Annotated in this window: 225 protein-coding genes, 1 tRNA gene and 3 pseudogenes (2 of these 229 only partly in view); 120 read left to right on the top strand and 109 right to left on the bottom strand. The window is 61.9% G+C overall.

Annotation, left to right across the window (positions count from 1 at the left end; genetic code table 11):
- On the top strand, positions 1–161 hold the 3' portion of the coding sequence (locus BSY16_RS11940) for a sugar-binding transcriptional regulator (protein ID WP_069059868.1). 796 nt of this gene lie to the left of the window's left edge; only the last 161 of its 957 coding nucleotides appear in the window; its start codon lies beyond the left edge, outside the window; it ends in the stop codon at positions 159–161.
- Positions 162–169: 8 nt separating this feature from the next.
- On the opposite strand, the gene dhaL is transcribed toward BSY16_RS11940, so the two are convergent.
- The 4 genes from dhaL to BSY16_RS11920 all read right to left on the bottom strand — a co-directional run bounded on the left by dhaL (position 170) and on the right by BSY16_RS11920 (position 5,465).
- Complete coding sequence (dhaL, locus tag BSY16_RS11935; RefSeq protein WP_069059867.1) at positions 170–1,936, bottom strand: dihydroxyacetone kinase subunit DhaL; 1,767 nt, start codon at positions 1,934–1,936, stop codon at positions 170–172.
- 37 nt (positions 1,937–1,973) lie between these two features.
- Positions 1,974–2,951 (bottom strand): ABC transporter permease, encoded by a 978-nt coding sequence (locus BSY16_RS11930; RefSeq protein ID WP_069059866.1) that lies wholly within the window; start codon positions 2,949–2,951, stop codon positions 1,974–1,976.
- Complete coding sequence (locus tag BSY16_RS11925; RefSeq protein WP_069059865.1) at positions 2,941–4,440, bottom strand: sugar ABC transporter ATP-binding protein; 1,500 nt, start codon at positions 4,438–4,440, stop codon at positions 2,941–2,943. Before BSY16_RS11925 ends, BSY16_RS11930 begins: the two co-directional genes overlap by 11 nt.
- Before the next feature lie 77 nt (positions 4,441–4,517).
- A complete protein-coding gene (locus BSY16_RS11920; RefSeq protein WP_069059864.1) occupies positions 4,518–5,465 on the bottom strand; it encodes a substrate-binding domain-containing protein in 948 nt (315 codons plus the stop codon).
- A 264-nt stretch (positions 5,466–5,729) separates the two neighbouring features.
- On the opposite strand from BSY16_RS11920, the gene BSY16_RS11915 reads away from it, so the two are divergent.
- Positions 5,730–6,350 (top strand): hypothetical protein, encoded by a 621-nt coding sequence (locus BSY16_RS11915; protein WP_069061510.1) that lies wholly within the window; start codon positions 5,730–5,732, stop codon positions 6,348–6,350.
- Between the two features lie 3 nt (positions 6,351–6,353).
- On the opposite strand, the gene argE is transcribed toward BSY16_RS11915, so the two are convergent.
- The 12 genes and pseudogenes from argE to BSY16_RS11860 form a co-directional block, all read right to left on the bottom strand.
- Positions 6,354–7,520: an acetylornithine deacetylase gene (gene argE / locus BSY16_RS11910; RefSeq protein ID WP_069059863.1), complete on the bottom strand. Its 1,167-nt coding sequence runs from the start codon at positions 7,518–7,520 to the stop codon at positions 6,354–6,356.
- A gap of 46 nt (positions 7,521–7,566) precedes the next feature.
- Positions 7,567–7,696, bottom strand: a pseudogene (locus BSY16_RS33250) (endonuclease domain-containing protein); the annotation flags it as partial.
- 30 nt (positions 7,697–7,726) lie between these two features.
- Positions 7,727–8,404, bottom strand: a complete 678-nt coding sequence (locus BSY16_RS11905) for a DUF1028 domain-containing protein (RefSeq protein WP_069059862.1) — start codon at positions 8,402–8,404, stop codon at positions 7,727–7,729.
- Between the two features lie 10 nt (positions 8,405–8,414).
- Positions 8,415–8,837, bottom strand: a complete 423-nt coding sequence (locus tag BSY16_RS11900; protein WP_069059861.1) for a RidA family protein — start codon at positions 8,835–8,837, stop codon at positions 8,415–8,417.
- Between the two features lie 68 nt (positions 8,838–8,905).
- Entirely contained in the window at positions 8,906–9,922 is a 1,017-nt protein-coding gene (locus tag BSY16_RS11895; RefSeq protein WP_069059860.1) for an extracellular solute-binding protein, read from the bottom strand.
- 26 nt (positions 9,923–9,948) lie between these two features.
- On the bottom strand, positions 9,949–10,752 hold the full coding sequence (locus BSY16_RS11890) for an ABC transporter permease (protein WP_069059859.1): 804 nt from the start codon (positions 10,750–10,752) through the stop codon (positions 9,949–9,951).
- Positions 10,749–11,678: an ABC transporter permease gene (locus tag BSY16_RS11885; protein ID WP_083242896.1), complete on the bottom strand. Its 930-nt coding sequence runs from the start codon at positions 11,676–11,678 to the stop codon at positions 10,749–10,751. Before BSY16_RS11885 ends, BSY16_RS11890 begins: the two co-directional genes overlap by 4 nt.
- Positions 11,675–12,742 carry an ABC transporter ATP-binding protein gene (locus tag BSY16_RS11880; RefSeq protein WP_069059858.1) on the bottom strand — a complete coding sequence of 356 codons (1,068 nt, stop codon included), beginning with the start codon at positions 12,740–12,742 and terminating at the stop codon, positions 11,675–11,677. The genes BSY16_RS11885 and BSY16_RS11880 overlap by 4 nt, the downstream gene beginning before the upstream one ends.
- A gap of 10 nt (positions 12,743–12,752) precedes the next feature.
- Entirely contained in the window at positions 12,753–14,834 is a 2,082-nt protein-coding gene (locus BSY16_RS11875) for an oxidoreductase (RefSeq protein WP_069059857.1), read from the bottom strand.
- Positions 14,835–15,132: 298 nt separating this feature from the next.
- Entirely contained in the window at positions 15,133–16,614 is a 1,482-nt protein-coding gene (locus tag BSY16_RS11870; protein WP_069059856.1) for an aldehyde dehydrogenase, read from the bottom strand.
- Complete coding sequence (locus tag BSY16_RS11865) at positions 16,611–17,570, bottom strand: LysR family transcriptional regulator (RefSeq protein WP_069059855.1); 960 nt, start codon at positions 17,568–17,570, stop codon at positions 16,611–16,613. Before BSY16_RS11865 ends, BSY16_RS11870 begins: the two co-directional genes overlap by 4 nt.
- Positions 17,571–17,725: 155 nt before the next feature.
- Positions 17,726–18,979, bottom strand: coding sequence for a flavin-containing monooxygenase (locus BSY16_RS11860; protein ID WP_069061508.1), 1,254 nt, complete (start codon positions 18,977–18,979; stop codon positions 17,726–17,728).
- A gap of 228 nt (positions 18,980–19,207) precedes the next feature.
- Here BSY16_RS11860 and BSY16_RS11855 point away from each other — a divergent pair, with 228 nt between their 5' ends.
- Positions 19,208–20,692 carry a glucosamine inositolphosphorylceramide transferase family protein gene (locus BSY16_RS11855; RefSeq protein ID WP_069059854.1) on the top strand — a complete coding sequence of 495 codons (1,485 nt, stop codon included), beginning with the start codon at positions 19,208–19,210 and terminating at the stop codon, positions 20,690–20,692.
- Here BSY16_RS11855 and BSY16_RS11850 read toward each other — a convergent pair.
- Both BSY16_RS11850 and BSY16_RS11845 read right to left on the bottom strand, forming a co-directional pair.
- The gene (locus BSY16_RS11850) at positions 20,605–21,762 is read right to left on the bottom strand and encodes a glycosyltransferase family 4 protein (RefSeq protein WP_069059853.1); all 1,158 of its coding nucleotides are present in this window, start codon (positions 21,760–21,762) and stop codon (positions 20,605–20,607) included. The genes BSY16_RS11855 and BSY16_RS11850 overlap by 88 nt on opposite strands.
- Complete coding sequence (locus tag BSY16_RS11845) at positions 21,759–23,147, bottom strand: lipopolysaccharide biosynthesis protein (protein WP_069059852.1); 1,389 nt, start codon at positions 23,145–23,147, stop codon at positions 21,759–21,761. The genes BSY16_RS11850 and BSY16_RS11845 overlap by 4 nt, the downstream gene beginning before the upstream one ends.
- A gap of 181 nt (positions 23,148–23,328) precedes the next feature.
- On the opposite strand from BSY16_RS11845, the gene BSY16_RS11840 reads away from it, so the two are divergent.
- From BSY16_RS11840 to BSY16_RS11825, 4 genes are read left to right on the top strand one after another with little or no spacing between them, the layout of a single operon-like run.
- Entirely contained in the window at positions 23,329–25,449 is a 2,121-nt protein-coding gene (locus BSY16_RS11840) for a GumC family protein (RefSeq protein WP_069059851.1), read from the top strand.
- Positions 25,446–26,555 (top strand): glycoside hydrolase family 5 protein, encoded by a 1,110-nt coding sequence (locus tag BSY16_RS11835; RefSeq protein WP_286157130.1) that lies wholly within the window; start codon positions 25,446–25,448, stop codon positions 26,553–26,555. Before BSY16_RS11840 ends, BSY16_RS11835 begins: the two co-directional genes overlap by 4 nt.
- A gap of 27 nt (positions 26,556–26,582) precedes the next feature.
- Positions 26,583–28,118, top strand: a complete 1,536-nt coding sequence (locus BSY16_RS11830) for a hypothetical protein (protein ID WP_069059849.1) — start codon at positions 26,583–26,585, stop codon at positions 28,116–28,118.
- 36 nt (positions 28,119–28,154) lie between these two features.
- Complete coding sequence (locus BSY16_RS11825) at positions 28,155–29,036, top strand: hypothetical protein (RefSeq protein ID WP_286157129.1); 882 nt, start codon at positions 28,155–28,157, stop codon at positions 29,034–29,036.
- A gap of 6 nt (positions 29,037–29,042) precedes the next feature.
- On the opposite strand, the gene BSY16_RS11820 is transcribed toward BSY16_RS11825, so the two are convergent.
- The 10 genes from BSY16_RS11820 to BSY16_RS11775 all read right to left on the bottom strand — a co-directional run bounded on the left by BSY16_RS11820 (position 29,043) and on the right by BSY16_RS11775 (position 39,423).
- Entirely contained in the window at positions 29,043–30,281 is a 1,239-nt protein-coding gene (locus BSY16_RS11820; RefSeq protein WP_069059847.1) for an FAD-dependent oxidoreductase, read from the bottom strand.
- Complete coding sequence (locus BSY16_RS11815; RefSeq protein ID WP_286157128.1) at positions 30,278–31,024, bottom strand: WecB/TagA/CpsF family glycosyltransferase; 747 nt, start codon at positions 31,022–31,024, stop codon at positions 30,278–30,280. The genes BSY16_RS11820 and BSY16_RS11815 overlap by 4 nt, the downstream gene beginning before the upstream one ends.
- A 750-nt stretch (positions 31,025–31,774) precedes the next feature.
- On the bottom strand, positions 31,775–33,169 hold the full coding sequence (locus BSY16_RS11810; RefSeq protein WP_069061506.1) for an amidohydrolase family protein: 1,395 nt from the start codon (positions 33,167–33,169) through the stop codon (positions 31,775–31,777).
- 106 nt (positions 33,170–33,275) lie between these two features.
- A complete protein-coding gene (locus BSY16_RS11805; protein ID WP_069059846.1) occupies positions 33,276–34,133 on the bottom strand; it encodes a LysR family transcriptional regulator in 858 nt (285 codons plus the stop codon).
- A 26-nt stretch (positions 34,134–34,159) separates the two neighbouring features.
- Positions 34,160–34,684 carry a MarR family winged helix-turn-helix transcriptional regulator gene (locus BSY16_RS11800; protein ID WP_069059845.1) on the bottom strand — a complete coding sequence of 175 codons (525 nt, stop codon included), beginning with the start codon at positions 34,682–34,684 and terminating at the stop codon, positions 34,160–34,162.
- Between the two features lie 109 nt (positions 34,685–34,793).
- Entirely contained in the window at positions 34,794–35,471 is a 678-nt protein-coding gene (locus tag BSY16_RS11795; RefSeq protein ID WP_069059844.1) for an ABC transporter ATP-binding protein, read from the bottom strand.
- On the bottom strand, positions 35,471–36,214 hold the full coding sequence (locus tag BSY16_RS11790) for an ABC transporter ATP-binding protein (protein WP_069059843.1): 744 nt from the start codon (positions 36,212–36,214) through the stop codon (positions 35,471–35,473). The genes BSY16_RS11795 and BSY16_RS11790 overlap by 1 nt, the downstream gene beginning before the upstream one ends.
- The gene (locus tag BSY16_RS11785; protein WP_069059842.1) at positions 36,211–37,143 is read right to left on the bottom strand and encodes a branched-chain amino acid ABC transporter permease; all 933 of its coding nucleotides are present in this window, start codon (positions 37,141–37,143) and stop codon (positions 36,211–36,213) included. Before BSY16_RS11785 ends, BSY16_RS11790 begins: the two co-directional genes overlap by 4 nt.
- Positions 37,144–37,145: 2 nt before the next feature.
- The gene (locus BSY16_RS11780) at positions 37,146–38,045 is read right to left on the bottom strand and encodes a branched-chain amino acid ABC transporter permease (RefSeq protein ID WP_069059841.1); all 900 of its coding nucleotides are present in this window, start codon (positions 38,043–38,045) and stop codon (positions 37,146–37,148) included.
- An 82-nt stretch (positions 38,046–38,127) separates the two neighbouring features.
- On the bottom strand, positions 38,128–39,423 hold the full coding sequence (locus BSY16_RS11775; RefSeq protein WP_069059840.1) for an ABC transporter substrate-binding protein: 1,296 nt from the start codon (positions 39,421–39,423) through the stop codon (positions 38,128–38,130).
- Between the two features lie 251 nt (positions 39,424–39,674).
- On the opposite strand from BSY16_RS11775, the gene BSY16_RS11770 reads away from it, so the two are divergent.
- Both BSY16_RS11770 and BSY16_RS11765 read left to right on the top strand, forming a co-directional pair.
- Positions 39,675–40,361, top strand: a complete 687-nt coding sequence (locus BSY16_RS11770) for a DUF2848 domain-containing protein (protein ID WP_069059839.1) — start codon at positions 39,675–39,677, stop codon at positions 40,359–40,361.
- Positions 40,362–40,556: 195 nt separating this feature from the next.
- The gene (locus BSY16_RS11765; protein WP_069059838.1) at positions 40,557–41,258 is read left to right on the top strand and encodes a GntR family transcriptional regulator; all 702 of its coding nucleotides are present in this window, start codon (positions 40,557–40,559) and stop codon (positions 41,256–41,258) included.
- 22 nt (positions 41,259–41,280) lie between these two features.
- Here BSY16_RS11765 and BSY16_RS32735 read toward each other — a convergent pair whose 3' ends face one another.
- The 9 genes and pseudogenes from BSY16_RS32735 to BSY16_RS11725 all read right to left on the bottom strand — a co-directional run bounded on the left by BSY16_RS32735 (position 41,281) and on the right by BSY16_RS11725 (position 49,255).
- Positions 41,281–41,844, bottom strand: a complete 564-nt coding sequence (locus tag BSY16_RS32735; RefSeq protein ID WP_286157127.1) for a hypothetical protein — start codon at positions 41,842–41,844, stop codon at positions 41,281–41,283.
- 204 nt (positions 41,845–42,048) lie between these two features.
- A pseudogene (locus BSY16_RS33085) lies at positions 42,049–42,210 on the bottom strand (MerR family transcriptional regulator); the annotation flags it as partial.
- A 113-nt stretch (positions 42,211–42,323) separates the two neighbouring features.
- Complete coding sequence (locus tag BSY16_RS11755) at positions 42,324–43,673, bottom strand: amidase (protein ID WP_069059836.1); 1,350 nt, start codon at positions 43,671–43,673, stop codon at positions 42,324–42,326.
- Positions 43,674–43,698: 25 nt separating this feature from the next.
- Positions 43,699–44,079, bottom strand: a complete 381-nt coding sequence (locus tag BSY16_RS11750) for a cupin domain-containing protein (protein ID WP_069059835.1) — start codon at positions 44,077–44,079, stop codon at positions 43,699–43,701.
- Between the two features lie 66 nt (positions 44,080–44,145).
- Positions 44,146–45,633, bottom strand: coding sequence for a 4-hydroxyphenylacetate 3-hydroxylase family protein (locus BSY16_RS11745; RefSeq protein WP_069059834.1), 1,488 nt, complete (start codon positions 45,631–45,633; stop codon positions 44,146–44,148).
- 22 nt (positions 45,634–45,655) lie between these two features.
- Complete coding sequence (locus tag BSY16_RS11740; protein WP_069059833.1) at positions 45,656–46,174, bottom strand: flavin reductase family protein; 519 nt, start codon at positions 46,172–46,174, stop codon at positions 45,656–45,658.
- A gap of 259 nt (positions 46,175–46,433) precedes the next feature.
- Positions 46,434–47,672 carry a saccharopine dehydrogenase family protein gene (locus BSY16_RS11735; RefSeq protein ID WP_069059832.1) on the bottom strand — a complete coding sequence of 413 codons (1,239 nt, stop codon included), beginning with the start codon at positions 47,670–47,672 and terminating at the stop codon, positions 46,434–46,436.
- A gap of 32 nt (positions 47,673–47,704) precedes the next feature.
- Positions 47,705–48,805 (bottom strand): carboxynorspermidine decarboxylase, encoded by a 1,101-nt coding sequence (locus BSY16_RS11730; protein WP_069059831.1) that lies wholly within the window; start codon positions 48,803–48,805, stop codon positions 47,705–47,707.
- 117 nt (positions 48,806–48,922) lie between these two features.
- Positions 48,923–49,255 (bottom strand): hypothetical protein, encoded by a 333-nt coding sequence (locus tag BSY16_RS11725; RefSeq protein WP_069059830.1) that lies wholly within the window; start codon positions 49,253–49,255, stop codon positions 48,923–48,925.
- A gap of 63 nt (positions 49,256–49,318) precedes the next feature.
- On the opposite strand from BSY16_RS11725, the gene BSY16_RS11720 reads away from it, so the two are divergent.
- Together BSY16_RS11720 and BSY16_RS11715 are read left to right on the top strand one after the other, a co-directional pair.
- On the top strand, positions 49,319–51,580 hold the full coding sequence (locus BSY16_RS11720; protein WP_069061505.1) for a heavy metal translocating P-type ATPase: 2,262 nt from the start codon (positions 49,319–49,321) through the stop codon (positions 51,578–51,580).
- A complete protein-coding gene (locus BSY16_RS11715; protein WP_069059829.1) occupies positions 51,577–52,146 on the top strand; it encodes an SCO family protein in 570 nt (189 codons plus the stop codon). The genes BSY16_RS11720 and BSY16_RS11715 overlap by 4 nt, the downstream gene beginning before the upstream one ends.
- On the opposite strand, the gene BSY16_RS11710 is transcribed toward BSY16_RS11715, so the two are convergent.
- Positions 52,143–52,559, bottom strand: a complete 417-nt coding sequence (locus BSY16_RS11710; protein ID WP_069059828.1) for a MerR family transcriptional regulator — start codon at positions 52,557–52,559, stop codon at positions 52,143–52,145. The two genes, BSY16_RS11715 and BSY16_RS11710, sit on opposite strands and share 4 nt — an antisense overlap.
- Before the next feature lie 106 nt (positions 52,560–52,665).
- On the opposite strand from BSY16_RS11710, the gene BSY16_RS11705 reads away from it, so the two are divergent.
- The 4 genes from BSY16_RS11705 to BSY16_RS11690 all read left to right on the top strand — a co-directional run bounded on the left by BSY16_RS11705 (position 52,666) and on the right by BSY16_RS11690 (position 56,497).
- Positions 52,666–53,175 carry a hypothetical protein gene (locus BSY16_RS11705; protein WP_069059827.1) on the top strand — a complete coding sequence of 170 codons (510 nt, stop codon included), beginning with the start codon at positions 52,666–52,668 and terminating at the stop codon, positions 53,173–53,175.
- Between the two features lie 267 nt (positions 53,176–53,442).
- Positions 53,443–54,486: a L,D-transpeptidase family protein gene (locus BSY16_RS11700; protein ID WP_150129948.1), complete on the top strand. Its 1,044-nt coding sequence runs from the start codon at positions 53,443–53,445 to the stop codon at positions 54,484–54,486.
- A gap of 3 nt (positions 54,487–54,489) precedes the next feature.
- Entirely contained in the window at positions 54,490–55,206 is a 717-nt protein-coding gene (locus BSY16_RS11695; RefSeq protein WP_493101147.1) for a L,D-transpeptidase family protein, read from the top strand.
- 91 nt (positions 55,207–55,297) lie between these two features.
- Positions 55,298–56,497 (top strand): amidohydrolase family protein, encoded by a 1,200-nt coding sequence (locus tag BSY16_RS11690; RefSeq protein ID WP_069059826.1) that lies wholly within the window; start codon positions 55,298–55,300, stop codon positions 56,495–56,497.
- Between the two features lie 57 nt (positions 56,498–56,554).
- Here the strand turns inward: BSY16_RS11690 and BSY16_RS11685 are convergent, their stop codons facing one another.
- The 3 genes from BSY16_RS11685 to BSY16_RS11675 all read right to left on the bottom strand — a co-directional run bounded on the left by BSY16_RS11685 (position 56,555) and on the right by BSY16_RS11675 (position 60,988).
- Entirely contained in the window at positions 56,555–59,116 is a 2,562-nt protein-coding gene (locus BSY16_RS11685) for a GcvT family protein (protein WP_069059825.1), read from the bottom strand.
- 172 nt (positions 59,117–59,288) lie between these two features.
- Positions 59,289–59,891, bottom strand: coding sequence for a glutathione S-transferase C-terminal domain-containing protein (locus BSY16_RS11680; protein ID WP_069059824.1), 603 nt, complete (start codon positions 59,889–59,891; stop codon positions 59,289–59,291).
- A gap of 89 nt (positions 59,892–59,980) precedes the next feature.
- Entirely contained in the window at positions 59,981–60,988 is a 1,008-nt protein-coding gene (locus tag BSY16_RS11675; RefSeq protein ID WP_286157125.1) for a GlxA family transcriptional regulator, read from the bottom strand.
- Between the two features lie 107 nt (positions 60,989–61,095).
- Between BSY16_RS11675 and BSY16_RS11670 the strand changes: the two genes are divergently transcribed.
- Positions 61,096–61,566, top strand: a complete 471-nt coding sequence (locus BSY16_RS11670) for an SRPBCC domain-containing protein (RefSeq protein WP_069059822.1) — start codon at positions 61,096–61,098, stop codon at positions 61,564–61,566.
- Here BSY16_RS11670 and BSY16_RS11665 read toward each other — a convergent pair.
- From BSY16_RS11665 to BSY16_RS11655, 3 genes are read right to left on the bottom strand one after another with little or no spacing between them, the layout of a single operon-like run.
- Positions 61,563–61,988, bottom strand: coding sequence for a GFA family protein (locus BSY16_RS11665; protein WP_069059821.1), 426 nt, complete (start codon positions 61,986–61,988; stop codon positions 61,563–61,565). The genes BSY16_RS11670 and BSY16_RS11665 overlap by 4 nt on opposite strands.
- Positions 61,918–62,457, bottom strand: coding sequence for an SRPBCC family protein (locus tag BSY16_RS11660; protein ID WP_069059820.1), 540 nt, complete (start codon positions 62,455–62,457; stop codon positions 61,918–61,920). Before BSY16_RS11660 ends, BSY16_RS11665 begins: the two co-directional genes overlap by 71 nt.
- 11 nt (positions 62,458–62,468) lie before the next feature.
- Complete coding sequence (locus BSY16_RS11655; RefSeq protein ID WP_069059819.1) at positions 62,469–62,810, bottom strand: ArsR/SmtB family transcription factor; 342 nt, start codon at positions 62,808–62,810, stop codon at positions 62,469–62,471.
- Positions 62,811–62,940: 130 nt separating this feature from the next.
- Here BSY16_RS11655 and chrA point away from each other — a divergent pair, with 130 nt between their 5' ends.
- Positions 62,941–64,341, top strand: coding sequence for a chromate efflux transporter (gene chrA, locus BSY16_RS11650; RefSeq protein ID WP_069059818.1), 1,401 nt, complete (start codon positions 62,941–62,943; stop codon positions 64,339–64,341).
- 4 nt (positions 64,342–64,345) lie between these two features.
- Here chrA and BSY16_RS11645 read toward each other — a convergent pair whose 3' ends face one another.
- A complete protein-coding gene (locus tag BSY16_RS11645) occupies positions 64,346–64,903 on the bottom strand; it encodes a helix-turn-helix domain-containing protein (protein WP_286157124.1) in 558 nt (185 codons plus the stop codon).
- A gap of 76 nt (positions 64,904–64,979) precedes the next feature.
- Here BSY16_RS11645 and BSY16_RS11640 point away from each other — a divergent pair, with 76 nt between their 5' ends.
- Positions 64,980–66,116 carry an aminotransferase gene (locus tag BSY16_RS11640; RefSeq protein WP_069059816.1) on the top strand — a complete coding sequence of 379 codons (1,137 nt, stop codon included), beginning with the start codon at positions 64,980–64,982 and terminating at the stop codon, positions 66,114–66,116.
- A gap of 178 nt (positions 66,117–66,294) precedes the next feature.
- Positions 66,295–66,441 (top strand): DUF1127 domain-containing protein, encoded by a 147-nt coding sequence (locus tag BSY16_RS11635; protein WP_069059815.1) that lies wholly within the window; start codon positions 66,295–66,297, stop codon positions 66,439–66,441.
- A gap of 425 nt (positions 66,442–66,866) precedes the next feature.
- Here BSY16_RS11635 and BSY16_RS11625 read toward each other — a convergent pair whose 3' ends face one another.
- From BSY16_RS11625 to BSY16_RS11580, 10 genes are all read right to left on the bottom strand, one after another.
- Entirely contained in the window at positions 66,867–67,574 is a 708-nt protein-coding gene (locus BSY16_RS11625; protein ID WP_069061502.1) for an AAA family ATPase, read from the bottom strand.
- A 156-nt stretch (positions 67,575–67,730) separates the two neighbouring features.
- On the bottom strand, positions 67,731–68,819 hold the full coding sequence (locus BSY16_RS11620) for a protein-glutamate methylesterase/protein-glutamine glutaminase (RefSeq protein ID WP_069059813.1): 1,089 nt from the start codon (positions 68,817–68,819) through the stop codon (positions 67,731–67,733).
- Positions 68,819–69,670, bottom strand: coding sequence for a CheR family methyltransferase (locus BSY16_RS11615; RefSeq protein ID WP_069059812.1), 852 nt, complete (start codon positions 69,668–69,670; stop codon positions 68,819–68,821). Before BSY16_RS11615 ends, BSY16_RS11620 begins: the two co-directional genes overlap by 1 nt.
- Positions 69,671–69,686: 16 nt before the next feature.
- Entirely contained in the window at positions 69,687–70,181 is a 495-nt protein-coding gene (locus BSY16_RS11610; protein ID WP_069059811.1) for a chemotaxis protein CheW, read from the bottom strand.
- Between the two features lie 2 nt (positions 70,182–70,183).
- On the bottom strand, positions 70,184–71,992 hold the full coding sequence (locus tag BSY16_RS11605) for a methyl-accepting chemotaxis protein (protein ID WP_069059810.1): 1,809 nt from the start codon (positions 71,990–71,992) through the stop codon (positions 70,184–70,186).
- Between the two features lie 194 nt (positions 71,993–72,186).
- Positions 72,187–73,890, bottom strand: coding sequence for a methyl-accepting chemotaxis protein (locus tag BSY16_RS11600; protein WP_069059809.1), 1,704 nt, complete (start codon positions 73,888–73,890; stop codon positions 72,187–72,189).
- Between the two features lie 47 nt (positions 73,891–73,937).
- Positions 73,938–74,429, bottom strand: coding sequence for a chemotaxis protein CheW (locus BSY16_RS11595; RefSeq protein ID WP_069059808.1), 492 nt, complete (start codon positions 74,427–74,429; stop codon positions 73,938–73,940).
- Entirely contained in the window at positions 74,426–76,420 is a 1,995-nt protein-coding gene (locus tag BSY16_RS11590; RefSeq protein ID WP_069059807.1) for a chemotaxis protein CheA, read from the bottom strand. Before BSY16_RS11590 ends, BSY16_RS11595 begins: the two co-directional genes overlap by 4 nt.
- Positions 76,417–76,785 (bottom strand): response regulator, encoded by a 369-nt coding sequence (locus tag BSY16_RS11585; protein ID WP_069059806.1) that lies wholly within the window; start codon positions 76,783–76,785, stop codon positions 76,417–76,419. Before BSY16_RS11585 ends, BSY16_RS11590 begins: the two co-directional genes overlap by 4 nt.
- A complete protein-coding gene (locus BSY16_RS11580) occupies positions 76,785–77,111 on the bottom strand; it encodes a hypothetical protein (RefSeq protein ID WP_069059805.1) in 327 nt (108 codons plus the stop codon). Before BSY16_RS11580 ends, BSY16_RS11585 begins: the two co-directional genes overlap by 1 nt.
- Positions 77,112–77,474: 363 nt before the next feature.
- Between BSY16_RS11580 and BSY16_RS11575 the strand changes: the two genes are divergently transcribed.
- The 5 genes from BSY16_RS11575 to BSY16_RS11555 all read left to right on the top strand — a co-directional run bounded on the left by BSY16_RS11575 (position 77,475) and on the right by BSY16_RS11555 (position 82,675).
- Positions 77,475–79,199 carry a chemotaxis protein gene (locus BSY16_RS11575; protein WP_150129946.1) on the top strand — a complete coding sequence of 575 codons (1,725 nt, stop codon included), beginning with the start codon at positions 77,475–77,477 and terminating at the stop codon, positions 79,197–79,199.
- 168 nt (positions 79,200–79,367) lie between these two features.
- A complete protein-coding gene (gene modA / locus BSY16_RS11570; RefSeq protein WP_069059803.1) occupies positions 79,368–80,141 on the top strand; it encodes a molybdate ABC transporter substrate-binding protein in 774 nt (257 codons plus the stop codon).
- Between the two features lie 226 nt (positions 80,142–80,367).
- Positions 80,368–81,069 carry a molybdate ABC transporter permease subunit gene (gene modB, locus BSY16_RS11565; RefSeq protein WP_069059802.1) on the top strand — a complete coding sequence of 234 codons (702 nt, stop codon included), beginning with the start codon at positions 80,368–80,370 and terminating at the stop codon, positions 81,067–81,069.
- Positions 81,066–82,139, top strand: coding sequence for a molybdenum ABC transporter ATP-binding protein (gene modC / locus BSY16_RS11560; RefSeq protein ID WP_069059801.1), 1,074 nt, complete (start codon positions 81,066–81,068; stop codon positions 82,137–82,139). Before modB ends, modC begins: the two co-directional genes overlap by 4 nt.
- A 134-nt stretch (positions 82,140–82,273) precedes the next feature.
- Positions 82,274–82,675: a VOC family protein gene (locus BSY16_RS11555; protein WP_069059800.1), complete on the top strand. Its 402-nt coding sequence runs from the start codon at positions 82,274–82,276 to the stop codon at positions 82,673–82,675.
- Positions 82,676–82,750: 75 nt separating this feature from the next.
- On the opposite strand, the gene BSY16_RS11550 is transcribed toward BSY16_RS11555, so the two are convergent.
- Positions 82,751–83,110 carry a winged helix-turn-helix domain-containing protein gene (locus BSY16_RS11550; protein ID WP_069059799.1) on the bottom strand — a complete coding sequence of 120 codons (360 nt, stop codon included), beginning with the start codon at positions 83,108–83,110 and terminating at the stop codon, positions 82,751–82,753.
- Between the two features lie 58 nt (positions 83,111–83,168).
- Entirely contained in the window at positions 83,169–84,506 is a 1,338-nt protein-coding gene (gene aptA, locus BSY16_RS11545) for an omega-aminotransferase AptA (RefSeq protein ID WP_069059798.1), read from the bottom strand.
- Positions 84,507–84,651: 145 nt separating this feature from the next.
- Here aptA and BSY16_RS11540 point away from each other — a divergent pair, with 145 nt between their 5' ends.
- The gene (locus BSY16_RS11540; protein WP_069059797.1) at positions 84,652–85,200 is read left to right on the top strand and encodes a cupin domain-containing protein; all 549 of its coding nucleotides are present in this window, start codon (positions 84,652–84,654) and stop codon (positions 85,198–85,200) included.
- A 53-nt stretch (positions 85,201–85,253) separates the two neighbouring features.
- On the opposite strand, the gene BSY16_RS11535 is transcribed toward BSY16_RS11540, so the two are convergent.
- Positions 85,254–85,442, bottom strand: a complete 189-nt coding sequence (locus tag BSY16_RS11535) for a YegP family protein (protein ID WP_069059796.1) — start codon at positions 85,440–85,442, stop codon at positions 85,254–85,256.
- A gap of 348 nt (positions 85,443–85,790) precedes the next feature.
- Entirely contained in the window at positions 85,791–86,960 is a 1,170-nt protein-coding gene (locus BSY16_RS11530; protein WP_069059795.1) for a hypothetical protein, read from the bottom strand.
- 268 nt (positions 86,961–87,228) lie between these two features.
- On the opposite strand from BSY16_RS11530, the gene BSY16_RS32725 reads away from it, so the two are divergent.
- The 4 genes from BSY16_RS32725 to BSY16_RS11520 are packed head-to-tail and all read left to right on the top strand — an operon-like array spanning position 87,229 to position 88,435.
- A complete protein-coding gene (locus BSY16_RS32725; RefSeq protein WP_286157123.1) occupies positions 87,229–87,438 on the top strand; it encodes a peptidoglycan-binding domain-containing protein in 210 nt (69 codons plus the stop codon).
- 12 nt (positions 87,439–87,450) lie between these two features.
- Positions 87,451–87,882 (top strand): TIGR02594 family protein, encoded by a 432-nt coding sequence (locus BSY16_RS11525; RefSeq protein ID WP_286157216.1) that lies wholly within the window; start codon positions 87,451–87,453, stop codon positions 87,880–87,882.
- Between the two features lie 27 nt (positions 87,883–87,909).
- Positions 87,910–88,086, top strand: coding sequence for a hypothetical protein (locus BSY16_RS32420; RefSeq protein ID WP_171902410.1), 177 nt, complete (start codon positions 87,910–87,912; stop codon positions 88,084–88,086).
- Positions 88,087–88,108: 22 nt separating this feature from the next.
- Positions 88,109–88,435 (top strand): hypothetical protein, encoded by a 327-nt coding sequence (locus BSY16_RS11520; RefSeq protein ID WP_069059794.1) that lies wholly within the window; start codon positions 88,109–88,111, stop codon positions 88,433–88,435.
- Between the two features lie 20 nt (positions 88,436–88,455).
- On the opposite strand, the gene BSY16_RS11515 is transcribed toward BSY16_RS11520, so the two are convergent.
- Positions 88,456–89,652 carry a calcium-binding protein gene (locus BSY16_RS11515; RefSeq protein ID WP_069059793.1) on the bottom strand — a complete coding sequence of 399 codons (1,197 nt, stop codon included), beginning with the start codon at positions 89,650–89,652 and terminating at the stop codon, positions 88,456–88,458.
- 276 nt (positions 89,653–89,928) lie between these two features.
- On the opposite strand from BSY16_RS11515, the gene BSY16_RS11510 reads away from it, so the two are divergent.
- A complete protein-coding gene (locus BSY16_RS11510) occupies positions 89,929–90,135 on the top strand; it encodes a DUF1515 family protein (RefSeq protein ID WP_069059792.1) in 207 nt (68 codons plus the stop codon).
- 26 nt (positions 90,136–90,161) lie between these two features.
- Here BSY16_RS11510 and BSY16_RS11505 read toward each other — a convergent pair whose 3' ends face one another.
- Positions 90,162–90,509: a hypothetical protein gene (locus BSY16_RS11505; RefSeq protein WP_069059791.1), complete on the bottom strand. Its 348-nt coding sequence runs from the start codon at positions 90,507–90,509 to the stop codon at positions 90,162–90,164.
- Positions 90,510–91,175: 666 nt separating this feature from the next.
- On the opposite strand from BSY16_RS11505, the gene BSY16_RS11500 reads away from it, so the two are divergent.
- On the top strand, positions 91,176–91,424 hold the full coding sequence (locus BSY16_RS11500; RefSeq protein ID WP_286157122.1) for a hypothetical protein: 249 nt from the start codon (positions 91,176–91,178) through the stop codon (positions 91,422–91,424).
- A gap of 264 nt (positions 91,425–91,688) precedes the next feature.
- On the opposite strand, the gene BSY16_RS11495 is transcribed toward BSY16_RS11500, so the two are convergent.
- On the bottom strand, positions 91,689–91,931 hold the full coding sequence (locus BSY16_RS11495; RefSeq protein WP_069059789.1) for a hypothetical protein: 243 nt from the start codon (positions 91,929–91,931) through the stop codon (positions 91,689–91,691).
- 314 nt (positions 91,932–92,245) lie between these two features.
- Here BSY16_RS11495 and BSY16_RS11490 point away from each other — a divergent pair, with 314 nt between their 5' ends.
- The 9 genes and pseudogenes from BSY16_RS11490 to BSY16_RS31940 all read left to right on the top strand — a co-directional run bounded on the left by BSY16_RS11490 (position 92,246) and on the right by BSY16_RS31940 (position 98,689).
- Positions 92,246–94,267, top strand: coding sequence for a beta strand repeat-containing protein (locus tag BSY16_RS11490; RefSeq protein WP_069059788.1), 2,022 nt, complete (start codon positions 92,246–92,248; stop codon positions 94,265–94,267).
- 9 nt (positions 94,268–94,276) lie between these two features.
- Positions 94,277–94,690 (top strand): annotated as a pseudogene (locus BSY16_RS11485) (phage major capsid protein); the annotation flags it as partial.
- 3 nt (positions 94,691–94,693) lie between these two features.
- Positions 94,694–95,074 (top strand): hypothetical protein, encoded by a 381-nt coding sequence (locus BSY16_RS11480; protein ID WP_286157121.1) that lies wholly within the window; start codon positions 94,694–94,696, stop codon positions 95,072–95,074.
- Positions 95,075–95,248: 174 nt separating this feature from the next.
- Entirely contained in the window at positions 95,249–96,067 is an 819-nt protein-coding gene (locus BSY16_RS33245; RefSeq protein ID WP_502695980.1) for a hypothetical protein, read from the top strand.
- 279 nt (positions 96,068–96,346) lie between these two features.
- Positions 96,347–96,541 (top strand): hypothetical protein, encoded by a 195-nt coding sequence (locus BSY16_RS11470; protein WP_069059786.1) that lies wholly within the window; start codon positions 96,347–96,349, stop codon positions 96,539–96,541.
- A gap of 290 nt (positions 96,542–96,831) precedes the next feature.
- Positions 96,832–97,068 carry a hypothetical protein gene (locus BSY16_RS11465; protein WP_069059785.1) on the top strand — a complete coding sequence of 79 codons (237 nt, stop codon included), beginning with the start codon at positions 96,832–96,834 and terminating at the stop codon, positions 97,066–97,068.
- 280 nt (positions 97,069–97,348) lie between these two features.
- Positions 97,349–97,666, top strand: a complete 318-nt coding sequence (locus BSY16_RS11460) for a hypothetical protein (protein WP_069059784.1) — start codon at positions 97,349–97,351, stop codon at positions 97,664–97,666.
- A gap of 315 nt (positions 97,667–97,981) precedes the next feature.
- Positions 97,982–98,326, top strand: a complete 345-nt coding sequence (locus BSY16_RS32610) for a DUF2971 domain-containing protein (RefSeq protein ID WP_069059783.1) — start codon at positions 97,982–97,984, stop codon at positions 98,324–98,326.
- 51 nt (positions 98,327–98,377) lie between these two features.
- Positions 98,378–98,689, top strand: coding sequence for a hypothetical protein (locus tag BSY16_RS31940; protein ID WP_150129943.1), 312 nt, complete (start codon positions 98,378–98,380; stop codon positions 98,687–98,689).
- 681 nt (positions 98,690–99,370) lie between these two features.
- Here BSY16_RS31940 and BSY16_RS11450 read toward each other — a convergent pair.
- The 3 genes from BSY16_RS11450 to BSY16_RS11440 form a co-directional block, all read right to left on the bottom strand.
- The gene (locus tag BSY16_RS11450) at positions 99,371–99,802 is read right to left on the bottom strand and encodes a hypothetical protein (protein WP_069059782.1); all 432 of its coding nucleotides are present in this window, start codon (positions 99,800–99,802) and stop codon (positions 99,371–99,373) included.
- 254 nt (positions 99,803–100,056) lie between these two features.
- A complete protein-coding gene (locus BSY16_RS11445) occupies positions 100,057–101,262 on the bottom strand; it encodes a tyrosine-type recombinase/integrase (protein WP_069059781.1) in 1,206 nt (401 codons plus the stop codon).
- Positions 101,262–101,816 carry an Arc family DNA-binding protein gene (locus BSY16_RS11440; protein ID WP_069059780.1) on the bottom strand — a complete coding sequence of 185 codons (555 nt, stop codon included), beginning with the start codon at positions 101,814–101,816 and terminating at the stop codon, positions 101,262–101,264. Before BSY16_RS11440 ends, BSY16_RS11445 begins: the two co-directional genes overlap by 1 nt.
- Before the next feature lie 109 nt (positions 101,817–101,925).
- Between BSY16_RS11440 and BSY16_RS11435 the strand changes: the two genes are divergently transcribed.
- From BSY16_RS11435 to BSY16_RS11415, 6 genes are all read left to right on the top strand, one after another.
- Positions 101,926–102,123, top strand: a complete 198-nt coding sequence (locus BSY16_RS11435; protein WP_069059779.1) for a hypothetical protein — start codon at positions 101,926–101,928, stop codon at positions 102,121–102,123.
- A gap of 119 nt (positions 102,124–102,242) precedes the next feature.
- Positions 102,243–102,518 (top strand): hypothetical protein, encoded by a 276-nt coding sequence (locus BSY16_RS11430; RefSeq protein WP_150129942.1) that lies wholly within the window; start codon positions 102,243–102,245, stop codon positions 102,516–102,518.
- Entirely contained in the window at positions 102,515–103,327 is an 813-nt protein-coding gene (locus BSY16_RS11425) for a hypothetical protein (protein ID WP_069059777.1), read from the top strand. Before BSY16_RS11430 ends, BSY16_RS11425 begins: the two co-directional genes overlap by 4 nt.
- Positions 103,328–103,448: 121 nt before the next feature.
- Complete coding sequence (locus tag BSY16_RS32415) at positions 103,449–103,625, top strand: hypothetical protein (RefSeq protein WP_171902409.1); 177 nt, start codon at positions 103,449–103,451, stop codon at positions 103,623–103,625.
- Positions 103,622–105,058 (top strand): replicative DNA helicase, encoded by a 1,437-nt coding sequence (locus BSY16_RS11420; protein ID WP_069059776.1) that lies wholly within the window; start codon positions 103,622–103,624, stop codon positions 105,056–105,058. The genes BSY16_RS32415 and BSY16_RS11420 overlap by 4 nt, the downstream gene beginning before the upstream one ends.
- Positions 105,058–105,885, top strand: coding sequence for an LvrA C-terminal domain-related protein (locus BSY16_RS11415; protein ID WP_069059775.1), 828 nt, complete (start codon positions 105,058–105,060; stop codon positions 105,883–105,885). Before BSY16_RS11420 ends, BSY16_RS11415 begins: the two co-directional genes overlap by 1 nt.
- Before the next feature lie 89 nt (positions 105,886–105,974).
- Here the strand turns inward: BSY16_RS11415 and BSY16_RS11410 are convergent, their stop codons facing one another.
- Entirely contained in the window at positions 105,975–106,277 is a 303-nt protein-coding gene (locus tag BSY16_RS11410) for a DUF982 domain-containing protein (protein WP_069059774.1), read from the bottom strand.
- 137 nt (positions 106,278–106,414) lie between these two features.
- On the opposite strand from BSY16_RS11410, the gene BSY16_RS11405 reads away from it, so the two are divergent.
- The 3 genes from BSY16_RS11405 to BSY16_RS11395 are packed head-to-tail and all read left to right on the top strand — an operon-like array spanning position 106,415 to position 107,905.
- Positions 106,415–106,729 (top strand): hypothetical protein, encoded by a 315-nt coding sequence (locus BSY16_RS11405; RefSeq protein ID WP_069059773.1) that lies wholly within the window; start codon positions 106,415–106,417, stop codon positions 106,727–106,729.
- Between the two features lie 47 nt (positions 106,730–106,776).
- A complete protein-coding gene (locus BSY16_RS11400) occupies positions 106,777–106,989 on the top strand; it encodes a hypothetical protein (protein WP_150129941.1) in 213 nt (70 codons plus the stop codon).
- Between the two features lie 13 nt (positions 106,990–107,002).
- On the top strand, positions 107,003–107,905 hold the full coding sequence (locus BSY16_RS11395; protein WP_069059771.1) for a transcription termination/antitermination NusG family protein: 903 nt from the start codon (positions 107,003–107,005) through the stop codon (positions 107,903–107,905).
- A 161-nt stretch (positions 107,906–108,066) separates the two neighbouring features.
- Here BSY16_RS11395 and BSY16_RS11390 read toward each other — a convergent pair whose 3' ends face one another.
- The 4 genes from BSY16_RS11390 to BSY16_RS11375 form a co-directional block, all read right to left on the bottom strand.
- Positions 108,067–108,342: a hypothetical protein gene (locus BSY16_RS11390; RefSeq protein WP_069059770.1), complete on the bottom strand. Its 276-nt coding sequence runs from the start codon at positions 108,340–108,342 to the stop codon at positions 108,067–108,069.
- A 44-nt stretch (positions 108,343–108,386) separates the two neighbouring features.
- Positions 108,387–108,638, bottom strand: coding sequence for a DUF6894 family protein (locus BSY16_RS11385; protein ID WP_069059769.1), 252 nt, complete (start codon positions 108,636–108,638; stop codon positions 108,387–108,389).
- A 748-nt stretch (positions 108,639–109,386) separates the two neighbouring features.
- Positions 109,387–109,632: a hypothetical protein gene (locus BSY16_RS11380; protein ID WP_150129940.1), complete on the bottom strand. Its 246-nt coding sequence runs from the start codon at positions 109,630–109,632 to the stop codon at positions 109,387–109,389.
- 170 nt (positions 109,633–109,802) lie between these two features.
- Positions 109,803–110,033: a hypothetical protein gene (locus BSY16_RS11375; RefSeq protein ID WP_069059767.1), complete on the bottom strand. Its 231-nt coding sequence runs from the start codon at positions 110,031–110,033 to the stop codon at positions 109,803–109,805.
- A gap of 136 nt (positions 110,034–110,169) precedes the next feature.
- On the opposite strand from BSY16_RS11375, the gene BSY16_RS32410 reads away from it, so the two are divergent.
- From BSY16_RS32410 to BSY16_RS11340, 8 genes are all read left to right on the top strand, one after another.
- Positions 110,170–110,307, top strand: coding sequence for a hypothetical protein (locus BSY16_RS32410; RefSeq protein ID WP_171902408.1), 138 nt, complete (start codon positions 110,170–110,172; stop codon positions 110,305–110,307).
- A gap of 35 nt (positions 110,308–110,342) precedes the next feature.
- Complete coding sequence (locus BSY16_RS11370; protein ID WP_069059766.1) at positions 110,343–110,768, top strand: hypothetical protein; 426 nt, start codon at positions 110,343–110,345, stop codon at positions 110,766–110,768.
- Positions 110,765–111,112 (top strand): HNH endonuclease, encoded by a 348-nt coding sequence (locus BSY16_RS11365; protein WP_069059765.1) that lies wholly within the window; start codon positions 110,765–110,767, stop codon positions 111,110–111,112. Before BSY16_RS11370 ends, BSY16_RS11365 begins: the two co-directional genes overlap by 4 nt.
- Positions 111,109–111,336 carry a hypothetical protein gene (locus BSY16_RS11360; protein ID WP_069059764.1) on the top strand — a complete coding sequence of 76 codons (228 nt, stop codon included), beginning with the start codon at positions 111,109–111,111 and terminating at the stop codon, positions 111,334–111,336. Before BSY16_RS11365 ends, BSY16_RS11360 begins: the two co-directional genes overlap by 4 nt.
- A gap of 7 nt (positions 111,337–111,343) precedes the next feature.
- Positions 111,344–111,634, top strand: a complete 291-nt coding sequence (locus BSY16_RS11355) for a hypothetical protein (protein WP_069059763.1) — start codon at positions 111,344–111,346, stop codon at positions 111,632–111,634.
- Positions 111,635–111,743: 109 nt separating this feature from the next.
- The gene (locus BSY16_RS11350) at positions 111,744–112,148 is read left to right on the top strand and encodes a hypothetical protein (protein ID WP_069059762.1); all 405 of its coding nucleotides are present in this window, start codon (positions 111,744–111,746) and stop codon (positions 112,146–112,148) included.
- Positions 112,120–113,853: a terminase large subunit domain-containing protein gene (locus tag BSY16_RS31395; RefSeq protein WP_210187393.1), complete on the top strand. Its 1,734-nt coding sequence runs from the start codon at positions 112,120–112,122 to the stop codon at positions 113,851–113,853. The genes BSY16_RS11350 and BSY16_RS31395 overlap by 29 nt, the downstream gene beginning before the upstream one ends.
- Before the next feature lie 74 nt (positions 113,854–113,927).
- On the top strand, positions 113,928–114,146 hold the full coding sequence (locus BSY16_RS11340; RefSeq protein ID WP_069059761.1) for a DUF7660 family protein: 219 nt from the start codon (positions 113,928–113,930) through the stop codon (positions 114,144–114,146).
- Between the two features lie 137 nt (positions 114,147–114,283).
- Here the strand turns inward: BSY16_RS11340 and BSY16_RS11335 are convergent, their stop codons facing one another.
- From BSY16_RS11335 to BSY16_RS11305, 7 genes are all read right to left on the bottom strand, one after another.
- Positions 114,284–114,688, bottom strand: coding sequence for a hypothetical protein (locus BSY16_RS11335; RefSeq protein WP_069059760.1), 405 nt, complete (start codon positions 114,686–114,688; stop codon positions 114,284–114,286).
- A 74-nt stretch (positions 114,689–114,762) separates the two neighbouring features.
- Complete coding sequence (locus tag BSY16_RS11330) at positions 114,763–115,191, bottom strand: GNAT family N-acetyltransferase (protein ID WP_069059759.1); 429 nt, start codon at positions 115,189–115,191, stop codon at positions 114,763–114,765.
- 405 nt (positions 115,192–115,596) lie between these two features.
- Entirely contained in the window at positions 115,597–116,970 is a 1,374-nt protein-coding gene (locus BSY16_RS11325) for a calcium-binding protein (protein ID WP_069059758.1), read from the bottom strand.
- Between the two features lie 221 nt (positions 116,971–117,191).
- Positions 117,192–117,434 (bottom strand): hypothetical protein, encoded by a 243-nt coding sequence (locus tag BSY16_RS11320; protein WP_069059757.1) that lies wholly within the window; start codon positions 117,432–117,434, stop codon positions 117,192–117,194.
- Positions 117,418–117,750, bottom strand: a complete 333-nt coding sequence (locus BSY16_RS11315; protein WP_069059756.1) for a hypothetical protein — start codon at positions 117,748–117,750, stop codon at positions 117,418–117,420. Before BSY16_RS11315 ends, BSY16_RS11320 begins: the two co-directional genes overlap by 17 nt.
- Complete coding sequence (locus tag BSY16_RS11310) at positions 117,747–118,010, bottom strand: hypothetical protein (RefSeq protein ID WP_150129939.1); 264 nt, start codon at positions 118,008–118,010, stop codon at positions 117,747–117,749. Before BSY16_RS11310 ends, BSY16_RS11315 begins: the two co-directional genes overlap by 4 nt.
- Positions 118,011–118,015: 5 nt before the next feature.
- Complete coding sequence (locus BSY16_RS11305; RefSeq protein WP_069059754.1) at positions 118,016–118,213, bottom strand: dehydrogenase; 198 nt, start codon at positions 118,211–118,213, stop codon at positions 118,016–118,018.
- Positions 118,214–118,496: 283 nt separating this feature from the next.
- On the opposite strand from BSY16_RS11305, the gene BSY16_RS11300 reads away from it, so the two are divergent.
- The gene (locus BSY16_RS11300) at positions 118,497–119,192 is read left to right on the top strand and encodes an SANT/Myb-like DNA-binding domain-containing protein (RefSeq protein WP_150129938.1); all 696 of its coding nucleotides are present in this window, start codon (positions 118,497–118,499) and stop codon (positions 119,190–119,192) included.
- Between the two features lie 250 nt (positions 119,193–119,442).
- Here the strand turns inward: BSY16_RS11300 and BSY16_RS11295 are convergent, their stop codons facing one another.
- The gene (locus BSY16_RS11295; protein WP_069059752.1) at positions 119,443–119,754 is read right to left on the bottom strand and encodes a hypothetical protein; all 312 of its coding nucleotides are present in this window, start codon (positions 119,752–119,754) and stop codon (positions 119,443–119,445) included.
- Between the two features lie 510 nt (positions 119,755–120,264).
- Between BSY16_RS11295 and BSY16_RS11290 the strand changes: the two genes are divergently transcribed.
- The 7 genes from BSY16_RS11290 to BSY16_RS11260 all read left to right on the top strand — a co-directional run bounded on the left by BSY16_RS11290 (position 120,265) and on the right by BSY16_RS11260 (position 127,466).
- Positions 120,265–121,617, top strand: a complete 1,353-nt coding sequence (locus BSY16_RS11290) for a DUF4062 domain-containing protein (RefSeq protein ID WP_069059751.1) — start codon at positions 120,265–120,267, stop codon at positions 121,615–121,617.
- A gap of 241 nt (positions 121,618–121,858) precedes the next feature.
- Positions 121,859–123,028 carry an SIR2 family NAD-dependent protein deacylase gene (locus BSY16_RS11285; RefSeq protein ID WP_069059750.1) on the top strand — a complete coding sequence of 390 codons (1,170 nt, stop codon included), beginning with the start codon at positions 121,859–121,861 and terminating at the stop codon, positions 123,026–123,028.
- Positions 123,028–124,833 (top strand): ATP-binding protein, encoded by a 1,806-nt coding sequence (locus BSY16_RS11280; protein ID WP_069059749.1) that lies wholly within the window; start codon positions 123,028–123,030, stop codon positions 124,831–124,833. The genes BSY16_RS11285 and BSY16_RS11280 overlap by 1 nt, the downstream gene beginning before the upstream one ends.
- Positions 124,833–125,042: a KTSC domain-containing protein gene (locus BSY16_RS11275; protein ID WP_069059748.1), complete on the top strand. Its 210-nt coding sequence runs from the start codon at positions 124,833–124,835 to the stop codon at positions 125,040–125,042. Before BSY16_RS11280 ends, BSY16_RS11275 begins: the two co-directional genes overlap by 1 nt.
- Positions 125,043–125,336: 294 nt before the next feature.
- Entirely contained in the window at positions 125,337–125,870 is a 534-nt protein-coding gene (locus BSY16_RS11270) for a hypothetical protein (protein WP_069059747.1), read from the top strand.
- Complete coding sequence (locus BSY16_RS11265) at positions 125,870–126,658, top strand: hypothetical protein (protein WP_150129937.1); 789 nt, start codon at positions 125,870–125,872, stop codon at positions 126,656–126,658. The genes BSY16_RS11270 and BSY16_RS11265 overlap by 1 nt, the downstream gene beginning before the upstream one ends.
- Complete coding sequence (locus BSY16_RS11260; protein ID WP_069059745.1) at positions 126,651–127,466, top strand: hypothetical protein; 816 nt, start codon at positions 126,651–126,653, stop codon at positions 127,464–127,466. Before BSY16_RS11265 ends, BSY16_RS11260 begins: the two co-directional genes overlap by 8 nt.
- A gap of 686 nt (positions 127,467–128,152) precedes the next feature.
- Here the strand turns inward: BSY16_RS11260 and BSY16_RS11255 are convergent.
- Entirely contained in the window at positions 128,153–129,085 is a 933-nt protein-coding gene (locus BSY16_RS11255) for a DUF2971 domain-containing protein (protein ID WP_069059744.1), read from the bottom strand.
- Positions 129,086–129,189: 104 nt separating this feature from the next.
- Positions 129,190–129,666, bottom strand: a complete 477-nt coding sequence (locus BSY16_RS11250; protein WP_069059743.1) for a TIR domain-containing protein — start codon at positions 129,664–129,666, stop codon at positions 129,190–129,192.
- A gap of 156 nt (positions 129,667–129,822) precedes the next feature.
- Here BSY16_RS11250 and BSY16_RS11245 point away from each other — a divergent pair, with 156 nt between their 5' ends.
- From BSY16_RS11245 to BSY16_RS11215, 7 genes are all read left to right on the top strand, one after another.
- Entirely contained in the window at positions 129,823–132,306 is a 2,484-nt protein-coding gene (locus tag BSY16_RS11245; RefSeq protein ID WP_069061501.1) for a DUF8426 domain-containing protein, read from the top strand.
- The gene (locus tag BSY16_RS11240; RefSeq protein WP_069059742.1) at positions 132,303–133,583 is read left to right on the top strand and encodes an McrC family protein; all 1,281 of its coding nucleotides are present in this window, start codon (positions 132,303–132,305) and stop codon (positions 133,581–133,583) included. The genes BSY16_RS11245 and BSY16_RS11240 overlap by 4 nt, the downstream gene beginning before the upstream one ends.
- A 376-nt stretch (positions 133,584–133,959) precedes the next feature.
- Positions 133,960–135,033 carry a DUF4917 family protein gene (locus BSY16_RS11235; protein WP_069061500.1) on the top strand — a complete coding sequence of 358 codons (1,074 nt, stop codon included), beginning with the start codon at positions 133,960–133,962 and terminating at the stop codon, positions 135,031–135,033.
- Positions 135,034–135,198: 165 nt separating this feature from the next.
- Entirely contained in the window at positions 135,199–136,758 is a 1,560-nt protein-coding gene (locus BSY16_RS11230; RefSeq protein ID WP_069059741.1) for a type I restriction-modification system subunit M, read from the top strand.
- A complete protein-coding gene (locus BSY16_RS11225; RefSeq protein WP_083242890.1) occupies positions 136,745–138,106 on the top strand; it encodes a restriction endonuclease subunit S in 1,362 nt (453 codons plus the stop codon). Before BSY16_RS11230 ends, BSY16_RS11225 begins: the two co-directional genes overlap by 14 nt.
- Entirely contained in the window at positions 138,103–139,710 is a 1,608-nt protein-coding gene (locus tag BSY16_RS11220; RefSeq protein ID WP_069059739.1) for an FRG domain-containing protein, read from the top strand. The genes BSY16_RS11225 and BSY16_RS11220 overlap by 4 nt, the downstream gene beginning before the upstream one ends.
- 1 nt (position 139,711) lies before the next feature.
- Positions 139,712–142,906, top strand: coding sequence for a type I restriction endonuclease subunit R (locus BSY16_RS11215; protein WP_069059738.1), 3,195 nt, complete (start codon positions 139,712–139,714; stop codon positions 142,904–142,906).
- 27 nt (positions 142,907–142,933) lie between these two features.
- Here BSY16_RS11215 and BSY16_RS11210 read toward each other — a convergent pair whose 3' ends face one another.
- Positions 142,934–143,869 (bottom strand): HNH endonuclease, encoded by a 936-nt coding sequence (locus tag BSY16_RS11210; protein ID WP_069059737.1) that lies wholly within the window; start codon positions 143,867–143,869, stop codon positions 142,934–142,936.
- Positions 143,870–144,287: 418 nt separating this feature from the next.
- Here BSY16_RS11210 and BSY16_RS11205 point away from each other — a divergent pair, with 418 nt between their 5' ends.
- The 6 genes from BSY16_RS11205 (at position 144,288) to BSY16_RS11175 (ending at position 151,192) form a co-directional block, all read left to right on the top strand.
- Positions 144,288–145,391: a hypothetical protein gene (locus BSY16_RS11205; protein WP_150129936.1), complete on the top strand. Its 1,104-nt coding sequence runs from the start codon at positions 144,288–144,290 to the stop codon at positions 145,389–145,391.
- A 321-nt stretch (positions 145,392–145,712) separates the two neighbouring features.
- On the top strand, positions 145,713–146,849 hold the full coding sequence (locus tag BSY16_RS11200) for a hypothetical protein (RefSeq protein WP_069059735.1): 1,137 nt from the start codon (positions 145,713–145,715) through the stop codon (positions 146,847–146,849).
- 147 nt (positions 146,850–146,996) lie between these two features.
- Positions 146,997–147,500: a hypothetical protein gene (locus tag BSY16_RS11195; RefSeq protein WP_069059734.1), complete on the top strand. Its 504-nt coding sequence runs from the start codon at positions 146,997–146,999 to the stop codon at positions 147,498–147,500.
- Complete coding sequence (locus tag BSY16_RS11185; RefSeq protein WP_083242889.1) at positions 147,493–149,454, top strand: AAA family ATPase; 1,962 nt, start codon at positions 147,493–147,495, stop codon at positions 149,452–149,454. Before BSY16_RS11195 ends, BSY16_RS11185 begins: the two co-directional genes overlap by 8 nt.
- Positions 149,451–150,218: an ATP-dependent metallopeptidase FtsH/Yme1/Tma family protein gene (locus BSY16_RS11180; protein WP_069059731.1), complete on the top strand. Its 768-nt coding sequence runs from the start codon at positions 149,451–149,453 to the stop codon at positions 150,216–150,218. Before BSY16_RS11185 ends, BSY16_RS11180 begins: the two co-directional genes overlap by 4 nt.
- A 35-nt stretch (positions 150,219–150,253) precedes the next feature.
- Positions 150,254–151,192, top strand: coding sequence for a DUF429 domain-containing protein (locus BSY16_RS11175; RefSeq protein WP_069059730.1), 939 nt, complete (start codon positions 150,254–150,256; stop codon positions 151,190–151,192).
- Positions 151,193–151,334: 142 nt separating this feature from the next.
- On the opposite strand, the gene BSY16_RS32405 is transcribed toward BSY16_RS11175, so the two are convergent.
- A complete protein-coding gene (locus BSY16_RS32405; protein ID WP_171902407.1) occupies positions 151,335–151,838 on the bottom strand; it encodes a hypothetical protein in 504 nt (167 codons plus the stop codon).
- A 226-nt stretch (positions 151,839–152,064) separates the two neighbouring features.
- On the opposite strand from BSY16_RS32405, the gene BSY16_RS11165 reads away from it, so the two are divergent.
- A complete protein-coding gene (locus tag BSY16_RS11165; protein WP_069059728.1) occupies positions 152,065–154,395 on the top strand; it encodes a hypothetical protein in 2,331 nt (776 codons plus the stop codon).
- A gap of 43 nt (positions 154,396–154,438) precedes the next feature.
- Here the strand turns inward: BSY16_RS11165 and BSY16_RS11160 are convergent, their stop codons facing one another.
- Entirely contained in the window at positions 154,439–156,523 is a 2,085-nt protein-coding gene (locus tag BSY16_RS11160) for a site-specific integrase (RefSeq protein ID WP_069061499.1), read from the bottom strand.
- Positions 156,524–156,681: 158 nt separating this feature from the next.
- Positions 156,682–156,755 (bottom strand) — tRNA-Gln (locus BSY16_RS11155).
- Between the two features lie 237 nt (positions 156,756–156,992).
- Between BSY16_RS11155 and BSY16_RS11150 the strand changes: the two genes are divergently transcribed.
- Genes BSY16_RS11150 through BSY16_RS11140 form a run of 3 tightly spaced genes read left to right on the top strand, consistent with a single transcriptional unit; the run spans position 156,993 to position 159,630 of the window.
- A complete protein-coding gene (locus tag BSY16_RS11150; protein WP_069059727.1) occupies positions 156,993–158,519 on the top strand; it encodes a Ppx/GppA phosphatase family protein in 1,527 nt (508 codons plus the stop codon).
- A complete protein-coding gene (locus tag BSY16_RS11145; protein ID WP_069059726.1) occupies positions 158,516–159,247 on the top strand; it encodes an RlmE family RNA methyltransferase in 732 nt (243 codons plus the stop codon). The genes BSY16_RS11150 and BSY16_RS11145 overlap by 4 nt, the downstream gene beginning before the upstream one ends.
- Positions 159,247–159,630: a VOC family protein gene (locus BSY16_RS11140; RefSeq protein WP_069059725.1), complete on the top strand. Its 384-nt coding sequence runs from the start codon at positions 159,247–159,249 to the stop codon at positions 159,628–159,630. Before BSY16_RS11145 ends, BSY16_RS11140 begins: the two co-directional genes overlap by 1 nt.
- A gap of 6 nt (positions 159,631–159,636) precedes the next feature.
- Here the strand turns inward: BSY16_RS11140 and BSY16_RS11135 are convergent, their stop codons facing one another.
- Positions 159,637–161,046 (bottom strand): DHA2 family efflux MFS transporter permease subunit, encoded by a 1,410-nt coding sequence (locus BSY16_RS11135; protein ID WP_069059724.1) that lies wholly within the window; start codon positions 161,044–161,046, stop codon positions 159,637–159,639.
- A gap of 275 nt (positions 161,047–161,321) precedes the next feature.
- Between BSY16_RS11135 and BSY16_RS11130 the strand changes: the two genes are divergently transcribed.
- The 6 genes from BSY16_RS11130 to BSY16_RS11105 all read left to right on the top strand — a co-directional run bounded on the left by BSY16_RS11130 (position 161,322) and on the right by BSY16_RS11105 (position 166,508).
- Positions 161,322–162,317, top strand: coding sequence for an MBL fold metallo-hydrolase (locus BSY16_RS11130; protein ID WP_069059723.1), 996 nt, complete (start codon positions 161,322–161,324; stop codon positions 162,315–162,317).
- Between the two features lie 181 nt (positions 162,318–162,498).
- Positions 162,499–163,995, top strand: coding sequence for an IMP dehydrogenase (gene guaB, locus BSY16_RS11125; RefSeq protein ID WP_069059722.1), 1,497 nt, complete (start codon positions 162,499–162,501; stop codon positions 163,993–163,995).
- 147 nt (positions 163,996–164,142) lie between these two features.
- Positions 164,143–164,502, top strand: a complete 360-nt coding sequence (locus BSY16_RS11120; RefSeq protein WP_150129935.1) for a hypothetical protein — start codon at positions 164,143–164,145, stop codon at positions 164,500–164,502.
- A gap of 95 nt (positions 164,503–164,597) precedes the next feature.
- Positions 164,598–165,017 (top strand): MAPEG family protein, encoded by a 420-nt coding sequence (locus BSY16_RS11115; RefSeq protein ID WP_069059720.1) that lies wholly within the window; start codon positions 164,598–164,600, stop codon positions 165,015–165,017.
- A gap of 82 nt (positions 165,018–165,099) precedes the next feature.
- Entirely contained in the window at positions 165,100–165,975 is an 876-nt protein-coding gene (locus BSY16_RS11110; RefSeq protein WP_069059719.1) for a dienelactone hydrolase family protein, read from the top strand.
- A 176-nt stretch (positions 165,976–166,151) separates the two neighbouring features.
- Positions 166,152–166,508, top strand: coding sequence for a hypothetical protein (locus tag BSY16_RS11105; RefSeq protein ID WP_069059718.1), 357 nt, complete (start codon positions 166,152–166,154; stop codon positions 166,506–166,508).
- A 60-nt stretch (positions 166,509–166,568) separates the two neighbouring features.
- Here the strand turns inward: BSY16_RS11105 and BSY16_RS11100 are convergent, their stop codons facing one another.
- Positions 166,569–167,141 carry a GNAT family N-acetyltransferase gene (locus BSY16_RS11100; RefSeq protein ID WP_083242888.1) on the bottom strand — a complete coding sequence of 191 codons (573 nt, stop codon included), beginning with the start codon at positions 167,139–167,141 and terminating at the stop codon, positions 166,569–166,571.
- Complete coding sequence (locus BSY16_RS11095; protein ID WP_069061497.1) at positions 167,135–168,088, bottom strand: LysR substrate-binding domain-containing protein; 954 nt, start codon at positions 168,086–168,088, stop codon at positions 167,135–167,137. The genes BSY16_RS11100 and BSY16_RS11095 overlap by 7 nt, the downstream gene beginning before the upstream one ends.
- Positions 168,089–168,362: 274 nt before the next feature.
- Here BSY16_RS11095 and BSY16_RS11090 point away from each other — a divergent pair, with 274 nt between their 5' ends.
- Both BSY16_RS11090 and BSY16_RS11085 read left to right on the top strand, forming a co-directional pair.
- Entirely contained in the window at positions 168,363–168,659 is a 297-nt protein-coding gene (locus tag BSY16_RS11090) for a YjiS-like domain-containing protein (RefSeq protein ID WP_069059717.1), read from the top strand.
- 320 nt (positions 168,660–168,979) lie between these two features.
- Positions 168,980–171,229: a methyl-accepting chemotaxis protein gene (locus tag BSY16_RS11085; protein ID WP_069059716.1), complete on the top strand. Its 2,250-nt coding sequence runs from the start codon at positions 168,980–168,982 to the stop codon at positions 171,227–171,229.
- A gap of 3 nt (positions 171,230–171,232) precedes the next feature.
- On the opposite strand, the gene BSY16_RS11080 is transcribed toward BSY16_RS11085, so the two are convergent.
- The 7 genes from BSY16_RS11080 to BSY16_RS11050 all read right to left on the bottom strand — a co-directional run bounded on the left by BSY16_RS11080 (position 171,233) and on the right by BSY16_RS11050 (position 178,248).
- Positions 171,233–171,892 (bottom strand): hypothetical protein, encoded by a 660-nt coding sequence (locus BSY16_RS11080; protein ID WP_069059715.1) that lies wholly within the window; start codon positions 171,890–171,892, stop codon positions 171,233–171,235.
- A gap of 46 nt (positions 171,893–171,938) precedes the next feature.
- Entirely contained in the window at positions 171,939–172,781 is an 843-nt protein-coding gene (locus BSY16_RS11075; RefSeq protein ID WP_069059714.1) for a DUF937 domain-containing protein, read from the bottom strand.
- A gap of 87 nt (positions 172,782–172,868) precedes the next feature.
- Positions 172,869–174,242 carry a glutamate--cysteine ligase gene (locus BSY16_RS11070; RefSeq protein WP_069059713.1) on the bottom strand — a complete coding sequence of 458 codons (1,374 nt, stop codon included), beginning with the start codon at positions 174,240–174,242 and terminating at the stop codon, positions 172,869–172,871.
- Positions 174,243–174,429: 187 nt separating this feature from the next.
- Positions 174,430–175,167 carry a 16S rRNA (uracil(1498)-N(3))-methyltransferase gene (locus tag BSY16_RS11065; RefSeq protein ID WP_069059712.1) on the bottom strand — a complete coding sequence of 246 codons (738 nt, stop codon included), beginning with the start codon at positions 175,165–175,167 and terminating at the stop codon, positions 174,430–174,432.
- Between the two features lie 10 nt (positions 175,168–175,177).
- On the bottom strand, positions 175,178–176,683 hold the full coding sequence (locus tag BSY16_RS11060) for an inorganic phosphate transporter (protein WP_069059711.1): 1,506 nt from the start codon (positions 176,681–176,683) through the stop codon (positions 175,178–175,180).
- Between the two features lie 176 nt (positions 176,684–176,859).
- Positions 176,860–177,372, bottom strand: coding sequence for an NUDIX hydrolase (locus BSY16_RS11055; protein ID WP_069061496.1), 513 nt, complete (start codon positions 177,370–177,372; stop codon positions 176,860–176,862).
- Positions 177,373–177,453: 81 nt separating this feature from the next.
- Complete coding sequence (locus tag BSY16_RS11050) at positions 177,454–178,248, bottom strand: FadR/GntR family transcriptional regulator (RefSeq protein WP_069059710.1); 795 nt, start codon at positions 178,246–178,248, stop codon at positions 177,454–177,456.
- A gap of 142 nt (positions 178,249–178,390) precedes the next feature.
- Here BSY16_RS11050 and BSY16_RS11045 point away from each other — a divergent pair, with 142 nt between their 5' ends.
- Entirely contained in the window at positions 178,391–179,668 is a 1,278-nt protein-coding gene (locus tag BSY16_RS11045; RefSeq protein ID WP_069059709.1) for a DUF3422 family protein, read from the top strand.
- Between the two features lie 35 nt (positions 179,669–179,703).
- On the opposite strand, the gene BSY16_RS11040 is transcribed toward BSY16_RS11045, so the two are convergent.
- Both BSY16_RS11040 and BSY16_RS11035 read right to left on the bottom strand, forming a co-directional pair.
- On the bottom strand, positions 179,704–180,216 hold the full coding sequence (locus BSY16_RS11040) for a hypothetical protein (protein ID WP_069059708.1): 513 nt from the start codon (positions 180,214–180,216) through the stop codon (positions 179,704–179,706).
- A gap of 60 nt (positions 180,217–180,276) precedes the next feature.
- Positions 180,277–181,173: a LysR family transcriptional regulator gene (locus tag BSY16_RS11035; RefSeq protein ID WP_069059707.1), complete on the bottom strand. Its 897-nt coding sequence runs from the start codon at positions 181,171–181,173 to the stop codon at positions 180,277–180,279.
- Between the two features lie 148 nt (positions 181,174–181,321).
- Between BSY16_RS11035 and BSY16_RS11030 the strand changes: the two genes are divergently transcribed.
- The 4 genes from BSY16_RS11030 (at position 181,322) to BSY16_RS11015 (ending at position 185,785) form a co-directional block, all read left to right on the top strand.
- Complete coding sequence (locus BSY16_RS11030; RefSeq protein WP_069059706.1) at positions 181,322–182,758, top strand: FAD-linked oxidase C-terminal domain-containing protein; 1,437 nt, start codon at positions 181,322–181,324, stop codon at positions 182,756–182,758.
- Positions 182,755–183,954, top strand: coding sequence for an FAD-binding protein (locus BSY16_RS11025; RefSeq protein ID WP_069059705.1), 1,200 nt, complete (start codon positions 182,755–182,757; stop codon positions 183,952–183,954). The genes BSY16_RS11030 and BSY16_RS11025 overlap by 4 nt, the downstream gene beginning before the upstream one ends.
- Before the next feature lie 15 nt (positions 183,955–183,969).
- Positions 183,970–185,268: a glycolate oxidase subunit GlcF gene (glcF, locus tag BSY16_RS11020; protein WP_069059704.1), complete on the top strand. Its 1,299-nt coding sequence runs from the start codon at positions 183,970–183,972 to the stop codon at positions 185,266–185,268.
- 76 nt (positions 185,269–185,344) lie between these two features.
- Positions 185,345–185,785 (top strand): hypothetical protein, encoded by a 441-nt coding sequence (locus tag BSY16_RS11015; protein ID WP_069059703.1) that lies wholly within the window; start codon positions 185,345–185,347, stop codon positions 185,783–185,785.
- A 54-nt stretch (positions 185,786–185,839) separates the two neighbouring features.
- Here BSY16_RS11015 and BSY16_RS11010 read toward each other — a convergent pair whose 3' ends face one another.
- Positions 185,840–186,550, bottom strand: a complete 711-nt coding sequence (locus tag BSY16_RS11010; protein WP_069059702.1) for a L,D-transpeptidase — start codon at positions 186,548–186,550, stop codon at positions 185,840–185,842.
- 200 nt (positions 186,551–186,750) lie between these two features.
- On the bottom strand, positions 186,751–187,491 hold the full coding sequence (locus tag BSY16_RS11005) for a L,D-transpeptidase (protein WP_069059701.1): 741 nt from the start codon (positions 187,489–187,491) through the stop codon (positions 186,751–186,753).
- Between the two features lie 217 nt (positions 187,492–187,708).
- Between BSY16_RS11005 and BSY16_RS11000 the strand changes: the two genes are divergently transcribed.
- Both BSY16_RS11000 and BSY16_RS10995 read left to right on the top strand, forming a co-directional pair.
- A complete protein-coding gene (locus BSY16_RS11000; protein WP_069059700.1) occupies positions 187,709–188,335 on the top strand; it encodes a DNA-3-methyladenine glycosylase I in 627 nt (208 codons plus the stop codon).
- A 157-nt stretch (positions 188,336–188,492) separates the two neighbouring features.
- Positions 188,493–188,708 (top strand): hypothetical protein, encoded by a 216-nt coding sequence (locus tag BSY16_RS10995; protein WP_150129934.1) that lies wholly within the window; start codon positions 188,493–188,495, stop codon positions 188,706–188,708.
- A 105-nt stretch (positions 188,709–188,813) separates the two neighbouring features.
- Here BSY16_RS10995 and copM read toward each other — a convergent pair whose 3' ends face one another.
- The 3 genes from copM to BSY16_RS10980 all read right to left on the bottom strand — a co-directional run bounded on the left by copM (position 188,814) and on the right by BSY16_RS10980 (position 190,048).
- Positions 188,814–189,194 carry a CopM family metallochaperone gene (gene copM, locus BSY16_RS10990; protein ID WP_069059698.1) on the bottom strand — a complete coding sequence of 127 codons (381 nt, stop codon included), beginning with the start codon at positions 189,192–189,194 and terminating at the stop codon, positions 188,814–188,816.
- Between the two features lie 68 nt (positions 189,195–189,262).
- Positions 189,263–189,586, bottom strand: coding sequence for a hypothetical protein (locus BSY16_RS10985; RefSeq protein WP_069059697.1), 324 nt, complete (start codon positions 189,584–189,586; stop codon positions 189,263–189,265).
- A 39-nt stretch (positions 189,587–189,625) separates the two neighbouring features.
- Positions 189,626–190,048 carry a hypothetical protein gene (locus BSY16_RS10980; RefSeq protein WP_150129933.1) on the bottom strand — a complete coding sequence of 141 codons (423 nt, stop codon included), beginning with the start codon at positions 190,046–190,048 and terminating at the stop codon, positions 189,626–189,628.
- Between the two features lie 275 nt (positions 190,049–190,323).
- Here BSY16_RS10980 and BSY16_RS10975 point away from each other — a divergent pair, with 275 nt between their 5' ends.
- The 7 genes from BSY16_RS10975 (at position 190,324) to BSY16_RS10945 (ending at position 199,477) form a co-directional block, all read left to right on the top strand.
- Positions 190,324–190,959, top strand: coding sequence for a helix-turn-helix domain-containing protein (locus BSY16_RS10975; protein ID WP_069059695.1), 636 nt, complete (start codon positions 190,324–190,326; stop codon positions 190,957–190,959).
- An 82-nt stretch (positions 190,960–191,041) separates the two neighbouring features.
- Entirely contained in the window at positions 191,042–192,556 is a 1,515-nt protein-coding gene (gene hisS, locus BSY16_RS10970) for a histidine--tRNA ligase (RefSeq protein WP_069059694.1), read from the top strand.
- 1 nt (position 192,557) lies between these two features.
- Complete coding sequence (locus tag BSY16_RS10965) at positions 192,558–193,685, top strand: ATP phosphoribosyltransferase regulatory subunit (RefSeq protein WP_069061495.1); 1,128 nt, start codon at positions 192,558–192,560, stop codon at positions 193,683–193,685.
- A complete protein-coding gene (hisG, locus tag BSY16_RS10960) occupies positions 193,682–194,377 on the top strand; it encodes an ATP phosphoribosyltransferase (RefSeq protein WP_069059693.1) in 696 nt (231 codons plus the stop codon). Before BSY16_RS10965 ends, hisG begins: the two co-directional genes overlap by 4 nt.
- 95 nt (positions 194,378–194,472) lie before the next feature.
- Entirely contained in the window at positions 194,473–195,180 is a 708-nt protein-coding gene (locus tag BSY16_RS10955) for a glutathione S-transferase C-terminal domain-containing protein (RefSeq protein WP_069059692.1), read from the top strand.
- Positions 195,181–195,274: 94 nt separating this feature from the next.
- Positions 195,275–196,492: an NAD(P)/FAD-dependent oxidoreductase gene (locus tag BSY16_RS10950; RefSeq protein WP_069059691.1), complete on the top strand. Its 1,218-nt coding sequence runs from the start codon at positions 195,275–195,277 to the stop codon at positions 196,490–196,492.
- 186 nt (positions 196,493–196,678) lie between these two features.
- Entirely contained in the window at positions 196,679–199,477 is a 2,799-nt protein-coding gene (locus BSY16_RS10945; RefSeq protein WP_069059690.1) for a bifunctional diguanylate cyclase/phosphodiesterase, read from the top strand.
- A 6-nt stretch (positions 199,478–199,483) separates the two neighbouring features.
- Here BSY16_RS10945 and BSY16_RS10940 read toward each other — a convergent pair whose 3' ends face one another.
- From BSY16_RS10940 to groES, 3 genes are all read right to left on the bottom strand, one after another.
- Positions 199,484–199,930 carry a hypothetical protein gene (locus BSY16_RS10940; protein ID WP_069059689.1) on the bottom strand — a complete coding sequence of 149 codons (447 nt, stop codon included), beginning with the start codon at positions 199,928–199,930 and terminating at the stop codon, positions 199,484–199,486.
- 484 nt (positions 199,931–200,414) lie between these two features.
- Positions 200,415–202,055, bottom strand: a complete 1,641-nt coding sequence (groL, locus tag BSY16_RS10935) for a chaperonin GroEL (protein WP_069059688.1) — start codon at positions 202,053–202,055, stop codon at positions 200,415–200,417.
- Positions 202,056–202,112: 57 nt separating this feature from the next.
- A complete protein-coding gene (gene groES, locus BSY16_RS10930; protein ID WP_069059687.1) occupies positions 202,113–202,409 on the bottom strand; it encodes a co-chaperone GroES in 297 nt (98 codons plus the stop codon).
- 319 nt (positions 202,410–202,728) lie between these two features.
- Here groES and BSY16_RS10925 point away from each other — a divergent pair, with 319 nt between their 5' ends.
- Together BSY16_RS10925 and BSY16_RS10920 are read left to right on the top strand one after the other, a co-directional pair.
- A complete protein-coding gene (locus BSY16_RS10925; protein ID WP_069059686.1) occupies positions 202,729–203,577 on the top strand; it encodes a TIGR01459 family HAD-type hydrolase in 849 nt (282 codons plus the stop codon).
- A gap of 19 nt (positions 203,578–203,596) precedes the next feature.
- Complete coding sequence (locus BSY16_RS10920; RefSeq protein ID WP_069059685.1) at positions 203,597–204,577, top strand: bifunctional riboflavin kinase/FAD synthetase; 981 nt, start codon at positions 203,597–203,599, stop codon at positions 204,575–204,577.
- 34 nt (positions 204,578–204,611) lie between these two features.
- On the opposite strand, the gene BSY16_RS31935 is transcribed toward BSY16_RS10920, so the two are convergent.
- Positions 204,612–204,875, bottom strand: a complete 264-nt coding sequence (locus BSY16_RS31935) for a hypothetical protein (RefSeq protein WP_150129932.1) — start codon at positions 204,873–204,875, stop codon at positions 204,612–204,614.
- Between BSY16_RS31935 and ileS the strand changes: the two genes are divergently transcribed.
- The 3 genes from ileS to BSY16_RS10905 all read left to right on the top strand — a co-directional run bounded on the left by ileS (position 204,874) and on the right by BSY16_RS10905 (position 209,094).
- On the top strand, positions 204,874–207,816 hold the full coding sequence (gene ileS / locus BSY16_RS10915) for an isoleucine--tRNA ligase (RefSeq protein WP_069061494.1): 2,943 nt from the start codon (positions 204,874–204,876) through the stop codon (positions 207,814–207,816). The genes BSY16_RS31935 and ileS overlap by 2 nt on opposite strands.
- Positions 207,817–207,989: 173 nt before the next feature.
- Positions 207,990–208,604, top strand: coding sequence for a hypothetical protein (locus BSY16_RS10910; protein WP_069059684.1), 615 nt, complete (start codon positions 207,990–207,992; stop codon positions 208,602–208,604).
- A 4-nt stretch (positions 208,605–208,608) separates the two neighbouring features.
- On the top strand, positions 208,609–209,094 hold the full coding sequence (locus BSY16_RS10905) for a GNAT family N-acetyltransferase (protein WP_069059683.1): 486 nt from the start codon (positions 208,609–208,611) through the stop codon (positions 209,092–209,094).
- A 15-nt stretch (positions 209,095–209,109) separates the two neighbouring features.
- On the opposite strand, the gene BSY16_RS10900 is transcribed toward BSY16_RS10905, so the two are convergent.
- Entirely contained in the window at positions 209,110–209,553 is a 444-nt protein-coding gene (locus BSY16_RS10900) for a nucleoside deaminase (protein WP_069059682.1), read from the bottom strand.
- Between the two features lie 69 nt (positions 209,554–209,622).
- Between BSY16_RS10900 and BSY16_RS10895 the strand changes: the two genes are divergently transcribed.
- The 3 genes from BSY16_RS10895 to BSY16_RS10885 are packed head-to-tail and all read left to right on the top strand — an operon-like array spanning position 209,623 to position 213,084.
- The gene (locus BSY16_RS10895) at positions 209,623–211,617 is read left to right on the top strand and encodes a pseudouridine synthase (RefSeq protein WP_069059681.1); all 1,995 of its coding nucleotides are present in this window, start codon (positions 209,623–209,625) and stop codon (positions 211,615–211,617) included.
- Positions 211,618–211,623: 6 nt separating this feature from the next.
- Positions 211,624–212,184, top strand: coding sequence for a 16S rRNA (guanine(966)-N(2))-methyltransferase RsmD (gene rsmD / locus BSY16_RS10890; RefSeq protein WP_069059680.1), 561 nt, complete (start codon positions 211,624–211,626; stop codon positions 212,182–212,184).
- Positions 212,185–212,214: 30 nt separating this feature from the next.
- Complete coding sequence (locus BSY16_RS10885) at positions 212,215–213,084, top strand: patatin-like phospholipase family protein (protein ID WP_069059679.1); 870 nt, start codon at positions 212,215–212,217, stop codon at positions 213,082–213,084.
- Here the strand turns inward: BSY16_RS10885 and BSY16_RS10880 are convergent.
- A complete protein-coding gene (locus BSY16_RS10880) occupies positions 213,081–214,874 on the bottom strand; it encodes a monovalent cation:proton antiporter-2 (CPA2) family protein (protein ID WP_069059678.1) in 1,794 nt (597 codons plus the stop codon). The genes BSY16_RS10885 and BSY16_RS10880 overlap by 4 nt on opposite strands.
- Positions 214,875–214,982: 108 nt before the next feature.
- Here BSY16_RS10880 and BSY16_RS10875 point away from each other — a divergent pair, with 108 nt between their 5' ends.
- The 6 genes from BSY16_RS10875 (at position 214,983) to lpxK (ending at position 220,760) form a co-directional block, all read left to right on the top strand.
- Complete coding sequence (locus BSY16_RS10875; protein WP_069059677.1) at positions 214,983–216,329, top strand: TldD/PmbA family protein; 1,347 nt, start codon at positions 214,983–214,985, stop codon at positions 216,327–216,329.
- Positions 216,330–216,333: 4 nt separating this feature from the next.
- Positions 216,334–217,140, top strand: coding sequence for a 3'(2'),5'-bisphosphate nucleotidase CysQ (locus BSY16_RS10870; protein ID WP_069059676.1), 807 nt, complete (start codon positions 216,334–216,336; stop codon positions 217,138–217,140).
- 60 nt (positions 217,141–217,200) lie between these two features.
- A complete protein-coding gene (locus BSY16_RS10865; protein WP_069059675.1) occupies positions 217,201–217,437 on the top strand; it encodes a DUF4170 domain-containing protein in 237 nt (78 codons plus the stop codon).
- Between the two features lie 106 nt (positions 217,438–217,543).
- Positions 217,544–218,860 (top strand): lipid IV(A) 3-deoxy-D-manno-octulosonic acid transferase, encoded by a 1,317-nt coding sequence (gene waaA, locus BSY16_RS10860; RefSeq protein WP_069059674.1) that lies wholly within the window; start codon positions 217,544–217,546, stop codon positions 218,858–218,860.
- A gap of 11 nt (positions 218,861–218,871) precedes the next feature.
- Positions 218,872–219,606 carry an HAD family hydrolase gene (locus tag BSY16_RS10855; protein WP_069059673.1) on the top strand — a complete coding sequence of 245 codons (735 nt, stop codon included), beginning with the start codon at positions 218,872–218,874 and terminating at the stop codon, positions 219,604–219,606.
- A gap of 107 nt (positions 219,607–219,713) precedes the next feature.
- Positions 219,714–220,760 carry a tetraacyldisaccharide 4'-kinase gene (gene lpxK, locus BSY16_RS10850; protein ID WP_069059672.1) on the top strand — a complete coding sequence of 349 codons (1,047 nt, stop codon included), beginning with the start codon at positions 219,714–219,716 and terminating at the stop codon, positions 220,758–220,760.
- Here lpxK and BSY16_RS10845 read toward each other — a convergent pair.
- Complete coding sequence (locus tag BSY16_RS10845) at positions 220,757–220,987, bottom strand: DUF2093 domain-containing protein (RefSeq protein WP_069059671.1); 231 nt, start codon at positions 220,985–220,987, stop codon at positions 220,757–220,759. The two genes, lpxK and BSY16_RS10845, sit on opposite strands and share 4 nt — an antisense overlap.
- A gap of 82 nt (positions 220,988–221,069) precedes the next feature.
- Positions 221,070–222,869, bottom strand: a complete 1,800-nt coding sequence (gene mutL / locus BSY16_RS10840) for a DNA mismatch repair endonuclease MutL (protein ID WP_069059670.1) — start codon at positions 222,867–222,869, stop codon at positions 221,070–221,072.
- A 263-nt stretch (positions 222,870–223,132) separates the two neighbouring features.
- Between mutL and BSY16_RS10835 the strand changes: the two genes are divergently transcribed.
- Complete coding sequence (locus tag BSY16_RS10835; protein WP_069059669.1) at positions 223,133–224,872, top strand: response regulator; 1,740 nt, start codon at positions 223,133–223,135, stop codon at positions 224,870–224,872.
- A gap of 140 nt (positions 224,873–225,012) precedes the next feature.
- Positions 225,013–225,293: the 5' portion of a putative bifunctional diguanylate cyclase/phosphodiesterase gene (locus BSY16_RS10830; protein WP_069059668.1), read on the top strand. 1,078 nt of this gene lie beyond the right edge of the window; the window shows 281 of its 1,359 coding nt (coding positions 1–281); the start codon lies at positions 225,013–225,015; its stop codon lies beyond the right edge, outside the window.

The raw sequence follows: 225,293 nt of genomic DNA, 5'->3' as shown, positions 1-225,293 counted from the left end.
CGCTGCCGCCGGACAAGCTGAAGCTGAAACCGATTTCCGTGCTGGTTTCCGGCGGTATTCGCAAAATCCCAATCATCCGAGCGATCCTGCGCGCCGGCTACGTCAACCGGCTCGTCACCAATGAAGGTGTCGCGCGGGCCCTGCTGCAAGGCCCGCGCTGAACATTCAATCAGGCCAGCGCCTTCTGAAGTGCGGCCGCCATGGCGCGCAGCGTCACGAAGGTCGAGGCCGCGCCCGGGTCGATATGGCCGACGGAGCGTTCGCCAAGTTTGGCGGAACGGCCACGGCGTGATTCCAGCGCTGCCGTCGCCTTCATGCCCGCCTCGCCGCCATCGCGCGCGGCAACCAGCACGTCGAGCGCCGAGCCACCGTCCTTCGCCACCTTTTGACCGGCTTCGACCGCCGGCACCCAGGCGTCGATCATCGTCTTGTCGCCGGGGTCGGCGCGGCCGCGATCGCGAATGCCCTGGCAGGCGGCACTCAGCCATTCGGCCATGCCGGCACCATCGAGGTTGAGGCGGTGGCTGACGGCCGTGCCGGCGCGCAGGAACGCGGTGGCATAGAGCGGACCGGAGGAGGCGCCGACCGCATCGAGGAAGGCCTTCGCCATGCGCTTGCAGATGCCCTCGATCGTCTCGTCGTCCTGGCTGTCTTCCAGCGCGCTCTGCACGGCCTTCCAGCCGATCTCCATCGTCACGCCATGGTCGCCGTCGCCGATCACGCCGTCGAGTTCGGACAGCCAGTTCTTTTCCGCGATAATCTCGTTGCCCACGGCATGCATCATCGTCTTGAAGATCGCCGGCGTGACGTCGCCTTCGGTCAGCAGTTCGCGCGGCTTTTCCTGCGCTGTTGCCGTGCTCTCGGCAACCTTGACGGCCTTGCGGCTGCGCGCCGCAAGGCCGTCGGTCTTCTCGAAGGCGCCGACGACGAGGGCTGGCGTGCGGCAGGGGTGATCGAGAAGCGCCTGCAACGTGTCGTCGAGCTTCATCAGCGTGACGGAGGCGCCGGCCATTTCCAGCGAGGTGGCATATTCACCGACCCAGGAGGCATGGATTTCGATATCCAGTGCATCGAGCCGCTGCTTGACGCGGCGGAAGATGAGGTAGAGCTCGATCTGCGACGTGGCGCCGAGACCGTTGACGAGAACGGCAACACGCTCGCCCGCCTTCAGGCCAAGCTCCCTGATGACTGCATCGACCAGTTCGTCGGTCACTTCGTCCACCGGTGCAAGCTTCTGGCGACGGATGCCGGGCTCGCCATGGATGCCCATGCCGATTTCCATTTCGTCGTCCCCGATGGTGAAATTCGGCTTGCCGGTCTGCGGCAGCGAGCAGGGGCTGAGGGCCACGCCCATTGAGCGGGTCGCCTCGTTCGCTGCCTGCGCCAAGGCTTCGACACGCGCCAGCGGTTCGCCGAGATCGGCGGCGGCACCGGCGACCTTGAAGACGAAAAAGTCGCCGGCAATGCCGCGACGTTCGGATTTACGCTCGATCGGCGCGGAGGCGACGTCGTCGGCAACCGCGACGTGACGCACGGCGATGCCGGCCTGTTCCAGCTCTTCCGCGGCCATGGTGAAGTTCAAGACGTCGCCGGTATAGTTGCCGTAGAGCATGACGACGCCGACGCCGCCATCGACGGCACGGGCCGCCTCGACGATATGCGACGGCGAGGGGGAGGCGAAGACATTGCCGACGGCTGCCGCGTCGGCCAGGCCGCGCCCCACATAGCCGGCAAAGGCCGGCTCATGGCCGGAGCCGCCACCGACGACGATGCCCACCTTGCCGTCACGCGGGCCATCGACGGCGACGACGGCCCGTCCGGTAGACCCTTCCACGCGCAGCATGTCCGGATGCGCGCCGACCATGCCTTCGATCAACTCCGCGATGATATTTTCCGGCGCGTTGATCAGCTTCTTGGTTTTGACTTCCTGGTTCATTCTCTTGTCTTTCGTCAGATCGATGCGGCGGCTTGTATCAAGCGTCACGGCGCAGATAACGGCGGGAAATGGCGTCGAAGGAAATGGCGAGCACGACAATCGCACCCGAGACGATGCCCTGCCAATAGGGCGAGACGCCGAAGAGCACGATGATGTTCTCGATGATGGCGATGATGCCGGCACCGAAGATCGCCCCGATCGGGCTGCCGATGCCGCCCGTCGTGGCAACGCCGCCGATGACGGAGGCGGCGATCGGCGCCAGAACCCAGGTTTCGCCGATGGACGGCTGGGCGGTGCCGAGGCGCGCAACCATCAGCACGCCGGCCAAGCCAGCAATCGCGCCTGCCACGCCGAACACGAGAAGGCGAATCTTGTCGACCTTGATGCCGAGCATGCGCGCACCGGCCTGGTTGTTGCCGATCGCGTACATGTAGCGGCCGAACGGCGTCTTCAGCATGACGAAGGTGGCGAAAGCCAGCGCCACGAGCATGATGAGGAAGGGAACAGGCACGCCAAGCAGGTCGCCGCGGCCGAGATAGTGCACATCGCGCGGGATGCCCGTGATCGCGACGCCGCGCGTCAACACCAGGTTTGCGCCGCCGAAAATGCCGGCGGTGCCGATGGTGAGCACCAGCGAATGCAGCCGGAGTACGGTTACCAGCAGGCCGTTGAGTAGGCCGAGGCAGCCACCGAGCAGGATCGCCAGCAACATGGCCGAATAGGGCTCGAAGCCGAGCCGCACCATCAGGATGCCGGAGATGACACCACACAGGCCGCCGATCACGCCGAGCGACAGGTCGAGTTCGCCGAGCACCATCAGCATGGACTGCGCAATGGTGATCAGGCCGACGAAGGCCAACCCGCGAGCGATGACCGACAGGTTGTAGGGCGTGAGGAAGTAGGGAGAGATCAGCGCGGACAGCGTGAAGATGACCGCAAGAGCGACGAAGACGCCGGCAAGCGGGCTGCGCGCCAGGTGCGCGATGGCGCTGGTTTGCGTGGAACTAGTTTGCATGGGCTTTCGCCTCCGTGCCGAAGATGGCGCCTACGAGGGTTTCATTGCTGGTGTTCGTGGTGTCGAACTCGCCGGTGATGCGGCCATGGTGCATGGTCACGATGCGGCTTGCGCATTTCTTGAGTTCATCGAGTTCGGAGGAGACGAGGATGACGCCGACGCCTTCTTCCGCCAGACCCTTCATGATCTTGTAGATCTCGGTCTTGGTGCGGATGTCGATGCCCTTGGTGGGTTCGTCGAAGATCAGCACGCGCGGCCGGGTCGCCATCGCCCGGCCGATGATGGCCTTCTGCTGGTTGCCGCCGGAGAGCTGCGAGATGCGCTTGCCCATGCCGGAGGTGCGGATGCCGTAGTCGTCGATGATCTTCTGCACCGCCTCCCGCTCGCGGCCGCCGCTGATGCCGAACGAGCCCCTGGTGAGCGAGAGGATGGAAATGCCGATGTTTTCGCGTAGCGACAGCAGCGGGAAGATGCCGTGGTGCTTGCGCTCCTCCGAGAGGTAGAGCATGCCGCCGTCGACCGAGGCGGATGTGTCGTTCAACGTCCAGGGCTTGCCATCGACCGTCACGGCACCGGCCTTGGCTTTCAGGAAGCCGAAGACCGTCTGCATGACCTCCGAGCGCCCGGCGCCGACGAGCCCGGCAAAACCGAGGATCTCGCCACGGCGCAGGGTAAAGCTGACATCGTGGAAACGGGCACCGGAAAGCCCGCGCACATCCATGATCGTGTCGGTAACAGGCCCTTGCGGGCGGAAATGTTCGTCGAAGGCGAGATCCCGGCCGGACATGGCGCGGATCAGGTCCGCTTCGCCGATGTCGGCAATCCGGCCGCTTTCGACTTTCTCGCCGTTGCGCAGCACCGTGTAGTCGTCGCCGATCGCAAAGACCTCGTCCATTTTGTGGCTGATGAAGACGATGGCGTGGTCGCGGTCGAGCAGGCCGCGGATGACCTTGAAGACCCGGTCGACTTCGACGCGCGTCAGCGATGACGTCGGTTCATCGAGGATGAGGACCTTCATATCGGCATTGGTGCAGGCGCGGGCGATCTGCAGCAACTGCTGGTCGGAAACCGAGATGTTGGCGACCAGCGCGCGCGGATCGGCCTCGATGCCGAAGCGTTCGAGATAGGTGCGGGCCTCCTCGACGAGCGCACCGCGATTGACGAGAAGCCCGCCATGCCCCGTCCGTTCGAACGGCATGAAGAGGTTTTCCGCAACGCTCATCTGCGGGAAGAGGTTGAGCTCCTGCGGCACATAGGCGACGTTCTTGTAGAGGCTCGCATCGTCGGCCGGGTCATGCCCGTCGATCAGCACCTGGCCGCGCGACGGACGGTCGGTGCCGGTGAGGATCTTGACGAGGGTGGATTTGCCGGCACCGTTTTCGCCGGCGAAAATGTGCGTGCGGCCGAGTTCGATCGACAGATCGACCCCGTCGAGGGCGGTCACGCCGGGAAAGTCCCGGCCAAGGCCGCGGGTTTCGAGATAAGCCATGGGATACCTGCGCGCAGGATGAAGACAGAAGAGGCGCGGGAAAACCCGCGCCTCGCGGCAATCCGGTTTCTGCCGGATCAGCCGCCGACATTTTCCTTGGTGAGGAAGGCGTTGCCGGTGTCGAGGTAACCCGGCACCTTGGCGCCCGTTGCCTGCGCCCAGAGCAGCATGACCGACCAGTAGCCCTGCAGTTCCGGCTGCGAGGCCGACGAGCTGTCGGCGACGCCATCGCGGATCATGTCGAGCATTTCCGGCAGGTTGTCGAGACCGACGAGGGTGACCTTGCCCTGCTTGCCGGCTTCAACGATCGCCTGGCCGATGCCGATCGGGCCTGCCGCGTCGGACGCGACCCAGCCCTTGAGGTTCGGGTTCGCCTGCATGATGGCGGCCGCCTGCTGCTGCGCCGTCTCGATGCTGTCATTGTCGATACCTTCGGCAACGACCTTGATGCCCTTGTGTTCGGCAAAGACCTGGCGGTGGCATTCGGCGCGGATCGAGTGGTTCGGCGCGGTCGGAACACCCTGCATGATGGCGACTTCGCCTTCACCGCCGAGAACCTCGACGAGGCGGCGGGCCGCGATCTTCGCCTGCTCGCAGAAGTCGGAGCCGATATAGGGGATCGCCATGCCTTCCGGCGGGATCGAATCGAAGATCACCAGTGGGATGTTCTGGGCCTGTGCTTCTTCGAGCGAGGCACGGTTGCCCGAGGGGTCGAGCAGGTCGAGCGCGAGGCCGTCGGGCTGGGTCGCGAGCGCGCTGTCGATGATCTGGTTCTGCTGGACGACGTCGGCGGACTGCGGTGCCGAATAGATGACTTCGACGCTCGAGCCGGTCTGCGCCTTGATCGCGGCGGCTGCCGCCTGTGCGCCTTCGTTCACCTTGTCGAACCACGGATGCACGACCTTCGGCACGACGACGAAGCGATAGCTGTCCTTCTTGGTGGTTCCGGCGGCGTCCTGCGCCGAGGCGACGACGGGCAGGGCGAATGCGGCGGCGCACGCCAGCAGCATGGCAAGTTTCTTCATGATGACCTCCCTTGGAGCAGGCGAAATTTCCTCCCGCCTGAATGATGGAACGAGGGCTCTGCATGGGGGCTTGCTCCCAAAACCCAAAGCCCGCATGCGGATTGATACAGATGTATTTTCATTTTTACAACAGTAAAATCTGGCTGACTATTCCCCGACGGCGCGTCATGCACGATGATGGCCTTGCATCGCGTTGCCGGTTGTCGGGCTCTTATGAGCGGGAAGCGTCGTCGGTGCTGGAAACCGCTGTCACGGGGAATGCCCATGCCGCTTCAGAACCGCGTCACGCCTTTCGGTGAGATCGTCGCAATTGCACAACGCGGCCTGTTCACCGGCAATCGCGGCATCCTCCACGATCCGGCAACGAAAACCCTCCTCACGAAGCGCTGGTCGAGCAAGGCCTGGCTGGTCTGCACCTGTGACTACAAGGGCCGCCGCCGGGATGTCATGGCCGGGCGAAGCTGGACGGAACTGTTCTTTCTCGACGAGGCGGTGGCCTTTGCGGCCGGCCATCGGCCCTGCTTCTTCTGCCGGCGCGAGACGGCAGAGCAGTTTCGCGCATGCTGGGTTTCTGCGAACGGCGGGGAAAAGCCCTCGGCGCCGGACATCGATAAGGTCCTGCACTGGGAGCGGCTGGATCGGCGCAGAAAGCGCATCCATGCGCTGCCGGGGACACTATCCTCCCTTCCGGATGGTGCGGTGGTGGTCGCTGCCGGCGCGGCGTTCACGCTTCACGCCGGCCGCGCCTTCCGCTGGACCAATGAGGGCTATGCCCCGCCGCGATCGCTCCAAGACGCCGACGGGCTGCTGACGCCACCCTCGACGCTGGCGGTGCTCAGGGCGGGGTATCGTCCGGTGTTCCACCCGTCGATCCTGTCCGGCTGACGATCAGGCCACGCCAGCCTCCAGCAGGTCGACCAGCCGCGCCAGCATAGCGTCACATCGGCCGAGTTGATCGGCGCTGACGAATTCGTCCGGCTTGTGGCCCTGCTCCATGAAGCCGGGGCCGCAGACGGCGGTGGAAATGCCGAGGATCTCGTTGAACAGCCCGCCCTCGGTGCCGAAGGCGACTTTCAGCGTCGGATCGTCGTGATCGAGAATGCGCCGCAGCAGGCGCACCACGGGCGCGTCCGGTTCGGCATTCAGGCCCGGATAGCCGGAGACCTGCTCGATCTCGATACAGGCCATGGGAAAGCGGTTGCGGAAGGGCGCGGCGATCGCCTCGGCATCGGCCGCAATGCCGGTGAGGATGTCCTGCGGGTCGTCTTCGGCAATGTTGCGGATCTCGAAGTCGATCTCGCAGCGGTTCGGCACGATGTTGAGTGCGGTGCCGCCGCGCATCATGCCGGCATGGATGGTGGAATAGGGGATGTCGTAGTCGGCATCGCGCGCGCCCTTGACCGACAGGTCCTCCTGCCGCGCCTGAAGCGCGGTGATGAAGCTGGCGCCGAGATGCAGCGCGTTCAGCGCATTGGGCGCGAGCGCCGAGTGCCCTTCCTGTCCATAACAGCAGGCGCGTAGCGCCAGCTTGCCCTTGTGGCCCGTGGCAATCCGCATGCCTGTCGGCTCGCCGACGATGCACAGCGCCGGCCGTTCAATCCGCATGGCCAGCGCATCGATCAGGCCGCGCACGCCGATGCAGCCGATCTCCTCGTCATAGGACAATGCGAGATGCAGCGGCGTTTTGAGCGGCCGGGAGGAGGCGATAAGCATTGCCCGCACCGCCGCCGCGACGAAGCCCTTCATGTCGGCCGCGCCACGCCCGTAAAACCGGCCATCGCGCTCGACGAGGGTAAACGGATCGGCGCTCCAGTCCTGTCCTTCGACCGGCACCACATCCGTATGCCCCGAAAGCACCACGCCGCCCGGTCCATCCGGCCCGATGGTCGCCCACAGATTGGCGCGGCTGCCATCCGGATGGGAGAACCGCTCGATCTTTGCGCCGACGGGACGGAGCAGGCCCTCGACATAATCCAACAGCGCGAGGTTCGACGTCCGCGAGACCGTTGGCTCGGCGACAAGACGGGCGAGGATTTCCGGGGTCGAAGGGATCATGCGTGTGCTCTCACGGAGATACGATAGTAATCGGACGGCGTGCCGCAGCCCCCTCATCCGCCTGCCGGCACCTTCTCCCCGCTGGGGAGAAGGGAAACGAGACGCCGCGGTTGATCCCCTTCTCCCCAGCGGGGAGAAGGTGGCCCGAATGGGTCGGATGAGGGGGCAGGCGGCAGTCGATGTAGGCAAAAGGCGGAGCCCGCCGCTCAAAGATCGCCGGGCACGCCGTAGCTCGGTGCCGCTGTCGGATTGAGCGCGCGGGTGACATAGGCGTCCATTTCCGTGCGCCAGCGCTCCCAGAGTGCGGCACATTCCTCGATCGGGTCGCCGTCCGTCCAGTCGATGCGCAGGTCCGCGACGTTCCATGAAACCTTGTCGACCATGACGAGGCCCATCGAGTGCACCGGCCCCTCTTCGCCGCCCGCCGCGAGCGCTGCCCGCATTGCGCCGATCAGCCGGTCGCCGAGGTGTTTTCCCTGTGATGCCTCGAAGGCTTCGACCATCTTTTGCGGAATGTCCGTCGTCGTCAGCATGTTGCCCGCCGCAACGACATTGTCGCCGCGCGCCGTGGCGTGGGTGCCGAGCGTTTTTGCGCCCGAATAGGCGGCTGCCCGTCCCGCGGCATCGACGAGCGCGAGCTGGCGGTATTCAATATGGGGCGCTTCCGCGATCAGCCGTTCGAGCGCTGCTTCCGCCGAAAGACCGGTCGCCATCAGGTCGAGACCCTTGGGGCCGAGCCGGGGATCGGTGATGTTCTGCGTTGAGACCGCGCCGACGCCGGCGCGTACATGGGCGCAGCGCGCCGCAACACTCGGCGAGGAGGAGGAGACGGCGATACCGAACATGCCGGTCTCGGCGCAGCGGCCGGAGACGGAAAAGGTCATGGCAACATCCTCACGCTTCGTCGGGAATGACGGCGGTCGCTTCGATCTCGACCAGCCATTCCGGCCGGGCAAGTGCGGAAACGACGAGGCCCGTCGAGACGGGGAACACGCCCTGCAGATATTTACCCATCTCCATATAGACCGCCTCGCGGTAGCGGATGTCGATCAGGTAGACGACGACGCGGCAGATATGGCTGAGGTCGGAGCCCGCCTCTTCCAGCAGCATCTTGATGTTTTCCATGGCCTTGCGGGCTTGCGCGCCGGCATCGCCGATATACAGGCTTTCGCGCGTGTCGAGGTCCTGCGAGATCTGCCCGCGCACGAAAACCGTCGCCCCCCGCGCCACCACCGCCTGGCAGAGGTCGTTGTTGAGCTTCTGCTCCGGATAGGTTTCCTTGGTGTTGAACGGACGGATGCGGTTGTGCACGGGCATGGATGTCTCCTTGATGGCTGAACTGTCGATACGCCGCGGGCGCTTGATACCCGCGGCGCGAAAGCGGGTTATTGCAGGAGCTGTGTCCAGACGCGGGTCACCAGATCCTGTGCGGCGGCCGAGCAGGTGCGCGAGAAGGTGATCGGCACTTCCGGATAGAGTTCCGGTGCTGTTTCCTTGGTGTTGACGACCTTCTCCTGGATGACCTTCATCGGCGAGGAGTGGGAATAGAAGTTCATCTGTTCCGTGGCGTTCTCCAGCGTCGACATGAAGTCGACGAACTTCACCGCATTGTCGCGGTTCGGCGCACCCTTCGGAACGACGTAGCTATCCATCCAGCCGACGAGGCCTTCCTTGGTCATGGCGAGGCTGACGGGTGAGCCGGCCTTGCGGGCCCTGAGCGAATCGCCATCCCACCAGAAATGCGCCGAGACTTCGCCGGAGGCGAGGCGGCTTGCGATATTGTCGGAGGAATAGGCGGCAACCGACGGCTTCTGCGCCATCAGAAGATCCAGCACCTTCTTCATCTCCGCCTGGTCTTCCGAGCAGAAGGGCACGCCGAGATAGAGCTGGGCGGCACCGATCACCTCGTCGGGATAGGACAAAAGGGCGATCTTGCCCTTCAGTTCACCGTCCGGCTCGAAGAAGTACTTGAAGCTATCGGTCGGGCCCTTGTACTGCTCGGTGTTCACCACAAAGCCTGCGGTGCCATAGGCGAGCGGGATCGAATAGTCCTGCGTCTCGTCCCACCACTGATTGCGCCATTTCTCCTCGATGTTCTCGAAGGCCTTCAACTTGCTGGCCCCGAAATTCTCGATGATGCCCTGATCGATCATCACGCGCAGAAAGTGCTGCGAAGGCGTGGCGATGTCATAGCCGGATGAGCCGGCCTGCAGCTTGGTCAGCAGGTCCTCGTTCGAGGTGAAGCTGTCGACGTTGACCTTGACGTCGTTCTCCTTGGAGAATTTTTCGATCAACGCCGGGGAGATGGATTCGGCCCAGGCGTAGATGTTCAATTGCCCCTCCGCCTGCGCGGCGGTGGCAAAGCAGAGTGCAAGGGCTGTGGCTGCAAAGTACGTCTTCATTTTATGTTCCTCTCTTTGATTATGGTTCAGGCATTGTCACGGACGCCGCGCGCAGCGACGAGAAGCGCTGCAGTGGCCAGGATGAGCGAGGCAAGGATCAGCAGCGTCGCGATGGCGTTCAGTTCGGGCGAGGTGCCGGCGCGGATCAGCGAGAAGATGTAGACGGGCAACGTCGTCGAGCCGCCGGTCGACAGCAGGTTCGAGGTGATGAAGTCGTCCATCGAGATCAGGAAGGCGAGCATGGCGCCGGAAAAGACGCCCGGAAAGATCAAGGGCAGCGTCACACGGCGAAACGTCGTCCAGCGGTCGGCATAGAGGTCGGCGCTCGCCTCTTCGAGATCGAGCGACATGCCTTGCAGGCGGGCGCGGATCGGCAGGAAGGCGAAGGGCGTGCAGAAGGCGGAGTGCGCGATGGTCAGCCGCAGCATGCCGTTCTGCACGTCGATCAGCGAGAACAGGATGAGGGTGGCGACGGCCAGCACGATTTCCGGCAACAGCAGCGGCAGGTTAACCACCGTCTCCGAAAGCTTGCGGAATCGCACGTTCTTGCCGCGGATGATGGCGAGTGCGGCGGAGAGCGCGATCAGCGTGGAGACGACGGTCGCAATCGCCGCCACGATCAGCGAGGTCTCCAGCGCGCTCATCAGCGCGGCATTGTGGAGCGCCGAGCCGTACCATTGCAGGGAAAAGCCCGTCCACACACCGGCAACCCGGTTGGCGTTGAACGAGTAGACCACAATCACCGCGAGCGGCGCGTAGAGATAGACGAAGAAGAGGGCCGTGAACGGTCCGAGGCCGGGATAATGCTTGACGTCGTGGCGGGTGCTCATGGCAGGGCCTCCCGGCGGGCGGCGCGCAGCGCGGTGAAGATCAGGAAGACCATGACGAGCGCCATCAAGGCCATGGCGATGGCCGCGCCGAAGGGCCAGTTACGGCCGCCGCCGAATTGCAGCTGGATCAGCGAGCCCATCATCATCTGCTTGCCGCCGCCCATCAGCGTCGGCTCCAGCACCGCGCCAAGCGCCGGCACGAAGACGAGGATGGCACCGGCGACGATACCGGGTGCCGTCAGCGGCAGGATGACCCGGCGCAGCGTCACCCAGCGGTTGCCGTAGAGATCGTGCGAGGCCTCGATCAGCGTGCCGTCGAGCTTTTCGATGGAGGCGAAGACCGGCAGCACCATCAGCGGCATGGCGGTGTAGACCATCGCCGTCAGCGTCGCGCCGTCGTTGAACATGAAACTCATGCCGGCGGGAAAACCGAGCGTTTCCAGCAGGCGGGGCAACGTGCCGTCCTTGCCGAGAATGATCATCCAGGCATAGACGCGCAGGATCATCGAGACCCAGAAGGGCAGCGTCACCAGATAGACGAGGATCGCCTTGCGGCCCGGCGGCTGGCGCGAGATGAAATAGGCGACCGGCACGGCAAAGAACAGGCAGATCAGCGTGGTCGCGCCGGCGAGCGCGAAGGTGCGGGCGATGATCAGCAGATATTGCGGGGTGAATTCCAGCTCGCCCGTCCAGCCCTCGTTGAACAGGATCTGGCGATAGCCTGCGAGGTTGAAATCCCAGGCGAAGCCGCCATGGGCGCCGCGGGTGGCGAGCGAGACGGCGGCGATGATGAAGATGGGCAGGATGAGCGCAAACCCCATCAGCAGCCACGACGGCAGCAGCCCCCAGAAGGAAAGGTCATGCCAGAAACGGGCGCGCGGGGCGCGGTCCGTTCCGGCGGGGGCGTGGAGGGCGGTGTCGCTCATGCCGCAAGCACTCGCGCGGAGCCCGCGACGAAGCCCACCGGAACGGTTGCGCCGAGCGCGATCGTATCCCCCTCGCGGGACGCATTGCGGCGGGAGGCGCGCAGCTCCGTTCCGGCAACGTCCAGCGTGTAGTGGGTATAGCCGCCCATATAGTTCTTGTTGGTGATCCGGCCCTCGAAGATGATGCCTTGCGCCTGATCGCCGAGATTGATCTTTTCCGGGCGCACAGAAAGTGTCGCGCGCCCCTTGGCGGCATGGCCGGTGGCGGGCACGGTGAGCGCCACGCCGAAGGGCGTGCGGATGGTCGCCTGTCCACCAGTGGCTTCCAGCACCTCGACGTTGAGAAAATTCGTCTCGCCGACGAAATCCGCGACGAAGCGGTTGACCGGCTCCTCGTAGATTTCCGTCGGCGTGCCGATCTGCTGCACGTCGCCACCGCCGAGCACGGCGATGCGGTCCGACATGTCGAGCGCCTCTTCCTGATCGTGCGTGACGAAGACGAAGGTGATGCCGGTATCGCGCTGGAGCGTGCGCAACTCGTCGCGCATCGCCTGCCGGAGCTTCAGGTCGAGCGCCGAGAGCGGCTCGTCGAGCAGCAGAACCTCCGGTTCCGGCGCAAGCGCGCGGGCAAGCGCGATGCGCTGGCGCTGGCCGCCCGAAAGCTGGGCGGGTTTTCGCTTGGCCATCGCGCTCATATGCACGCGCTCCAGCATCTCGCCGACGCGGTTTTTGATGCGAACCGTCTCCCAGCCTAGGTTTTCCAGCCCGTAGGCGACGTTCTGCTCCAGCGTCATGTGCGGGAACAGCGCATAACTCTGGAACACCGTGTTGACGCGCCGCTTGTGCGGCGGAATGGCGACGACCTCTTCACCGTTGAGCAGGATCGAGCCCGAGTCCGGGCTTTCGAAGCCGGCGAGCATGCGCAGCAGCGTGGTCTTGCCGCAGCCCGACGGGCCGAGCATCGTGAAGAACTCGTTGTTGCCGATGCCGAAGCTGACGGATTTCAGCGCCTGATAGGCCCCGAAGCTCTTCGAGACCGATTTCACTTCGATGGCCTTGTTCATCCGTCTCTCCTCACGCCGGCTCGAGTTGGGTGACTTCGCGGCGGAAGGGCAGGGCATCGCCGATATCCGGCGTGTCCAGTTCCCGTGCGTAGCGGTGGCCGGCATAGGTCGCCCAGGCGATCGGCGCGGGGGCTGCCGCATCGCCGATGATCTTGACCGTCTTGATGCCGGCATCGGCCCAGTCGCCCTGCCGGGCAAGGAGGTCGTTGCAGAGCGCATCCTCGGAGAGCCGCGAGGCGACCATGACGACCGCGTCGCAGGCAATGGCGCTGCGGCGGCCGGTATAGGTGCAGTTGGTCTCGACCTCGCCGGCGCGGATCGCGGTGACGCCGCGGTTGAGGCGGATGTCGACGCCGAGATCGTCGAGGCGCACATGGATGGCGCCCTGTTCCAGCGTGTTGCGCGTCCAGTCGGACACATAGGCCGACGGGGTGACGAGGATGACCTTCGCGCCGGCTTTCGCCATCACCTCGGCCATGACGCCGCCCATGTAGTAATGGTCGTCGTCATAGACCACGACGGTCTTGCCGGCGAGGGTTTCGCCATGCGCCTTCGCCATAATGTCGTCCGGCGTAAAGACGGTCATCGCCGGATCGATCGGCATGGGCACGACATGCTGGCGGGCGACGCCATCGCGGCGCCAGTGCGAGCCGGTGGCGATGGCGACATGCTCGAAACCGAAGGCCAGCACGTCCTCGGCGGTCAGCCGGCTGTCGAAATAGGTTTCCACATTGGTGCGCTGGGAAATCTGGTACTGGCGGTAATCGACAACGCGGCCCCAGGCCGAAAGGCCGGGCAGCAGGCGTTCGCGCGCCACGCGGCCGCCGAGCGTCGTGGTGGCCTCGGCGAGCGTCACGTCATAACCACGCACGGAGAGCGCGCGGGTGGCTTCCAGGCCGGCCGGGCCGGCGCCGACGACGAGAACCGTCTGGCTGTCGCCCTTCGCATTCATGCGTTCCGGGTGCCATCCCTTGCGCCACTCTTCCATGAAGGTCGGGTTTTGCGTGCAGCGGCTGATCGACATGGTCATGTCGCCGGTAATGCACATGTTGCAGCCGATGCATTCGCGGATATCCTCGATGCGGCCTTCCTCGATCTTCTTGGGGAGGAAGGGGTCGGCAATCGAGGGGCGGGCACAGCCGATGAAATCGAGCACGCCCTGGCGGATCATACGCGCCATCACGTCCGGCGAAGTGAAACGGCCGACGCCGACGACGGGCCGGGTGGAGAGTTCGCGGATACCCTTGACCAGCAGCTCCTGCGCGCCTTCCTCCTTGAAACGCGAGGGGCCGGAACAGTCTTCCCAGGCGCCGTGTGCCAGATCCCAGAGGTCCGGCAGATCGGCGTTCATCTCGACGAATTCGCGCACCTCGGCATTGGAAAAGCCGAGTTCGCCGATCGTCTCGTCGAGGCTGACGCGCATGGTGATCGCCGTCGTGTCGCCAACGGCGTCGCGGATATCGGCGACGACTTCACGGGCGAAGCGCGAGCGGTTTTCCAGGCTGCCACCGTATTCATCGGTGCGCTGGTTGGTGGCGCGCGACAGGAAGTGCTGGAAGATCCCGAACCCGTGCGCGCCGTAAAGACAGATCAGGTCGAAGCCGGCGATCTTCGAGCGTTTCGCCGCGTTGACGAACCAGCGGCGCAGATCCTTGATCTCCGCCTTGTCGAGCGCGCGGGCCTGCACCGGATCGTTGGTGAAGGTGCGGATCGGCAGCGCCGAGGGCGCAAGCGGCACCTCCTTGGTATAAAAATTCGGGCCGTTGATGCCGGAATAGGCAAGCTGGATACCGGCCAATGCGCCGTGCACCTTCATGGCGTCGGACATGCGGCGAAGGCCGGGAATGTCCTTGTCTTCCCATAGGCGCAGCTCGATGAAGGGCGTGATTTCCGAGGTGTGGTGCATCTCGGTCTGCTCGGTGAAGATGACGCCCCAGCCGCCCTCGGACTTGATGCCGCGCATGGCAGCCGCCGCGGATGGATCGCGATAGCCGCCGCCATTGCAATGCGGCACCTGGTAGAACCGGTTCTTCGCGACGTGCGGGCCGATCGCAACGGGTTCGAACAGGATATCGTATTTGGCGTCACGCATGGCAGTCCTCGGAGTTTCTGGGTCTATAGGATTGGGCAACGGGCTTCCGGTAAATGACGCGTTCCGGAAACATGGATTAGGTTCAAACTAATCAGAGTTCGCCGTGTGGTGGCGCGTGATTTCAATCTGGACGCGAAGGTGCGGCCGTCATTCGACAGTCGAGAAATTCTCTTTTATTTTCAGCTGGTTGTGAAGGGCCAAACACCGATCCCCGTTCGCGCAAGAAGTCGTATAAGGGGACCGGCGCTGTCAATGGTTGAAATCCGGGCGATGCGGTGTCGCCGGAGCGGGCAGGTGCCTAGTATTTCACCCACACGGTTTTGAGCGCGCAGTACTTGTCGAAGCTGTGAATCGAGAGGTCGCGGCCGAAACCCGACTGTTTCATGCCGCCGAACGGCGTCATGGCCGACAGCGCATCGACTGTGTTGACCGAGACCGTGCCGGCATTCAGCCGGTCGGAAACGGAGAGCGCCCGTGACAGATCCCGCGTCCAGACCGAGGCGGCGAGGCCGTATTCGCTGTCATTGGCGATCCGCAGCGCCTCCTCGTCGCTGTCGAACGGCGTGATGGCAAGGACGGGACCAAAGATCTCCTCCCGCGCGATGCGGGCACCCGGCGCAACATCGTTGAAGATCGTCGGCTGGATATAGCAATCCGACCCGTCCCGCGTCTCACGCGCGCCGCCATGCGCCAGCCGGGCTTCCGAGCGGCCGATCTCGATATAGCTCGCCACGCGGTCGGCATGCGCCTTCTCGACCAGCGGACCCATGCGGGTGGCAGGATCGAGCGGATCGCCGAGCGGCCAGGCGGCCGTTGCCGCAATCAGCTTTGCGGTGAATTCCTCCTGCACGGAGCGGTGCACCAGCAGGCGGGAGTTTGCGGAACAAACCTCGCCGGAGTTGAACAGGATGCCGAAGGCTGCCATCTCAGCCGCCTTGTCGAGATCGGCATCGGCAAAGACGAGGCTCGGCGACTTGCCGCCCGTCTCCAGCCAGACCTGCTTCATGTTGCTCTGCCCGGCATAGGTCATGAAGAGTTTGCCGACCTTGGTCGAGCCGGTGAACACCAGCGCATCGACATCCGGATGCAGGCCGAGCGCCCGGCCGGCATCCTCGCCGAAGCCGGGCACGACGTTGAGCACGCCATCCGGCAGTCCGGCCTCGGAGGCGAGTTCGGCCAGCATGAGGGCGGAGAGCGGCGATTGTTCCGCCGGCTTCAGCACGACAGAATTGCCGGTGGCGAGCGCTGGCGCGAGCTTCCACGTCGCCATGTCGAGCGGGAAATTCCACGGCACGACGGCGCCGATGACGCCGAGCGGCACGCGGCGGATGAGCGCGAGGTCGCCACGGCCGGTGGGGGCGATCTCATCGTAGAGTTTGTCGATCGCCTCGGCATGCCACTGGAAGAAATGCGCCGAGCCGGGCGCGTCGATGGTCGAACTGTCGCTGATCGGCTTGCCGACGTCGAGGGTTTCGAGAAGCGCCAGTTCCGGGATGTTTTCGCGGATGAGGGCTGCGAGGCGCAGCAGCACCTCCTTGCGCTCGGCCGGCGACTTGCCCGACCAGCGGCCGTCGTTGAAGGCGCGGCGGGCGGAGGCGACGGCGGCGTCGATGTCTTCCGCAGTGCCGCGGGCCACGTCCGTCAACACCTGCGCATTGGCAGGATTGATGGTTTCAAACCGCCCGCCCTTCGCCGCATCGCGGAACCGGCCGTCGATATAGACGCCGCTGCGAAATTTCAGGTTTTTAGCGCGGGCGCGCCAGTCGATGGTCGTGGTCATGAACTGCCTTTCCGTTCTGAATGGGCGTCGGCGGAAACCGGCAGGTCCATGACCATGTCGCCGATCTCTTCGCCGCAAAAATCGATGAAGCGCCGCACGGTGAGCGCCGGGCTGGCGCCGCCCATGGCGAGGATGCCCATGCGCATGGGGCGCAGGTTGCCGGTCAGCGGCACGAAGGAGAGCCGGCCACCATCCAGCGCATAGGTGGAGACGGGCCGGATATTGGCGATGGAATAGCCGAAGCGGTTGGCGACCATGGCGCGCATGACGGACATATCCCGCGTGCGCTCGACGATATGCGGCGTCAGGCCCGCATCGCGGAAGAGCGAGACGAAGTAGGCCGAACTGTGCGGCAGGTCGAGCAGGATCATCGGGTGCGGCGCGAGGTCCTGGATCGTCACCTCGGAGCGCCCCGCCAGCGGATGATCCTCGTGCAGCACCGCATAGGGCGGCAGGACCGCCAGCTCATGGAAGGCGATGTCGGCGGGAATATCGAGGTCGTAGGAAAGCGCGATGTCGAAGCGCGCCATGCGCAGCCCTTCGAGGATGCGAGCCTGATCGCGTTCGTACTGGAAGAAATCGACGTCCGGATACTCATCGGAAAAGGCACGGCGCAGCGCCGGGATGACGGCTTGGGCGAAGGTGACGAGACAGGCGACATGCAGCGGCCCGCGCACCTGCCCGGTCAGCTCGTTCGAAAGCGCGTTGAGCTTGGCCGCTTCGCCGAGAATCTGCCGCGCCTGATCGACAAAACTGCGCCCCGCCTGCGACAGCGAAAGCCCGTGCGCGTGGCGGCGCACGAAAAGGGTGATGCCGAATTCCTTTTCGAGCTGCGAGATCGCCGCCGAGACCGAAGGGGCGGACACATTCACCCGTTCGGCGGCCTCCGTCACGGAGCCGTATTCGCCGACCGCGACGAGATATTCCAGTTGCCGGAGCGTGAAGCGCAAGACCATGTCTGTTCCCCTGTTCAGGCCCCAATTAAGGAACAGATTTGCGCGCGCGGAAAGGGCGCCGTCCTCAAGGCTGTGGACGAGCCGGTCGTCATGGGGATCTGGGTCTCGGATCATGGCACGCTCGCTTCCTCCCGGCGGGCAACATGCAACGTCGCTCAGGATGCTGCGGCTGCGGTGTCAGTCGTCTGCGCACTGCGATGTTCGGCGATATAGCCGGCGAGGTAATCCGCATCGTGCCAGCAGCCCCAGATGAAGGACGAGGCGCGGCGCGACAGCCAGGGCAGGCCGACGAAGAACAAGCCTTGCACCTTGGAAACGCCGCGCTCATGCACCGGCCGGCCCTTTTCGTCGAGGGCATCGAGCTTCAGCCAAGCGTAGTCCACCGCATAACCCGTCGCCCAGATGATGGAGGTAATGCCGGCTTCCTTCAGGTTCAGCGCGAGGATCGGATCGGTCACGCAGGCCGGGTCCGGCTCCTTTCGGCGGGCTTCTGGCTCTTCCGGCAGGTCGAGATTGTTCGTCGCGGCATAGTCGTCGGCGCGGTCGAGCAGGGAGAGGTGGTTGGCGTCACCCCGCGCGATGTTCTCGGCAAGGTCCGGCGCGATCTGCAGGACGCCATCCTTGAAGGTCTCAGCCCGGCCGAGCAGCGTCATGCCGCGGTTGCCGAGACGGCGGAAATCGACGGTATTGCCGCCATAGGCGCCGCTGACGGCAATGGTGACATGTTCGGTGTTCGGCGCCGGGACCTTGAGATCCCAGATGCCGAGCACGCCGAGCCACCAGCAGAAATCCTTGCCGCGATAGCGCCGCGGCGGCCGGTCGTGCGGGCCGATGGAGAGATAGACGCGTTTTCCGGCGCGCAGCAGCTCGTCGGCGATCTGCGTGCCGGAGGATCCGGCGCCAACGACCAGCACGGCACCCTCGGGCAGCTGGCCTGGATTGCGGTAGGTATTGGAGTGGATCTGCGTGAGGCCTTCCTCATCAGGCACAACGGTCGGCATGATCGGGCGCTGGAAGGCGCCGGTGGCGGAGACCACGTTCTTCGCCTCGATCAAACCTTCTGAGGTTTCGACATGGAAGGTATCGCCGTCCTTACGCACACTTCTCACCTCGATGCCGGTGCGGATCGGCGCGTCGATCTTCTCGGCATAGGCCACGAAATAGTCCGCGACCTGCTCCTTCGGCGCGAAGGCGTCGTCCTCGATGTCGAAGGTCATGCCGGGAAAACGGTCGTGCCAGGCGGGACCGTTGGCGACGAGGCTGTCCCAGCGCGCGGTGCGCCAGCTTTCGGCGATACGGCTCTTTTCGAGCACCAGATGGGAAATGCCGCGCTTGCCGAGATGTTCGCTCATCGCCACACCGGCCTGGCCGGCGCCGATCACCAGCGTATCCACTTTTTCCACTGCCATGCCGGCTTCCCTCGTGTTTTCCCGACCTACAGCCTTCGCGGCCGCTCTCTGGCGGAAGATGTAGAGGAAGCCGGAAATCGCCGACATGAGCGTTTGGTTCAGCGTTGATTAGGGTGCCGCTAAGTGCCCGGACGCGGGCGGCGGTCTGGCGTCGTGGCTTGAGAGCAACGCCGTTATTTCTCCCTTAATGCGTGCACTATAAAATTGCTCCCCTAATGGGAGTGTTGCATGCTGCCGATCGACGTCGTTGTTCCCCAGCGCGGCCCCCGCGTCTGGCAGGCTCAAATCATCAGCCGGCTCGATATGGGCAATGACGATGTGGCTGTGTTGCATGCGCCGCCGGCAACGCCGTGGCCAATCGGTGTGAACAGCATTCTCGACCTGGAGCGCCGGCTGTTCCGGCGCTTCGACAGGGCGCTGGCCTCGCCGGTAGCGGAGATTCCCGCCCGTGTGCGAGCGCGTGCACCCGCGCTTCGGCTGGATCTCTCGGGCAATGCCCCACCTTCGAATATTCCGACCATCACGCTTCGGTTCGATCGCGCCAACTCCGATCTCGCTGTCGCAAGAGCGGTTGCCATGGGCGAACTGCCGGCGCTTGAAGCCGTCCTGGACGGCAGGACCATTGTGGGGCGTGCCCTTCCGATGGTCGACAGACAGGAAGCGGCGTCGCTCGGGGTCGAGGATGTGCTTGCCCGGGCGGTCACCCTCATTCTCTCGGTCGTGCGGGCCTTCGCGGAAGGCCGGCTCGAAGACATGGGAACCGTGTCGAGCGCATCCGACGACAGCGGCGAAGGATTTCTCGCAGCCTATCTTTCCCGGGCTCTGCCCCGTCTCGGCAGGGAAGCACTCCGGCGTGTCCGGTATCGCCAGACCCATTGGCGGGTGGGCTATCGTTTCATCGATGGGCCGGGCGTCGCGGAAACGGGGCGGCTCGGGACCGGATGGGCGGTACTGCCGGACGCCGGCGACCGCTTCTATGCCGATCCCTTCGCCGTCCACTGGCAAGGCCAGTTCTTTCTCTTCGTGGAGGACTACGTGCACGCCGTTGGCAAGGCGGTGATTTCCGTCGTGCCGTTTACGCACGACCGGAAGCCGCTCATGCCGCGGGTCGTTCTGGAGGAACCGCACCATCTCTCGTACCCGCAGGTTTTCGAGCGCGACGGAACTCTCTGGATGCTGCCGGAAGCAAGTGCCAGCGGCCGGCTTACCCTCTACCGGGCCGCGGAGTTTCCGGACAAATGGCTGCCGGCGGCAACGCTGCTCGAAGGGGAAATCTCCGACGCGACGCTGCTCGATCACGGCGGTTCGCTCTGGCTTTTTGCCACGCGCCGCGATGGTTATGGCAGCACGTCCGATACGATGGTGGTCTTCGAAGCGGCGACGCTGCTCGGTCCCTGGCGGGAGCATGCCGCAAACCCCATCCTGATCGATCGTCGCCGGGCGCGTCCCGGCGGCGCTTTCATCCGCGGCCGGGAGGGGCGTCTCCTGCTGTCGGTCCAGGACGGCACGCTCGGTTATGGCGGCGGGCTTGGCCTATCCGAACTGGTCGGGCTCGATGCGACCACCGTGCACCTGTCCGATCCACGTCCCGTCCTTGCCGATGGTGATTGGCCCTATCCGCAAATTCATACGCTCAACCGCTCGGGATCGCTCGAGGTGATCGACGGCATCGCCGCCGTCCCCAGGCGATCGGAAAGAAGCAGGGCTTCGTAGGCCGCGCACATCGCTGCTGGAGAATATTGTTCGCGGAGCTGGCGTCCTGCCGCCGCAAGGCTGGCTGCAAGCATCGGCGTCGCCAGGATTTCAGCGAGACCCCCGGCAATTCCCTCCGCGTCCGGTCGCACGAACAACGCAGCCGGTGCGCCATCCATTGTCGTGAGCACTTCACGCAGCACGTCGAGATCGCTTGCGACAAGCGGCAGGCCCGCAATCGCCGCCTCGACGGCGGCGAGGCCGAACGTTTCCGTCAGCGAGGAAAACACATAGGCATCGCCGGCAGCCAGGAACGCGAAGATGCGTTCCGGCGGCACCTCGCCGACGAGATGCAGTCGGCCCGAAACACCCAGTCGTTCGGCGCAGGCCAGAAGCGCCTCCCGTTCCGGCCCCGTGCCGGCGATGGCAAGGTGCATATCCGGAATTCTGGCCAGCGCGCCGACCAGTGCCACTTGGTTCTTCGAAGCCGCCAGGCGGCCGGACGTCACGGCGATCCAGCCATCGGATGGCAGGCCCAACGCCGCCCGCGCCGCAGCCTTGTCGTGATCGTCGGCGGGAGCAGCGACACCGTGATCGATGCGCCGGATGCGCCGCCGGTAGGCATGTGGGAAATCACCGAACTGCGTCGCGGTCCAGGCCGAGTTGACGACGTTGATATGGTAGAGGCCGGCCACGCCCATCCATTTATCGACCTGCGTTAGCAGGCCCCGCACGCCCCGCGCCTGTGGAGCGCCGCTCTGGTTGGCGACGATCGTCCGCACGCCGGCCAGGCGAGCGCCGAGCGTTCCAAACAGGTTGCCGTAGTGCTGGAATGACAGCACGGCGTCCGGCCGCGCCTTGCGAAGATAGCGCACCAGACCGATGACGGCGCGGACCTGCCCGGCCAGCCCTTTCGGCGGTGCATCGAGAATGAAATCGGCGAAGGGATCGCGGTCGTAGACCTCGGTCTTGCGATAGAGGAAGACGGTGCGCACGGTATGGCCGCGGGCGCGAAGACCGTCACCCACCATGTCCGAAACGCGCTGCGCTCCCCCGGCTTCGGCCTGTGTCTGCACCTGGATGATTTTCATGCGCGACCTTTCAGGATGGTTCGTACGGTCGTCGCATCCGGCCCCGTAAAGAAACCGAGGATCGAGGGGTCGATGCCGAGCCGGCGGCGGGCGATGGTCACGCCCGTGACGCACCACGCCATCAGGGTACCTGCAATGCCAAGCGCAGCGCCGATGGGGCCGATGCCGTAGGTGAGGAGCGCGGTCAGCGCGAGCCCGGCCGAATTGACGACGATCAGGGTTCGGAAAAGCGCCCGTTGCAGGCCGGTCAGTTGCAGGAGGAGTTCGGTCGGCCCGCAGGCCGTGCCGACGAGGGCGCCGATACCGAGAATGACCAGCACCGCATGAATGGTGTCCGTCGCGTAGGCCGGCTGGAAGATGGCAAGGATCGGTTTGCCGAAGACGATGAAGATCGCCAGCATGAGAAGCGCGGCGGCAAAGCCGCCGATGGCCGTCAGGCCGGTTATGCGCTGCACATGCTGGCGGTCGCCCCGGTAGAAACTGCTGGAAATCTGCGGTGCAATCGCCTGGTTGATGCCGGTGAGGGCGAGGATGGCAAGGCGCATAATGCGGTCGGCGACGAAGATCGCGCCGGCCGCTTCCGGGCCGAGGATGACCGCGACGAGCAATGTACTCGCTTGGCTGAGCGCCGGCGGCAGGGCGGTGACGCCCCAGAGCCCAAACGTCACGCTCGTGAACTCCGCCTTCTGCGCGGCGCTGAGCGGCCCGCGGGCTGCGCCAAACGTGTCGCGTAGCAGGACGATGGTCTGCGGCAGGACGCAGGCGATAAGCAGCAGGGCGGTGAGATAGGTCGCCGCGACGGCGCTCATGCCGGTGGCGAGAAGGCCAGCGGCGGCGAACGCCGCGATCCCCGTGACGCGCCAGAAGATGTCACGCGGTAGCAGACCGCTGAAGAGCGCGTTCTTGGCGCGCAAGGCACAGGAGGTGAATTCCGACCAGCCGAGTGCGAAGGCCAGAACGGCGGTGGCAAAGCATAGCGGGCGCCATTCCGGCACGTCCGGGGCGAGGGGAAGGAACGCAATCGCACCGACGAGAAGGCTGGAGAAGACGAGACCGGCCAATGCCACCAGCATGGCGCGCGCCATGAGGGCATTGGCGGCTGGCTGGTCGTCGCTGCCGGCATATTGCGGCCAGAAGCGCAGCACCACGGCATGCTGACCGATCAGCGAGAAGAAGGACACCAGGCTCGCGCCGGCATAGGCCGTGCTGTAGAGGCCGAATTGCCGCTCGTCGGTCACCATGGCTGCCGCTGCCAGCATCAGGAAGGACAGGCCGGCACTGGCGAGCTTGATGACGCCCGCCGCAACGCCGTTCCGTGCCAGCACGCCAATCGGCAGCCTGGCACCCGGCCCCGCCCGTCGACTGCTTTCGTTCCTGCGCGCCATGACGCTCGGCTCCCGATTTGACGATCACCAGATACGCCAAAAAGGGGCAACTGCGCCACGAGAAACTCGCGTAATGGTTACTTTCAGAAAGTGAAATGATGCTTATGGTGGAATTTTAACGAAGAGCTAACGCTGATTGCCGATAGTTCCAGGCACAACCGCAGGGACAGAGACGGCGGAAATGGCAGCGCAGCAGATCGAAAAAAGCAGCTTTCCGCCCCTGTTCGACGTGGGCGCCGTCTGGCGGACGCTCTGGCAGCGCCGGCTGACGGTGCTGGCGAGCGTCGGTGTCGCCGTCTTGCTGGCAATCGCCTATCTCGCGGTGACGAAACCGACCTATACAGCGACGGCATCGATCCTGATCGACCCGCGCGATGCACGTTCCACGCGTTTCGAAAGCGTCCTGCCCGGCATTGGCCCGGACAGCGCAGCCGTTGCGAGCCAGGTTTTCGTGATCGAATCGCGTGACCTGCTGATGGCGGTGTTCGAAAGCGAAGACCTTGCCGACGACCCGGAATTCACCGATGGCGGCTTGCTGTCCTTCCTCGGCTCGGACGGAGCCGGCAAGGATACGGCCTTCAAGCGGTTTGAGAAACGCGTCTCCGTGGAGCGGGCGGGGCTGACCTATGTCATCGAGGTCAGCATGAAATCCGAGTCGGCGGACAAAGCTGCGCGGATCGCCAATGCCATTGTCGACTACTACAAGGCGGGTCTTGCGGGAGACCGCGAAAACGCCAACAGCGACGTCAGCGCTCTTCTCGCCGACCGGGTGGGTTCGCTGCAGAAGAACGTCGCCGAGGCCGAGCGCGCCACGGGGGATTTCAAGGTGCGGCACGGGCTTCTCGATGCGGCGGCCGGCGGCACCCTGCAATCCCAGATCGACCAGGTGACTGTCCAGGTGATCGCGGCGCGCGCGGGTGCCGATCAGGCAAAGGACAAATACGACCAGGCACTGGCGGCAGGCGCCTCGCCGGCCGGTCTCGCCCGGCTGTCGCAGATCGTCTCCTCCGATTCGATCGACACCTTGCGCACCGACTACAACCAGCGCGCGGCCGCACTTGCCAGCGCGGAAACGGTCTACCAGTCGCGCCACCCGACGATCCGCCGGCTGCGCTCCGAGCTGGAAAAGACCGCCGGCCTGATGGGCGCCGAGGCCGGCCGGATTAAACAGGAGCTGAACGCGAAATACGACCTCTCCATGCAGACGGTCGCGGCACTGGAGGCCAAGCTCGAAACCTTGCGCGAAACGTCCCGCACTGCCGACGCCGCGCGGGTGGAGCTGCGGCGGCTTGAGGCGACGGCGCAGGCGGCCCGCACCGTGCTCGACGATGTCTTGAAGCGGGCGGAGGAAACGTCGCAGATGCGCGGGCTCCAGCTCTCCGAGGCGAAGGTGATCGGTTTCGCCGCCCCGCCGGTGCAGCCCACCTGGCCGACGCCGCTGCTGCTCCTGCCGGTCAGCGCCGCTCTGGGGCTCCTCGTTGGCGCCGGCATTGCCGTGGCGCGGGGACCGGTCGAGAGGGGCGAGCGCGATCCCGGCCCCGATCCTGACGAAGCGGCGATAACGCCCTTGGCCAGCCGCCGTGTCCCGGCGCGGTCCGAGGTGGTCCCGATCAGTCTTGGCCGGTACGAATTGCCGGGATTGGCGAGTGCCGGCGCATCGTCGCGCATCCGCGCCATGCGGCGGCGGTTTCTCCAGCGCGGCGGCGAGGCCTTTTCGCAGGAAACGCTCAAACTCGTCCGGCGCATCCTCGCGCTCTTGACCGAGCATGCCCCGCCCTATGTGCTGCTCGTCTCTCCGCTGCGAAACGCGCCCGACGCCAAACTGGCCGGCGCGATGATCGGCATCGGCCTGCAGCAGGCCGGCCAAAACGTGCTGGTGGTCGAACTGAGCAGCGCGCCGCGCCCCGACCAGCCGGATGCGGCCCCGGAGCTTGGCGCGGGCGTATTCATCAACGGCGCGAGCGGCCTGCCGACACTCGTTCGCGCATTCGACGGCGGCAAGGGACGTCGAGAGCCTTTCGTTCTCGGCGCGGGCCTTGCGGATGCCGGCGACTATGATTTCGTGCTCCTGCTTGGGCCGTCGCTTGCCGATGCGGATTGGGATGCCGCGCTGTTTCCGGATGTCGAGCGCCTGCTCTTCGTGCTCGATGCCGCGGACGACGTGGCGGAAGCGAACGGCCTGCTGCACCAGCGTCTCGGCAATGAGGGTGCGGCGCGAAGCGCGACGCTCGTGCTTGACGCCGAGCGTGCTGCGGGCGCGGCAAACGATTCCGTCGTCCGATGGCGCAGGAGCGCGCGGTGAGGCCGGCCGGCGCGGTCTCGCGGCGGAAGGCGCTCGTGCTTGCAGGTGCGGCCGTGCTGGCCACGGCCTTGCCGTCGCGACCGATTCTGGCGCAATCCCGATCTCTTCTGACCCGCGGTATCAACATACCGGGATGGCTCGACCGGGAAGGTGGATTGGCTCCGGCCGATGGCGTACCGGACACGCTCTTTCACCATGGCTTCAGGACCTTCCGGCTGCCGGTCGATTGCGGCCGTGTGCTTTCCGAAAACGGGGCCGGGTTGCGCGATATCCGGGAGGGCGTTTCGGTACTCGCCGACCGGGGCTTTTCCGTCCTCGTAGACATGCATCCCGCCGCCGATCTTCATGCGCTCTTTCTTCAAGATGCCGCAGCGGCCGGCGAGCGCGTGCTGCGCGGATGGGAACGCTTGCGCGCCGTCATTGCCGACCTGCCGGCCGACAGGGTCTATCCCGAGCTTTTGAACGAGCCGCCGATGGAAAACACGGCCTGGCTGGCCCTCCGGGATCGCCTTGCGCAAACCGTCCGCAGCACCTGCCCCGACCATACCCTTATCTGGGGACCCGCGCCGGACCAGGGCATCTGGCAGCTCGATGCCACGCCGCCGCTCTCCGATGGCAACCAGATCGCCGCGGTGCATTTTTACGCACCCATGGCCTTCACCCACCAATGCCAGAGCTGGGGCGCCTCACCGCTTGCACGCATCTCCGGGCTGCCGTTTCCGGCCACGCGGGAAACGCCGGCTGTCCACGCGCACCTTGCAGCCCTTCGTGCGTCCGGCGACGAAGAAGCCGCCGCCCTGGTCGAAGAGCAATTGGCGACACCCTGGACGGAGGCTTCTGTCCGTGCCGTGTTCGAGCAGGCCGCGCGCTGGTCGGAACGATCCGGCTGCCCGGTGATGCTCAACGAGTTCGGTGTGCTGGATTTCTGTGTCGATGCACAAAGCCGCGTGGCTTGGACACGCGCCGTGCGCAAGGCGGCCGAAGCGAACGGCATCGGCTGGGCCTATTGGGAGCTCGACCGGGGTTTCGGCCTCATGGAAAGCCGCCTGGATGCCGAAGGTTTCGATACGGCCATGCTCGATGCGCTGTTCGGCGAGGGGGACTGACATGGCATCCGGTAAGCGGTGGTGCAGATGACGGACGCGGCGCTGACACGGCCATCAGGGAGTGGAACACGATCCGACGCGCTGTTTCATCTCGCCGTCGCCTTCCTCGCCATCGTCACGTCCGTCGCCGCTTTCGCGGTGTGGACGCCGTTCGGTTTTGCCGCGACCTTTGTCCTGGTGATCGTCCTCACGGTCTCCCTGCCGGCCGGCATTCCGGTGGTCATCGCCTGCGCCTTCCTGTTTCAGAATCTGGTGGTCGCCTGGTTCACGCCCTTCGTTCCGGACGACACCACGTTCGACGCGCTGCGCGGCGCCAATTTCGTCATCCTGATGACCGCCTTCGGCCTGTTTGCAGCGGCTTCCCTGCAGGCCCGCGTCCGCGTGTTCCAGGAGCTGCGGCCGTGGCTGCAATTCAGCTTCCTCCTCTGCGGCGTGATTGGCGTCTACTTGCTGCTTGGCGCCGTGCGCGGCGGGCCGAAGGACGCCATCATCTATTTCCGCAACACGATCACGCCGGTCGCCTGCTTCCACATCGCCATCCTTGCCGCCAGCCTTTACCGGATCGACCTGCGCGCCTGCATGATCTGCCTCTGCACCGTGGCCGTCGGGTATGGTTATCTCGAGCAGATTTTCCGGATGGATTTTCTCGGCCTGTTCCATGGCGATGTCTATATTCAGCGCGGCCTCAAGGAACAGATCGAGGCAGGCGTCTGGGAGAAGGCGTTGCGGGAGACCGGATTCGTGCTGCGCGGCCTCGAAGACACCATGACGGCGACCTTCTTCAATACGGCCTTCTTCGGCGATGCCTTGCCCCGCATCTTCCGCAACGGCGGGCCGAATTTCCATCCGATCAGCTATGCCTACGCGCTCAGCCTGCTGTCCTCCTGGCTGCTCTTTCGCGGGCGCTGGCTGTTGCCGCTGGCGGCCTTTCCCGTCCTTCTCGTCATCGGCTCCAAGGGTGCTGCCTTCCTGTTGATGGTCGCGCTGGCGAGCCGTCTGTTCTATCGCCCATCCCGCGCCAGGCTGACACTGGCGGGTGTCGTCCTGCTTGCCGCAACGTGGACGGTGGCGGCCACCGTCTACGGCGCAAGGCATGGCGACTATCACGTACTCGGCCTGATCGCCGGGGTCCGGGAATTTCTCGCCAACCCGCTGGGGCAGGGGCTCGGCATCGGTGGCAATCTGTCGAGCACCAGCGTCAACCTCGATTGGGACAGGGCGCAGGGCGAGGGGGCGGCGGCTGTGCCCGTCGAAAGCGCCGTCGGCGTCATGCTCTACCAGATGGGCATCGGCAGCTTCGTGTTCTTCGGCTTCCTGGCGGCCCTTGCCACGACGGCCGGCAGGCGGCTGATGGAAACCGACAATCCCGACTTCCTGTTCGCCTTCGTGGCGATCGTGACGATTTCGGCAAATGCCGTTCTGCAGGAAGAGGCCTTTTTCTCGCCCCTGGCTCTCGGTTTCTGCCTGCTGCTGGTCGGTGTTTCGCTTGGCACCCAGATCCGGGAGAAGCACGCGAAGGGTGAAGGGAACGAAAGAATACACAATTTTAAAGAGTGTATGTGAGTATTAAACTCCTATAATTGCAAATTGGAGCCCGCCATGAGCGCTTTGGGTGCCCTTCCGGAAGGCCTTACCTGCCGGCCGATTATGCAAGCCGATTGGCAGGCGGTCATCGATTGCCTCGGCCGGGGCTTTCCCGAACGCCCGCGAAAACACTGGGAAGAGGCATTGACCCGCATGGCGCGACGCCGGCCGGTCGGGGATTTTCCGCAATACGGCTATGTTCTGGATAGCGCCGGCCGCATCGTCGGCGTCATGCTGACGCTTTATTTTCCGGCACTCGGGCAGCGCGATGCCGTGCGTTGCAATCTCTCAAGCTGGGCTGTCGACGAGGATTTTCGTTCCTATGCCCTCAAGCTGGTTATGACGGCGATGCGGCGCAAGGAGGTGACCTATCTCAGCATCACGCCCGCGCCCGTCACGCTGAAGGTAACGGAAGCCCTGCGTTTCAAGCGGTTTGCCGACGGCCAGCTCGCCTTCCTGCCGATACTCAGCTCCACCGGCAAGCCTGTGCAGGTCGTCGAAGTGCGGCCGGACGCGCCGGAACTTGGGCTGTTGCCGCAGGACGAGCAGGAGATGCTGCTGCAGCATGCAGCGATGGGGTGCCGCGCGCTCATCTGCATTCGCGACGGGCTGGCCTCTCCTTTCGTTTTCAAGACGCGGCGGGTGCTGAAAGGCCTCGTGCCGTGCAGCCAGGTCATCTATTGCCGTTCCCATGCCGACCTCAGCCAGCATGCCGGCGCGCTCGGCCGTCATCTGCTGCGCAAGGGCCAGTTGATCTGCCTCGTCGATTCCAATGGCCCGGTGACGGGGCTTGTCGGGCGCTACTTTGCCGAGATCGGGCCGAAATATTTCAAGGGCCCGAACCCGCCATCACCAGGCGATCTGGCCTTCACGGAGTTCGTCGTCTTCGGTTCCTGAAGGCGGTCAGACGGCCGATGGCACGTTGTGCCTCGACTGCGATCCCCAGAGTTGGCGCAGCCTGCCGACGAGGGCGGGGCTCAGCCTGTCGATCCCGTTCACCACGCGTCGGAGCGCGAAATGGTGTTGTCGGCGCAGCCGCCACTCCATCTCCGTCCCGATTGTCAGGCGGCGGCGGAAGTCTGCCATTGCAAGCGCATAGGCGTCCATCCTTCGCTTTTCGGCATCGTCATAGAAGGTCGCAAGATCGGCGGCCGTCATGACATTATGGCCTGTCCATCGGGGAACATAGCTCCCACACAACCGCTCCACGTCGTTCAGAAGACGGGCGACACCCGTTCCGGTCGCCGGGCAGGTGGTCTGGAACGCATCGCCGACGAGCACGACGCCGTCCTGCCGATAGTTCTCGGCGACAGCGATGTCGGTGATCCAGCTGTCGACCGGGCCCTCGACCTCGAAGTCGCCGATCGCCCCGGCAAGTCCCGGGAAGGCGGCGCCCAGCGTGTCCTTCGGCCGCTCGCGCAGCGCCCGGACCCAGGAATCGCCACGGTCGCGGTAGACGAAGAGGTTGGCCCGTATCGCGCCGGCGACCGGAAACAGGCTGAGATAGTCGATCCCGTCGGACACCCGCTCGCCATACAAGGTCACCGCCGTATGCCTGAAACCACCGGCACTCGTCGGGCAGAGGTTGAAGCCGAAAGCAACCGACTGGCGTGGCCGGATGATCCGGCGCGATATGCCGAGGTCGCGCCGCAGGGTATCGCCCGTTCCCGTTGCGAGAACCAGGAGCCGCGCCGTCACCTCTTCATGGCCGACGATCGCGATACGCTGCCGTCGCGCGCCGGCTTTCACCTCGCGCACCTGGCCCTGAACGAAGCGAACGCCTTGCGGCATCTCGGCCCGGATCGCCTCGATGAGATCGTGGTAGAGGATGCCGAAATGCCGGGCATGTGTGCGGTCCACCACCTGCCCCCGGCGCATGTTGACGGTCTCGTCGTAGGAGACCGCCCTTGCGGCGATGGCTGCAGAAAGACCGAAGCGTTTAAAGACCTCGATCTCCCCAGGGCCGAGCTTTTCACTGCGGAAGGTCCGGGGAAAACTGCGATGGCGGTCGATCAGCGTGACGGCATGGCCGGCGCGTCCCAGCAGATACGCGGCGAGCGTGCCGGCGAGCCCGCCGCCCACGACGGCGATCTCCGCGCCCGGCTTGGTGTTTTCGGGTTTGGCCGTGTGTTCGCTGCTCATTTGGAGTACCTCAGGATGGCGTAGAGGGCGCGTGGATTGGTCGTCAGGTAGCGCCAGAACAGCCGGCGCGGCTCCATCAGCATGCGCCAGAACCATTCGAAGCCGGCCTGCTGCATCCACAGCGGCGCCCGCGGCACCTTTGCGGTGAGATGGTCGAAGAGCCCGCCGGCCGTTTTGACCACGCCGACATTGCCGAGCTGATCGCCAAAATCGCGCATGAAAATCTGCTCGCGCGGCACGCCGAGCCCGAGCCACAGGATATCCGGCGCCAGCACGTTGATTTCGTCGATCTTGGCCGCGAGCGCCACGCCGGTGAGGTAGCCGTGACAATGGCCGACAAGGGTGAGTGCGGGATAAAGCTGCCGGACGATCGCGGCGGCCCGCATGTTCTGCGCCTCCGTCGCACCGAGCAGGTAAAACGTCACGCCCTCCCGTTCCGCAAGCCGCGCAACGTCGTGGAAGAGATCGGTGGTGGCGACGCGCTCTGGCAGTTTTTGCCGGCACAGCCACCGGGAGGCAAAAACCAGCGGCTGGCCATCGGCAAGGATTTGGTCGGCCTCGCGGAAGAGGCCGGCAATGGCCCGGTCCGAATTCACCCGGGCGATGACCTCTCCGTTCGCCGAGGTGAAATAGAGCGGGCGGCCGTGGCGGCGGTGCCGGCGCGCCGCGGCAATCATCAGGGCAGCGGCGCGTGCCCGATCGACCGCGGCGATCGTCAACCCTCCAAGCTGAGCCTGCGGCACGGCCGGAAGCGTGTCCGGCAGGGGCGGTCCGCCCTCCGGTCTAACGCAATTTTCCCACTGCCAGTCAGGATGCCTGTTCCCAGAAGCCACTGAAGATGCGGTGTCTCCAGCTGTTTCGGAGTATGCCCTGTCGGATTTTGGCTCAACTCTACCAATAAGTGTGTTTGCCGAGTCGGGTTTTCCGTAAAAATTCTTGTCGGTATCTGGCATGATACGTCACCTCCGGTTGAGGTAATGTATTTTATACCACCTATGGAGTTAAGAAGATCGTCAATATCTGGTTAACTGCTAAAATTTTAATAGTATTTTAACGAAGAAGACTTGTTGAGAAGCTGTACGACTGAAGAAGCGTTTAGAGAATTTAACGTATAAATATCAATACATTTTGAGGATATGCATTCCCCTGTCATGCAGGCTTTGCGGTCTGTTGCGCAGCACGGGGATGCAATTTTTCGTAGAATTACCACCTATGAGGTTGCTTGTTTTGCGCAACCACTACAGGGGGAATTTTGAGGTGAGGAAACAGGATCCAAGGAAAGGCGGAGCTTGAGAGCGAGGCTTCTATGCAGCCGAAATCTTCCTATAGTTGTGTATTTGCATGGTCAAAATATAGGTGAGATGCACTGCTGGGGCGATCCAGGTTGTGCTGTGCCGTTTGGGCGCAGGGGCGGCCGTGACCTGGCAACCGCGCAAAACAAAACGGCGGCCGAGAAGACACGACCGCCGTCACAGAATTCGATCGACAATGGATCAGGCCTTGCCGACGCCGCCGGAGACCAGGCGCCCCTTGTGGAAGGTGGCATTACGGGCGGAGACGCGGGCGACGGCTTCGGCCGAGCAACTGGCGCTGGTCAGCGAAAAACCGGCCTCGTCGCCGGCCTTCGGCCAGGCGCGGTTGCCATCCTTGTCGAGCGGCAGGATGCCTCCGGTGGAGATGGCGAGCGAGCGGGACAGGTGGTACTCGTCCGAGCCGCGATAGAGCTGGGCGTAGAGATAGGCCTTTTCCAGCATGTCGCCGCTGCCGAAGGGCGACCAGTGGTCGATAACACTGTCGGTGCCGGTCATGATGAAGACGCCCTTTTCGGTGAGCTTCGGCAGCGGCATCATCAGGCCGCCGATCGGCACCGTCGATGCGATCGTCATGCCGTTTGCGGCCAGCCGTCCGGCCGTCTCGTCCAATTGCTCAGGCGAGAGCGTCGTCAGCGCGAAGGCGTGGCTGATCGTCACCTTGCCTTTGAGTGCCGGGTTTTTCTCCACCGTGTCAATCATGTAGTTGACCGCCGCGACACCCGCCGGGCTCGTCTCATGCAGGTGGATGTCAACGCCCTTGCCGGTGTCGAGCGCGATCTGGAACATCGCGTCGAGCGACTTTTCCATGGCGCTGTCGACATTGGTCGGGTCGAGGCCGCCGACATATTCGACGCCCATCTGCATGGCTTCGCGCATCAGCCCGTCGACCTTGGAGTGCAGCAGGCCGTGCTGCGGGAAGGCGACGATCTCGCAGACGAAGTCCTGCCTGTGCTTTTCCAGTGCGATCTTGAGGTGTTCTAGGCTTTTGAGGCCACTCACCGGGTCGATGTTGCAGTGGCTGCGGGCAACCGTGCTGCCCTTGGATTGCACGAGGGCAATCAGCCCCTCGGCGCGCTCGACGGAGGTTGGCAGCAGCTTTGGCAGCAGCTTTTCCTCCAGCGCGATCATGTCCATGATCGTCTTGCCCTGGCGCGGCCGCGGCGCCTGCCACGGGCCGCCATAAAACGTCTTGTCGAGATGGATGTGCATGTCGCGCATGGTAGGTAGCGCGAGCTGGCCGTTCGCCTGATAGGTCGGAAGACCGGTGGGCAGGGTAGCGCCGGCGGCGTGGAGTGCTGCGATCTTGCCGTCCTTGATTTCCAGCGTGTAGAGCGCCGTGCGCGTCGCGACGATGACATCGCCGTCCTTCTCGAAACCTTCCTCCAGCCGAACGTCGGCGAGCAGATAGTGGTTGTCCTTCACGGATGTCACCGTGGCATCCTCCTCGCAGGCCGTGGTCTGGGCGGCCGCCTCATGGCTCATGCCGGTGAGGCCAGCGACGGCGGCGGCGGTGGTCAATTGGCCGGTGCGGCTCAGAAAGGCCCGGCGGCTCTGCGATACGGCGTGCTGCAACATCGTTTCCTCGTCATGGTGCATGGATCGAATGGCATCATTCTAGGAAACGCGGTCTTCGCATGGCAGCGACATTTGAAAATGCTGGCTATTCGATTTGCCAATGTCACTAGGGTTTGAGGCCGCAAAAATCGATGAGCCTTTCGGCAAGGTCGAGTGCCAGCGGCGCGGCACTGTCGCGATAGAACAAGGCGAGCTCGAAATCCTCGATGGGCGACAGGCGCTCGGCAGCACCTAGCACGCGGTGCCCGGGCAGCCGGCAACCTGCCGGGAGCAGGCTGACGCCGAGCCCGGCGGCAGACGCCGCCGCAAGGGCCGCAAGCCCGCCGCCGCTATAGCCGACGCGCCAGCGAATCCCGAGACCATCGAGCGTCCCGCACAGTTCCTCGCGGTAGAGACCATTGACCGGGAAGACGGCAAGCGGCACCGGCGATTGTTCGATGGCGGGGTGTTCCTGGCTGTCGAGCCAGAGCAGCGGTTCCGGCCGCGCGGCGCGCGGCAGGTGCACGCGGCGCTGCTTGACGAGCACGAGATCCAGCTCCTCCTGAAGATAGGCGCGGTGCAGGTCCGGGCTGAGCCCGCTGGTCACGTCGAGCCGCAGATGCGGGTGCTCGCGCTTGAAGGCGGCGAGCAGATCGACCGTCGACACGGTAAAATCCTCCGGCATGCCGAGCCGCAGCACGCCGTCGCGCCACGGGCCGGTCAGCGCGTCATGGGCTTCTTCATTGAGCGCGATGATACGGCGGGCATAGCTCAACAGCTTGATGCCTTCCTCGGTCAGCCGCACCTCATGTGAGGTGCGCTCGAACAGCGCCTTGCCCAGAAGCTCCTCCAGCCGGCGCACCTGCTGGCTGACGGTCGATTGCGACAGCGACACCCGGTCGGCAGCGCGCGTAAAACTCATGGTCTCGCAGACGGCCACGAAGCTGACGAGAAGCTGCGGGCTGAACATGGGATAACGGTTCATTCTCCCACCTCCATCGGTGGCCGGGATCAGGCGCGGCTGCGGCGCTGCTCGGCCAGATAGCGCAGCAGCGCCAGGCTTTCCTCCGTGCCGGAGACGAGTTTCGCGGCGATCTTCGCGAAGGCGCGGAATTCATCGGGGTCGAGCCCCGCGAAGATCGCGTCGTTAACGGGGCGCTGGGTTTCGGCAAGCTCGGCAAGCAGGGCGCGGGCCTTGCCCGTCACTTCGACGATGACACGGCGACCGTCTTCCGGGTTGGCGAACTTGTCGACGAGGCCGGCCTTCACGAGTTTCGCCACCTCCAGTGTCACGAAGGCGCCGGACTGGTGCAGGTGATCGCTCACCTGGCTGATGCCGACATCGGCATCCTTGGACAGGTGCTCGATGGCAATGAGGATGGAGAAGGCCGGTCCCGAAAGGCCGATCACCTCGCCGAGCCGGTTGCGGATCTCAAGCAGCCGGGTGCCGAAGCCCAGCGCATCGTGGATCATCTGGCGGAAGGGCGCGTCGTCGCCATCCTGAAGCAGTTCGGGCCTGCTGATCGTCACTGGCATAAAAGCGTCCTTCAGCTTTGCGAAATACCTAGCTGAAACCGGTATATAGAGTAACCGCCGTCAAAACAAAGGAGGCCGAGCGGGCGTCGAACCGGCTCGATTGGCGCGATCACGCTGCTTCCGATTCACGCGACTGAAGCGTGACAGCGCCGCGCTCGATGAGCAGCGTCTCGTCCGCCACCGATTTCAGCAGGTTCGGGCTGGATTCGGTGATCAGCAGGGTGAGATCGCGCATGGTCTCGCGCAGCCGTGACAGCGTGCGGGCATAGTCGAGCGCCAGCGCCGGGGCGAGGCCCTGGAAGGGTTCATCGAGCATCAGCAGCTTTTCCGCAACCATCAGCGCCCGGCCGAGCGCCACCATCTTGCCCTGGCCGCCCGAGACGCCATTGCCGGGACGCGCCCGCATGGTGTGCAGTTCGGGCAGCAGCGCATAGACCTTTTCCAGGCGGCTTTTGATTTCGCCCGGCGGTAGCTTCAGCGCCTGCCCGGGCAGGATGATATTGTCCTCGACGGAAAACTCCGGGATCAGCCGCCGATCCTCCGGCGCATAGCCGATGCCGGCAGGGGCGCGGGCGAAGGCGGGCAGCGGCAACAGCTGCTTGCCATCGAGGGTGACCGAGCCGGATTCGGCCGGCGTGAGGCCCATGATGGCGCGCAGCAGCGTGGTTTTGCCGGCGCCGTTACGGCCGATCAGCACGGTGGTCGCACCGGGCTTCAGCGAAAAGGTGACATCGCGCAGGATTTTTGCGCCCGCCAGCGAGACGTTGAGGGAAGAGACGGTCAGCATCAGGCCACTCCAATCACGTTTTCGATGACGCGGGCATCCTTGAACACGGTTTCCGGCTTGCCTTCCGCCATCACCCGGCCCGATTCCCAGACAACGACGCGGTCCGCATAACGCTCGACGACATCCATGTCGTGCTCGACGAAAAGGGCGGAAACCTTGGCTTGCCGTAGCGCACCCATCAGCGTTTCCATCAGTGCAAACCGCTCCAGCGCGCTGACGCCGCTGGTCGGCTCGTCGAGCAGCACCAGCCGGGGTTTTAGCGCGAGCGCAATCGCGATATCCACCAGCTTGCGCCGGCCTTCCGGCAGCGTCGAGGCGAGTGTGGGCGCGCAATCGGCAAGGTTGAACATGGCAAGCAGCGCCATGGCCTCGTCGCGGTAGGCAGGCCGGTCGAGCGCCTTGCCCATCTGCCACAGGCCTTCGCGCGAGGCGATCGCCAGCATCAGGTTGGTGAGCACGGTTTGATCGAGGAAGAGCTGCGGGATCTGGAAAGCGCGGGCAATGCCCTTACGGGCGATGGTGCGCGGCGGCAGGCGGGTGATCGGCTTGCCGTCGAGATAGACCTCGCCCTCGGATGGCCGGATATAGCCGGTGCACAGGTTGAGGAAGGTCGTCTTGCCGGAACCGTTCGGGCCGATAATGGCGAGGAATTCACCCTCGTCGATATGCAGGCCCACGCCATTGGCGGCTTTGACCGCGCCGAAGGTGATGTGCAGGTTTTTCGCTTCGAGAAGCACGGTCATGCGGTGTCTCCCTTGTTGGCCGGACGCAGGAAGCCGATCAGGCCCTTGGGCATGAAGAAGATGACGCCAAGCAGGGCGGCACCGACGATCATGTTCCAGGCATCGGTGACGCCGGCGGCGAGCGTGTGCACCAGTTCGAGGAAGACGGCGCCGACGAAGGGACCGCCAATGCCGCTGATGCCGCCGAGTACGGCGACGAGCACGAGATGGCCGGAATCGGTCCAGTAGGCCATGTCGGGCAGCACATGGCCGATGGTCATGGCGGCAAAAGTACCGCCGATGCCGGCAAGCAGCGCCGAGAGCCCATAGGCGACGAGCAGCACGCCGCGCACCGGAATGCCGAGATATTCGAGGCGGATTTCATTGGTGTGAACGGCCGACAACGCCTCGCCAAGCGGGCTCTTGAAATAGGCGTTGACGGCAAAGCCGGCGAGAACCATCGCGGCGATCGACGCATAAAACAGGAAGGTCGCAACGGCCTTGGCTTCGAGCACCATGCCGAGCACGGTCGGCGTGCCGACGCGCAAGCCGTCCGTGCCGCCGGTGACGCCATAGAATTTCGAGAGCAGCGAGAACAGCACCATGGAAATCGCAAGGTTCAGCATGGCGAAGAAGATGGCGCGGTAGCGCACCACATAGACGCCGATCAGCAGGCCCGCGGCAAGCGAGATGATTGCGGAAATCAGGATCAGGGCGAAGACATCGGTGATGCCGAAATCCCGCATGGCGAAGGCCGTGGCATAGGCGCCGATGGCGAAGAACATGGCATGGCCGATGGAGATCAGCCCGCCGCGCAACAGGATCGCGACGCCGAGGGCGGCGAGGCCCTTGGCGATGGCGAGCGTCAGCACGAATTCGAGCCAGGGAAAGGCGAAGGTGGCCGCGACGAGGGCAATGATGGCGCCGCCAGCGAGGGGAAGAAGAGGCATGGTCAGATCTTTCTCGTCGTTGCGGAGCCGAACAGGCCGTAAGGACGGACCAGAAGCACGAGCAGCATCACCAGATAGGGCGCGACCGCATCGAGTTCGGGGGCGAAGTAGATGGCGAGCACTCGGGCGAGTGCCACGATGACGGCGGCGACCGCCGCCCCCTCGATCTTGCCGAGCCCGCCGATGGCGGCGACCGCGAAGGCGAGCACCATCGTATCGGCACCGAGCCCCGGCGAGACGCCGGCCTGCGGCACGGTGAGCGCGCCGCCAAGGGCTGCGAGAAACACGCCGAGGGTGAAGGCGATCATGAAGACGCGGTTGGTGTTGATGCCCATCGCCTGCGAGATTTCACGGTCGGCGACGACGGCGGCGATCAGCTTGCCGATGCGCGTATGGCCGATGAAGAGCTTCAGGCCGACGAACAGTGCGGCGGCAAGCAGGATCAGCACGAGCTGGTAGGTGAGGTAGACCACACCGCCGATCTCGATGGAGCCGAGCAACTGTACCGGCGTGTCCTCGTAGAAGGAATCGACGCCGAAGACGATGCGCTGCAGGTCTTCGAGGATGAGGAACAGGCCGAAGGTGACGAGGATCTGCACCGCCTCCGACTTGCCGTAGGTCCAGCGGATCAGCGTGCGCTCGATCACCGGGCCGACAATGACGGCGACCAGCGCGGCACTGAGCACCAGGCTGACGAAGGTCAGCCAGCCGGGCAGGCCCGCGCCGACGACCCAGAGACCGAGCGAAGCGGCCGCATAGGCGCCGATCGAGTAGAAGCTGCCATGCGCGACGTTGAGCACGCGCAGCACGCTGAAGACGAGGGTGAGGCCGACGGCGACCAGGAAGATGAGCGCCGCATTCGCCAGACCGTCGATGAGAAGAGGGACGATGGTTTCGAACATTTTGTGACCCCGCGCGCACGGCATTCTGCGCATGCGCTTGATGGAGGGCGCGGGGCAAAACCCCGCGCCGGCTGTGGCGTGCTTACTTGTAGGAACCCGGCTGCGGCAGCTTGGCGGGCAGGTCGGCCGCGAGTGTGCCGATCCAGGCGATCGGGTCTTCGCCGGCCGGCGGCATCAGGTCGGCGCCCTTGTAGCGCACCATGTCGCCGATGACCGGGCCGTCGTGGCCGTCGGCCTTGGCGGTGACGCCGATGATCTGGTCGACCACGCCGTCATTGTCCGCGCGGGTCTGCATCGTGCCGGTCAGCGTCTTGACTTCGCTGCCCTTCATGGCGCCGGCCACCTCTTCGCGGCTCGGCCACTTGCCGCCATTGCCGGCCATCGCCTTCTCGTAGGCGGCCTGCACATAGAGGAAGCTGTTGGCCATCTTCATTGCCGGGAAGACCGGCCACTTGCCATATTTCGCCTTGTAGGCGTCGGCGAATTCCTTGGTCTCCGGATTGGCGGCCGCATCCGGCGACATCCACCAGCCATCGCCCAGCACGCCGACGATCACGCCGTCCGGGATCTGTACGTTTTGCATGGAGGATTCGCCGAGTGCCAGGATCGCCTGGGAGGAGCGGAAGAGGCCGCGCGGGCTTGCCTGGCGCACGAAGTTTTCGAGGTCTCCACCCCAGAGATTGGAGAAGATCACATCGGGACGGGCGGCCGTCAGACGCGAAATTTCCGTCTGGTAGGTGCCTGCGCCGAGTTTCGGAAACAGTTCGGCGACGACTTCGACGTCCGGCTTGAACGCCTTTATCGCACTCGTAAAAATCTTTGCCGCGTCATGACCGAAGGCATAGTCCGGGTTGATGATGGCGATGCGCTTCACATCCGGCTTCACGGCGATGAGATAGGCCGCATAGGCGACGAACTCCGGCACGGTATTGCCGTTCGGCCGGAAGAAATAGGGGTGAGCGTCCTTGAGGTAGAGCTGGTGCGTGTCGCAGTTCCAGCCGACGGTCGGGATCTTCATCTGGTTGCTGACCGGGGCAAGCGCCATGCAATTGCCGGAGGACAGGGCGGCGATCATCACCTGGGTTGCGGCATCACCTGCAAGCTTGCGGTATTCGGCGATCACGCCCTCGGTGCCCTGGCCCTCGTCGACATAGGTGGCAGAGAGCGGCACCCCGCCGATGCCGCCCTTGGCGTTGATGCGCTCGATCATCAGTTCGGCGGCATCGCGGCCCGGCTTGCCATAGGCGGCGGTGCCGCCGGAGGTGAAACTAAACACGCCGACGCCAAGCGAAGCCGGCTTTTCCTCAGCCAGCGCCGGGCCGGCGAGCAAGGCGGCGGCCGCGACGGCCGAGCAAAGAATTTTTCGGTAGCTGATCATCTCATTCCCTCTTGTTGGCCCGGGTTGCGCCGGGTCCCGGTTGTTTTCGGCCATGCGGCATCGCCGCCCGGAGCGGTGCTCCGGAGCTGAATTCGGCGTCGGTTTTCCTTGTCCAGCGCTCTGTTTTTGATGATTGCGTAATCGCATTTCATATGCAAGATAAAACTGCAGTGAAATATCACTGACATTTAATTTTGTAGCAAAGCGATGTTAGCAAGTAGCCGTAACGGCTGTCTAGGGAGTAACTGCGCATGACGACACTCAATCTCACGCTTGAAAGCCGCGACGGCCGCACGCCGGTCACCATCGACGTCGAAAATCTGGTGATCGCCGGCTGGGCCGGCCGCAACAAGGAGGCGATGGAGCATCACATCCGTGAGCTGGAGGCGCTTGGCATCTCCCGCCCCGCCGCAACACCGACCTATTACCGTGTCGCCGCGGCGCGTCTCTCCACGGCTGAGGCCATCGAAGATGTCGGCGGGGCCGGCAGCGGCGAGGTGGAGGCTCTCCTGATCGCCAAGGATGGCAAGCTGCATATCGGCGTCGGCTCCGACCACACCGACCGCAAGGTCGAGGCCTATGGTGTCACCGTCTCCAAGCAGGTCTGCGACAAGCCCGTCGCCACCACCGTCTGGCCCTTCGAGGAGGTGGCGGACCATTGGGACGACCTGATCCTGCGCAGCCATGCGGTCATCGACGGCGTGCGCGTGCTCTACCAGGAAGGTCGCCTCTCCGGCCTTCTGGCGCCGGCGAACCTGATCGGTGGCTGGGCGACGGATGGAACGCTTCCCGACGGCACCGCGATGTTCGGCGGCACCATGCCCGCCATCGGCGGCGTGCGTCCGGGCACGCGCTTCGAGGGCGAACTGGAGGATCCGGTTTTGCAACGCAAGATCGCTTTCGGCTATGACGTGAAGACGTTGCCCATCGCGGGGTGATTCCCGGCTGGAGCATTTCCAGCCGAAGCGGCATCGCTTCAGCGTCGGACAATGCGGTAGAAACAAAATCCTGTAGCAATTCCGGCGAGCCGTATTTCACCGGAATTGCTACAGGCGCCCCGCTTGTCTCGGACCGGCAAGTCGATACTAATCGGCCTGCCGACCCTCACGGGCGGCGAGTGAAGGAAGGCGGACATGACAACGACGACCGATGCGATTGCGGAGACCGATGATGCACCGCTCGCCCCGCGCAGGCGCGGCGACCCCGTCGTTTCCCTGCGCGATACGGCCTATGAGGCCATCAAGCGCCGCATCATCACCTGCGACCTCAAGCCCGGCGAGGTGCTGAGCGAAGGCATGCTGAGCAGCGAGCTCAACATCGGCCGCACCCCCGTCCACCAGGCCATCGACCGGCTTGCGGCGGACGGGCTGATCGACGTGCTGCCGCGCAAGGGCATCATGGTGAAGCCCATCAGCCTGAACGAAATCTTCGACATCATCGACGTGCGCCTCGTCAACGAGGCCTTCTGCGTGCGAAAGGTGGCGGAACTGGCCGAGCCCGTCGATCTCGCCCGCCTTTCGGAAAACCTCGACGCCACCTGGCAGGCCGCCAAGGACCGCGCGATCGAGGCCATGATGAACCTCGACCGCGCCTTCCACGCCCTTCTTGCGACAAGCTCGCGCAATTCCATGCTGCCCGACATCATGGGCAACCTGCACGACCGCTCGACACGGCTGTGGTTCATCTCGCTACGCTCCAACGAGCACCATGTGCGCGTCTGCGAACAGCATGCGGCGGTGGTGGAAGGCATCCGCAAGCGCAATCCCGACCAGGCGGAGAAGGCGATCCGCGAGCATATCGAGGCTTTCAGGGAAAACATCGTTCGGCAGTTTTGAGGCGGCTTCAAAAACGGTTCGCTTATCGCTCCGGTAGCGCCTTCAAGGCATCATTGAGCCAGGTCCAGGCCTTGAGGTCGGCCTCGGCCAACGGTTTGCCCTGCAAAATGGCATGCAGCTCGCGATAGCGGGCGGTTCGGCCGGCGTTCTTGTCATACTGGGCGACATGCCAGTCGATGAACGAACGATCCGCCTCCCGTCCCATCGCCAGAGCGGATTTTGCAAGCCAAGTTTCCGCAATTGCCTGCGCTTCGGCACTCCGCGGCCGAATGCCGGTCGAGACACCGTTTTTGGCCGCTTCATAGGCCTCGATCGAAGCGGCTTGATAGGCCGCGGGGTCGAGCGCACCTGTCCAGAACGCCTGCATTTCAACGCGCATTTCGCGCGCGAAATCTCTGTCGACCAGCAGGGCGGAAAGCTCGTCCCAGGCTTCGATCTGCTCGGCGGTCGGATCATCGGGCAATGTGGGCACGCTGGCCTCGACGAGGCTGCGCCGCTGTTCACCGTCAAGTTTGGTACCTTCTGCAATGACGCCTATGAAATTCTCCACAAGGGTCTGCATTTGCCGATGGCTGTGTTTGCTCATGGTCCAAATCCTTCTGAGGTCCTCGTCGGACGGGTTTGGAAAACGAAGAACAGCACGCAGAACGCCCGCCGCCCGGCGCTTGGAGGCAATCTCCGCCTCGAGGATATCGAGCCGCGTTTGCAGCAATTCACCAAGGGAAAGCTTTTGGCGGAACAGATTGCCGATCAGTTCCAGCCCGACGCCGGCCTCGCGAAGCGCCCGGATGAGCTCAAGCTTCGCAAGGTCCGTGTCGGTGTAGATGCGGTAGTTGCTTTCGGTCCGCAGGCTTGGGGGCAAAAGGCCCTTGTCGGAATAGAAGCGGATGCGCCTTACCGACTGCCCGGAAATGCTGGATACTTCGCCAATCGTGTAGAACTTCGTTTCCATGGCGAGGTCATTACCGCCTCCATCAGGTGGAGGGTCAATACCTGTTTCGACAAATCAGGCTGAAACGATCCAAACCGCGGCTTTCCTTCATGGCATGAGCTTTGTGGACGGCGCTATCGTCCCCGCAGCGCCGCCTCCACCGCCCGCGCATTGGCAAACAGCGCTGCGTCGCGCCCGCCGGCCGCCGCCAGCATTAGGCCGACCGGGGCCTCGCCCTCGGCGTGCGCGGGCAGTGAGATCGAGCAGCCGTCCAGCATGTTGATCAGCGCCGGGTTGCGCAGCAGCGTCAGGTTGGTCTTTACGAAGAGGTCGTTATCGGCTTCCAGCGCGGCGATGGCCGGGGCGACCATCGGCACGGTCGGCATGGCGAGGACATCGTAGGCGGAGATCGCCCGGTTCGTTTCCTCGATATAGGTGCGGCGCAGGTGCAGCATGTCGATATAGTCGGCCGCGGTCTGCTCCTTGGCGCGCAGGATGCGGGCGCGCACGCGCGGGTCGTATTGCTCGCCGTGCTCTTCCAGCAGGTCGCGGTGCCAGGACAGCGCTTCGGGGGCCGGGAAGCCGCCCTTGCCGTTGATGCGGCCGACCATTTCGAATTCCCTGAGCGGAATTTCCGTCACGATGGCGCCGGCATCGGCGAGGCGCTGTAGCGCGGCTTCGAAGGTTTTGGCGACATGCGGCTCGATACCATCGAAGACGACGGATTGCGGCACGGCGATGCGCAGGCCGGCGACGGAGCGCGCGGCTTCGCCATCCAGCGACGTGCCGCTCAAGATTTCATGCAGGCTGGCGCAGCAATCGACGCTGTTGGCCAGCGGACCGATGGAATCGAGCGTGAAGGAGAGCGGCAGAGCGCCTTTGAGCGGAACGGTGCTGGCCGTCGGCTTGTAGCCGACGATACCGCAGAGCGCTGCCGGGATGCGGCAGGAGCCGCCTGTGTCCGAGCCGATCGCAGCAGCCGCCATGCCATCTGCCACCGAAACGGCAGCACCCGAGGAGGAGCCGCCGGGAATGCGGCCGGTGGCGCGGTCATAGGCGTTGGCCGGTGTGCCGTAATGCGGGTTGATGCCCACGCCGGAAAAGGCAAATTCGGTCATGTTGTTGCGGCCGACGACGATGAAGCCTGCGGCCTTGAGGCGCGCGATGGCGGGCGCATCGGTTTCGGCGGGCGCCGCGTTCGCCAGCACTTTCGAGCCGGCGGGGGTGGGATCGCCAGCTAGGTCGAACAGGTCCTTCACCGCAATCGGAATGCCGGCGAAGCGCGAGGGGGTAAGGCCTGCCTTGCGCAGGTCGTCGGCGGCCTTCGCCGCGGTCCGGGCCTTGTCCGCATGGACCTTGACGAAGGCGCGTGCGCCTTCGCCTGTCTCGTCGGCAATGCGCGCGAGCGATCCTTCGACCAGTTGCGACGACGTGATCTTGCCCGTCGCCAGATCGGCCGCAAGTTCGTTCAGTGTTGCGCGCATTGCTTATCTCCTGCCTATGCCCGAATCAGACCGGATCAAAATAGTGAATTTCGAGCAGTATGCAGCCCTTCTCCGACTTGAAGGGACCATGCGGCGCATGCGGCGGGCGACAGGCATAGGTGTTCGGCGGGAATGTCTCGCCGCCATCGCCGTTTTCGTCGTTGCCGACCGTCAGGTCGCCGGAGACGAGATAGACCTCTTCCCAATATTCATGCTCGAACGGCTTGGTGGTGAAGACGCCCGGATCGAACTTCAGGAGGCGCGTACGCGTCCCGCCGCGGTTTTCTTCATCGAGCGCGCCGGAAATGATTTTCTGCTTGATGCCCTGCGGATAGCCGGCGGGCACTTCCCAGCCCGTCGTCATGTCGAGCGTGTAGAATTCGTCGTGTTTCTTGTTGACCGGCATCGGGTCCTCCTGTGGTTGAAAGTGGGAGAGCGGGCGCGCCGGAAGGCACGCCCGCGAAGAACGGGATCACGCAGCTTCGGCGGCCTTCAGGCTGTCCTCGAGCGAATAGGAATCGAGCATGTTCTGCAGCAGGCCGTCGGCGGCGGACCAGTCGTAGGTGCGGAAGGCGTGGTTCTTCGTCACGAAGGTCGCGCCGGCATAGAACATTTCGTACTGGTGATGGCGCGAGCCGAACTCGGAGCCGACGGCATCCCAGGCAAGCTTGTAGAATTTGACGCGGTCCCGCGAGGAGGCGGCCGGCGACTGCTGCGTCTTGTCGATGAGGCGCGCCAGTTCCGGATTGCCGAAGTCGTCGACCGAGGAGGGCAGCATGATCATGCCGCCACCGGCAAGTTCGCGCAGCGTATTCAGGATCTTCGGATAGAGCTGCTGGGTCAGTACCTGCGCGCTGTAGAGCGTTGCTGCATCCGGCACGAAATAGGCACCGACCTGCTTGCCCTTGGCCTCCATCGCGGCGACCAGCGCGTCCACCATGCCGGCCTCGGCGGCGAGCTGGCCGAGCATTTCACGCACCTGCGGGAACTGCGAGATACCGTTGACGTCGGTGGTGCGCTTGGCGATGCCGACGAGGAAACGCAGCTTGACCGACAGGCGGATCATCGCCTGGTAGTTCTGGTAGACATGCGCCGGTGTCGCATGGAACTGCTTGGCACACATCGCCACGTCGCCATCGATGAAGACGCGGTCCCACGGAACCTTCACGTCGTCGAAATAAAGCACGGCGTCGTTCTCGTCGAAGCGGCTCGCCAGCGGATTGTCGAAGACCGAGGGCGAAGCCGCCTCATAGGACTTGCGCGACAGGATCTTCAGACCCTTGGCATTCATCGGAATGGCGAAGGACAGTGCGTAATTCTCTTCACCCGCCTTCAGCGGCTGGATGCAGGTGACGAAAACCTCGTTGGCGACGACACCGCCGGTCGCCAGCATCTTGGCGCCGCGCACGGTGATGCCTTCCGCGTCGCGATCCACCACGCCGGCCGTCAGGAACGGATCGGCCTGCTCGGCGGCATTCTTCGAGCGGTCAGCCTGCGGGTTGATGATGACGTAGGTCAGGTAAAGGTCGTTGTCGCGGGCATATTTGTAATAGTCGGCGAGGTTGCGCGCGAATTTCGGATTGTAGTCCTCGAAGACGTCGCGGCCCATATACATGCCGGCGATGCAGGAGGCGACATGGTCCGGCGCGCGGCCGAGGAAGCCGCCATGCAGGCCGGTCCAGGCTTCAAGCCCGGCGCGGCGCTTGACCAGTTCCTGGTAGCTGCCGGGCAGTTCCCAGATGCGGTTGGCACGCCCGCCTTCCGGCGTCGCATAGGTCATCAGCTCGGCATTTTCAGCGGCCTTCGCGAAGTCGAACATCTTTTCGACCGAGCGCGCGACATTGGAAAAGGCGTCATGCGTCGTCACGTCGTTGACGCGGGCGCCATTGATGAAAATCTCGCGGCCATCGCGCAGGCTGGCAAGGTGCTCCTTGCCGGATTTTGGTTCGGACTTGCTCATAATATGCATCCTCCAGAGGGTTTCAGTAATGCAGGGGCAGGGGCCAGGCATCGACGTCGATGCGCGGGCCGGCGACGCTGTGGTAGCGGCCGCGGAAGAACAGCAGCGGCTCGGCCGCCGTATCGGATGTGCGGAAATTGACGACGCGACCGAGGAAGATCAGGTGGTCGCCGCCTTCATGGCAGGCATAGGGCTCGCATTCGAACTGGGCGATGGCATTGGTGAGCCGCGGCGCGCCCTTGTGACCCTCGGTGTGGTGCACGCCGGCCCACTTGTCGCTCGAAGCGCGGGCGAACTGGTTGGAGAGGTTCTCCTGCGTGCGGGCGAGGATGTTGACCACATAGGCATCCGCCTCGCGTAGCGCATCGAGGCTCAACGCCTTGACGCCGACGGAAAACAGCACCAGCGGCGGATCGAGCGAGACCGTGTTGAACGAGGTCATCGTCATGCCGATCTTCTCGCCCGATTTCGACAGTGCCGTGACGATGGTCACGCCCGTCGCGTATTCGGCAAGCGCATTGCGGAACTGCCGCTCGTCCATCGCCTGTCCTCCCTAGCGATTGTTTGTAATATAGCTAAGTTATAAAGCTATTTTTGGCCGTGTCAAGACTGTGATATTTCACTGTCATGGCAATTGCGTGGATGCAGGACGGTGCAACGGTTCAAAGCGAAGCCGTGAACCGGATGTGGCTAGTTTCGATGTGTTTTTCGGGGAGGGGCCGGAAGGGCGTGGCCGCGAGCCAAAGGCTGCCGGCGAAAAGACACCGGCCGCGCACGAGGCGCGGCCGGTGTTTTCAGGCTTAGAAGCTGACGGCGCGGTCGCCGTCTTCGTCCTGGATGCGGGTGGGCAGGCCCATGCCGTTGAGCAGGTTGATGAAGGGTTTGGGCGCCAACTCTTCGATGTTGGCCATCTTCTTCACGTCCCACTCGCCGGTGGCGACCAGCATAGCTGCTGCGACCGGCGGCACGCCGGCGGTGTAGGAAATGCCCTGGCTGCCGACTTCCTCGTAAGCTTCCTTATGGTCGGCCACGTTGTAGATGAAGACGGTCTTTTCCTTGCCGTCCTTCATGCCCTTCACGTAGTCGCCGATGCAGGTCTTGCCTTCGTAGTTCGGCGCAAGCGACGACGGATCCGGCAGCACGGCCTTGACGACCTTGAGCGGCACGACCTCAAGCCCTTCGGCCGTCTTGACCGGCTGTTCGGAGAGCAGGCCGAGGTTCTTCAGCACGGTGAAGACGTTGATGTAGTGGTCGCCAAAACCCATCCAGAAGCGCACATTCGCGCCGTCCATGTTCTTCGCCAGCGAATGCACTTCGTCATGGCCGCAGAGATAGGCGCGGCGCGTGCCGACGACCGGCAGGTCGTAGTCCTTGCCGATTTCGAACATCTTGTTCGTCTGCCAGTGGCCATCCTGCCAAGAGTAGACGACGCCGGTGAATTCGCGGAAATTGATTTCCGGGTCGAAGTTCGTGGCGAAGTACTTGCCATGGCTGCCGGCATTGATGTCGACGATGTCGACGTCGGTCACCGTGTCGAGATACTCGTCCTTGGCGAGCTTGGCATAGGCGTTGACCACGCCCGGATCGAAACCGGCGCCGAGAATGGCGGTGATGCCCTTCTCTTCGCATTCGGCGGCACGCTTCCACTCGTAGTTCCCGTACCACGGCGGTGTCTCGCAGATCTTGCCGGGCTCTTCATGGATCGCGGTGTCGATATAGGCGACGCCCGTATCCATGCAGGCGCGCAGCACCGACATGTTGAGGAAGGCGGTGCCGACATTAATGACGATCTCGGACTTCGTGGAGGTGATGAGCGCCTTGGTCGCCTCGATGTCGAGCGCGTCGAGCGCATGGCCTTCGAGCACGCCCGGCTGTTTCATAGCCTTCTTCTCATGGACCGACGCGATGATCTTTTCGCACTTCGCCTTGGTGCGCGACGCGATATGGATATCGCCGAGCACGTCGTTGTTCTGGGCGCACTTGTGTGCGACCACCTGTGCGACGCCGCCGGCGCCGATGATGAGGACGTTCTTTTTCATATCGGGGGATATCTCCTTCTACCCGTATCGCCTCAGGAGAGGCTTTCTTCGTAGTCCGCGTAGGTGAATTCGCGGACCGTTGTGATGCTGCCGTCCAGTTCGCGGATGGCGATCGCCGGCATTTTCACGCCGTTGAACCAGTTCTTCTTGACCATGGTGTAGCCGGCCGCATCCTGGATGGAGATGCGGTCGCCGACCTTCAGCGGGGCCTCGAAATTGAATTCGCCGAAAATATCGCCGGCGAGGCACGACTTGCCGCAGACCATGGTGCGGTGCGGCCCGGTGTTCGGCGAAAGCTTGGCGTTCTCCCGGTAGATCAACAGGTCCAGCATGTGGGCCTCGATCGAACTGTCGACGATGGCGAGGTTCTTGCCGTTGTTGAGCGTGTCGAGCACCGTCACTTCCAGCGTGGTGGACTTGGTGATCGAGGCTTCGCCCGGCTCCAGATAGACCTGCACGCCGTAGTCGCCGGAGAACCGCTTCAGCCGCTCGGCAAATTTCTCCAGCGGATAGGTCTCGCCGGTGAAGTGAATGCCGCCGCCGAGGCTTACCCATTCGGCCTTCTTCAGGAGCGGCGCGAACTTCTCCTCGATCGTGCCGAGCATGCGGTCGAACAGGTCGAAATCGCCGTTCTCGCAATTGTTGTGGATCATGAAGCCGGAGATGCGGTCCATCACCGGCTCGACCTGTTTCACATCCCATTCGCCGAGCCGCGAGAACGGACGGGCCGGGTCGGCGAGATCGAAGGTAGAGGAGGAAATGCCGGGATTGAGGCGAAGGCCCCGCACGATGCCGGATGCCTTGTCGCCGAAACGATCGAGCTGGCTCACCGAGTTGAAGATGATCTTGTCGGCGTGGCTGATGACCTCGTCGATCTCGTAATCGGCATAGGCGACGGAATAGGCGTGCGTTTCCTTGCCGAAACGCTCGTGCCCGAGGCGCACTTCGTTCAGCGACGAGGAGGTCGTACCGTCCATATAGTCGCGCATCAGATCGAAGACCGACCAGGTGGCGAAGCATTTCAGCGCGAGCAGCGCCTTTGCGCCGGAAAGCTCGCGCAGGCGCGCGATCTTTTCCATGTTGGCGATGAGCTTCGACTTGTCGATCAGATAATAGGGGGTCGTGAGGGACATGCGGGACCTGTCTTCTTGGCGGGTGGATTGGCGCCGGCCGGGCCGGCAGCGCGATAGCAACGCGCAAAGCGGAGGTGCAAACCTCCTGCTTCAAACAGCAAAAAGGGGAGACCGATGTTACGGTATCGTTGTCCGGGCACGGCGATGTGACAGCGCTTTTGCGCTGTTGCCTCTGTCGCGGCGCTTGAGTGGAGAAAGGACGCGCAGGCGCGGCGCCCGCACCGGCGAAACGGTGTCAAAGCCCGATTGTGCCGCAAGGGCACCCATCAAAAAGCGTTCTTCCGTTCGGGGGGCATCAAGAGAGCCCATCCCCGATTGGAAGAGGGCGTGCCAAGACATGGCGTCCTCCCCAACCAGCAGATGAAACCTGCAAATAAAGTCGGCGCTCTCTAGCATGGCGATGCGGGAAATATCAATGCGCCTCTTTGCCCGGATTTTTTTCGTGTTCACCTCTTGCACCTCTAGTCGCTAGAGGTCGTAGAACAGCCTCGACAGACTGAAGAGGATTGTATGATGTCCGATGTGAAAGAGACGCGTTTCCGGGTTGGCGGCATGGATTGCGCCTCCTGCGCCAGCAAGATCGACACGGCCGTGCGCCGCATGCCGGGGGTTTCGGACGTATCCGTTTCCGTGACCGCCGGCACCATGCGCGTACAGCACGACGTGACGAGCGACCTGGAGGCGATCCGTAGAAAAGTCTCCGGCCTCGGCTACGCGGTGACGCCGGCGGCAGCGATTGCGGAAAAGCCGGCAGCGAAGCACGAACACGGTCCCGGTTGCAGCCACGATCATAACCACGGGCACGACCATTCCCATGATCATGATGACCATGATCACGACCATACGGGCCATGACCATAAGCCGAAGGCTGCGGCCATCGAGGGCCCGCACGGCCACGATCACGGCCCGTCCGAAGGTCCATGGTGGAAGGGCAAGAAGGGTCGGCTGACGATTCTCGCCGGTGCGTCGCTGGTCATCGCCTACGGCGTCGGCCATCTCTTCCCGGCCATCGAGACCTATGCTTTCGTCATCGCGATGTTCGTCGGCCTCCTGCCGATTGCGCGCCGTGCCATCATGGCGGCCCTCGCCGGCACGCCGTTCTCCATCGAAATGCTGATGACGATCGCCGCCGTCGGCGCGGTGGTCATCAACGCCACCGAAGAGGCCGCTGCCGTCGTCTTCCTCTTCCTCGTCGGCGAGTTGCTGGAAGGGGTTGCAGCCGGCAAAGCGCGTGACAGCATCCGCTCGCTCTCCGCCCTCGTGCCGAAGACCGCACTTCTCGAAGAGAACGGCCGCACCAAGGAAGTGCCGGCCGAATCACTCGCGGTCGGCGCCGTCATTCTGGTACGCCCCGGCGACCGCATTTCCGCCGATGGCGTGATCATCGACGGTGAAAGCGCCATCGACGAGGCCCCCGTCACCGGCGAAAGCACGCCGGTCAACAAGGACGTCGGCGACACCGTCTTCGCAGGCACGGTGAATGGCGATGCGGCGCTGCGCGTGCGCGTCACCGCGGCGGCTGCGGACAACACTATCGCCCGCGTTATCAAGCTGGTCGAGGAAGCCCAGGAATCGAAGGCGCCGACCGAGCGCTTCATCGACCGCTTCTCCAAATACTATACGCCCGGTGTGGTCGTCGTTGCGGCGCTCGTCGCAATCATCCCGCCGCTGTTCCTCGGTGGCATCTGGAGCGAATGGGTCTACAAGGGCCTCGCCGTGCTGCTGATCGGCTGCCCCTGCGCGCTGGTCATTTCGACGCCCGCCGCCATTGCCGCATCTCTCTCCGCCGGTGCCCGTCGCGGCCTGCTGATGAAGGGCGGCGCGGTGCTGGAAGGCCTCGGCAAGCTCACCGCCATCGCCTTCGACAAGACCGGCACGCTGACCGAAGGTAAGCCGAAGGTTACCGACATCGTCGCCTTCGCACAACCGGCCGACGAAGTTCTGCGCCTCGCCGCCGCCCTCGAAGCGGGCTCCAGCCACCCGCTGGCGCTCGCCATCCTCGGCAAGGCCGCGGATGACGGCATCGTGCCGCCGGTGGCAAGCGGTTCGCGGGCGCTCGGCGGCAAGGGCGTCACGGCCACCGTGGAGGGCAGGCAGGTCTTCCTCGGCTCGCCGAAGGCGGTTGCCGAACAGGTCACGCTGTCCGACGAGGTCAAAGCCGCCACTGCAAAGCTCAATGATGATGGCAAGACCGTCTCCATGCTGGTCGTCGAGGGCGTGCTCGTCGGTGCCATCGCCATGCGCGACGAGCCGCGCGCCGACGCGGCGGCCGGGCTCAAGGCACTGAAGGATGCCGGCATCAAGACGATCATGCTGACGGGCGATAATGCCCGCACGGCAAAAGCCGTCGGCGCCGAACTCGGCATCGAGGTGCGCGCCGAACTGATGCCGGAAGACAAGCAGCGCATCGTCGGCGAACTGCAGCGCGAAGGTTATGTCGTCGGCAAGATCGGCGACGGCATCAATGACGCACCTGCTCTGGCTGCCGCCAATGTCGGCATCGCCATGGGTGGCGGCACGGATGTGGCACTCGAAACGGCGGATGCCGCCATTCTGCACGGCCGCGTCGGCGACGTGGCGCTGATGACGGATCTTTCCAAGCGCACCATGCGCAACATCGTGCAGAACATCGTCCTCTCGCTCGGCCTCAAGGGTGTGTTCCTGGTGACGACCATCGTCGGCATCACTGGCCTCTGGCCGGCGATCCTCGCCGATACCGGCGCCACCGTGCTCGTGACGCTGAATGCGCTGCGCCTGCTGCGGCCGATCAAATGAAGCGCAGGACATTCATTGGTCTTGCAGGCGTGTTGGCCGCGATCGTCGGAGCGACGGTCGCGGCACAGGTTCCCGCAACGGAAAAGCCAAAGCAGCGCACCTTCGCCTTGCGGACGGTCGACGGCAAAGCCTTCGGCTCGGCCGATCTCGCCGGAAAACCCTATCTCGTCTTCTTCGGCTTCACCCATTGCCCGGATGTCTGCCCGACGGCACTGTTCGAGCTGAGTGCATTGCTGAAGGACATCGGCCCGGCGGCGGATCGCATCACGCCGCTCTTCATTTCGGTCGATCCCGAGCGCGACACTGCGGAGCTTTTGAAACTCTACATGACCTCCTTCGACCCGCGCATCATCGCGCTCCGCGGCGATGCGGCCGAGACGAAAGCGGCGGCGGATGCCTTTTCGGCTACCTACAAAAAGGTGCCGACGGCCTCGGACAGTTACACGATGGACCACACCGCCGGCCTCTTTCTCATCCGTGCGGATGGCCGGCTCCAGGGCATGCTGGACATGCACGAGCCGCGCGAAACGCAGCTTCAGAAGCTGAAATTGCTTGCAGCGTCCTAGTCGTGCTCGTCGTGGCAAAGGTCGTGGTTGGCGAGCGCCCGGATGACGTAGCAGTCGCGGACCTGGTCGGTGTGGCAATGGCTGGTGATGCGCACCAGTTCCGCCTCCAGCTTCTGCAGGCGCTCGATCTTGCGCCGGACGGTCGAAAGCTGTTCGGCGGCGATGCGGTCGGCATCGTGGCAGGGGCGTTCCGGGTGCTGGCTAAGGACGATCAGTTCACGAATGGCATCGATGGTGAGACCGAGGTCGCGGGCGTGCCGGATGAAGGCGAGGCGTTCGCGCTCCTCGTTCGAGTAGCGCCGCTGGTTGCCCTCGGAGCGCTCGGCATGGGAGAGCAGACCCATCTGCTCGTAGTAGCGGATGGTCGGAACCTTGACGCCCGTGGTTTTGGAAAGATCTCCGATCGTCAGCATCTTTTGCTCCTCGTCCTGGTCGAGACATTTTCGGCTTTCACGAAATCCTGAAGAGCCGTCCTGCGCAATGGCTCTACAGTGCTTGCACACAAATGTGAGGACAATCGTGGCAAATCAAGCGTGCTTTCTTCTGTCGCTGCTCGGGCTCATCGTCGCCACTCCGGCGGCTGCCGCGCCGATGAGCGCCACCGGTGGGATCGTGCCGCATGAGGCAATGTTATCCGGGCTTTCCGTCGAGCATGTCGATATCGTCGCGGGCGCGCAGGGTACCCCGGCGCGGGCTTACCTGACCATCTACAATGCCGACACTGCCGACAAACGCATCATGGCCATTTCCGCCGATGGGTTCAGCACGCCGGTCGTGAAACGCCGGGATTCTGGCGTTTACGAAACCATCACGGTCGCGGATGCCTTCCTCGTCATCCCGCGCCGGGCGGAACTGTTCATGGCGGCGGGATCGCTCTTTCTGGAAATGGATGAGACGCTGGGCGTTGCCGGTGAGCGTATGATGTCCGTGGCGTTCGACGACGGAACCATCCTGACGGTTCCAGTGACGTTGCATCCGCCGGGCGGCGTGCGTACGGCGCATCATCATGGCATCGGGGACTTCGAATAGCGCCGCTAACAATTTGTTGTTCGCCGCGTGTGCCTTCGTGATCACTCGGCGTCCGAAACCGGCAATGAGGGGCTTGATGCTCAAGCGGCTTGAGGTTTTATGCTCGCTTGCATTGGCTGGAGCCCCGGATTCGGGCACTGGAGACGGTATGAGGCCGTTGGCAGCCATAAGATTAACGAAGTTCTAAGCAATCGCTTGGACTCTAAGCCTGAAATGCGTCGTTTGCCAAACGGCGCGCCACGGATCCCTAACAACCGAAATCGACCCATGTTTGCGTTGCGCCACCGCCCCTTTCTTCAGAATGCCCGTCCACGCCTCTCGCTCCTCGCGCGGCTTGCCGCCGCGACCGTTGCCGGTGGCCTGCTCGCCGGCTGCATGGCCATGGATGTGGCCTCGCTCGCCGAGGCGCCGCAGCTTTCCAGCAAGGTGAAGGCGGAGATGTCGAAGAAGAAGATGAGCCCGACCAGCCCCGTGCTGGTGCGCATCTTCAAGCAGGAAAGCGAACTGGAAGTCTGGAAGGTCAATGCCAGCGGCCAGTATGCACTGTTCAAGACCTATCCGATGTGCCGCTGGTCCGGAAAGCTCGGGCCGAAGACGAAGAACGGCGACCGCCAGGCGCCGGAAGGGTTTTACCACGTCTCCGCAGGCATGCTGAACCCGAACTCGCAATATTATGTCTCCTTCAATCTCGGCTACCCGAACCGTCTGGAATCCGCACTCGGCTATACGGGTGAGGCGCTGATGGTGCACGGCGCCTGTTCATCCTCCGGCTGCTACGCCATGACCGACCAGGGTGTCGGCGAGATCTACGCCATCGTGCAGAAGGCGCTGGATGGCGGTCAGGCGCGTTTCCAGGTGCAGGCCTATCCGTTCCGCATGACGACGGAGAACATGGCCAAGCACAAGGGTGACCCGAACATGCCGTTCTGGCGTACGCTGAAGGAAGGCTACGATGCCTTCGCCTTCACGAAGCGCCAGCCGAAGGTTTCCGTCTGCGGCAGCCGCTACGTCTTCAACAAGGAATTCGTCGACGGCGAACCCGACGATCCGCTGGCGCAGTGCCCGGCGGTCGTTGGCGGCTCCGAAGGCGACCTGATGGCGAAGATCGGCGCTGAGCAGAAGAAGCTGGATGCCGCCATCGCAACCACCACGACGGTCTCGAGCTTCGCCTATATGGACGGTGGCATGCATCCGAGCTTCCGCACGCTGCTGAAGCAGCAGGGGGCCAAGGGCCTTGCCGCCCGGATCTCGCGCACCAAATATCCTGTCAGCCGGCCTGAAGCCGCGCTGGCCGATCCCTATGAAGATTGACATGTGAGGTCTGTATTGACGGGTGAAAGCGTAAGCCGCCGATCCTTCCTGCTCGGCAGTGCAGGATTGGCAACCACTGTTCTGGCTGGCTGCACCACGCCGGTTCGCGAAAGGGTCGTCGTCGCGCCGGAGCCGGTCGATACCAGCATCTATGCTACCATGTACGGGCCGAAGCCGGACGAGCAGTTTCCGCTGCCGGCCATTCCCTATCAGAAGATCGACCGGCGCTTCTATCGCCAGATGGTACCGAACCCGACCGGCGAGCGGCCCGGCGTGATCGTCGTCGATACGGCAAACCATTTCCTCTACCTGACCTATGAGGATGGCCAGGCGATGCGCTACGGCGTCGGCCTCGGACGCGCCGGCTTCGAATGGGCCGGCCGTGGCGTCATCCAGTACAAGCGGCAATGGCCGCGCTGGACGCCACCCGACGAGATGGTCGCCCGCCAGCCGGAGCTGGAACCCTACAGCATCGCCAATGGCGGCATGGAGCCGGGCCTGAAGAACCCGCTCGGCGCCCGCGCGATGTACATCTTCCAGAACAACGAAGACACGCTCTACCGCATCCATGGTTCGCCGGAATGGTGGACGATCGGCAAGTCCGTTTCCTCCGGCTGCGTGCGCATGATCAACCAGGATGTGGTCGATCTGTTCAACCGCGTGCAGAACGGCACGCCCATCGTGGTGCTGGGCAACGCTGCGGTCGCCGCCGCCTATTGACTGCATACGATTTTCGCGCGTTATTGCGTACAATAAATGACCCGCCCTTTGCGCGGCGGGTCAAGCTGTGCGCAAATGGAGGCGCGACATCATGGCCGGGATCGAGACGCTTTTCACCAATGCCAAACTGGCAGACGGATCGCTGAAGGACATCGGCGTTGCCGCCGGTCGTATCGTGTCGATCGAAGCGGCCGGCACAACGTCCGGCGCTGCCGGGCACGTCGACATCGCCGGTGCCCTGCTGGTCCCCGGCTTCGTCGAGGGGCATATCCACCTTGATACCAGCTTCTACGGCGACAAATGGATTCCGCACAAACCGTGCACCAACGGTTTTGACGTGCACGAGCGCGTGGCCTTCCAGGCCGAGAACATGGCCATTGCCGCTCCCATTGAGGAGCGCGCCCGCAAGCAGCTCGAACTCTGTGTCGCCAACGGCTCCCTCCACATGCGCAGCCACGTCATGGTGGATCGCTCGGCGGGGCTGAAGTCGCTCGAGACAATCCTGAAAATCCGCGAGGAATACCGGGATATCATCGACATCCAGCTTGTCGCCTTCCCGCAGAACGGCATCCTGAAAAGCCCCGGTACACCGGAGCTTCTGGATGAGGCGATTGGCCTTGGCGCCGATCTCGTCGGCGGTCTCGATCCGGCAAGTTTCGACCGTGACCTGCAAGGCCACCTCGACGTGGTCTTCGGCGTCGCGGACAAGCGCGGCGTCGGCGTCGATATCCATCTGCACGATTTCGGCTCGCTCGGTGCCTTCACCGTGGAAGAAATCTGCGCCCGCACGGTGGCGCTCGGCATGCAGGGCAGGGTGGCGATCAGCCACGCCTACGGCCTTGGCGATCTCGACGCGGATTCCGCCCGCCGCATTGGCGCAAAGATCGCCACTGCCGGCGTCTCGATCATGACCAACGCCCCCGGCGACCACGCTTTTCCGCCGGTTGCCCTGCTGCGCGCCGAGGGCGTTACCGTTTTCGCCGGCAGCGACAACATCCGCGATTCCTGGTGGCCTTATGGCGATGGCGACATGCTGGGCCGCGCGATGATGATCGGTTACCGCTCCGGTTTCTACACGGATGAGGAGCTTTCGGCCGCTTTCGACGTGGTGACAGCGGCGAGTGCCAGGGCGCTAGGCCTCGAAGGCTACGGCATCGCAATTGGCGCAAAGGCGGATTTCGTGACGCTTGCGGCGGAGCATGTGCCGGAGGCCGTGGTGGCGGTGCCGAAGGGGCGTCGGGTGTTTAAGGCCGGGAGGCTCGTTGCCGAAAACGGCACGGTTGTTCGCTAATCAAAGCAAGAAGGGCGTGCCACCGGCACGCCCTTCTTTTGACGTTTCAGAAACCGCTTACGTCCGCGGCTTCGAGTTCTCCGGGTCGTACAGCGGTTTGTAGCCGATGCCGACCACCTCGACCGGGTAGGTCTCGGCAAAGTACTCGATGTTGAGCTTGCGGCCTTCCTGGCAATAGGCGTGCGGCAGATAGGCCAGCGCGATGTTCTTGCCGATCGTCGGGCCGAAGGCGATGGATGTCGTGTAGGAGCGGCGGCCGAGGTCGTCGATGAGGACCTCACCGGTTTCCGGATCCATGACCGGCAGGTTGCCGAGCGGGTAGCGCTTTACGCCAGCCTTGTCTGTGTTTTCGGTCATGACCAGCGTGCAGAGCATGGCGGGCTGGTGGTCGCGCGCCTTGTACTCCAGATGTTTGGCCTTGCCGCGGAAATCGGCTTCCTTGACCTTCGGACGGGCAAGGTCGGCCTCGATGAGGTTGTACTGGGTCAGCAGGTCGGCATTCTGCAGGCGCAGGCTCTTTTCCATGCGGCGCGAGTTGGCATAGGTCTCGACGCCGAAGGCCATGACGCCAGTCGAACGCAGGGCATCCCAGACGGCGAGGCCATCCTCGTACTTCATGTGCAGTTCCCAGCCCTGCTCGCCGACATAGGAGATGCGGAACGCTGTCACGCTCTTGCCGGCGATCTCGATCTGCTTGATCGCGGCGAAGGCGAAATTCTCCTGGTCGAGACCGGCCGGGTCCGCCACCACCTTCTTCAGGTTTTTGCGGGCGTTCGGGCCCCAGATGCCGATGGTGATGTACTTTTCCGAGGTGTCGGTGATGGTGACATCAAGGCCACGGTCCTCGGCGACGCGCTTCATGTAGTGGAAGTCACGCGGGCCGGCGTCGGCGCCGTTCACCAGGCGGCAGCGGTCGGCCATGCGGAAGACCGTGAAGTCGGCGCGCACCATGCCCTCGTCGTCGAGGAAGTGGGTGTAGACGCCCTTGCCAATATTGCCGTCGCCGCCGATCTTCGCGGCGCACAACCATTCCAGCAGCTCGACATGGTCAGGGCCTTCGATGTCAACCATGTGGAAATGCGAGAGGTTGACGATGCCGCAGTCCTCGCTCATCGCCAGATGCTCGGCGTTTGAGACGCGCCAGAAGTGACGGCTGTCCCATTCGTTCTCGCGCACCGGAACGCGATTGCCGTACTTCTCCAAAAGGTGCTCGTTGGCGGCGTAGCCGTGCGCACGCTCCCAGCCGCCGAGCTCCATGAAGTAGCCGCCAAGTTCCTTTTCGCGCTCATGGAAGGGCGAGCGCTTGGCGCCGCGGCCCGAGGCATAGGGTTCGCGGTTGTGCACGGCCGGGAAGTAGATCTTCTGGGCGGCCTCGTAGCTGCGGCCCTCGATGAATTCTTCCGTCAGCTGGTGCGGGTAGAAGCGCGAATAGTCGATCGAGTTGTGGTCGATCTCGGTGCGGCCGTCCGTCATCCAGTCGGCGATCAGCTTGCCGTAGCCGGGGCCGTCCTTGACCCAGATGGCGACGCAATACCACAGGCCGCGCACCTTCTGGCTCTCGCCGCAGGACGGGCCGCCGGCGGCGGAAACCTGCAGCAGGCCGTTGAAGGAATGGCCTTCGTTGTAGCCGAGCTCGCCGAGGATCGGCGTCAGCTCCATGGCCTTTTCGAGCGGCTCGAGGATCTGCTCCATGTCGAGGTCGCGCTGCGAGGGCGACAGGCGCGCCTCGTGCTTTTCGAGAATGTTGCGCGGGTGGCAGAGGCGCGGATTGGTGGTCTCGTAGTAACCCCACTCGATCTGGCCGCCCTCGGTGGTCTTCGGGTCGCCGGTGTCGCGCATATAGGCAGAGTTGCCCTGGTCGCGCAAAAGCGGGTAGCCGATTTCCTTGCCGGTGCCTTCGAATTCGTTGTACGGGCCGAAGAAGGTCAACGGATGGTCGACCGGCATGACCGGCAGATCCTCACCGACCATTTCGGCGATCAGGCGGCCCCAGATGCCGGCGCAGACGATGACATGGTCCGCCATGATCGTGCCGCGATGCGTGACGACGCCCTTGATGCGGCCGCCCTCGACGATCAGCGACTGAGCCGGCGTGTTGCCGTAGACCTGCAGCTTGCCGGACTTTTCAGCGGCATCGACCAGCTTGCCCGCAACCGTCTGCGAGCGCGGCACGACGAGGCCGGCATCCGGATCGAACATGCCGCCCATGACCTGATCCTGTTCGATCAGCGGGAACATCCCCTTGATTTCGGCCGGCGAGACATAATGCGCGCGCGTTCCGAACGCCTTGGCGGAAGAAAGCTTGCGCTTGATCTCTTCCATCCAGGTGTCGTCGCCGGTGCGGGCGACTTCCAGGCCGCCGATGCGGGCGTAGTGGCCCATCTTCTCGTAGAAATCGATCGAGTACTGGGTGGTCCAGACCGACAGGAAGTCGTGGCTCGTCGTGTAGCAGAAGTCCGAGGCATGCGCCGTCGAACCGATGTCGGTCGGGATGCCCGACTTGTCGATGCCTACGATATCGTCCCATCCGCGCTCGATGAGATGGTGGGCGATGGACGCGCCCACGATGCCACCCAAACCGATGATGACGACCTTCGCCTTTTGCGGAAACTCTGCCATGTGCTGGACCCCGATGAAATATTGCGGCCGATTTTAGGGCCTCGTTCGGTGCCAGTGCAGCCTGTCTGCGACGGGGCAGCGACCAGTTCCGACAGTCGCCGGAACCGTCGCCCTGCGCCGGCGGCCCGACCCTAGCGGATCGCCCTTCCGGCGCAACGCTTTTTCTAGACGGTTATGCCGCGACGCCAAGCGGCTCGACCGCCTCCTTTTCCAGCACCGCCCGCACCGCCGGCCGCGCCTCGATCCGCCTTGCGAGCCCGCGCAGCACAGCCGGTACCTCGATGCCGCACATGGCAGCCCATCGCAGCATGACATAAAGAAAGGCGTCGGATGCGGTGAAATGCGCACCGAACAAATGGTCGCCTTCGACACGCGAAGCGATCCATGCGAACCGGCGGGCAAGCGTCTCGGACAGCCATGCCTTTTCCTCTTCGCTTTCGCTGAAGAACAGCCGCACGAAGGGCTTTTGCAGTTCGGTGGAGATGAAGGCGAGCGTTTGCAGGTGGCGCGTACGGCCGAGCGGTCCGCCTGGGACAAGGTCGTCGCCCTGCATGGCGATCCAGTCGAGCAGTGCGACGTTTTCGGTCAGCAACATACCGTCGTCGAACACGAGCGCCGGCACGTAACCGTTCGGATTGATCGTCTCGTAGCTGCTGCCGTCCTCCAGTTTGTGCTGGAAAATATCGACCTTGTGCGGGCGGAAGGGGAGGCCGGTTTCGTGCAGCAGGATATGGGCGGCCTGGCTGCAGGCGGTGGGGGCGTAATAGAAATCCATCTCTCGTCTCCTTTTTGATGAGGCGAGTGTGACGGCGATCGGCCGGGATGGTCAGAGGCAAACGCGCTGCCTTCGGGGCAAATGCGCCACTAATCGCCCAGGGTGCGAAGGCGATTGCGCTGGCGATATTGCGCGGGCGTCACGCCGACGCGGCGGCGGAAGAGTTTGCGGAAGAAGGTCGGGTCCTCGTAGCCGACGGCAACGGCGATCTCCTCGATGGCGGTCGGCTCGGTCTCGAGCATCTGCTTGGCCTCCTCGATGCGCATCGCCTGTACATAATCCACCGGCGCATACCCCGTTGCAGCCTTGAACTGCCGCTTGAAGGTACGCTCCGCCATGCCCGAGCGTGCGACCATCGCCGTCACCGGATTTGTGGTCGCGTAGTTGTCGGCAAGCCAGGTCTGTACGTCTGCGATCGCCGCATTGCCGTGCTGGCGCGGCCGGACCATGGCGGCGAAGGGAAGTTGGCCATCGCCGCGATCACCGATGAGAAAAAGCCGGGCGATGCGCGCCGCTTCCTCCGCACCGCAGAAGCGGCCGATGAGATAGAGCGCGAGGTCCTGCCAGGATGAGGCGCCACCGGTCGTGATCAAGCGTCCGGCCCGTCCACTGTCGCAGAGAATGCGCTCCGGCCGGAATTTCACCGCCGGATAACGATCACGAAAAACGTCTGCCATGATCCAGTGTGATGCCGCCTCCGTGCCGTCGAGAAGGCCGGCTTCGGCCAGCAGTACCGCGCCGCTGCATGCCGAACAGACGAGTGCATCGACCTCGATATGTCGGCGGACCCAGCCGATCTCCTGCGTCCAGCGGCCTTCCGGCGACATGCCGGGGTCGAGATGGATGTCGCAGATGATCACGATGTCGGCGGTGCCGTCCACTAGCCCCTGTTGCGGCGTCACGCGCAGGCGACTGCCCGTCTCATACGCGCCTGTCTCGGCTGCAACGAGCGTCGGACGAAGGCTGCGTAGCGCGTTTGGGCCACGGCCGGCTTCGCCCAGAACCTCGTGCAGGCCATAGGGCGCCATGGTGCCGCTCTCGGGAAGCGAAAGGATGGCAACGGTCAGGGGGCCGGTTGGTCTGGGTCGTGATGGCATGGTCGGAGTTTGGCGCATTTGCCCCGAATGTGTCGAGAACGTCTCTACACGGCAAAGGCAGGCCGCGTCATGCTTTCCTCATCATCAATCGCAGAAGAGAGAACGTCATGGGCATCGAACAGGGAACCGTCGACATCACGAAAACCTTTGCCGCACCGGTCGCGAGCATCTTTGCGGCTTGGTCGGAAGAAGGGGCGCAGCAGGCCTGGGGTGATCCCGGTCCGGACTGGCAAATGCATTTCGAGCGCTTTCGTTTCACCGTCGGCGAAAGCGACATCTGCCGCTTCGGCCCGAAGGACGGCCCGGTCTACCTCAATGAAAATCACTATCTGGAGATCACGCCGGATAACCGCATTGCCTATGCCAGCACCCTGCGCGAGGAGGGCGCACTGACGTTCGCCGGCACGGTCGTCGTGACCTTCGCGCCCGCAGAGGGCGGCACACGCATGCGCCTCATCGAGCAGGGCCTTTATTTCGACGGCCGTGACAAGGCGGACGACCACTGCGCAGGCTGGCGGGCCATGCTGGAGGCGATGGATTCGTACCTCCAGCAAGGCGCGCACCCTGCCGGGCGCTAAAGGTGTGCCCGTAGGCCTTCGGGCGGCGGATTGAAGAAATCGTCCGCCAGCCCATTCTCGTAGATGACCGGCGCGGCGCTGAACTCTTCCTCGGAGACGTCGTCGAGCGTGCCGGCATTGATGCAGTAGAAATGCCCCATGAAGTCCTTGTGATAGCCGCGCGAAAAGGGGCGGATGCCGCAACGCTTGCAGAAGTAGTGGTCGACATCGCCCTCCGGCCAGCCGGATTTGTCGGCGCGGTAGCTGACAAGGTGGTCTTCGCCGGAAATCAGCTTGAAATCCTCGCGCTTGGAGAAGGTTTTCAGCATGCGCGTGCGCCGGCAGAAGGAGCAGTTGCAGCGCCGGAGGCCCTCATCGAAGTCGAGCGCGCATTCGTAGCGGATGGCGCCGCAATGGCAGCTGCCGTGATAGGTCTTCTTCATTGGTTCCTCCTGAGGCCTGATTTTGCAGGATGTAGGCGACGAGCCGGTCGAGGCATTCGCCCCAGCCCTCGGCATGGCTGTCGCGGGATTCGGTGGTGTCAAAGGGCGTCTGCGCAAAGGTCAGCCGCGTCCTGGTCCCCAGATCGTCAACGGTGACGGTCACCAGCGTGTCCGGCCCGTCCTCCTCGGTCCAACGGAAAGTGAAGACGATGCGGTCGTTCTCGACGATCTCGCGATAGGTGCCGCCCATCGGGTATTCCTCGCCCTCCGGCGACCGGATGATGGCCGACCAGGCGCCGCCGGGGCGAAAGTCCATGCGAATGGAATGGGACGTGAAATCCTTCGGCCCCAGCCAGCGGGCCATGTGCTCCGGCGAGGTCCAGACCCTGAAGACGAGCGAGGCGGGCGCGTCGATCAGGCGCTCGATGACAAGGCCGATCTGTTCTGCGGGTTTGGTGGTCTGCTGCATGGTCTTCCTCCTCAGCTCTTCTTGTCCGGGTCGCCGGCCTGCAATTCCTTGAGATAATCGTCGAGCCGGTCGAAGCTCGCCTCCCAGAAGTGTCGGTAGTTGGAGATCCAGCCGTTCGCGTCCTTCAGTGGTGCGGCCTCCAGATGGCACGGGCGCCACTGGGCGGTGCGGCTGCGCGTGATGAGGCCGGCGGTCTCCAGCACCTTCAGGTGCTTCGAGACGGCGGGGAGGCTCATGGCGAAAGGGGCGGCAATCTCGTTGACTGTCGCATCCCCTTCGGAAAGTCGTGCGAGGATTGCCCGGCGTGTCGGGTCCGCAAGAGCGGCGAAGGTCAGGCTCAACGGGTCGCTCACATCATTTATCCATCAGGTTAATTAACTCATGAGTTTAATACTGCCGCCAACCCGATCCGTCAAGACCGGCCGCGACTTGACAGGGGAGGGGGCCGCTGCGATCGATCGTGGCGGCAAGGGAGATTTCTTGATGAGCGACAGCGCGGCCACGTCCGCCGATCTGCCGGAACAGCCCGGCCACGGCGTGCCCTTCGGTGAGGCGTTGCGTGTGTGGGCGCGCGTCGCGGCCCTCAGCTTCGGCGGCCCGGCAGGGCAGATCGCGGTCATGCACCGCATCGTCGTCGATGAAAAACGCTGGATCGGGGAGAGCCGTTTCCTGCACGCGCTGAACTACTGCATGCTGCTGCCCGGGCCGGAGGCCCAGCAGCTCGCAGTCTATATCGGCTGGCTGATGCACCGTACGGCCGGTGGTCTCGCCGCCGGCCTGCTGTTCATCCTGCCGGGCTTTCTGGCAATCCTGGCGCTGAGCTATATCTACGTCATCTTTGGCGATGCGAGCGTGGTCGAGGGCCTGTTCTTCGGCCTCAAGGCGGCGGTGCTGGCGGTGGTCGTGCAGGCGGTGTTCCGCATCGGCAGCCGCGCGCTGGCCAATCCGGCGATGATCGCCATCGCCACAGGAGCTTTCATCGCCATCTTCGCCTTCAAGGTGCCGTTCCCGCTCATCGTCCTCGTTGCTGCCATTGTGGGCTATCTAGGCTCGAAATTCGGGTCGCGGCTTTTCCGCACCCTGGGCGGTCATGCCGCCGCCAGGGGGGCCGTGCTTCAGGATCGTGATTCGCTGCTTGGCGAGGCGACGCCTGCCCATGCCCGCCCCAACCTCGCCTGGTCCCTGAAGATTTCGGCTGCACTTCTCTGTCTCTGGCTCGGGCCGGTCCTGCTGATCTGGTTTTTCGCTGGCGGAAACAATGTCTTCGCAGAGATCGGCACCTTCTTCAGCAAGATGGCGGTCGTCACCTTCGGCGGTGCCTATGCGGCGCTCGCCTATGTCGCGCAGGAAGCGGTTCAGCACTATGGCTGGCTTAGCCCCGGTGAAATGCTCGATGGGCTCGGCATGGCCGAGACCACGCCGGGACCGCTCATCATGGTGCTGCAATTCGTCGGCTTCCTCGGCGCCTATCGAAATCCGGGCAGTCTCGATCCCATGACGGCCGCGACGCTGGCCGCGATTCTCACCACCTGGGTCACCTTCGTGCCGTGTTTCCTCTGGATCTTCCTCGGCGCGCCCTTCATCGAAAAACTGCGCGGCAATGTGGCGCTCTCCGGGGCCATGTCGGCCATAACCGCGGCCGTCGTCGGCGTCATCCTCAACCTTGCGGTCTGGTTCGCCGTGCACACGCTCTTTGCCGATGTGACGGTGTTTGCCGCCGGGCCGCTGCATGTCGAGCTGCCGGTCGTGGCAACGATCATCCTGCCCGCGGCCCTGCTTGCCGCGGCGGCCGCCTTCGCGCTCTTCCGTCTCAAGGCCTCGGTATTGCTGACGCTCGGCCTGTGCGCCCTCGCCGGAATGGCCTGGACGCTGCTGGTCGGCTGAGGCATCAGGAAATCACGTTGCGTATGAAGCGCACGGTTTCGGTGCCGGGATTGGCATAGGCATAGCTCCGGTCGGTGCCGTAGACGGCAAACGTGCCGGCCGCATAGCTCTTCGCGGTGCCGGAAAGCTCCAGCTGCAGCGTGCCTTCCGTCACGAACACCATCTCGTGCCAGCCTGCGGGATCGGGCTCGGCCTCATAGCGCTCGCCGGGTCCCAGCGACCAGAGCCACATCTGCGTCTCTTTCGTCGCCGGCGCCGAGCCAAGCAGCACCGCGGTGCTTTCAGGATCCGTCCCCCGCCACGTCACCTCGTTGATCTCGGCGGAGGGGGCCTGGGCTGGATCGCGCACCAGATCGACAAAACCGACACCGATCGCGCCGGCGAGTTTGTCCAGGCTGGACAGGCTGATATTCGCGTCCCCCCCTTCGAGGGCAACGATCATGCGTCGGCTGATGCCGGAGGCTTCCGCCAGCGCCGCCTGGCTGAGGCCCGCTGCCTGCCGCAGGCGCCGCAGATTGCCGGAGACATGGGCGAGTACGTCGCCGCGTTCTTGACTGTGCAATATATTGCTCATATCGTCCCGATATTGAATGGGCGGCACTGCCGCATGCCGCCTTCTAACCCGAAAGGACCCGGCCATGAAGATACGCGATTTCGGTGTTGAAATCTGGATGAACCGTTACGAGAACCACTGCGAGTGGAACCTCGCGGAAACCTGCGTAGAATCGTTGACCGTCGCGGAACTGCTGGATATGGCCGGCAAGCGCGAGGATATTCTCGCGGAACTCCTGCCGATGAAGCTGACCTACGGCGCCATCGAAGGCAGCGAGCGGCTGCGCAGCCTCATCGCCGGCATGTACGAAAAACAGGTGCTGGAAAACGTCGTCGTCACCCACGGCGCGATCGGCGCCAATGCGCTGGTGCACGAGACGCTGGTGGAACCGGGCGACCGGGTCATCTCGGTCCTGCCCACCTACCAGCAGCACTATTCCATCCCGGAAAGTTTTGGCGCGGACGTGCAGATCCTGAAGCTCACGGCCGAGCAGGGCTTTCTGCCGGATCTCGCAGAATTGCGCCGGCTCGCGACGCCCGGCACCAAGCTCATCTGCCTCAACAATCCGAACAACCCGACCGGCTCGCTGATGGATCGGGAGTTCCTGCTTGAGGTCGTCGAGATCGCGCGGGGCTGCGGCGCCTGGATCCTCTGCGACGAGGTCTATCGCGGCACCGACCAGCACGGCAACGGCATCACCGCCTCGATCGCCGATCTCTACGAGAAGGGCATCAGCACCGGCAGCATGTCGAAAACCTACTCCCTGGCGGGGTTGCGCCTCGGCTGGATCGTCGGGCCGAGGGACCTGCTACACGCCGTCTCGATCCACCGCGACTACAATACGATCAGCGTCGGCATGCTGGACGATCATTTCGCCGCCATCGCACTGGAAAACCGCGACAAGATCCTCGCCCGCAGCCACGCCATCACCCGGACCAATCTGGCCATCCTTGCTGAATGGGTGGACGGCGAACCGCTGATCTCCTGGGTGAAGCCGAAATCGGGCACGACGGCATTGCTGAAATACGATCTGCCGCTCACCTCGGAGGCTTTTTGCATCAGGCTCCTGGAATGCACCGGCGTCATGCTGACACCCGGCAGCGCCATGGATATGGAGGGGCACCTGCGCATCGGCTACACGAATGACGAGGGCGTGCTGCGCGAGGGTTTGAAGCGGATTTCGGCCTTTTTGGCAGAGGAACGGGCCGTTTTGGCGGCCTGATAGCCGGTTTTCCGCCCGTTTCCTGAATAAAAGCTTAAAAGACCCATGCATCAATCGCATGGGTGGCGTGCCGGCTTAGCGCTGTTCCGCATTGCAGCATAAAGCTATAAAGCGGTCATCGAAAGACGCGGCGCCACGGACCGGTGCCGAACAGAGAGCCTCACGAAAGGGGATCATCATGAACATGGCACGTTCCTTCAGCAATTGGCGCAAGTACCGTCAGACCATCAACGAACTCGACCGCATGAGTGCACGCGAACTGCGCGATCTCGGCATCGAGCGCTCGGAAATCAAGTCGGTCGCCCGCGCCGCCGTCGGTTTCTGATCGACCGCCGTCATACGGCAGAATTTTGAAGACGCCCGCCCCTCGGCGGGCGTCTTCGCATATGCGAAGAGTTGTATCCGAAACAGGATTGGTTCGGGAAGTTGAGATATTCGGTACGCGCATAACGCATAGCTGCATTGCAAAACGATGCCTATGAAATGATCAAGAATCGAATATAGTCATATTTATCGAAGCAACGTACCTCCTCCCACGAAGCTTCGATGTTGCAGAAGGCCCACTCCTCCTCCCAGGGCCGACTGCGGGAATGGCGACACTCCTCCTCCCAGTCGTCATTCGGTTCTATCGGAAAGCCTGCCGCACCTCCTCCCGCGGCGGGCTTTTCCATTTCTGGACCCTCCCTCTCTCAAAATGAAAAAAGGCCGCGGAAACGACGGCCTCTCGAAATTTACAGGACGAACACGCTGTCAGGCGACGCTTCTGAGGATCGGCGCGTCGGCGTATTGGGCCTTGGGGATCTGTTTCAGCACTTCCAGCGCCAGCGCCCGGGCGTTTTCCTGCGCCTTGTCGAGATTGCTGACGCGTTTTGCATCCATGGTGTAGAGCGTTCCGCCGCAGCCGAACATGTCGCGGAATGCAGCGCGTTCGATGATCGGCGTTTCGAGCAGGTGCACCCGGCGGGCAGCGAGCAGGTCCTTTACGGCCGTCATGGCGCGCGTCGTCACCATGGAGTTGACGCGGGTCAGCACGACCGAATGGCGGATGCGGATATCGGCCTTGTCTTCGAGATATTGCAGCAGCTCGATGACATTTGCGCCGCCCTGCGCATCCATGGCGGAGCCCTGCACGGGGATGAGCACGTAGTCTGCATATCCGACCGCCTTGGCAAGCAGCGAGCTACGCGAACCGGGCAGGTCGATCAAAACGAAATCGGCGCGGGCCTTCTGCTCCTGGAGCTGGCGGTCGATCGTGCTCATGGTGACGTAGGGCACGACGCTCAGGCGGTTGCCGAGCAGGCCTTCGGAATTCTCATACCAGCGGGTGATCCAGTGCTGCGGGTCGGCGTCGAGCACCGAGACGCGGAAGCCGAGGCGGGCAAGCTCGGTCGCAAGCAGCAGCACGGCGGTGGTCTTGCCGGCGCCGCCCTTGGTGTTGGCGAAGGTGATGACAGGCATGATGGTCCCCGGATCGGTTCGTGAGCCGGTCATCGCTCCTGAAACTGCACCCTGCATGGTGCATGGCCATCCTCTTCCATTATGGTTAATGCCCGGTGAAAATCGACGCAGTCCACGTATAGTTCCGGGCAAAAACAAAAGGATAGGTGCTCGCGCCTATCGCCGGCGGTCTGCGACGAGGATCTCGCGGGCGAGCTGTTCCAGGGGCAGGATCCGATCGACACCGCCATGGGCGATCGCCTCCTTCGGCATGCCGAAGACCACGGACGTCGCCTCGTCCTGCGCGACGGTATAGGCGCCGGCCTGGTGCATCTCGGCCATGCCGCGCGCACCGTCGTCACCCATGCCGGTCATGATGACGCCCATCGCGTTGCCGCCAGCCGAACGGGCAGCGGAGCGGAAGAGCACATCGACGGACGGCCGGTGACGGGAGACGAGGGGGCCTTCGCGCACCGCGACGTGGTAGCGCGCACCTTGCCGCTCCAGCATCATGTGCTTGTCGCCGGGTGCGATCAGCACATGGCCGCGCAGCACCGGATCGCCGTGCACGGCCTCCTTGACCTCGACTTCGCACAGGCTGTTCAGCCGTTTGGCGAAAGCGGCGGTGAATTTCTCCGGCATGTGCTGGACGATGACAAGACCGGGCGAGTTTGCCGGCAGCTGCTCGAGCATGACACGGAGCGCCTCCGTGCCCCCGGTAGATGCGCCAACGCAGGCGACCATTTCCGTCGTCTTCGCCATGGCGCGGCCGGAGGGTGGCGGCAGCACGGCGTCGGCGGTGAGTTTTGCCGTTGGGCCTGAAGGCACGGCGGCTCGTCGGTGAGAGCCGATGCGGGCGACGGCCGCACCCTTCACCGCCTCGCGGATGCGCATGCCCGATTCGGCGAGATGGTCGGCCGCACCGATCTTGGGCTTCAGGATGATATCGACAGCACCGGCCTCCAGCGCCTGCATCAGCGTTTCGGAGCCTTCCTCGGTGAGCGAAGAGCACATGACGACGGGGATCGGCCGCTGCGACATCAGCTTGCGCAGGAAGGTGATGCCGTCCATGCGCGGCATTTCCACGTCCAGCGTGATGACGTCGGGGATCTCTTCCTGGATCTTCTTCGCCGCCATGAACGGATCGGAGGCCGCCCCCATCACCTCGATCTCGGGATCCTGCTCCAGCACGTGGGTCAGCGCCTGGCGCACGCTTGCCGAGTCGTCGATGATGAGAACGCGGATTTTCTTGACCGGAAGGGGCATCAGATCTTCTTGAAAACCGTGTTGGCGACCTGGCGCACCGGCAGGGTGATGCCGGTGACCGTTTCGGAGTGGCCGACATAGAGGAAGCCGCCGGGCACGAGGCAGTCGCAGAGCCTCGACAGCACCTTCGCCTGCGTCGGCTTTTCGAAATAGATCAGCACGTTGCGGCAGAAGATCATGTGCATCGGCTCGCCCACCTTGTAGGCGCTGTCCATGAGGTTGAGCCGCGCAAAGCCGACCGTCGAGCGCAGGCGCGGATGGATGCGCACCTCGCCGCGCGCGGCATCCCGCGACGTCATGACATATTGGCGCTTCATGTCGGCAGGAACGGGCTGGACCATGTCGCGCGGATAGACGCCGCGCCGCGCCGCTTGCAGCACGTCGGTCGAAAGATCGGTGGCGAGGATGCGGTAGTCGAGGCCGGGTTGGCCATCGATGAAATCCTGCAGCACCATCGCCATCGTATAGGGTTCCGCGCCGATCGAGCAGGCGGCGCTCCACAGCCGCAGCCGCTTGTGGCCGGCGGCCACCATTTCCGGCAGGCCGGTCTCGGCCATGTAGTCGAAGTGTTTCGGCTCGCGGAAGAAATCGGTCTTGTTGGTGGTCACGGCATCGATGAGGAAGATCGCCTCCTTGTCGATGCCGCCACGCTTGAAGAGGTAGTCGCAATAGTCGTTGAAGTTGGGGATGCCGGTCGCCCGGAGCCGTCGCCGCAGGCGGCCTTCCAGCATCGTCAGCTTCGTTACCGGCATCTTGATGCCGCTATAGTCATAGATGTAGCGTGACAGGGCATCGAAGTTCCGGCTGCTCAAGCCTTCCTCCGCCCCATGCGCCCGCAATGCTGCTCCCACGCCCGTTCTCCTGAAATTATGCCGTGGCGGCGAGGCGGTTGGCGCTGCCCATCATCGCGACTTCCGCGCCCGAGAACAGGCGCGCAAGATCGACGATGACGACGAAGCCGCCGTTCCGGCGCACCACGCCTGCAATGTAATCCGATCGCCAGCGCACGCCGATATCCGGCGCACCCTCGATTTCCTCTTCGCGGAAAGGAATGACCTCGAAGACCCGGTCGGCGACGAGGCCAAGCGTGAGGGTCTTGTCGCCCATCGGCACATCGAGCACGAGGGCCCGCGTGTGCGGCGTCTTCTCCGTCTTCGTCATGCCGAGACGAAGACGGAGATCGATGACCGGCACACCCTGGCCCCGCACATCCCGAAGCCCGAGCAGATAGTCCGGCCCGTGCGGGATCTTGAAGGCATCCTCATGGTCGAGGATTTCCCGCACCACCGAGACCGGCACGGCAAAGACCTCGTTTTCGAGACTGAAGGTGACGAACTGGGATTCGGAGGACGTGCCGGCCATGATTATGCGCTCTCCCTGAAGTCTGCGTCGTCGGCATCCGGGCCGCCCATCGACATGTCGAGGGCAAAGCCGCGGGCGCGAGCCTGCTGGGCATTGACGCTGTTGTCGGACTTGCGAACCTGTGCTGTGACGGACTTGGCGACCGGGCGTGCCGGTACCGGTGCCGGGCGGCGCTGGGCAACCATCGGTGCGCTGGAGGCGCGGTCGACACGGAAGAAGGCAATCGAGGTCTGCAGCTCCTCGGCCTGGGCGGCAAGCTCTTCCGAGGTGCCGGACATTTCTTCCGAGGCGCCGGCATTCTGCTGGGTTACCTTGTCGAGCTGCTGGATCGCCTCGTTGATCTGCGAAGCGCCGATATCCTGCTCGCGGCAGGCAGCGGAGATTTCGGAAACCAGCTCGGCGGTCTTGCGGATATCCGGCACCAGGCGGTTCAGCATTTCGCCGGCTTCGGTCGCGACGGAAACCGTCTGGCCGGAGAGCGTGCTGATTTCGGCGGCCGCCGCCTGGCTGCGCTCAGCGAGCTTGCGCACTTCCGAGGCGACGACGGCAAAACCCTTGCCATGTTCGCCGGCACGGGCCGCTTCCACGGCGGCGTTCAAGGCGAGCAGGTCGGTCTGGCGGGCGATTTCCTGCACGATGGAAATCTTCTCCGCGATGGTGCGCATGGCGCCGACGGCGCGGCCCACCGCTTCACCCGAAGCCTCGGCGTCCTTGGCGGACTGGCGGGCGATCTTTTCGGTCTGGGCGGCGTTGTCGGCATTCTGCTTGATGTTGGAGGCCATTTCTTCCATCGAGGCGGAGGCCTCTTCGGCGGACGACGCCTGTTCGGTTGCGCCCTGCGAAAGCGTTTCCGAGCTGGCGGACAGCTCCTGGCTGCCGGACGATACGTTGTCGGCGGCCGACAATGCGTCGGAGACGACACCCCGAAGGCGCTCGACCATGCTTTCCAGCGACAGGCCGAGCGTATCCTTGTCGGACAGCGGCTTCGGCGTCACGGTCAGGTCGCCGTTGGCGATCTGGTCGGCAATCGACGCGGTGTTGCGCAGGTTGCCGGTCATGACGTTGATCGTATCGACAAGATCCTTGATCTCGTCATTGGTCTTGATTTCGATATTCTGGTTGAGGTCGCCGATGGCGACGGCTGCCGTGGCGGCCTGGATCTTGCGCAGGCCAGTGTTGATGCCGAGCGCGATCCAGACGGCGGCGCCGACGGCGAGCAGCAGCGCGGCGCCCGAGATCGTCAGGATGAGGTTGCGCGTGCTGGCGTATTGCTCGTCGGTATCGTGGTCCGCCTTCGTCATCAACGCCTTATTGGACTCGATGCGGTTGTTGATTGTCTCTTCGATTTCGTCCATCAGGCGCCGGCCTTCGCCGGTCACGATGCGGATCGCCTCAGCCGAATTGCCGGACGCGACGAGCGAGCGGAGCTGGTCGTCGACGCGGATCAGCTGCTTTTCCTTCTCCGCGACCGCCTGCCATTGCTGGATGGCGGCGGGGTCGGTCGACAGATCGATCAGGGCCTTGAGTGTTTCCTCGAAGCGCTGCCTGTTGCGGTCGCTGGATTCGGTATGGGTCGCGATGTCCCGCTGGTTCGTGGCGGTGGCGAGGTTCATCTGGGCGCGCGCCAGGCGAAGCTGGTAGTTCGCGAGGTTCTGCGCAGTCTCGAGGCGGGCGGACGGGCCCGCGATCATGTCGGAAATCGCCTGATTGAGCGAAGACAGGCTCATGATGGCATAGGCGGACGTGCCGGCCATCATCAGAATGATGACGCCGAAGGCAATGGCAAGTTTCAGTTTAATGGTAAGGCGCATCTCGAATAGGTCTCCTTGTCGCAGATGCCGTATTGGTGGCAGGGCACCCGAAACGACGGGGCCCGTTACGCGCGAAGACCGATACACTCACCCTTCCGCGGGCCGCGGGAAGGCGGCCCTTTTTTGCCAGCGCTACACGCGCTGGGTCGATTTGGCAGCGCACCCGTTGCCGGGTGCGCTGCCATTGTTTCCAATCAGGCGCTTTCGCGGAAATCCGCGTCGTCGGCGTCGGGGCCGCCCATCGACATGTCGAGGGCGAAGCCATTGCCGCGCGTTGCCTTGGCGCCTGTCTGTGCGGAGCGGTAGGCCGGGGAAGCGGCCGGACGCTTGATGGTAACGGGTGCAGCCATCTTCGCCGCCGTTGCCCGCAGCTTGCTGGCGTGGTTCGGTTGTTCCTTGCGCGAGGCGTTGTCGACGCGGAAGAAGGCGATGGAGGCCTGAAGCTCTTCCGCCTGGGCGGCCAGTTCTTCCGACGTGGCGGACATCTCTTCGGAGGCGCCGGCATTCTGCTGGGTTACCTTGTCGAGCTGCTGGATCGCCTCGTTGATCTGCGAAGCGCCGATATCCTGCTCGCGGCAGGCCGCGGAGATTTCGGAAACCAGCTCGGCGGTCTTGCGGATATCCGGCACCAGCCGGTTCAGCATCTCGCCGGCTTCGGTCGCGACGGAAACCGTCTCGCCGGAGAGCGCGCTGATTTCAGCGGCCGCTGCCTGACTGCGCTCGGCGAGCTTGCGCACCTCCGAGGCGACGACGGCAAAACCCTTGCCATGTTCGCCGGCACGGGCCGCTTCCACGGCGGCGTTCAAGGCGAGCAGGTCGGTCTGGCGGGCGATTTCCTGCACGATGGAAATCTTCTCCGCGATCGTGCGCATCGCCGTGACGGCGCGGCCGACGGCCTGGCCGGATGCTTCCGCGTCCTTGGAAGACTGGCGGGCGATCTTTTCGGTCTGGGCGGCGTTGTCGGCGTTCTGCTTGATGTTGGAGGCCATTTCTTCCATCGAGGCGGAGGCCTCTTCGGCGGACGACGCCTGTTCGGTGGCACCCTGCGAAAGCGTTTCCGAGCTTGCCGACAGTTCCTGGCTGCCGGAGGAAACGTTGTCGGAGGCCGAAAGCGCGTCGCCGACGACGCCGCGCAGGCGGTCGATCATGGTGTTGACGTGGCCGAGCAGATCACCGATCTCATCGCGGTTGGTTATGACAGCCGTCTTGGTCAGATCGCCTTCCGCGACGTCACGGACGGCGCCGACGGCGCGATTGAGACCGCGGCTGATGGTGAGCGAGATCCACACGGCTGCAATGACGGCCACCAGGAAGGCTGCGGCCGCAACGGCAATCATGATCATGCGGGTCGAAGCGTATTGTTCTTCGGAGGAGATACCTGCCTCTTTCAGGCGGCCACGCTCCAGCGTGATGATCTCTTCGAGCAGCTTGTCGATTTCGGCAACAGTGGCGCGGTTTTCGGTGACCGAGATTTGCAGCGCGGCGGGGATGTTGCCCATCTTGGCCAGCGCGCGGATGCGATCTTCCTGCTTGTTGTATTCGGCGTCCAGCGTGCGCACCTGGTTCCAGATAGCCCGGCCCTGTTCCGTCGCCTTGGCTTCGGCCGCCGAAAGGGCCTCGCCGAAGCCGATGCGATGGGCGTCGCTCTTGTCGAGCGCGTCCTTGGCTTCATCGGGGTTGGCGGCGAGCAGCAGGTTCTTCTGCTGGCGGATTTGCTGGAGTTGCTCGCTGTAAATCGTCATTGCCAGTTGCAGGCGTTCGGACGGGCCGGTCAGGATGCCGTCGAGCGTGTTGTTCAGCGTCCCAAGGCTGAGGATACCGTAGGTGGCCGTGCCGCAAAGCATAAGGATGAGGAAGCTATAGGCCAGAACCAGCTTCGATTTGATTGTCATGCGCATCTAAATATCTCCTCAAAAAATTGGTGAGAAACGCTTATGGGACGGGTTCAGTGCTCGTGCCGGAACGTGAAAATCGCGTGCATGTTGGGCACGATGATAAAGTCACTGTCGCGCTTGACCAGGCAGTCGATGTAGTCCGCCCGCCAGCGCATTCCGACGCTTGGCGGCGGTTCGCTGGCTGTCTTGCTCAAGGTCGTCACCTCGTTGACCTTGTCGGTCCGCACGCCGATCAGCACGGGCTCGCCGTCCAGTTCGAGTTCGATGACGATGATGCGGCTGTCATTGGTAACCGTTGTCGCTTCCATGCCGAACGCAATGCGGATGTCGGCAAGCGGAATGACGCGTCCCCGGAAATTCAGGATGCTTGCGACGAAGGGACGAGCCCCCGGCACAGGCGTTTCAGGCAGAAGGTCGAGGATTTCCCGCACCATCACCGCCTCGATGGCGAAGGTTTCCCCGGCGATATCGAAGGTAAGGACCTCCAGTTCGTCGTTTTCGTTCCAGTTGGTGACGTCAACTTTTTTCAGAGCCTGGTTCATCCTGCCGCGCGCAATTGCGCCTCCCGCTGTTGTCCCGCGCTGACCAGATGGGCCACGTCTAGGATCAGCGCGACACTGCCATCGCCGAGGATGGTCGCACCCGAGAAGGTCGCAATATCATGGTGCAGTTTGGACATGGCCTTGATGACCGTCTGGTGGTCGCCGATGATCTGATCGACGACGAGGCCGACGCGCTCGGTGCCGGTCGAGATGACGACGATTTTCTGGTAGGGATCGGGCTGGGTGCCCGTGCGGAACTGGTCGCGCAGGCGCAGGAACGGCACGAGACTGTCGCGCACCGAGATGAAGCTGCGGCCGTGCGAGCGAAGATCGTCTTCGAGCGACAGTTCGAGGCATTCCTCGACCGCCGAGAGCGGGATGACGTAGCAGCCCTGGCCGACGCGTACGAGAAGCCCCTCGATGATGGCGAGCGTCAGCGGGATGCGCAGCGAGACTTGCGAGCCTTCGCCGGGGTTGCTGGTGATGTCGATCGCGCCGCGCAACGCCTCCACCGTCTTCTTCACGACATCCATGCCGACGCCGCGGCCGGAGAGGTTGGTGACGGTTTGAGCGGTGGAGAACCCCGGCTGGAAGATCAGCTGGAGCAGGTCCTGGTCGGTGAGGGCTGCACCCGGCTGGATGATGCCCGAGGCTTCCGCCTTGGCACGCACCCGCTCGCGGTTGATGCCGCGGCCGTCGTCCTTGATGGTGATGATGACCTCGCCGCCCGTCTGGTGCGCCGAGAGGATGACCTTGCCCTTGGCGTCCTTGCCGGCGGCGAGGCGCTCTTCCGGCTGTTCGAGGCCATGGTCGATCGAGTTGCGCACGAGGTGCACGAGCGGGTCGGCGAGGCGATCGATGACCGTCTTGTCGACTTCCGTGGTCTCGCCCTCGGTGATGAGTTCGATCTCCTTGCCCGTCTCGCGCGACAGATCGTGCACGAGGCGGCGGAAGCGGCTGAACAGGCTCGCGACCGGCATCATGCGCAGCACCATCATCGTGTCGCGCAATTCGCCGGACAGCCGCTCGATTTCTTCCGAGACGGAGCGCAGGCCGAGATCGGTCGCCGTGCCGGCAAGCTGGGTGAGGCGGGACTGGGCAATGACGAGTTCGCCGACGCGGTCCATCATCTCGTCGAGTCGTTCGGCCGGGACGCGGACGTTTTCGGCGGATTTCGCCTGCTTGGAATCGTTGGCCGCCTGGATAGCCGGCGCTTCGCGCTCGGTAACGACCACGGCTTTCGCCACCGGCATGTGTACCGGGGCTGCGACCGGCTGGTCCACGGTGATGTCCGTGATCTCCAGCGCCATGTCGTCCATGACGAAAATGAACACGTCCTCGATATCGCTGCGCGGCTTTTCGGTCTTCAGCACCACGTCCCAGGCGAGATGGATGTCGCGCGGGTCGAGGGCGGCAAGTTCCGGCACCTTCGTCGTGTCGGCAATGATCCGGCAGTCGCCGAGGTCGCGCATTTCATCGAGCAGGCCGAGCGGGTTGGTGCCGTTCGCCATGGCATTGGCCGGCAGGCTGAAACGGATGCGCCATTCACGCAGGCCGCCAGCCTTTTCGGCTACCGGAGCGGCTGCTGTAACCCTGGCAACGGGGGCGGGGGAGCCGGCGCCGTTGACCGCGCGGTGCAGGTTGTCGAGCAGAGCGGCACTCATCGCGTCGTGGTCGCCGTTCGGCGTTTCCAGCAGCGCGCGCATGTGGTCCTGTGCGGACAGCACCGCCGAGACCAGCTCGTGGGTTGCCGGCACATCGCCCTTGCGAACGCGGTCGAAGGCGGTCTCGCAATGGTGGGTGAAGGCGGCGAGCGCCTCGAAGCCGAACATCGCGCCGGAGCCCTTGAGCGTGTGCAGTCCGCGGAAGACGGCGTCGATCTGGTTGCGGTCTTCAAGGCTGCGCGTCAGATCCAGCAGGCCGGACTCGATCTGTTCCAGCAGTTCGGCGGCTTCTGTCCGGAAGACTGAGATCGGGTCCGGGTTGTTCATTTGCCGAGGACCTTCTTGGCGATCTTGACGAGGCTTTCCGGATCGAACGGTTTGGTGAGCCAGCCGGTGGCGCCGGCGGCCTTCGCCTGCGCCTTGATTTCGCCGTCGGATTCGGTGGTGAGAAAGATGACCGGAACGCCCGTATGCGCGGGCAGCTTGCGCAGCTCGCGGATCATGGTGAGGCCGTCCATGTTCGGCATGTTGAGGTCGGTGACGACGAGGTCGTATTCGCCGGCTTTCAATTTGTTCAGGCCGTCGAGGCCGTCGACCGCTTCGGTCACGGTGTAGCCGGCATTGCTGAGCGTGACCCGCGTCGTCAGCCGGATGCTGGCGGAATCGTCAACGGTCAAGATTTTCGCGGACATCAATTCGTCTCCTGATGCAACCAGAAATGTGCGGCTTCGGGCGTCATGTCGTCGAGGAAGCCGCCGCGCTTCAGCACGTCGTAAAGGTCTCCCGTCGCAGGCCGGGCAAGTAGAACGCGCCCAGCTTTCATTTCTGCCTGTTTGCGCGTGGCCGTAACAAGCTGGACAAAGCTGAGGTCGATCTGCGCCTCTTCATCAATATCCAGAACGGCGGTCGTGTTTTTATTCAGAAAGTCCAAGATCAACTCCTGGACTGCCACTATATTCTTGATGGTGAGCGTCGTCGGTAAGGTTAACGGCGCGTCACCGGGCAGGGGCGATGACATGGAGGCCTCAATATGCGTTTTTAAGGAAAGTATTTCCCGCCACAGATTCCCCAGTCAGGCTTAATGAACGGTAAAGCGCGGTTGCTAAATTCATCCGTTGGTAGTCCGTCTGTAAAAATACAACACCTCTCGCAACGGCAGGTAAATCTGATAAATTATTGTTTTCAATGTAAATTTAGAAATTTAGATATGATAGATATTATTTCTAAATCCCTAATTCTAGGGATGGCTGCATCTTCGGGTAGCAGGGCGGAAAACGGCCCGATGCAGCGGGATTCTACTACATAAGGAAAAGCGAATTTACTGCGCGTTACATTGTTCTCCCTAGGGTGCCCTCACAGAATCTTGTGAGTGGGGTATAGCGTGTCAGGATCAACGAGCGCAGTTCGCATCGAGCGGCAGACGGCTGAAGCGGAGCTCGTATCCCGCCTCGAAGGGGCGCGATCCCGCATCGAGCAACGGTTCCTTGATGGCGGCGTGGTGCTGCTCTCCGTACTCGATCTCCTTAACCGCATGGTCGCGTCGCTGGAAAAGCTCTCCGGCTCTCTCGACGACGAAACCGCCGACGCGACGATCGCCCGGCTTGTCGCGACCATCGACCAGCTCAGCGCACTGCCTGGCACCGAGGAAACGCGCCAGCAGCATCTCGCCCATATCGCCGTCACGGAAAAGTCGCTTGGCGGTTACATCGCGGACATGCAGGAAACATTGCGCTACCTGCGCACCTTCGCGACGACGGCGAAGATCACCGGCGCGGCCATTCCGGATTTCGCAGGCTTTGCGGATGAGATTCTCGCGCGCATCCAGTTCGGTTCCGGCGAGGTCAACGCGCTCGGCGCGAAGATCGGTACACTCGGCAGCGTGATCGGCGCGGCTTCGGTGGGGGGCGGGCAAGCGCTGGAGCGTTTCCACCGCAGCGTTCCCGACATTGCCGGCAACCTCTCGCGCAATGCCGCCGACCTCACCGCCCAGCGCCGCCATCTGTCCCAGCTCGCCGGCAAGGTCGGCGCCTCGGCCCGCCGCGTACAGGGCAAAGTGGCGACGACGTTGTCGTCCATGCAGATCGGCGACATCACGCGCCAGCGCATCGAACATTGCCAGTCCGCCTTCGGCTTCCTCGACGATTATCTGGGGGCATCCGCGCTGGATAGTGCCGCCGCCGCGCGCCTTACCGCGCTGGTGCGTCATCTCGTGCACGAGCAGCTTATCGAGATCGCCCGCGATTTCGAGCGGGAATGCAAAACCGTCGTCGGCACGATCCGCAGCTTTGGCGCGGATATCGATGGGTTGATGGTGCTTCATGGCGACATGGATTCCGGCGACGGCCGCTCTGCCGACCGCGCCATGCGCACGCTGGAGGCCGATATCACCGCCGCGCGCGCGGTGGTTGGAGATATCGAGCAGGCGGCCGACAAGGCCAATGCGCTGGGGTCGAACACGGTCGAGACCGTGCAGGAGTTGCTGAAGGGCGTGAAGACCATTCAGCTCGTGCGCACCGACATCCACTACATGGCGCTCAACACCAACCTGCGTTGCGGCAAGCTCGGCGAAGAGGGGCGGGCGATCAATGTCGTGACGGCGGAGCTGCGCACCTTCTCCGGTCAGCTCGACGATACCGCCGAGCGCATCCTGACGACGCTGCAATCGCTGAAAGGCGACGCCAGCAAGCTTGGTGAGGCGGGCGCAGGCGCAGGGGGCTCGCTTGATGCCCATCTCGAAGAAGTGCTCCACCATATCCGCCGTGCGGGTGACCGCATGGAGGAGGACATGGAGGCGTTGCGCGCCTGCGGCGCGGATATGTCCGCCAAGGCGGGCCGGATCATCGGCGACCTCGACTTCAACGCGGAACTCGGCGACGTGCTCGCCGATTGCTCGGCACGCGCGGGCGAATTGATCAGCCATGACCTGCCTGACATGACCGGCCTTGAAGAGGCGCTCGACGATCTCGGGAGCCGCATCGCGCGCAGCTACACCATGGTGTCCGAGCGCGAGATTCACGCCCGCATCTTCGGTACGACCGTCGAGATGCCGTCGGTGCCCGCTGCCGGCCAGAGCGACGAAGACCTCTTCGACGACGCCCTGTTCTAGGCGCCCGTTTCCGCGCCGCCGCTTGGTTTCGCTGGCGAGCCTTTCCGATCGATCCCCTGTGGTCAGTTTCACTATATTTTTGAAAATATAGCGCTGGCCAAGCCGTAAGTGTCGATATATTCAAAGAGATATCACGCTGCCGGAAAAGCAGGAAAAGGGAGAACAGGAATGAACCGTCGTCTGCTTCTGAAACTCGTCGTCGCCGCCTTCGCGGCCCTGCCACTCACCCTGCCGGCTGCGGCCGCAGAAAAGGTCACGATCTTCGCCGCGGCGAGCCTGAAGAATGCGCTGGATGCCGCAAATACCGCCTGGCAGAAGGAAAGCGGCAACGAGACGACGGTTTCCTACGCCGCCAGCTCGGCACTCGCCAAGCAGATCGAGGCCGCTGCACCCGCTGATCTCTTCATCTCGGCCGACCTTGCCTGGATGGACTATGTCGCTGAAAAGAAGCTGATCAAGGACGACACGCGCTCCAACCTGCTCGGCAACCGCATCGTGCTCGTGGCACCAAAGGACAAGGCGACGACCGTCGAAATCAAGGACGGTTTCGACCTCGCCGGCCTCGTCGGCGACGGCAAACTCGCCATGGGCGCGGTCGACAGCGTTCCGGCCGGCAAATACGGCAAGGCGGCGCTTGAAAAGCTCGGCGTCTGGTCTGCCGTCGAAGGCAAGGTCGCCGGCGCGGAAAGCGTGCGCGCAGCCCTTGCGCTCGTCTCGCGCGGCGAGGCGCCCTACGGCATCGTCTACCAGACGGACGCAGCCGCCGATCCGGGCGTTGCCGTCGTCGGCACCTTCCCGGAGGACAGCCACCCGCCGATCATCTACCCGGTCGCCATCCTCTCGGAATCGAAGAGTGCCGCCGCTGCCGCCTATCTCGACTTCCTGAAGTCCGACAAGGCCGCCCCCTTCTTCACCGAACAGGGTTTCTCGATCCTGAAGTAACACGAGCCTCGCAACAGCCCCGGGCGCTAAACCCGGGGCTCAGTGTGTTGACAGGTCTCACCCCACGCACGTCGTCATCCTCGGGCTTGACCCGAGGATCCACTCGGCAGCCGTGGCATGGATGGTCGGGTCAAGCCCGACCATGACGGAGGTAAGGTTTTCGGGCCTTGTCACGGTCTGGCCCGGTCTCGATGCCCGGGCCACTTGTATTTCGAAGGAACCCCGAGTGGACTGGCTTGCCTTGAGCGATGAGGAATGGACGGCGATCCGGCTGAGCCTCAGGGTCTCGACGGTGGCGGTGCTCGTCAGCCTGCCGCTCGGCATTGTCGTGGCGCTGGCGCTGGCGCGCGGCCGCTTCTGGGGCAAGTCGCTGTTGAACGGCATCGTTCACCTGCCGCTCATCCTGCCGCCGGTCGTCACCGGCTTCTTGCTGCTCATCCTGTTCGGTCGGCGTGGTGCCATCGGCTCCGTGCTTGACGAATGGTTCGGCATCGTGCTGTCCTTCCGCTGGACGGGGGCGGCGCTCGCCTGCGGCGTCATGGGTTTTCCGCTGATGGTGCGCTCCATTCGCCTTTCCATCGAGGCCGTGGACCGCAAGCTGGAAGAAGCCGCCGGCACGCTCGGCGCAAGCCCTTTCTGGGTCTTCCTCACCGTCACCCTGCCGCTCATCCTGCCCGGTGTGCTCGCCGGCATGATTCTCGCCTTCGCCAAGGCCATGGGCGAATTCGGCGCGACCATCACCTTCGTCTCCAACATTCCCGGTGAAACGCAGACGCTGTCGGCCGCCATCTACACCTTCACCCAGGTGCCGGGCGGCGATGCCGGTGCCATGCGGCTGACGCTGGTCGCCATCGCCATTTCCATGGCGGCGCTGCTTGCCTCGGAAGTCCTCGCCCAGCGCATCGGCCGCAAGGTGCATCTCGAATGAGCCTCATCGTTGAAGCCCGTCACCGGTTCGGCGACTTTTCGCTGGATGCGGCCTTTACCTCCGATGGCGGTGTCACCGCGCTTTTCGGTCGCTCCGGCTCCGGCAAGACATCGCTCGTGCGCATCATCGCCGGCCTCACGCGCCCCAAGGAAGGCCGTGTTCAACTCGGCGACGACGTGCTGGTCGATACCCGCCGCCGTCTCTTCATGCCGCCGCACCGCCGCCGCTTCGGTTATGTCTTTCAGGAAGCGCGCCTCTTCCCGCACCTGACCGTGCGCCAGAACCTTGCCTATGGTCGCTGGTTCGCCCCGAAAAGCGCGCGCACGGAAAACCCGGACCGCATCGTCGATCTGCTCGGGATCGGCGATCTGCTGGACCGACAGCCGGAGAACCTTTCCGGTGGCGAAAAGCAGCGTGTTGCCATCGGCCGCGCCTTGCTGGCATCCCCCCGTCTCCTCCTGATGGACGAGCCGCTCGCGGCCCTCGACGAGGAGCGCAAGGCGGAAATCTTGCCCTATCTGGAGCGTCTGCGCGACGAAGTCGGCATTCCCATTGTCTATGTCAGCCATTCCGTCGCAGAAGTCGCCCGTCTTGCCGACAAGGTCGTGCTGATGGCCGGCGGCCGCATCGAGGCGATCGGCCCGGCGTCCGACGTGCTCGGCGGCCCGCGCCTCGCCTCGGCCATGGAACGCCGCGAGGCCGGCAGCGTGCTCGCCGGCCATGTCGAGACGCGCGATGCCGAGCATGGCCTCGCTACCATCCGCCTCGATGGCGGTGCAGTAATCCAGGTGCCCGGCGCTGCCGTTTCGCCCGGCGAGATGGTGCGCATGCGCATTCCCGCCCGTGACGTCATGGTGGCGACGGTGCGCCCGGAAGGCCTGAGCGCTCTTAACATTATCGAGGGCACCATCGAAGCCATCGAGCCGGACGGGGAGGGCATGGCAAGCATCCGCATCGCCTGTGGCGGGGATGCCATCCGTGCTCGCATCACCGCGCTCTCCGTCGAGCGCCTTGCTCTGGTGCCCGGACGTGCCGTTCATGCCGTCATCAAAACGGTGGCGCTCGAGTAGGGCACTTGCAGCAAACGGGAGCCTCGAACCATTCCGCCAGATTTGTCATCGAGCGCGAAAAGGCGGGATGGTGATCAGGGTGTGGAACCGATAGCGTATGGCGGCGCACAGACCGCTTTCGGAGAGACGAGCCGATGCTTCATCACGTCGAGATCTATGTTTCCAACCTCGAGACGTCGCAAACCTTCTGGACGTCCCTGCTCGCACAGATCGGCTATGAAGAAAGCGGTCGTTGGGAGGACGGCTTCACGCTCGCCCATGGGACGAATGCCTATTTGACATTCGTGCAGGTCGCGGAAAAGCATGCCCTTCGGCCCTATCACCGATGCAGTGTCGGCCTCAATCATCTTGCTTTTCGCGTGGAGGACAGGGAGACGGTTGACAGGCTCAGGCACTTTTGCCGGGAGAACGGCGTTTCCTGCCTCTATGGCGACCGATACCCGTTCGCAAATGGCGGAAGCGACTATTACGCACTGTTCATCGAGGATCCGGATCGGATCAAGGTTGAATTTGTCGCCGCCTCCGCTGCGGAGTGAGCGGCCACCGGGCAGAATCGACTGCATCACTGACCCAAAGGCAACGGAGCGACAGTCCGAAGCGCTTGAAAAAAATCACTCGGCCAGATTAGCGACGAGCCAGCCGATATCGTCGTCCAGTGCCGCGCGCGCCTTCTCTTCCATGGCGTGGTAATGGGCGATCAGTGCTTCGCCGAAGGGCGTCAGCAGCGCCCCGCCGCCCTGCTTGCCGCCGCGTTGCGATTCCACCACCGGCTGCTTGAACAGACGGTTCATCTCATCAACGAGCAGCCAGGCGCGGCGATAGGACATGTCCATCGCCCGTCCACCCGCGGAAATCGAGCCGGTCTCCCGGATATGCGCAAGAAGCTCGATTTTCCCGCGCCCGATCCGCCCCTCCGGTTCGAACTGGAGCCGGAAGATGAGTTTCGGTTGGCTTTTGGCGGATGCTGACATGAAAAGGGCCCGTATGAATACGGGCCCAGATATAACAGCGTTTTGCGCGGAGGAAAGCTTATGCCGCGCGCTTCAGCGCATCGCCGAGGATCGAGACGATGTCCTCGAAATGCTGCTTTTCCGCAATCAGCGGCGGCGAGAAGGCGATGATGTCGCCGGTCACGCGGATCAGCAGGCCTTTCTCGAAGCAATCGACGAAGACGTCATAGGCGCGGGCGCCCGGTGCGCCGTCGCGCGAGGCCAGCTCGATGCCGGCGATGAGGCCGATCGTGCGGATGTCGATGACATGCGGCAGGCCCTTCAGCGAATGCATCGCCGTCTGCCAGTCGCCCTCGAGGTCGGCCGCGCGGGTGAGCAGGCCCTCGTCGCGGTAAATGTCGAGCGTCGCGATGCCCGCGGCACAGGCCGCCGGATGGCCGGAATAGGTGTAGCCATGGAACAGCTCGATGGCGTTTTCCGGCCCGTGCATCAGCGCGTCGTGCACCTTGCGGCTGGAGAATACCGCGCCCATTGGGATCGCGCCGTTGGTAAGGCCCTTGGCAGCGGTGACGAGATCCGGCGTCACGCCGAAGTAGTCGGTGGCGAAGGAAGAGCCGAGACGGCCGAAGCCGGTAATGACCTCGTCGAAGATCAGCAGGATGCCGTGTTTGTCGCAGATGGCGCGCAAGCGTTCGAGATAGCCCTTCGGCGGGATCAGCACGCCCGTGGAGCCGGCAACCGGCTCGACGATGCAGGCCGCAATGGTTTCCGCGCCGTGCAGCGCGACCAGCCGCTCTAGATCGTCGGCGAGCTCCGCACCGTGCTCCGGCTGGCCCTTCACGAAGGCGTTCTTGGAAAGGTCATGCGTGTGGCGCAGATGGTCCGAGCCCGCCAACTGCGGGAAGACGCGGCGGTTGTTGAGGATGCCGCCGACCGAAATGCCGCCGAAACCGACGCCGTGATAGCCGCGCTCGCGGCCGATAAGGCGCGTACGCGTGCCCTGGCCGATGGCGCGCTGGTAGGCGATGGCCATCTTCAGTGCCGTATCGACCGATTCAGAGCCGGAGCCCGTATAGAAAACCCGGTCGAGCTTGGCGCCTTCGGGGCCGGGGGCGATTTCCGCCAGCCGCTCGGCGAAGTCGAAGGCGATCGGATGGCCCATCTGGAAGGAGGGCGCGAAATCGAGCTGCATCAGCTGACGCTCGACGGCGGCAGCGATCTGCCGGCGGCCATGGCCGGCATTGACGCACCAGAGCCCGGCGGTGCCGTCGAGAACCCGGCGGCCATCGGCGCTCGTATAGTGCATGCCTTCGGCGCTCGCGAGCAGGCGCGGTGCGGCCTTGAACTGGCGGTTGGCGGTAAAGGGCATCCAGTAGCTGTCGAGCACCGGTTCGTTGGGCTTGTTGTGAACGTTCATGGCAGATCTCCTCTGATTGGGGCGATTGACGCCATGATTTATGATGCCGAACAAGTCCTTTTCTGGTTGACGTCAAACGCTTGAAAATAAAGGATATGGAAAGCAAGGTTTTCGCTATTTCGAACATCTAGAACAGGACGCTGCCGTGTCAGTCGATATCGGAGGCAGGCTGCGCCACTTGCGCATGGCCCAAAACCTCTCCCAGCGGGAACTCGCTAAACGCACCGGTGTTACCAATTCGACGATCTCGCTGATCGAATCGAACGCCTCCAACCCATCGGTCGGCGCGCTGAAACGCATCCTCGACGGCATTCCCATCGGCCTTGCCGAATTCTTCGCCTTCGAACCGGATCGCCCGAAAAAGGCGTTCTACCGCGTGGACGAGCTGACGGAGATCGGCAAGGGCGGCATTTCGTATCGCCAGATCGGTGACAATCTGTTTGGCCGCAGCCTGCAGATCCTGAAAGAGTGCTACCAGCCCGGCGCAGACACCGGAAAGGTCCCGCTGGTGCATGATGGCGAAGAGGGCGGCATCGTGCTCTCCGGCCGCCTCGAAGTCACCGTCGACGACGAGCGCCGCATCCTCGGCCCCGGTGACGCCTACTATTTCGAAAGCCGCCGCCCTCACCGCTTCCGCTGCGTCGGCCCGGTGCCCTGTGAAGTCATCAGCGCCTGCACCCCGCCGACCTTTTGAAACGCAAAAAGCCCGCCGGCGGCAACCGGCGGGCTTTTTGAAATCAAAGTCGATCAGGCCTGCGGCGTTGTGTTGTCTTCGACGGGTGCGCCCGGGCCGTTCTTCTTGATCGAATCAATGGCGTTCTGTGCGCTGGCCTTGCTGGAGTAACCTTCCGTCGCGAACATCACTTCGCTGTTGTACTTGAAGCGAACACGATATTCGCCAGCCTTGTCCTTGTAGATCTCGAACTTGTGCGCCACGGGCTTTCCTCCACGCAGATGAATCACCTGTGCAAAGTGCCAGCCGAGCAAACGGCTGACAAGAGGGGCAGGCAGGCCATACCCTACAAAGCGACGTGTAGCTACCCAATGTCACTTTCGGCCCAATCGAACAGTATCGGCCGATCTTCGCCGCGTAGGCAGCCGAGCCTGCTCCAATGTACGAGAAGGCGCCAACAGCATGCACAGGGGATTCGACCGACAAGCTCCCACCCCCTTTACAGTTGCTGGTTTGATACCAAAAATTGGCTTGGCTGGTCTGTTCTAAGTATTCTTCGCTTCACCCTTAGTCGGCGCGCACCACACCCACCCAAGAAACAAACATAAATATCAATGGGGAGCAGGCAAGGCGGCAACAACCTGACCAGCTTTCTTGGCGTAGGTCGGATTTGTCGGGAAAAGTGCGAATGCCTTGGAAAATGAGAGTTTCGCCTCGGACTTCGCCTTGAGATTTAATAGAGACAAGCCAAGCCCGTAGTGGGCCTTATGGTTTGTGTCGTCGGCATTGATCATATTCCGGTAAATCTCACCGGCTCGGCATGGGTCTCCAACGCTCCGTAGGCAGCTCGCATAGGCAAGAAGGATAGCCGGATACTCCTCTGTTTTCTCATAGGCGAGCGCTTTGGCAATGGAGACATGAGGCAAGGCATCGACGTGGCGCCCGGTCTTTTGAAGGGCGACCCCAACGAGAAAGTGGCAGAATTCCGAGGTTGGCAGGATCTCTGCCGCCTCTCTGCCAATACGGACAACCTCATCCCATTCTTTTCGTTTATGGGCCTGGAAAGTAGCCAGAAAGAGTTCTGCAAACCCTTCCTTTTGCAGAACAGCGCCATCCCTCGGTGTTCCTGGCATTGGCTTGTCTTCAATCAGGCAGTTGAGAAAATCAGGCAGTAGCCCAATGTCTCGAATGTATCGGGGTGCCGCATGACCGAGGCCCTGCAAGGTTGTGAGACTGAGGTTTGGCGTTCCGTTCAATTTGGCCGCACAGTAGACATCGACCGGATCGAGTTCGCCGGCATAATGAATAACCTGCTTGTCTGATTGAGCGATATGCCCGGAGAGTTCGGGAAACTTTAGCTCCGTACCTTTGCGGATATGGGACACACTGCGACTACCTTCGATCCCGAGCGACGTTTCCGCGGCAAATGACAATACGCGTGCGCCGAGCATTGTCCCGTAAAGTATTGCCGCATATGCCCCCATCGAACCGCCGCAAGTGTAGATTTCTGTCGCCCCGAGGTGATCGGCCCACTGACGGATCGTAGCGGCTGTCGCTTCAACAGAGGAACCCAAATTCGGTACGCCGTTTTGGTACCATTCGTTGTAACCGTTGTTGATGAACATGCGGTGGCAAGGGAGTTTGGTGCCTTCCTTGATGAAGTTGAAAGCCCCTGGCTTAGTACCTGTCGCAGAGAAAAAAATTACAAGCTTACTTGAACCGGGAAGCGGTTGCACAAGATGCGTCGCACTCTCGAGCGCGGTCGGGGCTGTTACGGCCATTATTTTTCCACCTAAGTTCGATCGGTGGGAACATAGCCGCGCCTCAGCCAAGCATCAATATCAAAGGCAAAGCCGCAACGAAGCCTCCAGCGCGCCACGCTAGCGATCATCCATTGCTATGATTGATTGATTGAGACCGGGGAGCGCGCTTTCGCTCGCCCGGTCCCGTTCACGGTCGCGTCGGTGGCATGCTTCGACCGCTCGCTCATAACGCGTTACTCAATAATCAGTTCCACCACAAGGACATCCCACGACCACGACCCTGCAGGTGCAGGAGCGCTTGATTGCGCTCGGCTATTATCTAGGGCCAACGAACGCCGACGGCGTCGTTGGCCGAAACAAGACCAATGCCATCGTTCGGTTTCAGTTGGACAAGGGGCTCAGTATCAAGAACCCTGGATCGGTCGGCCCTAAAACGCTGGCGGCTCTCGGGCTTGATCCGTCGTCCCCGGCCTTGCCGTGGGTGAGCGAGGGATGACGTTTTCTCGGCCTGCACGAGGTAAGGGACGCCAGAAAGCTCGACAAGGCTCTCCGGCTCGATGCCTCCGAAATCGCGTGGTGTGGCGCCTTCGTCGGGATGATCATCGCCACGGCACTCCCCAACGAGGCTATGCCGGCCAATTCCCTCGGCTCGCGCAACTGGTTGAAGTTCGGCCACTCGATCGAGGCTCCGCAAATCGGCGCAGTTGCCGCCTTCTGGCGTGGCGCCAAGTCCGGATGGCCGGGCCACGTTGGCACCGTCGTCGGGCACGACAAGACGCACCTGCATATCCTCGGCGGCAACCAGAGTAACCGCGTCAGCATCTCCCGCGTGTCGAAAGATCGCCTGCTTGGCTACCGGTGGCCGCGAACCTACACGCCGCCGACCGGCACGCTTGCCCTGTCCACCATCTCCGCCAGCGTCACCACCAACGAGGCGTAACCCCTTAAAACTCGAAAGGAAACGACGATGAACAAGATTTCGAAAGCCCTCGGTGCTGGCGCTGGCGGCGTCCTCGGCGGTCTCGCCGTGCTCCCGTTCGCGCTGCAGGACGGCACGCCCTGGTGGGGCACGATTGCGGCCTATGCGGCGGTGATCCTGCTTCCGGCGCTTGCCGCCTACATCGCTCCGAAAAATGCTTCCTGATATCTGAAAGGCAAGGTGCTTCATGACACCCGCTGAATTCTTCGATTTCCTAGGCATCAAGGCCAGTATCGTGCTTGCTGGCCTTTCTGGCGGGGTGCTGCGCGCGTTGTCCCGCCGCTCGTACAAGGTCCGTGAACTGGTGGCGTCACCAATCTGCGGCGCCCTGGCGGCCGGATATCTGACGACGCCGGCCGTGCGCTATCTCGGCGTCGTCAACTGGCCACTGCCGCCGGATGAGATCGCCGCGCAGCATGCGGCTGCATTCCTGATCGGCGTCTCGGCCATGTGGATCAGCGATGCGTTGTTTGAGTTCGTCGTCCGGCGGTTCAAGCCGGCCGGCGACGCTTAAATCGTCGGCGGGCCGCGCTGCTAGATAATGAAGAAATCGGCATTCGTCAGGGCAAGGCCGGTCGCCAGCTTGGCGAACTGCACCGCTCCACCGGAGGCAGAACCGTTGCTGTCGTAGATCAGCGCACCCGTCGACGAGTTGTAGATCACCCGGTCGCTCGCGTCGGCAGCCGCTGTTCCGATCCGGAAAGCCACAGATGAAAGCCCACCGTTCGCGCCGACAGCCGTGAAGATGGCGTTGTCCAGCCAGATCGTGTCGGCGGTCGCGCTGAAATCGAGAATGGTGTCGCTGTTTGTGGAGCCGCTGAGGGCCGTGTTGAACACGAAAATATCTGCGCCGTTGCCACCTCTGAGGGTGTCATTGCCGCTACCGCCATAAAGCCTGTCATTGCCACTACCGCCCGAGAGGCCGTCGTTTCCCCCAAGTCCAATCAGGCGGTTGTGACCTGCATTGCCCGTAATATTTTGTGAGAAGTCGTTTCCCGTCAAAACATAGGAGCCAGTGGCGGCGCTATCGATTGTCCGAAGGTTCTCAATTTCCGCGCTTGCGTGAAGAGTGAAGGTATTCGCGCTGACGACGGTATCGCTTCCGCCCCCAGCATTTTCACGCACTTTGTCGAAGTTGGAATTGACGTAGAACGTATCATTGCCGGCTCCGCCGTACATGGTATCAGTTCCGGTGCCGCCAATAATCTTATCATTGCCGTTTCCGCCGTACAGGATGTCATTGTCGGCGCCGCCGTCGATCGTATCGTTGCCCCCACCTCCGTATAGTGTGTCATCCCCCATGCCGGAACTTAGATTGTCGCTGAGTTCCCCCGCAGCGAAATCATCGTCGCCGCCCGAGCCTGTGTAGTCCCACTGGTTGGACTGAATTAAATTGAAAAAGCCCGCGTTGCTTCCGTTGAGAATGGCCATCATCTCTTCAGCGGAAATTCCGGCGAATCCTTGAAGGGTGAAAGCCACATACGAGCTGTCGGCGGGAAACCCAGTCAAACCGGTTACCGTTCCGCCCGTCAGCACGCCATTCGAGTAAGTGAAACCGTGCCCGCTAAGCTGGATCTCTAAGGCGCTTGTGTCTTCGGCGATGAACATCGCGGTTGTGCTTTCCTGGCCAGAGATAGGTTTCACCGACCCATTCAGTGCTCGAATGTTCTCGAAAGCGGAGAGAGCCACTCTCGTTATGCTGATGCCTAGGTTTAGGATCATCGTTGCCATGAACTGCTTCCTATTCGTTGCGTCAACGCTGACGAGCTAAAGAATACCAAATGCTATCAGGGCGACCCTGCACGCATGCGGACCGCTTGTCGGTCAGAGGCTTTGGAAAATCACTTTTTCATCCTGTCGACAACAACGCGGCAGGAAAAGCGACTTACGGAACACGCGCCACTAAAGAATAGAGACGCTTTGACTGCAATGAATATTCGGTAATTGGGGTAAAAACGCTAACGTGAACAAGCGACACAACTACCGGCTGGCTTTCCTGCTCGGAATTTGTCCCACGCTCCAGAAGGCGTTTCCGTAGCGGAACTGAAGCCCGCCACCGACGAGGTGCGGCAGTGGAAGCTCATGGGGATCGGCGCGCTTGGCGTTACCGGCCTTGCCGCCATGGCGCTGGGCGTGACGTTCAGCGAGGCGCTCAAGCGGATAGGGGTGGTGATTATCGGGAAGGGTAAGGGCAACGAAAAAGCCCGCAGGTGAGGGCGGGCTGAGGAAAGACAGAGTTTTCATTTGCCGAAGAGACTACTCAACTCGTTCCATCTTGTGAGAATGGTCACAAGGCCGGCTGCGATACCGACGATCGTTGCCACCTTGGCTGTGGTGGGGAGGCTGTTTACTCGCCCCTTCATCTCCCCAAAGTCTACGGTTGATGGCGCGGCGCGCAACATGCCCTTGATCTCTGCAGTGTCCTGCAGGATTTTCTTCATGTCATCTTCAAAAGCTTTTACTCGAGCTTCCATGCCGTCAAATGTGCCACCTCCGTCTCCCGATTTCAACGGTACCTTTTGGTCGGTTTGCGGTCCAGCCTGCTGCCGAAGCTTCTCAAACAGCGAAAAATCGACGTCTTCAGTCATTCTTAGTCACCTCCTCAGCGAGGCCTCTTACGCCATCTCGGATCGAGTTTAGAAAGGCGTCCATGCTTGCCCTATACCTCTTAGAGGCTTCAATGCCTTCTTCTGTGCGGGGATCGTAAGACAAATCGCCATGCGCTGTGCTTATTGCCTCGAAAGCCAAAACCATGGCGGCATGCACATTTTGCGATATCGCGCTTTGTTGCCGGTGCGTCTATCGTCTCAAAAGCCTCGCGGACGCTCTTTGCAAAACCCAATGCTGGGCGTTCCTCGCCGTTGTCACTCAATGCGTGGTCCCCTTGTGTCTGGCGATGTATACGTCGTTCAATTCACCCACCATGAATCTTGCAACTTCTATGTCCAGTCCATCTTGCGGCACGCCGTTCACCTCGGCTGTCAGCCCTGTGAATATGTCGTAGACCGCCACAGGCCGGTCCCGTCTTCGCGCATGTCGTAGCGGTTCTGAGGCTTGGGTCTCGTCGGTATCAATCCCTCCTAGGCGCCTTTTGCACGATACCGCGATTCCGTTTCCTTACAAGGAAGCGCTCTAGACGGGAATTGATGCAACTTCCGGCTGTCGATGATCTAGAATTATTTCCTAGCGTTGTTCTTCTTTAGGTTTGATATCCGAACCGTGGTAGAAGCAGTTTAGCGTACAGGAGAATGAGCATGGCGTCGTATTTCGTGGTTCAGTCCTTCAGCCCGGGTAAACGCGGCTTGAAGCCAGACATTGCTGTCCAAGCCAATAGCGTCGTGCATGCAAGGCGGGTGGCCGAACGCCTCGCATTGAGTAAACCCATGGTCTTCGCGACTGTGATGGAAGGAGATCCAGAGAGTGGCGACTTTGGTGAGCCGAAGCTGATCTATTTCCATGGTGACGAAATGCCGGAAGAAGTCAGCAATATGCAAATGGTCTAGGGGACGCAGCGTTGCGGTTGCGGTCAACATCCGATCAAAAAGTTCTCCGCCCCCTCCATTGCGCTTCCCTGAGGAGAACCGCAAAGCGCGACTTCCCGGACACGCTTCACGGCTCCCGGCGTGCGGCCATTTGATTGGGCGAACCAAAATGCTCAGTGGAGACCGGGCGACCGCGCGTCAACAACCGTGATCGCCGCCGCTTGTTCCCTGTGCGCCACGTTGTTACATCTCCCGAAGCTCGCCGGCCGTAACCCCCGCGCGAGCTCACGCAGTGCCGACCTCGTCTTGCATCTCCATCAGTTCGGCAAGGTCGACGAGCAGCCTCTGAACGTCCGGCCCGATGCGAGAGTTATTGGCTTCGATGGTCGTCCGGATGTTGGCGGTATAGTGGGTCGGATCGAGCACGCCAGCCTCCTGAAGGGTTTTGCCCAGAACGACCAACGCGTTTGTATGGGCGGCATGGATGGCTGCAATGGCCTGTACAATCTCGTCGGATTTCTTGTTCATTCAGCACCCCTCCAAGATCTGCAATGCCAGATTCACTCCATCTTCGGACGCTCGCCGGCCTGAAATAGGATACTCGTCAGGCCGCACTCTCCGAGTCTGGAACCCGCTGAGGACAACGTCCACCACATCGGCCCCCGGGCGCCTACATCATTGGGTGGCTCGATCATTAACGATTCACTAACACTTCCGACTTCCCGCTCTGCTAGGTAGCCCCTCTTATCTAGACCTCTTCCCCCTAGACTATTAACTTTGGTTGCGAAAGAGTGAGACGCACCCGTGCTGCGGGCGCGATTTGATGGAGGAGGATGCAACCGATGACCCAGACTCTCAACGGCACTGCGGGTATTGACACGCTTACCGGGACGGACCTAGGCGCTCCAACAAATCCAGACGGTATCGACATCATCAACGGCCTCGGCGGCGACGATACGCTGTCTGGCCTGGGAGGCAACGACATCATCGAAGGCGGTCTCGGTGCCGACAACATGGACGGTGGTGCCGGCATCGACACGCTCAGCTACGCCAACGCAACAGCCGGTGTCGGGGTGGCCTTGAACGCCTTCGGCACCTATGGCGAGTCGCTGGGCGACACGATGAGTGGTTTCGAGAACCTGATCGGCAGCGCCTTCAACGACCAACTGGCCGGTGACGGCGGGGTCAACGTTGTCAGTAGCGGAGCGGGGGACGACTACATCCAGCTTAGCGGCGGCGCTGACACGCTTGATGGCGGCGCCGGCCGGGACCTTCTCGATGGCCGCGTCTGGGGTTCGGCCCTCACCATCGATCTGGCCACGGGGACGGCGACCGGGGGCGTCACGCTCTCCGGCTTCGAGTTGGTTCTGGGCACCGCTTTCAACGACACAATAACAGGCAACCAAAGCATCGACACCGACCTGGTCGGCTTTGATGGCAACGACATACTCAACGGCCTGGACGGCAACGACAGCCTCTTCGGAGACAGTTACGCCGGTATCTCCGCTAACGGCAGCGACACGCTGAACGGCGGCAACGGTAACGACTCTCTCGATGGTGGTGCGCTCGGCGACATATTGAATGGCGGTGCCGGTACCGACACGGCCGTATATGGCGGGTCCAGCGCAGCGGTGAGCGTCAACCTCATCACCGGTGTCGCGTCCGGCGGCGAGGCTCAGGGCGACACCTTCAACAGTATCGAGAACCTTACCGGTTCGAGTTTCAACGACACGCTGACCGGCAGCTCCGGGGTCAACGTTCTGAACGGCGGCAATGGTGACGACGCGCTTGAGGGCGGCGCCGGGGCCGACACGCTGAACGGCGGCGCCGGTATCGACACCGCCGACTATTCCGGTTCGTCGGCGGCGGTGAATGTCGACCTCGCCGCTGGCAGCGGGTCCGGCGGCGAGGCCCAGGGCGATACCCTGAGCAACATCGAGAACCTCATCGGCTCGGCCTTCAACGACACACTGACCGGCAGTTCCGCGGCGAACATTCTGTCCGGCGGCAACGGTGACGACGTGCTCCAGGGCGGGGCCGGGGCTGACACGCTTGATGGTGGCGCAGGTATCGACACGGTAAGCTATGCGGCGTCTTCGGCCGGTGTCACGATCGATCTTCGGCTGTTGGGGCCGCAAGTATCATCCGGTGACGCCAACGGCGACACGTTGACCGGCATAGAAATCATCAGGGGCTCCGTTTTCGCTGACATCATCACCGGTGACGCCAACGACAACATTTTCACCGATGGTGGGGTCGGCGCTGCCGACATTTTGACTGGAGGTGCCGGCAACGATACCTATTCGGTCTATAACGCCGGAACGGCAATCGTCGAAATTGGCGGTGAAGGCAATGACCGCGTCAGCGCCGGCGTGAACTATGTGCTCGCCAGCGGCGCCAGCGTCGAATATCTGAACACCACCTCCCTGCAGGGCACCCGTGCAACCAATCTGACCGGCAACGAACTGGCGCAGCTGGTGCGCGGCAATGACGGTGGCAACGTGATCGATGGCGGTGGCGGCAACGACACGCTGTGGGGAATGGGGGGGGCGGACACGTTCCTGTTCTCGAGCGCGCTGGGCTCCGGCGGTGTCGCCCGCATCGGCGATTTCAACGTCGCCGATGACCAGATCCAGCTCGACAGCGCGATCTTTTCAGCGCTCGATCTCGGGGGGTTGGATGCGTCGGCGTTCAAGGACAATGCCAGCGCGCCACGCGATGCAGACGATTTCATCATCTACAACTCGAACACCGGTTCGCTGTTCTATGACGCCGATGGCGGCGGTTCGGCGTTCAGGGCGGTCAAGTTTGCGTCGCTGTCGGCCGGCCTCAACCTCAGCGCTGCGGATTTCCTGGTGATCTGATCGGAGCAAAACCTTTCTGCCGACGCGCTTATCAAGCTCATGTATGCCCTGCCGGGCGTCTACCGGAACCGGGGGACGTGGGCAATGAATGGGACTACGCTCGCCACCATCCGCACCCTGAAGGACGGCAACGGCAATTATCTGTGGCAGCCGTCCTATCAGGCAGGCCAGCCGGAAACGATTCTTGGCCGCCCGGTTGTCGAACTTCTGGACAAGCCGGACATCGCCGCGAATGCCTTCCCGGTCATCTTCGGCGGCTTCAAGGCCGGCTACCGCATCTATGACCGCGTTGCCTTCGGCGTTCGCCCGAACCCGTATCTTTTGGCAACCGAGGGTCAGGTTCGTTTCCATGCTCGTCGCCGTTTCGGCGCTGGCGTCGTTCGCCCCGATGCTTTCCGCAAGCTGAAGATGGCGACGGTCTAAGCGATGACTTTTCAGCGGCCCGCATACGAACAGGTTACGATTGCGCACGGTGGCAGCACCGTGACACTTCGCCCTTCCTTGCGGGCCGCTGCCACCCTTGAGGCCTGTTATGAGTTCCCAGCACTCGAACGAGCGCTGGACGACCTCAACGTTACCATCATTTCCGTAATCCTGACGGCAACAGCACACCGGCAGGTAGCGGCAGCGGCTTTCCTCGATGGTCATCAGGGAAAGCCGCTTCTTCCCTTTTTCGCGGCTGTTCGTCAGCCGCCCTCGTGGCTCGAATTCTATGCAGATCAGTATGAGAAGGCTAGCGGCTGGCTCGGCTGGACTCCCGAGCAGGCTTGGAACGCCACGCCGACCGAAATCAACCGTGCTTATTAGGCCTTTGTCGATCGCTCGCGCTGGCTGGCCGGTAGTGATGAAGCCGATCCGCAGCCGACCCGCAGGGCGACCGATCCCGAGCAGGCCGCGTAACGTCGCTGATGGCCTCGACCCCGAATTTGACCGTGCCGGGCTTCACGCCCTCAAGGCAAAGATGGCAGGTGGAGCATGACTATGCCGCCCCGCATTTGTTCTTGTAGCCGCATCGTGCCTCATGGTGAGCGCTGCGAATGCCAGCGCAACAGCACCCGCGAGCGTAATCGTCGCCACGATGCACGCCGGCCCTCGGCAGGCAAGCGCGGCTATGATGGCGAATGGCGCAAGGCTCGCCTCGAATACCTCGCCAGTCATCCGCACTGCCGCGAATGCAGCAAGGACGGCGTTACGCGCCTTGCGACCGTTGTTGATCATGTCATCCGCACCGTGGCGACAAGTGCTTGTTCTGGCACCGCGCCAACTGGCAGCCGCTTTGCGCGCCTTGCCACAACTCAATCAAGGAGCGCCTTGAAAGGAACCTCTAATGGAGAAGATCACCCTTCAGCCGGGCGTTTGGACAAGCATCTCAAAGAAGAGGAAGCAAAGATGGCCGAGAGAGTTGCCGCCGAGCTGGCAGAGATTGCCGAACTGTATGAACTGGCCGACGAGTTGCTTCAGATGAGGCTCCTGGCTGCAATCGAGCTGGTGGCGAACTGGCAGCGTGAGACGCGCAGGATGTTTCCGGCACTATTCACCGAGCCCCGCGCAGAACATGAGACGGCGCAGGCTTACGCTGTCCGCCGGGAGAAGGCGCAGCGGTTTGGTCTCATCCGGTTGATGGCCGCCGATCATATTAAGAGCGCCGGCAATCGGCGGCGGAAGGCGACCTTTAACGCGAAGGAAGCGAACGAGGCGGCCGCCATCGGCATGGAGGTTGACGAATATCAGAAGCACAAGAAGGACCTGAAGCTCACCGCAAAGATGGCGCGGATCATTGCAGATCGTGCCGCCGTGTGACGCCGCTCGCGACTTCATGCACGCCGGCAACTTCTCGCCTTAACTAAAGTCAAGCAGGTGGGTTTCGTCTCCCGCCTGCTTCTCACGGGGAGGGAAAAGTCCGCTGTCACTCCTTGTCGACAGAGGCTTCTTTTACCGAAATATCTAGTAGATAAGTAAGTGCTTACTTAAAATTAGAGAAGCATAATCAATGTCTTGAGAAATTTTTGTGCTTGCCAAATCGGCGCGGCTGACTCATGAAGAGGCCGCCCACTATCGGGCCGGGGGATTGAAATCGAAATGCAGCATTACATGCCGACAGACGCGTATCACGACGTTCTCGACCAGCTTGAAAACCTGTTTGATAAATTTGATCCGGCAGCGCCGGATGACCTTCGCACGCGCCTGATTATGATCCTCGGCGATCACGGCGAGATATGGCCGGCGTCCTGCTTCACGGGCGACGAATTGGAGAGCGTCAAGCACGCCGCCTAAACAATCCTGTCAGAAGAAATCAATAGGTGAGGCCGTCAAGGCAACACGCCTATGGCGCGGCTATTGTTTTCTATACTTTCGTCTAGCTAATAGGAAGTCCCGCAACGAACAGGGACGGCCCACATAGAAAATCACATCAGAATTGAACGCGACCGGCAGTTAAATGCCGTTCCGATCAACCGACCTTTGCGTGGTGGCATCAAGCATTCCGCTTGATGGAATTACTGCCGGAAGCGGGTGCAACCGCCCCGGCAGATCGAAAACCCCAGACCTTCAAGAAAGAGGTTCCTATGGCGACGAATACCACGGCGATCACCACGGTAGCAACGGGCCACGCCCGCAATGAGCTTTTAAACAGCTTGTTCGTGAAGATTGAAACCGCGTGCGCTATGCCTGCAGCCCGGCGCGACCTTCCCGAACTGACGTTTGACTTGCTCGATATGGTAGAAGTTTGGGCAGTAGGTTACGGCCGTGACGGTCTTACCTATCGTGATCCTGCCGACGAAGTGGCTAGGGACGAAATCTAGTCCCGACCCGACCCTTCGCCTCATGGTTGACAATGCTCATGCGAGGTATGCCGCCGAGGTCGCCGCGCGTGAGCTTGCCGAAATCCGTAAGCCGCTTTCTGCCTCAGAGCAGCTTATCGTTCTCGGTCTTCGCAAGGCGGCAAAGAAGGAGTTTCAGGCATCTTGAGCTCATTGGCTGCCGAGGCTGCCGCGTAGACTAAACTTCAAGCCCGCCGATGACCTCGGCGGGCTTAATCAGTTTCTGTATAATCGCTAAAGTTGCCGATTCGAGAGGCTTCCTATGATTGATGACGGCTTCAAGCTACGGGAAATTTTTGCCCCACACGAAAGCAGGCGTCGTGATGATCTTATCAAATTCAATAAGCGACTAATTCATTATACTTCGGCGGCTGCGGCAATCTCCATTATACGCAATGGCATTGTATGGATGCCTAATGTGAGGTGTATGAACGACTACATGGAAGTGGAACACGGTTTTCAACTTCTGCAACGCTCGTTTGAGCCGCCCATAGATTCGGAATCACAAAAAGGGCTTCGGGCTATCGCTATAGCGATCGATGCGATCTTCCCCGACCTTTCCGCTGAAAGTGTTCAATGATTCGATGGCTGGCTCTTCCAGCTTCGAAACAAAACATACGTTACGTGTCTGTCAGAACATGAGCCGTCAGAAAATTCATTTGGGCGCTTGTCAATTTGGCGTTCTTACACCGCAAATCAGGTAGGCGTTGGATTAGTCATAAACCCTTTGCCACTATACAGCTTAGCAGAGACCTTTGGCGCGTTTAGTAGCCCTGTCTATTATTTCGGGGACATCGAACTTCGAGATGTGTTCCTAGAAATTGCAAAAAATATCATCGACAACTAAGAATTCGTTGTTTCGCAAACTCGTGAAGACATCAAAGGCTATTTCTGCATGCTTCTTCGAGCTATCGCCATGTGCTCCAAGCATCCGGGCTTCCTTGAGGAAAAGGAATGGCGAATTATGCACACACAGGGTTTGGATGATCCCGGCGCGCTTAAGCTAGAGGTTGAGTGTATAGCTGGGATACCGCAACCAATTTTTAAGATACCTCTACAAGACCACGAAGAGAGCGGGATGAAGGGAATTGGCGTGCCGGATCTCTTGGAAAGAGTCATAATCGGCCCTACGCAGTTTTCTATCCCAGTGTGGGACGCCCTTGTTCTTGAGCTGGAAAGAGCTGGAGTAAAGGACGCAAACGAGAAGGTGTTATATTCAAACATCCCCCTTCGCACCTAGTCTTAACTCACAAATTTGCTTGCGACCGATTGACTATGGACCAAAACCTTAATGAACAATCCCGTTAAAACTGGCCTGCATCATTGGTGGCCGAAAGGCCTTTCGAGTTTTTGGGTTGGCGACGATGATTGCGTGACGCGCATCACGCCCGAGGGTAAAGAGCTTCGGTCTCCTCCCGCGCAATTTGGAGCTATCACCAACGGGCATGCCGTCAAAATGGATGGCCCTTGGTCGTTTTCGTTTGAATCAAAATTCGATGCCGCCGACTCCCGGTTTCCTAGCTTGACGGGAGAGTTACTGGCATTCGAGGCTAAGCCCGTGGGGAACCAAAACGTCATTAATGGACAGGCTTACGGCTCATGACGTGAGTAAACCATTCCACGATGATATTGGTTTAGGACTTGCTTCACTGATCGTCCGCAGTCCCAGGAATAGAAATAGCCAGGCTAAAACTGCGGCGTATTATCAAGAAAGAATGGGTTTTAAAGAGCCGAGGGTCGACAAAAATCTAATAAGTATGAACTTGGCGCATAAGTTAGATTTAATAACTAGAAATTTTCAAGGTGGAAAATACGTTGTCGCATACACAGATGAGCAGGAATTTATATCTGGAGGTGTGTTATATACGAATATGGCTCACGAAGTTTCTATTGGACACAGAAAGACAATAGTTCTGATTGCGCCATTAGTGGCCGTAATTTACTCATGTACAAATAGTTATTCCACGGTTCCGAGTTTTATGACAATTAAGCTAAATCGACTTGAAGTTTTGCAGTTCAATAGATTGGTTAAGGTCTATTCAAGAGACCAGATATTCTACCGTAGCCAAAAGTCGGTTCTTGAAGATACGTTCCTGCAAAGTGAGTTTCTAGAGTATAAGTATCATAATGTTCCTTGGCTCGACACACTGCTCGAGACAGTTCATCGGTTGCGGGTTAGTGGTTTTTGCAGCCAAATTTCAGCCCGTTACAACATTACAACAGCCAGAAATTATCATTGTTTTTCAATGTTTTGGTCGATTTCGAACCTCACAACGCTTGCATTTTATCTAATCCCAGCTTCGAGGAAAATAGCGTCATACCGATCAACGACGCCTTGCGCCCACGGTGGAATACGTGACGCAGTGACGCGCCATTCTTGATAGTCGTGAAGCGTCTTGTCCCAATCGACAAACCCTTTTGCACCCGCGATCTTTTGTTTGTTGTCTTCCGTCATCTGGATAAGTTGAAGGGCGGCGCTCCGCTGCTCGTCCAAGAATTTAACAATGGTGGTGTGTAGGTCTGGCAGGTCGGTCGCTACTTGGGAGGCGAGACGAGTAAGACGTGGTGTGACCATGGAAAGTATGTCGAGCGTTCGTCCAGCCTCGCCAGCGACTTCAGCATTCAGCCTTGCCACTTCTGCTCGCCGGTCGCTCTGGTGCATGGCGCGGTCGCTACCGATTCCGATCAGCGCGAGCAACCAAGATATGAAATCCATGCCCCCCCCCAATACTCCGATCGCAGGTTGAGCGGGAATCACAGGATTCGCAAGGGTAGCGCACGTTCACGAGATGAGCCGTGTGGATCATCCGCGCAGGTTTAACACTTAGCGGCTGCTAATATTTTTCAAGTAGTTGTTTCTATTGAAAAAAAAGAGGTTGGCTGGGGAACCTGGATTCGAACCAAGATTAACGGAGTCAGAGTGTTTAATTTAATGCTGGTTTTATTTCTGAAAAACGCAGCATGTTGCACTCATGTTGCATTGATCGCAAAGAGGGCCATTTCCGCGGCAGCCATTTCCGCCCCTTCGTCCGTCGACGGGAACAGGTGACCGTAGGTGTCGAACGTCACCTGAATGGAGCTATGGCCCATCCGAGTTTGCACGGTCTTCGCCGGCAGTTCCAAGCCCCCGTCCGACTTCCGATTGATCAGCCAACTTGCGTACCAGTGGCGTAGCGCGTGAAAGCCGGAATACTTCGGCGCCATGATCGGGTTTCCTTTCTCGTCAAACTTCCCTGTCGGAACACCCATGCCTGCCTTGATCTGCGTCGGCCATAATCCACGCTGGAGCATGTTTTGGTGGTATTCGATGTTGCCGGCCGCGTTCGGGAATACCAATCCCGCTTCGCTGTTTGGGCATGCCAGTTTCCATTCTTTCAGCGTGTTCACGACCATCGGGGGTAGGGGGACGGTTCTTTGACCTGCCTCGCTCTTTGGCATGGCGACTTCGCCGTACCGATCGGCTCGTTGCCTAATGTGCAACTGCGCCTTTCCGAGGTCGACGTCCTCCCAACGGAGCCCGCGCGCCTCGCTTGCCCGAATACCCGTGAAGATCATCGTTACCAGCAACGGCCGATATCTTCCCGCAGCCGTGTCAAGGATCCGCCGGATTTCTGCGTTCGTCGGAATATCCATGCCGACGCGCAGCTTGGCCTTCGAGCGCTTCTCCGACTTTTTCGTTCCGGATCTGGCCTTCGACAGCTCATGGACAGCATTCCGCACAACCAAGCCCCGGCCCTGCGCGTCTGCCAAGATGCTACCGAGGCTCACGGTCACGCGCTTCACCATTGCTGCGGAACGGCCATTCTCTCGAAGATCATCTTGGAATGAGCGAACCCACGGTGCCGTCACCTTCGTGAGCTTTACCGCGCTCGCCAGGGGCACGATGTGAAGGTTAAGGTGCTGCTTGCGCTGATCGATTGATGTCCGCTCAAGGCCTGCAGCGTCACCGGACTTTAGCCAAAGCTTCCCGGCTTCCTCAATGGTAATTGTCGCGCTATCCGCTACGTGCACTCCCTCGCGCACCTCGACGCTCGCCGTGGCGGCGAACTGGTCGGCCTCTTTCTTCAGTCTGAAAGTCTTCAGGCGCCGTTTTCCGGCCGTGTCGAAGTAATCGACCACCCAAGCGGATTTCGCCTCGCCCTTTGGTGTCGTCCATTCACGCTTGCGGACTGACATTATTCCCCGCTCCTGGGACTGGTTTCCCATGGCGGTATTAGCTCGACAATGCGCCGAGCGTCGCCTTCGCCTACAGCTATTCGAATACTTTCTTCCCGGCGTGAAACGCGGTCGACGCTCATTTGGACTAGGCCGTTAATCACGCCATCAAGACTTCCCTCGAACGAAATGTCCCATTCTTTCATGAGTTGCTCTACATTTGCGTGTACCTCCTTGTCTAGTTTAACAACGGACGGCTGCTTTTCTCCGAAGAACTTTTTCAGCTTGTCGTTTGCTTCGTCTAACCTCCCGAGGACAATCTGGATTTTGTCGCTTGACGTGAGTCCATCTGACGACTCTTCGACCCTGAGGGCTTCCAATATTTGGACGGTGTACGCGATCTCATCGAGAATTTCCTCCATCCCCGGTTGCTGAGGAAAATACTCACGTAAAACGTCAAGGATTTCCTCATTCATCGACCGGCCACTGGCCTCCGCCGCTTGCTTGATCTGCTCACGCATCCCAGGCGGCAAACGCAATGGGAATTGATCCGAGCCCCTACCAGCCTTCGCCATAAACGCCTCTCCACAATAAGTACATCACCGTAATTTCTTTTCGCTTGACGCGCAATGAAATCACCGTAATTTACATTACCGTGATGTCATTAACGAAAGGTTATGCTGTATGGCGAAATCTGCGGAAATTGCCGGCGCGCTGGATTTGATCTGGGGCGCCGAGGAAATCGGAAAGGTCATCGGCCGCACGACGCGATCGACTTTCGACATGCTCGAAAAGGAGCAACTTCCCGCGAAAAAGGTGAATGGCCGTTGGGTGATTTCCCGCGCCAAGCTCATCGCGTTCTTCATGGAGGACGCAGCGTGAAACCGTCATTCCGCCAAGTACCGCGGATGGCGGCGGAACTCCAGAACGAGAAAGGCCCGGCAACCGCGCCAACGGTTCCGAGCCATGGCTCAACCCAATCCCCCAGGCAGGAAATTGATATGAACAGCACAAGTGATACCACGGCCGCGCCAGCGGCGGCAAGCCCGCTCGGGCATCTGCCCGGAGCCTATCAGCGTGACGATGTGGTCTATCAGATCGCCAATCTCTCCTCCCTCTTCACCGTGTGCGCGCTCGCCTTGAACGACGCAGAGGAATGGAGCGATGAAGTCGGCGAGGTCGTCCGGCAGGACATCAAACACGTCCTCGAAATGGGCGCGCTTATGGTTAGAGACACTCAGCTTGCAGTGGAGCGGAAGCTGGAGGCGCTGTCATGAAAACGACTCGACGCAGGTTCATCGCCGGGATTTCCGGCATTGTCGCCAGCACGATCCCGGCAGCCACCGCTACTGCAAATTCGTGCATAGAGCCGACGATCGCGCAGGAAAACCCCGCTCTTTTGGCGGCATACGAGAGGTTTGTCGCGGCGTGCGCGGAAGTCGCCACAGCAGAAGATGCGCTTGAATGGCTCGTCGACGAGTGGCGCCACCGCTGGCCGTCAGCGCCGGAGGAAATCCTGGGAGGCACCAACGCAGATCGCAGCTTCAGCCTGATCAGCAAAACTGCGGAGAAGGATATAGCTGGCCGGTTCATACGTCGGCCAACCGCTGACCTGACTGCGCGGATGACCCGAAAGATGCGCGAGAGCACTCCGGTGGCATGCTTCAGCGTCGAAACGCCCGAGGGAATCCAGCGTGTCATCACGGCGTGGGAAATCCCGCGCAAAGGCCGGACGCCGGCCGCCCAGGCTAGGCACCAGAAAGAACAACAAAAGGTGCTCGCAAAATATCGGAGAAAACTGCCGCTATCCCAAGCCTACTATGCCGAAACCGCACGCTTGCGCGAGGCCTCTGGCGTTGAGAAATACATTCAGCGCATCAACGCCGCGAAAAATGAACAGCAGCGGGCATCACGCGCCGTGTCGTATGCCGAAGCTTTCACCATGGCCGGCATTGCCTTCAAGGCCGCGGCGCTCACGGCAGACAACACGCTTGATGTTTTCCGAAAGCAAGAGGCGGGCATTTTCGGCGAGATGACGCGCTTCATCGACGCCACGCTCTCCGTCATCGGGAGGGCGTCGACATGAGAAGCCTTGCCATCGAAAGCTTCCGCCGCTCCGAACTGGAGGGCTGGATAGACCACGCCGTCGACGAGTGCGACGCAGTAACAAAGGCACGCAAGGTGCCAGTTCTGCGGAGGGTGCGCGCGTGAGCAACGTCATCATCCTCAAGGACCGCGAGTTGGCGCGGCAGGAGGCGGCCTGGAAGAAGTACGTCGAGGCCGCCGCCAAAGCCCAAGACACTCGGAATTTCAACGACGCTCTCGTTGCAGGCAAAGCATATGGTGAGTTCGTTCGCCTCTTCTGCGCAAAGGGCACGATATGACTGCCGGCGTCGACTTGGAAAGCGCCGGGTTCGTCCCTGAACTCGAGATGGAGGTGCTCGGCGCAATCCTGATGGCCGGTCACCTGTCTGCGGCGCAGAGCCGGGTGAAGCCGGACCATTTCCTTGAGCCGCTGCACCGCCGCATCTTCGAGAACATGCTGACCGCGAACGAGCGGTTCAAAGCCGTCTCGCTTGCCGTTGTCTTCAAGCTTTTCGAGCCGGCAGAGGCCGAGGCGTGGGCCAAGCTGGTGAAGATGCCGCTGTCAGCCTACCTCGCACAGCTCGCCTCGAACACTGTCTACGGTGCCGCTGGCCTCAGCAAGACGATACCAAACCTGATCCAGCAATGGGCGCGGGTGTCCGTCAAGAAAGAAGCCGAGATTGTCGCCAGTGCGGCGGCAAGCCCCGCCGCCGGTGCCGTGGAATTGATCCGCGACGCCACACGCGCGCTCGACGAGATTGCCTCTGGCATGAAGGCCGGTGGCCGCGGCAAGACGCGCTTCTCGATCGACGAGGCGACTGACGCGGCGCTGGTCGAGATTGAAGCTGCGATGGAGCGGGGCGGCGGCGTTACCGGCATCACCTACGGCCTGACCGATATCAACTACGCCACCGGCGGCATGCATCCGGGCGAGATGGTGGTCATCGGCGCGCGTCCCGGCATGTGCAAGACCGCCTTCGCGCTGTCGACGTCGATCAAGGCGGCGAAATCCGGCAAGGGCGTGGGCTTCATCTCCCTGGAGATGGAAGCGAAAACGCTGGTCAAGCGGGCAATAACCGATATCGCTTATGACTGGAACGTGAAGGTCCCATACACGGATCTGATCACTGGCCGCGTGTCCCGGCGAGACTTCGACGCCCTGATCGTCGCCAACCAAGACCGCGAAAAGCTTCCTCTCTGGATTGAGCAGCAGTCTGGCCTCACGCTGTCGGATCTGCGCGTCAAGATCGACCGAATGCGGGAGGATGCTGCGCGCGCTGGGCAGACGCTCGACCTTATCGTCGTCGACTATCTGCAACTGTTGTCCGCGTCGGGCCGGTATTCCGGTAACCGTGTCAACGAAGTTGCCGAGCTTTCCGCTGGCCTGCGCAACATGGGCAGGGACGAAGGGCTGGCTATCGTCGCCCTGTCGCAGCTCTCCCGCGGCGTTGAGAGCCGTGAGGACAAGCGGCCCATGCTCTCCGACCTTAGAGATTCGGGCTCCATCGAACAGGATGCCGACACGGTCGCGTTCCTCTATCGCGAATCCTATTACCTCGAACGTGAGCGCGGCAAGAACGCGGAGGCAGAGGCCGATCGGATAGACCGCCTCGTCGACTGCCAGAACAAGCTTGAATTCATCATCGCCAAGCAGCGCATGGGCGTGGTCAAGACCATTGACCTGTTCGTCGACGTCGCGTGCTCGGCTGTCCGAAATGCAGTGAGGCATTGATGGCGGCCGCTAATCTCAGGGTCAGGAACTGGGAGCAATTCCAGCACTACAAAGACCGCAATCCGCCGTGGATCAAGCTCCATTTCGCGCTGCTCGCTAGCGAGGATTGGGTGACGCTAGACGATGCTAGCAAGCTGCTAGCAATTGTGTGCATGCTCATCGCGTCGCGGAATAACGGCGAAGTGCCGAACAATCCGGCATACCTCAAGCGAGTTGCGTACCTCGATAAGGTGCCGAAGCTCGAACCATTGATTTCATGTGGTTTTCTCGAAAATCTGCAAGCGCCTGCTAGCACGATGCAAGCGCCTGCTAGCGCTGCGCAAGCGGATGCTAGACCAGAGACAGAGACAGATACAGATACAGATAATAAAAAAGATATTCCCTCATCACGCGGCAAGCGCGCGATGGTCGATGAGGAAATCAGGACTGAATTCGAAAAGCAGTTCTGGCCGGTCTATCCCCGGAAAGTGGACAAGCAGGATGCGCTGAAGGCTTTCGCCAAAGCTCGATCGCTGACCCCCCTCGAAATCATTCTCGATGCCCTCAAATCCTACTCCCGGGAAGTCGAAGGCAAAGAGCCCCAGTTCGTTCGGCACGCCGCGCGTTGGCTGAACGCTCAGCCTTGGGACGATGCCGCCGCCCCATCGCAGCCGCCAGTCCCGATCGATGACGACCGCTGGCTGAAGCGCATCGACTATGCCCGCCAGAAAAACGAATGGCCGACCGCATGGGGTCCACGCCCCGGCGACGCCGGATGTGCTGCGCCTGCGCACCTCCTTGAACCGACCGACGGCGCCAACTGGATCGAGATGGAGATAGCTCGATGAGCCAGCTTGCGCATACGATGCTCGGAGTTGCGACGCCGAGGCTGGAACGAGAGGCCGCATCCTGCAGCCTCTCCAGCGCCACAACTCAACTATGTGGAAACGCGTCCGCCGCCGGATCGCGTTCTGATCATCCATGGCTGAATCCCGGGCGACTTTACCAGGATGCCCTTGCTTTTGCCGAAGGATCGGATTGCGTCGCGCGCAACTTTCAACGGCTTATGTCCGTCCCACGCCATATAGCAGGTCTTCAAGGTCGCATCGTGCACTATGTCACGATCGCGTGCGGGCCATTCTTCGAGAAAGTCGATCGCATCCTCAAGCGACGTTATTTCCCGGATCAGGTCTCTGCGTTCCTTCAGATAGACTGGTCGGTCGAACAGCTTCAAGGTCATTGCTACCTCACTGAAAACGTTGGTGATCAACAAGGACGGCGCTGTGATTCAGCGCCCGACGACGATTTATTTCCTCGGTTTTTCAGTTTCAAGAAGGCGCTCGTGCACACGCCTATAAATTCTTTGGTAGCTGCTGAATGACCATCGCAGAGCGCAAAGCCCGAGAGACATACGACCGGGCAAATCCGTGGCGCCCGATGAAGGAAGCCAAGCCGGATGGCACGATCTGCGAGCTACTGTTCTCCGACCTCGTCGGGAGCTTCGACGCGGACCAGCGCCGGTATTTCCTCGACGCCTCCGGCGACTGGTTCTGCATCGATCCGCCCGAACGAATTTCGAGGATCATCACCAAGGTCACGAACTGGCGGCCGGCATGGGTGAAGCTGACAGCCGAGCGCCGCAACCTCATCAAGACGCGATCGGAAAGGAGATTCTCATGCTCGGTAGGGTGAGGCTTCAGCGCCTACGTGATGGGACCTTAGACCCGCTCGGAAGGGGCGTGGAAGAGGGCTTTGCCATCGTCGTGGAAGACGATGCCGGTCAGCGCACGGCTTGGGCAGACCAGCTGTTTATTACCGAAGACGCCGCGAACGTCACGGCCGCCCGATGCGTGCCTAAAGCTTGTGATGTCCGGCCAGCGCGAAGGATCTCGTTTTTCGGCCAAGACGCTGGTCGCTTCGCCAAACCGCGTTTCACACTGATCATTGATTGAAGAGGCTGATTGAATGCAGAGCAACCAAGAGACCGTGAAACCGATCGGCGCACAGGCTGGATTCGCCGTCGTCATTCCCGACAGCATGGCAGGCTGGAAGATGATCGACCAGGGCTTTACCCTCGATCAGTCCCACGCCGCCGTCCGCGCCGCTGGCTTCCACAAGGGGCGCGTCCTGCCGGCCGTGCAGGAGGAGCAAGAGATCACCATCGTGACGACGGACGTGCAGAAGCGCTTCGCCGTCACGGTCGACTGGCAGTCGTTGCTGCTTTCGGGTCGACGCGCCGAGCAATGGTATGCCGTCCGGGTTGCGCCTGGCGCGCAGAAGATGGCGGCGAAGATACATGACGCGCCGGATTATCGGGTGGCTGAAACCATCGTGGAACGGAACCTTCGGGAGAAGAGGATAGACGTCTACATGCCCGCCTTCTGGCAGGAGCGGCGTCCACACCGTGGCGGCAAGCTTCGATCCCGCCGCCTGCCTTTCCTCGTCGGCTATGCCTTCATCCGGCGCGATCCGGGTTGCGGGTTCGAGGCCATCCGCAAGATCGAAGGCGTGATCGATGTGGTGTCAGTTGCTGACCGGCCGATGACCATTTCGGAAGAGGATGTTCGGTTCTTGATGCTCACGATGTTCGATCGGCACCAGGCGTTCCTTTTCCAGAAAGCTCAGAACGTCGAGGAGGCGCGGTTTAAGCGCCGGCAGACGCTCAATGCAGATCTAGGGCGGCACTTGCCGAAGGGGCGCGGGCGAACTGTATCGCTCCGAACCTATGCTGACGAGTGCATTCGCAACCTGCCAAAGCCCACCCGAAAGAGAATTTTGGGAATAATCTCCGCAATTGATGGCCTGGAGCATGATGAAGCGCTTGATGAATTTCGCAAAACGGTCTATTTTCCCAATCGGGATGACTGAATTCCTTGCGCCCTCCATGCTTCGCGCTGGACAGCTGCCGGTCCCATAGCCGAACGATTGCATTCGGCGCGATAGGGGAAATGCACCCTTTTTTCAGTTCAGCAGGCAGGACAAACGGTAAGTCGCCGGTCTCATAATTCGGAAGCGCCGAAGGTGAGGGGTTATTGCCCGATGTTCGCGCGGACCCAAGCTGTGACGGCGTTATGCACTTTCAGACCCGCCCAATCGCTCGACGGTTTGATTTCGCAGACGAAAAGGCCCTCGTTATCGCCAATAAGTGGCTTCAGAAGTTTACGGATTGTCACGGCATCGTAGTGCACGTTGCAAAGCCAAAGTGATTCCATAGGCTGGACAGACTTCCATTCTCGCAACTGTTCCGCAATCGCACCGTAGTTGTCGACCTTCTGAACATCGTAGCAGATCAAGTAGGCAGGCATCCTTCACTCCTCGTGTTGGGAAAGCCTCCCGAAGCGCAGTTGGCCTAGGAAGCAAGTGCTACAGGGCGGTTCAAGAGTTCGACTGAAAACTTCAGTTTGAACAGGACGTTTCCGCCGTCGTCTACGACAGCCATCATCCACTCGTTTCCGAGCCAAATGTTCATCTCTTCGTCGGCCAGCATCTCACTGGCGCCGCGAAGCGCTTCAACCCGAGCTTGACTTTCGTTGGCAAGAAAGAGGCCTTTGTCGTCGATCGCTGCTCGGCCGTCCAATACGTGGAAGAAATATCTAGGCATAGCGCTTCTCCATGGGCGGGAGCGCGATATAACTCTCTGTCACAGCGTGCCAGGGGAAGCTGATGATGCCTCAGTCTACGCCTATTCAGGTGGCCTAGGAAACGAATTCGTAAGTGGCACAGCTACCACCGCCTTCTCTCCAGCACAGAGGAATCAGCATAACCTCGGGTAATCTCTCCTCTTGGACGCCTTCGGCCGTACGATGCTGGCGTGGGCCTGGAACCAATCAAGTCAGCCAGAAGCCCAAAGCGATCAGTCCGGAGAGAGTGACGTTCACGATGACGTAGGTGGCGAGTTCATGGTTGAAGCGCGCATCGGGGTCCATCAGGAGTTCCTCCTGAACACTAACCCTCGCGCGTTTCCGATGTTCCAAGCTATTATGGACGTCGACGCTAGGGGCCTATGACGAAGGCGATAACCAAATAGGCAACTGCCGCGCCGCCCGCGATGAGGAACACAAGGGTTTCCTCTCGGGCAAAGTGAACTAGACGGCGACCTCGGCGGTCTGGAGGCATTTCGCTGTTACTCATGGGTTCCACCTAGTGGTTAGCCACGAAGCGATGCAATGCGCGATTGCAGACGGCGTTAAGAAACCATTTTCCTACCGATCGTCGGCAGCGTCAAGGAGCCTGCATGATACGGGTGCCTAGGAATATTCAAAACTGGTGGGCGTCCACTCCGTCCGCGCGTCGGTAAATTGCCTGCGTTCACATCGACCATTCGTGCGGCCTTGCAATCTGCGCGTAGCCTAGGTGACGACGATCTGGCCCTTTTGCACATACTCGGTGACGTCGAGATCGAAGCGCCGCACCAGGGCCAGGTCGTCTTCAGCGTTCGGCGGTGCGAAGTGCAGGAAATAGGATGCATTCCGGCTCATTGAACGCTCGATCTCGGTATCGGACAACTTCTGCCCGACATAGATTCCGTCGCTGACCTCGTGCCCATCAACCATAACAGTTTGCTTCACGGTAAATTTCACAGGCTTGATGGTCATCGCTTCCTCCATTTGACGGGACTTTGACACGGCCATGGCGAAAGCGAAACGGTAGTGGTGCTCGGACGAGGCAATTGAGAGGCTTCGCCACGTCCTCGGGTTGTCTTGAGGTTCGCTACTGCCTGCCTGAAACGAGAGCGGGGCTTAACCGTCCGGCTTCTCAGCGGAAGTTATTCCTTGCCGGCGGCTAGCTCGCGGTTCACGTAGGCCAGTTGGTCTTCATAGTGCTTCAAAGTCGCCTCATACAGCGCCCGAAGTTCAGGGGCAGTGTCCACCCATCCACCCGCGTTGTCGCTGGTAATTTGCTTGGTGCGTCCAAGGTCGAGGATGGCGATCTCTGCTTTGTGCTTGGACACTAGACCTTCAAAATACGTCTTCGCGTCGGTCAGATTGCTGCTCATTCCATCCCCTCCAAGTGTATCCGATGCTTCGCGAGGAAGGATGGAACGAAATTGCACGGGAGTCGATAGGCGATGCCATCACGCCCACCAGCCCATCGTTCCCCCAAGCACAAGCGAACCCGCAAAGGAAACCGACATGATCGGAATGAACCTTCGTTGCCCCATCACCGGTATCACCGGCACCGTCGACGCCCAGGTCGTACAGCCTGACGGCAAGGGGCTGGCCCGCATCGCTGATCACTGGCTCGATGCTGACGGCCTAGTCCCGGCATAACCGGCCAATCCTCAATCCCGACAGGAGAACGACCGATGACCATCCGTCGCCCCAATCCGCATAAGCTCATCGTCGGCCCGAATGATGTCGTCGACTTCGGCGGTGCCGTTGCTGGCGCTTCGATTGTCGTCGGTGCCGAAAACACCAACGTCCGCGCCGTCACCATCCAGTTGAAGGACGGGCAGGGCAAAGACCTCGCCATGCGCGCCGCCGTCGACATCGCCGTCTTTGCCGATGCGAACGGTGATGCGTTCGTCGCGACCGGCGGCTCCACCGGCATTGCCATCGGCACCGATGGCGCGCTGCTGCCGATCGTCGCGAAGAAGCTGTTCAAGGCCGTGTCCGAAGCGGATGGCGATATCGACCTGACGTGGACCGACACCGGCACCGAGGCCGCTTATCTTGGCGTGATCCTGCCCAACGGCAAGATTATCATGAGCGCGGCGCTCACCAACGCGTGAGGAAGCGTTACAGGCCAGAGCACCGGGCGCTCTACAATCACCCGGCCTGGCAGCCTCTCCGCAAGGCGGTTTTCCTTCGCGACGACTACACCTGCCAATGGCCTGGGTGTGGTCGTTCCCTCATTGGCAAGGGCAATGCGCCGAATGCACCGGTCGCTCACCACAAGCGGGATCACAAGGGCGACCTGAAGCTCTTCCTCGATCGCGAGAACATCATGGCGACATGCAAGGAATGCCATGACGGCGACATCCAGCGCGCCACGCACCGCGGCTATATCGCCGGCCATGACGAGAATGGCCGGCCCATCGATCCCGACCACCCTTGGAACAGGAGCCCGGCATGAGACTTGGAATGATGGCAAAGGACGTGATCACCGGTTTCTCCGGTATCATCACCGGCCGCGTAAACTACATCACCGGCTGCGACCAGTACCTGCTGAGCCCGCAGTCCGACAAGGAGCCGCGATGGTTCGACGAGCAGCGCCTCGAAGTGAACGAAGTATTCAGCGCCATCGTTCTCGACAACTCGAAGGGCAACGGCGCAGACGTCGCCGCTCCGATCAAGTGAGCCAGCCATGAACGAAGAGCTTGAACTAGCGCTGGCCTACTGGCGCACCATGGCACCGCAGCCCAAGGCTATCGTCTACTGCAACGCCATCGAGGCGCGGCAGAAGGGCATCGAGACGAAAGACATTGTCGTCGACCACGAGCTGGCGAACGCCATCACCCGCGGCGCATCGATCGCAAGGGCCAAGGGTGTGGAGGTAAAGGGCACTGAGGCAGACCAGCCGGCCGATGCTCCCGCCAAGCAGGATGACAGACCGAAGGAGAAGGGTGGCCGCAAGGCGAAGGGGCGGAAGCCCTAAACCACAGCGTCTTACGCGGCCACCCCCCCGATTTTTAAAGCAGGGCGCTCTTTCCCAGACCCGTGACGCTCCTTCATTTGCACTGAAATCAGTTTGAAAGGGGGGTAGGGTGGTCAAAATCGCACAACCGGCCTTCGAGCGCGTCTTCCAAGACGACGAAGGTGCCGCCGAACTGGCGAAGGTACTTTGGAAAGAGACCGTCGCCGCGCTCAAGGAACTTGATGCCGCGACGGCCGCCAACCTGGCGCGCGCCGATCGGTACGTCCGGGCGAAAGTCGAGTTCGAAAACCTCTATCCGATGGCGTTTCAGCAAGGCCCGGTCCTGAAGGGCGAAGAGGGCGGCGAGTATTTCAATTACCGCTGGAGCGCCTGCGAGAAGCTGAACGAGCGGATGCTGAAACTGGAAAAGGCTATGTTCGGTGAAGCAGCAGTCAAAGCGAGCGCGAAAAAGCCCGCCGCCGGCTCTACTGCCGCCGACGAGTTCCTTGGACCCAACCACGGGCTACGCCAGTAAGGTCATCAAGGGCGAAATCATCGCCGGCCGGTTCGTCCGTGCCGCATGCCAGCGCCACCTCAACGACCTGAATGACGGCCACAAGCGGGGGCTCAAGTTCGATCTGGAGCAGGCGGGCCGGGCGCTGCGGTTCTTCCCGGCGATGTTCACGGTGACGGCCGGGGCGAAGGTGGGGCAGCCTTTCCACCTGCTCGAGTGGATGACATTCGTTGTCGGGTCACTTTTTGGGTGGCGGAATGAAGACGGCACCCGCCGTTTCCGGCATGCCTGGATCGAGACGGGGAAGGGACAGGCCAAGTCGCCGCTGATGGGCGCGATTGGCGTCTACATGATCGGCTTTTGTGGTGTAAAGCGCGCTGAGGCTTACGCCATTGCGACCGACAAAGATCAGGCGAAAGTTCTGTTCTCGGATGCCGTGGCGCTCTGCCGGGCCGAAATCCCCGGCAAGGGTGGCGAGACGCTGGAAAGCCGCGGGACAGTGATCATTCGCGGCGTCGGTGACAACGCGTGGAAGATCGAAGTCCCGGGCATGGAGGCGAAATTCCTCCCGGTTGCGACAGGTGACACGATCTCCGGACCAAAGCCCATTGCGGTATTCGGTGACGAGATCCACGAAATGAAGACGGGAAAGGCCGTCGACCTCTGGAAGGCCGCGATCGACAAGATGGCCGGGGATCCGCTTTTGATGCTCGGGACGAACACGCCGGCAGCGGATCAGACGTTCGCAACCGAGCGTTCGCTGTTCTACCAGCGCGTTGCGGAGGGTCTGATACAGGACGACAGGGCATTCTCCTACATCGCGCGCGTCGATGAGAACGATGACCCGTTTACCGACGAATCGTGCTGGGTGAAGGCGCTGCCCGCGCTAGGGATCACCTATCCGATCGAGAACGTGCGCGGGCGTGTGGAGACCGCTAAGCACATTGCCTCCGAACGGCTGGCAACGGAGCGTCTGTATTTCGGCAAACCGGTTGGATTCCCATTTACTTTTCGCACAACCCCTGCCGCACGCTGGGCCGCGTGGGGGAGTAATAATCGCGAACAAACACCCCTGCCTCTTCCGCCGCCTCGAAAAACGCCTTCCGCGCCGCGGCCGCTTTCGGCCCATTGCAGACGTGGAATCATGTCTGTACCGTCAGGCACTATGAGCAGCCTGTCCTATCGGATCCTCCCTAATCACGAAGACAACACCTACGAGGTGAGGTTGATCGTCGATGGTGTGGACTGGATCGGAGACGACCATTTGGGTCTCGATCCTCCCGACCTTGTTAAGCAACTCATGAAAGGACACGAGGGTCGCCTCACCATAGGCCGCTGCGAGTGCGGTTGCATGGGATGTGATGACTTCGTCGTCGATGTCAGGAGGACTCCTACGTCGGTGGAGTGGTCACGCCGGGACCGGGCGCCTGTCGCCTTTGATGCGGAATATTATGATCAGCAGGTCAGTATCCTGGTCACGGATCATACTTGGGAACCTATCGGCAGGACCGTCGAGCGCCACGTTGACGCGATGTTTTCGGGCAAAGTGACAGACGATGGCTACGGGTACGATGGGAGTTGCACAAGGACTAAGCCCGGCGTGATCATCGTGAGCGTTACGAAAGATTTCCATCAGAAACTTCTGGAATTCTCGTGGGACGGGGAAACAATCGACAGCGCGCTAAGGCGTGGCAGGCAGTTCTTGCAAGAGCGCTTCGACGGCTGACTAGGTCACAAACTCATAAATCTTGGCATGGACTTAGGCTCGCGTGCTAGGCTTCGATTGGCGAGAGGGTCAACATGACAGCAGATGAAGTTCACGACAAACATGGGTTTATTGCACTCCTGGCGCAAATGCGTGAAGAATTGAAATTTGATTCCGACGGTTGGCAAAATATCAAGCTCGATGATTTTTTAGAGGCAATGTCGGCGTGGGTAAACGACTGGCAGAGGCCTGCTGACACTAACCCGTGGACCCACGCTGCCAAACTGATTGTTGCCGCCTCAATGTATGAGTAACAATCTACAGCATTCCATCACCGGAATTTCACCCGCCTGAAACAGGATCGCCAGCGGGAAAGGTGAGGCTAGCGGATGAACACCCCGGCTTCTTTCGCTGCCTTCAGAAACGGCCTCCGCGCGGTGGTCAACCTAATTTACGACAACTCGGCTTCGATGGAGAGGATGATTTTTTCTGCCTTCAGCGTGGAAAAGCTGAGCTTCTTCGATTGGAAACGAGCCGCCGCTAGCCGCACTGCTTCACGCAGCGAACTTCCTATGAACGAGTTGATATTCTCCCCATTAGCGACCGCTTGCGGGACAGCGATTTGGACGACTAACCCCTTTTCCTTCTTAGAGAAGTGGCCAAGTTTGTACCCCTCAAAGTCTGGGTTCAATAGTGAACCGGGAACGATGAAGATAGGGTTGATCCAAGTCTCTGAGCCATCGTTGTAGTTTGTCTCTCGAACTCTGGCAGCCACCCCCATCGCAGTTGCCAGCGCCTTTCTAATCGCCGATTCCTTATGCTCTGGCCCACCCGTCTGCACTCCAATTGCAATCACGTCATTTCCCTCCAGGCGCCTCCGCGAACCCCCTCCGCGCCGCGGCCGCTGTCGGGCCATTGCAGCACTCCACACTAAAAATCGGGGTTTCGCCGGTAAAGAAACACGAGCTCGGGATCGCCTTCATCGAGATTGTCGATCCGTCCACTTTGCACAAATCCTAACTTGCCAAAAAGCGCCTGCATTGGACGGTTGGAATCGTTGGCCGAACTAAATAATTTTGCACCGGTAGTCTTGGATTGGAAGTGCCGAACAAGTTCCTCACCGAGCCCTTTACGGCGGTGTTTTTCCCCCACCATAATCATTTCGATGAAGGGATAGCCAAAGAACTGGTAAGTCAACACCCCGTATGCAGCAACAGTCCGGTTGGACTCGGCGATATGACATTCTGCTGATCTTAGCCAAGCAAGGATACTGTGCCGCCGAGCGGCGTCCCTTTCCGCGATGGAATCGATTGAACAAAGCGCGTCGAAGTCATCTCGTGTTGCCGGACGGATAGTCATACTTCAACCATGTGGGTTCGTTCGTTGGCCTAGTCTTGATCGGCTTCCTTGACGGGAGCCGCGCAACGCTCGTGCCGACACGTTACACGGCTCCCGGCCTGCGTCGCAGCAGGCACCACATATGTAGCTGCGTAGCAGTTAAAAGAAAGGAGCCGCTCCCAGGGACGTGAAGCGGCTCCAGTGCGGTCTTTGATTGGGGGACCAAATGCTCAGTGGGTACCGGGCGACCGCGCGTCAGCAACCGTGATCGCCGCCGCTTGTTCCCTGTGCGCCGCATTATTCAATCTCCGCTAGCTCGCCGGCCTGAACCATGATCGTCAGCGCCCGATAGTTCCTTAGTTGTCGATCAGAGCAAACGCCGCCATTGGGCGACGCGTGACGGCGGTCCTATTGCTAAGGCACCACTCAGATTACAAAGAAGTCAGCAGCTGTCAGCGTTGGTGTTCCCGACAACGTCGCGAACTTCACCGCGGCGTACGTGCTTCCAGAACCGTCACGGTCGAAGAACAGGCTCCCGGTGTCGGAGTTGTAGAGGATGCGGTCACTGGCGTCCTTCGGCCCCAGCGTGACATCCTTGAACATGCTTGACGCCAATTGGCCGGCCGCAAGGCCGAGAAAGAGCGCATTGTCGATCTGCATCACGTCATCGGCACGACTGAAGTCCGTGATCTTGTCGATGTTTGTGCTCGCGTTCAGAGCAGTATGGAAAACGAAAGTGTCTTTGCCTGCTCCGCCCGTGAGCATATCGTTGCCGAGCCCGCCGTAGAGCTTATCATTGCCGTTGCCACCACCGATCGCGTCGTTGCCTGCGCCGCCGTTGAGGGAATTGTTGCCGGTGTTCCCGAGCATGGTGTTGTTGAGGGTATTTCCGGCGGCGCTGATGTTCGCTGAACCGATCAGGGCTACCTTATCGACATTGGCGCCCATGGTCCAACTGACCGAGGACTTAACCAAATCCGTGCCGCCTCCCGCAGCCTCGATCACGACGTCGCCGGCGTTGTCGAGGACATAGGTGTCGTTGCCCTTGCCGCCGGACATTGTGTCGGCACCAGATTTGCCGTCCAGGACATTGTTCGCGACATTGCCTACCAGGGAATTCGCAAGAGCATTACCCGTAGCATCCGCGTCCTCTATTCCAGTAAGGATCAAGCGCTCGACGTTGTTTGAGAGTTCATAGCTTACGGAGCTTTTGACTGTATCTAGGCCGTCATTCTCGTATTCCCACGCGACGTCCCGATACGAATCGACGATGTAAACGTCGTCCCCAGTATCGCCCAGCATGACGTCCGAGCCGCTGCCGCCATTAAGGGTGTCATTGCCCCCGTCGCCAAACAGCGTGTCTCGGCCTCCGTACCCCATCAGATAGTCACTACCTGAAGAACCGTCTATCCTGTCAGAGTACTGAAAAATAATCTCGGCCACACTCTCGGACGTCATGCTCCCGTCGAAATAAGTGTAGTTTAGCTCAAATCCTTTGATCTCGTAGAGTCCCTCAATGAAATCGAGATCATCATCAGTTTCCATCCATGAAGCTCTTATAAAGGAAACATACGACGACGACAAAAAATCTACATCTAGTGTCAGTTCATCGACAGAGTAAACGAACCAGCCGCGCAATTCATATGCGATTTCCGGGTAAGACACCGCGTCAACAAAATTGAGCCACTCAGATTCGTAGTCGCCTGGCCCAGACTCTGCTAAATCTGCGCCATAAATTAAATGGAAATCAATGTTTCGCATATCGACGCCAGCGGCGCCAAACACTGAGAATTCTGCCATAGCCCTAACCCATTCGACATTTGTTCGTTAAGATCAACTTGCCCGATCGGACTTGGAGCGTCAATGTCCTGCTCCTAAGCTTCATTTCGCAATTTTCGGATCAGCAGCGACAGATCGATGAAATCAAGAAGGACTTTCCTTTTGCTGGCTTCCAAGCAGACATATGATGCCCTCCCGTTCACAGCACCCGTCGGGCTTCCTGCCTCCTCTCGGTCCACGGCTCACTCCATCACTGGAATCTCGCCGGCCTGAAACAGGATCGACGGCGGGCCATAATCGCCTAGCGCCGGGTCTGCATCGCGGCTCCACGCCAGCACGCCGGCATAATGGCTCGCCATGAGCCTCGCTTCGCGAATCGCTCGCTCTTCCGTGTCGACCTGGCGCGGATCAAAGGCCGGCACCAACTTCCCATCGTCAGTCTTTGTGAATGCTGCGAGCACGATCAATTTACCTGCCCCTGCCATTCCGCTTCTCCTTTGCCCTTCCCTTATACCAAAAGTGCCACTTATGACCTCGGCCACGATCGCGGGGATCGAACCACTCTCCGCCGAAGTGAGCCAGGAAGGCCTCCGCATCCTCCAGCTTGGCAAAGCAATAGACCCGATGCCATTCGGCTTCCCAAACGACGCTGTGACCGCGCGGGCAAAGCGACAAGCTAGAGCAGAATTTCGCGATGACATCACCCTGCTCCATCGTCCCGAGCGAGGCCAGCCGCGCAATCTGATGCGGCCATCCGCTGTCGATGCCAGCGCTGGTCAGTTCCCCCTTGCGCCTGCTCATCTTCCCACCTTCCTGTCGTGCCCACTCGGAACGTAAAACATCAGCCGCAGGCCAAGGATGCCGCAACGCGGACAGCGCACTTTCATTGCAAGGTCGCAAACCGGGAATTTCCGCCCTTTCGCGGCCAGCAGCGTCGGCATATCCAGTTCATGTTTCCAGTCGCATTTCTTGTGACTTTTGTGGCCGAGATCGATCATGCCGCCATGGCAGACCGCGGAAACGGCCCAACCAGCCTCCCAGGCTTCACCTAACGTTTCCACCTTTCTCACTCCCGGTCGGTGTGTGGCCGCCAGCCGCGGGTAAAGCCGGGACTCAAGGCCCGCCCGGCAAGCTCAAGCTGCCAGCGCAAATAAGCGCAATCCGCCAGCAGAGTGGCAATTGCAGCGCGGGCGTTCCCATCGTGCCAAGCCAGCGCCTCGTCGATCTCGCTGGTCTCTTCTCGTTGTCTTTCAAGCGGGCGCACGTCTTCGTTCTCCTGTGTCTATGCCACAGCAGGCATTGGTCATTGAGTTTCAGATTGGCGGCCGCATCGCCGGTATGTTCTCAATATGTTCCGATCCCAATCTGAGTCAACGGGAGGAAAAAAGAATCCTAGATCGGTCGGCAGGTCATTCTTTCGCATCGTGCTTCCACACGCCCATGCTGTCCTCGCATCTCCTAACGATCGTTTGGTCGTGCGCACTAGTTTGCAATACGGCTCTCCTCGAAATTGCTCGGGCTCCCCTCAGGCAATCCCCCAAGTTATCGTGGAAACCGCCGGATACGCCCAGGAGACAGCCTGTGAAAAACAAGGAAAACCGACTCTTTTGATTTGGAAAAGCGGGTCGATTGCGCTCTCCTCCAGCGAGGAGGTGCGGATCATGTCACTTGCTTATTTCGCTCGAAATGTTGCTTCAGGGGAGCGTGCGCGGAAAAAGATGAGGCGGGAGGGGGTGAACATGAGTGGCGACAAGCTTTGGTCTGCTGTTGAGGATGAACTTATAAAGCGTCTTTATCCAAACTACGTCGCCATACTTACAGAGTTGCCTCATCGCACGTACTCCGCTTGTCGCACTCGCGCGAGAACTCTGGGGGTTGTAAAAGAAAGACCTCCCTACACGGCAAAGGAGCTATCGATTGTGCGGCGCCTGTACCCTGCGGGAGACAGGGAGAAACTTTTGGCGCTTCTGCCGGGCCGTACGTGGGATCAAGTGGGCGATTTGGCTAAACGTCATGGCATTCGTCGCGCCCCAAAATTATTCAAGCCCACCGGTGTTGTCGTGCTTGACCAAATCCGAGCACGGTGCCGCGAATTGAACTACACCATGCCAGATCTTGATAAGATGATTAGAAGTAAGGGGTACTTCAAGAAAGCCAATTGGTGCAAAGGTCATATCCACCACCGTGATATAGGCCGTGCAGTGTCCGCGCTATTTGGAGACGTGAAGGCTGAGTGGAAATAGGTTTAGGCTCGCCGCTCGGTCGGTCGCGAGAGCTGCGGTATCCCGCACGCCCTTTGGTAAGCGCACGATAATTCGGTTTTCTCCGATTTACCCCTGCAGCCACAATCACCCTACCATATGCGTGAGTGATTGAAGCGCAAGCATCCACCCTTTGGTGAGGGTGTGCTTGAATGTCGGATTCGAGTAAGTTTCCTTACGGGCGGCGAGGAAGATCAGTTTTCCCCTGACGATAGGCCAGATTGTGGGGAAATCACTTAGTCTTTCTCCTCTGCTGTTCTTTCAGTGCCTTAAGCTTCGCACGAGCCTCCTCAAGAGCGGAACTTGGTTTCGTTGTCTGGATTGCCCTGCCAATTTGCGGCGCTACAGCCACGGCTTGCGGCCTCATCGCATCGATGAGCCGCTTGAGGTCATCAGGCATGAAAAACATCGTCCGTCCTATGATGCGGCATGCGCCCGTTCGTCGTGCCCTTTCCCGTAGCGTTCGCTCTGAAATCACCACTCCCCGCGCTGCCAGAATTTCGACCACCGCACCGGGCGTAATCGCCTCGGATAATTCAGCCATGCTCCGCCTCTCCGTTTTCAGCAGGTTGGAAAACCATGTCGCATGTCGCAGTACATGTTGCATGGATTTGCCGACTGTGGCGGGAAATCATTGAAAATCAAGGGAAATGGCGCGCAACGGGACGCAACAAGAAAAGCGTGAGTTCCCCGGAGGGATCGTCACTTAACGCATTGATTTTTATCTAGAAGTGTTTGGCTGGGGAACCTGGATTCTCACATGAATTCAGAGGTTTAGCAGAAAAGCCCTGAAATTCCCTCTGTTTTCCCATCGCGAGCGACCGTGGATGCCACCTTTGTGCCCTGGCTTTGGGCATCAGTCAATACGGGGTGTGAAGCGGAAATAATTTCCGCTTTCGGGCTGAAGCTTACGTTCCCGCGGTCGCCGCGCGGATGGCCGCTTCGCGCCTTCGATTCGGAAATTTAAACACCTTGGCGAGGATCCCGAAACCGGTCATTAATTGTCGTGACACGGCGCGCGAGGGGGCAGCATGTGCAGCTTAGGAGGAAATGCTTGTCCAGCAAGTTACGCGTGTTCGTAAGTAGCACGATGAAGGATCTCGGTGACGCGCGGCGAGCAGTGGCCGAGCGCCTACGAATGTTGAACCTAGAACCCGTTAACGCCGAGGACATGAATCCGGATGGTCGCTCAAGTTGGGATGTGATCCGATCTGAGATCGATACGTCTGATCTTTTCATTCTGTTGAGCGGCGAGAGCTATGGCTGGATCCCAACCACTGGACCTGGAGGGGGAGAGGGCCAGTCGGTGACGCACATGGAGGCGCACTATGCGAACTCATTAAGGCTCCCGATTCTACCATTCTTCAAGCGCCTTTCCTACGATTCACCTCGCGATACCCATGACGCGAATGCGCGGGATGCTTTCCGGCGTGAGGTCGGCGATTGGGAGGCTGGCCGATTTCGACAGGAGTTCGACTGGATTGACGAACTCAGCAGAAAGGTCGGCAACACTTTGCTCGACCTTTTTCAGAGCTCGTTGCTTCGCGAGATGGCGGCTCGGCCGCGACCTAGGCCTCGCTTCCTGACCGGAGGGCCTCGCGTTGCTTTCGAGAGGGTGCCTCTACCGGAAGGTTTCGTCGGCCGCGACCCTGTGCTCTTCGCAGGCGCCGGAGTGTCAGTTTCTTCGGGTTTGCCTACAGCGGCGGTCATGACTGAGTTGTTCGGATCTCGGCTTTCGCTGGATGCGGATGGCGAGAGCCTCCTTGCGCGCCATCGTTTCGCCGATGTGGCGTCGGTGCTTGAACGCCGCTTCGGCCGTGCCGAGCTGGAACGCACGGTTGTCCAGGCGTTCGACACGGCGCAGGGGGCCGTGCCGACAGCGGGGCATCTTGCAGCAGTTTCTACGTTCCGCCACATCGTAACTACCAACTACGACGACCTCTTCGAGCGAGCCTGCCTAGCCAAAGACGTAAAGTACACTGTCCGTTCCCCGCACGGTGAAATCAGAGGTGCCGGGTCAGAGGTGACAATCTTTCAGGTGGATGGGTGGATTGGGTTTCCTTCTGCACTGGTTATAACTGAGGATGACGCCGCGCGCGCGCGCAAAGACAATCAATATTGGGACGATGTGGCTTCCGCGATCGGCGGCCGCCCAGTCGTGATAGTGGGCCATTCGCTACGTGATGAAAATGCTCGGCGCGTGCTGACTCGGCGTGGCGGCGGTCCTGCCCTGTATGTTTCGCTAATCGATGACCCAATGGACCAGATTGTCCGCGAACGGTTCGGCCTGGCGACCTGCATTGCCAGTGCGGACGACTTTCTCCAGTCCTTTGAAGCCGCTACTCACGCTTCCGGCGAGCAGGCAATGAACCACCTAGCCTGCCTCCCAACAGGACCATTTGGGTAGTCACTAAAAAATATTGCCTGTCATTGGTGCACCCCGATCCCAGTCGTTCAATGTCAACGAAATGATCGTCAAAGTCGTCGTTTTTCAGCGATCCAAGTTAATAATGACAGCCTTCGCAAACGATCAATATAGACGCGCGAGATCGATCGTGAAATGATGCACTCGTAGCTTGCGGCGGGAGTGCAATGCTAGCGTCGGGGGAGCTAAGTTGACTGTTAGTGTTCATAATCCTGATCAATACATGGCTGCACTTCGGACGATTATCGCTCAGGGCCGCAAGCGGATCGGGCTGTTGGTTGGCGCCGGAGCTTCTGCGGGCATGGCGAAACCTGATGGCACTTATCCCCTTATCCCAGCGGTCGTGGGGCTAACTGATCAAGTTCTCACCACGCTCGCACCCACCTATGAACAACAGATCAATGGCCTGAAAGCGGAACTTGCGCAGCACGACATCGAGACGATCCTTTCTCGAATTCGCTCTTTGAGCAAAGTGATCGGATCGGCAAAAGTCCACGACCTTGATGGCCCGGGCTTTGCCACTTTCGGCGAAGCGATCTGCACCGAGATCGGCAAGATCGTGGACGTCCGATTGCCGGAGACCGGATCGGCTTATGCTAATCTCGTGAAGTGGATCACGGGCACAATGCGTGACTATCCTGTCGAGATTTTCACCACGAACTACGACTTGCTGTTCGAAGAGGCGTTCGAGTCCGTGCGAGCGCCGTATTTCGATGGCTTCACGGGCGGCCGTGAACCGTTCTTTGACCCCGTATCAGTGTCGCGCAGCGACCTTCCCGCGCGATGGACCCGGCTATGGAAGCTCCATGGCTCACTCGGCTGGCGTGCGAGCCCAAAGGGGGAAGTGATCCGGACGGGCCAAAGCTCGGCAAGTCACCTCGTCTTCCCCGAACATCTCAAATACGATCAGACACAGAAAGCGCCATACGCAGCGTTGCTCGATCGCCTTCGTGCGTTCTTGCTCACTCCAGATACGTTGCTGGTCTCTATCGGCTTCTCCTTTGCCGACGCACATATCGCAGCCCGGTTGGATGAAGCGCTCGCAGCGAATCCATCCTCAAGCGTCTTCGCGTTCCAGTACAAGGTTATTGAGGAGGAGGGGCCAGCATGCGATCTCGCGCGCCGCCTGCCGAATTTTAGCGTTTACGCGCGTGACCAGGCCAAAGTGAACGGCATCCGCGGTGCATGGAAAGCACCGGTCGAACTTCCGAATAGGGATTGGGGGCCGATAAGGTCGACCTATCTCGATAGTGACGGAAACTTCACCCTTGGCGCAATCGAATCCTTCGCCCGGTTCTTCGCGGCTTCGCGCTCGGTCCAAGCTTTTCCCATACCACCGGCGCCGACAGCAACAGCGGCTGTAATGCCACCGCCAACCGCCACGGGGGCCTGATGAACGCTCCAACCCTTCTCGGTCATGTCGGCTCTGTCGCGGGTGCGACCGTAAGCGTGCGCCAGTTTGAGGGCGTGGCCTCGGGCATCGCAATCATTGGAGGACGGAGCTATCGTGTCGGTCAGGTCGGTAGCTTCGTGCGCATACCGCAAGGGTATCATGACCTCTACGCGATTATATCCGAGGTTGGAGCAAGTGCGACACCAGCGACGCTGACGGATGCGCTCGACCGAGGCGAACGATGGCTGACCGTTCAGCTAGTCGGGGAGATTGTCGAGGCATCGTTCGAGCGGGGCATCAGCCAATATCCAAACGTGAACGATGAGGTGCATCTCGTCACAGAGGAGGATCTTTCCAAGATCTACGGTGCAGAGTTTGCCGGGCAGGTAGTGGTGGGGCGACTCGCGAACGCGGAGAGCATCCCGGTCCGCCTAGACCTCGACAAGTTGGTCACACGCCACAGCGCCGTTCTCGGCTCGACAGGGGCGGGCAAGTCAACGACCGTCGCCAGCTTGTTGCGATCAATTTCGGCGCCGGGCGAAGCGGGCTTTCCCAGTGCGCGCATCCTCCTGCTCGATATCCACGGCGAATATGCCCGCGCGCTCGGCGACAACGCCGAGATTTTTCGGGTCACGCCTGGAGACGGCGAGAAGCAACTCGTCATACCGTACTGGGCACTGCGGCCGAACGAAATCCTCAACTTCCTGTGCGGGAAGATGGACGATCGTGCGACGACCGCAATCCTCGACAAGATCTTCACGGCAAAAAGCACGATAGCGCAGGCAGACAATTTGCCGGGCGTCGACTTGAATTCAATGACCGTCGACAGCCCGATCGCTTACAGCTTGCGAAGTCTGTGGCTCGAGCTGATCGATCCAGAGGTCAAAACCTGGCTTGATCAAGCAAAAACCCAGCCGGCTATCGTCCTCCCCGGCAACGCGGCTACACTTCGACCGCCGACCTACCAGCCGCACACTACGACGAATACTGCTCCCTATCAGAATAATATCGGTGTGCTCGGCATCCGCAAGCAGCTTGATCGCATGCGCTCACGTATGCTCGATCGTCAGTTCGAGTTCTTGCTTAAACCCGGCGACTGGGAGCCTGACCTGACCGGTCACGTGGCGAATGACCTTCCCGCCCTTCTCGAAAGCTGGATCGGACACGATAAGGCGATCACCGTCCTCGATCTTTCGGGCATTCCGACTGCCGTTCTCCTTGATTTAATTGGCGCGATTCTGTCGATTATCTATGAGGCACTCTTTTGGGGTCGCGCGCACGACGGGGGTGGTCGAAAGCGACCCCAGCTAGTCGTTATGGAAGAAGCGCACCGATATCTTGGTCGGGAAGCTGACAACCCTGCGCGCGAGATGGTCCAGCGGATCGCGAAGGAGGGGCGCAAGTTCGGCATCGGTGCGATGATCGTCAGCCAGCGTCCTTCGGAGATTGATGACACCATTCTGTCCCAATGTGGCACCTTCATTGCGTTGCGCCTCACCAACTCCACTGACCGCAGCAAGGTGCAGGCCGCGTTGCCCGATAACCTAAGCGGTATTGCCGACAGCCTCTCGGTTCTACGAACAGGAGAAGCCATCATAACCGGCGAAGCTGCGCGACTGCCAGTGCGCTGCCGCATTACCCTGCCACCCAAAGACCGTCGCCCGGACAGCGAAGACCCGCTCGTCGCAGAGAGCTGGAAGCGCCCTCGGGGCACTGAGGATTATGATCAGCTTGTTGCAGTATGGCGTGCACAGGATCCGAAGTGGAAGCCGCCAGAGAAGAGCGAGAACGAGGGGGAAAACTGATGGAAAGACAGCCTGTAACCTCCGGCAGTTTGGCCGAGGTTGGATATGACCCCGAGCTGGAGACGCTCGAGGTCCAATTCAGGCACGGCGGGATTTATCAATATTTCAACGTGCCTGCGTTCATGAACGAGCGTCTGATGACCGCGGACTCACTAGGTCGGTTTTTCAACGCGGAAATCAAAGGTCATTTCCCCGAGGCTAAGCTCTAGCGCGCTGCATTGAATTTGCATCGGAACGGTCCAAGCGAAGTCGGATTCCCCTTGTATGAATTTCAAGAGCAGCACGTCCGCAAGCGGCCCCGTTTGAGCCGTCTGCGTATAGACTGGAATGCGCTCTAACGGTGGCCAGTCGAGCTCAATTTACTCGAACTAAAGCTGCCAGGGGCGCCAGATCAGCGCGACAAGAGGCAGGAAGGCGTGGTAACCTCGATCGCGGTGGTCACCCGTCCATGGTGCTTTCCAGCCAGTGATCAAAAAAGGGCTTGCGTGAGGAGGCGTGCATCTGTGGCAATTCTTGATCCGCGCCTGCTCGAGCTGATAGAGACATTAGTGGCCGCGCGGCTCGACTGGCTAGCGTTCGAGCTGATCGAAGGCATCCAGACCGGCCGATTACCTGAAGAGTCCGAAGAAGCGCTCGCTGCGGCGCGGGAGTCGATCCGCGGCAATGCGCAGCCGAAAGCGCACGGCGAGCCGCAGGCGATTGGATTGGAAGCAAAGCCGATCCCACCGCACGAGCAGGTCGAATGGGCCGCTGCCTATGTCGAGGAGCGGCTCGGCGAAGCGCTCGATCAGCTCCAGACGTCGATCGATGCGCTCGACTTCATCGTCGAGGGGACGACCGAGCGGCCGGACAGGGCTGGTGCAGTGGCACAGTCAACCGACGCATCGGAGCCAAGGGCAGTTATGGTGCTGCTGGATCTCGAAGGCCGCCGAGAGAGCGGCCGCGACGATGTCGCCGGCGCGCGCGAGAGCTTCCCCACCCTGCGAACCGCGCTGGCCGAATGGACCGCGCAATCTCGCGGCCAAGCGACGACGTGATGATCCCCAATGTCCAATCCGCCCTCGACACGATCGTCGGCCGCATCACTACGCTCGAACATGCGTCGGGCGCTGGGCGCATCTTCGAGCTGTTCGTCATGAGCAGCATCGCGCGCGGCTTGCGCGATGCCGGATTCGGCGTCTGGTTGCAGCGCTCGGACGGGACCATTATTCAGCCCGGCGACGCGGACCGCCGCTTCATCCAGCGCGGCGGCGCGCCTACCGGCGTCCCTGCGGCCTCGGCCGGTGCCGACAATGCCAGCGTCATCGGATTCCGAAGGGGCCGCCGGCAGAAATGGGAGATTTGGAATGGCATCCAGTTCGCGGGCCGCAGTTCGGCAACGCACGAAATCGACATCTCGATTGTCCCAGGCAGCGTCGGGACTGCGATCCGTGCGACCGGCGGTATCCCGGTGGGGCGGCCGCGCGTCGCGATCGAATGCAAGGATGTCGGCACCGTTGGCAGCCTCGACGAGATGCGCGCCTTTATCGCGCGGCTCTACGACGTGACCCTGCTCCATGCGCATCATCACCATATGCACTTTCCGCACGCTCGCGCGCTCCATCCAGGCAGCCCCGATGAACCGAAGCACCGCGCGATCGTGACCTATTGGCAGGAAAATCGGCGCACCAAGAACATCATCGCGCGGCGAACCGGTTTCACCGGCGGGACCGCGCCGCTCGGCGACTATCACCGAATCGAACCGCATCGCGACATCAGCGTCGGCAGCAGTACCGTCGACGACCTAGTCTGGTCAGTGGTCAACTGGGCGATCCGCAATGCCTGAACCCGATGAATTCACCCGGCAGCAGAGCGATGAGGCGATCCGGCTTTACACCGCTTATCGCTACGCGCTCGACCATAGCGAAGGGAGCCGTCGGTTGTTCATGCCCTATCGCTGGTGGACTCTTCCTGACCCGATCAGTGGTGCCTGGATGCCCTATGTCAGCATGCTGGATGATTATGCATCCGAACTGGCAAACATCATCAATGACCTGACGCATGACGTGCAGCGGCTGCGCGCTTGGGCGCGCGTGACCACCACACTTACAGACGAGGAAAAGCTCGCCGTATCGCATGAGTTCATCGACGCGCTCGGTACGGTTGCACTTGGGCGCCCCTATGCGATCAAGTCGCGGTTCGCGTTCGCATCGGGCCATCTTTGCCACCAAGCCAATATGGCAAAGGAAATGGCTAGTTGGCGCGACGAGTTCCCCAACGAGCGGGCGCTCTATCTCAACGATATCGAGCCGTTTTGCACTAACTGGCGGAAGTACCGTGCATTCAAGCGCCGGGTCGAGCCGATTGCAGGCAAGGCGTTTAAGGACGCCACCAAAGACTTTCGCAACGCCTACAACCACCGTTTCTCGGCGCGCTTCCTGGTCGGGATGAGCGCGATGGTAACTCGCATCGTCCGTGATGATGGCCGTATCTGCTACGGTATCGGTGGCAGCGAACCGCTCAATCTCAACCAGGTCGCAGACTTGATCGCAACCGAGTTGGACCATTGCTACCGGGCGTTCGAGGCCTTTCAGGCACTGGTCGAAGAGCAGTGCATGGCGATCGCTGCGTTTGAAGAGCGGCATCGCGGCTAACGGCCCATTTAAGCCGATCCAGCGCATCTCGTTTACTTCGAAGGGTCGAGGGTTCGAACGTCCGCTCTGGCCCTGTTCCTGGCGCGAACCTGTCGGACAGAAACGGCCCCAAAGCCGTCGGTCGTCACAGACTGTTTGAAGCACTAGAACAGGGTCCCCAGCCGTTATTTTGACAGCGCGAAGCATCTCTGGGATAGGGAAAACGTCATACTCCAATTGACGGGAACTCGAGCCAAGTGGCTGAAAAGACGCCACGATTTCTGTTCGGGAATGACAACTCTATAATGGAGGCAATAGGTGGCAAAATCTCTTGCCTGGGTCACCTGGATTCTCACACTATTTCAATAGCTTAGAAGAAAAGCCTTGAAATTCCCTCTGTTTTCCCATCGCGAGCGACCGTGGATGCCATCCTTGTGCCCTGGCTTTGGGCATCAGTCAATACGGGTCTGAAACGGAAATAATTTCCGCTTTCGGGCTGAAGTTTACGTTCCCGCGGTCGCCGCGCGGATGGCCGCTTCGCGCCTTCCATCCCGTCGTTCGCGCAGACAAAACGCGATCCCGAATGCCGCCGCTAGCGCAGGTTACTTCCAAGGCATTTGATGATAGCCGTTCCGCCGGGGCGCCGCCCGGGACACGGCGGCAATGGCGCAAATGGGTTCGTCAGGGGCCTAGGGTGCCGGGAAGGTTCAGGGCAGTGGCGGCAGTCCCACGCCCTTTTCCGCGGCTTCCATCTTGGACAAATCTACCCATTGGCGAAGCTGGCGCCAATTGTCGCCGAAGTGGTGTTCGCCGTGCAGGATCGCCCCTGCGAACTCTCCAGCGCTCTTAAAATCCAGCCCGACTAGACCATGACTGAACATCGCCTTTTCGATGCGGATGTGCTGGTGATCTGCACTCCCCTGGATGAACCGGATCGTGTCCTCTTCAATGGGCACCGCTCTTGCGCCGAAGATGATGCGCTTAACCGCGATCGGCGGCAGTTCGGCGACATAGATATCGCCCGTCTTGTGCCGCAAGGCCGAAAGCGAGCGGTAGAGCCGCCACTCGCGCTCATAGGCCCAGGCAGCGCTTTTGTAATTTAGCGTCATCCAGAGCGGAAGGCCGCGGCCGACGAAATCGATGCGCTCGTCGCTATAGCTGACCTGCGCCATCGCCTGGATCTCGTCCGGTGCCTGACGCTTGACGATCAGGTCACTGACATCGAGTTCGAGTACAGCACCACGGTGCTCGTCGGCGTAATGCGCCCAAAGCAGCATATTGTCCGCGGTGTCGCACAGCGACAGCACACCAAGCTTCTCGCGTTCGGTCATTACCCAGGCGACCCGTTTGATCACGAGGCTATCGACGTTTCCGCACGCCATATCGGCGGCACGCTCGGGCGGCACGCCCGCTCCCACCAAATGCTCGTAGTAATCTCGGGTCAGGCTTTGCGGGTTGATCTCCACACTCAACTCATGGGGATCGTTCAGGAAGCGAGGCTGGGTGAACCGGATGTCCCGACCTTTGAGGATCGCCAACGCTCTGTCGAGCCGTACATATTTGAACAACGGCGGCGGCATCCAAGGCACGTCTTCGCCTTCCGGAGCGTCGATGTCGCGCGTGGTAAGCTCGTCACTCATATCCCTGGGCGTCCTCGCTGATGAGAAGATAAGTCCTGCGTCCTCGGATTATCTCCGCATTTCGCAGGAACGACTTCGCGGTGCGCGTCATCGATGTGACGCGATCATGCCATTCGCGCTTTGTGCTCGTCGACCGCGACCCCCGCCTCGATCAACTCCTTGACCAGACGTGTCCTCCAGCCGCCGTATTCGTCGAAGTTCTCCCAGACCATCCCGATGATGTCCGACGGCAACTCGACATGACCGCGCTTCAGCGCGCAGACATGCGACCGGCCGAGTCTACCGATAAAGTAGCCCCACTCGAGTATGACGTTCTGGCGCGCGCGTCCATCACCCCCCTCGGGGCTGTAGTCATCGGGCGAAAGCAGGACGACGGCGTAGCCGACATCAGCATTTCGTTCGAACTTTTCAATGATCGTTTTCCCGGCATTCACCTGGTCAGCCAGAATGACTGGCTCCAGACCGATGGCCATCAGAAAGTTAGAAACGGAGAGCTTCATGTTGTCGTCGTGGCCGTGCACAATGAAAACCCGCTTTGAACGCTTCAGTTGGCCCTCAGGCGCCCAAAACCCACTGAGCATGGTCCAACTCACCTTTGCCAACAACGTTAGAGAACTTAGCGGCAACGATTACCAAGGCGGCGATACCCGACACATCGACTGATCATTGACTCCCGGCGGAAGCTTCTTTCTGTTAGCGATGAAAATTTAGAGATGCTTGGAGCGAATGGGGAGCAAGTGCAGGAAAAAGCATTCGATCAATGGCTTCAGCAGGGTGATGCTGATTCTGAGAAGGCGCGGAGAACCCGCATTCAAGCGCTCAAAAGGATCGAGAGAAACCTTGCTAGTCTGGGGTCGCCGCATTCTGATCTCGATGCTGCGTGGCGGGACGACCGCCTTGAGCATCTACGCCGCCGAATCAAGGAGTTCCGCGCGGACTTCGCCAATGGCGGCAGCCACTTTAAGATACTTATGCCTGAGGCTACCAACCCAAGTGGCCGACTGGCCAACTGGAGATCTTGGCTTGTACAGTACGGCAAATTTCTCAGCGGAGAGCCGCGAGGGGACAAGGACGCTGACAGAATTCGGCAGTACGTCCTTGAGCATTACATTGAAGCAGCCCGCGAAAACGATGAGACTACGGTCGAGGTGCTGGTTAGAGATGTCAATGAGGCCTTGGGTCTGAACCAGGCCTGGCCAAATATATGCCAAGCGCTTACCCGCCCCAAATTCATGGAACTGGCCGAAGTCGAGCCACCTGAACAAATAGGGCGAGATATGAGCTCCGCGACGATCTTCAGGTTCCATCTGTTTGGTGCCCCGGATCTCGGACGTACCAGTGACCGCCCCTTCGTCCTCTTCGACGCGTCTGGTGCCTCATTCAAACCGGTGAGAAACGGCAACCGACAGACGGGGAGATCGTCGTTCCGCATCAAACCAGCCGGTGCCAGCAACCTCACCGAGGAGGCGCTGGAGGTCGACACGATCGCCGAAATTGCCAAGGCCATGATCGTGGATCGGCTACCCGCCAGAACTCAGTCGACTGCCGGCGGGGTCGTCAATTACCTCGCATACGGCAAACAAAAGCTTGTGCGTTATGAACTTGACCCGGATATTGCAAGGCAGATCGGCGTGCCGTCACAAGGCAGCGCCCAGGATGGTGAACCTGCGGACATTTCCTTGCCGCTCCGGGAGAGCAATTTGGAGGCGCCGATGAACCAGCCGACCAACCTGATCCTCTACGGACCTCCTGGCACCGGGAAGACTTTCGCGACGGCGCAGGAAGCCGTTAGGTTGTGCGGCGAGGCCGTGCCTGAAGATCGAGCCCAACTGATGGCGATATATCGGCAGTTGCTCGAGGCCGGTCGTATAGAATTCGTCACCTTCCACCAATCTGTCGCCTATGAGGATTTCGTTGAGGGACTGCGACCGACCCAGACCACTGATGAGGGTGGGGCCGGCTTTGAGCTGAAAGTCGTCCAGGGTGTCTTCCGTCGTATTGCTAGGAGAGCGGAAACAAGTACCGGCTCGGGCAACGTTCACTATTCCTTGGACGGGCGCCAGGTCTTCAAGATGTCCATCGGTGAGGCTTTTAGCTCGGAAGATGCCCATCTGTTCGAGGAGGCGATCGAGGGCGGTTACACGCTTCTGGGATTCGAAGAGATCGACTGGACTGGCGGGAAGTATTCTAGTCGCGAGGCTATCATCGAGGCGGTTCGCGCGGAGGGGACGCGTGGCGGAGAGCCCAACGCATCGAGCGGTCGCGTGCAAATGCCGTTCATTTTCCGCAATGGCCTGCGGAAGGGTGACATCATTGTGGTGTCAAAGGGCAACAGCCTCTTCCGCGCCATCGGAGAGGTCAGCGGTGACTACAACTTCGCGCCCCGCGAAGGTGGCGGTTATGCGCATCGCAAGCCTGTTCGATGGCTGTGGATTGATCGCGCCGGCGTCCCGGTTAGCGAAATCTATGGCCGGAGTTTCAGCCAGAAATCGATCTATCTGCTTGATAACTCGGATTTGAACCGACCCGCGCTCGAGCGATACATCGCGAGTCAGCAGAGCACTGGCAGCGGGAAGCCAGAGTCGTTCGTGCTCATTATTGACGAGATCAACCGGGCCAACATCTCGAAGGTGTTCGGCGAACTGATCACCCTGCTGGAGCCGGACAAGCGGTTGGGGCAGCAGAACGCGCTGAAGGTAAGGCTCCCTTATTCGGCTGAAATGTTCGGCGTGCCCTCCAATCTCCACATCATAGGGACGATGAACACTGCCGATCGGTCAATCGCCCTCCTTGACACTGCACTACGGCGTCGGTTCGAGTTCAAGGAATTAATGCCCGACGCCTCGGTCCTCAGTCAGGTCGACGGCATCGACCTCCCCAGCTTGCTGAATACCATCAACGAGCGGATTGAGTACCTCTTCGACCGCGAGCACCAGATAGGCCATGCATACTTCTTTGACTGTAGGACTCGCGAAGATGTTGAAGCCGTCGTGCGGTACAAGGTAATCCCGCTACTGGTCGAATACTTCTATGAGGACTGGTCAAAGGTCGCGGCAGTCCTCGGCGACGCTGCAGAAAGCGAGGGCAGCCGGGAGGGACGATTTATAGATCGTGTTCGCCTGATACCGCCCAACGGCATGGCACAGGATGAGGAAACCAGTACCCGATACCGGTGGAAGGTGCGGCAGACGTTCTCCTTCGACGAGTTCTCCCCGTCATGATCCGGCGCACGGTGCTGGAATGGAGCTCCATCAAATATGGTCCGGCTCCGGATGAAATACCAGCGGAAGTCGCCGACCGAATAGCTGCGGTCGCTTCCGCTTCTCCGTTGGCGCGGCGCGGAAAAGCAGGTGTTCTCGAGCATGGACGCAAGGCTCTGCGCGCCCGTGGTGTCGTTGGCGTCGTCGCTGCAGGCGGTTGCGCCCTAGAAATCCTGCCTAAGATCGACACACCCGGCGAAGAAGGTAGAGAGGCGATCGGAACCGTTCGGCGCCGGTTGGTGCACATGCTCGCGGTTGCTTTAGACCTGAAAATCGAAGCCGGACAGGTTACGGCCTTACACTGGCAAGAAGAAACGCTTCTGGAGATCCTGATCCGGCTTTTCACGACCAAGCTGATAGACAGCATCCGTCAGGGGATGCCAAGGCGCTATTTGCAGCACCAAGACGATCTGCCCGTATTACGTGGCCGCCTCGATGCCAAGAGGCAGTTCACTACCTTGGCGGCCGCTCCTTCTCTGGTCGCCTGCCGCTACGACGAACTGACCGCCGACATTACTCTTAACCAGATCATGAAGGCAGCAGTTCTGCGGCTCAGTAGGATTGCGCGGACATCCGATAATCTGACGCGGCTCCGGGAGCTTTCGTTCGCATATGCTGATATCTCGGATCTGCCTGTGTCAGCTTTGAGATGGGACGACGTCGTCCTCGACCGGACCAACAGCCGCTGGCGTGAGCTTCTTAACCTGGCTCGATTGCTGCTGGGTGATCGCTTCCAGACGACTTCCAGCGGGGGTGCTGATGGCTTCTCGCTCCTTTTCGAAATGAACGTGCTGTTTGAAGAATATGTAGCCCGGATGCTAAAGCGCGGCCTTGTGGGGACGGAACTGCGAGTGGTCAGCCAGGGCGGTCGCCTCTACTGCCTCCAAACGGAGGATCAGCACGGACTGTTCCAGACGCGGCCCGATATCCTTATAAAGCGGGGCAATGGGGTGATACAGGTCATCGATACGAAATGGAAACGTATCGCTTCCCTGCTCGATGACCCCAAGCAAGGTGTTTCGCAGGGCGATATCTACCAAATGATGGCGTATGGTGAGCTATACCAGTCGGACGCCCTTATGCTTTTGTATCCTCACAACGCTCGGCTGGGTGCTGACGAAGGTCTCCTTGCAGCCCATCGGATCACCGGCATTAGTAAGCGCCTCAGCATCGCGACAATCGATATTGCGATGCTCTCGGGGTGCGCCCAGCGTCTCGCAGCGCTTGTTCTGCAATAATCGGTCAAACTCCCCCAAGCATCCATAAGACCTCATCATATTCAGGCCAAACTGAATTTGCATTTCAATCGGCTGGTGACCGCACCTTCTATTGAGCCGGCGATTAGCGAATTCTGCTGGCTGCTCGCACGCCTGCGCTCGATCTGTCTATCCGATCGCGAGCAACCGTAGATGCCACCGTTTGTCATGGCTTTTGTGTCTTGGCCCCAGACCCGATGTTACGGTAGCGCGAACCGTTGTTCAGCAAACTATTGTCTCTGAGAGCCGGGAGCGGATAAATTTTTATTGCCAGAACTCCTATTCTAAGAGTTGTGATATTTGATGAAACAAGTAAAGATTTAAAACGGCAAGCGCGAAATTGAGGTTGGGGAACTACGTGGTCGATCTTCTAAGCTTTGCAGAGGCAATTACCGACTCCCGCCAATTTTCAAAACGACATCTGTTGCTTGGCAACGGGTTCAGCATCGCGTGCTGCCCTGACATCTTCCACTATGGGTCGCTTTTCAGCGCTGCTGACTTTTCCAAAAATCCCGAGCTCGTCAAGGTTTTCGAAGTCCTCAAGACTCAGGACTTCGAAGTTGCGATTAAAAATCTCGAAGCCGGCGCACTTTTGACAAGCATCTATACGCCTGGTCACGTTGATGCTGCCGCAAAGATGCAGGCCGACGCCAATGCTCTGAAGGAAATTTTGCTTTCCGCTATCGCGGGAAATCACCCAGATGTTCCCTCGGATATTTCGAATGACAAGTTTTGGGCGTGTCGTCGTTTTCTAAGCATGTTTCTGGGACGACAGAACGACGGGCAGATCTTTACACTGAACTATGATCTCCTCTTGTATTGGACGTTGATGCATGAGGATAACCCATTTTCAGAAGTCGTTGATCTCGCCACCAACGACGGTTTTGGAAACGACGAAGATGATCCGTCTGCCGACTATGTCGTGTGGCAAGGAGAAGTCGGCGCACATAACGCGAAGGTGCATTTTTTGCACGGCGCGCTACATCTCTTTGACGCGGGCACCGAGCTCCAAAAATACACATGGGTTAGGACCAACGATCGACTGATTGACCAGGCGCGCCGAGCGATCAACGACAACAAGTATCCGTTGTTCGTGACCGAGGGATCCAGCGCGCAGAAGAAAGCGAAGATCCGGCACAATGCCTATCTTTACCAGGGCTTCAAGCAACTGACTGCGAACGCGCAACAGGGAAGGCATTGTTTCTTCGTGTTGGGCCACTCGCTGGCTGACAACGATGATCATATTTTGCGCCGGTTCGGAACCGGGCGTTTCGGGAAACTGTATGTCAGTCTTTTTGGAGATCCGGCCGCACCCGGAAACCAACAGATCATTGCCAAAGCAAATAGGCTGGCCGCCATGCGTAACGATAGGTTTCCGCTGGAAGTCGCATTCTATGACGCTGCTACGGCGAACCCGTGGACCTATCCATAGCAGCCGCCACCTGCCCGCCTATCGCGTACCGGAAATAATTTCCGGCTCCATTTGGAGATAGCGGGCTAACTTTGCCCTATTGCAATCCAGGATGGAGCATCAGCCTTTACATGTGAAAGCGGCTCATCCTACTGTCGCCTCAAATGATTTGGGGAGACTGCCCGCGTGGCGAAAGAGAATAATGGCGACCTCGGCTTCACGGCCGAGCTGTTCAAGGCTGCCGATAAGCTCAGGGGCAATCTGGAGCCTTCGGAATATAAGCATGTCGCGCTCGGGCTCATCTTCCTGAAATACATCTCGGATGCCTTCGAAGGACTACACGCCAAGCTGACGGCGGACGAATACGCCGATGCGGAAGATCCGGAAGAGTATCTCGCGGAAAACGTCTTCTGGGTGCCAACAGAGGCGCGCTGGCCTTTTCTGCAGGCGAATGCCAAGCGGCCTGAGATAGGCAAGCTGATCGACGAGGCGATGGAAGCGATCGAGCGCTTCCCGTCGAACGAGGGGCTGAAGGGCGTTCTGCCAAAGAACTATGCCCGCCCGACACTGAACAAGACCATGCTTGGCGAGTTGATCGACTTGTTCTCCAACATCGGCCTGCATGACAGTAAGGATACGGCCAAGGATCTGCTGGGTCGGGTCTACGAATATTTCCTGTCCGGTTTCGCTGGCTCGGAAGGCAAGCGTGGTGGCGAGTTCTTCACGCCGCGTTCCGTGGTGCGAACCTTAGTCGAGATGCTGGAGCCTTATAAAGGCCGCGTATACGACCCCTGCTGCGGCTCAGGCGGCATGTTCGTACAGTCGGAAAAATTTATCGAGGAGCATGGCGGCCGGCGCAATGACATCGCCGTCTATGGCCAGGAGATCAACCACACCACCTGGCGTCTGGCCAAGATGAACCTCGCCGTGCAGGGCATCGATGCCGATATCCGCTGGAACAACGAAGGCAGTTTCCACCGCGACGAACTGCCGGACCTGAAGGCCGATTTCATCCTGGCCAACCCGCCCTTCAACATTTCCGACTGGGGCGGTGAGCGGCTGGCGGAAGACGCCCGCTGGAAGTTTGGCAAGCCGCCGAATGGCAACGCCAATTTCGGCTGGCTGCAGCACATCATCCACCATCTTGCCCCGCGCGGCACGGCGGGCGTGGTGCTGGCCAATGGCTCCATGTCCTCTAATCAATCCGGCGAAGGCGACATCCGCAATGCAATGATCGAGGCGGATCAGGTAGATTGCATGGTGGCCCTGCCGGGCCAGCTCTTCTATTCCACCCAGATCCCCGCCTGCCTGTGGATTCTGGCTCGCGACAAGAGCGCTAATGGCCACCGCGACCGCCGGGGGGAAATCCTCTTCATCGATGCCCGCAAGCTCGGCTTCATGGTGGACCGGGTGCGCCGCGAGTTCACGGCAGAGGATATCGACAAGATCACCGGCGCCTATCACCGTTGGCGCTCGAAGCCGGAAACGCGGGCAAAGAACGGCTGGGCGGACTACGCGGACGAACCGGCTTTCTGCAAATCCGCCAGCCTGGAAGAGGTACGGAGGCACGGCCATGTGCTGACGCCGGGGCGTTATGTGGGCGCGGCGGATGCTGAAGATGATGGGGTTTCGTTTGCGGAGAAGTTCGAAGGATTGAGGGCGACGTTGCTCGCACAGTTTGAGGAAGGGCGGAGGCTGGAGTCAAAGATCGCAGCCAATCTACGGGCGGTCGATGATGCAGTATAAATCGCCTTTTGGGCCAATACCTCGCCACTGGACTGTAGCGAGACTTCGCGACCTGACATCGAAGATCGGATCGGGAGCGACACCACGAGGAGGCGAGAAGGCCTATCTACAGAAACGGCAAAACTATGCACTCATCCGTAGCCAAAGCGTCCACGATCGATATTTCGACACAAGCAGTGTCTCGTTCATTACAGACGATCAGGCCCACTCACTTCGCAACGCTGAGGTGAAGGATGGTGATATTCTTTTGAACATTACCGGCGACGGCGTGACTTTCGCTAGATCGACGATCGTGCCGAATCGCGTTTTGCCAGCCTGTGTGAACCAACATGTCGCCATTGTGCGTCCCGTGCCTACACTCGCTGATGCGCAATACCTGATGTCGTTTTTAGCCAGCCCTGAGGTAAAATCATACATTGAGGGCTTCAACGCTGGTGGGTCCCGAAGAGCCATCACGAAGGGGCATATTGAGAGTTTTGAGATGCCTTTACCACCATTGGCTGAACAGGAAGCAATAGGCTCTATTCTTAGCTCACTCGACGACAAGATCGAACTGAACCGGCGGATGAACGAGACGCTGGAGACGATGGCGCAAGCGATCTTCCGCGACTGGTTCGTGGATTTCGGCCCCACCCGCCGCAAGCTGGAGGGTGCAACCGATCCGGTCGCCATCATGGGCGGCCTTGTGCAGGATGCCGAACGGGCACAAGCCCTGGCCGATCTATTACCCGCTGTTCTTGGTGATGATGGAGTGCCAGAAGGTTGGCATACAAAGGGACTGGATGAGATCGCTGACTTTCTGAATGGGATAGCTTTGCAAAAGTATCCAGCCGCAGACGGTGAAGACAGCTTGCCTGTGATTAAGATCGCCGAGCTACGTTCTGGCATCACGCCCAAATCTGGTCGAGCGTCCCCGTCCGTTCCACAGAAATATATCATTCACGATCGTGATTTTCTTTTCTCATGGTCCGGAAGTTTGCTCGCGAAATTTTGGACGGATGGCGTGGGAGCGTTGAATCAGCATCTCTTTAAGGTGTCATCTGCGGTGTATCCGAACTGGTTTTTCGCGCATTGGATCTACTACCATATGCCCGAATTTCAGAGAATTGCCGCATCGAAGGCCACGACCATGGGCCACATACAACGTTCGCATTTGAGCGCCGCTCAAATAATTTGCCCTCACCCGGCGACGATTGAAAAAATGGGAGAGATCATTCAGCCCATAGTTGATCGAACAATTCACAACGATTTGGAAAGCCGCACCCTCACAAGCACCCGAGACCTCATCCTCCCAAAACTCATGTCTGGTGAAATTCGTCTGGACGAGGCCATTGAGGCGGCTGCATGAGTGATCTACGCCACGGCATAGCAGAATATCTTATCAAGTGCGCTCCAGAGGGGCTCGTGCAAATCGCCGGGGGTGATCTGGAAACCATCGTGGCGGCGCTGGGAGATCACCCCAAGTATCTGTTGGATGGAGATGCGAAACTTGACGATCTTTCCGTGTTCGTGGCGAAAGAGTTGAAGCGAAGAAAGAAAAATCCTGCTCCAACCAAAGCGCGACTTCTGCCATTTCTGGAGGATTGGCGAACTGTTGCAGTTAGGAACCGTCCATATCATCTCTCACTTCCCGTCTGGCCTGATTTCGCGGCGCCAAACAACACCATCGACGGCCTGCTGCCGACGTGTCGCGTTCTGGGCTGGGACCATTTTGTAGAGGTCATGCGAGACCCCGGCCAGAACAGGGCAAGGCACGAAGTCATCTATCGTGGCCAGCGCGGTTATGACTGGCCATTGGCGTCCACGCTGACGCGACAATTCTCGGACGGACGTATACCCGACGAAGAACGGGATGAACTGCTGACCTATTTCCGTCTTGCGATGCGTGGCCGGGGGCCGGATCTTACATCGATGAACGATGAGGATGTGTGGGCTTACGGCCAACATGTCGGCCTTGCAACACCTCTGCTCGACTGGTCGAAATCGCCCTTTGTTTCTCTTTACTTCACATTTGCCGAAGCAGATCCCGAAAACGTTCAGAACGATAGCAGATCGATTTTCTGCCTCGATATGACACGTCTCAAGGGAGCCCTCCCGGAGTTGTTCATTGAGCCAAGGTCGAACGACAACTCAAGACTGGTCAATCAGGCAGGGCTCTTCACGTTGACCCCGTCGGGCAGCGAGAATTTTGAATCCTACATCATCAACTCGCTCCAAGAAAACACGGCGATTGATTTCGACGGCTTCGAGGATCTTCCGACGCCCGACGATGGGTTCGAATTTCCGGCCAATGAAATTGCCAGGAAAATGGCTCCGTTTATCTGCAAGATTCACATCCCCAATGTCCGGCGCACGGAGTGCCTGGCAATGCTGCGGAAAATGAACATTCACCACGGCAGCCTTTTCCCTGACCCCTTCGGTGCGGCTCAATATTGCAACGACTGGCTCCTTCGAAAAATCCAGGAGGACAAGGACGAGCAAAGAGCGGCCATTGAGGAAAGACGTATTGCGGAAGCTGAAGTTAAGGCTACACGAAGCGCGGAGCGGGCCGAGAGTTCCTCGCAAGAGGCAGAGCGGACGTCGCAAGCGGCTGCTGGCACCAGTTTGGGAGAGCAGGTCGCACGTGCGATCTCTGACCAGGCCGCATTGATAGATGCAGATATTGACGTCGAAGAATGGGCAAAGAAGATCATTCAAAACTATGCGAAGCTGGAAAGCGTCGACTGGGTACTGAAGGAAACAACTAAAGCAAACGTGAAGAAGGGCTTGTCACGCCAGCTAGGCCTTCTCGGAGCCGGCAGTTCGGCCAATCGCCTTGCAAATGAGCTCGTTGACATATTCGAGGCCGAATATCGCAAGACTAACAATCTGAATTTTGACGGCAAGGGAAAGCCGGGATACGATTTTTTCGCGGCCGCGCGGCCTTCGCCGCAAAATGGCGAGGGGAGCTGATATGGCGGACTTGGACTACCAGCAGCATGATGTGCGGTATTCCGGCTTCTCCGAGGGGCTAGTTGAAGAAGTCGTGATCTCCACCTTTCAAGATCTCGGCTACTCCTATGAATCGAACGCAGTCATTTCGCCGGACGGCAGCAACCCAGCTCGCCTAGCATATGGCGACGTCCTTTTGTCTGGCATTCTCGCGGCGGGCGTTGAACGTCTTAACCCGAACGTCCCTGCAGATGCGCGTGAACAGGCTATCCGCCAGATTTCCATCACGGAAACGCCGTCGCTGGTGGAAGAGAACCGCCGCATTCATCGGCTGATCACCGAAGGCGTCGATGTCGAATTCGGCATCGGCGATGGGGAGGTGAAGGGCGACAAGGTTTGGCTGATCGATTTCGAGCATCCGGAGAAGAACGAATTTCTCGTCACCAACCAGTTCACCGTCGCCGAGGGCAAGCATACGCGTCGGCCTGACGTAATCGTTTTCGTCAACGGGTTGCCGCTCGGCATCATCGAGTTGAAGAATGCCGCAAGCAAGACCGCGACTGTCGATCAGGCATACAGACAGCTCCAGACCTACAAGGAGCAGATCCCGTCGCTGTTTCGCGCCAATGCCGTCATGGTCGCCTCTGACGGAATGCTCGCAAGGATCGGCTCGCTGACGGCAGATGAAGAGCGCTTCATGCCCTGGCGTTCGGTCACCGGGGCGGATGGCGACTTCATGCCCCACGGTCCCTATGAGATGGATACTCTGCTGCGCGGCGTATTCGATAAGGAGCGCTTTCTTGCTCTGATCAGGGACTTCACGGTGTTCGGCGATCGCGGCGAAGGTCCGTTCAAGATCATTGCCGGTTACCATCAGTTCCACGGTGCCCGCAAAGCCATCACCAGCGCTATCGAAGCGGTGAAGCCGGATGGCGACCGGAAGATCGGCGTCATCTGGCATACACAAGGGTCTGGCAAAAGCCTGCTGATGGCCTTTCTCGGCGGGCTAATCGTGCGATCCCGCGCGCTTGAAAACCCCACGCTGATTGTGCTCACCGACCGCAACGATTTGGACGACCAGCTCTTCGGTACTTTCAGCCTGTGTAAGGACCTCATCCGCCAGACACCGGAACAGGCCGACAGTCGCGACGATCTGCGCAAGCTGCTTAACCGCGCTTCCGGCGGCGTCATCTTCACCACGGTGCAGAAGTTCACACCCGAAAAGGGCGAGGAGGTGTTTCCGGTTCTGACCGAGCGCCGAAACGTCATTGTGATGGCGGATGAAGCGCACCGCAGCCAATACGGATTTGACTCCAAGCTGAACCAGGAGACCGGCGAGCGCCGCTATGGCTATGCCCACTATATCCGTCAGGCGCTGCCGAATGCTTCCTTCATGGGTTTCACGGGTACGCCGATCGAGGCGACCGATGTGAACACGCCGGCCATCTTCGGCGAATACATCGACATCTATGACATCAGCCGGGCAGTGGAAGACGGCGCGACGGTGCCGATCTATTATGAGAGCCGTCTTGCCCGGATAGAGCTAAATGAGGACGAAAAGCCGAAGATCGACGCCGCTATCGAAGCGATGCTTGAAGATGAGACGCTGACCGAGCAGGAAAAGCAAAAAGCCCAGTGGACCACGGTTGAACGGCTGGTGGGCGCGGAAAAGCGCCTCAAGCAGATTGCAGGCGATCTTGTTGCCCATCTGGAAAAGCGAATTGAGGGCCTGCCCGGCAAGGCCATGGCGGTGTGCATGAGCCGCCGCATCTGCGTTGATCTCTACGAGGAGATCGTCGCCCTTCGTCCCGAATGGCATTCCGATGACGATGACAAGGGCGCAATCAAGATCGTCATGACTGGTTCGGCCTCCGATCCGCTCGACTGGCAGCCGCATATCGGCAACAAACGGCGGCGCGACGATCTCGCCAAGCGGGCAAGGAAGGTCGAGGACCCGCTGAAGCTCGTCATCGTGCGTGACATGTGGCTGACGGGGTTCGATGCGCCCTGCATGCATACAATGTATGTCGACAAGCCGATGCGGGGCCATGGGCTGATGCAGGCGATCGCCCGCGTCAATCGTGTGTTTAAGGAAAAGCCAGGCGGACTGGTCGTGGATTACATCGGCATCGCCACCAACCTGAAAAAGGCGCTTGCCCAGTATTCCCAGTCCGACCGCGACAAGACGGGGATCGATGAGGAACAGGCCGTCGCGCTCCTCCTGGAAAAATACGAAATCGTCCGCGGCATGTTCGCCGGTCACGACTACAGTCTCGGCATATCGGGTAAACCGTTCGAGCGGCTGAGAGCACTCGCCGACGGAATCGACTGGATCCTGAAGTGGCAGCAGGCGGAGGCCGCGAAAGTCGACAGTCAGGAGGCCAAGAAACAGGCCCACCGGCGATATCAGGATGCCGTTCTGGAACTCAGCAAGGCCTATGCGCTTGCCTCTGCTAGTGATGACGCCGCCGAGATCAGGGATGAGGTGGGTTTCTTCCAGGCTGTTAGAGCCGCGCTCGTCAAGACGACGGCTACCGGCAAGATCTCGGACAGGGCGAAATCGCTGGCCGTTGAACAACTTCTCAATCAGGCTGTGGCCAATGCCGAGATCGTCGACATCCTGAAAGCTGCGGGTCTCGACAGTCCCGATATCTCCGTCCTGTCCGACCAGTTCCTCGCCGACATCCAGAAGATGGAGAAAAAGAACCTTGCCCTGGAGGCGCTGAAAAAGCTGCTGAACGGCGAAATCAAGAGCCGCTCGAAATCCAACGTGGTCGAGGCCAAAACCTTTTCACGTCGGCTAGAGGAAGCCGTAGCGCGTTACCATGCCAATGCCATTTCCACCGTCGAGATGATCCAGGAACTGATTGCCTTGGCAAAGGAGATGCAGGCTGCCTCGGCCCGTGGCGAAGAGATGGGGCTTACCCCGGAGGAGATCGCCTTCTACGATGCCTTGGCGGGCAATGATAGCGCGGTCGAGGCAATGGGCAGCGAGCAACTTCGTGTCATTGCCCACGAATTGGTGGAGCAGATGCGCGGCTCGGTCACGGTCGACTGGCAGCACAAGGCAAGTGCCCGAGCGAAAATGCGGATTCTGGTGAAGCGGGTTCTGAAGCGGTTCGGCTATCCGCCTGATCTCGAGCAGGAGGCCGTTCAGACAGTGCTGGCTCAGGCGGAGCTGCTGCTGAAGGAGATCTCCTCCGGCAACGGAAGGTGATCGCCGGAAATTATTTCCGCTGCTACCTCACCCCTTGAACACCTGCATGCGGTGATATTGCAGAAATTGCGAATGCGGCCGCTCGTCCGCGCGTGTCGGCACAAGCAGACGTCGCTCAGGATTAATGAGCCGCGTGATGGTATTGGGCACACCGCTGTCAGCGATTAGCAGGCTGTAATCGTCATCGACCGAAATCAGGCCGCGGTCGAACATCCAGTGCACGGTGCCGGAAAGGGCGAGGCCGTTGCGAATGCTATCCGGCCCGCGATCTGCGACCGGACGAATATGGGCGGCTTGCACTTCCGAGCGCCCGCCGCCATTGAACAGCTTGAGGCCGGTTACGGCGCAGGTGTCCTGGTAGGCCGCCTTGATCGCCACAGAAAACGCTCGGTCCCGGAAGGGGCGCTGTAGCACGTGGGAGACGATCCGTCGGTCTATGCTGTCGACCTCGTAGGGCATCTGCGGATTGTCACCAAACCCAAGACGCGCCTCCTCGGCCGGATCGGGCGCCGGTCGCTCGCGGTCTCGTCGACCAAGCACATGCGCGAAGCCGGCGGCGAGGATCAGGTCGTATTCTTCATCCGGGATGTTGCGGACGGCGCGCCCGAAGGCGCCCTTGTTCGTTGAGCCGTCCTCCTTGCGCAGGCCGCTCTCATAATAGTGATCAGCCTCCTTGAACGGCACGGCGTGGTCGAACTGCAGAAAGTCCTCGATCAGCGCATAGAAGTGGTCGGCCTTTGAGGGATCCTCGATGATGTCGGAGATCCTGGCCGTCGCGAAATAAGCCTGCTTGCCACCCGTCTTCATTAGATCACCGCTGGGCCGCCGTGGCTCGTAATAGACGATCCAGTCTCTCCGCGCGGCCTCGATCTGACGCAAATAGGTCCGCGGGAAATGATACCGCTGCTCGGGCAGATCGTCATAGGTCGGATCGATCTTTGTCGTCAGAACTGCCTTTGCCATAAGCGCCCTTTTCCATGCAGACGAGTTGCGGCCAGTCCGTTCTGACTACCAGGCGGGGCAGGATGTTGAAAGGCGGCGCTTGGGTGCACCCGGGCCGGAAAGCGCCTCAGGCCGCACTCGTATTAAGTGTAGGCTTTTCTTGCCTCAACGAGAAGCAAGATTCCTCTGTCAGGCGGTCGAAATGACCATTCTATAAGTATAAACAGTATTTACTGATGTATATATCTTGGCAACAAATTATTGCAAAACCTTGAGTTGGTTTAATTATTCGGATTCCGTGCGATAATAGTTTGGTAAGCTCATGGAAGCTTACTTCCGCAAACACACAAGGAGATAAACTGTGAAGAACATCAATAAAGCATCCGCTTTTGCCTCTGCCGCCCGCCCCTTCTATGAAGAGAACGCGATCGGCGAGGAGTTGAAGATCCTGCTTGAGGATGAGGCCAAGCTCCTCATCGGTGCGCAGCGCAGATCGACGGAAGAGGCCTTCGAATCCGGGGAGCGTCTCGAAAGGATCGCTTTGCTCCTCCCGGAAGGTACCGTGGAGAAATGGGCGGTCGAATGCTGCGGCTACACGGCGCGGCACGTCCGGACGCGGCGTGCGGTTTACCGCAACCTGAGTGCCTATAAGCCCATCCTTGTGGCGCTTGCTGTTGGCCCGACCGTGCTTGGAAAGATGAGCGGCGCCACGCCGGCGCAGGTCGAACAGATCATCGGCTTTGCCACCACCCACGATCGGCTGCGGGTTCAGGATGTCACGGCCATCATCGCCAGGTCGAAGTCGGACGTCGATGAGATGCCGGAAGTTGATCCCTACGATGCCGGTGGGCTCGACGGGCTCAAGGCGATCATCGCTATCAAGGTCCGCGATGGCTTGAAGTCGTTCGTTGCGCACCTTGAGGAGATTCGCGGCCACGTGGCTGAAGCGTTGCCGAAAAAGAACATCGTCAAAAAGTCCCTTGCCGAAAAGACGCACCTGACGGCACGACTTGCGCAGAAGGAACTCGAAAGTCTTGTGCAGTTCGTAATTCCCAACTCTAGGGCTGCGTTCGTTATTGATACCACTCGGCTGCCGTCCGGATCCAACTGGGCTGCGGTCAGCGCCATGCTCTACAAGATGGGTAGCGATACGACGTGGCCTGACAAAGCCGAACTTCGGACTTGGCTGGAAACCGAGGTCGTCCCCTTGCTCGACTGGGCGACCTCGAAAAAGGCCGGGCCGAGCTGGCCGGATGCGAAGGCGGCTGCCCTCGCGGTTCCCGTAACCGAGACAGTGATGGTCGAAACGCCCGAGGCTTCGACGCCGGCCGCAGCCGGAGCGCCATCGATCGAAGACGCGGTGACGTCGATGGCGGCGGCCTTTGGCATCGTCGCTACGGTCGACTTGTCGATGCCTGAGAAGACGGAGGAGGAATCGATCCACACGTTGACGGAAGCGCTGGCCAAGACCACCAAGCGTGTCGAGCGTCCGGCGTTCCAGGCCAAGGCAAAGCCGACCTCGCCACCATCCGCCACGGCTTAAAGTTGGAAGGCCGGACTACCGGTCTTGCCATCGAGTTCGAGAGGGCCGCTCGTCGGCCCTTTCTCATTTCCGGATCCAGCCAGAATCTGCGGCAACGAAATACGATCCGCAATTTTCGATCGCTTCCAGCCAGGGAACTGTGAGCCCGGTGTTAACCTTGTACCGGCTTCGTTCTCTTTTTTGCTTTGGGGTCCTTGAGCCCGACCTCGGGTCCTGTCAGGTTGCGGACGTTCCGGATGTCTGGAACAAGACGGCCCAAGCCGATGCTACCAACATCGACAAGGGCCTGACCGTCAACCTTGTACAAGAAGGAATCGGGCTATGAGCACGAATACCGCTTCTGTTCCCTATGGGGAAGTTCTCCGTTCTATCATCAACACCAGCGAAGCCGCCGCGGCTGCCGCATCCCGCCCGCGGCTGTTCGCCTTTGGCCGTAACGCAGTTCAGGCTGTGGCTTCAGTCCACGAGCCTGCGGTCCTGCGCCGTCATCCGCATCTCGTTCGCTTCGCCGATGTCGAGGCCGATCTCGATCTGCTGATCGATCGCGCCATTGCCGCCATCATGGATGGCGAACCAACCGAAGACGAGATCCTCGGCCATTACGTCAATATCGCCTCGCTTGTCCGCGCGGTCTCATTCCGGGAAGGCAAGCTTTTGGAACAGGCGGTCGACCGCCTGGCCAAGGCCAACCCGAACATCCTCGTCCTGACCCAGTCCTTGAAGCTGCCGCTCGTGAAGGCGGCGATGGAAGCCGTCTCCGGACACGACTGGTCGAGCCTTGACGGCATCAAGCTCGATTGCGAGGCGCCGGCGAAAGGCAGCTATACCCCCGACCTGATCGTTGTGAACCGCGCGCGTCACACGGCCTACATCTTGGACCTCAAGCGGTCGTTGGCGTCCTATGGCGATACGAGCCGCCTCGAAGAGCTGAAGATGAAGATGATGGCAGGAGCGATGGTTCTGCCGGACTGGCTTTACAAGAACCAGAAGCGGTTGATGGTCGACACGGTCGAAGTGGCGATCGTCGATGGCGCCAGCCGTCCAAGCGATCATGCCAGTGGTGTCTGGGCTCTTTCTGAGATCGACGACCTTCTGGAGATCGATGGTGTCGCGGCCTGCATGGCAGAACTGCGTCGGCGCTTCGGTCGTCGTGTGCAGCAGCTTCTCGAAGTCGAGGCGCGCAGGGCGATCGGGGTGAACGAGCGGGCCATGACCGTTGCGGCCGACGTGGTCGGACGTTCGCCAGCTCCCATGCCCTCGCGGATCAATCTCAACGGTCCAGGCCGCACCTTCGAGGAAGACCAGGCTGCCCGCTTGGGTGAGGGCGATCTCGCTCGTGATGATCGCACTTGTGATGATCTGGGCGCCGATGTCGGCCCGTGCGATGAGATCGAGGATGACGCGCCCACACCGGTCTTCTTCCGCGTCGGCTATGCCCGCCGTCCGGCGGCGCATTGATCCAAGTGCCATGATGATTTGAACGCCGTGCCCTGACGCTCGCCGTCAGGCATCGGACGTTGACCGCCATGGCCAGAGGCCGTGGCTCCTCATCCTTCCTTCATCTCATTGGCGCCGGACCTAAAGCGGTTCGGCCAAGGAGCCGTCATGACTTCTGACACCCATCCGGATGTGCCGCCGCGCATCCGTTGCGAGGCGATCTCGTCCGCTGCCTCATCAAACCTCGCCTGCCATCGTTCGCATGGGACTATCTTCCACTATCCCGGATCCGGTCTTGGCCGTCCGCTTGCCGACGACCCGGCTGCCCTGATCGGATTGGCACTCGGTCACGTCCGGCAGGGCGACTGCCTTACCGGCATTGTGCCGGATGCGATCATCGGCCGACTACGGGCGCATGCCGATCACGGTAATCCGGCCTGCCGCCTGTTGCTCGACTGGCTTGCCGGGCGCAACCGCGATCTTGTTGCCTCATCTCAGCCGGATCCGGCCAAGCCGCATTCGACCAAGCCTCGCTTCGGTCGCCGTATGATCCGGGAGCGCCGCCAGGCAGGGCCGGGCAGCTTGAAGCGGCGCAAGCCGACGAAGACCCCGTCGCCCGATCTCAAAACGGCAATTATTGCCGCGACGACGGAGGGTAGGATCGATGAATAAGCTGTCGCGTCTCCTCATTCGCCGCCTCGAGCGCATCGCCCGTCGTGAGGCGCAGCGCAATGGCCATCGCAATGGTCTGCTGCACATGAAGATCGTTGACGTCAGCGGGCATCTGCTGCGGCGCTACGCACCGGTCTTCGATACGTCTCGTCTGTCCGGAGATCGTGATCGCGACCTGGCATGGCTGCGCCGGAATTTTGGCGGCTATCTTCTGCCGCCGCCTCAGCCGTCTGATATCGTCGTGACCGAAGGCAGACCTCATGCGTTCGTCTCGCCGTTTCCGTCTGGAGGGACGCAGGCCGGAGGCGGTGAATCTATCTCTGCCACTGATCATGCTCGCCGCGCTTACGCGGTTAGCTTGGTCGGCCGGGCAGGGAGGGCGCCCTTGGTCAGCAACATCGTCGCCGCCCTCGTGCTTGCCCGTGCGATCGAGAATGGCCCCGTGCCCTTTGCCAAGATTGTGCGTGCTGCCGCCATGTCGGCGCCCGTCGTGTCGCTGCATGCGCCGATGGCAGGCTTCGAGCAGGCCATGCGGCGGCTGATCGAGGTGGTCGGCTTTATCCCTGGGGGTGCGCCGAATGGGATCGATGGTGACTATGTCTATGACGACGGGTCTTTTGTAGCGTCCGAAGGAGCGGGACGGACCTATATCCAGTTCATCGGAGACAATGTCCGGCGCATCGGCGGGGCGGCGCTGCAGCGGCGGTTGGTGAATGCCCTGACGCGGGATTATCCCGTTGTGGCCATCTCGGAGAAGTCGGAGTGCATTCCGTCGGAGATCACCCTTGCCGCCGATATCAATCTCTCCACAGGCTGGCTGGATTATGCCTTCATCAGTACGATGGTGGAAGTGATGCATGGCACTGCTGGCATCGCCGCTCTCGAGCAGTGGTCAAATGCCTACGATGCCCACTACCTGACCATCGACGACGTCGTGCTGGCGTTCCGACCGGGGCGGAGCGCCCATGAGGTGATCGCGGTGGTGGCGTCGCTCACCGAGCGCAATCGCATTGCGGCCCGGGACGGCGATGATGGCGAAGCCGATCCGGCTACGACCGACGCCGGCAAGCCATCGAAGTCGAAGAAGGATGCGGCATCGTCAGAGAAGACCTCGTCCGGAAAGGACGGCGGCGGTGGGTGGAAGCGTGACAAGCCATCGGGCGCCGAGGTCATTCAGCCGGAGCCGCTGGATAAGACCGATGCATCCGGTCGCCCGTCACTGACGGTCGAAACGCTCTCCGGCTACGGCAAGGCCAAGACCTGGGCACTGGATCTGAAAGTAGATCTCGTCGACTACCGGGCAGGCTCGCTGGCCTGGGCGGACATGAGCACCAAACTTCTGCTCTACGGCGCGCCGGGGACCGGCAAGACGACCTTCGCCCGCGCGCTGTGCAACTCCTTGCAGGTTCCGCTGGTCGTCACCTCCGTTTCCACCTGGCTTCAGGGCGGGCATCTCAATGATGTCATCGACAAGATGGCCAAGACGTTTGCGGAGGCGCGTGCGTTGGCGCCGTCGATCCTGTTTATCGACGAGATCGACGGCATCGGCAAACGGCAGCCAGCGGAACAGGAGTACGCCGACTATTGGAATACGCTCGTCAACAAGGCGCTCGAACTGCTCGATGGTGCCGTGAAGAGCGAGGGGCTGGTCATCGTCGGTGCCACGAACAGGCCGGACCAGATCGATGACGCGATCAAGCGCTCTGGGAGACTTGAGACGCATATCGAAATCCCCTTGCCTGATGTCGCGACGCTCGCGGAGATCTTCGCCTATCATCTGGGCGATGATGTTGCGGCCCTGGTTAGGGACAAGAACGCAGTCAGCGCCGCGGTGGAGGAGGGCAATCCCGAACTCATCGGCATGACGGATGAGCCATCGGCCTTTAACGGACAGGCCAGCGAAGACAGCGGCGAACAGGGTTCCGGAAAAGCTCGGAAAGGAGCAGCGAATTGACCATCACATCCACGCGCCTTGAACCAGTGACGCCCGAAGCAGTTCAGGCAGCTTTGAACAAACTCGCGACCCGCGCCATGGGCATGACAGGCGCCGACATCGAGCGGATCGTTCGGCAAGCGCGGTTGAAAGCGCGCCGGCAGAAGCGGTCGATCCGTTACGAAGACATCGAGGAGGGCATCCGGATGGACCGTCCTCAGGTGCCATATGATTTGCGCTGGCGTTTTGCGATCCACGAGTCCGGCCATGCGGTCGTTCACAACGCTCTCCGGCTCGGTCCAATCCACGGCCTCAACATCGATACGCCTGGCGGTGGTGGCTATAGCCAGCTTGGCTTCACTGCATCCGGCAGCGATACCCTCGGCTATCGGGAGGACATGCTGGCAATGCTGATGGCGGGGAGGGCCGCCGAGCAGATTGTCGTCGGGAGCGTGTCTGCCGGATCTGGCGGCACCGACGACAGCGATCTGGCGCGGGCAACAAGGCTGGCGCTCGCCATGGAGCGCAGCCTCGGCTTCGGCGCCATCCAGCCGCTGCTCTACCGCGACGACAAAGATCCGACCGCCGTGCTCGATGGCAATCCGGATCTGTCGGCTCGCATCCATGCGAGGCTTGATAAGGCGCTCGCACGGGCCGTCGAGGTTCTGAACGAAAACCGGGACGGACTTGATGCTTTGGTGAAGGCGCTGTTCGATGCCCAGGCGCTTGACGGAGTGGCCGTGAAGCGGCTCCTCAAAGACAGTGATCGTGCCGGTGGAAGCTGATAGCCTTCGGTGCGCATCGTGATGGGGAGCAAGGTATGAATGTCGCTGTCGTCGCGCATTGCGACTGGAGCATGGACAGGAAGAAGCGCTGGATGTCGGTCACCATCCGGGACGGCCTGCGCTGGCAGGTCCATGCACCAGAGCTGGTGGGCGACACGTCGACCCTGATTGACCGGATGAAGGCCAGATCGGTGGACAAAGGCGCTCTGCTCCTCGGCTTCGATTTACCGATCGGTCTTCCGATGGCCTACGCGCGCGCTACCGAGCTTGGCTCGTTTCGTGAAGCCCTTGCCTCGTTCGGATCGGGTATCTGGTCGGACTGGTATAGCGTTGCCGACCACCGTAGCCGTATCTCCCTCCACCGCCCGTTCTATCCGGCGCGGCCGGGCGGCACCCAACGCGCGCATCTCTTCGATGCTCTCGGCGTAACCGATCCGCACGCGCTTCTGCGTCTGTGCGAACGCGCGACCCCGGATAGGCAGGCCGCCTGCATGCTGTTCTGGACGCTCGGCGGCAATCAGGTCGGAAAGGGTGCCATCACCGGGTGGCGCGAGATGATCGTCCCCCGGCTGGATGACATCGGCCTCTGGCCATTCGACGGTCGACTGGCCGATCTCCTCGACACGAGGCCATGCGTCATCGCTGAGACTTATCCCGGTGACGTCTACCGACAGCTCGGCATGCCCCGCGGCGGCTGGAGCAAGCGGCGGCAGGCAGACCGCCAGCGGATAGCGAAGATGATGATACCTTGGCTTGAGGCACGGCCGGATATCGACGCTCATGCTTTATTGCCGATGATCGAAGATGGGTTCGGCGCGGATAAAGCCGGTGAAGACCGTTTTGATGCAGCCGTCGGCCTGCTCGGTATGCTCGACGTCGTCGACGGGCGGCGCGACGAGGGCGTTCCGGATATCGATGGGGTGCGCAGATGGGAGGGTTGGATCCTCGGTCATCATCGCAATGATGCACGGTAACCCGAGATGACGTGAGGCAGGTTGTCGGCAACGTACCTCACGTCTTCAGGACCTGAGACAAATTGCGCTCTTTTGATTCCGAGTTCGGGATTTTTGATTCAGAACTCAAACCGAATGATTCAGCAACGCCGTTTGCTGCGGGTCAACCTGTATTGATGCAAGGCAACGTGCCCGCAACGTGAAACAAATTGCGCTCTTTTGATTCAAATCTCTGAGCTGCCGATTCCCGGTTCGATATTTTCGATTCTGCCAAACGGCGCTTGCGCCGGTCGGCCGGTCCCCTGACCATTGGGGAGGCCGAGGAATGGGAGGGCGAATGATGAATGTAAAAGCGGCAAGGCAGCGGCAGAAGGCGCTTCGTGATGCGAACAGGAGTGCCCGTCGGCCTGAGCGGGATGATCTCGCGAGGGTGGCCCTTTACTGGCTCATCCGCAGGGCGGTCGATAAAGGCCAGGAGGCTGAACTCGGGAAATTCCAGGACGTGATCGTGTCTATGCTGAGCGATCAAGGCTTCGATGAGGGCGAATGCGATAGGGTCTTCGACGATCTCGTCTCGAAGTACCGGTCCGGTGGCCTTCCGTTCCGCCGGAAGCTTCACCTCCTCTATCCCGACGGTGTCGATCAGGATGCTTGAGCGGTCATTCATTTCGGACCACCTTCGGTTCCGGTCTTCCTTGTTGCTGGTACCGCTCAGCGCCTAACGGCGTTTGTCCATTTCACGTGTTCTCCACCCATTACTTCGTAAAACGCCGTTCGATTCTGAATCGAATTTCCAGAGTGTGCCGTGGGCTCCAACGCTTCATTAACGCGCTTCGCTTAGCTCGACCGCCCCCTGGAACTGAGGGGCCCAGTAACAACGAGCATGAAGTGAAATGACGAAACTTACCGCAAAGAAAGCCTTCCAGCGCAAGATCGACGCCTATTGCGCGATGCGACTGTCCCCAATCTTCTCGACCAACGATGCCGACGCCCTCAATGCCTATATGCGGCGTCTCATCGAGCGACGTTGTGGTCCGCAGCGAACCGGAGGTCACACGGATTGGGATGTGGTTGCCCGGCTGACTGGCGTGGATGCGGCGATGCTCGCCGTACATCACCGTGCAATCGATCCGGCCTTTGATGCCATCATTCGATGGAGCAGGGATGGCGACGCCGGGAAAGATGCGCCACCCGGTTCGCGGAAATCTATCGCGAACAACAAGAAGGCGGCTTTGGCCGATCAGCCGAAGGCTCGTCCGGGAACTGTCGCAGCAGACAACGCGCGGCCTCGGGACGATCTCCCGAAACGAAAGCCGGCGGACATCATCGAGTTTCCGGAACCCTTGTTCCGGGAATGGACCGATCCTTCCGGTTTCGCTGAGGCGCTCCAGCTTCATATGCGGCGGCATGGCGAAACCTATTGGGTCCTCCATCGTTCCGTCGTCCGCTCCGATGAGGCTATGGACAAAAACACACTGCTGAGCTGGATCGAAGGACGGCGCGTGCCTCGCAGCACCGACAGCTTTGAAGTGCTCGGGCGGATCGAGCGCCGCTACCGCCTTCCCGACGGATACTTCAAGGCGAAACTTCCGCATCAGTCACGGTCAGCGTCCGGTTTCAATCTGTCGGAACTCGATCCGGCTGAACGTCGAAGGATCGCCTGGCATCTCCCGGACGACTTCAATGCTCTGCCATTTGCCAAGCGCCAGGAGATCCTGGATTGGGTGCGTCGTGTAATCATCAGCGGCTCAACGGATTACAGAAAATTCCAGGCGGCCGCAGCCAAGCAGCGTTACGCCATCCGCTTCCCGGGCGTGTCCTATGGCGGACGTGCACCGCGAGACGGCAAGATCGCGGTGCCGGCAAACTATGAGGAGACATGGATCGAGGATCCCGATCTCCTGTCGGGCGTCGTGGATGCACCGCCCGCATTGGCCCTAGAAATGGCAGACCTCGTCCGCTTCAAAACCTCGGCCCTCACGTCGATCGGCTTCCAACGCAACGGCGTCTGGGGCGAGGAGACGGCTTCTCAGAAGATCGAGCATCTGGGCCTCATGTTCGGCGCCTTGGCTGCGTCGAGGACGGGCGAGATCAAGGGGTACGGCGTGCCGGTCCGCCACCTGACATTCGGTCTGCTTATCTTCCCGGGCATATGGGACTGGTATCTGCAATGGCGTGAAAGCCGTCGCGGTTTCTATACGGCCTGGGAAGTCGATATGCTGCGGATAGCGCTGGCGATCACCAAGGGAGGCACTGGATGGCTTCGACAGCATCCTGAACTTCTCGCTCGCGTTCAGCCCATTCCCGGTCTCGTCTCGCAAAACGAAATCGACTATGCCCGAGAGGATTGGCATGGTGCGTGTGAGGATTTCCACAAGCACGCCGCTCATCGTGTAAAGGAGATCCAGCGCATTGCCCGCGTCCATCGCGATCCCTTCGAGCCGATCATGCCAGTGCTCGAGGCCGAAAGTCCGGTTGGCGAGTATCGCAAGATCACCGAGGAGATCATTCGCCTCATGCCGGACGAAGAGCGTTATCCGCGCCCGGCCGCGGAGGCAGTTCGATCGTTCCTCATGTTGCGGCTGGGATTGCATCTGGGGCTTCGCCAGAAAAATCTTCGGCAATTGATGCTCTGCCCACGCGGACAGATGCCGCGTCCGGAACGTGTCCTCGAAAAGCTGAAGCGCGGGGAAATCCGTTGGAGTGAGCGAGACGGTGGCTGGGAAGTGCTGATTCCAGCAGTGGCCTTCAAGAATGCCCATTCGTCATTTTTCGGAGACAAGCCGTTCCGACTGGTTCTACCGGATCTGCTCGACCTCTACCGTTATATCGATGACTATGTCGAACGGCATCGCGCTACGCTTCTCAGGGGCGTTGCTGATCCAGGAACGTTCTTCGTGAAAACCGTCAAGACGACTAGCACCGATGCGGCATATGACGTGACGACCTTCTACGAGGCCTGGAGGCTGACCATCCAGCGTTACGGCATCTATAATCCCTATACCGGCCGAGGGGCGATCAAGGGTCTGCTGCCTCATGGTCCACATAACGTGCGGGATGTGCTCGCGACCCATATCTTGAAGCAGACCGGCTCATACGAGCAAGCAAGCTACGCGATCCAGGATACGGCTGACATGGTGGCTAAGCACTACGGCCGTTTCCTGCCGCAGGACAAGGCGGCACTGGCGGCACGAATTCTCAATCAGGTTTGGGAAGCAGCTTAGTTTTCTGGAATGCTGAGGCGGAAATCATTTCCGCCTCAGCATTCTATTTCTTGCCCTTGCGTGCCCACGGCGGCGGCTGCTTCTTCTCGATCCATGGGAGAAGATGCAGAGGCTGTCGTTCGACGCCCGATGTGATGACCGGATAATGTTTAAGAGCACTGCGCATCAACGGAAGGCCTGCTGGGTTGGTGTATCGCGTGTTGGTTTCGCTACCCTCGCTTAGCCGTCCAGAGATGTCGTCGATGACTTCAGTCGGCACACCCGCCTGTTTCAACGTATCGGCCATGCCGTGCCGAAGCGCGTGAATTGCTCGATCCCACATATTCTCACCGAGCGCTCCCTGCATGATTGGGACAAAGGTGTCGTAGAACCGACCTCCGGGATCGTTATCCGTCTTGTCAGAGAAGAGATCCGGGAAAAGTGCCTCGTACCCCAACTGCTTGATGGCTTGAACGTAGTCGATGAAGCCCAAGCGGACCAACTCCTCCGGCACAGGTAGTAGTCGCTTAGACTGTACATTCTTCAATCCACGAATGCCGTTCGTACGAAGGATGATGACGTAGCCGTCCCCGTCCTTTGCAATGTCATTCACATGAAGTCCGGCAAACTCTTTCCGTCGGGGGCCGAGATAGGTGAACAGGATCGGCAGAAAATAAAGCGAATCGTGGAAGACTTGTTTTCCCGGCTGGCGCCTTTTCCCGCGCAGATGCCCATGCGAACCAACATAAAGCGGGCTGGAAAAAATCGGAGCGATATCCGCCGGGGATGGCTTGAATTGTTTGCCACGGACCTCGCCAGCCTTGGGCTTTCTGGGGCGCAAGCCCTCGAAGGTCCATTCCTCGATTTCGAAGCCGTGACCTTTCAGATGTTTCAGGAAATGGCTGAGGTTTCCGAAGTGCTTGCGGACCGTCGCCGCGGCGAGACCGACCTTCGCCTTAGTGCCGGAAGCCTCCGCCGCCAGGCGTAGCTTTTCTCCCTCATTACGGAGTTCCGGCGCCGACATCACGCGCATCCGGCTGCTGCGGCCCCAGTCGGTTGGAATGTGGTTGAGATGCTGACGCAACTGACCAATGTGAAATTGCTCAATCTGTCCGGAATGCTCCACGCCATGCTCGATGAGTACCGATTTAAACATCCGCACCAGCGCCATTACATCCCGCGCGGTCGCTGGCTCCCATTCGTCTCCCATGTTGGCGATGAGCTTTTCGCACTCTTGCTCGAAATCGGAAACGGCGACCACCCGTTGCTCGGCCTCAGAAGCTTTCGAGGTGGACTTCTTCGTCACCGCCGGGCGCGGGGTCAGATCGAGCTGGGTGATTTCCGTTTCTTCTGGAATGGCGATCAGAGCCGTCGGCAAGGGTCGCTCATCGACCGCAGGCGCAGGAGCAGGGCCTGCGGCCTTGATGTCTCCTGCGCTGACCACGGCGGCAGCCGCATTGGCTCTTCCGCCGCCTGTGAACTCGCTCTGACTCTTGTCGACAAGCTCGTGGCGCTCATCGATGTCGAGTAGGGCGGCGGCCCGGCCTTCGAACATCTTTGACATGGCGCGTTCGCGATTGAGTGCCGTGTCGTCGATTTCAAAGTTGTACATCAATCGTCTGATGCCCTCCTCGAACCCGGGGCTGCGAGCCGTGCTGCGCTCGCTTCGATAGTTCGCCCGGACGGCATCGACATGCGAGGCTGGAACACCGTTCCGCAGGAGATAGGTCAGGCCGACGCAAGCGCCCTCGAGGCTGAGCTCCGCACGCGTTCCGAACTTGGCAAGAAGTTGGTAGGCCCAGCCCGCCTCGAGATCGAGTTCCATCTCAACGACATCGCCAGCCCGCCCGAAGCGCTTCGCAGCGTCGCTGATTTTCTCGAGCCGTTCGAGTTCCTTGTCTCGCTCGTGTTCGCAAAGTTTCTGGAGCTGCTGCTTGGACATCGGTTCCTTCGAATGCGTCTTCAACTCGGCCAGCCGCGTGTTGAGCTTGCGGCCGATGACTTGCGCCTTTTTATGGTCGGAACAATGAAGGCTGAGTGAAAGCCGGCTGCCGGGCTGGCATTGAGTGAAAGCGGCCGGTACCCGGGGGCGCCAGTAGAAGATGTTTCCGCGGCGGGTGAGATTCTCGACCTCGTGGCGCACAGCCATGACGAACAGACCCTGTATCAAGCCTGAAGGTTTGACCGCGCCGAATTCGGCTGGGCATCACCTTTGGGCATCAGTTCTGGGCATCAGGTCGCCAATGATGCCAAAACGATATCCGGCACGACTGGAAAATCAAGGAATTAAGAGCTTTTAGGGAGAATTGGCTGGGGAACCTGGATTCGAACCAAGATTAACGGAGTCAGAGTCCGTCGTTCTACCGTTGAACTATTCCCCAGCATAACGGTCCCGGCTTGGCCGGCGTCTGTGAGGCGGGCTTATAAACAAACGGCGGCGAGATGCAAATGGTTTTTTCGAGAAAATTGCCTCGGCCTTTTGCCGGCCCGGCTGTCGCCGTCGCGTCACAAAAAGAATTTGGCGAACGGGCCGGGCGCTGGTAATGTCGCGCCAACGAAGATCGAGAGAGCGCCTGCTTGCAGCTTCAAAGCTTTGCGCGGCGCCATAGGCAAGTAACGTGAACGACCCCGACAGCGGCGAAAAGCCGCCCGTTTCCGGGGCGCGAGATGCGGACAATGGCGCGCGACCGAAGCGGTCGCGCCGCCGCAAGGGAAAGCAGAAGGGCGCAAGCTCCTCTGTCGCTTCCCCGTCCGCAGGCCAGGCGGCCGGTTTATCCGCTGTCGCCGAGCGCCCCAAAGCCGACTTGAGCGGCAACAATGCGCGCCGGAACAAGCGTCGCAAACACGGCAAGAGCGCCGTGAGCGGAAACGTGCGACCGCTCACGCCCGTCGGCCAGCGGGAAGCCTCGCAGCAGGACCAGCACCAGGCGGATGGCCGCAAGGCGACCCGGCGCAAGCAGCGCGGACGGAAGTCCACGCCGCCAGCCGCAGTTGATGCCCAGGTCGTTTCGCCGGCGATCGAGCCTGTCGTCGAACGGCGCCCCGCATCCCAGGAACCCCGGCGGGATGCCCCGCACCATTTTGCGGAGCGCGACGCCTATGACGCGCCGCTCTATGCGGCGCTCGATCTCGGCACCAACAATTGCCGGCTGCTGATTGCCCAGCCGACACGGCCCGGACAGTTTCGCGTCGTCGATGCCTTTTCGCGCATCGTGCGCTTGGGCGAGGGGCTTGCTGCCAGTGGGCGGCTGTCCGAAGAGGCGATGGATCGCTCCGTCGAGGCGCTGAAGATCTGCGCGACCAAACTCAGGAACCGCAACATCCGCCGCGCGCGCCTCATCGCCACGGAAGCCTGCCGTGCAGCGACGAACGGCGAAGCCTTCCTTGAGCGTGTGCAGGAAGAGACCGGGCTGGAACTCGAAATCATCAACCGCGAGACCGAGGCGCGCCTGGCCGTTTCCGGTTGCTCCTCGCTCGTCGGGCGGGAAGCCAGGTCGGTCGTGCTGTTCGACATCGGCGGCGGTTCTTCGGAAATCGCGGTCATCCGCATCGGCGACAACCGCTCCAGCCGGCTTGCCAACCACATCACGCACTGGACGTCGCTGCCGGTCGGCGTCGTTACGCTGTCCGAACGCCATGGTGGGCGCGATGTGACGCCGGAAGGCTTTTCCAACATGGTCTCCGAAGTCGAAGGCATGCTGGCGGGCTTCGATTGCCCGGGCGAGGGAATCCACGCACCGGAGGATTTCCACCTCATCGGCACCTCCGGCACCGTCACGACGCTAGCCGGCGTGCATCTCGACCTGCCGCGCTACGATCGCCGTCGGGTGGATGGTGTCTGGCTGTCGGACGACGAGGTTTCGGCCATGCAGGCGCGGCTTCTCTCCTGGGATTTTTCCGCCCGTGCAGCCAATCCCTGCATCGGGCCGGACCGCGCGGATCTCGTCCTGGCCGGTTGCGCCATTCTGGAGGCGATCCGCAAACGCTGGCCGTCGCGCCGCATGCGCGTCGCCGACCGCGGCTTGCGCGAAGGCCTGCTCACCGACATGATGGCTGATGACGGCGTCTGGCGCCGCGGCCGCCACCGTCGCAACCATCGCGGCGGCCCCCGCAATCCGGCAAAGCCCGAAGGACAGGCATCATGAGCAAGCCCCCCGTTGCCGGCAACCGCACTGGCCGCAAACTCGGCCAGAAGGTCAAGAAGGGCAAGCTGAAGGCGTCCTCGCGCCGCTGGCTCGAACGCCACATCAACGATCCCTACGTGCAGCGCGCCAAGCTCGAGGGCTATCGCGCCCGCGCGGCCTTCAAGCTGCTGGAGATCGACGAGAAGCACAACATTCTCGCCGGTGCCCGCCGCATCATCGATCTGGGTGCTGCCCCCGGGAGCTGGTCGCAGATCGCCGCCAAGGTGACGGATTCGACCGATGCCGACCCGCGCGTTGCGGCCATCGACTTCCTGGAGATGGACCCGCTGGCAGGTGTGCGCGTCCTCCAGATGGACTTTCTGGATGACGATGCCCCGGCAAAGCTCATCGAAGCCGTCGGTGGCACGCCGGATCTCGTGGTGTCCGACATGGCCGCGCCGACCACCGGCCACCGCCAGACGGACCACATACGCACCATGCATCTGTGCGAGGTTGCCGCGCATTTCGCCGTGGAGGTGCTGGCCGAGGGTGGGCATTTCCTGGCAAAGACCTTCCAGGGCGGTACGGAGCGTGATCTCCTCAACATGCTCAAGCAGAATTTCAGGCAGGTCATCCATGTGAAACCCGGTGCCTCGCGCGCCGAATCGGTGGAAATGTTTCTGCTCGCCAAGGGCTTTAAAGGCCGCAAGGCGAGGGACGAGGCGGCGGACACGGAAGAGGGCGCCTGATGCTTCTCTACACCACCGTCGGCACCAACGACCTCGCCCGCGCCGGCCGGTTCTACGATGCCGTGCTGCCATTCCTCGGCTATATCAGGCAGAAGGAAGCGCCGGGCGAGATCGGCTATGGTGCGGATGACGATATGCGCTGCCGCTTCTGGGTGGTCGAGCCCTTCAACCGCGAGCCCGCGACGTTCGGCAATGGCGTGACGATTGCCCTCGTCGCGCCCACCCGCGCCGCCGTCGATGCCTTCCATGCCGCAGCGCTGGCGCAGGGTGGTACGGACGAAGGTGCGCCGGGCCTGCGCCCGTTCCATGCCAGCTTCTACGCGGCCTTCGTTCGTGATCACGACGGCAACAAGATCGCCGCCGTCTGCGAAAAGCCGGAATAGCTCTTCCTACTTCACCGCGGCCGTTTCTTCTTCCGGTGCCACCAGACGGTGGCCGGAGACGGCGGCGCCGGCGTTCTTTGCCATGGTAATGAACGGAATGACGGCGGTGATGGTGATGGCCGAAATCACCATGAAGGCGATCTGGAAATCACGCAGTTCGAGCGGCGATCCGGTGAGCGACGTCTCGATTTCGAGGATCGTGCCGGCGACCGCGACGCCCATGGCGAGGCTCATCTGCTGAAGCACTGCGGTCATCGAGGTCGCCTTGCTGGCATCCTCGTCGGAAATATCGGCAAAGGAAAGCGCGTTCACGCTGGTGAAGAAGAACGAACGTGCAAGGCCCGCGACCAGCAGCACGAGCGCCATGAACCAGAAGGGCGTGGCCGGCGTGAAGAAGCCATTCACGAAGGTCAGCACGGTGCCGCAGATGGCGGCAACGATCAGCGTCGTGCGGAAGCCGGCGAAGGTCAGCACCCGCTTGGCGATGAATTTAGTGGTGATGGCGCCGATCGCGCCGGTGAAGGTGACGAGGCCGGACTGGAAGGGCGACAGGCCGAAGCCGACCTGCAGCATCAGCGGCATCAGAAAGGGCACGGCGCCGACCGAGATGCGAAACAGCGTGCCGCCGATGGCAGCGGCGCGGAAGGCGCTGTCACGGAAGAGTTTCAGGTCGAGCAGCGGCGTCGGGTGGCGGCGCGCGTGGCGCACATAGAGCACGCCGCAGGCGAGCCCGATGACGGTCGCGGCGATGCCGATGATCGGCGGCAGGGCGGGAAGGCTGATCACCGAGAGGCCGAACATCGTGCCGGAGGCGGCGACGGCGCTCAGGAAGAAGCCGATCCAGTCAAGCGGCGGCGGGGCGGCGGCGCGGATTTCCGGCAGGTAGATGCCGGAAAGGATGTAGCCGATGATGCCGACCGGCACGTTGATCAGAAAGATCCAGTGCCAGGAGAAATAGGTGGTGATGAAGCCGCCGAGCGGTGGGCCGGCAAGCGGGCCGACGAGTGCGGGGATCGTCAGCAGCGCCATGGCGGAGACCAGCTCGGAGCGCGACGTGCTGCGCACCAGCACGAGGCGGGCGACCGGCGTCATCATTGCCCCGCCCATGCCCTGCAGGAAGCGCGAGACGACGAAGGCGATGAGGCTGTCGGCCACGGCACAGAGGATGGAGCCGGCGACGAAGACGAGGATGGCAAGCCGAAAGATGCGTTTTGCCCCGAAGCGGTCCGCCATCCAGCCGCTGAGCGGAATGAAGGTCGCGAGCGACACCATGTAGGAGGTGAGCGCCAGCTTCAGTGTGATCGGTCCCACGCCGAGATCGGCGGCAATCGCCGGCAGCGACGTAGCGATGACGGTGGAATCCATCTGCTCCATGAAGAGCGCGACGGCGAGGATGAGGGGGACGATACGGTTCATCAGGCAATCGGGGTCGGAGGTCCTGGAGCAGTTCCAGCAAAAGTGTGCAACGGTTTTGCGTCCGGAACTGCGAAACAAAAGATAGCGCGCGGGCCCGCCCGTCTTCTGCGCCCCTCGTTGCGATCTGTCAAATCGTGAGGATTTGCCTCAAGCATCACAAGCCCGTGATGCGGCGTGCCCGGATCGTGACAGCGCCCTAGATTCCCGCGTGTCATCTTCATGCCGACGCCGGCCTCTAGAACGGCGGTGCAGCTTTCACAAAAAGGGATATACCCATGGGAGACCATTCGACAATCTCGCGCAGATCCTTGTTTCTGGCCGTAGGTGTGAGCACATTGGCCGCGCCGCTGGTTTTGAACCGCGCGGCTGTTTTCGCCCAATCCGAGAGTGACGCCACCGACATGCGCGTAAGCCCCCTCGAAACCCGCAGCTTCAAGCTCGGCAGTTTTCGCATCCTGACGGTGCGCGATGGCATACGCCCCTCCGGTGCCCCGAACGAGACCTATGGCCTCAATCAGTCGGCCGACGCGGTTGGCGCGCTGCTTACCGAGAATTTCCTGCCTGCCGATACCTTGGTCAACAGCTTCACGCCGACGCTGGTCGACACCGGCTCGGAGGTCGTGCTGTTTGATACAGGCATGGGCGAGGGCGGGCGCGACGCAGGCATGGGGCGCCTCACCGAAGGGCTGAAATATGCCGGCTACACCCCGGACCAGATTTCCGTCGTCGTCATCACCCACATGCATGGCGACCATATCGGCGGGCTGATGGAGGGTGGCAAGCCGGCCTTCCCTAATGCGCGCTATGTTACCGGCCGCACGGAATATGATTTCTGGGTCAACCCGGAGCGCATGGGCACGCCGGCCGAGCAGGGCCATCAGGGCGTATTGGCCAAGGTGCAGCCGTTCGCCGAAAAGCTGACCTTCATCGAGAACGAGGGCCAGGTCGTGCCCGGCATCACCGGCCTCGATGCCTTCGGCCATTCGCCCGGCCACATGATCTTCCGCGTCGAATCGGAAGGTAAGGCGATCATCCTTACGGCGGATACGGCAAACCACTATGTGCTGTCGCTTCAGCGGCCGGACTGGGAGGTGCGTTTCGACATGGACAAGGCGCAGGCCGCAGTCACGCGCAAGAAGGTGTTCGACATGATCGCGACCGACAAGCTCGCCTTCATCGGCTACCACATGCCGTTCCCCGCCGCCGGTTTCGTCGAAAAGGGCGGCGAGGGCTACCGCTTCGTGCCGGTGAGCTACCAGTTCGATATTTGACGCACCGGCCTGTGCGTGAGCAAAGCCCGGAACCGCTTCCGGGCTTTTTGCTATTTCCAATCCGTCATGAACGTGTTACCAGCCCTCGCCAACTTCCAAGAATTTCTTGCAAGCGACCGAGGTGGACATCTCCCAATGTTCCCCTTGGTGCGTAAGCTTTACCCTAAAAGGAACTTGGCCTATGGCGCGCATCATTGAAACCGCAACCGGTCTCGAAGCCCTGACTTTCGACGACGTTCTCCTGCAGCCCGGTCACTCCGAGGTCATGCCGGGCCAGACGAACATCGCCACCCGCATCGCGCACGACTTCGAACTCAACCTGCCGATCATTTCCTCCGCCATGGATACCGTGACGGAAAGCCGTCTCGCCATTGCCATGGCGCAGGCCGGTGGCCTCGGCGTCATCCACCGCAACCTGACGCCGGCCGAACAGGCCGAAGAAGTCCGCCAGGTGAAGAAATTCGAAAGCGGCATGGTCGTCAATCCGGTCACGATCAGCCCGGACGCCACGCTTGCCGACGCGCTGTCGCTGATGAAGATGCACGGTATTTCCGGTATCCCCGTCGTGGAAAACGGTGGCAATGCCAAGGCCGGCCGCCTCGTCGGCATTCTCACGAACCGCGACGTGCGCTTCGCTTCCGATCCGACGCAGAAGATCTACGAACTGATGACCCGTGAGAACCTGATCACGGTGAAGGAAAGCGTCGATCAGCAGGAAGCCAAGCGCCTGCTGCACACGCATCGTATCGAGAAGCTGCTGGTCGTCGACGGTGACGGTCGTTGCGTCGGCCTCATCACGGTCAAGGACATGGAGAAGTCGCAGCTGAACCCCAACGCCTCCAAGGATGCGCAGGGCCGGCTTCGCGCCGCCGCCGCGATTTCCGTCGGCGACGATGGCTTCGAGCGGGCCGAGCGGCTCATCGATGCGGGCATCGACCTGATCGTCGTCGACACCGCGCACGGCCATTCGCAGCGAGTCCTCGATGCCGTTGCCCGCGTGAAGAAACTCTCGAACTCGGTGCGCATCATGGCCGGCAACGTCGCCACTTCCGATGGCACCAAGGCGTTGATCGATGCCGGCGCGGACGCCGTCAAGGTCGGCATCGGCCCGGGCTCGATCTGCACCACCCGCATCGTCGCCGGCGTCGGCGTGCCGCAGCTTGCAGCCATCATGGCGTCCGTCGAAGCCGCCCACGCAGCCGACATCCCGGTCATCGCCGATGGCGGCATCAAGTTCTCCGGCGACCTGGCCAAGGCCATCGCCGCCGGCGCCTCGGCCGTCATGGTCGGCTCGCTGCTCGCCGGTACGGATGAAAGCCCGGGCGAAGTCTTCCTCTACCAGGGCCGCTCCTTCAAGGCCTATCGCGGCATGGGCTCCGTCGGTGCCATGGCGCGTGGTTCCGCCGATCGCTACTTCCAGGCGGAAGTGCGCGACACGCTGAAGCTGGTGCCGGAAGGCATCGAGGGCCAGGTTCCTTACAAGGGCCCGGTCTCGGGCGTGCTGCACCAGCTCGCCGGGGGCTTGAAGGCTTCCATGGGCTATGTCGGCGGCAAGGATCTCAAGGAGTATCAGGAGCGCGCGACCTTCGTGCGCATCTCCGGTGCCGGCCTGCGCGAAAGCCACGCGCACGACGTCACGATCACCCGCGAAAGCCCGAATTATCCCGGCGCCGTCTGATCGTTTGACGCTTGTCGATATGCCTTCGAATGCCCCGCTTTGCCGGGCATTTTCGTCTTCCGGGCCGCTCGATTCCTGTTCCGTTTTTCTACGTATGCGCTAGGATCGGGACACCGGTAATCTCGCCGGTTTCATCTGGGGGACATCATGAAAAAGATACTGGCTGGCGCCCTTCTGGGCCTGGGGCTGGTCGTGCCTGCGCAGGCACAAACGGTCAACGCCGGAACCTACACCGTCGAAGGCACGAACCTTGATGGCTCGGCCTATACCGGTACGGCGACGATCGCTCTGACGAGCGAGACCACCTGCTCGATCGAGTGGACCACCAACGGCACCACCTCGAACGGCATTTGCATGCTCTACGAAGACGCCTTCGCGGCGGGCTACGTGCTGCAGGACGCCGTTGGCCTCATCGTTTACAAGGTGAAGGGCGATGGCGTGCTCGAAGGCGCCTGGACGATCAGCGGCAAGGACGGCTCGGGTACCGAAACCCTGACAGCACAGTAACAGCCTATCCTTCGGCCTGTCGTGACGGTCTTTCGGGTTGAGGCTTCCACTGGAAACCCCTAAACCGGTTCGAAACGACAAGCCGAAGGATTATCATGTCTCCCACGGAAGCCACGATCTGGCCGATGATCGCGCATGTCGCGCTCGTCTTCTGCCTCTATTTGCTGCTCTCGTTCCGCCGCGTCGGTGCGGTCAAGAACGGCAGCGCACGCGTCGAGCAATTCCGCGAAAACCGTGAGGAGCCGACCGAAAGCCTCGTGGTCAAGAACTGCCTCGCCAACCAGTTCGAGCTGCCGGTGCTGTTCTACGCCGTGAGCATCCTGCTTTACCTCGTCGATGCCGACAATCCGGTGACCGTCGCCGGTGGCTGGCTGTTCGTCGCGCTGCGCTATGCGCATGCCTATGTGCATGTCACCAGCAACCGCATCCGCTATCGCCGTCCGCTGTTCATCGCGGGTCTTGCGGTGGTCGGCCTGCTGTGGATCTGGCTCGGCGTCTGGCTCGCCTTTACCTGAGCACGCAGTAACGCAGTTGTGTTCCGCGCTCGCAATCGGGCGGCCTATCTTATCCTCCGGCTAGAAACCCGGAGGATCCGCCATGGACAAGCCGCAGATCACGCAGGCGATGATCAACGCCTATGACGACTACACCCATCTGACGCTCGACCGCCGCCGCTTCATGGAACGCCTGACGGCGCTTGCGGGCTCGGGCGCTGCCGCCGCCGCCATTGCCCCGCTCTTGGCGGCGAATTCGGCGAACGCCGAAATGATCGCCTCGAATGACGCCCGTGTCGTTGCCAGGGATGTCGTCTACGGCGGCAGTTCCGGCGAGATGAAGGGCTATCTCGTACGTCCGAAGGACGCGGCCGGCCCGCTCGGCAGCGTCATCGTCATCCACGAGAACCGTGGCCTAAACCCGCATATCCGCGATGTGGCGCGCCGCATGGCGCTCGAAGGCTTTATCGCGCTCGCACCCGATTTCCTGTCACCCTCGGGCGGCACGCCGGAGAACGAGGACCAGGCGCGCGAGATGATCGGCAAGCTAGACCCCGCGGTGACGGTGGCGAACGCAGAGGCGAGCCTGAAATTCCTGACCGAGCTCGACGGCGCGAGCGGCAAGGTCGGCGCGATCGGCTTCTGCTGGGGCGGCGGCCTCGTCAATCGCTTCGCCACCAAATCGCCGGAGCTGAAAGCCGGTGTCGCCTATTATGGTGCGCAGCCGCCGGCGGAAGACGTGCCGGCGATCAAGGCGGCGATGATGATGCATTATGGCGGGCTCGACGAACGCATCAATGCCGGCATCGACGCCTATCGCAAGGCGCTGGAAGCGGCGGGCAAGACCTTCGAGATCCACGTCTATGACGGCGTCAACCACGCCTTCAACAACGATACGTCGCCCGCCCGCTACGACAAGGCCGCAGCTGACCTCGCCTGGCAGCGCACGGTGGACTTTTTGAGGGCGAATCTCGTTTAGCGAGTGCACACCCGAATAAAGCAAATGACTGAGCCGTTTGAGAAAACGGGGCCGGGCTCCGGGTGAGTCCGGCCCCGTTTCTTAAGGGGCAACAAAACCATTGCGAGCATGCGGCCAAGCAAAATATTGCGGCATCAGGCGAGCGATTTTATCACTGTTCAAACAGGATCATTTCCGTGAAGTCTATCGCCATCAAATCGATCGCTGCCTTTGCCGCCGCGACGCTGCTTCTTTCTGCCCCGGCCGTTTCCGCCGCCGGCATGAAGTTCGATATCAAGAACGATTCCGGCTACATCATCGACGGCTTCTACACCGGCGAGGGCGGCGAATGGAGCGCCAACTGGATGAACTTCAAGCTGGATGGCGGCGAGACCGCCAACATGGAGTTCAACTACGAGGGTGGATGCGATATCGAGTTTTACGTCACCTGGGAGGCCGAAGACGGCTCCAGCATCAAGGGCGACGAGACGACGATCAATATCTGCGAAGCCAACACCATCTATTTCGATGGCAAGCAGGCGACATACGACTGATCGCACACATTTTCTGAAAGGAAGGCCCTGGCGTGGCAGCACGCCGGGGCTTTTCTGTCTCTAGCCGTCGACCGCCAGGCGCATGGCGCAACGGGTGTCGCGTGCAAGCCCGTGTTCGGCTTCGAGGTCGAGCACTTCCGCGAGACGCGGCGACAGCTCGGCTTCGTCCAGCGTGCGAAAACCGAGCCGTTCGTAGTAGGGGCAATTCCACGGGATGGTGCGGAACGTGGTAAGCGTCACGGCATCGAGGCCGTGCGCCGCGGCGTGATCGATGGCGTGCTGGATCAACTGGCGCCCGATGCCGAAGCCCTGGTGCAGATGGTCGACGGAAAGCTCCCAGATGTGCAGGTCGCGCCCGACGACTTCCGCGCTCAGGAAGCCGACGGGATCATCGTCCGCGCCAACCGCTGCCCAGTTCGTTCCCTGTGCGAGGAGTTCGTGATGTCGCTCGGCGTCTTGCACGTCGCCGACGGCAAGCCAGGAAAGTGCCTCGATCAGCCGGAAGGCCTGCGCGGCCGAGCGTTCGATCTGGCGAAGTGTCTCGACCTCGTCTCCGCGGGCAAAGCGGATCCTCACGGTGGGCGGCCCGGCCTTGCGCGCGGGAATGCCGTCGAGGGGAAGCTGCGTTACCATCCGGGCAGGATATTGCTCTGCCGCAGCCGTTGGATGCGTGGGAAGACCTTCACTTCGGTCTCGGTCAGGTCATCGTTCGCCGTCAGCGGCGTAATGTTGTCGAGGCAGGCCGTGATATGGCTGGTAATGGCATTGGAGAGCGACGGAGACAGGCCCGGCCGCCGCATGATGCCGATCTGCACGGGGGCGAGCGGCGGGAAGCCATCGGCCTGGGTCAACACTTTCATGCCGGGGCGCAGGGCCGATTCTGGCAAGACCGAGACGGCCATGCCCGCCATCACGGCGGCGGCGACGACGGTGGACGACCAGCTGGTGAACAACACCTGATAATCGCGCCCCACGGAATCGAGTGCCGCACAGGCAATCTGCCGCCACTGGCAATCCCGCCGGCCGACAGCGAGCGGCACCGGCGCATTTTCCGGCAGGGGATGGTTGGCCGACATGACCCAGCAGAGCGGTTCCGTCCGCACGACATCGGACTGGCGCTGGCGTGGATTGTGGGTGACGAGCGCGATGTCGAGTTCGCCCTTGCCCATCTTTTCCGCGAGGTCCACCGAGGGTTCGCAGACGATGTAGAGTTCGACATTCGGATGCGTCTTGGCAAACCGCATGATGATTTCCGGCATGTAGCGGTCGGCATAATCATCCGGCGTGCCGATCCGCAGCGTGCCCTCGAGACGGTTGTCGTCGAAGGCGGCGATGGCCTCGTTGTTGAGGCGCATCATGCGGCGGGCATAATTGAGCAGGCGCTCGCCCTCGGCGGTCAGCCGGTTGCCGCGGCCGTCCTTCATGAAGAGCTGCTTGCCGATGCGTTCCTCGAGGCGGCGCATCTGCATTGAAACGGCCGACTGGGTCTTGAAGACCCGCTCGGCGGCTCGCGTGAAGCTTCCGGTATCGGCAATCGCAACGAAGGTCTGAAGCTGGTCTATGTCTAACGGAGCGGACATAACGGCACCCATAAGATTGTTTGATTGATACTATTAGAAACATTCGTTGGACTGATCAATTAGATTCTGCGAAAAAGCAATTGTTGAACGATTGATCCGTCCGCCGGTCGATCGTTCGACAGGATCTGCCGCTTCGCCTCGACCTCCCGGCACGGCTCTTCCCAAGACTTGACCTGTAAACCGTCACCCGTCCCTGCGGGTGACGAACGATCACGGGTGTCGAGCGAAACCCCATCGAGGACGATGGATCGCCGCGCCGGAAAGGAGAAATGCCATGCGCATGATCGACCGTAGACTGGAAATCGATATCCTCGCAACGCGCCGTCCGGCCCCGAGCCTCTTCGACCGTGTTCGCAACGCCACCTACAGAGTTGCGCGCGTTTGGCAGAATCGCCGCCTGATCAACCGGTTGAGCGAACTCGACGATCATCAGCTCCTCGACATGGGGCTGTGCCGGAGCGACGTTCGGGAGGTCATGACCTCCTCGTTCTTCTCCGATGCCGGCCTGCACCTGACGATTGCGGCACGCGAACGCGCCCGCCGTCATCTGCGCGGCGGCCGCTCGGATTGATTTTTCATGGTGCCGGCCTACCTCCCTGGTCGACACCAGACTTCCCCGCAGGGTGAGAGCCAATAACCCTGCTGCTTGCCCGGCGTGCGACTCCCAAGGTCCGCGTCGGGCTTTTTCAACAAAAATCCCACGACATAAGCTTTACCTTAGGTAAACCACCCTCAGCTACCGTTCCCTGGCAGCCGCGGATTTTTCCGTGGGCATGACGCTGTCTGCTCTCCGGATGAGCCGGAATCGCTCTCATTGTGTGTCGCAAGTCCGAACGCAAAACCGTGTTCCGCACGTTTGCCGGAATTGCCTGAGCCATCGGACGGATTGTCATGCGGATTTCCCGGAAACTGCCCCTTGCTGCCGCCGTGCTCACGCTTCTTTCCATCGGTGCCGCCAGCGCCGTGTCGCTGATCGTCAGCGCCGATACCGTCACCGAACAGGTGATGCAGAAGCTGGAGGCGACCGCCGACGGACGGCGCAACGAGGCCCGCACCTATCTGGAAGGCATGAAGCTCGATCTGCTCAGCCTTTCCACTGCCATGCCGACGACACAGGCCTTCTACGGCTTTGCCGGCGCCTGGGGCGCACTCGGCAAAGAACCGGCGAAAGAGCTGCACGAGCGCTACATCACGAACAACCCGAACCCGCCGGCGACACGTTTCCTGCTCGACACCGCGAAGAAAGACAATTTCGACCGCGCCCACAAGCAGTACCATGTGACCTTCCGCAAACATCTGGAATCGCAGGGTTACGCCGATCTCTACATGATCGACCCCAAGGGCAACGTGCTCTACTCGGTCGCCAAGGCCGAGGATTTCGGCGCCAACCTGCTTGATGGCCCCTACAAGGACAGCGGCCTGACGGCTGCCTTCAAGGACGCGCTGGCACTCAAGGAGCCCGGCGGAATCGTCTTTTCCGATTTCTCCGCCTATGCTGCGCTCGGCGGCACGCCGGCGGCCTTCATTGCTGCCCCCATCACCATGAACGGCCGCACGCTCGGCATCATGGCGATCCGCGTGCCGAACGCCAAGATCGACGCCATTTTCGGCAACAGCAAGGGCCTCGGCGAGACCGGCGAAACGGTGCTGGTGCGCGCCGATGGCACGGTTCTCACCGATTCCGCCCGTACGCCGGAGCCGGATGCACTGAAGACGCAGCTCGACATCACGGGTCTGCCGGTTGGCAGCGAGACCCATGGCACGATCGCGGATGCCGCAGGCGCGGAACTCTACGCCGCGGCATCACCGCTCTCCTTTGGTGGTACGGACTGGTCGGTTATCGCGAAAATCACCAAGGCCGAGGCGACGGCCGGCCTGATGCGCGGCACGCTGATCGTGCTTGGCCTCACAGCGGCGATCATCGGCCTGGCAATCCTTGCCGCAACCATCTTCTCCCGCGCGCTGACCCGGCCCATCCACCAGCTCGTCAAGGCGATGACGGAGCTTGCTGCCGGCAACACCGAAATCGTCCTGCCGAAGGAAAACCGCGCCGACGAGATCGGCGACATGGTGCGCTCCGTCGCCGTCTTCCGCGCCGCAGCCCTTGATAAGGATGCGCTGGAGCGCTCCAGCGCGGAAAGCCGCGAATTCACGGCACGCGAGCAGCAGGCGCAGGAACAGGCGAAGGCCGAGCAGCAGCGGCAGGTGCAGCAGGCGGTCGAAACGCTTGGCGCAGCCCTTGAACGGCTGTCCGCCGGTGACCTGTCGACGGTCATCGACCATGAATTCTCGGACGGGCTCGACGAGTTGCGCGTGGATTTCAACACCTCCGTGCGCCGTCTCGCGGAAACCATCGCCGCCGTGTCGTCCAACGCCCGTTCGATCGACGGCAAGGTCGCCCATGTCGATGCCGCCGCTCGCGACATGGCCGAGCGCACGGAAAGCCAGGTCGCGGCGCTGGAGCGTACCACGGAGGCCGTCGGCCAGATGATGGAAGCGATCCGCAGTTCCACGGCGCGCGCCGGTGAGGCGTCGCGCATGGCAACGGAGGCCAAAAGCAGCACGGACCTGTCGAGCGCCGTCGTCTCGGATGCAGTCTCCGCCATGGAGCGCATCGAAGGGGCTTCCCGCGAAATCTCCAGCATCATCAACGTCATCGACCAGATCGCCTTCCAGACGAACCTGCTGGCGCTGAATGCCGGCGTGGAAGCGGCCCGGGCAGGGGATGCCGGCAAGGGCTTTGCGGTCGTGGCACAGGAAGTGCGTGAATTGGCGCAGCGCTCCGCCAACGCCGCCAAGGACATCAAGGCGCTGATCACCAAGTCGGGTGTCGAGGTCGCGAAGGGCGTGGATCTCGTGCAGCAGACGGGTGCGGCGCTTTCCGGCATTGCCGAGCAGGTCACCCGCATCAACGATCATATCCACTCGATCGCCGCGGCCGCCAACCAGCAGTCGTCAAGCCTCGGCGATATCAGCCGTTCGATGAACGCGATGGAGCAGGTGACGGCGCAGAACCGTCAGGCGGTTTCGCAGACGGCCGCCGGCATGTCCGGCCTTGCCGGCGATACACGCTCGCTTGCGGCGATCGTCGAGCGCTTCAATGTGCCGAGGGAAGTGGCGCAGGATCGGGCTGCCGCCTGACGGTCAAAGCTGTTCGTTCATCTGTGGCGCTGTTCGCGCTACCAAGTGTTTATTAATTAGCAAAGGGAAGCGTTTTCCGGAAACAATGAATGTAAGGGACGCCCAATCGAAATTAGCATCTACAGCGTGAATGGCAGCATGGAAGGTTGGTGACAATACAACGATGTTAGCTTCGACATCCAATCCGCCGCGCATTAACCAGCGGATGTGGTGCGCCTCCGTGAGATCGCCAGCTATTCCGTCCATTACAAGCTCACCCGAAACCTGACACCGGCCTCCATAAAGTTTCTTGAGAGCAAGGATTGGGCGCGAATTTCTCAAAGTGAGCTCTCTCACATATTCTCGCCGCTCAGGAGGTTCAGCATCAACCAAAATGCTCGCGCCCTCAATATCAGGCGCAATTTGGAGTTGTTCGCTAGCCTTTGCCAACGACCAAAAGCCTTTTCCCTTCCCACGAGTTGAACGGAATAGATCTGGTCGCCCTTCTTTCCAATTGTCCGAGTGCGACGAGAAGCGCTCCACTTCTTTGCGAACAGTCGCTTCGTTGTTCCGCGATAGTTCCCGCCCCCTGATGCGACCTAATTCGCTATATAGGTCGCTATAGTGCATCTCGCCGCCAGCCGCCGTGAAGACTTGTTTAATATCCTCAAGCCATGTCGCCATTAGTGCTCCCTTGGCTTTAATGCGGTTCTACCAACATGACGCAATGTCAGCCCTTCTTGCCGCCATCTGGCTCCACGCTGCCTCGCATTGTCTCGAAGATCGATTCGATGTTGCGCTGGTAGTCCTTCTGCATTTCGAGGCCGGTGTCGAACATCGTGTTGACGAGGCCTTTCAGCGAATCCGCCGGTGTGGCTTCCGGTTCGCTGGGCTTCGCGCTTGCCGCAGGCTGGCCGCCCATATTCGCCATCATGTCCTGGAAGGCTTTGGCAAAAGGATTGTCGGTGAAGGGGTTTGCCGGCGCGTCCTTCTTCTGGCCCGCGCCGAAGAACTCCTGTGCGGCCTGCGTGAAGGGATTGTCGAATGGGTTTGCCGGTTCCGGTTTCTTGGCAAGGCCGGTCGCCTGCGCCCATTGCTGCATCATGTCGGTGAAGGGATTGGCCTGCGTGCCGCCGGTGCCCGGGAAGAAGGGCGCAAAGGACTGCTTGAACAGGCCGCCCATCAGGGTGCTCGCCATGGCGGGCAGCATCTGCTTGTAGATCTCCTGGCCGATGCCGGTCATCTGCGCCGCCTGTGCGGCGATGGCACGGGAGACGTCCTTGTTGCCGAAGAGATGGCCGAGAATGCCATTGCCATCCGCCAGCCCCTGCGGCGTGAAGGCCTTGCTCATGTCCTCGAAATATTTGGCGTGCTCGCCTGACGTCAGCGCCTGCATGAAGGCCGCCATGTCGTAGGGATTGGCGGCATTGCGCTTGAAACCTTCGGAAAACGCCGGCATCAGCGCGGCGACGGCTTTCGTCGCCTGTTCCTGCGCCAGTCCGAACTGCCGCGCCATGGTCTCCACGGCATTGCCGTTCTGCGCCTGCATCATCATGTCGTAGAGCGAAAGCATCGTGAACCCTTCCCCGTGCAGGCACATGCATGTGCCTGCACTATAACGGGAATTTTGCCCACGCAAACCGCTTTTTCGAGGATGGGCTCAGTACTGGTAGTCGGTGAAGACCGGCTCGACCGAGCCGTTCCAACGGCCGTTGTAGAGCGCCAGCATATCTTCCGCGAGCGTCGCCTTCTTCGCCAGCACCTCGTCAAGCGGTGCAAGGAAGATGGTCTCGTCGACGCCGTCGCCATTGAGGCGTGCACGGGCCTTGAGACCCTGCCGGGAAATCGAGACCACTTCGCGCGCCACGTCGAGCAGCGGCTTGCCGCGGAAGTCGGCCTTGAGGCCCTGTGCCGGCACGGTATCGCGCAGTGCCGAGACTTCTTCGACCGTCCAGTCGCGCGTCAGGGCTTCGGCGGCGTCCAACGCGCCGTCGTCATAGAGCAGGCCGACCCAGAAGGCGGGCAGCGCACAGATGCGCCGCCACGGACCGCCGTCGGCACCGCGCATTTCGAGGAAGCGCTTCAGCCGCACGTCGGGGAACAGCGTGGAAAGGTGGTTCGTCCAGTCGCCGATGTTCGGCTCCCAATCGGCAACCTCGCCCTTCAGCGCGCCGGCCATGAACTGGCGGAAGGTGACGTGCGTGCAGTCATGGTACTTGCCGTCGCGCACGATGAAATACATCGGCACGTCGAGCGCCCATTCGACATAGTCGATGAAGCCGAAATCCGGCTTGAATGCGAAGGGGATGAGGCCGGCGCGGTTGTTGTCGGTGTCGCGCCAGATGTCGCCGCGCCAGGACAGCAGGCCATTCGGCTTGCCCTCGGTGAAGGGCGACGAGGCGAAGAGCGCGGTCGCCATCGACTGCAGTTTCAGCGAAACCTGCATCTTGCGGCGCATATCGACTTCGGAGGAGAAGTCGAGATTCACCTGGATCGTGCAGGTGCGGTACATCATGTCGAGACCCTGGCTGCCGACCTTCGGCATGTAGCGGGTCATGATGTCGTAGCGGCTTTTGGGCATGCGCGGCGTTTCGGCAAACGACCATTTCGGACTGCCGCCCATGCCGAGGAAGCGGATGCCGAGCGGTTCGGCGATCTCACGCAAGGTCGCGAGGTGCTGGTTCGATTCCTTGCAGGTCTGGTGCAGGTTTTCCAGCGGCGCGCCAGAAAGCTCGAACTGGCCACCCGGCTCCAGCGAGATCGCGCCCATGCCGGACGGTTCGGCAAGGCCGATGATATGGCCGGCATCCACGATCGGCTCCCAGCCGGTCTTGGCCTGCATGCCGTTCAACAGCGCCGAGATGCTCGCGTCGCCGAAATAGGGGACGGGACTGTTGTCGGCCGTAAAGAAGACGAATTTTTCATGCTCGGTGCCGATGCGGAACCTCTCCTTCGGCTTGTTGCCTTCGGCGAGGTATTCCGCCATGTCCGCGACGGTGCGGATCGGCGTCTGGTCGGTGGTATCACGGGCCATGGGCGTCTTCTTCTGAACGGATGGCGCCCGGCGGAACCGCAGGGCCTTGGGAAGGGTGCTTGGACCGGAATTAAATGCGGTGCAAGCGAATTCCTTTCAAGGCAGATTCAAAAAAACCCATTCGACTTTTCGGGAAAATTCGCCTTTTTGCTTTCCCGCAATTCCAGCGGGCAGGCGGGGCGGTCGCTCATACCCAATCGCCGATTGCCGCCTGGATGACGGCCATCGCCGCTACCGCCGCCGTATCGGCGCGCAGGATGCGGGGGCCGAGCGGGATCGGCGTCACGAAATCGAGACCGCGCAACAGCGTGCGCTCGTCATCCGAAAAGCCGCCTTCCGGGCCGACGAGCAGGGCGAGCTTGCGCTCCTCGATCTTTTGCAGCACCGGCAGCGGGTTCTGGCTGCCATGGCCCTCGTCACAGAAGATGATGCGTCGCTCGCGCGGCCAGTCGGAGATGAGGTCGTCCAGCTTGCGGGGGGCTACAACCTGCGGGATTGCGAGAATGCCGCACTGTTCGGCCGCCTCGACGGCATTGGCCTGCAGGCGCTCGATGCTGGTGATCTTGCCCTGCACATGCTGGGTCATCACCGGCTGGAGCATGCCGGCACCCATTTCGACCGCCTTCTGCACGAGATAATCGAGCCGGCCAACCTTCAGCGGTGCAAAGAGATAGTGGAGATCGCAGGGTGCCGGCTGCGGCCGTGTCTGTTCGACCGGCGTCAGCAGCAGGCGCTTGCGGGTCGGCAGCGAAAGCTCGGCGCGCCACTCGCCGTCGCGCCCGTTGAACAGCAGCACGGCATCGCCGTCTGCCATGCGCAGCACATTGGTGAGATAGTGGAAGTGCTCCTTGGCGGCCTCGAAAGCCTGCCCGGCGACGAGGGCGTCGTCGACAAAGAGGCGTTGCATCCGATAATTTGCACGCATGGTCGACCTCTCAGGTGAAGAGCGCGTTGAGGACGAGGAAGACGACAGCCGACAGGATCGCCGAGACGGGCAGCGTCACGATCCAGGCGGAGATAATCGTCATGAAATGCGAGCGGCGCACGAGATAGCGCCGGCGTGTCTCGTCCGGATTGGCCGACGGTTCTTCTTCCTCCGCGACGCGGTTGCCGCGGCTGCGGATATAGTCGATCCGGCGCTGGGAGTTACGTGTGTACCACTCGCGAAACAGCCCGACACCGAACACCGCGCCGACGGCGATATGGGTGGACGAAACCGGAATGGCGAAAGCCGACGCCGTCAGCACGGCGATAGCCGAGGAGAGCGCCACGCAGAAGGCGCGCATCGGGTTGAGCTTGGTGATCTCGTTGCCGACGATGCGGATCAGGCGCGGGCCGAACAGCAGCAGGCCGAGCGAAATACCGAAGGCGCCGATGATCATCACCCAGAGCGGGATGGCGGCTTCGTTGCCGGTACCCCCCGAGCGCAGGGCCGAGACAACGCCGTAGAGCGGGCCAACGGCGTTCGACACATCGTTGGCGCCGTGTGCAAAGGAAAGCAGGGCGGCTGAGCAGATCAGCGGGATGCGAAACAGCGTGCGCAGCGACTGGTTGCGGTTGTCGAGGCCTTCCGCGTGCCGGCGGATGATCGGCCGCGTCACAAAGTAGACGACGATGCCGAAGGCGAGGCCAACGAGCAGCGCGCGGCCGATCGGTATGTCGTAGAAGCCATTGGTGCCGCCATTGGCGATGAAGGCGGCAAAGGCACCGGCCATCAGCGCGACGAGCACGGGAACCCAGGTCTTGGCCGCGGCGATCTTGTCGTCGCGGTAGATGATGGTTTCCTTGAGGAAATAGAGTAGAGCCGCCGCGATCACCCCGCCCAGGATCGGCGAGACGGTCCAGCTGACGACGATGACGGCGATCGCGTCCCATTGCACGCTGTGGAAGCCGCTTGCGGCGGCAGCCGCACCGATCACGCCGCCGATGATGGCGTGGGTGGTGGAGATCGGCGCATTGGCAAGTGTGGCGATGTTGATCCAGAGCGCTGCCGAAACCAGCGCCGCCATCATCGCCCAGGCGAAGACTTCGGGGCTCGGAAAGATGGCACGATCAACGATGCCCGACGAGACCGTCGCCGCAACGCCCTGACCGGCGAGAAGCGCGCCGGCAATTTCGAAGACGGCGGCAATGCCCAGGGCGACACCCATGCTCATGGCACGCGCGCCGACGGCAGCGCCCACATTGTTCGTCACATCGTTTGCGCCGATGTTCATGGCCATGTAGGCGGCCAGTGCTGCGGTGACGGCGATCACCAGCACGCCCGGCGTGCCCATGGCAAAACTATCGGCAACGGCCATGGTGATGAGCAGGAAGACCAGCGAAATGCCCACGCCCGTCCAGGACCGCAGCACGAAGTGCGTGGCCTGTTCGGTGAAGGTGAGTTTTTCCAGATCCTTGTCCAGCGTCGGCTTGCGAAGCTGGACCTGAGAATTCGCCATTCATGCTGCTCCGTCTTTGCCAAAAGGCAATACAGCGCCGTGTGTCGCTTGCGAGGCATAAAGGTCGCTGTAAATCCTGAATCCACTGAATAATTGATCCGCGGGGCGATTTCGACCCGCGGATCAATTATTCAGGGGTGTTTCAGGGCATCAGCGGCCTTCGGACGACGGCCGTATCAGGCGCCGGTCGTGCCGTTTTTGGGCTCCGGTGCGACCGCGCCAAGCATCTTCTGTTCGAAGGCGAGGAGAAGGGTTTTGAGGCCCGGTTCCTGCACACGGGCGGCTGCCTCCGTGCAATCGACCCATTCGGCGCGTCGCTCACCCTTTTCCGGAAAATTCTTGACCATCTCATCGACGGCGAGCGGGAAAACGCGCACCAGGCAATCGACTTTCAATCCTTCCGGCAGGCCCTTCATGTAATGGTAGCTGCCAATCGGCTTCTCGCCGATCTTGCCCTTCACCCCGGCCTCTTCCCAGGCCTCGCGCGCGGCGGCGGCGGATGCGCTCTTGCCATCCATCGGCCAGCCCTTCGGGATAACCCACCGACCCGTGTCGCGGCTGGTGATCAGGAGGACTTCGACCGCCGGACGCTTCTTCCGCACGCGATAGCACAGCGCACCATATTGCTCCCGCGCCGGGCGCTGGAACATGAGGTGGACGTCGTTGGCGATGCGGTTGAGAAGGTTCAAGGTCTTGTTCATTCCTCTTGTCGGGATTCGCTCACTGAGTCGTTATCGTACATCATGCTTGCGTGAGATTTGCGGCGCAAGTCAGGCTTGTGGCGCGATACCGCGTTTTTGCATGCGCAGCTGTGCAATACGTTGCCATTCGCCGCTGCGTTCCGCTTCGCGGATTGCGACGGCAATATAGCCCATATGCGCCTTAGCGGCATTTCGTGCCGCATTTCCGTCACCCGCCATGATCGCTGCATAGATCGCCTCGTGCTGGGCAAGCAGATGCCCACGTGCTTCTTCCGAGGTGAAAACGAGGTGACGGTGGAAAAAGATCCCCTGCGCCAGCAGACGATAACACGCGCGGAGCGTGTGCAGGAGCACGATGTTGTGCGCGGCCTCGCCGACGGCATTGTGCAGGTCGACATCCGCCTCGAGTTCGGCGTCGAAGGACCCGCCCTTATGCGCCGCGCGCATCGCCTCCATGATGCGGGTCAGCATCTGCCGGTCATAGTCGGTGGCACGCCGGGCGGCGAGGTCGGCGGTGATGCCCTCCAGCTCGCGGCGGTACTCGATATAGTCCTCTGTTGCGCGCTGATGGCGGGCGATGAGATCGACGACGGCGGGCGAAAAAACCTGGCCGATAATGTCGGCAACATAGGTGCCGTCACCATGCTGGCTGACCAGCAGCCCGCGGTTTTCCAGCTCCTTCAGCGCTTCGCGCAGGATCGGCCTGGAGACGTCAAGCCGTTTGGAAAGCTCGCGCTCGCCAGGCAGGCGATCCCCGTCGCGCAGGATACCTTCGAGCAGCAACAGCTCGATCTGCCGCACGACCTCATCGGCGGTGCGGCTGTGGCTGATGCGGGCGAAAAGGTCGAAGCTGGTGTCGGTCACGACGGCGATAGTATCAACCGGCGCAGAAACTGGTCAACAATCTTGTCCACTTTATACTTTCTGCCTGCGTCAATGCGTCCTATCTCCCGTGCCCTGACATTTGTTAAGAAAGAGCTGTTGCACATGGGGGAACGGTGCAGACATGGCAAAAGGCAGCTTCGCTTTTCCGCAGGCGACTTCGCGTGCGCAGGCGCTCGGGGAAATTCACGCAAGACCATATGCGCTGGTGCCGTCACCACGCGTCATCTTCCAGCTCGCCTTCCTGACGGAGGGTGGTTCGGCGGTGGATCATGCCGTGATGGCCGAAGTGTCACGCTCGCGCGGCATCTCGCCGCCCGGCCGCGATTCCAGTCACCACGCGCTGAGCTGGGGGCAGGGCACGCTGCGCTGGGAACGTCACACAGAATTCTCGACCTATTTCTGGGACGGGCCGGTGCCGGATAAATTCGGCGGCGAAGTCCCGGTCCATCCGTTCGGTGACAGCTTTTCGCCGCCCGGCACGATGATCTCCGGCATCCGCCTGGAAATCCGGCCCGATTCGCCGGAAACCCGCGAGGCGATCGCCAGTTTCGACCCGACCAGCCTCTGTTATAGCGAGATCAAGAACGGCCAGGCGATGATCCTGACCGACTTCCGGCAGAACGGTGACGGGCTGACGCAGATCCTCGTCATCGACCGCGGTATGAACGAGGCCGGGCGCGGTGCCGTCGTGCAGCGCCTGCTCGATATCGAGACCTACCGCACGCTCGCCATGATGGGCCTGCCGCTCGCCCAGTCGCTCTCGCCGGAAATCCGCCGCATCGAGGACGGGCTGACCGGCATTACCAACACCATGAAGCAGCATGCCCGCGACAGGGCGGATGAACTGCTGTCGGAAATCACCCGTCTTGCCGCCGAACTGGAGGCCAATGCCGCGCTCAGCCTCTACCGTTTCGGCGCCAGCCGCGCCTATTACGGCATCGTGCAGGAGCGTATCCGCACGCTCGCGGAAACGGCGGTGCCGGGGTACGAAACGCTCGGCTTCTTCCTGGAGCGCCGGCTAGCGCCCGCGATGCGCACCTGTCAGTCCATCGAGGAGCGGCAGGCGAACCTGTCGCGAAAACTCGCCCGTGCCACCGCCCTGCTCAGAAGCTGGATCGACGTGGAGCTGGAACAGCTCAACTCGTCGCTGCTCAATTCGATGGACCGCCGCGCGAAATTGCAGCTGCGCCTGCAGCAAACCGTCGAAGGCCTGTCGGTTGCGGCGATCTCCTACTACGTCGTCGGCCTCTTCGGCTATGTCGCGAAGGCAGCGCATGGTCTCGGCCTGCCGATCAAGCCGGAAACGCTGACCGGCATCGCCGTGCCCTTCGTCATCGCCGGCATGTGGCTGCTCGTCCGCGCGATCCGCCAGCGGCACGCCGAAGAGGACAAGCATTAAAGCAATTCCAGATCCGGGATTGCGTCAGAGCATAGTCAGGTGGACAGGTCGCACTGGTAGCGCGGCGCGCCATCGATGATGGCGAAGCCGGTGTCCCAGCCGAAGCCGGAATCGTCCTGTGCCGACAGCTTCTTCTTCGCGGCGATGCCGCGCGCCTTGAACGTGGCCTCGGCGGTCTTCAGCGCGTCCAGCGGGAAGAGCACGGCGTGGTAGTTGAAGCCGCTTTCGAGTTCGGTGATATAGACCTCGATCTCCTTGACGGGCACGCCGCGCCAGGTGCCGTCCACCACCGGCAGCGTCACCTTGAGATACTCGTTTTCGGGTTTGACGCTGGGTGGGCCGAACAGGGCTTCGTAACCGGCGGGGATGGAGAGTGTCCCCTCCTTGCGCGCGAAAGCGTAGCTCGATTGCAGCAGGGAGGCGAGCGCGTCGCTGTAGTCGCAGGCATCGTCGAAACCCTCAAGCAGGGGGTCGAGTGGCCGCGCTGTGGCCGCCGCCGGAAACAGCAGGCCCATGAAGGCCGCCATCAGTAACACCCTGCCGATCATCCGCCATCCTCCCCAAGAGAACGGCAGCCTAGCGCAAGGCCGTCATCACGCCAATCGCCCTCAGCGCTCCCAATAGGGCAGGGGGCCGTAGAGGTCCGCGAGGTAATCGATGAACAGCCGCACCTTGACCGGCAGGAACTGACGGCTCGGATAAACTGCCGAAAGCACCACGTTGCGCGAGCCCTCGTATTGCGGCAGCACCTGCACGAGCTCGCCATTCTTCAGTGCCGGGCCGACATCCCAAGTGGAGCGCAGCGCGATCCCCATGCCGGAAAACACCGCCTCGCGCACCACCTCGCTTGAATTGGTGTAGAGCGAACCGTGCGGGCGATAGGTGACATTGCCCTCCGGCCCTTCCAGCCGCCAGACGTCCTGGGTGTGCGGCGGCAGGCAGATATGGTTTGCAAGGTCCTCCAGCGAGGCCGGCGCGCCATGGCGAGCGATGTAATCGGGCGAGGCGCAGAGCACGCGCCGCACCGAGGCCAGCCGGCGGGCAACGAGCGAGGAATCCGACAATTCGCCGATGCGGATCGCCAGGTCGAAGCCGCCGCCGACAATGTCGGAAAAGTCGTCGGTCAGCATCAGGTTGACGGTGACTTCGGGATGGGCATCCATGAAGCCCTTGAGATTGGGGGCGATATGCATGCGGCCGAAGGATGTCGGCGCGGAAATGCGCAATGTGCCGCGCACCGCACCGGACCGGCCTGACACGAAGGCCTCCGCCTCCTCGATGCCGGAGAGAATACCGACGATGCGCTCGTAGAATCCCTGTCCGGCTTCGGTCAGCGAAATCTGACGCGTCGTGCGCTGGAACAGCCGGGTGCCGAGCCGTTCCTCCAGTCTTTTCACGCGCTTGGAGACGACGGCTGGGGATAACCCGAGTGCCCGCCCCGCTGCCGACATACTTCCCATGGAGATGACGCGGGAAAAGATTTCGAGATCGCCGAGATTGGTCATTCAGTCGCGTCCATTGTTGCCGAAGCGGATAAAATGCTTAGCATTTGCACCTGCTGATAGGAAGTGGTAAAGAAAACAGACCACTTTGCGCAGGTCCGGCGAAGACCGAATCGGCAGCGTGCAGGGCGAAGGGCAGGGAGAGAAAAACATGGATCAGATCGGGTTCCTGGAGCCACGGCCGGCAGTCCTCTCCCGGCGCCGGGAAATCGTCGCCGACCTGCTCGATCTCCTGCCGGAAGGCTGCCTCGTGCACCAGCCGCGTGAACTCGTTCCCTTCGAGACGGATGCCTTCGTTTCCTACCGCCGCCTGCCGCTCGCCGTCGCGCTGCCGGAGACGACGCAGCAGGTCGCGGCCGTGTTGAAATATTGCAACCGCTACGGCGTGCCGGTCGTGCCGCGCGGTGCCGGCACCTCGCTCTCCGGCGGCGCGATCCCGCAGGAGGACGCGGTCGTCATCGGCCTTTCCAAGATGTCGCGCATCCTGGAGGTGGATTACGCCAACCGCACCGCCACCGTGCAGGCCGGCGTCACCAATCTCAACATTTCCGAGGCGGTCTCCGCCGACGGCTATTTTTACGCGCCCGACCCAAGCTCGCAGCTTGCCTGCACGATCGGCGGCAATATCGGCATGAATTCCGGCGGCGCGCACTGTCTGAAATACGGGGTAACGACCAACAACCTGCTCGGCGTCAAGCTTGTGCTGATCGACGGCACGATCGTCGATCTCGGCGGCAAGGGGCTCGATGTCGGCGGGCTCGACCTCTTGGGCGTAGTCTGCGGCGGCGAGGGCCAGCTCGGCATCGTCACCGAGGCGACCGTACGCCTCATCGCCAAGCCGGAAGGTGCGCGCCCGGTGCTGTTCGGTTTCGACAGTTCGGAAGAGGCGGGCGCCTGCGTTACCGATGTCATCGGCGCCGGCATCATTCCGGTCGCCATCGAATTCATGGACAAGCCAGCGATCGACATCTGCGAAGCCTTTGCCGGTGCCGGCTACCCGATGGATGTCGAGGCGCTCCTGATCGTCGAGGTCGAGGGCTCCGAGGCGGAGATGGACGCCATGCTGGCGAGCATCATCGAGATCGCCCACCGCCATGGCGTGAAGGTTGTGAAGGAAAGCCAGTCGGCGACGGAGGCGGCGCTGATCTGGAAGGGCCGCAAATCCGCCTTCGGCGCCACCGGCCGCATTGCCGACTATATCTGCATGGATGGCACCGTGCCACTCGGCCAGCTATCGCATGTGCTGCGCGGCACCGCCGAGATCGTCGCGAAGTATGGACTGCGCGTAGCCAATGTCTTCCACGCCGGCGATGGCAACATGCACCCGCTCATCCTCTTTAACGCCAACGACCCGGAGGATGCCGCCCGCGCCGAGGCGGCCGGCAACGACATCCTCAAACTCTGCGTCGATGCAGGCGGCTGCCTCACCGGCGAACATGGCGTCGGCATCGAGAAGCGCGACCTGATGCGCCACCAGTATACGGATACCGATCTCGCCCAGCAGATGGCGGTGCGCGCCGCCTTCGATCCGCAATGGCTGCTCAATCCGTCGAAAGTCTTCCCGCTCGAAGGGCGCCCCGCCGCATGACGCCGATCCATGAACCGCTGTCCGAAGAGGCCGCCGCCCGCCTCGTCCAGGTCGCTGCCCTGTCGAAGTCGTCCTTCGTCATCCGCGGCGGCGGTACCCGCAGCCTGCACGCCACCCCCGAAGGCACCGACGTGCTGTCGGCACGGGGCCTGAACGGCATCGTCGCCTACAATCCGGCCGAGATGACCATGACGGCCCGCGCCGGCACGCCGCTTGAAACGGTGGAAGCAGCCCTTGCCGAAAAGCGTCAGATGCTCGCCTTCGAGCCGAACGACCTGCGGGGAGCGCTCGGCACATCCGGCATCCCCACCATCGGCGGCGTCTTTGCCACCAACGCTTCCGGCCCGCGCCGTTTCGTGGCGGGTGCCGCGCGCGACAGCTTGCTCGGCGTTCGTTTCGTCAACGGCAAGGGCGAGGTGGTGAAGGCGGGCGGCCGGGTGATGAAGAACGTCACCGGTCTCGATCTCGCAAAACTGCTCGCCGGTTCGCATGGCTCGCTGGCGCTGCTGACGGAGGTCACCTTCCGCCTGCTGCCGGTGCCGGAAACCGCGGCCACCATCGTCGTCTCGAACCTCAACGACGCCGAAGCCGCCGCTGCCATGGCAACCGCCATGGCGATGTCCGTCGAAGTCTCCGGTGCCGCCCACCTGCCGGAAAGCGTGCGCGGCCGCTTCGCCGGCGGCGCACTGCCCGAAGGTCCCGCCACCGTGCTGCGCCTGGAGGGCCTTGCCGCTTCGGTTGCTGTGCGTGCCGAAAAACTGGGTGCCGTCATGGCCCGGTTCGGCGCCGTCTCACAGCTCGACGCTGAAACCACGCGCCGCCTCTGGCGCGAAATTCGCGATGCCGCGCCCTATGCCGATGGCACGCCGCGCCCGCTCTGGCGCGTCTCGGTCGCCCCCATCGCGGGCCAGCAGCTCGTCGCCGCACTCCGTCTCGAAACCGGCGTCGACGCCTTCTATGACTGGCAGGGCGGCCTCGTCTGGCTGCGCATGGAATCCGACCCGGAGGCCACGCTGCTGCGCCGCTACGTCAAGGCGGTCGGCGGTGGGCATGCGACCTTGCTGCGTGCGCGGCCGGAGGTTCTGGCGGCGACGGAAACAGTCCAGCCGCAGAGCGATGCTGTTGCAGCTCTCTCGGCGCGGGTGAAAGCAAGTTTCGATCCGGCGGGGCTGTTCAAGTCCACCATGGTCGGCTGAGAAGGAAGGCCACGGATGCAGACCAATTTCACCGCCGAGCAGCTTGCCGATCCGCATGTCGCGACCTCCGAAAAGATCCTGCGCAAATGCGTGCATTGCGGTTTCTGCACCGCCACCTGTCCCACCTATGTGACGCTCGGCAACGAGCTGGACAGTCCGCGCGGGCGCATCTACCTCATCAAGGACATGCTGGAGAACGGCCGGCCGGCGGATGCCGAAGTCGTCACCCATATCGACCGCTGCCTCTCCTGCCTCGCCTGCACGACGACCTGTCCCTCCGGCGTCGACTACATGCATCTGATCGATCATGCGCGCATGCATATCGAGGAAACCTACCGGCGCCCCTTCTGGAACCGGCTGACCCGCAACGTGCTTGCCGCCGTGCTGCCCTATCCCGGCCGCTTCCGTCTGGCGCTGAAGGCTGCTGCCCTCGGCCGTCCCTTCGCCGGCCTCCTCAAGCGCTTCAAGCCGCTCGAACCCTTCGGCGCCATGCTGGATCTCGCGCCGCGCAGGCTGCCAAGGGCCTCGGACAGCGCAAAACCCGGCACGCATCCGGCCGCCGGCCCGCGCCGTGGCCGCGTGGCGATCCTCTCCGGCTGCGCCCAGCCGGTGCTGAAGCCGGAAATCAACGAAGCGACAATCCGCCTGCTCACCCGTCTCGGCGTCGAGGTCGTGGCGCCGGCGGGCGAAGTCTGCTGCGGCTCACTCGTCCATCACATGGGCCGCGAGGCACAGGCGCTGGAGGCGGCGCGACGCAATGTCGATGTCTGGCTCGGCGAGGTCGAGCGGGGCGGGCTCGATGCGATCATCATCACCGCGTCGGGCTGCGGCACGACAATCAAGGACTACGGCTTCATGCTTCGCCTCGACCCCGCCTATGCGGAAAAGGCGGCGCGCGTCTCCGCGCTCGCCAAGGACGTGACGGAGTACCTTACAACGCTGGACCTGCCGCAGCAGGAGGCGCGCGGGCTGACGGTCGCCTATCATTCCGCCTGCTCCATGCAGCACGGCCAGAAGATCACGCTTGTACCGAAGACACTTCTCAAGAAGGCAGGCTTTGTGGTGCGTGATCCGGCGGAGGGGCATCTCTGCTGCGGGTCGGCCGGCACCTACAACATCCTCCAGCCGGAGATTTCCGGCAAGCTGAAGGCGCGCAAGGTCAAGAACATCGAGGCGACCAAGCCGGACCTCATCGCCACCGGCAATATCGGCTGCATCACGCAGATCGCGACGGGCACGCAAATCCCGATCCTGCATACGGTGGAACTGCTCGACTGGGCCTATGGCGGAACCAAGCCCGCCGTGCTTTCCTGATCCTGTCACGCGCGGAACAGCCGCTTTCCTCAGAGACTGCTAGAGGAGCGGCATTCCAACCCGTCCGGAGATCGCCATGCGCCGCGTCCTGCTTTCTATTGCTGCCCTTGCCACCCTGTCCGCGCCGGCCTTCGCCACCGGCGGCTTCAGCTGTGCTGTGAACGACAAGAATGTTGCCTTCGAAGCGGAGGCAGGCTTCAGCTACAGCCTCGGCGGCATCCTGAATTTTCGGGGTCAGCTCGACCTTCCGGCGGATCTTGCACAGAAGGGGCTCGACAAGGTGACGCTCGACCAATCGTCGCTCACGCATCACTGGCTGCATGACGGCGAATTGCGGCTGCTCGTCCACGCGGAGTCCGGCGATGGCCAGCCCTTTGCCGCGCTCGATTTCGTCATGATGACGACGGTGGACGAGGAGGGGCTGAACTATGACGGCACGTATTCTCTGAAAGTCGAAGGTGCCGACCTCGATGAGCCGGTGCGGCGAACCGGCAAGGTATCCTGCTCTGCCAGCTAAAACGACGATGCCGGCGCGAGGCCGGCATCAAGGCGTTTGCTTCAGGCTGGCGGCTCAGCCGCCGAAGCCGAAGAGGTTGCCGAAGAAATCGACGCCGCGATCGTTGTAGCTGACCGCACCCTGGCGATTGCCGGGGCCGACTACGACCACCTTGGTGCCGACGTCGGCGCGGGCGTAGAGGTGCTCCACGTCCTTGTTCATCATGCGAATACAGCCCGACGACATGTTCTGGCCGATCGTCCAGGGCTGGTTCGTGCCGTGGATGCGGAAGATCGTGTCACGGCCGCCCTTGAAGAGATAGAGCGCGCGCGCACCGAGCGGATTATCCTCGCCGCCGGCTTGGGTGACCGGCAGGATGCGGCCCTTCTTGGCCTCGCGGTGGCGCATTTCAGCCGGCGGCGTCCAGCTCGGCCATTCCGCCTTGCGGCCGACCTTCACCACGCCCGACCAGCCGAAGCCATCGCGGCCGACGCCGATGCCGTAGCGCGTCGCCTTGTTGTTGCCCTCGACATAATAGAGGTACTTGTTGTTGGTATCGACGATAACGGTGCCGGGCGCCTGATCGGTGACGAAACGCACCTTGGTGCGCTTGTACTTCGCCGCGACCTGCTTCTTGCTCTGTTGCTGTGCGACAAGCGTCACGTTGGACGTGGTCTCGATATTGCTGCCCTGCACGGCCCCGGGGAAGGCGTTCGCCGATGTGACCGGCATGATCGCCGTGACGGCAAAGGCCGTCGCCAGCAAGATCGATGCGTATTTCCGCATGGTGTATTCCCTCTCAATCCTCAATTGCCAGAGGCTAGCCGAGTTCTGAGCGATTTCAAGCCAGCCCATGGGCAGTAAGACGCGTGTGATGCCGGATTTCTTCGGCTTCTTGCCGCAAGTGTTGCCTGAAAAGCAAAAAACTCCGGCCGCGCGGCGACCGGAGTTCTTCATTCAGCGCCGACGTAACGACGACGCTGCCGTCAGATCACGATGACCTTCGTGCCGACATTGACGCGCTCATAGAGATCGACGACGTCTTCGTTGCGCATGCGGATGCAGCCGGAGGACACCGCATAACCGATCGTCCAGGGCGCGTTCGTGCCGTGGATGCGGTAGAGCGTCGAGCCGAGATACATGGCGCGCGAGCCAAGCGGATTTTCCGGGCCTCCTTCCATGGAAGCCGGCAGGTAATGCCCCTTGGCGGCCTCGCGGGCGACCATTTCCTTCGGCGGCGTCCAGCTCGGCCATTCAGCCTTGCGGGTGATCTTGTGGGCGCCCGCCCATTCGAAGCCCGGCTTGCCGACGCCGACGCCGTAGCGCCGCGCCTTCCCGTCGCCCATCACCAGGTAGAGGAAGCGGTTGTTGGTATCGATGACGATCGTGCCCGCCTTGTGCTCGCTCTCGTAGGACACGACCTGCGGCAGGTACATCGGGTCGAGTTTCGAGCGGATCGGGTTTTGTGCGCGCGTCGTCACCGAAGCCTGCTCGATGCGGACGGCACCGTCGCGGCGGATGACGCGGCGCTGCTGCACCTTCTGGCGCTGGATGATGCGGCGTTGGTTGACGGCGGGCTGTACGCCCTCGCCGGTGAGCTGCATCACCCAGGGGGCGGTAAGGTCGGGGCTTACGATGATGGGCGGGCGGGTCATGTACCGCTCGTTCGCATAGGCTGCGGTCGAGGTGCACAGGAGGGTCGCTGCAAGAAGGGTTCGTATCAACATCGGACGTACTCGCTACTGATCGTCACCGGGCTGCGCCGAAAAACAAAAGAGATGGCGCCGGTTCGGGAGAATGCTTGCACCCTACGATGAAGCGAAAGGTAAACGGCCGTTCATTCGATATGGACGATGCCGATAAAGCTTTGAGTAGGGTTATTGCCCGCTTTCCAAAAGTGGTTGACGAGTGGTAAAGCGGAACAAATAGGAAACGGAGACGGCAATGGCAAAAGGGCTCTTGGAAGGCGACGATGGTCGTGTGCGCTGTGCATGGCATGGCAATCTGGACGATTACCGCCGCTACCACGACGAGGAATGGGGCCAGCCGGTCACCAGCGACCAGCGCCTCTTCGAGAAGATCTGCCTGGAGGGCTTTCAGTCAGGCCTGTCCTGGCTCACCATCCTGCGCAAACGCGAGAGTTTCCGCGCAGCCTTCGCCGGTTTCGACTTCGACAAGGTGGCCCTCTTCGGCGATGACGATATTGCCCGTTGTCTCGCCGACACCGGCATCGTGCGCCATCGCGGCAAGATCGTCTCGACGATCAACAATGCAGTCCGCGCGCAGGCGCTGCGTGAAGAGTTCGGCACGCTCGCCCGCTATTTCTGGGGCTTCGAGCCGACGCCGGAGGAGCGGCCGGCCAGGGTGGATTGGGAGACGATCGCCGCGAATCCGACGACGCCCACCTCCGTGAGGTTGTCGAAAGACCTCAAGAAACGCGGCTGGACCTTTGTCGGCCCCACCACCGTCTATGCCTTCATGCAGGCCATGGGCCTCGTCAACGACCATGTAGAGGGCTGTTTCTGCCGCGAGGAAGTCGAGGACAAGAGAAAACGGCTCGCGCGGCCCTGATTGCGGTATAGCCGTCACAAATACATGTTTGAATTTACAACGAATCATGTAGCTTAGACTTCAGCGGCAAATTCATACATCAAGAGTTCTGGGGTCGACGCGCATCTGCGCAGTCGTGGTGTGCCGCTTATGCTGAATGATTTGGCATGGGGGACATATGGGGCCGAACGTATCTGTGACCGACGAATCTCGTCTTGAAGGCTGGGCCTGCAGCAAGGCCCAGGAGATCATGCTCCGGGAAGGTTTTCGCCTGATCCGGTCCGCCCGCAGCGGCAGCAATACCGAACTTCGCGAAACGAGCCTGTTGATGGCGCGCGTCATCGCGGCTTCGCTGGTCGAGGCCTCGGCGGCGAGGCACGTGGCAGGCGAATAACGCAAGTTCAGCAAAAACCGCCAAGCGGTTTAGCGTGCGGCGAACTGCGTGGAAACGAAACGATGAACGGAAAGGCCCGCCGGTTTGCCGGCGGGCCTTCCTGTTTTACTTGGCGTTGTTGGCGAGCCAAGCTTCCATCATCTTGATCTCGCCTTCCTGCGCGGTGATGACCTCCTGCGCAAGCGTGCGGATGGCTTCATCCTTGCCGTATTCCAGCTCGACCTTCGCCATGTCGATGGCGCCCTGGTGATGGGCGATCATGCCGCGCACGAAGTCGACGTCGGCATTGCCGGTAAAGTCGATCTCCATGCCCTTGTGCATCTTCGCATTGGCGTCGATGAAGGCCTTTGTGGATGCGCTCTGGTCGCCGGCCGGGGCTTCCATCGTCATGCCCTGGTGGCCGGAATGGTCGGCTTCTTGGGCGATTGCGGGCAGGGCGAAGGCGAGCGTCAGGGCTGCGCCGAGAAACATGGTCTTTGCGTTCATTGGATTTTCCAGTTCTGAACAGGATTGAGGACCGGGCGCAAAACGCCCGGCATTCCGTCACGTACTGGTCAGGACCGGGGAGGGGGATCGAGCGGCGGCAGCGCCACGCCGATCAGTTGCGGCACGGCGGCCGAGGCAGGACTTGAAGCGTCTAGCGCCTGGCGTACCGGAGCAAGCCCGAAGGCCTCGATCGCGAAACAGGCGGAACAGGCAACGGGATGCGCGGCGGGCTTGGACGTGTTGCCGTGTTCGCTGTCGTCCTTCTCCGTGGCCATCTGGTGCACGGCATGCATGCCGGCCGGCTGCGCAACGCTGAGCGTCGCCGCGATTGCCGGCACCCAGCCGGAAAGTACGGCGCCCAGAATGGCGAAGACGAAGAGGATCTGTCTCATGAGGGGAGAGATAGGCGCTGCCCGCGCAAAAGAAAAGGGTCAGTTCAACGGGCCGCGGCTTGCTGATGGCATCTCGAGACAGCGGCGCGCGATGGCAAAGGTGGCGTGAATGGCGCCGCTCGTGCCGTCTTCCGTGTAGGACCGGCCGAAGCAGAAGACGGGCCGGTAGAGGCCGGGGCCTGGACGGATCGCCGTGGCGAAGCTGAAGGTGGTGGCAATCGTCGCCGCCTCTTCCAGCGCCAGCAACACCTTCTGCCGTTCGGTCGGCTCATAACGCTGGATCAGGTCCATGACGCCGCACCGGACGCTCGGGATATCGTGCAGTGCGGCCGCCTGTGGGCCGAGCCGCACAAGGCCGGTCGCGAGTTCGGCACTCCATTCCTCGCAGATGAAGGCGTGTTCCAGTTCGCGAGGGTCTATGCCCATGAACTCGGCCACCGAGGCGAGAGGCGTGGGAATCATGATCGGTTTCAATGCCATTCGGTCGGTCCGCAGAGCTTTCAGCCGATGGTGGAGGGATATGCGGCCGGCGACGGCCAGGCCCCCCGGCCCCATCTGGCCGTCGCCGGTTCGGAAAACGCGCGCAAAAGCCCCGCAAGGCCGCTTGCCAAATGGCAAGGATGGTCGTTTACCTATCCTTAAGGGTAGCCGACATCGAGCGACGCCGAAAGCGGAGCGGCTGGTCGTTTACTCCACTGAAAGATGTGTTTTCTCAATTTTTCCCCCAGGAGTTGAGTTTGGCCGGTTTCGTTGTCACCATTGGTCACGATCTTGTCGACCAGTTGCGCGCCTACCGTCTCAAGGTCGGGCTGACGCAGGACGATATCGCGTGGAAGCTGGGCTTCTCCTCCACCACCGTCTCGCGCTGGGAGCGCGGCATCGCGGTGCCCGATCTGAGGGCGACCGGCGCCATCGTCGATTTCCTGCGCCGCGCTGATGCACAGACCGAGCGACGGCTTTTGACCTCGATCCTCGCCTCGCGGGAAAGCCGCAATCTCTGGGAGGGGCCTGACATCCGCTATCTCGGCGGCTCCCAGCAGGAATATCGCGAAAGCCCGGAAATGCGCGCCGTCGTCGGCACCAGCATCCGGCGCTATATTACCGGTTCCTATCGGGATTGCCTGGAAGACCAGGGGTTGGTCGCCAGCCTCTATGCGCGTGAAGTCGCCAGCATCGACATCTACGGACGCACGGCGCTCTCCATGACGTCGATACCGGAGGGATATGTGCAGATGAAGCGGCTCTCCTTCCAGTCGGAGATGCGCGGCATCATCCGCGGCGATACGCATTCGACGCTTATTCCCGTGGCGCAGGCGCCGCATGCCTCCGCCGTCATCGTGCACAGTTGGGATCAGCTGTCGCGCCGGCCCTGACATGCGGCTTTTGCGCCTTGCCGCTGCCCGCCCAATCCGCTAGGGAAACCGCAACGGAAATACAGGAATTTCGGGTATCGCGATGAGCGAAAAGCAGAAAAAACCGCAGAAGCTGAGAGCCCGCCTGCCGCGCGGCTTCGTCGATCGTGATGCCGCGGATATCCGCGCCGTCAACGAAATGATCGCAAAGATCCGCGCGGTCTACGAGCATTACGGCTTCGATCCGGTGGAAACCCCGCTCTTCGAATATACCGATGCGCTCGGAAAATTCCTGCCGGACAGCGATCGCCCGAACGAGGGCGTCTTCTCGTTGCAGGACGATGACGAGCAGTGGATGAGCCTGCGCTACGACCTGACCGCGCCGCTTGCCCGCCATGTCGCGGAAAACTTCAACGAAATCCAGCTGCCCTACCGCACCTACCGCGCCGGCTATGTCTTCCGCAACGAGAAGCCCGGGCCGGGCCGCTTCCGCCAGTTCATGCAGTTCGATGCCGATACCGTCGGTGCCGCTGGCGTCCAGGCGGATGCAGAGATGTGCATGATGATGGCCGACACGATGGAAGCGCTCGGCATTGCCCGCGGCGACTACGTCATCCGCGTCAACAATCGCAAGGTTCTCGACGGGGTCATGGAGGCGATCGGCCTCGGCGGCGAGGACAAGGCGGGTGCCCGCCTTAACGTGCTGCGCGCCATCGACAAACTCGACAAGTTCGGCCCCGAGGGCGTGAAGCTCCTGCTTGGCGCAGGCCGCAAGGATGAATCCGGCGACTTCACCAAGGGCGCGGGGCTGGATGCGGAGCAGATCGAAAAGGTTCTCTTCTTCGTCGGCATCAAGGATTATGCTGAAAGCGCGGCCGACCTCGCAAAGCTGCTCGAAGGCAGTGCGCGTGGTGGGGAAGGTGTCGAGGAGTTGAACCAGATCGGCCATCTCGTCACATCGGCGGGCTACGGTTCGGATCGCGTCAAGATCGACCCCTCCGTCGTGCGCGGCCTCGAATATTACACCGGCCCCGTTTTCGAAGCGGAGCTGCAATTTGCCGTGACCAACGAGAAGGGCGAAAAGGTCGTCTTCGGCTCGGTCGGCGGCGGTGGTCGTTATGACGGCCTCGTGTCGCGCTTCATGGGGCAGCCAGTGCCCGCCACCGGTTTCTCCATCGGCGTCTCGCGCCTGATGACGGCGCTGAAGAACCTCGGCAAGCTTGGTCAGGACGAGGTGATCGCGCCGGTGCTGGTCACCGTCATGGATGGCGACGTCGAGAGCATGGGGCGCTACCAGCGCTTCACGCAGGCGCTGCGCAATGCCGGCATCCGCGCCGAAATGTACCAGGGCAACTGGAAGAAGTTCGGCAACCAGCTCAAATATGCCGACCGCCGCAATGCGCCGATCGCCATCATCCAGGGCGGCGACGAGCGGGCCGAAGGCGTCGTGCAGATCAAGGACCTGATCGAAGGCAAGCGGCTTTCCGGCGAGATCGAGGACAACACGTCCTGGCGCGAGGCGCGTGTCGCGCAGGTCTCCGTGCCGGAAGCCGATCTCGTGGAAAAGGTTCGCGAGATCCTTGCGGCGCAGGCCGAAGACCGGGCGCGGGCTGGCTGACATGCCCCTCGTCAACCTCCCCGCCTTCGCACCCGATCTGATTGCCGATCTGGAAAAGCTCGGCACGGAGCGCGTCGATACACCGGTCATCCAGCCGGCCGAACCCTTCCTCGACATGGCGGGCGAAGACCTGCGCCGGCGCATCTTCATGACGGAGAGCGAGACCGGCAAGAGCCTGTGCCTGCGTCCTGAATTCACCATTCCAGTGTGCCTGCGCCACATCGAAACGGCGACCGGCACGCCGCGGCGCTACGCCTATCTCGGTGAGGTCTTTCGCCAGCGCCGCGAAGGCTCGAACGAATTCTACCAGGCCGGTATCGAAGACCTCGGCGAACCGGATGTCGCGCAGGCCGATGCACGCGCCGTGCGCGATGCCCTGACGGTGCTCGCCAACCGCCTGCCGGGTATAAAGCTGTCGATCGTTCTCGGCGACCAGTCGGTGTTCGAGGCCGTCGTCGCGGCCTGTGGCCTGCCGACCGGCTGGCAGAAGCGGCTGGTCCACGCCTTCGGCAACCAGGCGCAGTTGCAGAAGCTGATGGCCGACCTCTCCGATCCCGCACCGTCCGGCGTCTTCGGCCCCGAGGTCGAGCGCCTTGCCATTCTCGGCAAGCTCGACGACGAGGCGACGCTCATCGCCCATATCGACGAGACCATGGAAGCGACCGGCTATTCCACCAATGCCAGCCGCAGCCCGGCCGACATTGCCAAACGCCTGCGCGAAAAAATGGAACTTGCCAGCACGCGGCTCGACAGCCGCACGTTGGCGCTGCTCAAGGAATTTTTGGCGCTGGAACTCAGCCTTGCCGAAGCATCGAAGGCGCTCGCCGCCTTCGCAGACAAGGCGGGTCTTTCGCTCGGCGAAGCTCTGGAGCGTTTCGAGAGCCGCGTTGCGGCGCTTCGCAAGGTTGGCGTCGATCCCGAAACGATCACGTACCGCGCCGCCTTCGGCCGTCCGCTCGATTATTATACCGGCCTGGTCTTCGAGATCGAAGGCGAGGGCCTGGTGCTTGCCGGTGGCGGTCGTTTCGACCGGTTGCTGACGCTGCTTGGCGCCAAGGAGCGTATTCCTGCTGTCGGCTTCTCGCTCTGGCTCGACCGTATCGCGAGCATGAAGGGAGCCGCCGCATGACCATCACCATCGGCCTTCCGTCCAAGGGGCGCATGAAGGAGGATTCCTCCGCCGTGCTCGCACGCGCCGGTTTCACCGTCACCGCCGTCGGCAATGACCGCTCCTATCGCGGCCGGGTCGAAGGCCGCGACGACATCGAGATCGCCTTCCTGTCCGCGTCCGAAATCTCCCGCGAGATCGCCAACGGCACCGTCGATTTCGGCGTGACGGGCGAGGATCTCGTGCGCGAGGGGCTGGCGGAAGCCGATGCCCGCGTCGAATTCTGCGCCCGCCTCGGCTTCGGCCATGCGGATGTCGTCGTCGCCGTGCCGGAAATCTGGCTCGACGTCGATACGATGGCCGATCTCGGCGACGTCGCCGCCGATTTCCGCGCCCGCCACGGCCGCCGTCTCACCATCGCCACGAAATACTGGCGGCTGACCCAGAAATTCTTCTCCGGCAACCACGGCATCCAGCTCTACCGCATCGTCGAAAGCCTCGGCGCCACGGAAGGCGCGCCGGCATCCGGCTCGGCCGATATCATCGTCGACATCACCTCGACGGGCTCGACGCTGGTGGCCAATCACCTGAAGATCCTCTCCGATGGCGTGATCCTGAAATCCGAAGCCTGCCTCGTACGCGCCCGCAAGCCCGAGCACGAAGGCAATGCGGTGGTGGCGGAGATCATCGAGGCTGTGCGCGGCGTGCTCTGAGGCGCGCGCCGTTCACGACCGGAAAATTCTCAACTCACCCTGACATCCTCCGACAAGCTGTCCTATCTATGAACTCCCATCGCAAGGAGTGCTCCATGGCAGATATGTCGTCCTTCCCCATCACCAAGAAATGGCCAGCCAAGAATCCCGACATCATCCAGCTCTATTCGCTGCCGACGCCGAATGGCGTGAAGGTGTCGATTGCGCTGGAAGAACTCGGCCTTGCCTATGAGGCTCATCGGATCGAGTTCGGGCCGGAGGGCGTCAAATCACCGGACTTCATCTCGCTGAACCCGAACGGGCGCATTCCGGCAATCGTCGATCCGAACGGCCCGGACGGCAAGCCGATCGGCCTTTTTGAATCGGGCGCGATCCTCGTCTATCTCGCCGACAAGACCGGCAAGCTGATCCCGGCCGATCCGGCTGGGCGGTATGAAACACTGGCCTGGGTGATGTTCCAGATGAGCGGCGTCGGCCCGATGTTCGGCCAGTTCGGGCATTTCCACAAATTCGCCGCCGATAAGGTCGCCAACAATTCCTATCCGGTCGAGCGTTATCGGGACGAGTCGAAGCGCCTGCTTTCCATATTGGAAGACCGCCTGAGGGACCGCCAGTTTATCATGGGCGACGAATACACTATTGCCGACATCACGACCTTCCCGTGGATCCGTGGCGCGGATGTCTTCTATGGCGGTCGCGAGGCCCTGGACTATGCGAGTTTCCCCGCCGTCATGGCCTGGCTCGATCGCTGCCTCGCCCGTCCGGCATCCCAGAAGGGTCTCGAGATTCCGGCAAAGCCCTGACGCAAACGAAAAATCCGGCGGCGCGGCGATGAGTTGACGCCGCCCGCCGGCGCGCGGTACGTCTGGGTAAAACAAAGACGGGACGGAAAATATCGTGACGGGAAGACTGGTTGTAGTGGGCGGCGGTCAGGCCGCATTTGCCCTCGTTGCAAAGCTGCGCGCGCTCAAGGACGAGCGGCCGATCACCATCATCGCCGCGGAGGCGAGCCATCCCTACCAACGCCCGCCGCTTTCCAAGAAATACCTGCTCGGCGAGGCCGATCTCAGTCGGCTGATGTTCCGTCCGGAAAACTGGTATCCCGACAACCATGTCGATATCCGCCTGTCTACCGAGGTCACGTCCATTGACCGTGCCGCAAAGACGGTGACGCTGAGCGACGGTTCGACCCTTCACTATACCTATCTCGCGCTCGCCACTGGTGCCACGCCCCGCCGTCTGCCGGCCGGGATCGGCGGCGACCTCGATGGCGTCTTCACGGTACGCGACTATCGCGATGCCGACCGCTTGGGCCTCGAAATGCAGGAGGGCCGCCGGGCGCTAGTCATCGGTGGCGGTTACATCGGCCTTGAAGCCGCCGCCGTCGCACGGGGCAGGGGGTTGCATGTCACCGTCATCGAGATGGCCGACCGCATTCTCGCCCGCGTGGCTTCTCCGGCAACGGCAACCATCCTCAAGGCGATCCACACGGCGCGCGACGTCGACGTGCGTGAAAAGACCGGGCTGGTGCGTCTTCTCGGCGAGAACGGCCGTGTCACCGGGGCGGAATTGACGGACGGGTTCGTGTTGCCGGTCGACGTGGTGATCGCCGGCATCGGCGTGACGGCAAATGATGACCTTGCGCGAGATGCGGGCCTGGAGGTTGCGGGCGGCATTGTCGTGGATACCCATGCCCGCACGTCCGATCCTGCGATCTTCGCGATGGGTGACTGCGCCGTGCTGCCTTTCGAGGGCAATCGCGTCCGGCTCGAATCCGTACAGAACGCCGTCGACCAGGCGGAGGCTGCAGCCGTCGTCATCGCCGGAGGCGATGCGCCCTATCAGCCGAAACCGTGGTTCTGGTCCGACCAGTACGACGTCAAGCTCCAGATCGCCGGCTTCTGCATGGGCTTCGACGAGACGTTCGTCCGCGTCGGTCAGCGCGAGGGAAGCGTCTCCGTCTGGTATTTCCGCGAGGGGCGCCTGATCGCGGTGGACGCCGTCAACGACGCCAAGGCCTATGTGGTCGGCAAGAAGCTGATCGAGATGGGCCGCACACCGGAACGCGCCGCCCTTGAAGACCCGGCGACGGACCTCAAGGCGCTCACGCTCTGAAACGCTTACGTTGCGTGAGTTGCACGACACGACTGTCGCACACTGAGGCAGTTGCATTGTTTTGATATTCGTTAAGTATGATAAAAGGCGGGGCCGGATCGTGCTCCCCAATACTTTCTGAATTCACTCATTTTTTAGGGTTCTCGCGCTGAGTGGGGTCATCTTGATCCCGCCCGGTGACCCTTCATGTATCGCATTCTGACCTGCCTGACCGTCGAGCACGATCTTCGTCTCGTGCTGCTCGCGGCCTTTATCTGCTTCCTGTCCTGCTATGTGGCGGTGACGCTGGCGCAAAGGGCCCGGGCCGCGGAGGGCACGGCGCGCAATCTCTGGCTTGGCGCGGCCGGCATATCCAGCGGCTTCGGCATCTGGTCGACGCATTTCATTGCCATGCTGGCCTATAATCCCGGCGTTGCCATGGGGTTCGACATGGAGCCGACGCTGCTGTCCCTGGCGGTGGCCATCGTCGTGACGACGATGGGGCTCTCGCTCGCCACCTATGTTCCCGGACGAGGCGCCACGGTTGCGGGCGGCGTGCTGCTGGGCGCCGGCATCACCTCCATGCACTATATCGGCATGTCCGCGCTGGAGCTGCCGGGCCATATCGTCTGGGATCATGCCTATGTGGCAGCCTCGGTGGCGTTTGCCGCGATCTTTGGTGCCTTGGCGCTCATCTTCTGCATGCGTCCGCAAGCCGCCGTGCGTGACCGCGCGCTCGCAACCCTGCTCATGGCGCTCGGCGTCGTTTCGCTGCATTTCACGGGCATGGCGGCCGTGACGATCGAGCCGGGCCTGATGCCGGTGAGCGACGATACGATGCTGTCGGCGAGCCTGATGGTGCCGCTGATTGCGGTTGTTGCCTTCTCGCTGCTGTTTGCCGGCATGACCGCCGCCGTCTTTGCCCGGCAGGCGGAGTTGTCCGCCAGCGAAAGCACGCGCCAGTTCGCCATGCTCGTGCAGGGCGTGAAGGATTACGCCATCTACATGCTCGATCCGGAAGGTCGTGTCGCCAACTGGAACGAGGGTGCCGAGCGCAGCAAGGGCTATACGGCGCGCGAGATCGTTGGCCAGCATTTTTCCCGCTTCTACAGCGAGGAGGACCGCGCTGCCGGCCTGCCCGAACAGGCCTTGCGGACGGCGCGGGAGGAAGGCAAATGCGAGAGCGAGGGCTGGCGCCACAAAAAGGACGGCGGCCGGTTCTGGGCGCATGTCGTCATCGATCCCATCTATGATGCCGGCGGCGTGCTCGTCGGTTACGCCAAGATCACCAAGGACGTCACGAAGGAAAAGGCCGATGCCGACCGGCTCGCCGCGGTGACGAAGAACCTTGATCTCGCGCTGGAGAACATGTCGCAGGGCCTTTGCCTGTTCGACAGGGACGAGCACCTGCTCATTGCCAACAAGCGCTACAGCGAAATCTTCGGTTTCGCGGAAGGTCACATCCAGCCCGGCATGACGCTGCGCGAGATCGTCGAGCAGGGTGTCGCCACCTTGTTTGCCGATCCCGATATCCGCCAGGCCAAGGCGCGTGACGTCTATGCGCGCCGGCGCGCTGCCATCCAGGCCAATGACGGCGGCGCCATCGTGGAAAAGCTGCCGAACGGCACCTCGGTGCAACTGCGCTACCGCACGCTGCCGGATGGTGCATGGGTTGCGACCTATGAAGACGTGTCCGATCGCCTGCGCTCCGAAGAGCAGATTTCCTTCCTCGCCCGCCACGACAACCTGACGGGCCTGCCGAACCGCGCGAGCTTCAACAATCGTCTGGAGGCAGACCTCGATTCGGCGCAGCGTTCCGGCGGCAAGGTCGCGGTGATCGGCATCGACCTCGACAAGTTCAAGGAAATCAACGACACGCGCGGCCATGCGGCGGGCGACGAGGTTCTGGTCACGCTGTCGAAGCGCATCGAGACCTGCCTCGAGGCGGATGAAACGATCGCCCGCTTCGGCGGCGATGAATTCGCTGCCGCCAAGCGCTTCGAGGATATGTCCGAGCTGACCGACTTCATCCAGCGTCTTGAAACCTGCCTCAATGCAGAAATCCGTATCGACGGCTACGACATCAAGCCGGGTGCGAGCCTCGGCGTGGCGATCTATCCGCAGGACGCCGACAATATCGAAGCGCTGCTCAACAATGCCGACCTTGCCATGTACCGCGCCAAGGATGCACTGACCCAGACGGTGTGCTTCTACGAGGTTTCCATGGACGAGGCCGCCCGCAGCCGCCGCCTGATCGCCAACGACCTCTGGCAGGCCGTGGAGCGCAAGGAATTGCAACTGCACTACCAGGTGCAGAAGGCGGTCAATACCGGCGAGACGCTCGGCTACGAAGTGCTGCTGCGCTGGCACCATCCGGTGCGTGGCACGATCCCGCCGTCGGACTTCATCCCGATTGCCGAAGAGTGCGGCGCCATCCTGCCGATCGGCGAATGGGTGCTGCGGCAAGCCTGCCGCGAGGCTGCGACCTGGGGCAACGAGCACAAGATCGCCGTCAACCTGTCGCCGGTGCAACTCGGCAATGCCGATGTCGCGGATCTCGTACATCGTGTCCTGCTGGAAACCGGCCTCGACCCGCGTCGGCTGGAGCTGGAGATCACCGAGTCGACCATCATCGGCGACAAGGAGCGCGCATTGCAGACGCTGCGCCGCATCAAGGCTTTCGGCGTCACCATCGCCATCGACGATTTTGGCACGGGCTATTCGTCGCTGGAAACGCTGCGCGCCTTCCCCTTCGACAAGATCAAGCTCGACCGCAGCTTCATGAGCGAAGTCGAGGCAAGCCCCGAGGCCAAGGCCATCATCCGCGCCATTCTGGCGCTCGGCCAGTCGCTGCGTGTACCGGTGCTTGCCGAAGGCGTGGAGACGAGCAGCCAGCTCGCCATCCTTCTGGACGAAGGCTGCGACGAGGCGCAGGGCTATTTCCTCGGGCGTCCGGTGCCCATCGAGCGGATCCGGGTCGACGTGGAGACAAGCGAAGCCGCTTGAGCGGGCTTACTGGCGCTTGAAGCGTCGGCCGGCGAGGTCGATCTGGAAGCGGGGAAAGATGAAGACGCCGATGATCGTGCCGGCGTACTTCTCCTCGAGACCCGTCGATTCACCGACGCAGAACACCGGCTGGCGCGGCGCGCCGTCGAGGTGGATCGTCGTGGAAAAACAGAAGGACGACGAGGTGGCGGCCGCCTGCTCGAAAAGCTCCAGCACGCGCGTGCGGTCGAGCGGCTCGTAGCAGCGGATGAGATTCAGCAGGCCGCAGGCACGCTGCGGCAGGCCATGCGCCAGCGCGGCCTTGTCACCGAGCGTGAACAGGCCGTTGGAAAGATCGCCGGTCCAGCGCTCCGTCACGCAATACTGCGTCAACAGTTCGTTGTCCGTCTCGTCGAATTCCATCGAGCCCGGCAGAAAGGGCGACGAGAGATCAGTCTTGATTATCTTGAACACCCACGACCTCAGGCAGTTGCTCGAATTTTGCCGAACATGTCCGTCCCTTGAGGCCCGTGACATGCTAAAAAGACAGCGTTGGCTGACAACCCCCGAAGTCGGCCGAACCATTTTTCCATGAACTGAACTATACCCGGATCCTACCGTCGATCGGACCGGGTGTACGCGTAAAGACCGCCGCTGACTTTGTTCAGTCCCCGGCGGGTGCTATCCAATGCTTCGGGAAATCCGGCTTCGCAACAAGCCGACAACACAGTGTCGAATTTAGCGCCTGAACCCCGAGTGAATCTGAAAAGTTCACTTGGGGCGCCTTTATAATTAGTTTTCTGATGCCAGCAACGGCTTTTTGATAATTATTGCACGAATGGAAAAATTCTTTTCACGGCAACGATACAGCCCGGCCCTGCAGCAAAGCAGAAAGGGCGGCCCGAAGACCGCCCTTTCCGAACTGAACCGGGTGGCTCAGATATAAGACCCGAAGGCCTTACATCATGTCCATGCCACCCATGCCGCCCATGCCGCCAGGCATGCCGCCAGCGGATTCCTTCTTCGGCAGTTCGGCGATCATGGCTTCCGTCGTGATCAGCAGCGAAGCAACCGAAGCAGCGTTCTGCAGAGCCGTGCGGACAACCTTGACCGGGTCGACGATGCCAAGCGCGATCAGGTCGCCGTATTCGCCGGTCTGGGCGTTGTAGCCGTAGTTGTCTTCGTTCTTGTCGAGGATCTTGCCGACAACGATCGAAGCTTCGTCACCAGCGTTCTCGGCAATCTGGCGAACCAGCGACTGGAGCGCCTTGCGAACGATGTTGATGCCAGCTTCCTGGTCGTCGTTTTCACCCTTGACGGTGATCTTCGTGGAAGAACGCAGCAGGGCAACGCCACCGCCCGGTACGATGCCTTCCTGAACAGCAGCGCGCGTCGCGTTGAGGGCGTCGTCGATGCGGTCCTTCTTTTCCTTCACTTCGACTTCCGTCGAACCGCCGACGCGGATGACGGCAACGCCGCCAGCGAGCTTGGCAAGACGTTCCTGCAGCTTCTCGCGGTCGTAGTCGGAGGTGGTTTCTTCGATCTGAGCCTTGATCTGCGCGACGCGGCCTTCGATTTCAGCCTTCTGGCCGGCACCGTCGACGATCGTCGTGTTTTCCTTGGAGATCGAAACCTTCTTCGAACGGCCGAGCATGTCGAGCGTTACGTTTTCAAGCTTGATGCCGAGGTCTTCGGAGATGACAGTGCCGCCCGTCAGGATGGCAATGTCTTCCAGCATGGCCTTGCGGCGGTCGCCGAAGCCAGGAGCCTTGACGGCAGCGATCTTGAGGCCGCCACGCAGCTTGTTGACGACGAGCGTTGCGAGGGCTTCGCCTTCGACGTCTTCAGCGATGATGACCAGCGGCTTGCCGGTCTGAACGACGGCTTCGAGAACCGGCAGCATTGCCTGAAGGTTCGAGAGCTTCTTTTCGTGCAGGAGAATGAAAGCGTCTTCGAGGTCGGCGATCATCTTTTCCGGGTTGGTCACGAAGTAGGGCGACAGGTAGCCGCGGTCGAACTGCATGCCTTCGACGACTTCGAGTTCGGTTTCGGCGGTCTTGGCTTCTTCAACCGTGATGACGCCTTCGTTGCCGACCTTCTGCATGGCTTCAGCAATGTCGAGACCGACCTGCTTGTCGCCGTTTGCGGAGATCGTGCCGACCTGGGCAACTTCTTCCGAGGTGTTGATCTTCTTGGCCTTGGCCTGGAGATCCTTGACGACTTCAGCAACGGCGAGATCGATGCCGCGCTTCAGGTCCATCGGGTTCATGCCGGCGGCAACAGCCTTGTGGCCTTCGCGAACGATAGCCTGGGCAAGAACGGTTGCGGTCGTCGTGCCGTCGCCGGCGATGTCGTTGGTCTTGGAAGCGACTTCGCGAACGAGCTGGGCGCCCATATTCTCGAACTTGTCTTCCAGTTCGATTTCCTTGGCGACGGAAACGCCGTCCTTGGTGATGCGCGGTGCGCCGAAGGACTTGTCGATAACGACGTTACGACCCTTCGGGCCGAGCGTTACCTTGACTGCGTCTGCGAGAACGTCGACGCCACGCAGCATCTTTTCGCGCGCGGTGCGGCCGAATTTGACTTCTTTGGCTGCCATTGTGTGAACTCCTGAAAGAGGTATCAGCGAATTTCGGAAAGGGATTTATCGGCTAGATCAGCCGATGACGCCCATGATGTCGGCTTCCTTCATGATCAGAAGGTCTTCGCCGTCGAGCTTGACTTCGGTGCCCGACCACTTGCCGAACAGAACGCGGTCGCCAGCCTTGACGTCCAGCGGAACAACCTTGCCGGACTCGTCACGAGCGCCGGAACCGACGGCGACGATTTCGCCTTCCTGCGGCTTTTCCTTGGCGGTGTCAGGAATGATGATGCCGCCCTTGGTCTTGGCTTCAGATTCAACGCGACGAACGACGACGCGATCGTGAAGCGGGCGGAAGGTGGTGCTTGCCATTGTCTTATCCCTCGATCGAATGACATTGCGGATCCCGAACTGGATCCGATGGATGAGTGTTAGCACTCACCGTTTAGGAGTGCTAGCGGCCTGGAGATAGGCGGTGGGGCTTTTCGAGTCAAGAAGAGCGACCGGAAATTATTTTGCCGCGAATGGTTACCGCTGCCGCCAGATGGGAGCGAAATCGCACGCCATCAAGTCAGGCTGATGAATTTCCGGCAGTTTCCCCGCCGATGCGGCAAAATTGTGTGGAGAGGCTTGTTTTCTTGGCGTCGCTTTGCAATGTCAGCCGGGCTCGACCTCGACACGGGAATCCCTGATGGCTCACCGCATCCAATCCTTCCGCGATATCACCGCGCACTATGACGTGGTGCTCTGCGACGTCTGGGGCGTCCTGCACAATGGCGTCGAAGCCTTTTCGTATGCCTCGGAGGCACTCGCCGAGGCCCGCGCGGCCGGCCTCACCGTCGTGCTCATCACCAATTCGCCGCGCCCGCATCCGGGCGTGAAAGTGCAGATCCGCGGCCTCGGCGTCACCGATGATTCTTATGATCGTATCGTCACATCGGGCGACGTCACCCGTGCGCTGATCGCGCAAGGCCCGAAGAAGATCTATTTCATCGGCGCGGAAAAGGACTTGGCCCTGCTCGATGGCCTAGGCGTCGAGCTGGTCGGCCTGGAGGAGGCGGGCATCGTCGTCTGCGCCGGCCTTCGCGAAGACGAGAAGGATACCGTCGAGGATTATCGCGCGGAGCTGACCGCGCTCGCCGCGAAAAAGCTGCCCTTCATCTGCGCCAACCCCGACCTCGTCGTCGAGCGCGGCCACCGCCTCATTCCCTGTGCCGGTGCGCTTGCCAAGCTCTATGAAGAGCTCGGCTGCACCAGCCAGATCGCCGGCAAGCCGCATCGGCCGATCTACGAAAAGTCGATTGCGGAGGCTGAGGACGTGCGCGGCGCCTTCGACCTGTCGCGCGTCATCGCCATCGGCGACGGCATGCCGACCGATGTACGCGGCGCTGAAGCCTTCGGTCTCGATGTGCTCTATATTTCCGGCGGCATCCATGCGCAGGAATATGTTGAAGCCGGCCGCACGGACGAGGCAAGATTGGAACGCTTTCTCGCTCAGGAAAATGCCCACCCGAAGTGGTGGATGCCCCGGCTGCAGTGACGGGACGGAGACGGTCGGCATGACGGTATTTCACAGGAACGAGACGAAACAGCCGCTGCCGGAGCATCTGCGCGGCGGCGTCATTGCAATCGGCAATTTCGACGGCGTGCACCGCGGCCACCAGGCTGTTCTGCAACGGGCGCTCGATCTTGCCGCCGAGCGCGGCATCCCCGCCCTCGTGCTGACCTTCGAGCCCCATCCGCGCACCGTCTTCCGACCGGAGCGCCCCGTCTTCCGTCTGACGCCGGCACCGTTGAAGGCCCGCATCCTCGAAGGCATGGGTTTTTCCGCCGTCATCGAATATCCCTTCGATCGCAACTTCTCCGAAATATCGGCGCACGACTTCATCCGCGCCATCCTGATGGATTGGCTGCACGCCTCCGAGGTCGTCACCGGCTTCGATTTCCATTTCGGTAAGGGCAGGGAAGGCGGCCCGGCCTTCCTGATGGCCGCTGGCCAGGACAATGGTTTCGGCGTCACACTGGTCGATGCCTTTCGCGACGAGAATGCCTCGGTGATCTCGTCGAGCTTCGTCCGTGCCCTGCTTGGAGAGGGAGCCGTCGTCGAGGCGTCCGGCCAGCTCGGTTACCACTATACGGTCGAGGCCGAGGTGATCGGCGGCAAGCAGCTCGGCCGCACATTGGGCTATCCGACCGCCAACATGCAGCTTCCGCCGGAAGTGGAATTGCGCAACGGCATCTATGCTGTGCGGTTCCGCCGCCCGGATGGCAGCCTGCACGACGGCGTCGCCAGCTATGGCCGCCGCCCGACGGTCACCTCGAATGGCGTGCCGCTGCTCGAAACCTTCCTCTTCGATTTCTCCGGCGACCTCTACGGCGAAGTCTCCGCCGTCTCCTTCTTCGGGCACCTGCGCGACGAGCTGAAATTCGACGGCCTCGATGCCCTTGTCGTGCAGATGAAGCGTGACGAGGAGGAGGCGCGGGCGCTGCTTTCCGGCGTCAAGCCGCTCGGGGCGATCGACCAGCGCCTCTGTTTCTGAAGGGAACGACGGCTTTCCGGTGTGCCCCGTCTTTTCAAAGCTGCGAAAAGGCCGTAATACCGCGCGCATGATGCTCAACCGGCTGACCATCGATCTGCGAATTAGTGGCCCGGCTTTCCGCGCGCTCTAAGCGAGAGCCGGAAGGTCCGGGATTTTGGGCGTTTCCAGAACTTCCCGCCGTCAGAACAAGCATTTCCAGGAAAAGTGCCAAGCGGTTTTCCGTCCGGGAATGCGAAGTAAAATGACAATATCCCCGCATGCGCAAAATGCGCGCGAAAAAGACGATAGCCATATCCATGACCGATACGCCCGAAAAAGTCGATTATTCCGCCACCCTCTACCTGCCGCAGACGGATTTCCCGATGCGCGCTGGCCTGCCGACGAAGGAGCCGGAAACGGTGGCCCGCTGGCAGAAGATGGGTCTCTACAAGAGGCTGCGCGCCTCCGCCGCCGGCCGTGAAAAGTTCGTGCTGCACGACGGCCCGCCCTATGCCAACGGCAACATCCATATCGGCCACGCGCTGAACAAGATCCTCAAGGACGTCATCACCCGCTCGTTCCAGATGCGCGGCTATGACTCCAACTACGTGCCCGGCTGGGACTGCCACGGCCTTCCGATCGAATGGAAGATCGAGGAAAAGTACCGCGAGAAGGGCAAGAACAAGGACGAGGTTCCGGTCAACGAGTTCCGCCAGGAATGCCGCGACTTCGCGGCCGGCTGGATCAAGATCCAGTCCGACGAGTTCAAGCGCCTCGGCATCGAGGGCGACTTCGACAATCCCTACACGACGATGAACTTCCATGCGGAATCGCGCATCGCCGGCGAACTCCTGAAGATCGCCAAGAGCGGCCAACTCTATCGCGGCTCGAAGCCGGTCATGTGGTCGGTTGTCGAACGCACGGCGCTGGCCGAAGCCGAAGTCGAATATGCCGATGTCGAGAGCGACATGATCTGGGTAAAGTTCCCGATCATCCCAACGGTTTATGACACTCACGTTCCTAAAGGACAGCAGGTTCCGACGGTCGGAATGGAAGCCGATTTCAACGGCGCGTTCGTTGTCATCTGGACGACCACGCCTTGGACAATCCCGGGCAACCGTGCGATCGCCTTTTCGTCACGCTATCCATATGGCTTGTTCGAAGTGGAAAGCGCACAGAACGATTTCGGCCCGCAGCCGGGCGAGAGGCTTATCTTTGCAACGCGCCTTGCCGATGAAGCTGCTGCCAAGGCAAAGCTCACCTTCAAATTCGTCCGTAACGTTGCGCCAGAAGAGTTGGCAGCGATCGTCTGCGAGCATCCTCTACGGGAGCTTGGCTACGATTTTCCAGTACCGCTACTCGACGGCGACCACGTCACCGACGATGCCGGTACCGGCTTCGTGCACACCGCACCGAGCCACGGCCGCGAAGACTTTGACGCCTGGACGTCGAAGGCTCGCGAACTGGAAGCGCGCGGCATCTCTTCGAAGATCCCGTTCCCGGTCGACGATGCCGGCTTCTACACCGCCGACGCCCCTGGTTTCGACGGCGCGCGCGTCATGGACGACAACGGCAAGAAGGGCGACGCCAACGAGCGCGTCATCAAGGCGCTGATCGCCTCGAACACGCTGTTCGCCCGCGGTCGCCTGAAGCACTCGTATCCGCATTCCTGGCGCTCCAAGAAGCCGGTCATCTTCCGCAACACGCCGCAGTGGTTCGTCTACATGGACAAGGAGCTCGGCGACGGCACGACGCTGCGCTCGCGTTCGCTGAAGGCGATCGACGACACGCGCTTCGTGCCCGCGGCCGGTCAGAACCGCCTGCGCGCCATGATCGAAGCCCGTCCGGACTGGGTGCTGTCGCGCCAGCGCGCCTGGGGCGTCCCGATCGCCGTCTTCGCTGACGAGAATGGCAACGTGCTCGTCGATGAGGCCGTCAATGCCCGCATCCTCGAAGCCTTCGAGCAGGAAGGTGCGGACGCCTGGTTCGCCGAGGGCGCCAAGGCACGTTTCCTTGGCCCCGACCACGACCAGTCCAAGTGGACGCAGGTCATGGACATCTTGGATGTCTGGTTCGACTCGGGCTCGACGCACACCTTCACGCTGGAAGACCGCCCGGACCTGAAATGGCCTGCCGACGTCTATCTGGAAGGCTCCGACCAGCATCGCGGCTGGTTCCACTCGTCGCTGCTCGAAAGCTGCGCGACGCGTGGCCGCGCGCCCTACAATGCCGTCGTCACCCATGGCTTCACCATGGACGAGAAGGGCGAGAAGCAGTCGAAGTCCAAGGGCAACGTCGTCTCGCCGCAGGACGTCATGAAGGAATCGGGCGCCGATATCCTGCGTCTCTGGGTGATGACCACCGACTACTGGGAAGATCAGCGCCTCGGCAAGACGATCATCCAGACCAACATCGACGCCTACCGCAAGCTGCGCAACACGGTGCGCTGGATGCTGGGCACGCTGGCGCACGATACGGGCGAGGAGATCGCCTATGCCGATATGCCGGAGCTGGAAAAGCTGATGCTGCATCGGCTGTCGGAACTCGATGCGCTCGTGCGCGAAGGCTACGACGCCTTCGACTTCAAGAAGATCACCCGCGCGCTCATCGATTTTTCGAACGTCGAGCTCTCGGCCTTCTACTTCGACGTCCGCAAGGATGCGCTCTACTGCGACGCCCCGTCCTCGCTGAAGCGCCGCGCCTCGCTCTCGGTCATCCGTAAGCTGTTCGACTGCCTCGTCACCTGGCTGGCACCCATGCTGCCCTTCACGATGGAAGAGGCCTGGCTGTCGCGCAAGCCCGATGCCGTATCGGTCCATCTCGAGCAGTTCCCGGACGTGCCGGCCGAATGGCGCAACGATGCGCTGGAAGCCAAGTGGGAAAAGATCCGCAGCGTGCGTTCGGTCGTCACCGGCGCGCTCGAGATCGAGCGCCGCGAGAAGCGCATCGGCGCCTCGCTGGAAGCGGCTCCAGTCGTCTACATAAACGACCCGGCGCTGCTGGAAGCGCTCGAAGGCCAGGATTTTGCGGAAATCTGCATCACCTCGGCCATATCGGTTGTCTCCGGCGATGGCCCGGCTGACGCCTTCCGCCTGCCGGAGGTCGCCAAGGTCGCGGTCGAGCCGAAGCTTGCCGAGGGCACAAAGTGCGCGCGCTCCTGGCGCATCACCACGGATGTCGGCGCGGATGCGGACTATCCGGATGTCTCGGCGCGTGACGCTGCGGCACTGCGCGAAATCGGCTTTCGTCGCGCCGCCTGACGGGTCTGCCTGTTGACGGCCGGGGCTTTCCGGCCGTCGATCCCCCGGATGAATTGCACTTCCATGCTTCATCCGGTATTGCTGCCTGAAAATGGTCGGATTTTTCCGCCATGGCACGGCGATCTATTGCCGTGCTTGAGCTTTGGGGCGCCGGCTCTGCTGGAAGGGTATTCATGGGAATGACGCGAAATATTCGGGTGCGTACCGGCCTGATCGGTCTTTTGGGCGGAAGTTTCCTTTTGACCGGCTGCATGGGACCGACCTACGGCACGGGCAAGAGCGCCGGCGAACAGCTGGTGGAAGATGTCGGCAACGCCGTCATGGTTCAGCCCGACAATGAGGAAGCGAAAAATATCCGCTACCAGCCGCGCGGCGGCCTCGTTGTGCCGAAGGATCAAACCGCACTCACCACGCCGCAGGATTCTGTTTCCGGCAAGAACAATCCGGGATGGCTGGAAAGCCCCGAAGACATGCGCCAACGCCTGCGGGCGGAAGCGGATGAAAACAGCGGTGACGTGAACTACCGGTCTCCGCTCGCCAATCAGGGTACGACGAACCGCAAGCTCTCCGCATCCGAGCAGACGGCCGCCTATCGCGAGGCACGCCGGCTGGAGATGGGCGCCTATTCCGACAAGCGCCGCTACCTGAGCGATCCGCCGCTGGACTACCGCCGCCTTCCCGAGGAGGCTCAGGCCGATCTCGGTGAGCCGGAAAAGACCAAGGAGCGTCGCCGCAAGAAGGAAGCCAAGGCGGCCAAGCAGGGCGGGTCTAGCTGGTGGCCGTTCTAAGGCCATGAAGGCTTATCGCATTCGTCCGGCGTCGGTTGACGACGCCGCGATCATCCTGCGGTTCATCCGCGAACTTGCCGACTATGAAAAAGCGCTGCACGAAGTCGCAGCGACGGAACAGAGCATTGCCGCCTCGCTTTTCGGCGAAGGCTCGGTCAGCGACGCCGCCATCTGCGAGACCGAGGACGGCGAACCCGCTGGCTCCGCCGTGTGGTTCAAGACCTATTCCACCTGGCAGGCGAAGAACTGCCTTTATCTCGAAGACCTTTATGTGACGCCCGACCATCGCGGCGCCGGCGTCGGCAAGATGCTGCTGCGCCATCTCGCGCGCACCGCGCTTGATGAGGGGTGCGCGCGGTTCGAGTGGAGCGTGCTCGACTGGAATACGCCGGCGATCCGCGTCTATGATGCGATCGGCGCCGAGCCCAAGCCGGAATGGGTCCGCTACCGGCTGGATGGTGAAAAACTTCGTCAGTTCGCCGCTGGATAAATCCCAAAGTTTTGATCAGCGCCGTTCGGCGAAGAAATCCTTCAGGATTTCCGCAGCCTCCAGGCCGCCGATGCCGGAATAGACGTCCGGTGCATGGTGGCAGGTCGGTTGCGCGAAGAAGCGCACGCCATTGTCCACCGCGCCGCCCTTCGGGTCCTCTGCGCCGTAGTACAGCCGGCGGATCCGGGCGAAGGAAATGGCGGCGGCGCAGAGTGTGCAGGGCTCCAGCGTCACGTAGAGATCGGCGCCGGTGAGACGCTCCTGGCCGAGTTTGCGGGCGGCCTCGCGGATGACGGCAACCTCGGCATGGGCGGTCACATCGGTCTCCGCCCGCGTCCGGTTGCCGGATTGCGCGATGATCGTGCCATCGAGCACCAGCACGGCCCCGACCGGCACTTCGCCCCGTTCGCCGGCCGCGCGCGCCTCGCAAAGCGCGATCTCCATGAAGCGATTTGTCATCGCACAACGAATTCCTCTTAACCCGGGGCGTGTGACCTGATAGGACACGCCAAAACGCAGGCAACACAAATGACATTCAAAGACAAGCCAAAACGGCCGGGCGACAAGCCCGAGGGCCGTGATCGTAAGCCGCGTGGCGCCGCATCGGCCGCACCGGGCAAGAAATCCTTTTCGGCTGAAAAGCCTGCGGGCCGCAAACCCGAGGGCAAATCGTTCTCCGGAAAGCCGGCCCCGCGGGACGGTAAGCCTCCCCGTGATGGCAAGCCCGCCCGTGATGCACGGCCTGCCAAGGCAGCGCCGGCCGCCTCGGCCAGCACAGATCTTGCGCCCGAGCGCATTTCCAAGCTGCTCGCCCGCGCGGGCGTCGCCTCGCGTCGTGATATCGAGCGCATGATCATGGAAGGCCGCGTCAGCGTGAACGGCAAGGTGCTGGAGACGCCGGTCGTCAACGCCACCTTCGCCGACCACATCGAGGTCGACGGCCAGCCGATCCGCGGCATCGAGCGCACGCGCCTCTGGCTCTACAACAAGCCGGCGGGTCTCGTGACCACCAATGCCGACCCGGAAGGCCGCCCGACCGTCTTCGACAACCTGCCCGAAGACCTGCCGCGCGTCATGTCTATCGGCCGCCTCGACATCAACACCGAAGGTCTGCTGCTGCTGACCAACGATGGCGGCCTTGCCCGCATGCTGGAACTGCCGACGACCGGCTGGCTGCGCCGCTACCGCGTGCGCGCTCATGGCAAGATCGAGCAGGCCGATCTCGACAAGCTGAAGGACGGCATCGCCGTCGAAGGCGTGCTCTACGGCGCGATCGATGCGACGCTCGACAAGGTGCAGGGCACCAACGTCTGGATCACCGTCAGCCTTCGTGAAGGCAAGAACCGCGAAATCAAGAACGTGCTCGGTGCGCTTGGTCTCGACGTGAACCGCCTGATCCGCATTTCCTACGGCCCGTTCCAGCTCGGCGAACTGCCGGAAGGCCAGGCACAGGAAATCCGCGGCCGCACGCTGCGCGACCAGCTCGGCCCCCGCCTGATCGAGGAAGCCAAGGCGAATTTCGATGCGCCGCTGTTCGATCATGCGCCGGATGAGGACGAGAAACCCGCGAAAAAGGGTCGCGACGCCGCACCTGGCTGGGGTGAACGTCCCGCCGAGCGCCGCGAGAAGCCGGAAGACCGTCGCGAAAAGGCCCGCGCGCGGCTCGATACCAAGCGCGACGACCGCTTTGGTGACAAGCCGCGTGGCGGCCCGCGCGATCGGGATCGCGAAGAAAACACGTTCGACAGCAAGCCGAAGCGCGAGCCCGCCAACCGTGCCCGCAAGTCCAACGTCTGGATGGCGCCCGGCGCCCGTCCCGTTGCCGAAAAGAAGGCCGAGACGTCTGAAGGCGTGAAGCGCGAACCGCGGGAACGTCCCGAAGGCGCGCCGAAGACCAAGCGCTACGGCAGGACAGCCGATGGCGCGCCGACACGCTCGGCAAAGAAGTTCGATCCCGACCGCAAGGGACCGGCGCGCGGCCGCCCCGGCGACGACCGGGCAGACAAGCCCCGTGTCCTGAAGACGCGTGACGAAGACGGCGAATGGATCCGCGCCAGCGAGCCGGAAAAGAGCGACCGTGACGACGGTGGTCGCGGTGGCTTCGGCCGCCCGCGCTCCGGTGCCGGCGACGACCGCGCGCCCCGCGGTTTCGGTGACCGTCCGCCGCGTGGCGACCGCAAACCGCGCGCCGAGGGTGAACGCTCGTTCGTTGATCGTCCGCCCCGCGGCGATCGTAAACCGCGTGCGGAAGGCGAACGTTCCTTCGGTGCCCGCCCGGCCCACGGCGACCGCAAGCCACGCGCAGAAGGCGAGCGTTCCTTCGGTGATCGCAAGCCCAGGGCAGAGGGCGAACGCACGTTCTCCGACCGTCCGCCGCGCCGTGATGGCGGCAAGCCGTTCGGCGCAAAGCCTTCCGGTGGCAAATCCTTCGGCGGCAAGCCGGGTGGTCGCCCGTCCGGCGGTAAGCCTGCCGGCAAGCCCGGTGGCCGGCCTTCGGGCGGCCCGCGCGGCAAGGGGAAGTAATCAGCAGTGCGGATCGTCGGCGGAGAGTTTCGCGGCCGTTCGCTTGCAACGCCGAAGTCGGATGACATTCGTCCGACTTCGGACCGCACGCGCGAAAGCCTGTTCAACATCCTGTCCCATGCCTATCCTGAAGCGCTCGACGGCACACGCGTGCTCGATCTCTTCGCGGGAACGGGTGCCGTTGGCCTGGAGGCGATGTCGCGCGGCGCCCGCGCGGCACTCTTCGTCGAGCAGAGCGTCGAGGGCAGGGGGCTTCTGCATTCAAACATCGAAACGCTCGGCGTCATCGGCCGCGCCAAGATTTTCCGGCGCGATGCCACAGCGCTCGGCGTCGTCGGCACGGTGGAACCATTCGATTTCCTGTTCGCCGATCCGCCCTACGCCAAGGGCCTCGGTGAACGCGCGCTCGATGCAGCAGCCCGCGGCGGCTGGCTCGTCGACGGCGCCCTTGCGATCCTCGAGGAGCGCGCCGATATTCAGCCTGCCGCCATCGATGGTTTCGATCTTCTCGAGGTCCGCACCTTCGGCGACACACGCATGCATTTCTACCGCTACCGGGCCGGCTGATCCGCCAGGCCTCCGCAGAGGACGCCAGCGATGACCGAAGCCTTCGTTTCCGTTGACAGCCTGCGTGCCGGCGGCCCGACCGTCGCGATCGCGCTCGGCGGCGGTGGTGCACGCGGCCTTGCCCACATCCATGTCATCGAGGTGCTGGACGAACTCGGCATCCGCCCGGTGCTGATTTCGGGCGCCTCCATCGGCGCCATCATGGGCGCCGCCATGGCGGCCGGCATGACGGGCAAGGAAATCCGCGAACACACGCTTGCCACCATCGGCCATCCGAGCCGCATCATGAACCGGCTGTGGAGCCTGCGCCCCACACGGTTTTCAGAAGTCGTCGCCGGTGGTTTTCGCGTCGGGCAATTCAACCTCGAACGCGTGTTAAAGGCTTTTCTGCCGGATCGCCTGCCGGAAACCTTCGAAGACCTGCAAATCCCGCTGAAGGTCATCGCGTCGGATTACTACGGCCAGTGCGAATGCGTTTGCGAGAGCGGCGCGCTCTTCCCGGCGATCGCCGCCTCCGCGGCACTGCCCGCCGTCTTTCGCCCGGTGCTGATCGACGGGCGCGTGATGATCGACGGCGGCCTGTGGAACCCGGTGCCGTTCGATCATCTGAGAGGGCATGCGGACATCACCATCGGCGTCGACGTCATCGGCCACCCGCCGGCCGGTACCGCGGGCCTGCCGAACAGCATCGACAGCCTCTATGGCGCAACCCAGCTCACCATGCGATCCATCGTCACGCTGAAGCTGGAAAAGGCTGCACCCGACATCTTCCTGCAACCCGATGTCGGTCGTTTCCGCGTGCTCGATTTCGCCAAGGCCGAGGAGGTGCTTACCGCCTCCTCCGGCATCCGCGACGAGCTGAAACGGTCGCTCGATGCAAAGCTGTCCGCTTTGGCCTAGGCGCTTTCTTCCTCGTCGACTTCGGCCTGCGTCTTGTTCTTCGGCTTGACCAGCGGCTCCGGCTTGACGGGCTTGAAGTGCAGCATGTGCCGGCCGGCCGTCAGGCCCTCGACGGCCTGCAGTTCCAGCCGTGCGACGTCGCGGCGGCGGATGTCGTCGCCGATCGCCAGTGCATCTTCCGGCTCGACGCCGAGTTCTTCCAGCGTTTCGCGACCGAAGAGCAGGGCGGATTCGAAGGTCTCGCGCACGTCGTGCTGCACCCCGCGGGCACGCAGCGATAGCGTGTGCACGCGGTCGTAGGAGCGGGCGAAGATCGTCGCATTCGGGTACTCCGACTGCACGAGGTCGACGATGCTGTCCGTGGTCGCCTTGCCCTGTGTGCAGATGGCGACGATCTTGGCGCGCTCGATGCCGGCGGCGCGCAGCACGTCTTTGCGCGTGCCGTCACCGAAATAGATGCGGAAGCCGAAGCTTGCCGCCTGGCGCACGCGGTCGGTCGAATGGTCGATGACGGTCACCTCGCGCCCGCCGGCCAGCAGGATCTGCGCGGCGATCTGGCCGAAGCGCGAAAAACCGATCATCAGCACGTCGGCGCCGGCCCCCTCGAAATCCTCCTCCATCTCCTCCTCGATATCCTCGACCAGCAGGAAGCGGGACAGTGCTGCCGCAATTGGCGTCAGTGCCATGGAAATGGTGACGATGGCGACGAGCAGCGAGGCGAGCCCGCCGGAAAAGATGCCGGCGGCAGAGGCTGCCGTGAACAGCACGAAACCGAATTCACCGCCCTGCGGCAGGACAAGCGCAATGCGCACCGCGTCGTTGTGCGATGAGCCGGTGAAGCGGCAGAGGCCGTAGATCACGAAACTCTTCACCAGCATGACGGTTGGCGTGGCGATCAGGATGGTCAGCCAGCCGGAAAAGATGACGTCGAGATGCAACGAAAGGCCGACGGCCATGAAGAACAGCCCCAGCAGGATACCGCGGAAGGGCTCCACATCCGCCTGCAATTCATGGCGGTAGGAGGAGTCCGCGAGCAGCACGCCGGCCAGGAAGGCGCCCATTGCCATGGAGAGGCCGGCCATCTGCAGCAGCATGGCGGCGGCGAGCACGACGAAGAGAGCCGCCGCAATCATCGCTTCGCGTGCGCCGGTGCGGGCAATGATCTGGAACAGCGGGTTGAGCAGGTAGCGGCCGGCCACCAGCAGCGCGGTGATAGCGGAAAGGGCGATCATGAAGTCCTGGAAGGCGGTCGTCGTGTCCTCCGGCGCCTGCTCCGCCAAAAGCGGGATCAATGCCAGCAGCGGCACGATGGCCAGATCCTGGAACAGCAGCATGGAGAAGGCGCGCTGGCCATAGCGCGTGTTCGTGTCGCCCTTCTCATCGAGGATCTGCATGGCGAAGGCAGTGGAGGAGAGCGCAAGGCCGAAACCGATGATGAGCGCTCCGTCCCAGTGCTCCATGCCCGTCACGAAGGTCAGCCCCGCCAGCACCAGCCCGGTGACGACGACCTGCGCCAGGCCGAGCCCGAAAATATCGTGCCGCATCGCCCAGAGGCGTGAGGGTTTCAGCTCCAGCCCGATGAGGAACAGCAGGAAGACGACGCCCAGTTCGGCGACGCCCAGAAGCTCTTCACCGTCGCGGATCTGGTGCAGAATCGGGCCGATCACCACGCCTGCGGCGAGGTAGCCGAGAATGGTGCCGAGCCCCAGCCGCTTGAAGATTGGCGCCGCGAGAAGCGCGCCGCCGAGCATCAGCAGGACCTCGTTATAGGGGCTGTGGGTGTAGGGCATGCGGCAGGCTTTCTTCGAGAGGCGGCGGTCGCAGGGCAAAAAAGGGACGGCTGCCCTTGATGCCTGTGCTACTGCACAATAAATGGGGCAGCAAAGAAAGGCCAAGTCATGTCAGAGACGATCGATTCCGCAAGCCTTCTCGCGCGCGCCGGCGAACTTATCGACCGCGCCATCCAGGCGGGAGCGGATGCGGCCGATGCTGTCGTCGTTCGCGGCCGCTCCAGTTCCGTCAGCGTGCGCCTCGGCAAGGTCGAAGGCACCGAGGCCTCGGAGGGCGATGACTTCTCGCTGCGCGTCTTCGTCGGCAAGCGCGTCGCCAGCGTCTCGGCCAATCCCGGCTTCGACCTGAAGGTGCTCGCCGAGCGCGCCGTCGCCATGGCGAAGGCCTCGCCGGAAGATCCCTACGCGACGCTCGCCGACGAGGCCGACCTCGCACGCGACTGGCCGGATCTCGAACTCTACGACCCGACGGAAGTCTCCGCCGAGCAGCTGACCGAGGCAGCACTTGCCGCCGAAGCTGCGGCCCTTGCCGTCTCCGGCATCACCAACTCCGGCGGCGGCGGCGCCTCCGCCGGCATGGGCGGCCTCGTGCTCGCCACCTCGCATGGCTTTTCCGGCGCCTACAGCGCCAGCCGCTTCGGCCGCTCCGTCAGCGTCATCGCCGGCGAAGGCACCAAGATGGAGCGCGACTACGATTTCGATTCGAGCCTCTACTTCGCCGATCTGCGCGATGCCGAAGACATCGGCCGCGAGGCCGCGGCGCGTGCCGTGCGCCGGCTGAACCCGCGCCAGGTGCCGACGGCGAAGAATGTCACCGTCGTCTTCGATCCCCGCGTGGCGCGCGGCATCGCCGGCCACATTGCCGGTGCGATCAACGGCGCCTCCGTCGCCCGCAAGACGAGTTTTCTGCGCGACCGCATGGGCAAGCAGGTCCTGAAGGCCGGCCTCACCGTTACCGATGATCCGCTCATCGTGCGCGGCTCGTCCTCCCGCCCGTTCGACGGCGAGGGCATCTCCGGCGAGCGCCTGGCGATGATCGAGGACGGCGTGTTGCAGCACTGGTTCCTCTCCACATCCACCGCCAACGAACTCGGCCTCAAGACCAACGGCCGCGGCGCGCGCGGCGGCACTTCGGTCAACCCGGCCTCCACCAACCTCGCGCTGGAGCCGGGCGATATCTCGCCGGAAGACCTGATCCGCTCCGTCGGCAACGGCTTTTACATTACCGAGCTGATCGGCCAGGGCGTCAACATGGTGACGGGCGAATACAGCCGCGGCGCCTCCGGCTACTGGATCGAGAACGGCGAGCTGACGTTTGCCGTCTCGGAAGTCACCATCGCGTCCAACCTCGTCGACATGTTCATGCGCATCACGCCGGCGAATGACATCGATCGCTCGTTCGGCGTTGCCGCGCCGACGCTTGCCATCGAAGGCATGACGCTTGCCGGGACATGAGGCCATGACAAGCCCCGCCAACGACTGGAATGCCGACCTCGCGCTTCTCACCGCCGCAGCGCGGCTTGCCGGTGCGCGGGCGCTGGAATTCTTCCGCAAGGAGCCGGAGGTCTGGTGGAAGAACGGCGGCCATTCGCCGGTGAGTGCCGCCGACTTTGCCGCGAACGACATCCTCAAGAAGGAACTGCTCTCCGCCCGGCCGAACTACGGCTGGCTCTCGGAAGAGACCGACGACGATGCCGGACGGCTCGATTGCGAGACGGTGTTCGTCATCGATCCGATCGACGGCACGCGCGCCTTCATCGCCGGCAAGGACATCTGGTGCGTCAGCGCCGCCGTTGTGCACAAGGGCAGGCCCGTTGCCGGCGTGCTCTTCGCGCCGTCGCTCGATGAACTGTTCACCGCGGCCGCCGATGGCGTGGCGTTGAAAAACGGCCAGCCGATCAAGGCGACCGAGCCCGATGCCAGCCGCCCGACGCGCATGGCCGTGCCGGAAGACATGCTGCGGGACATCGACAAGCGCGTGGTCGGCGGCGTGCACCGCATCTCGCATGTACCCTCGCTTGCCTACCGGCTTGCCATGGTGGCGGACGGGCGCATCGACGCGACGCTGGTCAAGCGCAATGCCCATGACTGGGATCTCGCGGCTGCCGATCTCATCCTGACGCGGGCCGGTGGATCGCTCGTGACGCTCGATGGCGAGCCACTGTCCTACAACCGCCCGAACGTCACGCACGAGACGCTCGCTGCTGCCGGTTTATCCCGGCTTTCCGGCCTTGTGGATGCCTCCTGTCCCTTTGCCGGCCATTGACCTTTGGTGCGGAATACCGCAAACCGTGTGCCAAAATCCGACAAGAAAAAGAGAGAAGTCATGACCGAAACCACCGAATCGAAACAGCTCCTCCATCTGGTGTTCGGCGGCGAACTGACCACGCTGACGGACCTTCAGTTCCGCGATCTCAACAATCTCGATATCGTCGGAATCTTCCCCGATTATGCGAGCGCGCTCACCGCCTGGAAGTCGAAGGCCCAGCAGACCGTGGACAACGCGCATATGCGCTATTTCATCGTGCACATGCACCGGCTTCTGGACCCGCAGAACGGCTGAGACGCGTTTCCTGACACCGCTCCCGCGCGGCTTTCGCCGCGCCGGACAAAATCGGACCTTTCATGACCCTCACAAGCCCGAAAGCCGTAACCGGGGCGCCCTGCCGATGAGCAGGCGGCTCGCCCGTTTCGCGCTTTCGCTCTACCGTTGGGGTGGCGTCGCGCTCTACCCGATCGTCGGTCCGTATCTGGCGTTGCGGGTGGCCAAGGGCAAGGAAGAACGCTCCCGCCGCCGCGAGCGCTACGGTTTCGCCAGCGTCGATCGCCCGACGGGGCCGCTCGTGTGGTTTCATGCCGCAAGCGTCGGCGAGACCAATGCGGTGCTGCCGCTGATCAAGGAAGTGCGCCGCCGCGGCATCGCCGTCCTGCTCACGACAGGCACCATCACCTCCGCCAAGGTCGTGCGCGACAGGCTCGGCACAGACGTCATCCACCAATATGTGCCGCTCGACCTGAAGCCGGCGATCAGCCGTTTCCTGGAATACTGGCACCCCGATCTCGCTATCATGGCGGAGTCGGAGATCTGGCCGATGACCATCCTGGAGCTCAGCAAACGCCATATCCCGCAGGTTCTGGTGAACGGTCGTATTTCGGACCGCTCATTCCCGCGCTGGAAGCGGCGCATGTCGATCGCCGATGCGATCTTCGAGAATTTCGCCCTGGTCATCGCGCAGTCGGAGCTGGATGCGGAGCGCTTCCGCACGCTGGGTGCCCTGCCGGTCATGGTCTCCGGCAACCTCAAGGTCGATACGGATGGGCCGCCGGCCGATGCCGCCGTGCTGAAGGCCTATCTCGACCAGATCAAGGGCCGTCGCACCTGGGCGGCGATCTCGACCTTCGAGGGCGAGGAAGCGGCCGCCGGCAATGTGCACCGTGTGTTGAAGGAGCGCACGCCGGGCCTCCTCACCATCATCGTGCCGCGCCACCCCGAGCGCAGCGATGCTATCGCCGACATGCTGACGGCGCGCGGCCTGAATGTCGCCCGTCGCACATTGAACGACCCGCTGACGCCGGAGACCGATATCTTCCTCGGCGATACGATCGGCGAAATGGGGCTCTACCTGCGCATGACGGAAATCGCCTTCGTTGGCCGTTCGCTGTTTGCGGAAGGCGGACAGAACCCGCTGGAGCCGGCCATGCTCGGCTGCGCGATCCTGTCCGGCGGCAACGTGCAGAATTTCCGCGAGGCCTACCAGCAACTCGCCCGCAATGGCAGCGCCAAGATGGTGCGCGACGTCGAGATGCTGGCCAAGGGCGTGCATTACCTCTTGAGCAACGACGAGATGCGCAAGCAGATGATCGAGGCCGGGCAGGAGACCGTGCAGGAAATGCGCGGTGCCTTGCGCGCCACGGTAAAGGGGCTGGAACCCTATATCAATCCGCTCACCGTGAAGGCGCGGCTCCACCCGCGCCAGACCTCCTGAAAGGACGGGACATGACCAAGGCAGCGACGATTTCCGGCATCCTCTTCGACAAGGACGGAACGCTGCTCGACTATGCCCGGAGCTGGGTACCAGTGAACTACGAGCTCGCCCGCGTTGCCGCTCTCGGTGACGAGGATCTGGCGCGCAAGCTGCTCGTGGCCGGCGGCATGGACCCGGACACCGGCCATGTCATGCCCGATAGCCTGCTGGCCGCTGGCAACACGGTGGAAATCGCCGAGGGCTTCGTCGCAGCCGGCGCACCCTTCACCGTGGAGGCGCTGACCATCCATTTCGACGGCCTCTTCGCCAATTCCGCGCAGCTTGCTGTCGCCGTCACCGATCTTGCGGACTTCTTTGCCACCATGCACGCCCGTGGCTACTGGCTGGGCGTTGCCTCCAGCGACAACGAAGCGTCGATCCGCGCGACGGCAAAGCGCTTCGGCTTTGAAAACTATCTCCACTACGTTGCCGGTTATGACAGTGGCTTCGGCATCAAGCCGGAAGCCGGCATGGTGCTCGGCTTCTGCGCCGCGACCGGCCTCGAGCCGCACCAGGTCGCCGTCGTCGGCGACAACAATCACGACATGCATATGGGCCGCAACGCCGGTGCCGGCCTCACCGTCGCCGTGCTCACCGGCACGGGCTCGCGGGAATCGCTGGCCGACGCCTCCGACTACTGCCTCAACGACATCACCGAACTCGTGCCGCTCTTCCCCGAAGCCGCGGCCGCACGTCCGGCAGCGTGAGACGCCGCAACCGTCTTGCCAGGCAAACCGTCTCTCATGGTTGATTTTCCGCGCCTTCTCGCGTTTCTTGACGCAACGACCGGGCAGAAGCGCTCGCTGGGGGCCGAATGGTAAGTGAAGCACCGCCTTTCTGGTGGACGAAGCCGGACTGGCGGGCCTATGCGCTCTGGCCTGTCTCGCGCCTCTATGGCCTGGTCGCCGGCCAGCGCATGCGCAAGAAGCGGCGCGGGGAAGTGCCGGTCCCGGTCATCTGCGTCGGTAACTTCACCGTCGGTGGTGCCGGCAAGACGCCGACGGCGATCGCCATCGCCCGCGCCGCCAAGGCGCGGGGCCTCAAGCCGGGCTTCCTCTCCCGCGGTTATGGAGGTTCGCTCGACGTGACCACCGTCGTCGATCCCCATCACCACTATGCCCGCGCCGTCGGGGACGAACCGCTGCTGCTCGCCCGGGAAGCTTTGACGGTCATCGCCCGCAAGCGGATCAAGGGCGCGAAAAAGCTGGTGGAGGAAGGCGCCGACCTCATCATCATGGATGACGGCTTCCAGAGCGCGCAACTGACCTTCGATTATGCGCTGCTGGTCATCGACACGCGCCGCGGCATCGGCAACGGCCACCTCGTGCCGAGCGGCCCGGTGCGTGCGCCGCTGGCCGAACAGATGCGCCAGGCGAGCGCGCTTCTGGCGATCGGCGATGGCAACGCGGCCGACCGATTGATCCGCCAGGCGGCGCGTGCCGGCAAGGCGGTCCATTCCGCCACCCTCGTCACCGTCGGTGCCGAGGATCTGGAGGGGCAGGTCGTCATGGCCTGGTCGGGCATCGCCGATAATGAAAAGTTCTTCCGCACCGTCAACGAGACCGGCGCGCATCTCTACGTGACCCGCAGCTTCCCCGACCATCATTATTTGAGCGACGACGAGGTGGCGGAAATCCTCGACCATGCCGAAGGGCTCAGCTACCAGCTTCTCACCACATCCAAGGACAGTGTGCGCCTTGCCGGCGGGCACGGCCGGTCGGAAAAGCTTAAGGAGAAGAGCCGGGTAGTCGAGGTGGAAATCCGCTTCGACGACCCGAAGGGACCGGACGCGATCATCGACGCGGCGATCGCGAATGCGAGGCGGCGGAAACTGAAGGCGTCGGGTGCAGGTAAGGCCTAGCGCTTCTGGTTGGGCAGCGCGCCGGCGCGTTTTTCGGCGTCCAGCGAGGCGGCGCAGGTGGCGTAGGGTTCCTGGCGGGCGACGCTCCAGTAGCGCAGCTCGTCGACCGGGATCATTTCGCCGGTCATCGCGCAGGTGACGTGCGAACCGGGCATCAGGATCTGGAAATCACCGTCAAGATAGCGGATCTTCGCTTCGCGGCTGCCGCGTCCTTCAAGACGGTTCATCATCGATCTCAATATCCGTGTCATCTGGTCGTCATGCTGCCATATCGCGGCAAGGGTGAAATTTCCAGCGTTTTCGCTGTTGTCAGCTGCGTCCGAACAGCCGTTCGATGTCCGAAAGCTTCAGTTCGATATAGGTCGGCCGTCCATGGTTGCACTGGCCGGACCCTGGGGTCGCCTCCATCTGGCGCAGCAATGCGTTCATCTCTTCCGGCCGCATGCGCCGGCCGGAGCGCACAGAGCCGTGGCAGGCCATGGTGGCGGCGAGGTATTCGAGCTTGGCCTTGAGGCCGCTCGCCGTGTCCCATTCCGCCAGTTCATCGGCAAGCTGGCGGATGAGGCCGCTCGCGTCCATCTCGCCGAGCATGGCGGGGGTCTCGCGCACCGCGACCGCGCCGGGGCCGAAGCGCTCGATGCCGAGACCGAGTTTTGCGAATTCCTCGGCATGCGAGACGAGCCGGTCGCAATCGTCCTCCGGCAGGTCGACGATCTCGGGAATGAGCAGCACCTGCGCCGGCACGGAACGGGAATGCAGGGCATTGCGCATCGCTTCGAAAACCAGGCGTTCATGCGCCGCGTGCTGGTCGACGATCACCAGCCCGTCTTCGGTCTGCGCGACGATGTAGTTTTCGTGGAGCTGCGCGCGGGCGGCGCCGAGCGGATGGCGTTGCGGTGGCTCCTCTTCGCGCATGGCGGACGGCGTGAACATTGGCTCGCTGCGTGCCGACGGCGTTGTGAATTCCGCAAAACCCGCCTGCCGCTCGCGAAGCGGACTTGGCGAGCCTGCGGTCTCGAAAGGGCGATAGGGCGAGGCAGACGGCGTCCAAGGCGTCGAAGGCTGCGATGTTTCGGGCCGGAAAGCGCGCATCAGGCCGCTTGCACCGGTCGTTGCTGCCCGGTCGCCTTCGCGGGCAAGCGCCTCGCGGATCGCGCCGATGATCAGGCCGCGCACCAGGCCCGGATCGCGGAAGCGCACGTCGGATTTCGCCGGATGCACGTTGACGTCGACCAGCGCCGGATCGATGTCGATCGCCAGCACCGCGACAGGATAACGCCCGTGCGGGATGGTCTCGGCGTAGGCCGCCCGCAGCGCCGACCAGACCAGCTTGTCCTGCACCGGCCGACCGTTGACGAAAGCGAACTGGTTGAGGCTGTTGCCGCGGTTGAAGGTCGGTACGCCGGCAAAGCCGGTGAGCCGAACGCCTTCGCGGCTGGCATCGATCTCGATGGCATTGTCGCGGAAATCCCGGCCGAGCACCTGGGCGATGCGGGCGAGCCGGTCCGTGCCGGTCGCCGGAAACTCCAGCGTCGTGCGGTCGGAACCCGACAGCACGAAACGCACATGCGGGAAGGCGATCGCCATGCGGCGCACCACGTCGGAAATCGCCGACGCCTCGGCCTTCTCGCTCTTCAGGAACTTGAGCCGTGCGGGCGTCGCGAAGAATAGGTCGCGCACTTCGACGACGGTGCCGCGGTTGGCGGCGGCGGGGCGAACCGGCACCACTTTGCCGCCCGTCACGCTGATCTCGGCCCCTTCGCCGGCGTCGGCCGTGCGGCTGAGCAGCGAAAGTTTTGCGACGGAACCGATCGAGGGCAGGGCCTCGCCACGGAAACCGAGCGTGCGGATGTCGGCGAGATCCTTGTCGAGCTTGGAGGTGCAGTGCCGGCGGATCGCCAGTTCCAGGTCTGCGGGTGCCATGCCGCTGCCATTGTCGGTGATACGCAGCAGCGTCTTGCCACCGCCGGCCGTCGCGATCTCGATGCGCGTCGCGCCGGCATCCAGCGCGTTCTCGATCAGCTCCTTGGCGGCACTCGCCGGCCGTTCGATCACTTCGCCGGCGGCAATCTGGTTGATGAGGGTTTCGGAAAGCTGCCTGATGGTCATGGTGCTATTTTCGCGGATTCGGCGGGGTCATGCCAGTGGCAAGTTGCCTTATCCCGCGTCGTGCACACCAACGGCCTGAAATCGTTTAATCAGGCTTTAATAAAATGCTGCCAACGTGCCGGAGCGCTTGTATGAACACAAGCCGGCCGGTTCTCCGGTGGATTATTTCAGCGTCGCTGGCCGCTGTCATTCCCAAGTCCGAAGGTGCGACAAGCATCGATCAGCATGTTTCCGGGAATGCCAGACAGGCGAGGACTGCCACAATGAATGATGTAGCGTCGCCTGACGCGAACATCCGGCTGGGAATGTTTGAGGCCGCGTGCGATATCCTCGCCGCCGCCGTAATCGTCTACGACAAGAACGATTGCCTCGTCTTCGCCAGTCGCCAGGTCCTGCGCTATTTTCCGATTCCGCCCGACACGCTGAAGCCCGGCACCCGGCTGCGCGACGTGCTCGGCGCGATCTTCGACAGCGGCGTGCGCTATGGCATTCCGCCGGAGCAGCGCCACAAGGCCGTCAACCGCGAGGAATGGATCTCCACCCGCATCTCCGCCCACTGGCGCGAGCAGCATGACGCCGTCGAACGGCTTGGCCGCGACCGCTGGATCCATTTCCGTAAGCGCCGCCTGCCGAGCGGCTACAATGTCACGACGCTGGTCGACGTTTCCGAGCAGAAGAAGCAGGAAGAGCAGTGGCGCGTCGATCTCGAGCGCATCGCGCTGACCGAGGCCATCCTCGAGAGCCTGCCGTCGCCGGTGGTCATCAAGGACCGCAACCTCACCTATATCGCGGCCAACAAGGCCTTCTGCACCATCTACGACACCAGCGCCGACAGCATCATCGGCCGTTCGATCTGGACGCTTGCCGACGCCGAGAGCGCCGAGCGTATCGAGAGCAGCGACCGCACCGTGCTGGAGACGGGCGAGCCCTACACGCTTGCCGAACATGTCATCCGCGCTGACGGGTCCGACCTCTACGCTATTACCCGCAAGTATCGCATCGGCGCGCCGGGACATTACGCCCTGGTGACGCTGATGGAGGACGTGACGGCCTTCGTGACGGGCGAGCGGGCCGTGGCGGATACCGACGATGCCGTGCTGCGCGTCCCGGGCGGCTTCGTGGAGGCGCAGAACTGCTTCGATCCCGTGCGTGATGCGGAGCGCCGCCTGTTGCTCGACCAGCTCAATCCCGAGGAACTGCGGGTCGTCGCCGGCAAGCGCATCCTCGTCGTCACCCCCAACCCGCATATCGAGGACATCCTCGTTGCGGAGTTCAAGGCACGCGGCGGCGATTGCTGCGCCGTCAGCAGCGTGCGGGAATACGACGCCTTCCTTGCTCTTGCCGCCCGGCAGGGACTCGTTATCGATCTCGTCGTCATCGACGACAACATGGCAGGCCACGAAATCGTCCAGGGGAACAGCCGCGGCATCGCCACGCGGCTGATCAGCCCGGGTGGCATCGGCCCGGATTTCATGCGCGCCCTCGTCGAGGAGCACGAGCTGTTGTCCGAAGACGGTTCGCCGCTCGGCGACATCCTCACGCCCGTCTCGTTTTCCGACGACTGGTATATCGCAACCGACATCTCGACCATGCTGCCGGCCGCCGTCGGCGACATCGAGGTCCTGGTCGCCGAGGACAACCAGATCAACCAGTTCGTCTTCTCGCAGATTCTCGAAGGCATGGGCATTTCGCACCGTATCGCCGAGAATGGCGAGGAGGCGGTCATGCTGTGGCGCAAGCACCAGCCGCGCCTCGTGCTGATGGATATTTCCATGCCCGTCATGAACGGCATCGATGCCGCGATGGAAATACGCGAGGCGGAGAAGCAGACCGGCACCCGCACGCCGATCGTCGCCGTCACCGCCCAGGCGCTCAATGTCGACATGCAGAACTGCATGGATGCGGGCATGGACGACTACATCACCAAGCCGGTGAGCCCCGACATGATCGAGGCCATCTATCGGCGCTATGCCGCCGCCAAGCCGGAGAAAATAGTCGCGTAAGTTGAAAAGGGCCGGTCAACTCCCCAGAAATGGGGAGGCGCGTGGGGAGGACTGAGGATCGCTTGCTATGCATTTGTTAACGATCATGCCCCATCGTGGATCGGTCGGCGGAGATCGGGCGCAAGTACGGGAAATCATTGATGAAGTCTGCTGAACACGCGGCGCTGGATGTTTCCCAGACTGACCTCCATGCCATGGCATACACCGACCCGTTGACCGGGCTCGGTAACCTTTACCGGCTGCGCGACAAGGTGCGCCAGATCGCCAAGGAGCGCGAGGAGGACCCGGCTCCCTTCGCCATCGGCATGGCCAATCTCGACGGCTTCAAACCGATCAACGACCTTTTCGGCCCGCGCGCAGGCGACGAAATCCTCTGCCAGGTCGCCCACCGCCTGAAAGCCTGCATTCCGGACGGCGCGAC

Source organism: Sinorhizobium sp. RAC02 (assembly GCF_001713395.1).
Lineage (GTDB): Bacteria > Pseudomonadota > Alphaproteobacteria > Rhizobiales > Rhizobiaceae > Shinella.
Note: the sequence above shows the minus strand (reverse complement) of the source record. Positions and strands in the feature narration are given on the sequence as shown.

Coding starts and splice junctions, on each gene's coding strand:
- dhaL (WP_069059867.1), bottom strand. CDS start 1,936: ATGAACCAGGAAGTCAAAACCAAGAAGCTGATCAACGCGCCGGAAAAT.
- BSY16_RS11930 (WP_069059866.1), bottom strand. CDS start 2,951: ATGCAAACTAGTTCCACGCAAACCAGCGCCATCGCGCACCTGGCGCGC.
- BSY16_RS11925 (WP_069059865.1), bottom strand. CDS start 4,440: ATGGCTTATCTCGAAACCCGCGGCCTTGGCCGGGACTTTCCCGGCGTG.
- BSY16_RS11920 (WP_069059864.1), bottom strand. CDS start 5,465: ATGAAGAAACTTGCCATGCTGCTGGCGTGCGCCGCCGCATTCGCCCTG.
- BSY16_RS11915 (WP_069061510.1), top strand. CDS start 5,730: ATGCCGCTTCAGAACCGCGTCACGCCTTTCGGTGAGATCGTCGCAATT.
- argE (WP_069059863.1), bottom strand. CDS start 7,520: ATGATCCCTTCGACCCCGGAAATCCTCGCCCGTCTTGTCGCCGAGCCA.
- BSY16_RS11905 (WP_069059862.1), bottom strand. CDS start 8,404: ATGACCTTTTCCGTCTCCGGCCGCTGCGCCGAGACCGGCATGTTCGGT.
- BSY16_RS11900 (WP_069059861.1), bottom strand. CDS start 8,837: ATGCCCGTGCACAACCGCATCCGTCCGTTCAACACCAAGGAAACCTAT.
- BSY16_RS11895 (WP_069059860.1), bottom strand. CDS start 9,922: ATGAAGACGTACTTTGCAGCCACAGCCCTTGCACTCTGCTTTGCCACC.
- BSY16_RS11890 (WP_069059859.1), bottom strand. CDS start 10,752: ATGAGCACCCGCCACGACGTCAAGCATTATCCCGGCCTCGGACCGTTC.
- BSY16_RS11885 (WP_083242896.1), bottom strand. CDS start 11,678: ATGAGCGACACCGCCCTCCACGCCCCCGCCGGAACGGACCGCGCCCCG.
- BSY16_RS11880 (WP_069059858.1), bottom strand. CDS start 12,742: ATGAACAAGGCCATCGAAGTGAAATCGGTCTCGAAGAGCTTCGGGGCC.
- BSY16_RS11875 (WP_069059857.1), bottom strand. CDS start 14,834: ATGCGTGACGCCAAATACGATATCCTGTTCGAACCCGTTGCGATCGGC.
- BSY16_RS11870 (WP_069059856.1), bottom strand. CDS start 16,614: ATGACCACGACCATCGACTGGCGCGCCCGCGCTAAAAACCTGAAATTT.
- BSY16_RS11865 (WP_069059855.1), bottom strand. CDS start 17,570: ATGGTCTTGCGCTTCACGCTCCGGCAACTGGAATATCTCGTCGCGGTC.
- BSY16_RS11860 (WP_069061508.1), bottom strand. CDS start 18,979: ATGGCAGTGGAAAAAGTGGATACGCTGGTGATCGGCGCCGGCCAGGCC.
- BSY16_RS11855 (WP_069059854.1), top strand. CDS start 19,208: ATGCTGCCGATCGACGTCGTTGTTCCCCAGCGCGGCCCCCGCGTCTGG.
- BSY16_RS11850 (WP_069059853.1), bottom strand. CDS start 21,762: ATGAAAATCATCCAGGTGCAGACACAGGCCGAAGCCGGGGGAGCGCAG.
- BSY16_RS11845 (WP_069059852.1), bottom strand. CDS start 23,147: ATGGCGCGCAGGAACGAAAGCAGTCGACGGGCGGGGCCGGGTGCCAGG.
- BSY16_RS11840 (WP_069059851.1), top strand. CDS start 23,329: ATGGCAGCGCAGCAGATCGAAAAAAGCAGCTTTCCGCCCCTGTTCGAC.
- BSY16_RS11830 (WP_069059849.1), top strand. CDS start 26,583: ATGACGGACGCGGCGCTGACACGGCCATCAGGGAGTGGAACACGATCC.
- BSY16_RS11825 (WP_286157129.1), top strand. CDS start 28,155: ATGAGCGCTTTGGGTGCCCTTCCGGAAGGCCTTACCTGCCGGCCGATT.
- BSY16_RS11820 (WP_069059847.1), bottom strand. CDS start 30,281: ATGAGCAGCGAACACACGGCCAAACCCGAAAACACCAAGCCGGGCGCG.
- BSY16_RS11810 (WP_069061506.1), bottom strand. CDS start 33,169: ATGTTGCAGCACGCCGTATCGCAGAGCCGCCGGGCCTTTCTGAGCCGC.
- BSY16_RS11805 (WP_069059846.1), bottom strand. CDS start 34,133: ATGAACCGTTATCCCATGTTCAGCCCGCAGCTTCTCGTCAGCTTCGTG.
- BSY16_RS11800 (WP_069059845.1), bottom strand. CDS start 34,684: ATGCCAGTGACGATCAGCAGGCCCGAACTGCTTCAGGATGGCGACGAC.
- BSY16_RS11795 (WP_069059844.1), bottom strand. CDS start 35,471: ATGCTGACCGTCTCTTCCCTCAACGTCTCGCTGGCGGGCGCAAAAATC.
- BSY16_RS11790 (WP_069059843.1), bottom strand. CDS start 36,214: ATGACCGTGCTTCTCGAAGCGAAAAACCTGCACATCACCTTCGGCGCG.
- BSY16_RS11785 (WP_069059842.1), bottom strand. CDS start 37,143: ATGCCTCTTCTTCCCCTCGCTGGCGGCGCCATCATTGCCCTCGTCGCG.
- BSY16_RS11780 (WP_069059841.1), bottom strand. CDS start 38,045: ATGTTCGAAACCATCGTCCCTCTTCTCATCGACGGTCTGGCGAATGCG.
- BSY16_RS11775 (WP_069059840.1), bottom strand. CDS start 39,423: ATGATCAGCTACCGAAAAATTCTTTGCTCGGCCGTCGCGGCCGCCGCC.
- BSY16_RS11770 (WP_069059839.1), top strand. CDS start 39,675: ATGACGACACTCAATCTCACGCTTGAAAGCCGCGACGGCCGCACGCCG.
- BSY16_RS11765 (WP_069059838.1), top strand. CDS start 40,557: ATGACAACGACGACCGATGCGATTGCGGAGACCGATGATGCACCGCTC.
- BSY16_RS32735 (WP_286157127.1), bottom strand. CDS start 41,844: ATGAGCAAACACAGCCATCGGCAAATGCAGACCCTTGTGGAGAATTTC.
- BSY16_RS11755 (WP_069059836.1), bottom strand. CDS start 43,673: ATGCGCGCAACACTGAACGAACTTGCGGCCGATCTGGCGACGGGCAAG.
- BSY16_RS11750 (WP_069059835.1), bottom strand. CDS start 44,079: ATGCCGGTCAACAAGAAACACGACGAATTCTACACGCTCGACATGACG.
- BSY16_RS11745 (WP_069059834.1), bottom strand. CDS start 45,633: ATGAGCAAGTCCGAACCAAAATCCGGCAAGGAGCACCTTGCCAGCCTG.
- BSY16_RS11740 (WP_069059833.1), bottom strand. CDS start 46,174: ATGGACGAGCGGCAGTTCCGCAATGCGCTTGCCGAATACGCGACGGGC.
- BSY16_RS11735 (WP_069059832.1), bottom strand. CDS start 47,672: ATGAAAAAGAACGTCCTCATCATCGGCGCCGGCGGCGTCGCACAGGTG.
- BSY16_RS11730 (WP_069059831.1), bottom strand. CDS start 48,805: ATGTCCCTCACGACCCCCTATTATCTGATCGACAAGTCGAAGCTCATC.
- BSY16_RS11720 (WP_069061505.1), top strand. CDS start 49,319: ATGTCCGATGTGAAAGAGACGCGTTTCCGGGTTGGCGGCATGGATTGC.
- BSY16_RS11715 (WP_069059829.1), top strand. CDS start 51,577: ATGAAGCGCAGGACATTCATTGGTCTTGCAGGCGTGTTGGCCGCGATC.
- BSY16_RS11710 (WP_069059828.1), bottom strand. CDS start 52,559: ATGCTGACGATCGGAGATCTTTCCAAAACCACGGGCGTCAAGGTTCCG.
- BSY16_RS11700 (WP_150129948.1), top strand. CDS start 53,443: ATGTTTGCGTTGCGCCACCGCCCCTTTCTTCAGAATGCCCGTCCACGC.
- BSY16_RS11690 (WP_069059826.1), top strand. CDS start 55,298: ATGGCCGGGATCGAGACGCTTTTCACCAATGCCAAACTGGCAGACGGA.
- BSY16_RS11685 (WP_069059825.1), bottom strand. CDS start 59,116: ATGGCAGAGTTTCCGCAAAAGGCGAAGGTCGTCATCATCGGTTTGGGT.
- BSY16_RS11680 (WP_069059824.1), bottom strand. CDS start 59,891: ATGGATTTCTATTACGCCCCCACCGCCTGCAGCCAGGCCGCCCATATC.
- BSY16_RS11675 (WP_286157125.1), bottom strand. CDS start 60,988: ATGCCATCACGACCCAGACCAACCGGCCCCCTGACCGTTGCCATCCTT.
- BSY16_RS11670 (WP_069059822.1), top strand. CDS start 61,096: ATGGGCATCGAACAGGGAACCGTCGACATCACGAAAACCTTTGCCGCA.
- BSY16_RS11665 (WP_069059821.1), bottom strand. CDS start 61,988: ATGAAGAAGACCTATCACGGCAGCTGCCATTGCGGCGCCATCCGCTAC.
- BSY16_RS11660 (WP_069059820.1), bottom strand. CDS start 62,457: ATGCAGCAGACCACCAAACCCGCAGAACAGATCGGCCTTGTCATCGAG.
- chrA (WP_069059818.1), top strand. CDS start 62,941: ATGAGCGACAGCGCGGCCACGTCCGCCGATCTGCCGGAACAGCCCGGC.
- BSY16_RS11640 (WP_069059816.1), top strand. CDS start 64,980: ATGAAGATACGCGATTTCGGTGTTGAAATCTGGATGAACCGTTACGAG.
- BSY16_RS11635 (WP_069059815.1), top strand. CDS start 66,295: ATGAACATGGCACGTTCCTTCAGCAATTGGCGCAAGTACCGTCAGACC.
- BSY16_RS11625 (WP_069061502.1), bottom strand. CDS start 67,574: ATGCCTGTCATCACCTTCGCCAACACCAAGGGCGGCGCCGGCAAGACC.
- BSY16_RS11620 (WP_069059813.1), bottom strand. CDS start 68,819: ATGCCCCTTCCGGTCAAGAAAATCCGCGTTCTCATCATCGACGACTCG.
- BSY16_RS11610 (WP_069059811.1), bottom strand. CDS start 70,181: ATGGCCGGCACGTCCTCCGAATCCCAGTTCGTCACCTTCAGTCTCGAA.
- BSY16_RS11605 (WP_069059810.1), bottom strand. CDS start 71,992: ATGCGCCTTACCATTAAACTGAAACTTGCCATTGCCTTCGGCGTCATC.
- BSY16_RS11600 (WP_069059809.1), bottom strand. CDS start 73,890: ATGCGCATGACAATCAAATCGAAGCTGGTTCTGGCCTATAGCTTCCTC.
- BSY16_RS11595 (WP_069059808.1), bottom strand. CDS start 74,429: ATGAACCAGGCTCTGAAAAAAGTTGACGTCACCAACTGGAACGAAAAC.
- BSY16_RS11590 (WP_069059807.1), bottom strand. CDS start 76,420: ATGAACAACCCGGACCCGATCTCAGTCTTCCGGACAGAAGCCGCCGAA.
- BSY16_RS11585 (WP_069059806.1), bottom strand. CDS start 76,785: ATGTCCGCGAAAATCTTGACCGTTGACGATTCCGCCAGCATCCGGCTG.
- BSY16_RS11580 (WP_069059805.1), bottom strand. CDS start 77,111: ATGTCATCGCCCCTGCCCGGTGACGCGCCGTTAACCTTACCGACGACG.
- modA (WP_069059803.1), top strand. CDS start 79,368: ATGAACCGTCGTCTGCTTCTGAAACTCGTCGTCGCCGCCTTCGCGGCC.
- modC (WP_069059801.1), top strand. CDS start 81,066: ATGAGCCTCATCGTTGAAGCCCGTCACCGGTTCGGCGACTTTTCGCTG.
- BSY16_RS11555 (WP_069059800.1), top strand. CDS start 82,274: ATGCTTCATCACGTCGAGATCTATGTTTCCAACCTCGAGACGTCGCAA.
- BSY16_RS11550 (WP_069059799.1), bottom strand. CDS start 83,110: ATGTCAGCATCCGCCAAAAGCCAACCGAAACTCATCTTCCGGCTCCAG.
- aptA (WP_069059798.1), bottom strand. CDS start 84,506: ATGAACGTTCACAACAAGCCCAACGAACCGGTGCTCGACAGCTACTGG.
- BSY16_RS11530 (WP_069059795.1), bottom strand. CDS start 86,960: ATGGCCGTAACAGCCCCGACCGCGCTCGAGAGTGCGACGCATCTTGTG.
- BSY16_RS32420 (WP_171902410.1), top strand. CDS start 87,910: ATGAACAAGATTTCGAAAGCCCTCGGTGCTGGCGCTGGCGGCGTCCTC.
- BSY16_RS11520 (WP_069059794.1), top strand. CDS start 88,109: ATGACACCCGCTGAATTCTTCGATTTCCTAGGCATCAAGGCCAGTATC.
- BSY16_RS11515 (WP_069059793.1), bottom strand. CDS start 89,652: ATGGCAACGATGATCCTAAACCTAGGCATCAGCATAACGAGAGTGGCT.
- BSY16_RS11505 (WP_069059791.1), bottom strand. CDS start 90,509: ATGACTGAAGACGTCGATTTTTCGCTGTTTGAGAAGCTTCGGCAGCAG.
- BSY16_RS11500 (WP_286157122.1), top strand. CDS start 91,176: ATGGCGTCGTATTTCGTGGTTCAGTCCTTCAGCCCGGGTAAACGCGGC.
- BSY16_RS11495 (WP_069059789.1), bottom strand. CDS start 91,931: ATGAACAAGAAATCCGACGAGATTGTACAGGCCATTGCAGCCATCCAT.
- BSY16_RS11490 (WP_069059788.1), top strand. CDS start 92,246: ATGACCCAGACTCTCAACGGCACTGCGGGTATTGACACGCTTACCGGG.
- BSY16_RS11480 (WP_286157121.1), top strand. CDS start 94,694: ATGACTTTTCAGCGGCCCGCATACGAACAGGTTACGATTGCGCACGGT.
- BSY16_RS33245 (WP_502695980.1), top strand. CDS start 95,249: ATGCCGCCCCGCATTTGTTCTTGTAGCCGCATCGTGCCTCATGGTGAG.
- BSY16_RS11470 (WP_069059786.1), top strand. CDS start 96,347: ATGCAGCATTACATGCCGACAGACGCGTATCACGACGTTCTCGACCAG.
- BSY16_RS11465 (WP_069059785.1), top strand. CDS start 96,832: ATGGCGACGAATACCACGGCGATCACCACGGTAGCAACGGGCCACGCC.
- BSY16_RS11460 (WP_069059784.1), top strand. CDS start 97,349: ATGATTGATGACGGCTTCAAGCTACGGGAAATTTTTGCCCCACACGAA.
- BSY16_RS32610 (WP_069059783.1), top strand. CDS start 97,982: ATGCTTCTTCGAGCTATCGCCATGTGCTCCAAGCATCCGGGCTTCCTT.
- BSY16_RS31940 (WP_150129943.1), top strand. CDS start 98,378: ATGAACAATCCCGTTAAAACTGGCCTGCATCATTGGTGGCCGAAAGGC.
- BSY16_RS11450 (WP_069059782.1), bottom strand. CDS start 99,802: ATGGATTTCATATCTTGGTTGCTCGCGCTGATCGGAATCGGTAGCGAC.
- BSY16_RS11445 (WP_069059781.1), bottom strand. CDS start 101,262: ATGTCAGTCCGCAAGCGTGAATGGACGACACCAAAGGGCGAGGCGAAA.
- BSY16_RS11440 (WP_069059780.1), bottom strand. CDS start 101,816: ATGGCGAAGGCTGGTAGGGGCTCGGATCAATTCCCATTGCGTTTGCCG.
- BSY16_RS11435 (WP_069059779.1), top strand. CDS start 101,926: ATGGCGAAATCTGCGGAAATTGCCGGCGCGCTGGATTTGATCTGGGGC.
- BSY16_RS11430 (WP_150129942.1), top strand. CDS start 102,243: ATGAACAGCACAAGTGATACCACGGCCGCGCCAGCGGCGGCAAGCCCG.
- BSY16_RS11425 (WP_069059777.1), top strand. CDS start 102,515: ATGAAAACGACTCGACGCAGGTTCATCGCCGGGATTTCCGGCATTGTC.
- BSY16_RS11420 (WP_069059776.1), top strand. CDS start 103,622: ATGACTGCCGGCGTCGACTTGGAAAGCGCCGGGTTCGTCCCTGAACTC.
- BSY16_RS11415 (WP_069059775.1), top strand. CDS start 105,058: ATGGCGGCCGCTAATCTCAGGGTCAGGAACTGGGAGCAATTCCAGCAC.
- BSY16_RS11410 (WP_069059774.1), bottom strand. CDS start 106,277: ATGACCTTGAAGCTGTTCGACCGACCAGTCTATCTGAAGGAACGCAGA.
- BSY16_RS11405 (WP_069059773.1), top strand. CDS start 106,415: ATGACCATCGCAGAGCGCAAAGCCCGAGAGACATACGACCGGGCAAAT.
- BSY16_RS11395 (WP_069059771.1), top strand. CDS start 107,003: ATGCAGAGCAACCAAGAGACCGTGAAACCGATCGGCGCACAGGCTGGA.
- BSY16_RS11390 (WP_069059770.1), bottom strand. CDS start 108,342: ATGCCTGCCTACTTGATCTGCTACGATGTTCAGAAGGTCGACAACTAC.
- BSY16_RS11385 (WP_069059769.1), bottom strand. CDS start 108,638: ATGCCTAGATATTTCTTCCACGTATTGGACGGCCGAGCAGCGATCGAC.
- BSY16_RS11380 (WP_150129940.1), bottom strand. CDS start 109,632: ATGACCATCAAGCCTGTGAAATTTACCGTGAAGCAAACTGTTATGGTT.
- BSY16_RS11375 (WP_069059767.1), bottom strand. CDS start 110,033: ATGAGCAGCAATCTGACCGACGCGAAGACGTATTTTGAAGGTCTAGTG.
- BSY16_RS32410 (WP_171902408.1), top strand. CDS start 110,170: ATGATCGGAATGAACCTTCGTTGCCCCATCACCGGTATCACCGGCACC.
- BSY16_RS11370 (WP_069059766.1), top strand. CDS start 110,343: ATGACCATCCGTCGCCCCAATCCGCATAAGCTCATCGTCGGCCCGAAT.
- BSY16_RS11360 (WP_069059764.1), top strand. CDS start 111,109: ATGAGACTTGGAATGATGGCAAAGGACGTGATCACCGGTTTCTCCGGT.
- BSY16_RS11355 (WP_069059763.1), top strand. CDS start 111,344: ATGAACGAAGAGCTTGAACTAGCGCTGGCCTACTGGCGCACCATGGCA.
- BSY16_RS11340 (WP_069059761.1), top strand. CDS start 113,928: ATGACAGCAGATGAAGTTCACGACAAACATGGGTTTATTGCACTCCTG.
- BSY16_RS11330 (WP_069059759.1), bottom strand. CDS start 115,191: ATGACTATCCGTCCGGCAACACGAGATGACTTCGACGCGCTTTGTTCA.
- BSY16_RS11325 (WP_069059758.1), bottom strand. CDS start 116,970: ATGGCAGAATTCTCAGTGTTTGGCGCCGCTGGCGTCGATATGCGAAAC.
- BSY16_RS11320 (WP_069059757.1), bottom strand. CDS start 117,434: ATGGCAGGGGCAGGTAAATTGATCGTGCTCGCAGCATTCACAAAGACT.
- BSY16_RS11315 (WP_069059756.1), bottom strand. CDS start 117,750: ATGAGCAGGCGCAAGGGGGAACTGACCAGCGCTGGCATCGACAGCGGA.
- BSY16_RS11295 (WP_069059752.1), bottom strand. CDS start 119,754: ATGGCTGAATTATCCGAGGCGATTACGCCCGGTGCGGTGGTCGAAATT.
- BSY16_RS11285 (WP_069059750.1), top strand. CDS start 121,859: ATGGCTGCACTTCGGACGATTATCGCTCAGGGCCGCAAGCGGATCGGG.
- BSY16_RS11280 (WP_069059749.1), top strand. CDS start 123,028: ATGAACGCTCCAACCCTTCTCGGTCATGTCGGCTCTGTCGCGGGTGCG.
- BSY16_RS11275 (WP_069059748.1), top strand. CDS start 124,833: ATGGAAAGACAGCCTGTAACCTCCGGCAGTTTGGCCGAGGTTGGATAT.
- BSY16_RS11265 (WP_150129937.1), top strand. CDS start 125,870: ATGATCCCCAATGTCCAATCCGCCCTCGACACGATCGTCGGCCGCATC.
- BSY16_RS11260 (WP_069059745.1), top strand. CDS start 126,651: ATGCCTGAACCCGATGAATTCACCCGGCAGCAGAGCGATGAGGCGATC.
- BSY16_RS11255 (WP_069059744.1), bottom strand. CDS start 129,085: ATGAGTGACGAGCTTACCACGCGCGACATCGACGCTCCGGAAGGCGAA.
- BSY16_RS11250 (WP_069059743.1), bottom strand. CDS start 129,666: ATGCTCAGTGGGTTTTGGGCGCCTGAGGGCCAACTGAAGCGTTCAAAG.
- BSY16_RS11240 (WP_069059742.1), top strand. CDS start 132,303: ATGATCCGGCGCACGGTGCTGGAATGGAGCTCCATCAAATATGGTCCG.
- BSY16_RS11225 (WP_083242890.1), top strand. CDS start 136,745: ATGATGCAGTATAAATCGCCTTTTGGGCCAATACCTCGCCACTGGACT.
- BSY16_RS11220 (WP_069059739.1), top strand. CDS start 138,103: ATGAGTGATCTACGCCACGGCATAGCAGAATATCTTATCAAGTGCGCT.
- BSY16_RS11215 (WP_069059738.1), top strand. CDS start 139,712: ATGGCGGACTTGGACTACCAGCAGCATGATGTGCGGTATTCCGGCTTC.
- BSY16_RS11210 (WP_069059737.1), bottom strand. CDS start 143,869: ATGGCAAAGGCAGTTCTGACGACAAAGATCGATCCGACCTATGACGAT.
- BSY16_RS11200 (WP_069059735.1), top strand. CDS start 145,713: ATGAGCACGAATACCGCTTCTGTTCCCTATGGGGAAGTTCTCCGTTCT.
- BSY16_RS11195 (WP_069059734.1), top strand. CDS start 146,997: ATGACTTCTGACACCCATCCGGATGTGCCGCCGCGCATCCGTTGCGAG.
- BSY16_RS11185 (WP_083242889.1), top strand. CDS start 147,493: ATGAATAAGCTGTCGCGTCTCCTCATTCGCCGCCTCGAGCGCATCGCC.
- BSY16_RS11175 (WP_069059730.1), top strand. CDS start 150,254: ATGAATGTCGCTGTCGTCGCGCATTGCGACTGGAGCATGGACAGGAAG.
- BSY16_RS32405 (WP_171902407.1), bottom strand. CDS start 151,838: ATGAATGACCGCTCAAGCATCCTGATCGACACCGTCGGGATAGAGGAG.
- BSY16_RS11165 (WP_069059728.1), top strand. CDS start 152,065: ATGACGAAACTTACCGCAAAGAAAGCCTTCCAGCGCAAGATCGACGCC.
- BSY16_RS11160 (WP_069061499.1), bottom strand. CDS start 156,523: ATGGCTGTGCGCCACGAGGTCGAGAATCTCACCCGCCGCGGAAACATC.
- BSY16_RS11145 (WP_069059726.1), top strand. CDS start 158,516: ATGAGCAAGCCCCCCGTTGCCGGCAACCGCACTGGCCGCAAACTCGGC.
- BSY16_RS11140 (WP_069059725.1), top strand. CDS start 159,247: ATGCTTCTCTACACCACCGTCGGCACCAACGACCTCGCCCGCGCCGGC.
- BSY16_RS11135 (WP_069059724.1), bottom strand. CDS start 161,046: ATGAACCGTATCGTCCCCCTCATCCTCGCCGTCGCGCTCTTCATGGAG.
- BSY16_RS11130 (WP_069059723.1), top strand. CDS start 161,322: ATGGGAGACCATTCGACAATCTCGCGCAGATCCTTGTTTCTGGCCGTA.
- guaB (WP_069059722.1), top strand. CDS start 162,499: ATGGCGCGCATCATTGAAACCGCAACCGGTCTCGAAGCCCTGACTTTC.
- BSY16_RS11120 (WP_150129935.1), top strand. CDS start 164,143: ATGAAAAAGATACTGGCTGGCGCCCTTCTGGGCCTGGGGCTGGTCGTG.
- BSY16_RS11115 (WP_069059720.1), top strand. CDS start 164,598: ATGTCTCCCACGGAAGCCACGATCTGGCCGATGATCGCGCATGTCGCG.
- BSY16_RS11110 (WP_069059719.1), top strand. CDS start 165,100: ATGGACAAGCCGCAGATCACGCAGGCGATGATCAACGCCTATGACGAC.
- BSY16_RS11100 (WP_083242888.1), bottom strand. CDS start 167,141: ATGGTAACGCAGCTTCCCCTCGACGGCATTCCCGCGCGCAAGGCCGGG.
- BSY16_RS11095 (WP_069061497.1), bottom strand. CDS start 168,088: ATGTCCGCTCCGTTAGACATAGACCAGCTTCAGACCTTCGTTGCGATT.
- BSY16_RS11090 (WP_069059717.1), top strand. CDS start 168,363: ATGCGCATGATCGACCGTAGACTGGAAATCGATATCCTCGCAACGCGC.
- BSY16_RS11085 (WP_069059716.1), top strand. CDS start 168,980: ATGCGGATTTCCCGGAAACTGCCCCTTGCTGCCGCCGTGCTCACGCTT.
- BSY16_RS11080 (WP_069059715.1), bottom strand. CDS start 171,892: ATGGCGACATGGCTTGAGGATATTAAACAAGTCTTCACGGCGGCTGGC.
- BSY16_RS11075 (WP_069059714.1), bottom strand. CDS start 172,781: ATGCTTTCGCTCTACGACATGATGATGCAGGCGCAGAACGGCAATGCC.
- BSY16_RS11070 (WP_069059713.1), bottom strand. CDS start 174,242: ATGGCCCGTGATACCACCGACCAGACGCCGATCCGCACCGTCGCGGAC.
- BSY16_RS11065 (WP_069059712.1), bottom strand. CDS start 175,167: ATGCGTGCAAATTATCGGATGCAACGCCTCTTTGTCGACGACGCCCTC.
- BSY16_RS11060 (WP_069059711.1), bottom strand. CDS start 176,683: ATGGCGAATTCTCAGGTCCAGCTTCGCAAGCCGACGCTGGACAAGGAT.
- BSY16_RS11045 (WP_069059709.1), top strand. CDS start 178,391: ATGGCAAAAGGCAGCTTCGCTTTTCCGCAGGCGACTTCGCGTGCGCAG.
- BSY16_RS11040 (WP_069059708.1), bottom strand. CDS start 180,216: ATGATCGGCAGGGTGTTACTGATGGCGGCCTTCATGGGCCTGCTGTTT.
- BSY16_RS11035 (WP_069059707.1), bottom strand. CDS start 181,173: ATGACCAATCTCGGCGATCTCGAAATCTTTTCCCGCGTCATCTCCATG.
- BSY16_RS11030 (WP_069059706.1), top strand. CDS start 181,322: ATGGATCAGATCGGGTTCCTGGAGCCACGGCCGGCAGTCCTCTCCCGG.
- BSY16_RS11025 (WP_069059705.1), top strand. CDS start 182,755: ATGACGCCGATCCATGAACCGCTGTCCGAAGAGGCCGCCGCCCGCCTC.
- glcF (WP_069059704.1), top strand. CDS start 183,970: ATGCAGACCAATTTCACCGCCGAGCAGCTTGCCGATCCGCATGTCGCG.
- BSY16_RS11015 (WP_069059703.1), top strand. CDS start 185,345: ATGCGCCGCGTCCTGCTTTCTATTGCTGCCCTTGCCACCCTGTCCGCG.
- BSY16_RS11010 (WP_069059702.1), bottom strand. CDS start 186,550: ATGCGGAAATACGCATCGATCTTGCTGGCGACGGCCTTTGCCGTCACG.
- BSY16_RS11005 (WP_069059701.1), bottom strand. CDS start 187,491: ATGTTGATACGAACCCTTCTTGCAGCGACCCTCCTGTGCACCTCGACC.
- BSY16_RS11000 (WP_069059700.1), top strand. CDS start 187,709: ATGGCAAAAGGGCTCTTGGAAGGCGACGATGGTCGTGTGCGCTGTGCA.
- BSY16_RS10995 (WP_150129934.1), top strand. CDS start 188,493: ATGGGGCCGAACGTATCTGTGACCGACGAATCTCGTCTTGAAGGCTGG.
- copM (WP_069059698.1), bottom strand. CDS start 189,194: ATGAACGCAAAGACCATGTTTCTCGGCGCAGCCCTGACGCTCGCCTTC.
- BSY16_RS10985 (WP_069059697.1), bottom strand. CDS start 189,586: ATGAGACAGATCCTCTTCGTCTTCGCCATTCTGGGCGCCGTACTTTCC.
- BSY16_RS10980 (WP_150129933.1), bottom strand. CDS start 190,048: ATGATTCCCACGCCTCTCGCCTCGGTGGCCGAGTTCATGGGCATAGAC.
- hisS (WP_069059694.1), top strand. CDS start 191,042: ATGAGCGAAAAGCAGAAAAAACCGCAGAAGCTGAGAGCCCGCCTGCCG.
- BSY16_RS10965 (WP_069061495.1), top strand. CDS start 192,558: ATGCCCCTCGTCAACCTCCCCGCCTTCGCACCCGATCTGATTGCCGAT.
- hisG (WP_069059693.1), top strand. CDS start 193,682: ATGACCATCACCATCGGCCTTCCGTCCAAGGGGCGCATGAAGGAGGAT.
- BSY16_RS10955 (WP_069059692.1), top strand. CDS start 194,473: ATGGCAGATATGTCGTCCTTCCCCATCACCAAGAAATGGCCAGCCAAG.
- BSY16_RS10945 (WP_069059690.1), top strand. CDS start 196,679: ATGTATCGCATTCTGACCTGCCTGACCGTCGAGCACGATCTTCGTCTC.
- groL (WP_069059688.1), bottom strand. CDS start 202,055: ATGGCAGCCAAAGAAGTCAAATTCGGCCGCACCGCGCGCGAAAAGATG.
- groES (WP_069059687.1), bottom strand. CDS start 202,409: ATGGCAAGCACCACCTTCCGCCCGCTTCACGATCGCGTCGTCGTTCGT.
- BSY16_RS10925 (WP_069059686.1), top strand. CDS start 202,729: ATGGCTCACCGCATCCAATCCTTCCGCGATATCACCGCGCACTATGAC.
- BSY16_RS10920 (WP_069059685.1), top strand. CDS start 203,597: ATGACGGTATTTCACAGGAACGAGACGAAACAGCCGCTGCCGGAGCAT.
- ileS (WP_069061494.1), top strand. CDS start 204,874: ATGACCGATACGCCCGAAAAAGTCGATTATTCCGCCACCCTCTACCTG.
- BSY16_RS31935 (WP_150129932.1), bottom strand. CDS start 204,875: ATGGATATGGCTATCGTCTTTTTCGCGCGCATTTTGCGCATGCGGGGA.
- BSY16_RS10910 (WP_069059684.1), top strand. CDS start 207,990: ATGGGAATGACGCGAAATATTCGGGTGCGTACCGGCCTGATCGGTCTT.
- BSY16_RS10905 (WP_069059683.1), top strand. CDS start 208,609: ATGAAGGCTTATCGCATTCGTCCGGCGTCGGTTGACGACGCCGCGATC.
- BSY16_RS10900 (WP_069059682.1), bottom strand. CDS start 209,553: ATGACAAATCGCTTCATGGAGATCGCGCTTTGCGAGGCGCGCGCGGCC.
- BSY16_RS10895 (WP_069059681.1), top strand. CDS start 209,623: ATGACATTCAAAGACAAGCCAAAACGGCCGGGCGACAAGCCCGAGGGC.
- BSY16_RS10885 (WP_069059679.1), top strand. CDS start 212,215: ATGACCGAAGCCTTCGTTTCCGTTGACAGCCTGCGTGCCGGCGGCCCG.
- BSY16_RS10880 (WP_069059678.1), bottom strand. CDS start 214,874: ATGCCCTACACCCACAGCCCCTATAACGAGGTCCTGCTGATGCTCGGC.
- BSY16_RS10875 (WP_069059677.1), top strand. CDS start 214,983: ATGTCAGAGACGATCGATTCCGCAAGCCTTCTCGCGCGCGCCGGCGAA.
- BSY16_RS10870 (WP_069059676.1), top strand. CDS start 216,334: ATGACAAGCCCCGCCAACGACTGGAATGCCGACCTCGCGCTTCTCACC.
- BSY16_RS10865 (WP_069059675.1), top strand. CDS start 217,201: ATGACCGAAACCACCGAATCGAAACAGCTCCTCCATCTGGTGTTCGGC.
- waaA (WP_069059674.1), top strand. CDS start 217,544: ATGAGCAGGCGGCTCGCCCGTTTCGCGCTTTCGCTCTACCGTTGGGGT.
- BSY16_RS10855 (WP_069059673.1), top strand. CDS start 218,872: ATGACCAAGGCAGCGACGATTTCCGGCATCCTCTTCGACAAGGACGGA.
- lpxK (WP_069059672.1), top strand. CDS start 219,714: ATGGTAAGTGAAGCACCGCCTTTCTGGTGGACGAAGCCGGACTGGCGG.
- BSY16_RS10845 (WP_069059671.1), bottom strand. CDS start 220,987: ATGAACCGTCTTGAAGGACGCGGCAGCCGCGAAGCGAAGATCCGCTAT.
- mutL (WP_069059670.1), bottom strand. CDS start 222,869: ATGACCATCAGGCAGCTTTCCGAAACCCTCATCAACCAGATTGCCGCC.
- BSY16_RS10835 (WP_069059669.1), top strand. CDS start 223,133: ATGAATGATGTAGCGTCGCCTGACGCGAACATCCGGCTGGGAATGTTT.